This is a genomic window from Clostridium massiliamazoniense (genome assembly GCF_001403635.1).
Lineage (GTDB): Bacteria > Bacillota > Clostridia > Clostridiales > Clostridiaceae > Sarcina > Sarcina massiliamazoniense.
In genome coordinates this window covers 692057-922742 of record NZ_LN879468.1, presented here as the reverse complement: position 1 = coordinate 922742, position 230686 = coordinate 692057, and the positions used below count along the sequence as shown (strand labels likewise).

Here is a 230686-nt window from a genome sequence, read left to right as displayed (position 1 = left end):
GTTGTAGTTGGTATAGCTAACAATGGAATAGAAGCTTTAGAGCTTATTGAAGAAAAGAAGCCAGATTTAGTAATTTTAGATATTATAATGCCACATTTAGATGGTTTAGGAGTTCTAGAAAAACTAAATTCTTCATCTTTAGATAAAATACCTAATGTTATTGTTCTTTCAGCAGTTGGGCAAGATAAAATAACTCAAAGAGCAATTACTTTAGGAGCAAGTTATTATGTTGTTAAACCATTTGATATGGATATATTCACAAAGAGAATAAGACAAATGTTTAATAATACACTTTCATCAGAAGAACAATCAAGATCAATGTCATTTTTAGAAATGCCTGAAAGCACAGTTCTTCAAAATAAACAAAAACCAATGGATTTAGAAGCTGAAATAACAAATATAATTCATGAAATAGGAGTTCCAGCTCATATAAAAGGTTATATGTATTTAAGAGAAGCTATCACTATGGTAGTAAATGATATGGAACTTTTATCAGCAATAACTAAAGAATTATATCCATCAATAGCTAAGAAATATAATACAACTGCTTCAAGAGTAGAAAGAGCAATAAGACATGCAATAGAAGTAGCTTGGGGCAGAGGTCAAATAGAAGCTATTAATAAATTATTTGGTTATACAATCCACAATGATAAAGGTAAACCAACAAATAGTGAATTTATAGCTATGGTAGCTGATAAATTAAGACTTAAAAATAAAGTAAGTTAATAAGTAAAAATATCAACCTTCTTTACTTCTTAAGAGTAAGGAAGGTTTTTTTGTTTTTATAAGATTAGGCTTATTAAGAAATTTAATTTATAAAATTTTATAAAGTTATAAGTAATTTTATGAATTAAGGAAAATTTAAAAGATAAGTAGAGATATAATTTATATAATATTATAATTGTAATTAATATACTTTACCTGATAGCTAGAGGCTATAATACTCCTATCTTCCATAAGTAGGAGATAAACAGCCTCACACTTCTGGATAACTACGACTAAGCATTCAGATGGAGTTAAAACTCCACCTGAATTAAGTCTACGTTTATTTAACAAAGGAGGATTTTTTTATGGATAATGTAGCTAATAATCCTAGTATAAAGAAGATAGCTATGGTGGTGCTTTCTTCTTTTATAGTATTCATTGTTTCTTTTATACTTTTTAAAATTTCATATTCTTTTCATAATATTGTATTAGAGTACATTGGGCTTATTATAGATTTAATAGGAGAATTATTTCTAGTTATTTTTGCATTTTCTTTGATTATATTAATTACGTTTTCTATTGATAATTTTAAATAAATTCGGAATTATAGGGCATATGATTTATAAGTAATCTAAATCATATGCTTTTAAATATTTGTACATATAAACATTAGGAAATTTATGTATATAAATATTGATAAAAATTTTCTTAAAATTTTATAAGTATTTTAAGATAAGGTTTTAAATAAAAATGGAGTGTTAAAAGACAATAATAAGTGACTAAGTTGTGACAGATAAGAAATGGAAATGTTTCTAAAATGTTAAAGAGCTTTAAGAAGATTAATATATTATAAAGTTATAAGGAGGGAGATAAATGAAGAATAAGTTATTAATAGGTTTAATAGCTGGTGTTACTGTTAGTGGAGCGGTAATGGCACCGACAATTTCAAGTAATTTAGCTCATGACAAGGTAATTAATAAAACTTTATTAGTTAATCAATCAAAGGAAAATAGTAATGTTTATGGATCAAGCTCAGTGATACAAGCAAGGGGAAATAGCATAGCTAATGTTACTAATAATGAAAATTCTAAAACTAATGAGGCTGTTGTTGTTAAAGGAAATTCAACTATGAATTTATATGCATTGTCCAATGGAACAGGGTTAGTATCAAAGTTATCCACTGGAGAAATGTTAACTGTATTAGGGAGATCACAAGGAAATTATTGCAAGGTGTTGGTTCAAGAAACAAAAGATATGGGATATATAAATATAGCTAATATGAAGTCTATAATTAATGGAACAAATGCAACATTTAATCCTATGTCAGGGAGGGGACAAGTAGTTAATGTTTCAACTAGATTGAGACTGAGAACAGGTCCATCAATTAATAATAATGTAATATGGTATTTAACTAATGGAGAGCAGTTTAGTATATTAGGTAAACAAGGACAATGGTATAGGATAGATGTAAATGGACAAATAGGATTTGTTTACGAAGAGTATGTATCTACTAATATATCAAATAATAGTAATAACACGTCAAATAGTATTGCTAGTATTAATAGTCAATCATCAATCAACGCTAATAATAACACTATAAGAAATGCAAATTCAGGTAACAATGTAAAGAATATAATAGTTAAAACAAAGGGATTAAATGGTTCACAGGCATCTTCTAGTCAAGTGAAAAATAATTCACAAGGTAATGTAAACTCAAAAAATCAATATACTAATCATGTAGGTAATACCCAATCTAATAATTCAAATGGAACAAATGAAAATGGAAAAATAGAAATTATAAAACCTAATAGTAATAGTATGTTTGGTTTAAATACTATTATTGTGAAAAATGGAACTGGAAAAGCAATTTCAAATTCTCAGTTAGTGAGTGTCATGAAATATTGGATTTTAAATGGTCAATATGGTTGTTCTGGAGTATATTGTGCAGATGGAACAATGTGGGCTCCTCAATGGTTTAAAACAGTTTCAGATTCACAACTTATAAGTGCATTTATAAATGCAAATGGTAAAGAAGCACTTAGCAAAAATATTACTGCAAATGAACTATTAAAAGCGGCAGAATCTTTAAGCACAATCGTATATAAAGGAAAAGAACCATTTTCCTTAGAACAAGCAACAACATATATTAAGGAAATGTTAGCTCAATCTTATCCTGGTGAAACTATTACTAAGATAGTTCAAGTTCAAGGAGGATATTATGTATATACAACACCATTTAATAAGAGTCCTAACAATAAATGGCCTTTCTGGGTTGTAAATGCTTATACAGGTTATGCTCACGGTTAAGATAACTTAATATAAATCGAAAGTTAATTCAGGTAGAGCTTTACTCTACCTGAATTTTATAATTGAAGTTATTTAGGAATCTGTGTCTCCTTCTATGGTTTATAAGCAGGAGATAAACAGCCTAACCCTTCTAGATAAGGAACACTAAGCATTGAGATGGAGTCAAAACTCCACCTGAATTAACTCTACGTTTATTATTTTAAGTAGGAGAATAGACAAAGTAATATGTTTCTAATTTGTAAATTTTCATATAGGAAATGATTATATAATTTCCTTGTAGTGACTAAGATTAAACAATGGAGGAAAACATATGAAGAGAAAAGCGTTAATTGGATTAATTGCAGGAGCAACAATTAGTTCTTCTGTGGCTGTTCCCTTAGCTATGAATGGTCAAAATATTAATGCAATTAATAATGTATTGATGTCTAATAATGTAAATAGTTCACAAACCAATGAGGCAGTGGTTATTAACGGAAATTCAAAAGTTAATTTATATGGACTATCTAATGGAAAGGGTATAATAAGCAAGTTATCAGTAGGGGAAATGCTAACTATACTAGGTCAACAAGGAACTTACTGTAAAGTTAAGGTTCAAGAAACTGGTACAGTAGGTTATATAAATATAGCTAATATGCAACGAATAGTGAATGGTACTAATGCTACTTTTAGGGATTTATCAAAGAAAGGGCAAGTTATAAATGTATCTACAGATGTAAGACTTAGAAAGAGTCCATCTATAAATTCTGAAATAATAGATAGGTTAAGTAATGGAACTAACTTTACTATATTAGGAAAACAAGGACAATGGTATAAAATAAGTGTAAATAATAAAGTTGGATTTATATATGAAGAATATGTTTCAACTGTTATTAATAATGCTCTTTTAAGTAATGGGTCTAATGGAGTTGCAGTAATTAATATAAATAACAATAGCATAACAGATAGTAATAGCAATAATATTACTAATACAAATAACAATAATAGCAATAGTGGTAGTGAGGAAAGCAGTACAACATCTAATAGCACTACTAGTAATATTACTAATAATACTAAGAATAATTCTAATACATCATCAGTTAATAATAACTTAGTAAATAAAAATTCAAAGAATGTTATAGTTCAAAGTAAAGCTAAAGATGTAGAAAAAGAAAATAATAATCATTCAAATAATTCTAATGTAAAGTCTAATAATAATTCAAATTCTATTAATTATAATATTGGAGCTCCTTCTATTGGAAGTAGTAAAAATGGTGTTAATTTATTTATGTATTTTGGGGATTGGAAACCTACTGTAAAAGTAGGAGTTGATGAAGACTTTGTTAATAATAAAAAATTATCTAAAGAGGAATTAGATAAGAATGATTTAGTTTTCACTCATAATTTATATTCCTTTAAAGGAGTAACTATAAAAAATCCTAAGTACTATACAGTTACTTATACAACTGCTGGTTTCTTTGGGGGAGGATATAATTATTCTGCTAAATTAGGAAAGAAAATTTCATTTATTGTAGCTATACCACAAAATAGTACTTTTGACCTTAATTCTGTTGCTTTAAGTAAGTGTCCATTTTTAGCAAATGGTCAATTATTTGCTTTTTTAGGCCCAGAGGGAGATATTTATAAGTTCACAAAAAATGATGGAATTTCAGATAAAAAGGTGAAGGCCGTACAAAGTAAAGCAGTAAAGGTAAATGCTCAAATTGTTAACTTAGAGGGCGGAGAAAAGTTACCTCTATATGCTAAGCCGTCTAAAGAGAGTAAAATATTAAAAGAATTATCAAATGGAGATAAGATAAGTTCAATAAGACTTTATAGTAATGGTTGGACAGAAATTACTGTAGAAAATACAACAGGCTTTGTTCAGGGACCTTATGTAGAACTATGTACTACACCTCAAATAAATGGAAATAATCTTAATAAGCCTGCTAAAAAGAATAGTAAAGAAATAAATGTTGTAGGTGAAGTAGTAAATTTAAAAAAGGGATACACTTTAGATTTAATGACAAAACCAACAAGTAATAGTGAAGCTATGGGAAGTTTTATAAATGGACAAAAAGTAACTGTCCTTAAAAATTTAGGAAATGGATGGTTAGAAGTGAAATATGGACAACATACAGGATATGTTGATGGAACTTACATAAAATATTAAATTTAAAAATGAAAATAAAATTAGAAGTATGTCAAAGTGAGGTCTAACAAACTTTGGCATACTTCTTTTACTTTTAATAAATTGAGATTTAATTGAGATAGATTTAATAGTAAAAATTCTAAGTAATAAATTTATTATGTTAATCATATTATTATTTTAGGGAGGGGTTAATAGTGAAAAAATTAATTGGGAAAATAGCTAATGTACTTAGAGAAAATAGAGTTTTATTTTTATGGATTTTATTATTTCTTCTTATAGGAATAGTTTTAGGATCTTATACTGTTTATTATATGGGGGATTATAGTAAGTTAGAGATGGGAAGTTATTTTAATAATTTCTTAGAGTTTATGAATGGACAAGAAGTAAATTATAAAGAGATTTTATTTAGTAGTATTAAGTCAATAGTTCCTATGGTTCTTATAATAATTGCTTTAGGTTATACTTTAATAGGATTTCCTTTTATATTATTAATAAATTTAGTTAAGGGTTATGTTTTAGGATTTTCTCTTTCAACTATAGTAACTATACTTGGAGGAAAGGGTGTAGGGATTATATTTAGCACAATTATAATACAAAATTTAATTTTAGTTCCTATTATTATATTAATAAGTATTGTTGCAATGAAAAATTCCTTAGTTAAATTTAAGTCTTTAGGAAAGGATCCAAATGTTAACTATGGAAGTAAAGGGGAATATATAATGATTCAAGGGATATTATTTTTAATAATTCCCATCGGTATAATAATTGAAACATATATTTCACCAAATTTATTAAAATTAGTGATTAAATAACAATTTCTGTAATATAAATAATTATGTAATAACATTTTAATTAGGAGTTAGTATGAGAGATTTGGTGAAAAAATACGAGGTATATTTACAATCCATAGGAAAAAGAAAGAATACTGTTAGTGCCTATATTACTGATGTTTCTATGTATTTAGATTTTCTTGATGATAATAATATGGAAATAAGTGAAGAAGGGAAGCCACTTATGTCTTATATACAAAACTTAAGTGACAAGAAAAAATCACCATCATCTATTCAGAGAACCATAATATCTTTAAGAAACTTTTATAACTTTTTAGTGGCAGAGGGAAATTTAAAAAGGGTTCCAGAAACAACAATAAAAAGAAAGAGAGTGGAAAAAAAGAAACCTGTTGTATTAAGTGTTGAAGAAGTAAATAAAATAATGAACAGCACTAATATATCAACAGAAAAGGGTGTTAGAGATAAAGCATTATTAGAATTAATGTATGCAACTGGTATGAAAGTATCAGAAGTAATATCTTTAGATATAGATGATGTTAATTTAGATTCATCTTATGTTATATGCAAAGATAATAAAGGCTATGAAAGATTAATTCCTATTGGAAAAGAAGCTAGAGAATCTTTAAGAAAGTATATTTCTCTTAGAGAGGAAAATGTAAAAATTAGTAATAAGCTATTTTTAAATATGAGTGGAGATCCTATAACAAGACAGGGTGTTTGGAGAATTGTTAAAGAATATTCAGTTATTGCTAATATTAATAAAGACATTAATCTAAATACTTTTAGACATTCTTTTGCAGTGCATTTATTACAAAATGGGGCTAATGCTAAAGTTGTTCAAGAGTTATTAGGTAATCAAGTTATGACTTATATAGATATGTACTATGAAATAATTAATAATGAAAAAATAAATAGTATTTATAAAAAAGCACATCCAAGAGCATAGATAGCAAAAAAGTAAAGAATTGCATCAAAATTTAGATAAACTTTTAGTTATTTAATTTCGATACAGTTCTTTATTTTTTATTTATATTAAATATAAGAAAAGCTTTAAAATATAAAAAATAGATGAACAAAAAGTGAATTATTGATAAATAATTGTTAATAAAGGGAGGGAAAGTTGAAAACAACATTATTTTTTGATAGAATTATTTTGTAAAGGTTATCAGAAATTGGAGGCAGAACTATGAGAATGTATGATCTAATATTAAAGAAAAGACATGGTGAGGAATTAAGTACAGAAGAAATAAATTATTTTATAGAGAATTATTCAAATGGAAATATACCAGATTATCAAGTATCAGCTTTATTGATGGCATTATTTTTTAATAAAATGAATAGTAGAGAAACTGCTGATTTAACTATGGCTATGGTTAATTCAGGAGATGTTTTAGATTTAAAAGAAATTGAAGGTATTAAAGTGGATAAACATTCAACAGGTGGTGTTGGAGATACAACAACTCTTGTTTTAGGACCTATGGTTGCAGCACTTGGTATACCTGTAGCAAAAATGTCAGGAAGAGGACTTGGTCATACAGGAGGAACTATAGATAAATTAGAAAGTTTTAAAGGTTTCTCAGTGGAAATGCCTAAAGAAAAGTTTATAGAAAATGTTAATACTATAAAATTAGCAGTAGGTGGACAAACAGGAGATTTAGCACCTGCTGATAAAAAACTTTATGCTTTAAGAGATGTTACAGCAACTGTTGATAATGTATCTTTAATAGCATCAAGTATAATGAGTAAGAAAATAGCTGCAGGAGCAGATGCTATAGTTTTAGATGTTAAAGTTGGAGATGGAGCATTTATGAAAACTCCAGAAGATGCTAAGCTTTTAGCTAAGGAAATGGTTTCAATAGGAACACATGTTGGAAGAAAAACAGTGGCTGTAATATCAGATATGGATCAACCTTTAGGTTTTGCAATAGGAAATGCTCTAGAAGTAGAAGAGGCTATTGAAACTTTAAAAGGAAATGGACCAAAGGATTTATTAGAATTAGCTTTAGAATTAGGTTCTAATATGGTTGTTTTAGCTGGAAAGGCTAAAGATACAGAAGAAGCTAAAGCTATGCTTATGGAAACAGTAAATAAAGGAACAGCTCTTGCAAAATTAAAGGAATTTGTTGCTGCACAAGGTGGGGATATATCAGTTATAGATGATACAAGTAAATTCCCTAAAGCAAAATATGTATTAGAAGTAAGAGCTAAGGAATCAGGCTTTATAAGTAAAATACATTCAGAAAATATGGGATTAATTGCTATGGAACTTGGAGCTGGAAGAGCTACTAAGGAAAGTATAATAGACTTAGCTGTTGGAATAGTGTTAGGTAAGAAAAGAGGAGACAAAGTAGAAGCTGGTGATATATTAGCTTATGTTCATGCTAATGATATGGCTTTAGGTGAAAAAGCAGTAGAAAAGATAATAAAAAATTATGAGATTTCTCAAAGCTTTGATGAAATTCCATTAATTTATGATATAATAAGATAATATTTTTGAATTTTTTCAAAAAATAGATAATTATTTTTAATAGTTATCTATTTTTTTTATTTAAATCATAGGAAAGCACTAGGCATTAAATTAAATGAGTAGTAAAATATAAGTATTCTGATATACTTTGAAAGAGTGGTGATAGATATAAAACCTCTTGCAGAAATAATGAGACCTTCTGTAATTGAAGATATGGTAGGACAGGAACATATAATTGGAGAGAATACACCAATAAAAAATCTTTTAGAAAATAAGATGATTATGAATTCTATTTTTTATGGACCACCAGGAACAGGAAAAACAACACTAGCAAATATTATATCAAATTATACAGATAAAAGGTTCTATAAAATAAATGCAACCACAGCTTCTGTAAAAGATATACATGATATAGTTAATGATTTAGATAATCTTTTAAATTATAATGGAGTGCTTCTTTATGTAGATGAAATACAACATTTTAACAAAAAGCAGCAACAATCTCTTTTGGAGTTTATAGAAGATGGACGAATAACTTTAATAGCTAGTACAACAGAAAATCCATATTTTTATATACATAAGGCTATATTAAGTAGATGTAATATATTTGTTTTTAAGCCTCTAGAAAAAGAACATATAGTAAAAGGGCTGAAAAAAGCTGTAGATAAGCTACAAAATGATGGGTATAATATATCTGCAAATGATGATGCTATTGAATATATATCTTATATATCACAAGGTGATATAAGAAAAGCTTACACTATATTAGAATTAGCTGTAAAAACTATTTTAAATAAAGGAAATTTAATACTACAGAACTTGTAGAAAAGCTAAATCAAAGTAATTTAAAAAGTGATTCATCTGGTGATGATTATTATAATTTATTAAGTGCTTTTCAAAAAAGTATAAGAGGTAGTGATCCCAATGCATCAGTTCATTATTTAGCTAGACTTATAAAAGGTGGGAATTTAGATAGTATAATAAGAAGACTTGCTATAATAGCAGCAGAAGATATAGGTCTTGCTCACCCTAATGCATTAACTATAACCAATAATGCCATAGACTTAGTCTTAAAGGTAGGATTGCCTGAAGGACGTATAATTCTTTCAGATTTAGTTATATATTTGGCAACACTACCTAAATCAAATAGTGCTGTATTGGCAATAGAGGAAGCCCTTTCAGATTTAGATAGATTAGATGTAGGAGATGTACCTATGCATTTAAAGGATTGTCATTATGAAGGAGCTAAGAAATTAGGTGTGGAAGGATATAAATATCCTCATAATTTTGAAAATAATTATGTTAAACAGGAATATTTACCTAGTAACATTAAGAATAAAGTATACTATAAACCACAAAATAATAAGTATGAAAGTAGTTTAAAGAACTATTGGGATAACATATTAAAAAAATAAATGTATTATATAGTTGACAATAATACTCTGATTTGATAATATAGTAATGTAAAGTTTAGTATTTTAGTCGGCATTGTCGGGGGTGAAGAAATGAAACTATCAACAAAAGGTAAATATGGAGTAAAGGCAATGGTTGATTTAGCCATAAATTATGGTGAAAAACCTGTGTCAATAAAAGCTATATCTCAAAGGCAAAATATTTCTGATTATTATTTAGAGCAGTTATTTAGTTCTTTAAGAAAAGCGAAACTTATAAGAAGTATAAGAGGAGCGCAAGGTGGTTATGTTCTAAATAGAGCCCCTGAAGAAATAACAGTAGCTGATATTATGGAAGTACTAGAAGGGCCAATAGAGATAGCTGAATGCTTAGAAGGTGTAACTTGTGATAGAATAGATTGCTGTGCAACTAAGCTATTATGGGAAAAAATCAAAAATAGCATAGATGAAGTAATGGAATCAGTGACTCTACAAGATATAATAGATGACGCTGAGAGAATAGAAAATGAAAGAATAGAAAATGAAAAATTGCAAATTAAGCAAATATAGTTTTAATAAACATAAAAATTAGGAGTGAGTTCAATGCAAAAAACAATATATATGGACCATGCAGCAACTACTTATGTAAAGCCAGAGGTTTTAGAAGAAATGCTACCTTACTTTACAGAAAAGTTCGGTAATCCATCATCATTTTATGAAATTTCAAGAGGAAATCAAGCTGCAATAGCAACAGCAAGAGATAGAGTTGCTAAAGCTTTAAATTGTCATAGCAGCGAGGTTTACTTTACTAATGGTGGATCTGAAAGTGATAACTGGGCTATAAAAGGTGTAGCTAATGCTAACAAGAAAAAAGGTAATCATATAATAACATCCAAAATAGAACACCATGCAGTGTTACATACTTGTGAATATTTAGAGAAGAATGGGTTTGAAGTAACTTATTTAGATGTTGATGATAAAGGTTTTGTAAGATTAGAAGACCTTAAAAACGCTATAAAAGATACTACTATATTAGTTTCAATAATGTTTGCAAATAATGAAATAGGAACAATTCAACCTATAAAAGAAATTGGAGAAATCTGTAGAGAAAAGAAAATAATATTCCATACAGATGCAGTTCAAGCTGTAGGTAATGTAAAAGTAGATGTTAAAGATATGAACATTGACTTATTATCATTATCTGGTCATAAATTCTATGGACCAAAAGGTGTAGGTGCTTTATATGTAAGAAAAGGTATAAGAATAGATAACCTTATTCATGGAGGAGCTCAAGAAAGAGCTAGAAGAGCAGGAACAGAAAATACACCAGCTATAGTAGGTCTTGGAAAAGCTATAGAATTAGCAACAGAAAACTTAGAAGAAAATTCAAAGAGAATTTCAGCTTTAAGAGATAAGCTTATAAAAGGTTTAACTGAAAGAATACCATATACATTACTTAATGGACCAGAAGGAGATAAAAGACTACCTGGTAACGTAAATGTATGTTTTGAATTTATAGAAGGTGAAGGAATATTACTTTCATTAGATTTTGAAGGCATTTGTGCTTCAAGTGGAAGTGCTTGTACATCAGGTTCTCTAGATCCATCACACGTACTTTTAGCAATCGGAAGACCTCATGAAATAGCACACGGATCTTTAAGATTAAGCTTAGGTGATGCAACTACAGAAGAAGATGTAGATTTCGTAATCGATGCATTAGAACCAATCATAGCAAGATTAAGAAGCATGTCACCATTATGGAAAAATCATTTAAAAGAAAAAGGAGATAAGTAATTATGATATACAGTGAAAAAGTTATGGACCATTTCAAAAACCCAAGAAACGTAGGAGAAATTGAAAACGCATCAGGAATTGGTGAAGTTGGAAATGCTAAATGTGGAGATATAATGAGAATATATCTTGATATTGATGATAATGAAATAATAAGAGACGTTAAATTTGAAACTTATGGATGTGGATCAGCTATAGCATCTTCAAGTATGGCAACTGAATTAATCAAAGGTAAATCAGTAGATGAAGCTTGGGAATTAACAAATAAGGCTGTTGCAGAAGCTTTAGATGGACTTCCACCAGTTAAAATGCACTGTTCAGTATTAGCAGAAGAAGCTATACATAAAGCAATCAATGATTACAGAGTTAAAAAAGGTTTAGAGCCAAGAGACTTAGATGAACATTCACACACTATCCATGAAGAAGTACACGGAAACTAATTTAAAAGGGTGATTTATTAAGTGAATAAGAAAAAAGTTGTTATAGGTATGAGTGGCGGAGTAGATAGCTCCGTCGCTGCTTATCTTTTAAAGGAACAAGGATATGACGTTATAGGTGTCACTATGCAAATTTGGCAAAGTGATAAAGAATATGAAGAAAGAGAAGGTGGATGTTGTTCACTTTCAGCTGTTGATGATGCAAGAAGGGTTGCTGATAAGATTGGTATACCTTTTTATGTTTTAAATTTCAGAGATAGTTTCAAAAGAAATGTAATAGACTATTTTGTAGAGGAATATTTAGCAGGGAATACTCCTAATCCATGTATAGCATGTAATAAATACTTAAAGTTTGATGAGTTACTTATGAAAGCTAAGGGTATTGGTGCAGAATATGTGGCTACAGGACATTATGCTAAAATAGAAAAAAAGGGAGATAAGTATGTTCTAGTAAAATCAGATGATGATAAGAAAGACCAAACTTATGCCTTATATAATATGACTCAAGAACAACTTGCACATACTCTAATGCCTTGTGGTGAATATACTAAGGATAGAATTAGAGAAATAGCTAAGGAAATTGGTCTTGCTGTACATAATAAAAAAGACAGTGAGGAAATTTGCTTTGTAACAGATAATAATCATGGTAGATATATTACAGAAGCAGCCCCAGGAAAAGTTAAAGAGGGGAACTTTGTAGATAAAGAAGGACATATATTAGGTAAACATAAAGGTATTGTTTACTATACTATAGGACAAAGAAAAGGTTTAGGCCTTGCATTAGGAAGACCTGTATTTGTAACTTCTATTGATCCTATAAGAAATGAAGTTGTTGTTGGGCCAGAAGAAGACATATTTAAAACTGATTTAATATGTAAGGATTTAAATTATATAGATTTAGATTTAACAAAAGGACCAGTAGAGCTTGAAGCTAAAATAAGATATTCAGCAAAACCACAACCAGCAGTGGCAACACTTTTAGAAGATGGTAGAGTAAAGGTATCTTTCAAAGAAAAGCAAAGAGCTATAACTAAAGGACAATCAGTTGTATTTTATAATGGAAATTATGTTTTAGGTGGAGGAATAATAGAAAACCTAGCTTAATTTATAATTTAAATTAATAAAAATATTTTAATTATTTTAATTATTTTAATTAGAGGTAATTTTAAATTATCTCTAATTTTTTTTATAAATTAAATAAATACTGAATTAATTTACAAAGAATAGCAAATACTAAGCTTAAATTGGAAGGGGTGAAAGCTTTGTATAGGCTTAAAAATTTAAAAGCTCTAGAGGTTTTTGATAAGTCAGGAAGAAAAATAGGTGAAGTAGAAGATATAGCTATAGATTATTATGAGAAAAATGTTTTAGGATTTATAATGCCTAAAAAGTTTTTATCTAAAAAAAATTTTTTCTCTATAGAAGATATAATAATATTTGGTGATACAATTGTTGTAGATAAAATATCAGTTTATGAGGGGTTAAAGTTCAGTGATATAAAAGGCTTTAATATTATAAATACTATGGGAAAAACTATAGGAAATATAGAAGATTTAATAGTTGATAAGAATTTTAAAATTTTAGCTATGATTGGGTCAAAAGGATTTTTTTATAAATTCATAAAAGGAAAAGATATATTTCTTCTTCAAAATAGCGTTCTTGGTAAACGAAATATTCTTTACTTAGGAAAAGATGAAGTAGAATTAAAATCTTTACCTCATAGTATATGGAGAGAAAAAGATGCTTAAAAAATTAGATTTATACAAAATAGCCAAATATATTTTTTTTATTATATCTTTTATAGGAATATTCTTTCTAATATACAAAATAGAATTTATAAAAGAAGTATTATTAGTAATTTTATGTTCCTTTATAATAGCTTATGCTTTAAGACCTTTATACTGTTGTATATTAAATAAAACACAACTAAATAAAAGATTAGTAGCTATATCCATAATTTTAATTGTTATATTATTTTTTGTAGCTATTTTCTCTTTATTAATACCTAGAATATTAAGTGAAAGTTTAAATTTACAAGATTTATTAGATGCTTTTGAATTAGCACTTCAAAGTATTCTTGATAAATTTAATTTGAGAAAAGAGACCTTTTATGAAATAATAAATGCTCAATTTGGAGAAAAAATAAATTTAATGATAAAGAATTTATCAATAAAAGTTTTTTATGGTTCATTGGCTTTAATTGAAAATATAATTGCTTTAGCAGTAGTACCTATTGTAAGTTATTATTTTTTAGTTGAAAGCTCATTAATAAACAATAAATTAGAAAATCTAATTCCTAGTCATAAGAGAGATATTATAAGATCTATAGCAAAGGATATAGATAGAATATTAGGAAAATATGTTTTAGGGCAGGGAGTGTTATGCTTAGTAATAGCAGCTTTAAGTTTTCTAGGGTTGTTTGTAATAGATGTTAGATTTGCTTTAGTATTATCCTTAATAAATGGAATTCTTAATATTATTCCTTACTTTGGACCAGTGTTAGGAATGATACCAGCTATTTTAGTTGCTTTAATAGATGGACCTTCTAAAGTTATTTCTGTATTTATAGTTTTTATAATAATACAACAAATAGAAGGGAATATATTAGCACCTAAAATTACAGCTAATAGTATAAGCATGCATCCTCTTACTATTATAATATTACTTCTTATAGGAGAAAAAATAGGTGGTATATTAGGAATGATATTAATAATACCTATAGCAATAATTATTAAGGTTTTATATGATGATTTAGACTATTATTGTTTCTAATGGTTGACAGCAATTAAAATATTTTTTATAATTTTTGTATAATTTAATATTTAAGCTATGATAAGAATTAGTAAATAAAATCTTTCTATTCAGAGAGGGAGTGGCTGGTGAAAACTTCTTAGAAAATTTATTGAAGCTGTCTTGGAGCTATATAACATTAAGTGATGTATTTTTTATACATAATTAGGGTGGTACCGCGGAATAACAGCTTTCGTCCCTTACTAGGGATTGGGGGCTTTTTTTATATTAAAATTACTTTAAAAGGCTTAGCAATATTTAAATTTACAAAAGAAGATAATATTGTTGGCTGCGAGATAAACTAAGGCTTAATTCAATTAGAGCCAAAACTCTATCTGAATTTTAGTGGAAGTTATCTAGGGACGTGTGTTTATTTGTCTCTAGCTTATAAAAGGCTGGAGTATTATAAGACACTAGTTATCAGATTAATTCATGGAGGGATATTAAAATGAAATCTATAGGAACAAATGAACTAAGAGAAAAGTATTTAAGCTTCTTTGAGGAAAAAGATCATTTAAGATTAAAATCATTCTCATTAGTACCAAAAAATGATAATAGTTTATTACTTATAAATGCAGGAATGGCACCTTTAAAACCATATTTTACAGGTCTAGAAGTTCCACCAAAAACTAGAATAACTACATGTCAAAAATGTATAAGAACAGGTGATATCGAAAACGTAGGAAAAACATCTAGACACGGTACATTCTTTGAAATGCTTGGAAACTTCTCTTTTGGAGATTACTTCAAAAATGAAATAATTCCATGGGCTTGGGAATTCATAACAGAAAGATTAGAAATTCCAAAGGATAAATTATATGTAACTATATATCAAGATGATGATGAAGCTTATGAAATATGGACTACGAAAACAGATGTAGACCCATCAAGAATATTTAGATTAGGTAAAGAAGATAACTTCTGGGAAATTGGTGTTGGACCATGTGGACCATGTACAGAAATTCACTTTGATAGAGGTGAAGGAAAAGTAGAAACAACAGAAGAATTCTTAAGAGAAGCTGATAATGATAGAATAGTAGAATTCTGGAACCTTGTATTTACTCAATTTGAAAAAGATGAAGATGGTAATTACAATGAATTAAAACAAAAGAATATAGATACAGGTATGGGACTTGAAAGAATAGCAACTATAATGCAAGGTGTTGATAATATATTTGAAATAGATGTTGTTCAACATATTTTATCTAAAGTTTGTGAGTTAACTAATTCAAAATATGGAGAAGATTCTGCAAAGGATGTTTCTTTAAGAATAATAACAGACCATATAAAGAGCGTAACTATGCTTATTTCAGATGGTGTTAGACCAAGTAATGAAGGTAGAGGATATGTTCTAAGAAGATTATTAAGAAGAGCTGCAAGACACGGAAGAACTTTAGGAGTTAAAGGTTTATTCTTAAGTGAGATTGTTGATGTTATAGTTGATAATTATGGAGAAGCTTATGAAGAACTAAAAGCTAATAAGGAAATGATAAAGAGTGTTATAAGCTTAGAAGAAGAAAGATTTAACCAAACTATAGATTCAGGAATGGAAATACTTAAAGCTTATATAGAAGAAATGGAAGCTAATAAAGAAAAAGAACTTTCAGGAGAAAAAGCTTTCAAATTATATGACACTTACGGATTCCCATTAGAATTAACAGAGGAAATAGTTGAAGAAAAAGGTTTATCAATAGATAAAGATGGATTTAACAGAGAAATGGAAGCTCAAAGAGAAAGAGCTAGAAGTGCAAGAGGAGAAAGCAGCTACATGGGTAGTGATGGACCTGTTAATAGAATAGATGCTAGTATAGAAACTACTTTCGGTGGATATGAAACTAGAGAATTAACTTCTAAGATATTAGTTTTAGGTAATGAAGAAGATTTCAAAGAAGAGTTATCAGAAGGTGAAGAAGGTTTCTTAGTTGTTGAAAATACTCCTTTCTATGCAGAAATGGGAGGACAAATAGGTGATAACGGTATAGTTTCAACTAAAACTGGTGTTGCTAAGGTTTTAGATTGTAAGAAAAATGTTGGTGGAAAATTTGTTCACTATATTAAAGTTACAGAAGGAACTATAAAAGTTAATGAAGAAGCTGAATTAACTGTAAATGGATTAAGAAGAAGTGCTATTTCTAAAAACCATACAGCGACTCATATGCTTCATGAAGCTTTAAGAGAAGTTTTAGGAGAACATGTAAATCAATCAGGTTCTTATGTAGATGCTGAAAGATTAAGATTTGACTTTACTAATATGAGTGCTATATCAGAAGAAGACTTAAATAAAGTTGAAAAAATAGTAAATAAAAAGATAATGGATACTCTAGATGTAGATACTAAAGAAATGAGCTTAGATGAAGCTAAAAATAGTGGAGCAATATGCTTATTTGATGAAAAATATGCAGCTAAAGTTAGAGTAGTTTCTGTTGGTGAGTTTTCTAAAGAACTTTGTGGAGGAACACATGTAAGAAACACTGGAGAAATTGGTATATTTAAAATAGTTTCAGAAACAGGTGTTGCAGCTGGAATTAGAAGAATAGAAGCTGTTACAGGAATGGCTGCTTTAGAATTTATAGATAACAAAAATAAAATATTAAAAGATGCTACAAAAGTATTAAAGTGTAGTGAAAAAGATTTAGTAACAAGAATTGAAGCTTTAGGCCATGAATTAAAAGATAAAGAAAAAGAAATTGCAGAATTAAAATCTAAATTAGTTCAAGGTGCTGAAGATGACATAATGAATAATTTAGTAGAAATTAACGGAGTAAAACTAGTTAGAGCATCACTTAAAGATATTGATGGAAATTCACTAAGAGATTTAGGTGATAAAATAAGAAATAAATTAGATATTGGAGTTGTAGTTCTAGCAAGTGAAATTGATGGAAAAGTTAATTTAGTTGTTATGTCAACTAAGAATGCTGTAGAAAAAGGTGTACATTGTGGGAAATTAATTAAAGAGGTTGCTGCTGTTGTTGGAGGTGGCGGTGGTGGAAGACCTGACATGGCTCAAGCAGGAGGAAAAAATCCATCAGAAATAGATAATGCATTAGAAAAAGCAGGTAAAGTTTTAGAAAACCTAGTAAAATAGTGTACATTTCTTAAATTATAGTTTATAATAAATGATAAGTAATATTTTAGTATATGAATAAAATAAATTTTAAAAGTGAATACTAAAAATACACTTTAGTATTACATTATTGTAAGGGGGTGAAGTTACTATAAAGATAGTAGCGAAACTATGAATAATAATTTAGAAAATACTATGCAATTCAACTTTAACAATGATAAAAAGGATTTAACAAAAGTAATTTTAACGGATGTATATAAAGCCTTAGAGGAAAAAGGTTATAACCCAGTTAATCAATTAGTTGGATACTTAATATCAGGAGACCCTACTTACATTACTAATTATAACGGGGCAAGAGCTTTAGTAAGAAAACTAGAGAGAGATGAAATTCTAGAAGAAGTTATGAAGGCTTATTTAGAGATAAAATAAAAGAGTGCCCTTTATGGGTGCTCTTTAATTATAAGGAGTAATAGATGAGAATTTTAGGTTTGGATATAGGTAGTAAGACTATAGGTGTTGCTATAAGTGATCCATTAGGTTGGACAGCACAAGGAATTACAACTATAAAAAGAAAAAACTTTACTGCAGATGTAGAAGAAGTTAAAAAAATATATGATCAATATGAAGTAGAAACTATAGTTGCAGGAATGCCTAAAAATATGAATGGTACTATAGGTCCTTCAGGAGAAATGGTTAAGGAATTTTGTGAAAAATTAAAAGAAAGTTTTGACCCTAAAATAGAGTTTTGGGATGAAAGGTTAACAACAGTAGCGGCTCATAAAGCTATGCTAGAAGCAGACCTTTCAAGAGCAAAGAGAAAGAAAATAGTAGATAAAATTGCTGCTACATATATATTACAAGGATATTTAGATAGAATTTCAAAATAAATTTAAAACTAAGGAGAGATTTTTTATGCAAAATGATTTAGAAACAATTGTATTAATGGACGAAGAAGGAAATGAAGTAGAATTTAGAGTAGTAACTAAATTAGATATTGAAGAAAATGAGTACTTTATATTATCACCTTCAGATGATGATGAAGTTGTGGTAGCAATGAAAGTTGTTGAAGATGAAGAAGGAAATGAAGGATTAGTGCCAGTAGATAATGATTTTGAAATAGAAATGATTGAGGAAGCTTATAGCACTATAATGTCAGAGGAATAATAAGGAAAAGAGGGGATAGATATGACTCAATTAACTTCTAAAGATTATGAAGCTTTAAAAGAGCAATTTAAAAGTAAAGGTTATAAACTTACACCTCAAAGAAGAGCAATAGTTGATAATATACTTAATAATAATGGTAAGCATTTAACAGCCGAAGAAATATATGATGAAGTAAAGAAGCAATGTCCAGAAATAGGGCTAGCAACTATATATAGAACAATTCTTTTATTAGAAGAGATGGGTGTTATATATAAACTTGATTTTAATGATGGCTGTAGCAGATATGAAATGGCAAATGATTCAGATCAACATAGACATCATCACTTAGTGTGTAGTAATTGTGGTAAAGTTTATGAGGTTGAAGATGACTTACTTGAAGATTTAGAAAGTCAAATAGAATCAAAATATGGTTTCATAATACAAGACCATGCAGTTAAGTTTTTTGGAACTTGTAAAGAATGTAGAAAATAGAGGACTATAAAAGGTTCTTTGTTATATATAAATAAAACAAAAGGAGGGGAATTGATGAAACGTGAAAAACTAAAGGCTAAAATAATACCTTTAGGTGGAATTAACGAGATAGGGAAAAATATAACAGCTATAGAATTTAAAAATGATATAGTAGTTGTAGACTGTGGATTAAAATTTCCAGATGAAGATATGTTCGGAATAGATATAGTTATACCTGATATATCCTATCTAGTTAAAAACGCTCATAAAGTTAGAGGAATATTTCTAACTCATGGTCATGAAGATCACATAGGAGCAATACCATATGTGTTAAAACAACTTAACATACCTGTATATGGTACAAAACTTACTTTAGGTATTTTAGAAGCAAAATTAAAAGAACATGGTTTATTAAGCAGTACGGAACTTATTACTGTTAAACCAAGAGATGTTATAAAATTAAGTTCAGTATCAGTTGAATTTATAAAAACTAATCACAGTATAGCTGATTCAGTAGCAATAGCAGTTCATACACCACTTGGAGTTATTCTTCATACTGGAGATTTTAAAGTTGAATATACTCCTATAGACGGAGAAAGAATGGATTTTGCAAGATTTGCGGAGTTAGGAAGAAAGGGTGTATTAGCACTTTTATCAGATTCAACTAATGTAGAAAAGCCAGGATATACATTATCAGAAAAAACTGTTGGAGAAAACTTAACAAGAATATTTGGAAAGGCAAAGGGTAGAATAATAATAGCTACATTTGCATCAAACATTCATAGAATCCAACAAATAATAGAATCAGCAGAACTATATGGAAGAAAAGTTGCTGTTTCTGGAAGAAGCATGGAAAATATAGTTCAAGTTGCAATGGAATTAGGATATCTAAAAATGGAGAAAAACACTTTAATAAGTATTGATAATATCAATAAATATCCTAATGAAAAAATAGTTGTTATAACAACAGGAAGCCAAGGTGAACCAATGTCAGTCTTAGCAAGAATGGCAGCTTCTGAACATAAGAAATTAATTATTGTGGAAGGTGATACAGTAGTTATTTCAGCTACCCCTATTCCAGGAAATGAAAAATTAGTTTCGAAAGTAATAAATCAACTTTGTAAAAAAGGTGCAGAGGTAATACACAAAAGTTCTGAAGGTGTCCATGTGTCAGGGCATGCATGTCAAGAAGAGCTTAAGCTTATGCAATGTTTAGTAAATCCTAGATTTTTTGTACCAGTGCATGGTGAATATAGACATTTACAAAAGCATGTAGAACTTGCACATTCTTTAGGTATGCCTAAAGAAAATACTTTAATTGTTGAAAATGGAGATGTTGTAGAAATCACAAGAGACTCTGTTAAGAAGAATGGAAGTGTAACTTCAGGTCAAGTATTTGTTGATGGACTTGGAGTAGGTGATGTAGGTAATATAGTTTTACGTGATAGAAGACATCTTTCACAAGATGGTATAGTTGTTATAGTAGTAACTATTGATAAGGCAAGCGGGTATATAGCATCAGGTCCAGATATAATTTCTAGAGGATTTGTTTATGTTAGAGAATCAGAAGATTTAATGGGAGAAGCTAAAAACGTTGTTAGATATGCCTTAGAAAAATGTGAAAGTAATAATACTAAAGATTGGGCAACTATTAAATCAACAATTAGAGATGAATTAAAAGGTTATTTATACGAAAAAACTAAGAGAAGACCTATGATATTACCTATAATAATGGAAATATAGTCTCATAGAATTCTACTTTAAAAGAATATATTGACTTATTTCGTAAGGTTGACTTTTTTTAAGTAAAGCATTAAAATTTACTATTGAGAAGTAAAATTGGGTACTAAGACAAGTATCCAATTTTTTGTGCATGAAATTGGAACAAACAGACATTTTATATGTCAGCCAAAAATTGGAGGAAAAATAATGAGTAATTTTATAAGAGAAGATATAAGAAATATAGCTATTATAGCCCACGTTGACCACGGTAAAACTACTTTAGTTGACGCGTTATTAAGACAAAGTAATATATTTAGAGAAAATGAAAAAGTTCAAGAAAGAGTTATGGATTCAAATGATCTTGAAAAAGAAAGAGGAATCACAATTCTTTCAAAAAATACTGCAGTACATTATGGTGGAAAGAAAATAAACATAATAGATACACCAGGACATGCTGATTTTGGTGGAGAAGTTGAACGTGTACTTAAAATGGTAGATAGCGTTATATTAGTTGTCGATTCATATGAAGGTCCAATGCCACAAACAAAATTCGTTTTAAGAAAGGCATTAGAATTGGGATTAAACCCTATAGTTGTAATAAATAAAATAGATAAATCAGATGCAAGACCAGAAGTTGTTATAGATGAAGTATTTGAATTATTCTTAGAACTTGGAGCTAATGATGAGCAATTAGATTTCCCAATAATTTATGCTTCAGCTAGAGATGGAATAGCAACAAATGATTTAGACAATATGAAAGATAACATGAAAGACTTATTTGAAGTAATAATAAATAATGTAAAAGCTCCAGAAGGTGATATAGAAGCACCATTCCAAATGCTAGTTACTACATTAGATTCAAGTGAGTATGTTGGTAAAATAGCAATAGGTAGAATCGAAAGAGGAGTAGCTAAGAGAAATCAACAAGCAGCTGTAGTTAGAGAAGATGGTACAGTAGTTAAATTCAAAATATCAGGAATATATGGATATAATGGATTAAAGAGAGAAGAAATAGAAGAAGCTGGTCTTGGAGACATAGTAGCTATAAGTGGAATAAATGACATAAATATTGGAGAAACTATAGCAGATGCAGCTAATCCAGAAGCTATACCATTTGTTAAAATAGACGAGCCTACTTTAAGTATGAACTTCATGGTTAATAACTCACCTTTTGCTGGTAGAGAAGGAGAATTCGTTACATCAAGACACTTAAGAGATAGATTAATGAAAGAACTTGAAACAAACGTAAGTTTAAGAGTTACAGAAATTACTCCAGAATGTTTTGAAGTTAGTGGAAGAGGAGAATTACACCTTTCAATACTTATAGAAACAATGAGAAGAGAAGGATATGAATTCCAAGTTTCAAGACCAAACGTTATTTTCAAAGAAGAAAATGGTGTTAAAGTTGAACCAATGGAATACTTAACTATAGACGTACCAGAAGAATTTATGGGACCTGTAATGGAAAAATTAGGGCCAAGAAAAGGTGAAATGGTTAATATGACTTCAGCTGTTAACGGATATTCAAGATTAGAATTCAGAATACCAGCTAGAGGACTTATTGGTTTCAGAAATGAATTCATGACAGATACAAAAGGTAATGGTATAATGAACCACGTATTTGATGGTTATGAAAAAGTTAAAGGTGATATGCCAGGAAGAAGTAGAGGTTCTATAATAGCATTTGAAGCTGGTGAAGCTGTAGCTTACGGATTATTCAATGCACAAGATAGAGGAACTTTATTTATAAATCCAGGTACAGAAGTTTATTCAGGTATGATTTGTGGAGAATGTTCAAGAGCTGATGATTTAGAAGTAAATGTATGTAAGAAAAAACAATTAACAAATACAAGATCATCAGGAGCAGATGATGCTATTAAATTAGTACCACCAAGAGTTATGACATTAGAACAATGTTTAGAATTTATAGCTAATGATGAATTAGTAGAAGTAACTCCTGTAAGTGTAAGAATGAGAAAAAGATTACTTGATAGCAACGAAAGAAAAAGAGCAGCAAGTAGAGCAAAAAAATAGTAAAGTAATTTTATTTGTTGGTAGGAGGGAACTCCATGGAGAGTAAATTGTGGAAGTCTACGCGTACTATTGTAATTATATTTGTTGTTTTGGTTTTAATTAATATAGCTGTATTTGCTGTGAAATATATATCTGTATCAGAAAATCCTTTCGATACTGGAACAAATAAATATATCAACTTAACAGTTTCACAAGGAGAATCTTTTTATTCTGTTTTAGATAACTTAAAACAAGAAAATATATTAAAAAGTCCATTTTTAACAAAAGTATATTTTAAATTAAATTCTTTCAAGGGAGGAATAAAACCTGGTTATTACGAGATCCCTTCTAATACATCCCTAGGAAAGTTTATAGAAATCCTAGAAAATGGTGATATAGCTAGTTATAAAGTTACAATACCAGAAGGATATGATATAAATCAAATAGCTGATAAGCTTGCTCAAATGGGGATAGTTAGTAAGGAGGCATTTTTAACAGCAGTTAAAAATTATCCATTACCAAGTTATATAAAACCTAATCCAGAAAGAAGATACAATTTAGAGGGATTCTTATATCCAGATACGTACAATATACCTAAAACAGCTGATGCGAATCAAATAATATCTATGATGTTAAATAGATTCCAAGAAGTAATGCTTCAAGTTCAAAAGGAAACAGGTGTGAACGTACCAGAAGCTGATTATGAAAAGTATGTTACTGTTGCTTCTATGATAGAAAAGGAAGCTAGAACAGATCAGGATAGAGAATTAGTTTCATCTGTTATATATAATAGAATAGCAAAAGGAATGAAGCTTCAAATTGATGCTACAGTGTTATATGCTTTAGGTAAGCATCAAGATATAGTTTATTATAAAGATTTAAAAATTCCATCACCATATAATACTTATTATGTGACAGGATTACCAATTGGACCTATAGCTAGTCCAGGTATAGAATCTTTAATTGCAGCTGTAAAACCAGCTAAAACAGATTATCTGTATTATATATTAACAGCAAATGGATCACATTATTTTACTAATAACTATCAAGATTTTGAAAATAAAAAAGCAGAGTTAATAGGAAAATAAATTTTGGAGGAGTTAAATGAACGGAGTAACATTTGACTATATGGAAGAATATTTAAGATCCTTAATCCCAGTGAAAACTGGGATTTTTAAGGAACTTGAAGAGTTCGCCCATGAAAATCAAGTACCAATAATTCAACCAGAAGGTGCTAAATTTTTAGAACTTATGGTTTCTTTAAATAAACCTAAAAAAATATTAGAACTTGGTACAGCAATAGGTTATTCATCAATTCTTATGAACACAGCTACTGATGGAGAAGCTAGCATAAAAACCATAGAAAGAAGTGAAGAAATGGTAAAGCTAGCAAGAGCTAATATAAGTAAATATAACTTAAATCATAAGATTGAAGTCTTAGAGGGAGATTGTTTAGAAATATTAGAAGGTTTAGATGAAAAATTTGATTTAATTTTTATGGATGCAGGAAAAGGGCATTATAATCATTTTCTTCCACATTGCTTAAGATTATTAGAAGATAAAGGTGTAATAATTGCAGATAATGTCTTATTTAGAGGCATGGTGGCTTCTGATGATTTGGTAAAGAGAAGAAAAATCACTATCGTAAGAAGAATGAGATCATATTTAGAAATGGTTTCTAAAGATGATAGTTTAATAACAACAGTTATACCAATGGGAGATGGAATTGCTATAACAAAGAGGAGGTAATTATAATGAGAAAACCAGAAATCCTTGCGCCAGCTGGGACATTAGAAAAATTAAAAATTGCTGTAGATTTTGGAGCTGATGCAGTATATATAGGTGGGAGCAGATTAAATCTAAGAGCTTTTGCAGGTAACTTTACTAATGAAGAAATAGCAGAAGCAGTTAAATATTGTCATGATAGAGGAAGAAAAATTTATGTGACAATGAATGTATTTACTAGAAACCATGACTTAAAAGGTATGGGAGAATACATAAAGGGATTAGCTGACTTAGGTATAGATGCTATAATAGTTGCAGATCCATCAATTATAGCAACAGCAATGGAGGTAGCACCAGATCTTGAAATACATTTAAGTACTCAAGCAAATACAGTAAACTGGAAAGCTGCTGAATTCTGGCATAAATTAGGAGTTAAGAGAATAGTTCTTGCTAGAGAAATGACATTTAATGAAATTCATGGATTTAGTGCAAACTTACCTGAAGAGTGTGACCTTGAAGCATTTATACATGGTTCAATGTGTATAGCTTATTCAGGAAGATGCTTAATATCTAACTATATGTTAGGTAGAGATGCTAACAAGGGAACTTGTTCAAATGCTTGTAGATATAAATATTACTTAGTGGAAGAAACAAGACCTGATCAATATTATCCTGTAATAGAGGATGATAAAGGGACTTACATAATGAACTCAAAAGATTTATGTATGATAAAACATATTCCAGAACTTGTTAAGAGCGGAATATATTCATTTAAAATTGAAGGAAGAATGAAAAGTGAATTCTATGTTGCTTCAGTTGTTAAAGCATATAGAGAAGCTCTAGATAGTTATTGGGAAGATCCTGAAAACTTTGAATTTAAAGAAGAATGGATGGATATTCTTTTAAAAGTAAGTCATAGACCTTATCATACAGGATTCTACTTCGGTAAGAGTGGAGAACAAAACTATGATGAATCTTCATATATAAGAGATTATGACATAGTTGGTATGGTTAAAGAATATGATGAAGAAACTAAAACTGCAACTATATTACAAAAGAATAGAGTATTTGAAGGTGATGTAGTGGAAGTATTAAGAGCAGATTGCTCTTACTTTGCAGTAGAATTAAAAGATATGTATGATGTTGAAAAAGATGTAAAGACGAATGTTGCCAATAGAGCTCAAATGATATTTAAAGTTAAAGTTGATACACCATTAAAAGTAAATGATATGCTTGTCAAAGGAAAGAAAACTTTAGAATTAGGCGACAAATAAGGAGGAAATCGCATGAAAAGGCCAATACTAATAGGAATAACTGGTGGAACTGGTTCAGGTAAGAGCACAATAGCTAAGGAGATATATGCACAATTTACAGAAGAGTGTATAGCTATGATAGAACAAGATTCTTACTATAAAGACCAAAGTCATCTATCAATGGAAGATAGAGGAAAAACAAATTATGATCATCCAAATGCATTTGATAGTGATCTTCTATTACAACATTTAGGTGAATTATTAGAAGGTAAGGCTATAAAAAAACCAATATATGATTTTTCTATTCATAATAGAGTGGAAGATGTTGTTGAGGTAGAGCCAAAGGAAATAATAATTGTAGAAGGAATATTAGTATTAGAAGATGTTAGAATAAGAGATTTATTAGATATAAAAATTTATGTAGACACAGATGCTGATGTTAGAATTATCAGAAGAATGGTAAGAGACATAAATGAAAGAGGAAGAACATTAGAATCAGTTATAAATCAATATCTAAGTGTTGTTAAGCCTATGCATAACCAATTTATAGAGCCAACTAAAAAGTATGCAGATATAATCATACCAGAAGGTGGTCGTAATAAAGTAGCTATAGATATATTAGTAGCTAAAATAAAAGAAATATTAAGTAAATAATGTATAAAACATTCCCAAACTGGCTAGTATTTAGCTAGTAGGGGGTGTTTTTTTGTTTAATAGAAGATATATATTAGAAAAAAGAATAAAAATATTATCATTAATTTTTATGTGCCTTTTATTTTTTTTAATAATAAGGGTTGCTTACATAGAAAATAAGTTCAATCCTATTGTAACAGGAACAGAACTTAATAATAGTATAAATAAAGAAAAAATAAGTAACTATAACTATCTATTATTAGATAGGAATGGAAAAGATTTAAATAATTATAATAGAAAATATAAGGTTTTTATAAATGGAAAAACCTTTGCCATGAATGCAAGAAATCAAAATTTAGATGAACTCATGACATTTAACTATATATTATTAGAAGAAGTAAAAGACTTTTCTATGAATGATATAGTACAAAAAAAATATAATGTAACTTATGAAATAAGCGAGTATGCTTTTGATCAAATAAAAGATATGAATGGTCTAAAAGGAATTTATGTTTATGAATATGATGAAATAGAAGAAAAAAATAATAGAAGTATAGAAAAAACTATTATGGAAACCACAGGATTTAATATTAAGAATAAAACTGATAATTATAAAAAGGCTGAGAATTCCTTAGAAATGAAAATAAATAATTATGTAAAAAATAATTTAAACCATAAAGAAGTTTTTGAAAAAGATCTAACAGGGATATATGAAAATAATAATTATGAATTAAATAAAGATAATAACAACATTAGACTTACTTTAGATAAAGATTATCAAAGTATTGTAAGAGAAGTTTTATCTAGAGAAGAATATAAGGATTTTTCTAATATTGGAGTTGCCATAACAGATGGTCAAACAGGAGAGATTTTAGCTATGGCTCAAAAAAATGAAAATGAGCCTAATTTAATTAGTGGTGCAGGGGGAATACTAGGCTATGAACCAGGTTCAACTTTTAAAATATTAACATTAGAAGCGGCTAAGAAGTATTTAAACACATCTTTATCTGATGAATATGTTTGTCAGGGACATATATGTAAAAAAGAAAAAATACATGGTAAAATATCTGTGGAAAAAGCTATGGAAGTATCTTGTAACGATGTTTTTTCTATATTAGGAAATAAAATAGGGAAAGAAAGATTAATTGACTTTGCTAAAGAGCAAGGATATTTTGAAAAAGTTTTAGACTTAGATAGCAGTACAGGGATGGAAGCTAAGGGAGCGTTACCTGGCGAAGGATCAACAGCAGGAATTACCGCTATTGGTCAAACTATATTAGCAACTCCTATACAAGTTTTAGGAACATTATCAGCAGTAGTGAATAATGGAGTTTATCAAAAACCATATATTCTTTCTAGTATAGAAAATCAAAATGGTGAAGTAGTAGAAAATTTTAAAGCAGAGGAAAAGACAGTTATATCTGAAAAAGATGCACTAGTAATGAAAAATTTATTGATAAAAGCCACTAATGATGGTTCTGGTATCAATGCAAAAATAGAAGGAGTAGAAGTTGGTGGAAAAACAGGAACTGCAGAGGCTAATGGAAAATCTCACGGATGGTTTTTAGGTTTTTTTAAGAATAATAATAAGTATTATAATATGGTTGTATTTTTGCCACATATGCCAGATAAGGATAGTAAAGGCTTTAGTACAGGAGGAGGAAATAGTGCAGCTCCTATATTTAAAGAAATAGCTTTAGAACTTATAAAAAATAAATAAAATAGGAAATTTTAAAATTTTAAATCATATTATATTAATAAGCACTGTTAGGAGGAACATTCTATGTTCATATTACAGAGTATTATTAATGTAATAAGTAATAATATATTCTTAACTGGATATATTACGGGAAATACAACATTTCCTAAACCTTTAGATGAGAAGGAAGAAGAATATTATTTGAAGAGGTTCAAAGAGGGGGACTTAGAAGCAAAAAGTATATTAATAGAAAGGAACCTAAGATTAGTAGCACATATTGTAAAGAAGTATTCTTTTCCTAATAAAGAGGTGGATGATTTAATATCCATAGGCACAGTAGGCCTTATAAAAGCTATAGATTCTTTTAATTTGGGAAAAGGAACTAGACTTGCTACTTATGCAGCAAGATGCATTGAAAATGAAATACTTATGCTTTTTAGAAATAACAAGAAAATAAAAGGTGAGGTTTATCTTCAAGATCCTATAGGGGTGGATAAAGAAGGAAATGAAATATGTCTTATTGATGTATTGAGTAGTGAAGAGGATTCAGTGGTAGAAGAAGTAGAGAATAATTTACAAGTGAAAGCATTGTATTCAAAGATGAATAATGCACTTACAAAGAGAGAAAAGGAAATTTTAGAAATGAGGTATGGTCTTGTAGATGGTGAAGTAAAAACTCAAAGGGAAATAGCTTTAATTCTTGGTATTTCAAGGTCATATGTTTCTAGAATAGAAAAAAAAGCTTTAAAAAAATTATTTAAAGAATTTAATTTAAAAAAGTAGAAAATATTATTTTTAATTTTAAAAAAAAATAATAGAATTTTAGTTTGAAACTTATTTTGGATGAAGTATAATAAATTAAAATTTTAACAAGAAAATAAATTATTCAGTATATTGCTTATTCTATGTTTTATTAGAATAAGCAAATTTTTTAGACTTACATTATTTGAGGATATATTAACATATAAAATAAATAAAGCTTGGCGTGGATAAAGATAAGCCTAGGAATCCTAGGCTTTTACTGATTACAGCTTCACGTTTCTAGATAACTGCGATTAAGTATTCAGATAGAGTCAAAACTCCATCTGAATTAAGTCTGCGTTTATTATTTAGTATGTCTATGTACCCAGTTTACATCATGTCCATAACCTCTATATAGTGATATTATACCACCTACAAATAATAATATAGCAGGTATTAAGTACAATGCTGAGGATAAAATAAATCCTAAAATAGCAGCTATAATCATACAAGTAGCAGCCCATCTACTATGTGTTCGAACTAATGAAGCTCCAAGAATACCTATAATAGAAATTATAAATAAAGCGATATGATTACTATATATATAATAAGGATATAAGATAAGATTCCATGCTGCATTGTAGAATGCACTCCATATTGATGCAATTATTCCTAAAATACCACCAGCCATACCTAAGTATAGTTCTGTTCTTCTACTCATTGATATTTTCCTCCTTTTTATTGTTATATAAATAACTTTACACTTATTAGTGTATCTATGTTATAAATTATTATTCATTTTAAATTAAGAAAATAATTTTTATTTCAGTAATGGTTGGTTAGAAATAATTATAGAGATTTATTTAATTTTTATATTTTTAAGTAGAAATTTATATATACTTATATTAAGGAAGAAAATTTATGTTCATAAATAAAAGCCTAGAAAACTAGGCTTTTATTTAGAAGTTTATATTTGCTGTTTCACCATCTAAATTAACAACTATTGTACCATGATTAATAGGTTTAGCAGTTTCAAATACTAGGAATCCACTATAAGGTGTATTGGGACTTAATGTACTAAAAGCACTATAAGCAGTTGATAATGAGTTATTATCATTATTTACAGTAAAAGCTGAAATTGTAGCACTGGTATTAATATTGTAGTTAGTATTATCAGAAGATAATGTAAATACATGTTGGTATCCTAAATTAATAGAACTTATAGGAGAGTTACTATTATTTTTTAAAGTTACTGTAAAAATAGCAAAATTATTTTGAGTACTAGATATATTACTACCATAATTATCATCTATACTTTTTTTATTTTGAAGATTACTTACAGTTACATCGTAATTTCCCATTTTTATAGTTTCCCCTAATTTAAAACTTTTTGTTGTAGTAGTGGAAGATAAATTGGAAACCTGAGATGGTGTAGAATTATTAGAGGGAGATTGTGTTTTAACTACTGAAGGATTTTCATTGTTACCACCAGCAATAGTAACAATAATAAATAGTAGAATTATAATACCTATAAAGCCTAAACATCCTATTTTAAATTTACTTTTTTTCTTTGGTTCTTCCATATTAAATTTTCCTCCATTTTATAATGTGTATTTAAGTTTTACTTGTTTAATATTAACATAGAGATAGTATCTGTCAAAATTATGCTATTAACGATAAGTTAATTTATAAGTATTAAATATAACGGATTATTAATATAGAGTGAAAAATAAAATTTTTATATCATAATTGTATAATATAGAGTAATTTATTCGAAAAAATAGGATAAAAATCTAAAAGTTGTATAAATAAAGAAATATTTAGAAGCGAAGTGTTTAGGTGCTAATTAAAAATTAAAACTTAAAGTTTATTATACATGGAAAAAATTAAAAAATTTTAATTTGAAGAAGTAGTAAATATTGCTTTAAATCCTTTAAAAACTCTAGCAATTAGTAAAGTTTTAGTTTATAATTTATTTTAGGTAAATCATAGTAAGCTAAAATTTTAACATGTAAATAATTTATTTCAGTATATTGCTTATTCTATGGTTTATTAGAATAAGCAAATTTTTTTGTTTATTTTACTATTAAGAAATAGATCCTAATGGAGGGGAGCATGTTTAATTTAAATGAATTACTAAAAGTAACAGTAGAAGAAAAAGCATCAGATTTGCATTTAACAGTTGGTGTGCCACCAGTAATAAGAATAAACGGTACATTACACAAATTAGGTGAAGACTCACTGACTCCATCAGATACAGAAGAGTTTGCCAAACAAATTTTAGGTGAATTTTATGATGAGTATAGAAGATCAGGAGAATTTGATACTTCTTATTCAGCAAAAGGTGTAGGAAGATTTAGGGTTAATGTTTTTAAACAAAGAAATAGTACAGCATTAGCAATAAGGGTGATTACACTTAAAATACCTACATTAGAGGAATTAAAGCATCCTGAAATATTAAGAGAGTTAACTAAGAAAAAAAGAGGTTTGGTACTTGTAACAGGTCCAACAGGAAGTGGAAAAAGTACTACTCTTGCTGCAATGATAAATGAAATAAATAATACAAGAGATGCTCATATAATAACATTAGAAGATCCAATAGAGTATTTACATAAACATAATAAATGTGTTGTAAATCAAAGAGAAGTTGGCAAAGATACAGTGAGCTATGCAAGAGCTCTTAAATCAGTTTTAAGAGAAGATCCAGATGTAATCCTAGTAGGGGAAATGAGAGACTTAGAGACTATATCAATTGCTATTACAGCAGCAGAAACAGGCCACTTAGTATTTTCAACACTTCATACAATTGGTGCTTCTAAAACTATAGATAGAATAATAGATGTTTTCCCACCACATCAACAACAACAAATAAAGATACAGTTATCAACTGTATTACAAGGCATTATTTCTCAACAATTAATGCCAACAACAAGTGGTGGTAGAGTTGCTGCATTAGAAATAATGGTTTCAACTCCAGCTATTCAAAATCTTGTGAGGGAAGGGAAAACACATCAAATAGAATCAGCTGTACAAACTGGAAGTAAATATGGAATGAAGACCATGGATATGGCTTTAGCTGAGTTATATAAAAAGAAAATTATAACATCAGAAACAGCATTAGGTTTTTCAGTTGATAGAGAGATGTTAAGTAGAATGATACTTTATTAAAATTTTAGCTGGCTGAAGTATTTTAGTCAGCTAAAGTTATTTTAATAAAATAAAAACTCTTTTTATTTAGTAGTACTTATTAATAAGAATTTTTTTTATAAATCTTATGTAGATTTAATCTAAAGGTTAAGTCAATTATTATTCGGAATTGGGAGGTAACAAAGAGTGAATGAGAAAATAGTTGCCTTAAGTATAGGGAATAAATATTTAACAGCTACTATGTCTAAAAATGAATTTGGAGAAAATAAAATAATAGCTTCAGCTATTGTAGAGTCTAAAGGAGTAAAAAGAGGGAAAATAGAAGACCTAGAATTACTTGTAAACTCTATAGGGGAAGTTATAGAAAAGTTAAAAAAAGCTACTAAAGAGAAAATATCAGACTTATATATTGCATTATCAACAGAAGATATACGAATTGTGGAAAGTAAAGGTAGTTATACTTTAGATAAAAACAGAAGTATTGAAAAAGAGCAAATTGAAAAAGCTTATTTAAATGGGAAATCTACTGAGCTTAAAGAAGATGAGTGCATTGCAGATGCAATAATTAAGAGTTTTTACACTACAGAAAGTGGCTACATAGAAAATCCATTAGGAATGAAATCTAAATTACTAGAAGTTGAATTAAATTTAATTGTATGTAAAAAAGATTTTATTGCAGATATAAAAAAGGCCATTATGAGTTTAGGGATTAATGTTAATGGCTTTATACTAGCTATAGATGCTTTAAATAAGTATTTATTAATGGAAGATGAAATAAAAGAACAAAATAATGTAATAATAAACTTTGGAGCTGAAAAGGTTGAAGTTGGAATGTTCTTTAAAAATAAAATAAAGAAAATATCTACTGTACCACTAGGGGCTAGGGATATAACGAAAGATATAGCTATAGTAACTAAAATAAAAGAAGATAAAGCAGAAGCAATAAAAGTAGAAAATAGTGTGAATTTCATTACAATCAGAAATAATTTTGGGAAGATAGAGATTGAAAATGAAAAGATAGAAGCTACTTTATTATATGAAGTAATAAACGCAAGGTTAGAGGAAATTACAAGTTACATAAAAAAAACTATAGAAACATCTGTGGATTATGATAGAATAGATAATGTAATTATTGTAGGAGAAGGAATAGTTAATTTTGAAAATATAAAAGCCTTTTTAGAAGGAGTTTTTAATAAAAACATAGTTATTTTTACGAAAGAAGAACTAAATCTTGAAATTTATTCAACAATTATGTCAAATGCTATTGTTAAAGAGGTATATGATAGGTTAAAATTATTATATAAAAAAGATGTATTTTCAATTGTAACATACAATAAAGCAAAAGAAATAGTTTCTAAAAATACAATATTTAAAGATAAAGATTCAAAGGAAAACAAAGGAAAGTTATCAAAAGTATTAGGTTTTTTAGGTGATATATTCTAGAAGGAGGAGTTATTTTGTTAGATTTTGATGTAGATATGCAAGATTTTACTAATATAAAAGTAATAGGATGTGGTGGCGGAGGAAGTAACGCTGTCAATAGAATGATAATGGAAGGTCTTAAAGATGTTGAGTTTATTGCAATCAATACTGATAAACAAGCTTTAATGCTTTCACATGCAACTCATAAAATTCAAATAGGTGATAAATTAACTAAAGGTCTTGGAGCTGGAGCAGATCCTGAAATAGGAAAAAAAGCAGCAGAAGAAAGTTTAGATGAAATAACAGAAGCAATAAAAGGTGCAGATATGGTATTCATTACTGCTGGTATGGGCGGCGGAACTGGTACTGGAGCAGCTCCTGTTGTTTCAGAAATTGCAAAATCAATGGGGATATTAACAGTTGGTATAGTTACAAAACCTTTCCCATTTGAAGGTAGAAGAAGAATGAAACACGCAGAAATGGGTATAGAAAACCTTAAAGCAAAAGTTGATACTTTAGTTACTATTCCAAATGAAAGACTTCTTAATATGGTTGATAAAAAGACAACTTTATTAGATTCATTTAAAAAGGCTGATGATGTATTAAGACAAGGTGTACAAGGTATATCTGACCTTATTACAAACCCTGGTTTAATAAACTTAGACTTTGCGGATGTTAGATCAGTAATGGTAGATAAAGGTCTTGCACATATGGGAATTGGTACAGGATCAGGAGATTCAAGAGCAAAGGATGCAGCAGAAGAAGCTATTTGTTCACCATTACTTGAAACTTCAATAACAGGAGCTACAGGGGTTCTTATAAACATAACAGGAGGAGCAGATTTAAGTTTATTTGAAATAAATGAAGCTTCAGAAATCGTTCAAGAATCAGCAGATCCAGATGCGAACATAATATTTGGTACTGCTATTGATGAATCATTAAAGGATCAAATAAGAATTACTGTTATAGCTACAGGCTTTGATAGAGAAACTCAAAATAAAATGATGAGTATTAAAGAAGAAAAAGTTGAAGTTAAGAAAGAAGTAGCAGCTACACTAGAAGTTGAAGAGAAGAAAAAAGAAGAAATCTACGAAGATGATTTAAGTATTCCAGCATTCTTAAGAAGAACTAGAAGATAAGCTGAGACTTAATTTAGATAGAGTTTTATTCTAGTTAAATTTTAGTGGAAGCATCTAGGAATATGTGTCTGTTTATTTCAAACTTATAGAAGCTTGGAATATTACAGGCACTAGTTATCAGATAAAAATGAAAAAAAAGAGTATGTATCTAAGGGGTAAGATACATGCTCTTTTTTTATTTTAAATATATATTCTATAAATTTAATATTTAGAAATAAAAAATTATTTTATTATTCAGCAAATAATTTTAATAATTTTTTTTTGTTGTATTTTTTATTTTAATAAAAGAAAAAAATAAAAGTTTTTTTGATATATAAATAAAAAATAGGAAGAAAAAAATAGGAAAAAAATTGAAATCAAGATGTATATTGCGACAAATTTTTGTAATTATAAGATTTATAATAATAAAAGAAGGAGGAGAATGATGGTAGTATATTTAGATGTTTTAATATTAGAAAATTTTCTAATAAATTTATTTCTTGTAGTTATAACTATGCAATTATGTAGAAGAAATATTAATTATAAAAGTATAATTATAGCAAGTTTTTTGGGTACTATTTATACATTAACTATGGTTATAGATAGTATAAAAGTATTTTCTTATTTCCCATTTAAAATACTATTTTCTCTTCTGATGATTAAAATAGCATTAGGAAAAATTAATATTTTAACTTTAATAAAAACTACTTTAGTATTTATTGGGAGTACAATTGGATTTTCTGGTGTTTGTTTATTTTTATCTTTGATGGATAATTCCTATGATATATCGAAAGGTATAGTAATTAATAGCTATTCCATGAAAGCTTTAATCTTTTCTATAATAGTTTTTTATTTAATAGCCTATAGAATATATTGTTACTTCAAGGAAAGAGCAATTATAAATAATTTTTTATTTGATATTGAATTTACTTTAGACAATAAAGTAGTACAAACTAAAGCTTTTTTAGATACAGGTAATGAACTTATAGAACCAGTTACATCCTTGCCTGTAATTATATTAGAAAAGAAAGAAGTTAATTACTATAAATTAGAAGACTCCAAATGTTTTCATATTCCTTATAAGGGAGTTGGAGGAGCAAGTGAAAAAATGAAAGCTATAAAAGTGAAGGATGTAAAATTAAAAAATAAAGATGGCGTAGAATTTTTTAGAACAGCAATGGTAGGATTTTGTGATACAAAGCTCAGTGAAACTGATGAATATAATGCACTTTTACCAAGGGCAATAATATAAAAGGGGGTAAAGAAATGGAGAAAATTCAGATTCTTATTAATAAAATTTTGACTAAGTTCAAGATATTTGTTAAAAAGGTATACTATGTTGGAGGAAATGATGTTTTACCACCACCTCTTACAAAGGAAGAGGAAGAAAAGTTAGTTACGAATTTAGCTGAAGGTGAAGAAAGCATAAGAACTATATTGATAGAACGAAATTTAAGGTTAGTTGTATATATAGCTAGAAAGTTTGAAAATACAGGAGTTGGAGTAGAAGATTTAATTTCAGTAGGAACAATAGGATTAATAAAAGCTGTAAATACTTTTAAACCAGATAAAAAAATAAAATTAGCAACCTATGCATCAAGATGTATAGAAAATGAAATTTTAATGTACTTGAGAAGAAATAATAAAGTTAAAGCAGAAATATCTTTTTATGAACCTTTAAATATAGATTGGGATGGAAATGAACTTTTATTATCAGATATATTGGGGACAGACAATGATATTGTTTATAATTTAATAGAAGATGAAGTTGATAAAGAATTACTATTTACAGCTATGGATAATTTATCAGGAAGAGAAAAAGAAATAGTAAAATTAAGGTTTGGCTTATTTGGAACTAAAGAAAAAACTCAAAAAGAAGTTGCAGATATGTTAGGGATCTCACAGTCGTATATATCAAGGCTTGAGAAGAAAATAATAAAAAGATTGAAAAAGGAAATAAATAAAATGGTATAAAATTTAAACCTCTAGGAAATAATTAAAATGCACGAGGTTAATTACTTCAAAGGGGTTGATTTTAAACTATGATGATAAATAAAGTAGAAATATGTGGTGTTAATACATCAAAATTACCCGTATTAAAAGAAAAAGAAATGAAAGAACTCCTTCTTAGAATGAGTAAAGGAGATTATGAGTGTAGAGAGCATTTTATAAAAGGAAATTTAAGATTAGTATTAAGTGTAATTCAAAGATTTAATAATAGAGGAGAAAATGTAGATGACCTATTTCAAGTTGGATGCATTGGACTTATGAAAGCAATTGATAACTTTGATTTAAGTCAGAATGTCAAGTTCTCCACTTATGCTGTTCCTATGATAATAGGTGAAATAAGAAGATACTTAAGGGATAACAATTCTATAAGAGTTAGTAGATCTTTAAGAGATATTGCTTACAAAGCTTTATTGGTTAGAGATAAACTAATAAATGATAATAATAAAGAACCTACAGTATCTCAAATAGCAAAGGAATTAAATATACCAAGAGAAGAGGTTGTATTTGCATTAGATGCAATACAAGACCCCGTTTCTTTATTTGAGCCTATATATCATGATGGTGGAGATGCTATTTATGTAATGGATCAAATAAGTGATTCAAAAAATCAAGATTCAAATTGGTTAGAAAATATATCAATTAAAGAAGCAATGAAAAAATTAAATGATAGAGAGAAATTAATATTAACTCTTAGATTTTTTAATGGAAAAACACAAATGGAAGTTGCTGATGAAATTGGTATATCTCAAGCTCAAGTTTCAAGATTAGAAAAAATGGCATTAAAACACATGAGAAAATATGTTTAAATTATTGGAATAATTTAATCTAATATAGAATAACATAATATTAAAAGAAATTATGTTTGTTCTATATTAGATTATTTTTATGAAGAGGTGAAAAATAGTGGAGAATTCTATGGTTGAAGAGAGATTATTTTCTTTAAGAGAATTAAGGAACTTAGAGGTTATTGATATAAATGAGGGAAGAAAATTAGGCTTTATTGTAGATGTAAAAGTTGATTGTGATAAATATAAAGTAGAATCTTTATTGCTTCCAGTAAGTAAAGATTCATGGTTTTCTAAGCAAGAATTTATAGAAATAGAATGGGAGAATGTAAAAAAAATTGGGATGGACTGTATATTAGTAGATTTAAAGGAAAAAATATTAAGAGAAATATAGAAATTCTCACAAAAAGACTGTATAATATATTTACATCTAAAGGAAGAAAGGTGTGAATAAAATGAGATGTCCTTATTGTTTTTATGAAGAAAGTAAAGTGGTAGATTCTAGAGCTTCAGATGATTCTACATCTATTAGAAGAAGAAGAGAATGTTTAAGTTGCGGAAAGAGATATACTACATATGAGAAAATTGAAGATATTCCAATTCTTGTAGTGAAAAAAGATTCTACTAGAGAGAATTTTAATAAAGACAAGATAATAACAGGGCTAATTAAAGCATGCCAAAAAAGACCAGTTTCTAGAAAGCAAATTGAAGAGATAGCTGACTACATAGAGAAAAAAATCAGCAATAAAATGATTGGCGAAATAAAATCTGATTATATAGGTGAGCTTATAATGGATAAGCTTAAAGAGATAGATGAAGTATCATATGTAAGGTTTGCTTCTGTATATAGACAATTTACTGATATAAACACTTTTATGGAAGAAATAAAAAACTTAATGGAAGAATAATAGATTAAGATAATCATTTTTAGTAAGTGATTATCTTTTTTTATTTTATAAAATAATTTTTAAAAAATACTATGCTTTAGAGTTATGAATAAGAGTACTTTATTTATATTTTATTTAATAAAAAAATAAATATTTTTACTTAATATAGACTATGTTAAAATTAAAAGTAAATAATATACAAGTTATAGATGGGAGATTTATATGGAAAAGTTTGAAATAATAAAATTAGATAATATGGAATTTATTAAATTTGTTGATGGAAAGGTAAATATATTATTTTCTACAGCTGAAAAGAATGTATCTTATAAAATAAATACAGAAGAAGGAACAAAAAATTTAAGTAGGTTAAAAGATTTATTCTCTGTAAATGAAGTTAAATATACAAATCAAATACACAGTTCAATAATTTTTGAGACAAGTGATGAAAAAGACTTATTAAAAGAAAGTGGAGATGCCATAATATCAAATAAAAATAGTGAAATAGTAGGAGTTTTTACAGCTGATTGTGTTCCTGTTATATTATATGATCCAGATAAGAATATAATTTCAGCAATACATAGCGGCTGGAAAGGAACTATTGGAGATATATCAAGAAAAACAGCAGAAATAATGAAAAATAAGTATGGTGCAATGAATATTAAGGGATTAATAGGACCTCATATTGGTAGCTGTTGTTATGAGGTTAGTGAAGAATTGGCAGAAAAATTTTCCAAAAAATATGGACAGGAAGTAAGAGATAATAGAATATTAAGTTTAGAATATGCTATTAGAAAGCAATTAGAAGGGATTATTGACAATGAAAATATAAAATCTTTAAATATTTGTACTAACTGCAATAAAGAATATAAAATGCATAGTTATAGAAGAGACTCAGAAAATGCAGGAAGATTATTTTCATTTGCTTACATTAAAGAAAATTAATGCTCTAAATTTTAGTTAATGAGGATTCGGGGGATATGAAAAAAAAGATAATAACATCTACAATTTTAGTTATAATGTTTACTTTAGGGGTAATTACAAGCTTTTTTTTACTTATATCAAATTATAATGATGCAGAATATTCAAAGAATATATTAAAGGAATATAGTGAAACAACTACTTACTTTTTAAATTCTAATTATGGAAATAGAGAAAAGTGCCTTGATGAAATTAATAAAATTTCTTTAAGTAGTGAAGGTAAAAAAATTAGAATAATTTATGCAAATAATAATGGAAAAATACTATATGATTCTTCTGACAAGAAAGATGAAGGTAGTGAATTTTCAATTATAAAAAGTGAATTAATTGAAAAAAATAAATATTTTCATGAAGAAAAACTTCAAAATGGTGATTTGATACTTTTTACTGCCATTGGAGATAATTCTAAACTTATATACGATAAAGATATGAAATATTATCTATATGCTCTTATTATTACTTTGACAATAGGAATAATAATAACTAGTAGAGTTATGAATACTATTATTGAACCTATAGAGGAATTACAATTAGTAGCAGCAAGAATGTCGAGAGGAGATTTTCATAAGAGGGTTAAAATAAAAACTAATGATGAATTAGGAAGTCTTAGTGCATCATTTAATAATATGGCAGATAAATTAGAAGAAACTATGGGGGAACTTTTAAGTAAGCAATTAAGATTAACTTCCATTTTAAAAAGTATAGGTAGTGGAATAATAGCTCTTGATAAAAATGAAAATATTATTTTAATAAATCCATGTGCAATAGAAATATTCAAAATTAAAGATAATAATCTTATTGGAAAAAATATAAAAGATGTAATAGAGGAAGAAAAAATATTAGAGGCTATAAAAAATAATATAGAGAAGTCAGATTTTAAAATAACAAAACCAACAGAAAGATATGTTAAAGTAAAGGTAGATAGAATATTAGAAGGTGTTAATGGTGGAGGGTGTGTAATTTCTATAGAGGATATTACAGATTATAAAATGTTAGAAAATATGAGAAGAGATTTTGTTGCTAATGTATCTCATGAACTTAAGACTCCAATAACATCCATAAAAGGATTTGCAGAAACTTTAAAATATGTTGATGATGAAGAAACTAGAGGGAAGTTTTTAGGTATAATAGAAGAGGAATCTGATAGATTAACAAGACTCATAGAAGATATATTATCTTTATATGAAATTGAAAGAAAAGATAATAATATAATAAAAGAAGTATTTAGTCCTAAAGATATTTTAGATAAGATTAATTTAATAGTGGAAGGTAATGCTAAAAAGAGGAACATAGGTATTATTTTAAAAAATGAAAGTAATAATTTCTTATATGGCAGTGAAGATAGATTTAAGCAAATGATCTTAAATATTGTGGATAATGCTATAAAATATGCAGGAGATAATACGTTAATATGGATAAAATCTAGAGATATTGGCAATAAGATTATTATAGACATTGAGGATAATGGAGTGGGAATGGCACAGGAACATGTCAATAGAATTTTTGAAAGATTCTATAGAGTAGATAAAGCTAGATCAAGAAACAATGGAGGTACTGGTTTAGGGCTAGCTATAGTAAAGCATATAGTAAATAATTTTGAAGGAACTATATCAGTATGGAGTGAAGTTTCTAAGGGAACAAAATTTACTATAGAATTGCCTATTTGTGAAGAAAGTGTGAAAGTAAAATTCCTTGAAAAGGACTTAGAGAAGATTCAATGAGTTGACTGTATTCTATAATTAATGTAATATAACATAATGATAGTAAAAGAATATACAATACATTTTATTTTAGTTTTATAAAGTGAATTATATTCACGTTAAATAGAGTTACTACGAGGAGGAATTAAAATGAGCAAACCTATGGTTGCAATAGTAGGTAGACCTAATGTTGGGAAATCTACTTTATTTAATAGATTAGCAGGTAAGAGAATCTCTATAGTTGAAGATACTCCAGGAGTTACAAGAGATAGGGTTTACGCAGAATCAGAATGGGTTGGAAGACCTTTTACAATGATAGATACTGGTGGAATAGAACCAGAAAGTGCAGATATCATAATAAAGCAAATGAGAAGACAGGCACAAATAGCTATAGAAATGGCTGATGTAATAGTTTTTATAGTTGATGGTAAAGAAGGTCTTACAGCTGCAGACCAAGAAGTTGCTACTATGCTTAGAAAAAGTAAAAAACCAGTTGTTCTAGTAGTAAATAAAATAGATAATTTAAAAGATGAAGCTAACATGTATGAGTTTTACAACTTAGGAATAGGTGATCCAAATACTATATCAGCATCACAAGGTTTAGGTCTTGGAGATATGTTAGATGAAGTTGTTAAATTCTTCCCAGAAGAAAATGAAGATGAAGAGGAAGAAGAAAATATAAAAATAGCTATGGTTGGAAAGCCTAATGTTGGTAAGTCATCACTTATAAATAAATTATTAGGTGAAGATAGAGTAATTGTAAGTAATGTTCCAGGAACAACTAGGGATGCTATAGACAGTTATTTAGAAACAGAACAAGGTAAATTTACATTAATAGATACAGCTGGGCTTAGAAGAAAGAGCAAAGTAAAAGAAGAAATTGAGAGGTATTCAGTAATCAGAACTTACGCAGCTATAGAAAGAGCAGATGTATGTATCTTAATGATAGATGCAACAGAAGGCGTAACAGATCAAGATGAAAAAATAATTGGATATGCTCATGAATTAAATAAAGCTATTTTTGTTATAGTGAATAAGTGGGATTTAATAGAGAAAGATGGAAAGACTATGGCTAACTACCAAAAAGATCTTCAATCAAATCTTAAATTCTTATCTTATGCACCATTCTTATTCATTTCAGCTTTAACAGGACAAAGAGTTCATAAAGTATTAGAAATGGCAAAAATGTGTTATGGAAATTACTCAAAGAGAATAGGTACTGGTATATTAAATGATGTAATAAGTAAAGCAATACTTATGAAAGAACCACCAGTAGTGGCATTAAAGAGACTTAAGGTATATTATGCAACTCAAGTTGCTGTATGTCCACCTAAATTTATATTCTTCGTAAATGATCCAAGTGCTTCACACTTCTCTTACGAAAGATATTTAGAAAATCAATTAAGAAGTAGTTTTGATTTTACAGGAACAGGTCTTCAAATAGAGTATAGACAAAGAAAGGAGTAATTATTTATGGATAAGATAGCCTTTATTGGAGCAGGAAGCTTTGGTACTTCCTTATCTTTACTTTTAGCAAACAAAGGATATGAAGTTTCTTTATGGGATAGAAATAAAGAAGTTGTAGATGATATAAACATAAATAGAAAAAATAGCAGATATTTAGAAGATTTAGATATTCCTCATAATGTTACAGCTTATTATAATATGGAGGATGCTTTAAATAATTGCAATTATGTAGTATTAGCAGTTCCATCTCATGTTATAAGAACTATAGCAAGAGAGTTAAGAGGAAAAATTTCTGATGATGTGGTTTTAATAAATATAGCTAAGGGGATTGAAGAAGGAACAAATATGAGATTATCGCAAGTTATAAATGATGAACTTCCGGATAATCAACTAGTAGTGTTATCAGGACCAAGTCATGCTGAGGAAGTTGCAAAAGCAATACCAACAACTTTAGTGGCTAGCTCTGAGCATATGGAATATGCTAAAAAGGTTCAAGACTTATTCATGGATAAAAATTTCAGAATCTATACTAATGAAGATATAATTGGTGTTGAAATAGGTGGAGCAGTTAAAAATATAATAGCCCTAGCTACAGGAATATGTGATGGTCTTGGCTATGGTGATAATTCAAAAGCTGCACTTATGACAAGAGGAATGTGGGAAATAAGAAAAATAGGAATGTATCTTGGCGGTCAAGCTGATACCTTTTACGGTCTAACTGGTATAGGAGACTTAATAGTAACTTGTACTAGTATGCATTCTAGAAATAGAAGAGCTGGTATATTAATAGGTCAAGGAAAATCATTAAATGAGGCCGTTAAAGAAGTAGGAATGGTTGTTGAAGGTATAAAAGCCTGTAGAGCTTTCTACGAGATGAAAAAAGATACAAATATTGAAATGCCTATAACAGATACTTTATATAGTGTTCTTTTTGAAAATGCAAATGTAAAAGAAGCTATAGTAAAGTTAATGGTAAGAGATAAAAAGGACGAAAAATTATAAACTTTAAGAAATCAAAGTTTTCTTGAATTAAAAAAGAAAAATAAATAATTAAAATTATAAGAAATCTATAAATTTAGTTCTAATAAAAGGAGCTATAATTTATAGATTTTTTTTATAAAAAAATAAAAAAAGAGTATACTTTTTGAAAGAAAATAATATATATATATGGATAATAAATAATTATAGGAGGGACATATCTTTGGAAGGATTTAATATATATAAAGATATTGCAGAGAGAACCCAAGGAGATATTTACGTAGGTGTAGTAGGACCTGTTAGAACAGGTAAATCAACATTTATAAAAAGATTCATGGATCTTATGGTTATACCAAAAATAGAAAATACTTATAAGAAAGAAAGAGCTAAGGATGAATTGCCACAAAGTGGATCTGGAAAGAGTATTCATACAACAGAACCTAAATTTATACCCAATGAAGCTGTAGAGGTAAATCTTGACGAAGGAATAACTTTTAATGTTAGAATGGTAGACTGTGTAGGATATATAGTTAAAGGGGCATTAGGTTATATGGAAGGAGAAGAGTCAAAGATGGTAACAACCCCATGGTTTGACTATGAAATACCTTTCGAAGATGCTGCTGAAATAGGAACTAGGAAGGTAATAACAGACCATTCCACTATAGGTCTTGTAGTAACAACAGATGGAAGTATAACAGGGATAAGTAGAGATGATTATTTAGAAGCAGAAGAGAGAGTAATTGGTGAACTGAAATTAATAAATAAACCTTTTATAATTGTACTTAACTCATCAAAACCAAATGATGAATCAACAAAGGCATTACAAGTTGAGATGGAACAGAAGTATAATGTACCTGTTCAAATAATGGATGTTTCTTCTATGGGAGAAGATGATATAAATAACATATTCACAAAGGTTTTAAAAGAATTTAGTATTAAAGAAATAAATATAGATATGCCGGAGTGGATTGAGAAGCTAAGCCCTTCTCATTGGTTAAAGATCAACTTTTTGAACATAGTAAAAGATATGTGCAAAAACATATATAAAGTAAGAGATATAAGGGAGTGTATAGACAAATATAAGGAGGAAGACTTCTTAGGATTATTAGATATTTCAGAAATGAACTTGGGAAATGGTGTTGCAAGGATATCTATGAATCCAGAAAAAAGTATATTCTATAAGATAATTAGTGAAATATGTGATTGTGAACTAGGAGATGAAAGTGATCTACTAGGTTTAATAAAAGAACTTAGAAAATCAAAAGTTGAGTATGACAAGGTTTCAGAAGCTATAAAAGATGTTAAGGAAACTGGCTATGGACTTGTAGCACCTCAATTATCAGAAATGAAATTTGAAAAACCTGATATAGATAAGCAAGGATCAAAATATGTAGTTAAGTTAAAAGCTAGTGCTCCTAGTCTTCATATGATAAAGGCAGATATAGAAACTGAAATTTGTCCTATAATGGGTACTGAAAAAGAAACTCAAGAGGTCTTTAAAGCCCTATTAGAACAATTTGAAAGTGATCCAGAAAAGTTATGGCAAAGTAATATGTTTGGAAAATCTTTAGAGATGTTAGTTAAAGAGGGACTTCAAAACAAGCTTTATAAGATGCCAGAAAATATACAAACAAAAATACAAAAAACTCTTCAAAAAATTATTAATGAAGGAGATGGAAATTTAATTTGTATAATATTCTAGTAAAAAGATTCTGTAAGTTTTAAATATGAAGTATTTAATTTCAAAAAATAGAATATTTTATTAGATAGTGAAGGATAATAATGGAGATGCATATTTATTATGTATCTCCATTTATTTATTGAGAGATGGAGTAATTAGATGATTTTACTAAATTTAAGTGAAAATTTGTGAGGAGGTAGATGGTATGTATGATTTCTTTTATGAAATGTGTTTTAAATTAGGGAGAAATTTTGGATTTGGTGCTTTAGAGGGAGGAATTATTTATGGAGGAATTATAGCTATTGTCTTTATTAAGGCTGTTGATTTAGTTGTTAAAGAAAAGAAAAAGAAGGCTAAAGAGTAGTGTAAGCTAAATAAATATAATGTTTCCTTTAAAATTTTAAAGATAGCAGAAGCCATGAATATATAGTATAATCATTAAAGGCGAAATAAAAGAAAAAATATAAATTTTATATTCGGGAGTGACATAAATGAAGAAAATAGCAGTAGTTTTTAATGGTGGAACAATATCAATGAAAGTTGATGAAAAAATTCATGCGGCAGTGCCAAATCTAACAGGTGAGGAAATAATGGCTAAGGTTAGAGGAATTGAAGATTATGCTGAAATAGAAGATCATACTTTCTCATCTCTACCAAGTCCTCATATGACTATTGAGTTAATGACCGCACTTTCAAAATTTATAACTGATTTAATTAAAAGAGATGATATTGATGGAGTAGTTATTACTCATGGTACAGATACTCTAGAAGAAACAGCTTACTTTTTAGATTTAACTATAAAAACCAATAAACCAATAGTGGTTACAGGAGCTATGAGAAGTAGTTCAGAGCTTGGATATGATGGTCCTGCTAATTTAACAGCAGCTATTTGTACAGCGGCTTCAAAAGAGTCAGAAGGCAGAGGAGTTCTTGTTTGTTTTAATGGAGAATTAAATAGTGCTAAAGAAGTAACAAAGGCTAACTCGATGGCTTTAAATGCTTTTAGAACGCCTAATTTTGGTCCTATAGGTATAGTTGATAATAATAGAGTTATATTCTATAGAGAAGTAAAGGATTGTGACTATATTCCAATAGAAAAGGTTACTGAAAAGGTTGCTATAATTAAGTGTGCTGCTGGTATAGAAAATGATTTTATAAATTTAGCAATTGAAAATGGATATAAGGGAATAGTTGTGGAAGCCTTAGGTAGAGGAAATGTACCTCCTACTATGGTTGAACCAATAAAAAGAGCTATAGATAAGGGTATAGTAGTTGTATTAACTTCAAGATGTTTTGAAGGAAGAGTATATGATTCTTATGGATATGCAGGTGGAGGAAAAGAGCTTACTAATCTGGGAGTTATATTAGGAGAATCAATGCCTAGCCAAAAGATAAGAATAAAATTATTATTATTACTTAGTGCTAAATATGGTTATAAAGATATAAAAGAAAGCTTTGAAAAAAATCTATACACGAACTAACAAATAATTTTTATAATAAATGGTTCGTCTCTATTGACAAATAAAAAGAAGAAATGTAAAATAATATTCGTAGATTGATTCTTCGAGTTCTTTTAGTTGTGCTTAAAAGGGGGAGTTTAAGTATAACTTTGAAATATTATTTTATATTTGTATAAAATAAGTTTTTGATTGAATTAATCTATCAAAAACTTATTTTTAATTTAGGGGGAAAAATGAATAATTCAGTAAAAAAGCAAAACAAATTTATAAGTTACTTTGGAGAAAATGTTGATGTAAAAAGGGAATTTATAGCTGGAATGACAAGCTTTTTAGCTATGGCCTATATAATAGCTGTAAATCCATCTATATTGAGTGCAACAGGGATGGATGCAGGAGCTTTAGTTACAGCTACTTGTTTATCAGCTGCTTTTGCATGTATTTTAATGGGTGTATATGCTAAGTTACCTTTTGGTTTAGCAGCTGGAATGGGACTTAATGCATTCTTTGCATTTTCTGTTGTTATAGGAAAAGGGGTTTCTTATGAAACAGCTTTAACAGCAGTATTTGTAGAAGGGATTATTTTTATTTTATTATCTCTATTTAAGGTAAGAGAAGCCGTTGTTAATTCAATACCCCTTAATTTAAAGTATGCTGTAACTGGTGGTATAGGTATATTTATAGCTTTTATAGGATTTAGTGGTTCTGGCATGGTTACTAGTAATAAAGATACTCTTGTACAACTTGGTAACTTCTTCTCACCAACTGTTTTAATAACAATGTTAGGAATTATTATAATAGCTGTATTAGAAAAGAAGAAGGTAAAGGGTTCTCTTTTATGGGGAATAGTAGGAGCAACTTTAGTTGCTTGGATATATGCTTACTTCAATAGAGAAGCAGCGGCAGCAATGAATATATTTCTACCAAATGGTATATTTAAATTTGAATCTTTAGCACCTATAGCAGGAAAAATAGATTTTTCTTTCTTAGGTAGCGCTGAAAATATATTAAATTTTGCAATTATAGTTTTAACGTTTTTATTTGTCGATTTCTTTGATACTATAGGAACTTTAGTGGGAGTTTCCTCAAGAGCAAATATGTTAGATAAAGATGGAAACATACCTAATGTAGGGAAAGCTTTAATGGTTGATGCTATAGGAACTACAGTTGGAGCTTTAATGGGAACATCTACAGTAACAACCTTTGTAGAGAGTGCAGCTGGTGTTGAAGAAGGCGGTAGAACTGGATTAACAGCTGTTGTTATTGGAGGATTTTTCTTAGTAGCAATGTTTTTCTCTCCTATATTTGTAGCTATACCATCTTGTGCAACTGCACCAGCCTTAATATATGTTGGGTATTTAATGATGGGTAGTATATTAAAAATAGATTTTTCAGAAATTACAGAAGCATTACCAGCATTTTTAATAATAACATTAATGCCTTTAACATACAGTATAGGTGATGGATTAACTATAGGAGTATTAACTTATGTTGCATTAAATATAGTTAATAATATATTCGGTAAAGAAAAGAAAAAAATATCAGTGGCTATGTTAATATTAGCAATAGTATTTTTATTTAAGTTAGCAATGCCACTTATAGAACAGATGATTTTATAATTTATTATTTAACAAAGAGGATGTATCACATTATAGGTACATCCTTTCTACTTTTTATTTAGCTATATAGGTTCATCATTTGTGACTATTCACTGATATAACCCCTTTATTTTTGTCTAAAATTAAGCAATAAGTAGAGACAGAATAAAGAGCTTGTTGTTGATATTATTGTTATAAAAGAATATAAAAGTTTGCTTATAATAATATGAATAATAAGAAGAAGTAAGGGTTAAATAATAAGGGAAAAATAAATGATTAAAAATGTTAATTTTTTGTTAACAAACCGTTGACTTAGATTGAGTTAATAGAGTAAAATTAATAACATACTAATTTAAGGAGGTTCAGGGATGGTAAAAAGCATGACAGGCTTTGGAAGGGCTAGTAGTAAAGAAGGAAATGAAAGAAGCTTTTCTTTAGAGATAAAGAGTGTTAATCATAGATATATAGATATAAATATAAGAATGCCAAAGGCTATGATATCCTTAGAAGAAAAAATAAGAGGAAAAATCAAAGAAAAATTAAGCAGGGGAAAGGTTGATTTATTCATAAATTATAAGAATTATGGAAAAGGTCAATCGCTTGTAAATTTAAATATGGATTTTGCAAAGGGATATGCTAAAGCTTTAATGACTCTAAAGGAAGAATTTTCTGATTTTAAAGATGATTTAAGCATTTCTTTAATAGCAAGACATCCTGAAGTAATTCAAATAGAAGAACAAGAAGAATCTTTAGATGAAATCTGGGAAGAGATAGAAGTTCTTTTAGATGAATCTCTTAAAAGTATGGTACATATGAGAGAGTTTGAAGGAAAAAAACTAAAGGAAGATATAATATTAAAAACAGAAAATATAAATAATATTGTATTAGCCATTGAGGAAAAATCTTTTGTTATAGTTGAAAATTATAAATTAAAATTAGAGGAAAGATTAAAAGAATTAATGGATAAGGTTGATGTTGATGAAAATAGACTTGCTATGGAAGTGGCTATATTTGCAGATAAAGCTGCTATAGACGAAGAAATAACAAGACTAAAAAGTCATATAAACCATTTAAGAAATACCTTAGATTTAGAAGAGCCTATTGGAAGAAAATTAGACTTTATTATGCAAGAAATGAATAGAGAGGCAAATACAATAGCTTCAAAATCTACAGATTTAGAGATAACTAACTTAGTTATTGACATAAAAAACATCTTAGAAAAGATAAGAGAACAGGTACAAAACATAGAATAAATTAGGAGGCGAAATATGGGTATAAAATTAATAAATATTGGTTTCGGTAATATAGTATCTGCTAATAGATTAGTTGCTATAGTAAGTCCTGAATCAGCACCAATAAAAAGAATAATACAAGAAGCTAGAGACAGAGGAATGCTTATAGATGCTACTTATGGTAGAAGAACTAGAGCAGTTATAATAACTGATTCAGATCATGTTATACTATCAGCAGTTCAACCAGAAACTGTAGCTCATAGATTATCAACTAAAGAAGAAGTTGTAGAAGAGGTTGATGAATAATGGATTTAGAAAATCAGAAGAATAAAGGTGTACTAATTGTAATATCTGGTCCTTCAGGAGCAGGTAAGGGAACTATATGTAAGGCGCTACTTGAAAAGCACCCTGAAATAAAATTATCTGTTTCAGCAACTACAAGATCTCCAAGAGTTGGAGAAGTTGATGGTGTTAACTATCATTTCTTAAATAAGGAAACATTTTTAAAAAGAATTGATGAAAATGACTTTTTAGAGTATGCAGAGGTTTATGGAAACTATTATGGTACTCCAAAATCAAATGTAGAAGAAATTCTTAATTCAGGAAAAGATGTAATATTAGAAATAGATATTCAAGGCGCTTTAAAAGTTAAAGAACGCTCAGAAGACGGAGTATTCATATTTATATTACCTCCATCAATGGAAGAATTAAAACAAAGAATAATTAAAAGAGGTAGTGAAACTCCAGAGAGTTTAATGACTAGATTTAAATCAGCTTATCAAGAAATTAATTATGTGTCAAAATATAATTATGCAGTAGTAAATGACACAGTAGATGCAGCAGTGAATAAGATAGAAAGTATATTAACTGCTGAAAAATGTAGAGTAGATAGATTAAAAGAAACAATTTTAGATTCAAAGGAGGATTTTATTCATGAACAACTCTATGATTAATCCATCAATAGTAGATTTATTAAAAAAGGTAGATAATAGATATTCTTTAGTTATAACTAGTTCAAAAAGAGCTAGACAAATAATTGACGGATCAGAAATAACAGTAAAAACATCTTCACATAAACCGCTAAGTATAGCTGTAGAAGAAATAAATGAAGGTTCAGTAACTTACGAATCAGTAGAATATTAAGAAAGAAGTATGACTATGGAAAATAAATGTATTGTTTTAGGAGTTTCGGGAGGAATAGCCGTATATAAAGCTTTAGATGTAGTTAGTAGACTTAAAAAGCACAATATAGATGTTAGGGTTATAATGACAAAATCTGCAACAGAATTTGTTACACCTTTATCTTTTCAGTCTTTAAGTCAAAATCAAGTTATAGTAGATATGTTTGCAGAGCCAAAGGCTTTTGAAATTCAACATATTTCTTTAGCAAAAAGAGCAGATTTAATGCTTATTGTACCAGCTACAGCAAATATCATTGGAAAAGTTGCAAATGGTATTGCAGATGACATGTTATCAACTACAATAATGGCAACTAAAGCTCCTGTAGTTTTTGCTACAGCTATGAATACAAATATGTATGAAAATAGAATAGTTCAAGATAATATGTGTAAGCTAAGAAAATATGGCTATAAATTTATAGAGCCAGCAAGTGGAAGATTAGCTTGTGGAGACTTAGGTAAAGGGAAATTACAAGATACAGAAATTATTGTAGAATATGCTTTATCTGTCCTAAATGAAAACAAAGATTTACAAGGGAAAAACGTTATAGTAACAGCAGGTCCAACTATTGCACCTATAGATCCAGTAAGATTTATAACTAATAGGTCTACAGGAAAGATGGGTTATGAAATTGCAAAAGAAGCTAGAGATAGGGGGGCTAATGTTACTTTAATAAGTGGCCCAACAAATTTAAAAGCTCCTTTTGGAATTGAGGTTATAAATGTTTCTACTAATGAAGAAATGTATAATGCCCTTTTAAATAGATTTGAAGAGGCGGATATTGTTGTAAAATCAGCAGCAGTTGCAGACTATAAGCCAAGTGAATATAGTGAGAAAAAAATAAAAAAGAGTTCTCAAGGGTTAGAACTTAATCTTATAAGAGATAGAGATATTTTGAAAACTATAGGAGAGCAAAAAAAGAACCAAATAATAATTGGATTTGCAGCTGAAAGTCATGATTTGATAGAAAATGCCCAAAGTAAGTTAGAGAGAAAAAACCTAGATTATATAGTGGCTAATAATATTCTCTCAAAGGATACTGGTTTTGGTACTGATAATAATAAAGTAACAATAATAGGTAAAGAAGGCTTCAAATTATCATTAGAAAAAATGAGTAAAAGAGAAGTTGCTAAAAATATATTTGACTTAATAAAGGGGCGCTAAAAGGCCCCTTTTTATTATAAAAAAATAAAAGGTGAAAGATTATGGATACTTATGCAGATATAGTAGTTAATAATGAGGCTGTCTCTATAGATAGAATTTTTACTTATAAAGTTAAAGATTCTATGAAGGAAGAAATTAAAATTGGTCATAGGGTTACAGTTCCTTTTGGTATGAAAAATAAACCCATTGAAGGATTTATTTTTCATATCTATAGTGAAGAAAAAAATGATAATATAAAATATAAATACATAAAATCTATATGTGATAAGGAACCACTTTTAGAAAGAGAAAATTTTTTATTAATAGAATTTTTAAGACGAAGATATCTGTGCAAATATATAGATGCTCTTAGGGTTATGATTCCTCCTAAAATCATGAGTGGGAATAAAGCGAAAACTAAGAATATAATAGTATTTAATAAATATATAGACGGATTAAATGAAAATCAAAAAAAAGCTCTAGAGGAAATAAAAAATTATAGTGGTGGATTTAGTAAAGCAGAATTGAATAGAAATTTTGGGATTTCAACATATATGCTTAATAAGTTAGAGAGTTTAGGTGCTATAAAATCTCTAGAAATAAAAGTTGATAGAAGTGATTATAGAGAGTATGAAAGTTATCCAGCTAAAAAATTAACTCCTATGCAGGAAGATGCCTATGATTCCATAATGAATTCAAATAAAATTTCTTTACTAAAAGGGGTAACTGGAAGTGGCAAAACAGAAGTATATATGAATTTAGTTAGTTATATGCTTATGGAAGGAAAAAGCTCTGTTATATTAGTTCCAGAAATAGCATTAACACCTCAAATTATTGAAAGATTTAAAGGTAGGTTTGGAAAAGACGTAGCAGTATTCCATAGTAAACTTTCTGATGGAGAAAGATATGATGAATGGCAAAGAGTAAAAAGAGGTGATGTAAAACTTGTTGTAGGGGCAAGATCAGCTATATTTTTACCTTTTAAAGATTTAGGACTTATTATAATAGATGAAGAACATGAAAGTAGTTATAAATCAGATATGAATCCTAAATATAATACCATTGAAGTAGCTTCTTATATGCATCAGATGAGAGGATGCAAAGTAGTTTTAGGTTCAGCTACTCCAAGTTTAGAAAGTTTTTATAAGGCTATAACAATGGAGTACAATTTAGTAGAACTTACTGAAAGAGTAAACAATAAAAAAATGCCAGAAATTCATGTAGTGGATATGAGAGAAGAACTTAAAAATAATAATAAAGCTATGTTTAGTAGAGAACTATACTTTAAAATAAAGGATAGGTTAGAAAAAAGAGAACAGGTGATTTTATTTTTAAATAGGAGAGGCTATTCTACCTTTGTTTCTTGTAGAAGTTGTGGTTTTGTTTATGAATGTGAAAGTTGCGATATAGCAATGACTTATCATAAAAATGGTTTTTTAGTGTGCCATTACTGTGGAAAAACTAAAAGAATAGAACCTTGCTGTCCTAAGTGTAAAAGTAAATATATAAAATATTTTGGTACAGGAACAGAAAAGGTTGAGCAGGCAGTAAAACATTATTTTAAAGATGCTAAAACTCTTAGGATGGATGTAGATACAACGAGGAAAAAGAATTCTTATGAAGAAATTTATAATTCTTTTAAAAGAGGGGAAGCAGATATATTAATAGGTACGCAAATGGTTGCAAAGGGCTTTGATTTTGAAAATGTAACCTTAGTAGGAGTTATAGCAGCAGATACAACTTTGAACTTACCAGACTATAGAGCTAGCGAAAAAAACTTTCAAATAATAACTCAGGTTAGTGGAAGAGCTGGTAGAGGAGAAAAAGAAGGAGAAGTAATTGTTCAGAGTTATAGCCCAGAACATTATAGCTTACAAGCTGCAACTTCAGGAAATTACGAAGAATTTTTTGAAAAAGAAATAGAAATACGAAAAGCTATGGATTATCCACCTTTTTCAAAGCTTATGGTAGTTAATATAAGTAGTACTAATTATGATAAGATTATAGAAACTAGTAATATGCTATATGAAGCACTAAGAAATTCTTTGAAAAATTATAATGATATAATAATTTATAAACCTTGTTCTTCAATAGTGGGAAAAATAAAGGATATGTATAGGTGGCAAATACTTTTAAAGGGTAATATTAATGATGTAAATGCTGAAATTGTAAAAAATAGTCTTTATGAAATCTCTAAGGACATATATAATGAAGTAAGAGTAACTATGGATATCAATCCTAATAACTTAATATAGGAGGTAAAAATGGCCATAAGAAATATTAGAATAGAAGATGATGAAATACTTAGAAAGAAGAGTAAAGAAGTTAAAGAAATAACTCCAAGAATTGAAATCTTAGTAAAAGATATGATAGAAACAATGTATCACAATGACGGAGTGGGATTAGCAGCTGTTCAAGTTGGAATTTTAAAAAGAATATTTGTAGTTGATATTCAAGATGATACTGGAGTTAAAGTATTTATAAATCCTGAAATATTAGAAAAGTCAGGAGAAGAATTAGGTCCAGAAGGATGTTTAAGTTTACCTGGAGAAAGAGATGAAGTAAAAAGAGCGACATATGTAAAAATAAAAGCTCAAGATATTGAAGGTAAAGAATTTATTCTAGAGGCCACTGAACTTTTAGCTAGAGCAATACAACATGAATATGATCACCTAGATGGTATTTTATTTGTGGATTATAATAGATAGGAGGACATTTTAATGAATATAGTATTTATGGGAACACCTGATTTTGCAGTGCCATCCCTTGAAGCTTTAATAAAGGAATTTGGTGTTAAAGCAGTTTATACTCAACCAGATAGACCAAAAGGTAGAGGAAAGAAATTAGCATTTTCTCCTGTTAAGGAAGTTGCAGTAGCAAATAATATAGAAGTATTACAGCCAGAGAAAATAAGAAATGATGTGGAAGCTATTGAATATTTAAAATCACTAAAACCAGATTTTATAATAGTTGTAGCTTTTGGACAGATATTACCTAAAGATGTTTTAGATATACCTAAGTATGGATGTATAAATTTACATGGATCATTATTACCAAAGTATAGAGGTGCGGCACCAATACAATGGAGTGTAATTAATGGAGAAAAGATAGCTGGAAATACAACAATGCTTATGGATGTTGGATTAGATACTGGTGATATGTTATTAAAAAATGAAGTTGAAGTATCTAAGTTTATGACCGCTGGTGAGCTTTATGAAGAATTAAAATTATCAGGAGCAGAACTTTTAGTAGAAACTATTAAGAAGGTAGCTAATGGTGAAGTCACACCTATAAAGCAAAATGATGAAGAAAGTACTTATGCACCAATGCTTAATAAAGAAATTGCAAAAATAGATTGGAATAAAAGTGCAGAAGAAATTCACAACCATATAAGAGGAATGAATCCTTGGCCAATAGCAACTACTCTTTATGATGATAAAGTAATGAAAGTTTATGAAAGTGATTTTGAACCTTCAAAATCAGCTAAAGAACCGGGGATTATCTTAAAAGCAGATAAAAAGGGTATAGTTGTAAGCACTAAAGAAGGAAATTTAATAATTAAAAAATTACAATTCCCAAATGGAAAGCCATTAATGGTTGAACAATTTATAAATGGGAATGATATAGAAATAGGGAAAAAATTATTATAAAATAATAACAGTATAGGGGTTTAATATAATGTTATATTTTGATAGAACATATTTAATTTTAATACCAGCTATAATTTTAGCAATGTGGGCACAGTTTAAAGTAAGCTCAACATTTAATAAATATAATAGTGTTAGAAGCTATAGAGGATACACTGGTGAACAAGTTGCAAGAATGATATTAAATAATGCAGGAATTTATGATGTTAATATAGAACCAGTGGCTGGAAATCTTACAGATCATTATGATCCTACAACTAGAACAGTTAGATTATCTAGAGATGTTTACTATGGAAGTTCTTTAGCTGCAATTGGTGTTGCAGCCCATGAGGTAGGACATGTACAACAACATTATGAAGGTTATGCACCATTAAAAATTAGACATTCACTAGTTCCTATAGTTAATTTCTCTAATGGAGCATCTTGGATAATATTTTTAGTAGGTTTACTTATGAGTTTTCCTATGTTAACTAATATTGGAATAATACTATTTTTAGCAGTGGTTGCTTTCCAAGTTGTAACTTTACCAGTAGAATTTAATGCATCAAATAGAGCTATTAAAGATATTTCTAATATGGGTATTTTAGATGCTGGAGAGGTAAGTGGTGCTAGAAGAGTTTTAGGTGCAGCAGCATTAACATATGTAGCAGCAACATTAATGGCAGTAGCACAATTATTAAGATTAATTGCATTAAGCAATAGAAATTCTGATTAATAAATGAGGTAACGTATGAATACAAGAAAATTAATAGTAGAAATATTAGATGAGGTTATTTTTAATGGGGCTTATTCTAATATAGAAATAAACAAAAGACTTAGTGGTCTAGATATAGATGTAAAAGATAGAGCCTTAATAACAGAAGTAGTTTATGGAACAATAAAGTACAAAAAAACTATAGATATAATACTAGAAAGTTTCGTGAAGAGCATAGATCAAATTGATAAGGAAGTATTAAATATACTTAGAAGTGCTATTTATCAAATGAGATTTTTAGATAGAGTACCAGATTATGCTGTTGTAAATGAAGCAGTTAATCTTTCTAAAGAAAAATCAGTTTCTTTAAGTAAATTTGTAAATGGCGTTTTAAGAAATTATATAAGAAATGAAAAAAGAGATTTTGCTGATGATTTCACAGGAAGTAACCTTTTAGCTTATAAATATTCTTTTGAAAAGTGGATGGTAGAATTATTTATAAAGCAATATGGTAAGGAAACAGCAGAAAAAATATTAGATGGTCTTAATAAAACACCAGCTGTTACAGTTAGGGTTAATGGATTAAAGGAAGATTACGATACTGTTTTTGAAAAATTAGAAGAAGCTTCTTATGAAGTTGAAGAAGGAAGAATTTGTCCAGAAGCTATAATTATAAGAAAAGGAAGTTCTATAGAAAATAATAGCCTTTATAAAGAAGGATTTATAACAGTTCAAGATGAGAGTGCAATGCTTGTGGCTCCACTTTTAGATCCACAAGAAGGAGAAATTGTTATGGATTTATGTAGTGCTCCTGGAACTAAAGCTACTCATTTAAGTGAGCTTATGATGAACACTGGAAAAGTTTTAGCTTTTGATATACATGAGCATAAAATAGGACTTATAAAAGAAAATGTTAAGAGATTAGGAATTGAAAATTTAGAGTGTGAAATAATGGATGCAGCTAAATTAAATCCTAAATATATAGCTTTTGCTGATAAAATTATTTTAGATGTTCCTTGTTCAGGACTTGGAATAATAAGAAAGAAACCAGAAATAAAATGGACTAAAAGTACTAGAGAACTTCAAAATATAATAAAAGTTCAAAAAGAAATACTTGATAATGCTTGGAATTATCTTAAAAAAGGTGGAGAGTTAGTTTATTCAACTTGTACACTAAATAAAAGAGAAAATGAAGAGATTATAGAAAGATTCTTAGAAAAAAATAAGGATTGCAAAATAGAAAAGGTATTTGTTGGAGACAGTGATAATATTATATATAATGTTGACGGTTCTATAACTATATTACCTAATGAATTTATGGATGGTTTCTTCATGGTAAAACTAAAGAAATTATAAAATGGAGATAACTTTAATGGAAAATATATTTAATTTTAGCTTAGATGAATTAAAAGTTTGGATGAAAAATAATGGGGAAAGTGCATTTAGAGCTAAACAAATCTTTGACTGGATATATAAAGGTGTTTATGACTTTTCTTTAATGAAAAATGTGCCAAAGGCAATGCAGGAAAAACTTAAAGAACATTTTTCTATAGAATTACCAGAGGTTTTAGATGCAATGTCATCAACTGATGGAACAAAAAAATTCCTATTAAAATTTAAAGATGGTAATATAATAGAATGTGTTATAATGAAGTATAAACATGGAAATACTATTTGCATATCAACTCAAGTTGGATGTAGAATGGGATGTAAATTCTGTGCTTCAACATTAGAAGGTAGAGTTAGAGATTTAACTGCAGGAGAGATGTTAAGCGAAGTTATAGTAGCTCAAAGTCTTTTAGAAGAAAGAATTTCTAATATAGTTTTAATGGGAAGTGGAGAGCCTCTTGACAATTATGATAATGTAATGAAATTTTTAGAACTTGTAAATGCAGACTATGGTCTTAATATAGGTCAAAGACATATAACTTTATCAACTTGTGGAATTGTTCCTAAAATATATGATATGGCTGATAAAGAAATGCAAGTTACTTTAGCTATTTCTCTTCATGCTGTAACAGATGAAAAAAGAAAGGCAATCATGCCTATAGCTAATAAATATTCAATAAAAGAAATATTAGATGCATGTAATTATTATGTAAAGAAAACTAACAGAAGAATAACTTTTGAATATTCATTAGTTAGTGGTGTTAATGATAGTAAAGAAGATGCAAGAAGTTTAGGCAGTTTAATTGGTGGAACTTTATGTCATGTTAATTTAATTCCAGTAAATGAAATTAAAGAGAATACGTTCAGAAAATCAACACCTAAAGCTATAGAGGATTTCAGAAAAATACTTAATAATTATGGTATAGAGGCTACAGTAAGACAGGAGAAAGGTGCAGATATTAACGCAGCATGTGGACAATTAAGAAGAAGTTATTTAGAATCTAAGTAGATTTAAAAAGGAGAATGGTTTGTTTATGGTAGGATTTATAAGTGATATAGGAAATGTAAGACAAATCAATGAGGACTATGGTGACTATCATTTAGGGAGAAAGTATAAACTTTTAATAGTTGCTGATGGTATGGGAGGTCATAATGCTGGAGAAGTAGCTAGTAAAATGGCTGTTGAAGGTATAATAGACTTTGTAAAAACAAATTTTGGAGACTATGAAGAGGATGACTTGTTAGCAGATGCCGTTATAGATGTAAATACAAAGATTTATAATCATGCAGCAAATCAAAAAAAATTATCCGGTATGGGGACTACTATAGTATCAGCATTAGTTTTACCAGAAGTAATTCAAATAGTAAATGTAGGAGATAGCGTTTGCTATGGAATTAATGATGAAGGAATAGAAAAAATAACTAAAGACCACTCATTAGTTCAAGAATTAATAGATTCAGGTAGTATAACTGAAGAAGAAGCTAAAAAACATCCTAGAAGAAATATAATCACAAGGGCTGTTGGAACTAATGAAACAGTTGATGTAGATATTTATGATGTTCCTAAAGGCATGTATGATTATTTTGTTTTATGCACAGATGGATTAAGTAATGATGTAGATGAAAGCTTTATATTGGATGAAGTTAGAGACTCTTATGATTTACAAGAATCATGTAAAAAACTTGTTGAAAAGGCTAAAAGCGAAGGCGGCAAAGATAACATAACAGTTCTTGTTTTTGGAGGAGAGAATTAGTATGAATTATATGTTGTTAGGAGACAGATACGAACTCCTTGAAAAAGTAGGAGAAGGCGGTATGGCTATAGTTTATAAAGCTAGAGACCGAAAGCTTAATAGATTTGTAGCTGTAAAAGTTCTTAAAGATTCTTTTAAAGAAAATGAAGAAATAATAAGAAAATTTAAAAAAGAAGCTCAAGCAATTGCTACCCTTTCTGATCCTAATATAGTTAACGTATTAGATGTTGGAAACCAAGATGATATGAATTATATTGTCATGGAATTTATAGAAGGAAAAACTTTAAAGAAAATAATTCAAGAAAGAGGACACCTTCCAAATGAGGTAGCTATTAGAATAGCTATAAAGGTAGCATCAGCATTGGCTTGTGCACACAAAAATAATATTGTTCACAGAGATATAAAACCACATAACATATTAGTAACTGCAGAGGGTGTTGTTAAGGTAACTGATTTTGGTATAGCGAAATCAATGGACTCTTCAACTCTAGCACACACTAATACTATAATGGGATCAGCTCATTATTTCTCTCCAGAACAAGCAAAGGGAAGTTATATAGACTTCAGAACAGATATATATTCATTAGGTGTAGTTATTTATGAAATGGCAACTGGAAAGGTTCCTTTTGATGGAGATTCAGCTGTAACAGTAGCTTTAAAGCATATACAAGATAATGTTATTCCACCGAAGGAAATAAATCCAGAGATACCAGAAGGATTAAATCAATTAATCTTAAAGTGTATGGCTAAAGATCCTAATGAAAGATATGATAGTGTAGTAGATCTAAAGATAGATTTAGAAAGAGTAAAAGATAATCCTAATATGACAATTGATGAAGAAGAAGCTGAAGATGATACTGATTATACTAGAGTAATGTCACCAGTTAGTATGGATGACACTATTTATCAAAATACTCCTCTTTATACTGAAGAAAATCATCATCAATATGAAGAAGATGATGATTATGAGGAAGATGAGGATGAATATGATGATTACGAAGATGAGTATGATGAGTTAGATGAAAAGCCAAGAAAAAAAGGTGGAAAAGGATCAGGTGTTGCTATAATAGTTGTAATAGCAATTATTGTAGTATGCGGAGGGATATATGCTGGAATATCCTTAGGTAATAGAAAAGCATCTAGTCAGAAGGTTACAGTTCCTAATATTGTGAATTTAACAACTAATGAAGCAGAATCTCAATTAGATAAATTAGGTTTAAAATTCACTGTTAATCAAGTAGCAAATGATGCACCTGCTGGAACTGTAATTAGTATTAGTCCAGCAAGTGGAGCTGAAGTTAACAAAGGAACTAATATAACTATAACTGTAAGTTCAGGGCCACAGGCTATAACTATTCAGGATGTAAGCAATATGTCTTTAAGTGAAGCTAAGAAAACTCTAGAAGGTCAAGGATTGACTGTAGGTGATACAACATATAGTTATAGTGATTCAGTACCAAAAGGACAAATAATAGGAACAAATCCAGCAGCAGGAACACAAGTACCTAAAAATAGTTCAGTAAGTATAATAGTAAGTAAAGGTCAACAAGTAAAAATGGTTGAAGTTCCAAGCTTAACAGGTATGACTGTAGCAGAAGCAAAACAAACATTAAATGATTTAGGATTGACTATAAATGCTGTTCAAGGTAATGTAGCTGGTTCAGTAGCAGATAATGGAAAAATATATGCACAGGACCCACAAGGTGGTTATAGTGTTAAGAGTGGATCTGCAGTTACTGTAACTTATTATGGAGATTATGTTGCACCAACGCCAACTCCGAAACCACCAACTGGAGGAGATACTTCAGGAAATAATGGTGCTAATGCTGGTAACTCAGATAATACTGGAAATACAGGTAATGCTGGAAATTCAGGTAATACTGATAATTCAGGAAACACAGGTAATACCGATAATTCAGGAAATACAGGGAATTCTGGAAGCACAGATAATAGTGGCAGTAAAGTAGAACATGGAACAGAATCATCAAATACATCTGATAAGAAACCAAATGTAGAAAATCAAAATAAAGATAGTCATAGCGCAACTCCAAGTAATTCAAGCAATACAGGAAAAGGAAAAGGCGCTAGTACTAGCAATGGAATAAGTGTTAACAAAAATCAAAATTAATAAAAATAAATAAGTAAAAGAGAAATCCAAGAAATTTATTCTTGGATTTCTTGCATTTTATAGAGTATTTTGTTTATTATAAATATAGAGAAATAATTTTAAGGCGAAATCTTTAAAATAAAAATAAGAGGAGGCAAAATGGAAGGTAGAATAATAAAAGGAATAGGTGGCTTTTATTATATAAAAACTGAAGAAGGTATTATAGAATGCAAAGCAAGAGGAAAATTTAGATATGAATCATTGAAGCCAATGGTTGGAGATATGGTTGAAATAAAAATAGACAAGGGAAAAGGTGTAATAGAGAAAATCTATGAAAGAAAATCAGAACTTATAAGACCAACAGTTGCTAATGTAACTAGAGCTTTTGTAGTTTTTGCAATAAAGAATCCAGATATAAATATTGAATTATTAAATAGATTTTTGCTTCTTTGTGAATATAACGATATAGAACCAATAGTTTGTTTGAATAAAATAGATATATGCACAGAAGAAGAAATTTCAGAAATAAAATCAGCTATAAATTCAATTGGATATGAGGTTTTATTAATAAATGCGAAGGAAGGAAAAGGCATAGAAAGTTTAAAAGAAAAAATGAGTGGTAATATAACTGTTCTTTGTGGACCTTCTGGTGCTGGAAAATCTACTTTATTTAATGCGTTAATAGAAAAAGAGCATATGGAAACTGGAGATATAAGCAAAAAGTTAGGAAGAGGTAAACATACCACAAGACATAGTGAACTTATAGAAATAGAAGATGGATATCTTGTTGATACTCCAGGTTTCTCTACTCTAGATATAAGCTTTCTTGATAAAGAAAAATTAAAATATTGTTTCCCAGAGTTTAATGAATATGAAGGACAATGTAAATTTAGAGGATGTAACCATTATAAAGAACCAGGATGTAAGGTTAAAGAAAAAGTAGAAGAAGGCATATTAAATAAATTGAGATATGATTTTTATATAAAGACTTTAGAAGAAATACAAAATGGGAGAGTGAGATAAATGGTAAAAATAGCACCATCAATATTATCAGCAGATTTTTCAAAGCTAGGAGAACATGTTAAAAGAGTAGAAAAAGGAGGGGCAGAATTTTTACATATAGATGTTATGGATGGGAATTTTGTTCCTAATATAAGCTTTGGATTCCCAATAATGAAAGCAATTAGACCTTTAACAGATATGGTATTTGATGTTCATTTAATGATTGAGGAACCTTCAAGATATATAGATGAATTTGTAAATGCAGGAGCAGATATTATAACTATACATTATGAAGCAGAAAGACATTTAGATAGAGCTATTGAATATATAAAATCAAAAGGGGTTAAAGTTGGAGTATCATTAAATCCGGGAACTAGTACAACTTTACTTAAGAATGTAATAAAAAAATTAGATATGGTACTTATAATGTCTGTCAATCCAGGTTTTGGTGGGCAAAAGTTTATTGATTATTCTCTAGATAAAATAAAAGAAATAAAAGAAATGGCTAGGGAATGTGGAAATAATGATCTTTTAATAGAAGTAGATGGTGGAATAGGAAAAGATAATATAAAAGATGTTGTCTTAGCAGGAGCTAATGTTGTGGTAGCAGGTTCAGCAGTATTTAAAGAGGAAAAAATAGAAGAAAATATAAAAGGTTTAAGAGAGGCTTTAGCTTAAAATGAAGATTTTAATGGTTGGTGGAGGTGAAAGACCATCAATAGAATTATTTAATAAATATAAAGAAGAAGTTGATTATTCTATAGCCTTAGATAGTGGTTTAGATGTATTTTTAGATTTTAATAGTAAACCAGATTATTTACTAGGTGATTTTGATTCAACTAAATTATCAAAAGAGAAAATAGAAGAGTTTGAATTTGTTAAGTTTCCACCTGAAAAGGATTATACTGATTCTGAATTAGGACTTGAAAAGGCTATAGAATTAGGAGCTACAGAAATATACTTATTAGCTATGACTGGTGGAAGATTAGATCACTTCATGGCAAATATAGGTCTTTTAAAGAAGGCTATAGAAAAAGATATAAAGGCTTATATAATAGATGATAAGAATATAATTACTATGACAAAGGAAAGTATAGTTATAGAAAATATAGGTATGAAATATGTTTCTTTTTATGCCTATGGTGGCAATGTAGAAAACTTAACTTTAAAGGGAAGTAAATATGAATTAAATAATTATGAATTGAAACCCTTTGAAGGAATTTGTAATTCTAATGAATTTCAAGAAGAAAAAATATTTGTAAATTTTAAAAGTGGTACATTAATTATTATATATTCTCAAGATTAGGAACATTTTCACATTAATTTGCATAATATATATTATAGTAAATTAAAAAAGGGTGAAATGAATGAAAATTACAGTAATAAAGCTTCCTAAATTTATCGGGAGAATAATAAGAATCTTTAAAAAGAAATAGCTAAATACATAGCTAAGTAAAAATTTTATTAAAAGGAGATAATCTTCAATTATAATTAACTCTAATGCTGGAGATATTAATAATGAAGATTATTTTTCTTTTATAGGATTTTTATTTTTGAGCAACAAAAAAATGCAATTGTGAAGCAATTGCATTTTTATCAAAGAACTAGATAGCTCTTTGAACCTTACCTGATCTTAAACATCTTGTACAAACGTTTATAGTTTTAGGTGTACCTTTAACGATAGCTTTTATTTTCTTTACGTTAGGAGCCCAAGTTCTCTTTGATTGTCTGTGTGAGTGACTGTATTGAGTTCCTGAAACAACACCTTTGTTGCATATTTCGCATCTTCTTGCCATTTAAAACACCTCCTTCATTTGAAGATAAATCTTCAATAGGACAAATATTATTCTAGCACAAACATTATATTTATTGCAAGTAAAATATTAAATAATATAAAAATAAAGTAAATTAATAAAAATAAAAATAAGTGATAAAAAATAAATTAATAATTGATGAATAAAAGTAAAATAGGGGTATTATCAAAGAATATTCTTGAATATTAACAGTATTTAATATAGAATATATTATATGGAATAGTTGAGGAGGAATCATCATGATTGGATATTCAAACGAACAAGGTAATGTAACCTATGGAGATGATGTGTTATCAAAGATTATAGGGCTTTCAACAATGGAATGTTATGGAGTTGTTGGAATGGTATCAAAAAGTGCCACTGAAGGTCTTTGGGAACTAATGAAACTTGAAAATCTAACAAAAGGTGTAAAAATAAATCATAAAGATAGAAATTTATCCATTGAACTTTTCATAATGGTTGAGTATGGAACAAAAATTTCAGTTATTGCAAATAACATAATTCAAAAAGTAAAATATAATGTAGAGAATTATACTGGCTTAAAGGTATCAGCTATAACAGTCAATGTTCAAGCTGTAAGAGTCTAGGAGGTAAATTATAATGAAATATGAAAATATAAGTGGGGAGCATTTTTATGCTATGATGCAAAATGCATCTAATAGATTAGAATCACAAAGTGATTATGTAAACTCACTAAATGTTTTTCCAGTTCCTGATGGAGATACTGGAACTAATATGTCAATGACTTTTAAAGCATCAGTAAAGGAAATTGATGGATTTAATAGTGACAATATAGGTGAAGTATCAAAGAAATTATCTAAAGGTGCTTTAATGGGTGCTAGAGGTAATTCAGGGGTTATATTATCACAAATATTAAGAGGTATTTCAAAAGGCCTTGATGGAAAAGCAACAGTTTCAGTAAAAGAATTTGCTGCTGCTATTGAAGAAGGGGCAAAGGCTGCTTATAAGGCAGTTATGAGACCGACAGAAGGTACAATTTTAACAATAATAAGAACTGCTGGTGAAGTAGCAATGGCATCAAATGCTAATTGCATGGAAGAATTAATGGTTGACGTTTGTAGAGAATGTAAAATAATGCTAGATAAAACTCCAGAAATGTTACCAGCTTTAAAGAAAGCTAAAGTTGTAGATTCTGGTGGAATGGGATTATTAATAATTTTAGAGGGTATGCTTGAAGCTTTAAAAAATGACCTTAAAATAGAAGTTCCAGCAAAAGTAGCTAGTGAAAAGTCTGTTGAAGTTAGTGCACAAAGTACTGTTAATGCAGATGATATAAAATTCGGATATTGTACTGAATTCATTATATTAGGAGATGCAAATAAAGCTAACGAATTTAGAGATGAAATTGAAAGCTTAGGAGACTCAATGATAGTAGTAGGATATGAAGATGTAATAAAAGTTCATATTCATACTAATGACCCAGGTAAAGTTTTACAAAAGGCAGTTACTATAGGCGAGCTATCAAAAATAAAAATAGATAATATGAGAGAAGAACATAGACATATGGTTGCAAATGCAGAGGATTTTGCAAGAGCTGAAGAAGCTGCAGTGGAAGCAGAAGCAAAAAAATATGCATTTATATCAGTGGCTATGGGATCAGGAATGAAGGATATCTTTAAAGATCTTGGAGTTGACTATGTAATTGAAGGTGGTCAAACAATGAATCCAAGTACTCAAGATATGGTAGATGCTATTAATAAGTTAAATGCAGAACATATTTTTATACTTCCAAATAATAAAAATATAATAATGGCAGCTAACCAAGCAGCTGAAGTATCAGATAAAGATATTAGAGTTATACCAACAAAAACAATTCCGCAAGGAATAACATGTATAACTATGTTTAATGCAGAAGAAGATGTTGATACTAATGAAGCAGAGCTTAAAGAAGCTATGGAAAATGTTCAATCAGCATCAGTAACTTACGCTGTAAGAGATACAGAAATGGATGGTTTAGAAATCAAAGAAGGGAATATTCTAGGACTTCTAGAAGGTAAGATTAAGGAAGTTGGAGAAGATCCTTATGAAGTTGCAAAAGATTTATTAGACCAAATGTGTAATGAGGAGTCTGAGTTAATAACTATATTCTATGGTTCAGACTGTAAAGAAGATGAGGTTGAAAACTTCATTGAAAGTATAGAAGAAAAATATAGTGATTATGATGTTCAATGTTATAAAGGAGACCAACCTTTATATTATTTCATAATGGCTGTAGAGTAAAAAAGCGACCCATAGTCGCTTTTTTTATTTAGGAGGGATATTTTGAATATATACAATGAAGTAAGTACCATAAAAGGAGTAGGACCTAAATTACAAGAAAAGTTAAATAAATGTGGTATTTTTACTATTTTAGATTTATTATTATATTTTCCTAGAGATTATGATTTTCTTCATGCAGAGTTAGATTTACAGTCAGATTTTGAAAAAGAGAAAGCTATATTAAATTGTAAGGTAGTTGCTATTGAAGGAACTATAAGAACTAGAACTAATAAAAAATTAACTACTATAACATTTCATCACAAAAATATAGTAGTAAAAGGTGTATGGTTTAATCAGCCTTATATAATTAAAAATTTTAAAGTTGGAGATAGATATAATTTAATAGGAAACTTTAAAAAGAAGGGCCTTAAAATGGAGGTAATAAATCCTATAGTAGCTTGTGAGGATGCAACTAAAGGCGAAATAATTCCTATATATTCTTTAAAAGGTGATTTAAATAATAAAGTTCTAGTGAAGTATATAAATAATATTCTTGGAACTATAAATATAGAGGAAAATTTACCTGCTGAAGTAATAAAGAAATATAATTTATGCTCCTTAGATATGGCTATAAGAAATATACATTTTCCGAAGGATAGAGAAAGCTTAAGATTAGCAATAGATAGATTGAAATTTCAAGAACTTTTTACATACTCAGTAAAGATACTAGCAATGAAAAAAAGAATAAAAGAGGGCAGTAAAGGCATTGAATTTAAAATGTTTACGGAAGAATTGGCTGCTCTTAAAGAAAGCCTTCCATTTCAATTAACAGGAGCACAATCTAGTGCTATAAAAGAAGTATTGAAGGATCAAAAGAGAAATGTTCCTATGAATAGATTGGTTCAAGGGGATGTTGGAAGTGGAAAAACTCTAGTTGCTATTATTGCACTTTTTAATGTATATAAAAATGGATATCAAGTAGCTTTTATGGCGCCTACAGAAATTCTTGCTGCACAACATTATAAAGAAGCCATAAAGGTGCTTAGTGATTTTAATGTGCATATAGAATTACTAACTGGTTCTACAAGTCAAAAAGAAAAAAATAGAATAAAAGAAATAATAAAAAGTGGAAAAGAAGTATTTGTCATAGGAACTCATGCCATAATTCAAGAAGATGTAGAATTTACAAACTTAGGGTTTATAGTAACAGATGAGCAACATAGATTTGGTGTTGAACAAAGAAGTAGACTTATGAATAAAAATAAAATGGCAGATGTTTTAGTAATGACTGCAACCCCTATTCCTAGAACACTTTCCTTATATCTTTATAGTGATTTAGATATAAGTGTTATAGATGAACTTCCACCAGGAAGAAAGCCTATAGATACAAAACTTGTAGAAATGAAAAAGAGAGAAAAGGCTTATAGCTTTGCTGTGGAAGAAATTAAAAAAGGAAGGCAGGTATACATAGTATCTCCTTTAATTGAAGAAAATGAAAAATTAGAATTAAATTCAGTTGAAAAATTATACGATGAATTAAGTTGTGGAATTTTAGCTGGTATACCAATGGAAATACTTCATGGAAAAATGAAGCCAAAAGAAAAAGATGAAGTGATTAATAGATTTAAAAATGATGAGACAAAAGTTATAATATCAACAACTGTAATAGAGGTTGGAGTTAATGTACCAAATGCCTCTGTAATGATTATAGAAAATGCAGAAAGATTTGGTCTTGCTCAATTGCATCAGTTGAGAGGAAGAGTTGGTAGAGGGCAATACAAATCTTATTGTTTATTAATAGCCAATGCAAAAAATGATGTAACCAAAAGAAGAATGGAAATAATGACTGAAAGTAATGATGGTTTTTATATTTCAGAGCAAGACTTAAAGCTTAGAGGTGCTGGTGAAGTCTTTGGTATGAGACAGCATGGTTCAGAAGGATTTATATTATCAGATATAGTTGAAGATGTAAAGATTTTAAGGTGTGCCAATGAAGAGGCAAAAGTAATATTAGGAAAAAGTGATTCTCAAAGTATTAAGTTAAGAGAAGAAATTTGGAAAAACCTAGAGAGAACAAGTAATTATATATGTTTTAATTAACATAATAATTGTTTGACTATAACTGTTATGGTAAAATATATTTTAAGAAAACTAAGGAGGCAATAGGATGAGAATAATTTCAGGAAGAGCAAAGGGAAGAAAGATACTTTCACCAGCTACTATGGAAACAAGACCAACTTTAGATAGAGTAAAAGAAGCTATGTTTAGCATGATACAAGGATATATTCCAGATGCTGTTGTAATAGATGTCTTTGCTGGTACAGGTAGTTTAGGATTAGAAGCAGCTAGTAGGGGAGCTAAGGAGTGTTATTTAGTAGATAAAAGTCCTGTTACATACCCTATATTAAAGGAAAACGTAGATAATTTAAATTTCAATGATGTATGTACAACTTTAAATATGGATGCATATATGGCTTTAAAGTCGATGGTAACAAAGGGAAAGGTTTTTGATTTAATATTTATAGATCCACCTTATCTTAAAAATTTAATACCAGAGGCAATGCAAATAATTGATGATAATAATCTTCTTCATAAAGAAGGTATAATAATGACTAAAATAGATACAAGTGAAGAAATATTTGAAGGAACAGAACATATTAAATTAATTAGAAGTAGAAAATATGGAAATACTACAGTTTGTTTATATAAAATAGAGGAGGAGTAATCCTATGAGTATAGCTGTTTACCCTGGAAGTTTTGATCCTATTACTAATGGACACTTAGACATAATAAAAAGAGCTAGCAAGATATTTTCTAAGGTTATAGTAGCTATTTTAATAAATAGAGATAAAAAAGGTTTTTTTTCTATAGAAGAAAGAAAAGAGCTTATTGAAGAGGCTATTAAAGGATTAGATAATGTAGAAGTTGTTAGTTTCAATGGTTTATTAGTTGATTTTATGAAGGAAAAAGAAGCTAGAATTATAATAAAAGGGCTTAGGAACAGCACAGATTTTGAATATGAACACCAAATGGCATTAATGAATAAGAAGTTAAATGAAAATGTGGAGACATTACATATGTCAACTAATCCAGAATATTCATATATAAGTTCTTCAGCAATAAGACAGATAGTTAGTTTTGGTGGAGAAATAAAAGAATTTGTGCCTGCCAATGTTGAAATGGCAATAAAAAATAAAGTGAAAATTAATTTAAATTAACCTATATAGGATAAGTCTTAGTTTAGAGAATTTTTTCGGTCTAACTGAATTTGGTGAATTAATATTAAGGTTAGAATAGAAGATGGTACGGTAAAAACTAACTGTTAAGAAAATAAATTTATAAAGTATAGCGGAGGAATAGTATGGTTGATGAAGGAATGAAATCTTTAGAACTTATTGATTATTTATATGAAATTGTTAATGGCGCATCAAAAATGCCCATGACAGGAAAAATAATGCTAGATAGAAAAGAAGTAATAGAAATTTTAGATGAAATAAAACAGTTATATCCAGATGATTTTAAAAAAGCTCAGTGGGTTGTTTCAAAAAGAGAAGAAATTTTAAGTTCTGCCAATGAGCATCTTTCAGCAGCTAAATCTCAGACTATGGAACTTTTAGAGAAGCAAGTTCAAAATCATGATATAGTGCAAGAAGCTAGACTTGTAGCAGAAGAAATAAAATCTGAAGCTCAGAGTGAAGCAAGACAAGTAAGGATATACGCAAGAGAATATGCAGATCAAGTTTTAACAGAACTTGAAAAAGAAATAGAAGCAAGTACTGCTAATCTTTTAGAACATATGAAAAGAGATGTGGAAAAGTTTGCAGGAGAGCTTACTGATCATATGAGTTCAACATCATCTATTATAAGAGAAAATGTTAAAGAACTTAGAAGACCTTTAAATAAAAATTAAGAGTAAAATAAAAGAGGATGTATCGAATTACAGATACATCCTCTTTGCCTTTTATCTAGCTATCTCGGCAGATGAAAAAATACATTTATCTGACAGCTAGAGGTTGTAATACTCCTATCTTCTATAAGTAGGAGATAAACAGTCTCACGCTTCTAGATAAGTTTGACTAAGCATTCAGGTGGAATTAAAATCTCCACCTGAATTAAGTCTACGTTTATAAAAGTAATATAAATTAAGGGGCTGATTTGCAGTCCCTTTTTTATTTTAACTTATTTTTTTATTACAGGACTAATCAAATAATCGCTATTTAATTTCATACTAGGCTTTAGTAAAGAATATAAGTCAGTAGCTTTTAAATCTAATTTTAATAAAGGATCTTCTATTTTAGATGGAATTTTTGTGATTATTGTGATGTCAGAATTCTTTTTTATTTCTTTTAGTATTTTAGAACCTTTAGGTGATAAACCTAATACACGAATATAATTAGGTGTAGATTTCTTTAATAAGTCAAAATCTCTAGTGACACCTAGAAAAATATTACATATAATACGAGAGATTCTTGTATAGGTGTAGCGTTTACTTTTACAATTTTCAATTAATTCTTTTAGGTTATTTGAATTTACAATTTCTTTTAATATTTTATTATCAAGACCTTCAGTAGCTTCAGAAATATTTTTTAAACTTTGGGGATCTGAAATGATTTTGTATTTCACAAAATTATAAATTTCATTAACCTCGCTAAATTCTTTTTGGAAATTAAGAATATTATAAGAGAAATCTGGTAAAAATTTTTCTGTAGATAGAAAATCTTTTTTATATAAAAGTTCTCTTATAGCTGTTGCTGATTGAAATTTAGTAGTGTTTAAATTTATATCATTATAGTTAGAATGTTCTCTTTTAATTGTAACTGCATTTATATTACTTTTTAATTTTATTAATGATTTACAATACTCTATTCCTAATATGTTGTTAGAGCTATTTAAGAAGTCTAATAACTTACTATCATCAATAGATAAGTTATTGTATTTAGATAAAAAAGTATTTAAAGCTTTAGCTCTAGCTCTAGGAAATGGAAGACCAGTAGAAAGTTCTTCTTTTAAAAGGAGTTTAAATTCTTCTGGCTCATCAGAAAGGATTTGAGAAATAATTTTTATAAGTGATATATCTCCTTCCTCGGAACCAAAGCATAAGTTGCTTACTATATTAAGAGAATTTAAAGTTGAAACTGCACCAAAAGCAAAGTGTTCAGCAGATGAGATTGCATAAAGAGTTGGTAATTCTAAGACTAAATCAACACCTGCTTCTAGGGCCATTTTAGCTCTATCCCATTTATTAATTATAGCAGGAAGACCTCTTTGAACGAAATTACCGCTCATTACACAAATTATACCGTCACAATTTGTAATTTCTTTAGATTTTTCTATATGTAAAATGTGGCCGAAATGTAGGGGGTTGTATTCGGTAATTATCCCTGTTATATTCATATTATCACCTTTTTTATTTATATTTTTTATATTACAGTACTATATTTACCTAATTAAGTCAAAGTATTTAAAATAACTTTATTAATTTTCAGACAATTTTTAATTTACTTATTTATTAATATTTTGTTGAAAAATATGATAGTATAGGAGTATAGTAGTATATGGGAGATATATGAATGTTTAACAATAGTTTTAAAGATGAAAGGAGAACAAGAACATGGAACTTATGAAAGAAATTTGGAAGGCAGCACGTTCAAATAAGAAAAGAATAGTATTACCTGAGGGAGATGAGGATAGAAACTTAATTGCTTCTCAGAAAATACACGAAGAAGGGCTAGCTGAGGTAATATTAATAGGAAATGAAAGCAAAATAAGAGATAAAGCTTTAACATTAGATGTTAATTTAAATGGAATAGAAGTAGTTGATCCAGATACATCAGAAAATTTAGAAGAATATATAACAGCTTTCTATGAATTAAGAAAAAATAAAGGGATGACAATGGAGAAAGCTGATAAAATAGTGAGAGATCCATTATACTTTGCAACAATGATGGTAAAACAAGATCATGCAGATGGAATGGTATCAGGAGCAGTTCATACAACTGGAGATCTTTTAAGACCAGGTCTTCAAATAATCAAAACAGCACCTGGAGTATCAGTTGTATCAAGCTTTTTTATAATGATGGTACCTAACTCAATATATGGAGAGGGTGGAATGTTATTATTCTCAGACTGTGCAGTAAACCCAAATCCAACAGCAGAACAATTAGCATCAATAGCAATAGCAACTGCAGATACAGCTAAAAATCTTTGTAGAATGGATCCTAAAGTTGCAATGTTATCTTTCTCAACAATGGGAAGTGCAGATCATGAATTAGTAGAAAAAGTTAGAAAAGCTACTGAAATAGCTAAAGAATTAAGACCAGATTTAGATATCGATGGAGAATTACAATTAGACGCTGCTATAGTAGAAAAAGTAGCACATCAAAAGGCTCCAAATAGTAATGTTGCAGGTAAAGCTAATGTATTAATATTCCCAGATTTACAAGCAGGAAATATTGGATATAAATTAGTTCAAAGATTTGCAAATGCAGAAGCTATAGGACCAGTTTGTCAAGGTTTTGCTAAGCCAATAAATGACTTATCAAGAGGTTGTAGTTCAGATGATATAGTAAATGTTGTTGCTTTAACAGCAGTTCAAGCACAAGCACAATAAAAAAGAAAATAGTAAATTTAGGAGGTTGTAAGGGTGAATATTTTAGTAATAAACTGTGGAAGTTCTTCCTTAAAATATCAATTAATAAACATGAACAATGAAGATGTATTAGCTTCAGGATTAGTAGAAAGAATAGGCATAGAGGGTTCAGTTTTAACTCAAAAAGTTGAAGGTAGAGATAAATATATAGTAGAAACACCAATGGAAAATCACAATGTAGCAATAAAGTTAGTGTTAGATGCCTTAATAGATGAAAAAAATGGTGTTATAAAATCAATGGACGAAATAAAAGCTGTAGGACATAGAATAGTTCACGGTGGAGAAAAATACACTAAATCAGCAATAGTTACAGAAGAAGTAATAAATGATATTAGAGAAGCTTCAAAATTAGCTCCATTACACAATCCAGCTCATATAATGGGAATAGAGGCTTGCCAAAAGTTAATGCCATCTGTACCTATGGTAGTTGTATTTGATACAGCATTCCATCAAACAATGCCTGAGAAAGCATTTATGTATGGTTTACCTTATGAATTATATGAAAAGCATCATATAAGAAAATATGGATTCCACGGAACTTCACATAAATATGTATCTGCTAAAGTTGCAGAAGTTATGGGAAAAGATATAAAAGATCTTAAAATAGTAACTTGTCATTTAGGAAATGGATCAAGTGTATCAGCAGTTAAAGATGGAAAATGTTATGATACAAGTATGGGATTCACTCCACTTGAAGGGTTAGTAATGGGAACTAGATGTGGAAACATAGATCCAACAGTTGTAACATTCTTAATAAATGAATTAAACTACACAGCTTCAGAAGTAGATACATTAATGAATAAACAATCAGGTGTATACGGAATTTCAGGTGTAAGCAGTGACTTTAGAGATATTGAAGCAGCAGCAAAAGAAGGAAACAAGAGAGCTCAATTAGCTTTAGATATGTTCCGTTATAGAGTAAGTCAATATATAGGTTCATATGCAGCTAGCATGGGTGGAATAGATGTTGTAGTATTCACTGCTGGTGTTGGTGAAAATTCAGCTTCAGAAAGAGAAACAATCTGTGAAAACTTAGGATTCATGGGAATTGAACTTGACAAAGAAAAGAATAAAGTAAGAGGAGAAATTGCTGAAATAAGCACAGCAAATTCAAAGGTTAAAGTATTCATTATTCCTACAAATGAGGAGTTAATGATTGCTAAAGATACACTAGCATTAATAAAATAATTTTAAAATAGCTTGACTTTTAAATATCAACTTTATATAATAGTATCTGTGTTATTTGCAATTAAATTATAGTTTGGAGTGTGAATAAGTAGAGTGTTCTACTGTAATGTTATGGAATTTAAATTTTCAGAAATGACTTCAAAAAAAGAAAAAAGTAAAGCACTAGAATTTACTTTGGAAAAAGAAAAAGTAGAGGTTTCAGGTGAAACAATAAAGTTCATTGAACCTATTGAGTTTATAGGAAACTTAAGTTTTATTGAAGATGTAGTAACTATATCTGGAAATATTAAAACTACTTTAGAATTGCAATGTTCTAGATGTTTACAAAATTTCTCTTATAAAGTTGATATTGACTTTGATGAGAAGTTTTCAAATAATTATAAAGAAGATGAAGATATTACTTTAGTAGAAGGAGATATCATTGATATTTCTGAAGTAATAGTAAATAATGTAATTTCAACCTTACCTATAAAAAGACTTTGTACAGATGCTTGTAAAGGCTTATGTCAGAGTTGCGGTGCTGATTTAAATAAAGGCACATGTAATTGTGAAAATGAAAATATCGATTTAAGATTTGATAAGCTAAGAGATCTGTTTACTAATAAGGAGGTGTAACAATGGGAAATCCAGCAAGAAAAACATATAGAGCAAAAAGAGATTCAAGAAGAGCTCAAACTTTCAAGGCTAGCTTACCAGGTATCGTAGAATGCCCACAATGCCACGAAATGAAATTAGCTCACAGAGTTTGCAAAAACTGTGGACATTACAAAGGTAAAGAAATAGTTTCAACTGATGCACAATAATAAAGAAAGTCTTATGACTTTCTTTTCTTTATATTAAAGAAAAAAAGGGGTGTTTCAAAGTGAGGATAGCTGTAGATGCTATGGGGTCAGATAATGCTCCATATGCAGAAATAGAAGGCTGTATAGAAGCATTAAAGAGTTTTGATGATATCAATTTAGTTGTAACTGGACCTAAAGATATTCTTGAAAAGGAATTTTCAAAATATAGTTATGATAAAAGTAAAGTAGAATTTATAGATGCGACAGAGCGAATAAGCACTAATGAGCACCCAGTAATGGCTGTGAGAAAGAAAAAAGATTCTAGTTTAGTAAAAGCATTAAACTTAGTTAAAGAAGGAGACTGTGATGCAGTCTTATCAGCTGGAAGCACTGGAGCATTTTTAGCTGGTTCTACATTTATAGTAGGAAGAATAAAAGGTGTAGAAAGACCAGCATTAGCACCACTTATGCCAGGAAAAAATGGTCCTTTCATGGTAATAGATGCTGGGGCTAATGTAGATAGTAAACCATCTTATTTAGTTCAATTTGCTAAAATGGGGAAGGTATATTTTAATTCAGTAATGGAAAAAGAAAATCCAAAGATTGGTTTAGTTAATATTGGTGTGGAAGAAGAGAAAGGTAATGAACTTACTAAGCAAACATATCAATTATTAAAAGAAGAAAGCAATCTTAATTTTATTGGAAATATAGAACCAAGAGATGTTACTCTTGGAGAAGTTGATGTAATAGTTTGTGACGGTTTTGTAGGTAATACTATCTTAAAAATGTATGAAGGAGCTGCAAAAACTATTTTATCAATGATAAAAGAAGAAATAATGAGTTCTGCATTATCAAAATTTGGAGCTGTATTTTTATCCAAAAGCTTTTCAAATTTAAAAAAGAAAATGGACTATAAGGAATATGGCGGAGCACCTTTTTTAGGTGTAAATGGTATTTGTATTAAAGCTCATGGCAGTTCTGATGGTAAAGCCTTTAAAAATGCTATAGGTCAAGCAAGAAAGTTCCATAATAATAAATTAATAGATAAAATTAAGGTGGAAATTGAAAATTTATAATAATTTTACAATAAAAATTAAAATATTCTATTAATGTAATATTGACGAATTTACAGATATATAATAATATCTATATAGGTCGATATTAGGAGGTGATTTCGTAATGTTTGATAAGATAAAAGAAATTATAGCTGATAAATTATCAGTAGATGAAGATAGCATAACTATGGATTCAACTTTTGTTGAGGATTTAGGAGCTGATTCATTAGATGTTGTTGAGTTAATAATGTCTTTAGAAGAAGAATTAGAAATGGAAATACCTGATGAAGATGCTGCTGAATTTATAACAGTTGCGGATGTTGTTAAATACATTAAGGAACATAGAGAAGAGTAGAAAAAGTCCCGCATTAGCGGGATTTTGTTATATTGAGTGACAGAAATAAGTAGGTTTATTCTTGAGTTTGTTATAAGTGAAATGATGCATAAATCATCACTTAATGATAAAATTTAATTGAAGAATTTTATTAGAAAAACAACCTGAAGAATAAACCTTTAAGGAGTGAGGGTTAGAAGTGAAGGAAATAAATGTGAAGGAACTAGAGAAAAAGATAGGTATAGACTTTAAAGACAAAGGACTTTTGATAACGGCATTAACGCACAGTTCTTTTGCCAATCAGTTTAAGGATATTAAGTATAATGAAAGACTGGAGTTTTTAGGAGATTCTGTACTGCAATTAACAATAACAGAAAATTTATTTAATAGTTATAAAAATAAGTCAGAAGGTGAATTAACAAAAATAAGAGCTTTAATAGTTTGTGAAAATTCTCTTTTTGAAGTTGCAAGCAAAATGCAATTAGGAAAAATAATAAGAATGAGTAAAGGTGAAGAGTTAACAGGAGGTAGAAATAGAATATCTATACAAGCCGACTGTTTAGAAGCTGTAATAGCAGCTATTTATTTAGATAGAGGTATTGAAGTTGCTAAGGAATTTATCTTAACTAGATTTGAAGAAATAATAAGAAAAGCAATTAATCAAGAAATTATTTTAGATTTTAAAACAAGACTTCAAGAAGTTCTTCAAAAAAATGGAGAAGTTAATATTGCATATGAGCTTATAAAATATGAGGGACCACCACATAGAAGAATATTCTTCACCCAAGTTAGAATAAATGGAGAAGTAATGGGATGTGGAGAAGGATACTCTAAAAAAGAGGCTGAACAAAATGCAGCTAAGGAAGCTTTAGGAAAGGTTGAAAAAACAAAATGACAAAAAAACATTATATAATTCCTATATTTGTTCCACATGAAGGATGTCCACATGATTGTGCCTTTTGTAATCAAGGGAGAATTACAGGAGAGGAAACAAAGTTAATTGTAGGACCAAAATATAAACTTGAAAATAATGTTGATAGAAATTTCGTTTTAAATACTGTAGAGGAGTATTTAGAAACTATAGATAGAAAAAATTCAACAGTTGAATTATCTTTCTTTGGAGGAACATTTACAGCTATTAATATAAATAAACAAAGAGAACTTTTAGCTGTAGCAAAAGAGTATAAGACTAAGGGTACAATAGATTATATAAGATTGTCAACTAGACCAGATTATATAAACAAAGAAATATTAGATCATCTTAAGTCTTATGATGTGGATATAATAGAATTAGGAGTACAATCTTTAGATGCTGAAGTATTAGAAAAATCAAGAAGAGGGCATAGTGAATAAGATGTCTCAAAAGCATCTAAACTTATAAATGATTATGGGTTTGTTTTAGGGCATCAAATAATGTTAGGGCTTCCTGGAGATAATAGGGAAAAGGATATACTAACAGCTAAAAAATCAATTGCTATGAATCCTAAGTTATGTAGAATATATCCAGCATTAACTATAAAGGATACTCCTATGGAATATATGTATAACAAAGGGACATATATCCCATATGATTTAGAAGAGTGTGTTAAAATAGCTGAAGAAGTATATGTTTTATATAAAGAAGCAAACATAAATGTTATAAGAATAGGACTTCAGCCAACTGATAATATTGCAGAAGGGGAAGATGTAGTAGCAGGACCATTCCATCCAGCTTTTAGAGAGCTTGTGGAAAGTAGTTTACTAAATAAAAATATTTATAAAATAATAAATGAAAATTCTTTAAGTGGTCCTATTACTATAAGCATTCACAATAACGTGGTTTCAAAACTTTATGCAGATAAAAAGAAGTATTTTAATAAACTAAAAGATAAGCTTAAAGATACTAATTTAAGTGTTGAAGTTAGAAAAGATAAAGATTCAATAAGAGAAATTTATTTGATAAATAATGATAAGAGATTCTCTGTTGAATTATAAGGAATAAAGGGACTTATCTATTTGATAAAGTCCCTTATTTTTATAAATTTAAACACTTTAAAATAGATTTTACCATTGAAATTATGTTAAGATATATTTTGTAATTAGTAATTAAATAAGTAAAAAAATGTTGGAATAATATTTATAGTTAAAATAATTTATGTTTTTTAGAAAGGAGGAACTGCCGTAAAAGAAAAATTTTATTCAGAAGGATAAAAATCTTTTATGGACAGCATTAAATATATGTTTTTAAAATCTCTTGAAATAAGAGGATTTAAATCCTTTGCTGATAAAACAGAGCTTAAGTTTAATAAAGGTATAACAGCGGTTGTTGGACCTAATGGAAGCGGGAAGAGTAATGTTTCAGATGCTGTAAGATGGGTTTTAGGTGAACAAAGTGCAAAGACACTTAGAGGATCTAAAATGGAAGATGTAATATTTACTGGTACTGAATATAGAAAGCCTATAGGGCTTGCTCAGGTTTCCTTGACTTTAGATAACTCAGAAGGTGAATTACCTATAGAGTTTATGGATGTAAAAGTTACAAGAAGAATATTTAGGTCAGGTGAAAGTGAGTATTTAATAAATAATTCGCAATGTAGATTAAAAGATGTAGTAAATCTATTTATGGATACAGGAATCGGTAAAGAGGGTTATTCATTAATAGGACAAGGTAAGATAGAAGCTATATTAAATGGAAAAGCAGAGGATAGAAGAGCTCTTCTAGAAGAAGCTGCTGGTATAGTTAAATTTAAATCTAGAAAAATAGATGCTGAAAAGAAACTTAAGAATACAGCAGAAAATTTAACAAGAATAAATGATATAATTTATACCTATGAAGAAAGATTGAATCCTTTAGAAGAGGAAAAAGAGAAAGCAGAAAAATATTTAGAATTAATTAATGAACTTAGAGTAAAAGATATAAGTCTGATTATAAATAATATAAATAGTTTAAAAGCAGAAATAGAAAATAGAAATAAAGAAATGGAAGCTTTGAACTATGATAATAATACTGCTAAAAATAAATTAAAAGAAGCTAGAGAAAAAGTAAAATCTTTAAAAGAAGATCTAGAGAATCTAGAAAATAAGAATTTAGAAAAGCAAGAATTATACATAAGTAAAAGAGATGCTATATCTAACTCTAAGGCTGAAATAAATCTTTTAGAAGAAAGAATTAAAAACTATGAAGTAAGGTTAGAAGAAAATAAAGTAAATATAAAAAATAGTAAAGAAAAGATAAAATCTTTAATTGAAGAAAAGAATAAGTTAGAGGTTGAGTTTGCCAAGAAAAATTTAGAGTATACAGATTTTAAAGAAAAAATCGTAGATGGTAGAGAAAATATAGCATACTTAACTTCATTAAATGATAAAAAAGAGTTAGAGCTAAAAAAGATAAATGAAGAAAATCTAGCTGCTATAAGATTATTAAATGATTTAAATAATCAAAAGGGAATATCAGAGACCAACCTCTTAAACTTAGAAGATAAACTAAAAGATATTAAATCTAAGGTATCTAGTTTAGAAGGGTCATTAAAAGTAAATGTTTTGACTAAGGCGAATTTAGCGCAAAAAATAGATGGTCTTAAGATAGAAAAAGAAGAAATAAATAATAAGCAAGTAAATAATAGTGAAGAATTAAAGAAGTTATATAACGATTTAAAAAATAAAGATAGTGAGGTTGCTAAAATTTCAGCTTCATTAAATAGATTAGAAGCTAATAAAGAAATGCTTAAGAGATTAGAAAATCAATATGAGGGGTATAATGTATCTGTAAAAAAAATAATGTCCCACATTAAAAGTGGATCTCTTAAGTTAAACAATAGTAAGCCAGCTGTTCTTGGTGAAGTAATAAGAACTAAAGAAGGATATGAAACAGCAATAGAAGTAACCTTAGGTAGTACTATTTCAAACATAATAACAGAAGATGAAAAAATAGCTAAGTCTATTATTGAATATTTAAAGGAAAAGAAACTTGGAAGAGCCACTTTATTACCTTTATCAATTATTAAGGGTAATAAGTTGAAAATAAGTGATAATCTTAAAACTATTGATGGATATTTAGGGATAGCTTCAGAGCTTGTAGAATTTAATAGCAAATATGAAAATATTGTAAATTATGTTTTAGGTAGAACTATTATATGTAGGGATATAGACAGTGGATTAGCCTTTGCTAAAGAAACATCATATAAATATAAAATAGTTACTTTATCTGGAGAGGTACTTAATGCTGGTGGAGCAATGACTGGTGGAAGTATTTATCAAAAGAATATGGGCATAATATCTAGAAAAAATCAAATCTTAACTTTAGAAGAGGACATAAATTTAAATAAGGTAAACTTAGAGGAGCTTCAAAAGCAAAGAATTGATATAAATAAAGATATTGAGAAATTAAAAGTTTTAGAAGAAAACTTAAGAAAAAATATTTATGATAAAGATATAGAAATATTAAATATAGAAAATGAAATTAAAAGAATAGAAGTTGAAATAGTAAATATAAAAACTTCATCTAAATCTCTAGAAAATGAACTTAAAACTTCAAATAATAGAGTTATAGAAATAAGAGAAGAAATAAATAAAATAGATAAGAGAATTCATGACACTAATGAAAAAGAATTAGGTAATAAAATTGCTATTGAAGACTTAGATAAAGAACTTAAAGAGCTTAAGGAAAATTTACTTAAGCTTAAGGAAGAGGAAACTGTTCTTAGAGTTAAAAATGCTCAATTAGAGGAGTTTGTTTTAAATAGAAGTAAAGAGCTCAAAAGAAGAGAAATAGAAATTACAGAAATCAAAACCAATATGGAAAGATTAGAAAGTTCTATTGAGGAAGCTAATAATTCTATTAAAGATAGTAAAAGTAAAATAACAGAAAATAATAATTTTATAAATAGAGAAGAAAGCAATATAATAGATTTAGAAAGTAAGAGCAAAGAATATGATTTAGAAAAATCAAAAATAAAGAAAAATATTGAAATTTCAGAAGGTCATATAGAAGGTCTTACTTTAGAATTAGCTAAAAAAGAAGAAGAGTTTCATAAAAATGAAATAGTTTATACTAGACAAGAAAGTGAAATGAAAAACTTATCAGTAAAATTATTAGAAGACTATGATACAACTTATGAAGAGGAATTAAAGAATTATGTTCCTATAGAAAGTATAGAAAAACATAGGAATAATATAAATTATTTAAAGAGCAAAATAAATGCTTTAGGAACTGTTAATGTAAATGCTATTGAGGAATTTAGAGATTTATCCGAAAAATACAGGTTCATTACAGGCGAAAAAGAAGATTTAGAAAAATCAAGAGAAGAGTTATTAGAAATAATAGAAGAAATGACATCTAAAATGAGAGTTATGTTTAGACAGAACTTTAATATATTAAATAAAAACTTTGATGAAACTTTCAAAGAATTATTTAAAGGAGGATCAGCTAAACTAATTTTAGATGAAACAGATGAACTTAATGGAGATATAGAAATACGAGTTCAACCACCAGGGAAGAAAATTCAAAACATTAACTTAATGTCTGGTGGAGAGAAAGTGCTATCAGCTATAGCTTTACTATTTGGGATATTAAAAATGAAACCAACACCATTCTGTATACTTGATGAAATTGAAGCTGCATTAGATGATGCAAATGTAAATAGATATGCTGATTTCTTAAAGGCTTTTTCAGAGAATATACAATTTATAGTTATAACTCATAGAAAAGGTACTATGGAGGCAGCAGATATAATGTATGGTGTTACTATGGAGGAAAAAGGAATATCAAAAATAGTTTCTGTAGATTTAAATAAAAATTAATTAAAAAGGAGAATATTTTATGCTTGGAGGATTATTTGATAAATTAAAAACTGGTTTAACTAAAACAAGGGATAGTTTAACTGATAAAATAAATGAAACATTAAAGTTAGCTATAACAATAGATGATGATTTATATGAAGAACTTGAAGAAATTCTTATAATGTCTGATATTGGAATGGATACTACAGTAGAGATAATAGAAAGATTAAAAAAGAAAATAAGACAAGAAAAAATTAATGACCCACAAGAGGTAAAACCAGCTATGAAAGCTGTTATAGAAGAAATGCTTCTTGAAGGAGATGATAGAGAAGTTGATGAAAGCAAGAAAAAAGTAATGCTTGTAATTGGAGTAAATGGAGTTGGAAAAACAACATCTATAGGAAAATTAGCAGCTAAGAATAAAGCAGAAGGTAAAAAAGTTTTATTAGCAGCAGCTGATACTTTTAGAGCAGCAGCTATAGACCAACTTGTTGTATGGAGTGAGAGAGCCGGAGTTGATATAGTTAAACATGGAGAAGGTTCAGACCCCGCAGCTGTAGTTTTTGATGCTGTGCAAGCAGCTAAGGCAAGAGATGTTGATCTTTTAATCTGTGATACAGCAGGAAGACTTCATAATAAGAAAAATCTAATGGATGAATTAGCTAAAATTAATAGAATAATAGATAGAGAGCTAGGGGATAGAGAAAAAGAAACTTTACTTGTTTTAGATGGAACAACAGGTCAAAATGCTGTTATTCAAGCTAAACAATTCATGGAGTCTTGTCCTATAGATGGTATAATATTAACTAAATTAGATGGAACAGCTAAAGGTGGAGTTGTTATATCTATCAAAAACACTTTAAATATACCAGTTAGATATATTGGTGTAGGTGAAGGTGTTGATGATTTACAAGAATTTAATGCAAAGGATTTTGCTGAAGCTTTATTATAAACTGAGACTTAATTCATATAGAGTCTTGACTCTGTATAGATTTTAGTGGAAGTTATCTAGTAGGCTGTGTCTATTTATCTATAATTTATAAAAGATTAGAGTGTTATAGACACTAGTCATTAGATAAAATAAATAGTAAAATTAAAAATAATAATTTTAATTATTTAATTTAATAGTTTGTGTTAAAAGTAATAAAAGTTATTTTTTAAAAGTTAGAGTATTATTTATTTTTTATATAAAAAAGAGTAAGATAAATTTTAAAAAATATAAAATAATTTTTAAAGAAAATTCTAGAAAAACTTCGAAAGTAGCTCTGTTACTTGGATAAGGGACTAAAGTGCTGTTAAGTAAAAATACTTGACAGTACAAAATAGTTCTGTTATTATAGCATATGTAAGTAAGGTGGTTATATGGAAGATAGATTTGAAATATCAATATTATTAGATTATTACGGTTCCTTACTAACTGAGAAACAGCTTAACATAATGAATCTTTATTACAACGAAGATTTGTCTTTAGGAGAGATTGCTGAAATAAATAAAACTAGTAGGCAAGCAACGCACGATTTAATAAAGAGATGTTCAAAGCAACTATCAGCTTATGAGGATAAACTCAAACTATTGAAAAAGCATAATAAAAAACTTATGCTAAAAGAAGAGATGTTAAAGAAAATATCTCTAAATAAAGCACTTAGTTCAGAAGAATTAAAGCTTATAGAAAAAAATATAGATGAGATTATAAACGCATAGGAGGTTGAACATGGCTTTTGATAATTTATCGTCAAAATTACAAGACGCATTTAAGAGATTAAAAGGTAAAGGCAAATTAACTGAAAAAGATATAAAAGAAGCCATGAGAGAAGTAAAGCTTGCTTTATTAGAAGCTGATGTTAACTTCAAAGTTGTAAAAGAATTTGTTGCTAATGTTAGTAGTAAATGTGTAGGAGAAGAAGTTTTAGAAAGTTTAACTCCAGCACAACAAGTAATAAAGATAGTAAATGAAGAACTTACTAATCTTATGGGAGAGTCAGAAAGTAAACTTACTTATTCATCAAGTGGAACAACAGTATTTATGTTAGTTGGTCTTCAAGGTGCAGGTAAGACAACTATGGCTGGTAAATTAGCCTTACATCTTAGAAAGCAAAACAAAAAGCCGTTATTAGTGGCTTGTGATATATATAGACCAGCTGCTATAAAACAATTACAAGTAGTTGGTAAGCAAATTGATATTCCAGTATTCTCTATGGGAGATAAGGTTAAAGCAATAGATATTGCTAAGGCTGGAATAGAAGAAGCAAAAAGAAATGGTAATAACGTAGTTATTATAGATACAGCAGGTAGACTTCACATAGATGAAGAATTAATGCAAGAACTTAAGGATGTTAAAGAAATTGCAAATCCATCAGAAGTTCTATTGGTTGTTGACTCAATGACAGGTCAAGATGCTGTAAATGTAGCACAAACATTCAATGAAAACCTAGATATAAGTGGTGTTATCTTAACTAAGCTTGATGGTGATACAAGAGGTGGAGCTGCATTATCAATAAGAAAAGTAACTGAAAAACCTATAAAATTTGTAGGTATGGGTGAGAAAATGAATGATATTGAAGTTTTCCATCCAGACAGAATGGCTTCAAGAATACTTGGTATGGGAGATGTATTATCTCTTATAGAAAAGGCTCAGGAAGCTATAGATGAAAAAGATGCTCAAGAATTAGCTAAGAAAATGACTAATCAAGAATTTAATTTCGATGATTATTTAAAAGCTATGGAGCAAATGAAAAAACTAGGACCTATAACAAAGCTTCTTGAAATGATGCCAGGAGTTAATTCAAAAGATTTAGAAGGATTAGATTTATCAAGTGGTGAAAAAGAAATGGAAAAAGTTAAAGCCATTATTTATTCAATGACTGATAAAGAAAGAAAAAATCCAAATCTTTTATCAAATTCTGGTTCAAGAAAGAAAAGAATTGCAAAGGGTGCTGGTGTAACAGTTCAAGATGTTAATAAACTCATCAAAGGTCATGGGATGATGAAAAAGCAAATGAAGCAATTAAAGTCATTACAGAAAAGTCCGAAAAAAGGTCTTTTCGGCAGAATGCCGTTTATGAGTTAATATATAATTATTATTTTTAAAAGGAGGTGAATTGTAAGATGGCAGTTAAAATAAGATTAAGAAGAATGGGTGCTCACAAAGCTCCTTTCTACAGAATAGTTGTTGCTGATTCAAGAAGTCCAAGAGACGGAAGATTTATAGAAGAAATCGGATTCTACAACCCAGTAGCTCAACCAGAAGCTGAAGTAAAAATAAACAATGAAAAAGCTGTAAAATGGTTAAACAATGGTGCTCAACCAACTGATGTTGTTAAGAGATTATTCAAAAACGCTGGAATAAGCAAATAGTTTTCTAGGAGGTGTTGGCTGCTAGAATTAGCAGTTTGATTTATGAAAGAATTAGTAGAATTAATTGCTAAATCTTTAGTTGATAACCCAGATGAAGTTTCAGTTAATGAAGTTTCTAGGGGGGAGTCAATTGTACTAGAGCTTACAGTATCAAAAGATGATATGGGAAAAGTAATAGGAAAACAAGGGAGAATTGCTAAGGCTATTAGAACAGTAGTTAAAGCAGCCGCAGTAAAAGAAAACAAAAGAGTTGTAGTTGAAATAGTTTAAAGAGTTAGGGAAACCTAACTCTTTTTATACATAAATTGAAACTTAATAAAGTTTACTTATTGAAAAAGAGGTGGAAATTAAGTGAAGGATTTTTTAAGAATTGGTCAAATTATAAATACTCATGGTGTAATGGGTGATGTTAAAGTAATGCCATTAACTGATGATATTAAAAGATTCAGCAAACTAAAAAAAGTTTTTTTAAATGGTAAAGAAGTAAATGTTGAAAATGTTAAATATGTAAAAGATAAGGTTGTTTTAAAACTTGAAGGTATAAACTCAATGAATGAAGCAGAAAAGTTAAAATTTAAAAGACCTTATTTAGAAGTAAGAAGAGAAGATGCTGTAAAGTTACCAAAGGATACTTATTTTATAGCTGATTTATTAGGTTGTACAGTTAAAGATACTAATGATTTTGAATATGGAAAAATATCAGAAGTTATAAAAACAGGAAGTAATGATGTTTATTGGGTAAAAGGGAATAAAGAAATATTAGTACCAGTTTTAAAAGAAATAGTATTGGATATAAATATTGAAGATGCTCTAATAACTATAAAGCCATCAGGAGAATGGATGGATGAGGATTAATATATTAACCTTATTTCCAGAAATGTTTAACATATTTAATCATAGTATTATTGGGAGAGCACAGGAAAAAGGAATCATAGATATAAAAACTACTAATATAAGAGATTTTAGTAATAATAAACATAAAAAAGTAGATGATTACCCTTATGGTGGAGGTGCTGGAATGGTTATGGCAGCGCAGCCTGTTGTTGATGCTATAAGAAGTGTTAAGACTAGTAATAAGGGAAAAGTTATATTCTTAGGACCTAGAGGGAAAAAGGTAAATCAAGACTTAATAAATGAACTATCAAAGGAAGAGGAACTTATATTTGTTTGTGGTCACTATGAAGGAATTGATGAAAGAGCATACAAATATTTTGATATGGAAATATCTTTAGGAGATTTTGTATTAACAGGAGGAGAGATGGCAGCTATTCCTGTAATTGATTCTATATGTAGAGTAGTTCCAGAGGTATTAGGAAGAGAAGAAAGTTTTACTGATGAATCTTTTTATGATGGAACTTTAGAATATCCTCAATATACAAGACCAGTAGAATTTGAAGGTGAAAAAGTACCAGAAATTTTATTATCTGGACATCATGAAAATATAAGAAAATGGAGAAGACAACAATCTCTTCTAATAACGAAAGAAAGAAGAAAAGATTTATTTAATAAGCTAAAATTGTCAAAAGAAGATAAAAAATTATTAGAAAAATAAGAAAAAATATATTGATTAAGAAACTAAGCTATGATAAAATAAGCTTTGTGCTAGTACGGGCGTTCCTCTGGCATAGAGAATTTGTTAAAGAACGTCAATTAATTTCAAGGAGGGAATGCACAATGAATAACATAATTAAAGCAATCGAACAAGAACAATTAAGATCAGACTTAACTCAATTTAACGTAGGGGATACTATAAAAGTATACGCTAAAATTAAAGAGGGTGAAAAAGAAAGAACTCAAATGTTCGAAGGAACAGTTATAAAAATACAAAATGGTGGAATAAGAGAAACTTTCACAGTAAGAAGAGTAGCTTACGGTGTTGGTGTTGAAAGAACTTTCCCAATGCACGCTCCAATCATAGAAAAGATTGAAGTAACAAGAAGAGGTAAAGTAAGAAGAGCTAGATTATTCTACTTAAGAGACAGAGTAGGTAAAGCTGCTAAAGTTAAAGAATTAAAAGTTAGATAATTTAATTTATTATAGAAAACAGGGGCTTTCATAGTCCCGTTTTTTATTATATAAAAAAATATAATTAAGTGAAAATAATAGCTATCATTTCTAATGCTACCATATTTAATAGGTAGGCTAAGAAATGATAAGTTAAGAGATAAATAAAATCTTATATGGCTTATAGGTACTTTTAGCTTATAAGTTATTAAGATTTATAGAGATTTCAAGAAAGGTAGTGATTATATGGCAATAAACTGGTTTCCAGGTCATATGGCTAAGACTAGAAGATTAATACAAGAAAATTTAAAGCTTGTTGATGCTGTAATAGAAATAAGAGATGCTAGAATCCCTTATTCATCAAAAAATCCAGAAATAGATAGAATTGTTGCAGATAAACCAAGAATAATATTATTAAATAAAAGTGATTTATCAGATAGCAAAGTAAATAAAGAATGGTCAAAGGCTTTAAATAACGAAACAACTCAAGTAATTGAGATAAATGCACTTAAAGGTGAAGGTCTTAAAGCTATAAAACCCGCATTATTAAAGTTATTAAAAGAAAAGCATGATAGATTAAAAGCTAAAGGATTAGTTAACATAACAACAAGAGTAATGGTTGTTGGAATACCTAATGTTGGTAAATCTACATTTATAAATAAAATGGCTAGAAATAATATAGCTATAACAGGAGATAGACCTGGAGTAACAAAAAATAAGCAATGGATAAAGACTTCTATAGGAATAGAGCTTATGGATACACCAGGGGTTTTATGGCCTAAATTTGAAGAAGAAGTTGGGTTTAACTTAGCTTTTACAGGAGCTATTAAGGATGAAATAATGGATATAGAAGAACTTGCTCTTAAATTAGTTGAAAGACTTCAAGAAATAGCACCAGAACTATTAAAAGCTAGATATAAGTTAGATGAATTAAGTGATAATCCTCTTGAAAATTTAGATAATATAGCTAAAAAAAGAGGTTGTATAATGTCTAAAAATAATATTGATTACAATAGAATTGCAGTAATGCTTTTAGACGAATTTAGAGGCGGAAAAATAGGAAATATAAGCTTAGAAAGACCTTAAATTGGGGGATTAAAGATGTTATTTGATGATTTAAAAGAAAATTTAGCAAAGTATAATTTTAAAGAGGTCAATGAAAAGGTCAAAGGTATAATAATTACTAAAGAAAATTATGAAAATTTAAATGAAGTAGTAGATATACTAAGAACAGATAAAAGAAAAAATGTCTTAGCTTTAGCAGAAAGACTAGAAAAGAAAATAGATGGATTTAAAAAAGAGCTAAATAGAGTAAGAACCATGTATGAATTTGATAGAGCTTTTGTTAAAAATCAAATTTTAGCTGGAGTTGATGAGGTTGGAAGAGGACCTTTAGCAGGCCCTATTGTAGCTTGTGCGGTAATTTTGAATTTAAATGACTTAGATGACATTATATTAGAAATAAATGATTCTAAATTATTATCTGAAAGTAAAAGAGAATACTTAGCAGAAAAAATTAAGGAAAAAGCTATTAGTTATTCTATAGCTTATTGTACTAATGAAGAAATTGACCAAAAGGGCATAGCTTATTGTAATAATAATATTTTTATTAAAAGCTGTGATGGTTTAAGTATTAAGCCAGATTTAGTGTTATCAGATGGGTATTTAATAAAAAATTATGATGTAGCTAATGAATATGTTGTAAAAGGCGATAGGAAGAGTGCGTCTATAGCATGTGCTTCAATTGTTGCAAAGGTATATAGAGATAACTTAATGAAAGAATACGCTAAAAAGTATCCATTCTATGATTTTGAAAAAAATATGGGATATGGTACTAAAGCGCATATAAAAGGCTTAGAAGAAAATGGACCTTGTGAAATACATAGAAAAAGTTTTCTTAAAAATTTAATATAAATCTTAATAAAGGTTATATGTAACTTATTGTTGATTTTATCAAAATAGGTTATATACAACCTTTTATTTTTAGTAATTAGGTCTAAAGGCATCTACTTTATGATTTATTTCATAGGTTGAATTAACTTTAGAGAAATTAATTTCTATACTATCAAATCTTACTAGAAATCCTGATATTTTTTTAATAGTTAGATAGTATGTTGCAATTTTAATAATTTTATATCTTTTCTGTAGGCTTATAGCTTCTTCGGCACCACCAAATAAAGAGGAATATCTACTTTTAACTTCTATAAAAACAATTATATTATCTATTGTTGCTATAATATCAATTTCACCTAACTTACATTTAAAGTTTTTATGTATAATTTTATAGCCGGAATTTATTAAAAACTTTACTGCTATATCCTCACCGTAGTTACCTATTAACTTATTATATTTTTTCATTTACATCACCAACTTATATTTTATTATGGGCAATGATTAAATATTTAATCATTAATGTGTTTAAAAAGTACTCTTTAATGACAATAATCTAAAAATAAGAATTAGTTCATCTAAGTTAAATCTTAGTTTATAGATATTTTTTAGGTTAAGTTTTTTATATATTAAAAATCTAATTAAAGAGGAGAGGGTCAGTTTGGCAGTAAGTTTAATTAGCGCGACTTATGAAGGCATAGATGGTGTATTAATAAATATAGAAGTGGACATAGCAGCTGGGTTGCCAGCTTTTAATATTGTTGGTTTAGCAGATACATCAATAAAAGAAGCAAAGGATAGGGTAAGAGCAGCCATAGAAAATTCGGGGTATAAATTTCCTTTAGGAAGAATTACAGTTAATTTAGCTCCAGCAAATATAAGAAAAAAAGGTTCTGCTTTTGATTTAGCCATAGCAATAGGTATATTATTGGAAAGTAATCAAATAGAAAATATTCACAAGGATAAAATTCTATATTTAGGTGAATTATCTCTAAATGGTGATATAAGAGCAATAAATGGAGGATTATCTGGAATAATTAAGGCGAAAGATGAAGGAATAAAAAAGGTTATATTACCAGTTGAAAACTTAGAAGAGTGTAATATAATATCCGAAATGAAAATATATCCTTTAAATAATTTAAAAGAAGTTATAGAATTTTTAATCTATGATAATTTAGTGGCTGAAAGAGTAAAAAAGTATAAACCTAAGATTGTTAAGAGCAAAGATTTTAGTAGTATAAAAGGACAGCTAGGAGCAAAAAAAGCCTTAATCACAGCAGCGGCAGGAGGACATAATATAGTTTTACAGGGACCTCCGGGGTCTGGAAAGACTATATTGGCAAAGTCTATGATAGAATTATTGCCTAAAATGAATTTTGAGGAAGCTCTAGAATCAACCAAGATATATAGTGTAAAAGGAATTTTAAAGAAAGGAATTATAAAGGAAAGACCTTTTAGAAGTCCTCATCATAGCACTACAGAGGTAGGATTAATTGGAGGAGGAAGAGATTTAAAATTAGGAGAAATAACTCTTGCTAATAATGGGATATTGTTTTTAGATGAATTATTAGAATTTGATAAAAAAATAATAGAAGCTTTAAGAGAGCCACTAGAAAGAAGAGAAATAAATATATCTAGAAATGTGGGAGCTGTTACTTATCCAGCGAATTTTATTTTTGTTGGAGCTTATAATCCTTGTCCTTGTGGAAATTATATGAGTAGAAATAAGGAAAGATTATGCACTTGTAGTGAGGGTTCTATAAAAAGATATGAAAATAAATTATCTAAGGCTATGAAAGATAGAATAGATATATTTTCCTTTGTAGCTTATGCTTCCTTTGAGGAACTTTTATGTGATTCAAAGGAGGAAATAAATATAGAAGAGGCTAGAGAAAAAGTCTTTAGAGCTATTGAAATTCAAGAGAAAAGATTTAAAAATTCTAATATAAAGAGAAATTCAGAAATTGGATTTACTGATATTAATAAGTATATAGTGCTAGACAATGATTGTAACGATTTACTAAATAAAATATATAATAATTTTGGAATAAGTAGTAGAGTGTTACATAAAATAATGAAAGTTGCAAGGACTTTAAGTGACTTAGATGGAAGGGAAAAAATTTCAAAAGAAGATATATATGAGGCTTTAGGATATAGAAAAAATATAAGGGGTGAAATAATATAATGAATATAGATAAATATAAGTTGTGGTTTATAGCTATTCCAGCAAGTGGCGAAACTAAAATATATATAGAAAGTAAAACAAAAAACTATAAATATATCTATGAAAATAAAGAAGAATTATTTAAAAATGACAAAAAATTTAAAAAAGTACTTGAATTTTATATAGATAATGATAAAATCAAGAAAATAGAGGAAGGTTTATTGAAAAAAGAATTTGGTATAATAACTTATAATGAAGAAACTTATCCAAAGGAATTAAAATTTATAGAAGATAAACCTTATGCATTATTTTATAAAGGGAAAATTGATAAAATAAATAAACTAGATTTTATAGGGATTGTAGGATCTAGAAAGCCAACTAATTATGGGCTTTCAGTTACTAAGGATATTGTTTCTAAGTTAGAAGGGCAAGAAGTAGGTATTGTAAGTGGTGGAGCTCTAGGTATAGACACCATAGCTCATAGGACTGCTGTTAATAAAAATTTATTTAATGTAGCAGTACTAGGATGTGGAATAGATATTATTTATCCTAAAGGAAATAGAGAATTATTTAGGAGTATAATTGAAAATGGAGTGATAATATCAGAATACTTACCAGGTGAACAGCCAATGCCATATAATTTTCCTTATAGAAATAGACTAATAAGTGGCATAGCAAAGGGGGTTATAATAACAGAAGCAGCTAAAAAAAGTGGTGCTGTCATAACAACATCTTATGCTGTGGAACAAGGAAAAAAAGTTATAGCAGTTCCAGGAAGTATATATTCGCCATTAAGCGAAGGGTGTAATAGGTTAATAATAGATGGTGCTAATATTTATGAAAATGTAGAAGATATATTTTTTCAATTTAATATTAATTATGTAAGAAATAAGAGTAGAAAAGAAAAATGTAATTGTTTAAAAGTAAAAATATTAAAGCTATTAGAGGAAAATCCGAGACATATAGAGGAAATTAAAAAAGAAACTAATATTGACATTTCTATGATTAATGAGTTATTATTTGAAATGCAATTCAATAACGAAATTATTGGATTAACAGGAAATTATTTTGCCAAAAATATTATGAATACTTAAAGGGGGTGCAAACTCCGGAATTCGGGGGTTACTATGGGTCAAAAGTTAGTAATAGTAGAGTCACCAGCAAAGGCTAAAACTATAGAGAAATATTTAGGAAAAAACTATGTAGTTGAAGCATCAATGGGACATGTAAGAGATTTACCTAAAAGTCAATTAGGTGTTAATATAGAAGAAAATTATACGCCAAAGTATATAACAATAAGAGGGAAAGGTGAGCTTTTAACTAAGCTTAGAAAACTTGCTAAAAAAAGCGATAAAATATATTTAGCAACCGACCCTGATAGAGAAGGTGAAGCTATATCTTGGCATCTAGCCAATATATTAAAGCTAGATGGTAAAGAAAAATGTAGAATAGAATTTAATGAAATAACAAAAGAAGCAGTTAAAAATTCTATTAAATCACCAAGAGCAATAAATGAAGATTTAGTAGATGCACAACAAGCTAGAAGAATATTAGATAGACTTGTTGGATATGAAATAAGTCCACTTCTTTGGAGAAATGTAAAGTGGGGATTAAGTGCAGGAAGAGTTCAATCTGCAGCTTTAAAAATGATTTGTGACAGAGAAGAGGAAATAGAAAAATTTGAACCAAAGGAATATTGGACAGTAGACATAAGTTTAAAAAAGGATAAGAAAAAGTTCCCAGTTAAATTAGCAACTAAAAATAAAAAGAAAGTTGTTATAAATAATGAAGAAGAAGCTAACATTATAATGAAAGAACTAGAAGAGAATTCTTATATCGTTAAAAATGTTAAAAAGGGAACTAGAACTAAAAAGCCATTAGCACCTTTTACAACTAGTACACTTCAACAAGAAGCAAGCAAAAGACTTAACTATATGACTAAGAAAACAATGTCTGTTGCACAACAACTTTATGAAGGTGTAGAAGTTAAAGGTTATGGAACAGTTGGTTTAATAACTTATATGAGAACAGACTCAGTAAGAATATCAACTGAAGCACAAGAAAAAGCTAAAAGTTTTATAATTGATACTTATGGAGAAGAATACTTCCCTAAAACAGCGAGAGTATTTAAAGGTAAGAAAAATATTCAAGATGCCCATGAAGCAATAAGACCAACTTATGTTGAAATAACTCCAGAAATAGCAGAAAAAAATCTATCAAGAGATCAATACAAATTATACACTTTAATATGGAAAAGATTTGTTGCTAGTCAAATGGAAGATTCTATTTTAAATACAAATAGTGTTGAGATACAAAATGGAGATTATATTTTAAGAGCAAGTGGATCAAATATTAAATTTGATGGTTTTATGAAATTATATGAGTATACTACAACAGATGAAGAAGAGGATGTAGCAGTTCCAAATTTAGAAAAAGATGAAGAATTAATTTTAGAATCAATAAAAGGAACACAACATTTTACTCAACCGCCAAGTAGATATACTGAAGCATCTTTTGTTAAGCTTTTAGAGGAAAAAGGAATAGGAAGACCAAGTACTTATGTTCCAACTATAGGAACTCTTGTTGGAAGAAAGTATGTAAATAGAGAAAAGAAAGTTTTATCTCCTACAGAATTAGGTGTAATAGTAAATCAAATAATGTCAGAATATTTTAAACAAATAGTTGATGCTGATTTCACAGCTGCTATGGAAGCTAAGCTAGATAGTGTTGAAATTGGAGATTTAAAATGGACTGAAGTTGTTGATGAATTTTTTACTCCTTTAAATGAGGATATTAAAAAGGCTGAAAGCGAAATATCTAAAATTGTAATTGAAGATAAAGTTAGTGATGTTCCATGTGATAAATGTGGAAGAATGATGGTTATAAAACATGGAAGATTTGGAGATTTTTTAGCTTGTCCTGGATATCCAGAGTGTCAAAATACAAAGCCTATAGTAGAAAAGGTTGATGCTAAATGTCCATTATGTGGTGGAGATATTTTAGTTAAAAGAAGTAAAAAGGGAAATAAGTTTTACGGATGCTCTAATTATCCAGAATGTAACTTTGTAAGTTGGAGTGAACCAACAAATGAAAAGTGCCCTAAATGTGGTGAGTTTATGGTTAAGAAATATTCTAAAGCTAAAGGTAACTATTTAGAATGTAGTAATAAGGAATGTAAAGAAAAAGTGGAAATTAAGTCAGATGAAGAAACAGTAGAAAAAACTGATGAAAATTAATGAAGCTTTAAAAATGGTAAGTTAAAGAAATTGCCTTGAAAACATTGAAACCCTATGTTATATTTATAATGATTATTTAGAAAATTCTAAATAATTTGAATTTAAAAGGGGCGGTATATTTGTAAGGAGGAGTTTCATGTCCACACTACTTAATAAAACAAGAAAGTTAACTAGAATATTACAAAAGTCAGGAACTGAAGCAGTAGCATTTGCAGACATATGTAAATTGTTAAGTGATGTTCTAGAGTGTAATGTATATCTTATAAGTAAAAAAGGAAAAATATTAGGGTATGCCTTTTCAGAAAATTTTAAATGTAAAATAATGATTGAAAAGGTTCTTAATGATAAGAAATTTCCAAAGGATTATAATGATAAATTACTAAACATTCATGACACTTTAGCAAATTTACCAAATGAAGGCTTATGTGTATTTGAAGAACAAGGTAACTGTGTAGTATCAGAAAAAATAACAACTATTTTACCTATAGTTGGAAGTGGGGAAAGACTTGGAACGTTAATTCTAGCAAGATTTGGAGAACATTTTAATGATGAGGATTTAGTTTTATCAGAATATAGTGGAGCTATAGTTGGAATGGAAATGCTAAGAGCTAGACAAAGTGAACTTGAAGAAGAAGCAAGAAATAAAGCTGTAGTACAATTAGCAATAGGAACTTTATCATATTCAGAATTAGAAGCTGTAGAACATATTTTTGATCAACTAAACGGGAATGAAGGTCTACTTGTAGCATCAAAAATAGCAGATAAAGTTGGTATAACAAGATCCGTAATAGTAAATGCATTAAGAAAGTTTGAAAGTGCAGGAGTTATTGAGTCTAGAAGTTTGGGAATGAAAGGGACTCATATTAAAATTTTAAATAATAAATTATTAGATGAACTTAAAAAAATAAAATAAATTTAAATAAAGTATATTTTTATGTTGATAGTTTTATTTCACTATGATATACTATCAAAGGTAATAAAATACACACGCTATCCAATTTAAAAAGTGGTGCCTTTTAGTTAAGGATTCTTTTTAAGATAAAGATAGTGGAGGATTAACCAATAAGGAGGATTTTTTAATGTCAGTAATTTCAATGAAACAATTATTAGAAGCTGGAGTTCACTTTGGACACCAAACTAGAAGATGGAACCCTAAAATGGCTCCATACATCTTTACAGAAAGAAACGGAATCTACATAATAGATTTACAAAAAACAGTTAAAAAAGCAGAAGAAGCTTACGATTTCTTAAGAGAAATCTCAGTAGAAGGAAAAGACATACTTTTCGTTGGTACTAAGAAACAAGCTCAAGATGTTATAAAAGAAGAAGCTATAAGATCAAACATGCACTATGTTAACCACAGATGGTTAGGTGGAATGCTTACTAACTTCAAAACTATGAAAAAGAGAATTGAAAGATTAGAGCAATTACACAAAATGGAAGAAGATGGAACTTTCGACGTTTTACCTAAGAAAGAAGTTATTAAATTAAGAGGTGAAATGGATAAATTAGAAAAGAACATCGGTGGAATCAAAAACTTAGTAGTAGAAAACATAGGAGCTATGTTTGTTGTTGATACAAGAAAAGAAAAGAATGCAGTATCAGAAGCTAAGATTTTAGGAATCCCTGTAGTTGCTATAGTTGATACTAACTGTGATCCAGAAGAAATCGACTATGTAATCCCAGGAAATGATGATGCTATAAGAGCGGTTAAGTTAATAGCTAGCAAAATGGCAGATGCTTCAATAGAAGGAAGACAAGGCGAACAAATCGCTGAGTAATAAATTATTAAAGGTAGATGAAGCTTGCTTCATGTACCTTTTCCATTAATTAGTTAGGAGGAATTGTAATGATATCAGCAAAAATGGTTAAAGAATTAAGAGAAAAAACTGGTGCAGGAATGATGGACTGTAAAAAAGCTCTTACTGAAACAAATGGAGATATGGAAAAAGCAGTAGAGTTCTTAAGAGAAAAAGGATTAGCAGCTGCTGCTAAGAAATCTGGAAGAATAGCTGCTGAAGGTATAGTTAAAACTTACGTTTCAGAAGATAAGAAAAAAGGTGCTATAATCGAATTAAACTGTGAAACAGATTTCGTTGCTATAAACGAAGAATTCGTAGGTTTAGCTGACAACATAGCTAAATTAGTAGCAGAAAAAGAATTAAACTCAGTAGAAGAAGTTTTAGCAGCAGATTTAGCTGGAAAAACAGTTCAAGAAACTTTAACTGAATTAATAGCTAAAATCGGTGAAAATATGAACTTAAGAAGAGTTGAAAGATTCTCAGTTGAAAGTGGATTAGTTCAAGAATATATTCACGGTGGTGGAAGAATAGGTGTTATGGTTGAATTAGCTTGCGACAAAACATCAGATGTTTTAGAGCAATTAGCTAAAGATGTAGCAATGCAAATAGCTGCTGCTAATCCATTATTCTTATCACAAGATCAAGTTGATGCTAAGAGCTTAGAAACTGAAAGAGAAGTTTACAGAGCACAAGCATTAAACGAAGGTAAACCAGAAAAAATCGTTGAAAAAATGGTTGAAGGAAGAATAAAGAAATACTTCAAGGAAGTATGTTTATTAGACCAACAATGGGTTAAAAACGGAGATATGACAATTTCTAAATTATTAGAAGAAAAATCAAAAGAAATCGGAGCTCCAGTTTCAATCGTAAGATACGCTAGATTCGAAAGAGGAGAAGGTATCGAAAAGAAAGAAGAGAACTTTGCTGAAGAAGTTGCTAAAATGGGAGCAAAATAAGAATTAAATGAATAAGAGAACACTTTTGTGTTCTCTTTTTTTAAAAATAAAAGTATATTTCAATTGGAGGAGTTTGCGATGGAAGCTTGTAAGTATAAAAGAGTAATGCTTAAATTATCTGGAGAAGCATTAGCAGGAGAAAATGGATTCGGAATCGATTTTGAAGTTGCGAAAAGAATAGCAAAAGAAATAAAAGAACTTGTAGATTTAGGTGTAGAAGTTGGAGCTGTTGTTGGTGGCGGAAACATTTGGAGAGGAAGAAGCGGTGGAGACATGGATAGAACTACTGCTGATTATATGGGGATGTTAGCAACATCAATTAATGCTTTAGCACTTCAAGATTCTTTAGAGAGTTTAGGTGTTAAAACTAGAGTTCAAACTGCTATTGAAATGAAAGAGATTGCAGAACCTTTTATAAGAAGAAGAGCTATGAGACACTTAGAAAAAGGAAGAGTCGTTATATTTGGAGCAGGAACAGGAAATCCTTATTTCTCAACTGATACAACAGCAGCTTTAAGAGCAGCTGAAATAGAGGCAGAAGTAATACTTTTAGCTAAAAAAGTTGACGGTGTATACGACAAGGACCCACACAAATATGATGATGCTAAAAAATATGAAACATTATCATATATTGATGTATTAGAGCAAGGACTTCAAGTTATGGATTCAACAGCAACATCATTATGCATGGATAATGATATTCCAATAATAGTATTTGCTTTAGATGATGAAGGAAATATAAAAAGAGCTATAATGGGTGAAAAAATAGGAACAATAGTTTCTAAAAAATAGGAGGTTTTTTATTACATGAAGGAATTAGTAAAGTCATTAGAAGTTAAAATGGGAAAAACAATAGTTGTTTTAAAAGAAAACTTAGGGACAATGAGAGCTGGAAGAGCTAATGCAAAAATGCTTGATAAAATAGAAGTAGAATACTATGGAAGTATGTGTCCTATAAGCCAAGTTGCAAATATATCATCACCAGAACCAAGATTATTAGTAATTACTCCTTGGGAAAAACAAACTTTAAAAGATATAGAAAAAGCTATATTAAAATCAGATTTAGGAATAAACCCTTCAAATGATGGTACAATAATAAGATTATTAGTTCCTGAATTAACTGAAGAAACAAGAAAAGACTTAGTTAAAAAAGTTAAGAAATATGGTGAAGATGCAAAAGTAGCTTTAAGATCAATTAGAAGAGATGGAAATGATAAGATAAAGAACATGAAAAAAGACGGTGAAATCACAGAAGATGATGTGAAAAAAGGCGAAGAAGATGTTCAAAAACTTACAGATAAGTTTACAAAAGAAATTGATACTATAATTTCAGCTAAAGAAAAAGAAATTATGACTTTATAATTTTTCTAACCTGCTTTCTTTAGCAGGTTTTTTTATATTTAAAAATTTGGGAGGTGTCTTGGTGGTAAAATTTTTCAATAACAAGCAGAAAAATAACTCTATTGAAGAATTAGAGTTAGATATGGAAAATATACCAAAGCACATAGCAATTATAATGGATGGTAATGGTAGATGGGCTAAAGAGAGAAAATTACCAAGAACCATGGGACATAGAGCTGGTATGGCTGCTATAAAGAAAGTTTTAAAAGAATGTAATAGTTTAGGGGTTAGATACTTAACTTTATATGCTTTTTCAACTGAAAATTGGAAGAGACCAAAAGATGAAGTTAATGCCCTTATGAAGCTTTTAGTAGAATTCTTAAGAAAAGAAATTAATGAACTCCATGAAGAAAATGTTAGAATCAGTATAATAGGTGATATAACAAAAACACCAGATTTTTGTCAAGAGGAAATAGCAATGGCTTTAGATAAAACTAAAGATAATACTGGAATAGTTTTAAATGTAGCATTTAATTATGGTGGCAGAGATGAAATAATTAGATCTATAAAAAAGGTTATGGAAGATTACAAAGAAGGAAAAATAACATTAGAGGAATTTAATGAAAAAAGCTTTGAAAACTACTTAGATACTAAGGGTATGCCAGATCCAGATATGATTATAAGACCGAGTGGAGAACAGAGAATTAGTAATTATTTACTATGGCAATGTGCATATTCAGAATTTTGGTATTCAAATATAAACTGGCCAGATTTTGATGGAGAAGCTTTAAAAAAAGCTATATCTGACTATCAAAATAGAGATAGAAGATTTGGTGGAGTTAAATAAAGCTAAGGGGTTGGATGTATGAAGTCTAATAACAGATACTTGGGAGCTTTGATATTAGCTCCTTTGATTATATTTATATTTTTAGGTGGTATTTGGTTAAAGGGATTAGTAGCTTTTTTATCAATACTAGGTATTTATGAATTTTATAAAGTTATTAAAGTAAAAGAAATGAAACCTATAATGTCTATGGGATACATATTATTGTTTTGTTATTATTTGAGTGGAAATAACTTTCAAATATTATCTTATATAATAATAATAGGAATGGCAGTTTTGCTTTGTTTTCCAGTGATAAATACAAAGTATACATTTATAGATTCAGCAATGACTATGGTAGGATTTATATATGTAGGTGTATTTTTTAGTTTAATATTTTTAGTAAATGAAATGAAAGGTGGAAACTACCTAGTTTGGCTTATATTCTTAGCTTCTTTTGGATGTGATACTTTTGCTTATTATTCTGGAAAATATTTAGGAAAACATAAATTATGTCCTAAAGTAAGTCCTAAAAAGACTGTAGAAGGGTCTTTAGGAGGGATGATAGGAAGTGCAGTAATATGCGGTATTTTTGGATTTGTAATATCTAGATATGCTCATGTTAATGTTATACCTCTTTGGAATTATGTATTAATAGGACTTTTATGTGGAGTATTTTCACAGTTTGGAGATTTAGTTGCATCATCAATAAAAAGATATTCTGAAGTTAAAGATTATAGTAATCTAATTCCAGGACATGGAGGAATATTAGATAGATTTGATAGTATATTATTTTCATCAATAGTAGTATATTTCTATCTAACATTAGCATTTATGATAATCAAATAAATAAAAAAGCCTTCTCTAAATCGAGAGGGTTTTTTTATTTATTAAACTAAACAAAGTTGTATTTGTTATAGTAATGATTTAAAATATACATTATATATAGAAATTACTATATATGGTCGTAGGGGGTTAGCAGCAAGGAGGAAAATAATAATGAAAAAAATTTCTATTTTAGGAGTTACAGGTTCAATAGGTACTCAAACCTTAGATGTTTTAAGATATCATAAGGATAAATTTGAATTAGTAGGTATATCAGCACATAAAAATGTTGGATTAACTTTAGAGATAATAAAAGAATTTAAACCAAAGGTTGTAGCTATAACTTATGAGGATTCCTATAACAAACTAAAGAAAATTTTAGAAAAAGAAAACATAGAATGTGAATTAATTTTCGGTATAGATGGACTAAATAAAGTTGCAACTTTAGAGGAAATTGAAATAGTTGTAACTTCAGTAGTGGGAATGATAGGTCTTGAGCCAACTTTAAAAGCTATAGAGGCTAAAAAGCATATTGCTCTTGCTAATAAAGAAACTCTTGTTGTGGCAGGAGAATTAGTTATGAGAAAAGCTAAAGAAAACTCAGTTAAAATATTGCCAGTTGATTCAGAACATAGTGCTATATTTCAATGCTTACAAGGTAATTTCCACAATAAAATAGATAAAATATTATTAACAGCATCAGGAGGACCTTTTAGAGGAAAAACTCTAGAGGATTTAAAGAAGGTTACAGTGAAAGATGCTTTAAAACATCCAAATTGGTCAATGGGAAGAAAAATAACTATAGATTCATCTACATTAATGAATAAAGGATTAGAGGTAATAGAAGCACATTTCTTATTTGATTGTCCTTATGATGATATTGAAGTTATAGTTCATCCAGAATCAATAGTGCATTCAATGGTTCAATATACTGATGGTGCTGTTATGGCTCAATTAGGTGTTCCTGATATGAAGCTACCTATACAATATGCATTAAATTACCCTAATAGGGAAGGGAATGTAGAAAGAAAGTTAGATTTTTCTACTATAAGTAAATTAAATTTTGAAAAACCTGATATGGATGTCTTTAAATGTTTAAAACTTGCTTATAAAGCTGGTAAGCTTGGTGGTCTTATGCCAACTATAGTGAATGCAGCTAATGAAGTTTTAGTAGAATTATTTTTAGAAGAAAGAATATCATATTTAGATATAGGAAACATAATAGAAGAAATAATGAATATATTTGAATATAAAGAAGAAATAACTTTAGAAAATGTTATTAATAAGGATAAAAAAGTTAGAGAATATATTTATAAAAAATATAATTCTTAATTTATAGGGGGAATTTTATTCTAGGAGGGGTTTAATGATATATATTATCTTTGCGATTTTAGGCCTAGGGCTTATAATATTAATTCATGAGGTTGGTCATTTTGTCGCAGCAAAATTAAATGGTGTTAAAGTAGAAGAATTTGCAATAGGAATGGGACCGAAGGTTTTCTCTGTAAATAAAGGAGAAACTGATTATAGTATAAGAGCCTTTCCTATAGGTGGCTATGTACAAATGCTTGGAGAAAATGAAGATGAAGAAATACAGAGTAGTGATAATAGAGCGCTTTGCAATAAGTCTCCTTTAGTGAGAGCTGTTGTATTTGGTGCAGGAGCTTTTATGAATATGTTGTTGGCTATAGCCATATTCATGGTTATAATAATGAATTTTGGGTTTAGAACCAACACTATAAAAGTGCCAATGGAAAATTCACCAGCAGCTTCAGCTGGACTTTTAGCTGGAGATAAGATAATGAAGGTTAATGGAAGTAAAGTTATTACAACTGGAGATGTTAGTGTTGGTATTGCATTAAGTAAAGGAAACCCTATTGAAATGATAATAGATAGAGCAGGTCAAGAAATTAAAAAAGTTATAAATCCAGAAATGGTTGATAATAGTTATAGAATAGGTATTGAATTTGAAAAAGTTGAAAAACCTAAATTTATAGAAGCCATAAGTGAGAGTTTTAAAGAAATAGGTTCTTTAGGTAAGCAAACCTTTTTATCATTAAAGATGATGATTACAGGGGAAGCAAATTTTAAAACTGATGTTGGAGGACCTATAACAATAATAAAAATGTCAAGTAAGGCTGCTAAGGCAGGGATTTGGAATTTATTCTCTTTAATAGCTATTTTAAGCGTGCAAATAGGGATATTTAATTTAATACCATTTCCAGCCTTAGATGGAGGACATATTTTTATTTTATTGATAGAAACTATTACAAGAAAAAAGATACCTCCAAAGTTTGTTGGCTATGTAAATATGGTTGGATTTATGCTTTTAATGGGACTTATGCTTGTTGTGGTACTGAAGGATATAATATTCCCAGTAAGCATATAAGAGGTGATTAAATGAATAGAAAAAAAACTAGAAAAGTAAAAGTTGGAAATGTATATATTGGAGGAGACTCAAAGGTATCTGTGCAATCTATGACTAATACAGACACAAGAGATGTAGAAGCTACTGTAGCACAGATTAAAGCTTTAGAAGAAGCCGGATGTGAAATAGTAAGATGTGCAGTTCCAGATATGGAAGCTGCTGAAGCTATTAAGGATATTGTTAAATTAGTCAATATTCCTGTAGTTGCAGATATACATTTTGATTATAGATTGGCTTTAAAGGTTGCAGAAAATGGTATATCAGCTATAAGAATTAATCCAGGAAATATAGGAAGTAGAGATAGAGTTGAAGCTGTAGTAAAAGCTTGTAAAGAAAGAAATATACCAATAAGAATAGGTGTTAACTCTGGATCTATTTCAAGAGAACTTTTATTAAAATATGGTAAACCTTCCGCAGAAGCTATAGTTGAAAGTGCTTTAGAACATGTTAAAATATTAGAAGAGTTAGATTTTAGAGATATAGTAATATCATTAAAATCATCTAATATAAAAACAATGATAGAAAGCTATAGAATAGCTTCTGAAAAAGTAGATTATCCTCTTCATTTAGGTGTAACTGAAGCTGGAACTCCTTGGAGAGGAACTATAAAATCATCTATAGGAATAGGAACCTTACTTGCAGAAGGTATTGGTGATACTATAAGAATATCATTAACAGGTGATCCTATAGAAGAAGTTAAAGTAGGTAAAGAAATTCTAGCTAACTTTGGATATGGAGAAGGTGGAATTGAATTTATATCATGTCCAACTTGTGGTAGAACAGAAATTGATTTAATAGGAATTGCTAATGAAGTTGAAAAAAGACTAGAAGGTTATAAAAAAAATATAACGGTAGCTATTATGGGCTGTGTTGTTAATGGACCTGGAGAAGCTAGAGAAGCTGATATTGGAATAGCAGGTGGAAAAGGTGTAGGTTTAATCTTTAAAAAAGGTGAAATCTATAAAAAAGTTAAAGAAGAAGAATTAGTAGAAGAATTAATAAAAACTATAGAAGAACTATAGAAATAATGGGGATGTATCAAAATTACAGATATATCCCCTCTGCCTTTTAGCTAACTATATAGAAATCTTAGGAGAGGAATAATATATTTTATAAAGGTAAGAGAAATTATTTAGAGGTTGACCTAATGCAGCCTCTTTACACTTTAAAAAGGAGATGTTATTTTGAGTGCTGAGTTTATTAAAAAAATCAATGATACATTAAAAAAAGATGATAAACTTTATGACTTAGAATTTGAAATAGAAAAATTTCAGTTAGTAAAGAGTAGAAATTTACTAAAGGTTATAATAAAAAGCAAGGATCAAATTAGTGAGGAAAATCAAAAAAATATAGAGAAATACATAAAAAAAGCACTAGGAATGGATATAGAAATAGAATTAGTTATTTTTATTAATATATCTAATGCAACATTAGAGGATGTGTCAACAAAATATTGGTTAAACATAATCGATTCAGTAGTTAAGGAATATCCTATGATGAAGCCACTTTTAACAACGGCAAAGAGAACTGTTGTTAATAATAGCCTTATATTAGAATCAGGTTATGATTATTTAGTTAAGCTTAATGAAAAAAATAAAATAGATAATAAAATAAGAAATATAATAAATGCAACTTTTGATTTAAGCTGTAATATTGAAGTGAATTATAATGAAGAGCTTAGGGATAATAGTTATATTGATATACAAGTAAAAGCAGAAAAAGAATTAGCTAAGGAAATAAAAACTAGACAGGTAGAAGGTGTAAAAAAACCAGCTCAGCCTAAAACTGCTGAAAAGAAAAAATCCTATGGAGAATATTCAAAGGAAGCTGGTCCTAAAAATGAAAATATTATTTTAGGTAGAGCTATAAGGGAAGAGTCTATAGACATAAAAGAAGTTAATCAAGGTTCTGGAGTTGTAGCTATAACAGGAGAAGTTTTCAAAACAGATATTTTTGAAACTAGAGCTGGAAAAATTATTTTAACATTCTTCATAACAGATTATACAAGTTCTATAGCTGTTAAGTGTTTCTTAAAATCTAAAGATTCAGAGGTTTTAGAACATGTTAAAAAAGGTTTCTACTGTAAGGTAAGAGGGGAAGCTACTATGGACCCTTATGCTAAAGAAGTAGTAATTATGGCTAGAGATATTTGTAAAATGACAAAAGTAGAAAGAATGGATAATAGTGAAGAAAAAAGAGTTGAACTTCATTTACATACAACAATGAGTATGATGGATGCAGTATCTTCAGCTTCTGATATAGTGAAGCAAGCTGCTAAATTTGGTCATAAAGCTGTAGCAATAACTGACCATGGTGTTGTTCAAGCATTCCCAGATGCTCAAAGTGCAGGGAAAAAACATGGCATAAAAATAATCTATGGTGTAGAAGGTTATTTAGTTGATAATGGAACTCCTATGGTTATAAATGGAGAAGAGGGAGATTTAGATGGAGAATTTGTAGTCTTCGATTTAGAGACTACAGGATTTTCTAGCAAAAATGATAAAATAATAGAAATTGGTGCTGTAAAAATAAAGAATGGTGAAATAATTGATAGATTTAGTGAGTTTGTAAATCCAGAGAGAATGATACCAGCAGAAATTATAGATCTTACAGGAATAACTGATGATATGGTTAAGGATGCTGAAAAGATTGAAACTATCCTTCCAAAATTTATGGACTTCACTGGTGATGCAACTATGGTAGCACATAATGCAGCCTTTGATATATCTTTTATTAAGAAAAACCTTAAAGATTTAGATAGAACATTTAAAAATCAAGTTATGGATACTGTACCACTAGCTAGATTTTTATACCCTGAATTAAAGAGGGTTAAATTAAATACTGTTGCTAAGCATTTAGGTGTTAGTCTTGAAAATCACCATAGAGCTGTTGATGATGCCAAGGCTACAGCAGATATTTTAGTTATATCCTTTAAAAAATTAAAAGAGGAATTAGAAATAAATACTCTAAAGGAATTAAATAAAGAATTTTTAGAAAATGTAGATGTTAAAAAGCAACCATTACATCATGTTATAATCTTAGCAAAAGATCAAAAAGGGCTTAAAAATTTATATAAAATAGTATCAGATGCCCATTTAAAATATTTCTTTAGAAAACCAAGAATACCAAAAACTCTTTTAACTGAAATGAGAGAAGGATTAATAATAGGTTCAGCCTGTGAAGGAGGTCAGCTTTATAAGGCTGTTTTAGAAGGGAAAACAGGTGAAGAACTAAAAGAGGTTGCTGATTTCTATGATTATTTTGAAATTCAACCTATAGGAAATAATGCTCATTTAGTTAGAAAGGGAAATGTTAAAGATAATGATGAACTTAAGGAAATAAATAAAAAAATATATGATTTAGGGCAAGAAATGAATAGACCAGTTGTAGCAACTTGTGATGTACATTTCCTTAATCCTACAGATGAAGCGTTTAGAAGAGTTATTCAAGCGGGGCAAGGTTTTGGAGATTGTGATAATCAACCACCTTTATATTTTAGAACAACAGAAGAAATGCTTAAGGAATTTGCATATTTAGGAGAAGAGGTTTCAAAGGAAGTAGTTATTTATAATACTCAAAAAATAGCTGATCAAATAGAAGAAATAAAGCCTATACCAGATGAAACATTCCCACCTAAAATAGAAGGTGCTGAGGAAGATATAAAAAGGATGACCTTAGATAAGGTGCATTCAATTTATGGAGATATTCTTCCAGAGGTGGTTCAAAAGAGACTAGATAAGGAACTTAATTCCATAATAAACAATGGCTATGCAGTGTTATATCTTATAGCTCAAAAATTAGTGGCAAAATCTTTAGAAGATGGATATTTAGTTGGATCAAGGGGATCTGTTGGTTCTTCTTTCGTTGCCACTATGTCTGATATTACAGAGGTTAATGGCTTGCCACCTCATTATGTTTGCCCAAATTGTAAAAAGTCAGAATTCTTTTTAGATGGGTCAATTAGTTCAGGAGCAGATTTACCTAATAAAAAATGTCCAGATTGTGGAGCAGAATATATTAAAGATGGTCATGATATACCATTTGAAACTTTCCTTGGTTTTGAGGGGGATAAGGAACCTGATATAGACCTTAACTTCTCAGGAGAATATCAAGGAGTAGTTCATAAATACACTGAAGTACTATTTGGAGAAGGTTATGTATTTAAGGCAGGAACTATAGGTACAGTAGCTGAAAAAACAGCCTATGGTTATGTGAAAAAATATCTTCAAGAAAGAGATATAGTAGTTTCTCAAGCAGAAATAGAAAGACTAACAATAGGATGTACAGGAGTAAAAAGAACTTCTGGGCAACATCCAGGGGGAATTATGGTTGTTCCTCAAGATAATGAAATATTTAACTTCTGCCCAATTCAACATCCAGCAGATGATGTAAATACAGATATAATAACAACTCACTTTGATTACCATTCAATAAGTGGTAGACTTCTAAAACTTGATATACTAGGTCACGACGACCCTACTGTTTTAAGAATGTTACAGGATTTAACAGGAGTGGATCCAAAGACTATTCCTCTTAATGATCCAAAGGTTATAAGTTTATTTACATCTACAGAAGCCTTAGGGGTAACAAAGGAAGAGTTAGGCTGTGAAGTAGGTAGTTATGGACTACCTGAATTTGGGACTAAATTTGTTAGACAAATGCTTGTTGATACTCAACCAAAAAGTTTTGCAGACCTTGTTAGAATATCTGGATTATCACATGGTACTGATGTTTGGCTTAATAATGCCCAGTACTTTATAAAAGAAGGATATACAACTCTGAAGGATTGTATTTCAACAAGAGACGATATTATGGTTTATCTTATGTATAAGGATTTACCACCTAAGACAGCCTTTACTATTATGGAGAAGGTAAGAAAAGGAAAAGGATTAAGTGAAGAAGATGAAGCTGTAATGAGAGAACATAATGTACCAGATTGGTATATAGAATCTTGTAAAAGAATAAAATACATGTTCCCAAAAGGTCATGCTGTTGCCTATGTTATGATGGCAGTTAGAATAGCTTATTTTAAAGTTTATTATCCAGAAGCATACTATACAACTTATTTCTCAGTTAGGGCAGATGACTTTGATGCTGAATTAATTTGTAAAGGTGAAGCGGTTATAAAGGCAAAAATGGATGAGTTAAATGCTTTAGGTAATGCTATATCAGTTAAGGAAAAAGGGCTTTTAACTATATTGGAAATTTCATATGAAATGTATAAAAGAGGATTTAAGTTCCAAAAAGTTGACTTATACACCTCTGATGCTATGAAATTTAAAATAGAACCAGAGGGAATAAGACCTCCTCTTAATGCTCTTCAAGGTGTTGGAGATAATGCTGCTAAGGCTATTGTTGAAGCAAGAAAAGATGGAGAATTTATTTCAAAGGAAGATTTAAGAATAAGAGCAAAAATATCAAAAACAGTAATAGAAACTTTAGGTGTTCATGGATGTCTTGAAGGAATGCAAGATACAAACCAACTTAGTTTATTTGGATAATATAAATTTAGAAACAAATTTTGTATAATCTAATTGAAAGATGGGATAATATTTAATAAGGTGACTAAATATATAAAATGCCCATATATTGGTAATAAACAGGTTAATATTAAATTAAACTTGTAATCAAGTAATTACTATGATATCATAATAATTGAAAGTATTATGCTAATAGCTTAGATTTAAGGAGTGGGAAAAAATGCCCGCTCTTTCTGTTTAAACGCAACTTTAGAAAAAGGTTGCGTTTTTACATATGAGTAAATTTAGAAATGTTGTTAGTTTAGTGATAAAATTGAATAAGGAGGGAAGAATGATGAAAAAAGAATTAATTGTTAATGAATTAACTAATGAATTCGAACCTGTCATAAATGAGCAAGGATATGAATTATATTATATTGAATATGTTAAAGAAAATAATGCGAATTATTTAAGATTTTATATAGATAAAGCTGAAGTAGGCGTTGGATTTAAAGATTGTGAAGTTGTTAGTAGAAGAATAAATGAAATTTTTGATGAAAAACAAATGGAGAAAAATATTGATGTAGACTTCTTAGAAGTATCATCACCTGGAATAGATAGAATATTAGCAACTACTGAACACTTTAATAGAGTTATAGAGAAAAATGTAGTAATTATTCTTTCAAAACCAGTAGAAGGTAAGAAAAAGTATACAGGTATATTAAAATCAGCTAATGATAACGAAATAGTAGTTGACGTGGAAGGTCAAAATATAAATATTCCTAGGGAAAAAATTAAAAAAGCAAATTTACAAGGAGAGATATAGTTTAAGGAGGAGAACTGCAATGAACCAAGAATTTCTAGGGGCGTTAACAGAAATAGTTAAGGAAAAAGGAATAAGCGAAGAAGAATTATTAGAAGTATTAGATGAAGCGATAATTGCAGCTTATAAAAAAAATTATTCAAGTCAAGCACAAAATGTTAAAATAAGAAGAGACCTAAAAAAAGGTACAATAAAGGTTTATGCTGAAAAAGAAGTTGTAGAAGAAGTTTATGATGATTCTACAGAAATAAGCTTAGAAGAAGCTAAAGAAATAGATGCTAGATTCCAATTAGAAGATAAGGTAGACATAGAAGTAACACCTAAAAACTTTGGAAGAGTGGCTGCTCAATTAGCTAAACAAATGGTAATACAAAAAATAAAAGAATCAGAAAGAAGCATAATTTATAATGAATTTGCTGAAAAAGAGCATGATATAATTGTAGGTACTGTTTTAAGAAAAGACAAAGGTAATGCTTTTGTTGATTTAGGAAAAATAGAAGCAATTTTAGGACCTAATGAGCAAATGCCAGGAGAAAATTATAACTTCAACGAAATGTTAAAATTATATATAGTTGAAGTTAAAGATACTACAAAAGGACCACAAGTTTTAGTATCAAGAACTCATCCAGGTTTAGTTAAAAGATTATTTGAACTAGAAGTTCCAGAAATCTATGAAGGTGTTGTTGAAGTAAAAAGCATCGCTAGAGAAGCAGGTTCAAGAACTAAAATAGCTGTTCATTCAAATGATGAATCAGTAGATCCAATGGGAGCATGTGTTGGTCCTAAAGGTGTTAGAGTTCAAAACATAGTAAATGAACTTAAAAATGAAAAAATTGATATAATCAAATGGAGTAAAGATCCAGAAGAATATATAGCTAATGCTTTAAGCCCAGCAAAAGTATTAGAGGTTACTGTTAATGAAGAAAGTAAATCAGCTCAAGTTGTTGTTGAAGATTCACAATTATCATTAGCAATAGGAAAAGAAGGCCAAAATGTAAGATTAGCAGCTAAACTTACAGGATGGAAAATAGACATCAAGAGCAAATCACAAGCAGAATAGTATTACTCTAAGCGAGGGGTGATAGTTATGAAAATAAAAAAGATTCCAATGAGAATGTGCAATGGATGTATGGAAATGAAGCCTAAGAATGAGCTTATAAGAGTTGTTAAAGACAAAGAAGATAACATTTCTGTAGACCTAACAGGTAAGAAGGCTGGAAGAGGAGCTTATATTTGTAAAAGTGAAGAATGTCTTGAGAAGGCTTTTAAAGCTAGAAGACTTAATAGAAGTTTATCAAGTAATATAAGTGAAGAAATCTACCAAAGGTTAAAGGAAGAAATATCTAATGAGAAGTAAATTTTTAAGTTTTTTAGGCTTAGCAAAAAGATCAGGTAATACTGTTGACGGGTATAATAAATGTGAAGAGATAATAGGTAAAAAAAAGATACATTTAATTATATTTTCAACTGATTTATCAGAAAGATCTAAAGATAAATTTTTAAAACTCTGTGAAAAACACAACATACCATATATTGATGGTTTTTCAAAAGAAGAGTTAGGATATAGTATAGGAAAAACAGAAATAAACATAGTTGGAATTATGGATTCAAATATGGCAAAAAAATTATTGTCTTATGAAATATAATTTTAAACTATAGATTTTTCGGGGGTGAATATATGTCAAAGATAAGAGTATATGAATTAGCTAAGGAATTAAGAATTTCTAGCAAAGGTCTTATAAAGATATTAATGGATGAATTCAGCATTGAGGTTAAAAACCACATGAGTATAATCGAGGATGAAGATGCTGAATTAATAAAAGAACTTATAAAAGGCAGCAGAGAAGAAGGAAGCATTGTTGATGAATATGAGGAAATAGTATCTGAAGAAGTTAACAATGTAAAGAAAAAGAAAAAGAAAAAAGGTAAAAAAGAAGAAGTAGAAGTAGATAATGGACCAATAGAAGTTATCGAAATTGGAGAAACTATAACAGTTAAAGAATTAGCTGAAAAGTTAAATAAACCATCAAATGAAGTTATAAGAACTTTAATATTTGAAGGTGTTATGGCAGCTATAAACCAAGAAATAGATTTTGAAACTGCATCAAAAGTTGCAGAAAAATTTGAAGTAACTGCTTATAAAGAAGAAGTAGATGATCAATTAGATGAGTTTGAAGAAGAAGAAATCGAAACTGAAAACTTAGAAAAGAGACCACCTATTATAACAGTAATGGGGCATGTTGACCATGGTAAAACATCACTTTTAGATGCTATTAGAAGATCTAAGGTTGCAGCTAGAGAGGCTGGTGGAATAACTCAACATATTGGTGCTTATACAGTAACTGTTCAAGGAGAAGAAATGACTTTCTTAGATACTCCAGGACACGAAGCTTTCACAGCAATGAGAGCTAGAGGAGCTCAAATAACAGATGTTGTTATACTTGTTGTTGCAGCTGATGATGGTATAATGCCACAAACAGCAGAAGCTATAAACCACTGTAAAGCAGCTAAAGTTCCTATGGTAGTAGCTATAAACAAAATAGATAGACCAGCTGCTAATATAGATAGAGTTAAACAAGAGTTAAGTGAACATAATTTATTAGTTGAAGATTGGGGCGGAGATGTTATAGCAGTTCCAGTATCAGCTAAGACAGGTGAAAACTTAGATACTTTATTAGAAATGGTTCAATTAACAGCAGAAATGCAAGCATTAGTTGCAAACCCACATAGAAAAGCAAAAGGTACAGTTATAGAAGCTAAACTTGATAAAGGTAGAGGTGCTGTAGCTAGTCTATTAGTTCAAGATGGTACTTTAAAAGCTGGAGATTCTATATTAGTAGGAAGTACTTATGGTAGAATAAGAGCTATGTTTGATGATGATGGAGAAAAAATTGAATCAGCAGGTCCTTCAATTCCAGTAGAAATATTAGGATTATCAGAAGTACCAGCAGCTGGAGATAGATTCTTAGTTGTTAAGGATGAAAAAACTGCAAGACAAATGGCAGAAAGTAGAGTTGAAAAACAAAGACAAGAAGGATTTAATTCAGCTAATAGAGTTTCATTAGAAGATTTATATAGCCAAATTAAAGAAGGTAAAGTAAAAGAATTATCAGTTATAATAAAGGCTGATGTACAAGGTTCAGTAGAAGCTATTAAAGGATCTTTAGAAAAATTAAGTACTGAAGACGTAAGAGTAAGAGTTATACATGGTGCTGTTGGAGCTATAACAGAAACAGATATAACACTAGCAGCAGCTTCAAATGCTTTAATAATAGGATTTAACGTAAGACCATCAGCTAATGCAGTTGCTGCTGCTGATGCAGAAGGTGTAGATGTTAAGACTTATAGAGTTATATATGAAGCTATAGAAGATATTAAGTCTGCTATGATAGGTATGCTTGAACCAGAATATAAAGAAGTAGTATTAGGAAATGTAGAAATAAGACAAATCTATAAAATATCAAATGTTGGAACTATAGCAGGTGCTTATGTTTTAGATGGTAAAGTAACTAGAAATGCTGACGTAAGATTAATAAGAGATGGTATAGTTATAACTGAAACTAAGCTTGCATCATTAAAGAGATTTAAAGATGACGTAAAAGAAGTTAAAGCAGGATATGAATGTGGTTTAAGTCTAGAGAAGTTCAATGATATAAAAGAGGGAGACATTGTAGAAGCATTTACAATGGAAGCTATACAAAGAAAAGAACTTTAAAAGAGGTGATAAATTATGGCTAATTATAGAGGCGGAAGAATTAACGAAGAAGTTAAAAAAGAAGTTAGTGATATAATTAGAAATAGTATAAAAGACCCAAGAATAAAAGCAATGGTAAGTGTAACTGATGTTAGAGTAACAAAGGACTTAAGATATGCTAAAGTTTACTTAAGTATTTTCTCAACTAAAAAAGAAGAGGAAGAAGAAACTTTTGAAGCTATAAAAGGGTCAGCTGGATTTATTAGAAAAGAAATTGGGCATAGAATCAATTTAAGATATACTCCAGAAATAATTATAGAATTAGATAAGTCTATAGAGCAAGGAATGCATATAGATTCTTTATTAGAAAAAATAAAGGAGAAATAAAAATGAGATTACATGAAATAGCAGAATTTATTAAATCAATTAATAAAATAGCTATAACTTTTCATGTTTCTCCAGATGGTGATGCCATGGGCAGTGCTTTAGCACTGCTTCAAGGCTTAAGAAATTATGGGAAAGAAGCTTATATTATCTCAAAGGATGTACCTGCGGATAATCTAGGCTTTCTGCCATATACTGAGGAAATTACAGGTGAGTTTTCAAAGCCAGTGGAGGGAACAGAAGCTGTTATAGTAGTTGACTGTGGTAACTATGAAAGAATATCTGCAGATTTAAAAGACTTTAAAGGTAAATTAGTAAATATAGATCATCATTTATCAAATGATCTTTATGGAGATTTAAATTATACAGATACACAAGCTGCTGCTACAGCAGAAATAATTTTTGAGTTATTAACAGAATTAAATATAGAAATAACTAGAGAGATAGCAAGAACTTTATATGCATCTTTAGTTACAGATACAGGGTCATTTAGATATTCAAATACAACACCAAGAACTCATAGTATAGCTAAAAGTCTTTTAGAAAAAGACATAGCACATGATGAAGTTCATAGAGAATTATTTGATAATAAAGAATTCGCAAAGTTAAAATTAACAGGAGCAGCTCTAAATAATATGGAGCTTATTTGCAATGGAAAAATAGTATTTATTTCAATAACAGAGGCTATGATTAAAGATGCTGGTCTTGAAAAAGTTGATTCAGGAGATATTGTTTCTTTTGGTAATAAAGTAAAAGGAACTGAAGGATGTGTTTTAGCAAAGGAATCTAGTGATGGAATAAAATTAAGTTTTAGATCTAAGGATACACTAGATGTAAGAAAAATAGCTGAAAACTTTAATGGCGGTGGGCATACAAAAGCAGCTGGAGCTATAATAAAAAATAAAACAATGAGTGAAGCTAAAGAACTTATTATAAAAGAATTAGAAAAAGAGTTGATGTAATGAATGGAATAATAAATGTATGTAAAAACACTGGCCAAAGTTCCTTTGATGTTGTAGCTAAAATAAGAAGGTATGCTAAAGAAAAAAAGGTAGGTCATACTGGTACATTAGACCCAGAGGCATCTGGAGTATTACCAGTTTGCCTAGGAAAAGCTACTAAAATTATAGAATATATAATGGAAAATAAAAAAGTCTATAGAGTTACATTTAAGTTAGGGGTTATTACTACTACTTATGATTTAGAAGGTGAAGTAATAAAAGAAAACTCAATTGAAAATGTAAAAGAAGAAGATATCATTAAAACTATAGGCGAATTTAAAGGAGAAATAGAACAAGTTCCTCCTATGTACTCTGCATTAAAAAAAGATGGTGTGAGATTATACGAACTTGCTAGAAAAGGTATAGAAGTTGAAAGAGAAGCAAGAAAAATTACTATAAATTCTATAGAAAATATAGAAATAAATTTACCTTATATTACTATGGATGTAAGTTGTTCTAAGGGAACTTATATTAGGAGTCTTTGTTATGATATAGGTGAAAAGTTAAAGGTTGGAGCAACAATGACTGCTTTAGTTAGAATTGCAAATGGTGAATTTAAAATAGAAAATTCTGTAAATATAAAAGATTTAAATGAAGAAAACGTAGAAGAGTACATATTAACTTTAGAGGATGCTCTAGTTGATTTTCCTAAATTTGAAGTAGATGATAATTTTAAAAAATTACTTATAAATGGAGTTTGTGTTGGAAACAACAAAATATATAAAGGTAAGAAATTAGAAGTTGAAAAATTATATAGAGTTTACGATGAAAAAAATAATCTTTTAGGATTAGGAAAAAGAACTGAAAAGGGCTTTAAAATCGAAAAGATGTTAATATGAGGAGAAGTAAATGATTCTAGTAGATGAAAATTTTAATGGTAATTTTAACAAAGATGTATATGTAGCTTTAGGTAGTTTTGATGGATTACATAAAGGGCATTTAACTTTAATAAATAAAGTTGTTGAATTAAGTAAAAAAAATGATGGATTAAGTATGGTATATACATTTAAAAATCATCCATTAGAGATTATAGATGAAAGTAAAGCTCCTAAAGTAATTATGGATAATGATGAGAAGCTTAATATTTTAGAAAAGGAAGGAATTGATATTTCTTGCTTAGTTAAATTTGATAAGAAGTTTATGCTTATTGAACCAGAAGAATTTATAAGAGAAATAATAGAAAAATTCAATGTAAAAGCTATAGTGGTTGGATTTAATTATAAATTTGGGTTTAAAAATAAAGGTGATGTAAACTTACTTAGAGATTTAAGTGAAAAATTAAACTTTGATTTATATGTAATGAGTGCTTTAGAAGATGAGGGAGTAGTTATTAGTTCAACCTTTATAAGAGGATTAATAAAGGATGGCGAAATAAATAGAGCTACAGAACTTTTAACTAGACCTTATTCTATAAAAGGGGAAGTAATACACGGGAAGCAATTAGGGAGAACTATAGGATTTCCTACAGCAAATCTTAATATAACAGCAAATACTGTATTACCAGCTATGGGAGTATATTATACAAATGTAGAATTAGATGGTGAAATATATAGAGGAATTACCTCTGTGGGGAATAATCCTACTGTAAATGGTAAAACTATAACTGTAGAAACAAATATATTAGATTTTTCAGGTGATATATATGGTAAAGAAATAAGAGTATATTTCATTGAAAGAATGAGAGGAAACGTAAAATTTAATTCTTTAGATGAACTTAAAAATCAACTAAAAAGCGATAAAAATTTTGCTGAGCAAAGAAAATTTAAAATTATTTTGTAAAACTTTATTTACAAGAAAAATTACATTTGATATAATCATAAAGAACCTAGTCCTAAGATTTGAGGGTACCGTCTCATTTCATGGAACTATGGGGATAATTATACGGAGGTGTTTATCAATGGATAAAGCAAGAAAACAAGAATTAATAGCAAAATACGGAAGACACGAAGGAGATACTGGTTCTCCAGAAGTTCAAATAGCATTATTAACAGAAAGAATAAACTCTTTAACTGATCACTTAAGAACTCATAAGAAAGATCACCACTCAAGAAGAGGTCTTTTAATGATGGTTGGACAAAGAAGAGGATTATTAAACTACTTAACTAAGCAAGATATCGAAAGATACAGAGCTATAATTAAGGAATTAGGATTAAGAAGATAATTTAGTAGAGCGGGTTTTTTCCGCTCTATTATTTTAAAAATATTAAAATTATAAACTTTTACCAATAGAGTACCGAAAGGAGGGACTCAGTATGAATCAAATACATGAAACTAACATAGCAGGTAGACCGTTTAAGGTTGAATTCGGAAAAGTTGGAATGCTTTCTGATGCTGCTATTTTTATGAGTTATGGAGATACTGTAATTTTAACAAATGTTAATGCATCAGAACAACCAAGAGAAGGAATAGACTTCTTTCCTTTAAGTGTAGAATATGAGGAAAGATTATATTCAGTAGGAAAAATCCCAGGTGGATTTTTAAAGAGAGAAGGAAAACCTTCTGACAAAGCAATATTAAATGGTAGAGCTGTAGATAGACCTTTAAGACCATTATTCCCAAAAGGATATAGAAATGACGTTCAAGTTGTATGTACAGTTGTATCAGTAGAAAATGATAATTTACCTGAAATACTAGCAATCAATGCTGCATCTACAGCATTATGTCTATCAAGCATACCTTTCACTACACCAGTAGCAGCTGTTCAAGTTGGACTAATAGATGGTGAGTTCATACTAAACCCAACATCAGAAGAAAGAGTTAAAAGTGAAATGGAATTAACAGTCTGTGCAACTAAGGATAGAGTTATGATGATTGAAGCAGGTGGAAATGAGATACCTGAAGAAGTTATGATAAATGCTATAAACTTTGGATTTGAAAAATCACAGGATATAATAAAATTCCAAGAAGAAGCTATGAAATCTTTCGGAAAAGAAAAGAAAGAGCCTGTTCTTTATACTGTTAATTCAGAATTAGAAGAAGCAATAAAAGACTTTGCTTATGATATGATAAGTGAAGCTATGCACATCCAAGATAAAGATGAAAGAAATGCAGCAATGGATGTTGTAAAAGAAAAAATATCAGAAGAATTTAATGAAAAAGAAGAATTCCAAGAAGTTTTAGGGGACATTGGAGAAATAGTATATAACATACAAAAAAAAGTTGTTAGAAAAATGCTATTAAAAGAACATGTTAGACCAGATGGTAGAGCCTTTGATGAAGTTAGACCAATAAGTTGTGAAGTTGATGTTCTTCCAAGAACTCACGGAACTGGTATATTTACAAGAGGATTAACTCAAGTTATGACAGTTGCAACATTAGGTGGTATTGGTGAATTCCAAATACTTGATGGAATTGGTGAAGAAGAATCAAAGAGATATATGCATCATTATAACTTCCCAGCATATAGCGTAGGAGAAGTAAGACCATTAAGAGGACCAGGAAGAAGAGAAATTGGTCATGGTGCCTTAGCAGAAAGAGCATTAGAGCCATTAATTCCTTCAGAAGAAGAATTCCCGTACACTATTAGATTAGTATCAGAAGTTTTAAGTTCAAATGGATCAACTTCTCAAGCATCAGTATGTGGAAGTACTTTAGCACTTTTAGATGCAGGTGTTCCTATAAAAAGACCAGCAGCTGGTATAGCTATGGGATTAATAACTTCAGAAGATTTAACAGAAGAAGAAGTATTAACAGATATTCAAGGAATAGAAGACTTCTTTGGAGATATGGACTTTAAAGTTGCAGGAACAGAAAAAGGTATAACTTCAATACAAGTTGATACTAAAATAGCTGGTTTATCAAAAACTATTATAAGAGATGCTATAGAAGGTGCTAGAAAAGCAAGATTAATGATTATTGATAAAATCACTGAATGTATTCCAGCAGCAAAAGAAGAAGTTTCTAAATATGCTCCAAAAACATCAACTCTTAAGATTGATCCAGAAAAAATAAGAGATGTTATAGGTGCAGGTGGTAAGGTTATAAATAAAATTATAGCTGATACTGGAGTTAAAATAGATATTAAAGAAGATGGATTAGTTTATGTTTCTTCAGAAGATTCTCAAGGTGTGAAAGAAGCTATTAGAATAATAGAAGGCTTAACTAAAGAAGTTAAAGTTGGAGAAATATATTTAGGAAAAGTAACTAAAATAACTCAATTTGGAGCTTTTGTAGAAGTTCTTCCAAATAAAGAAGGATTAGTTCATATATCTAAATTAGATGTAAATAGAGTAAATAAAGTTGAAGATGTAGTTTCAGTAGGGGATGAAATCTTAGTTAAAGTTACTGAAATAGATCAACAAGGAAGAGTTAATCTTTCAAGAAAAGATGTTCTTCAAGAACAAAATAAAACAGCAAAAGACGTAGAATAATGTAGAAGGGCAATAATATTGCCTTTTTATTTTTGTCTATATAGTTAGGAAATGAATATTTACAGTGTCTTGAGTAATGAATAAATTAAGACTTAATTCAGATAGAATTTTGATTCTAGTTGAATTCTAGCCAAAGTTATCTAGGGATATGCGTTTGTTTATGTCAAGCTATGGAGACCTTAGTATTACAGACGCTAGTTATCAGATAAACATATTATAATATTTCAGAGTACATAAATTAAGATTTAATTCAGTTAAAATAATTAAGTGCTTGTGTTTCTTTATACCTAATATATAGAATAGTGGAGCATTGCAGACACTAGTGATCAAATAGAATTTTAATTTGCAAATATATTTATATTTACTAGTAAAAACTATCATAGTAATTAAAGTCTCAACATATTTTTTATAATATGGAGGGATTTATATGGATAATAATATTAAATATTTAAGCGAAATGGAAAGATACGAAATAATCAATGTAAATGACGGAGAAAAATACAATACATTAGTAAGTAATGATATAATAATAGATGAGAAAGGCGAATTTAAACTATTGCTTCTAAATATAGGAACATCAAAGTTTGGATTGTTTAACAATAGTGACTATTATGAAGTGGACTGGGATTATGTGAAGAAAATTGGTGCTAAGACTATAATTCTAGATGCAGAGCAAGAGTTTATACGCAAAGCAAATATATAGGGGCGTGATCTTTTGGAAATTATAGTACAAAAATTTGGTGGAACATCAGTTTCTACTAAAGAAAGAAGAAAAATGGTTATCGAAAAAGTTAAGGAGACCTTAGAATTAGGGGCTAAACCAGTGGTTGTAGTATCAGCTATGGGGAGAAAGGGAGATCCTTATGCAACAGATAGTTTACTATCAATGTTAGATAGTGAATTTAAGTCAAATAATAAGTTAGCAACAGATATGCTTATGTGTTGTGGAGAGATAATAAGTACTGTAGTAATGAGTAATGAACTCTTAGAAGAAGGTTTAGAAGCTGTTCCTTTAACTGGAGGACAAGCTGGTATTTTAACAGATGATAATTATTCTAGTGCAAATCCTATAGACATAAATACTAAAAATATAGTAGAAATATTAAAAAGTAATAAAATACCTGTTGTTGCTGGTTTTCAAGGTATTGATAGGAATGGGTTCTTCACAACTTTAGGTAGGGGTGGAAGTGATACAACAGCAGCAATACTAGGCTCAGCATTAAAAGCTAAAGAGGTACAAATATTTACAGATGTAGATGGTCTTATGACCGCTGATCCAAGAATTGTTAATGACGCAGAGCTTATAGATAAAATAAGTTATGCTGAAATTTTTGAACTTGCAGATCAAGGAGCAAAGGTAATACATCCAAGAGCGGTAGAAGCTGCTATGAGAGGAAATATACCACTAGTTATAAGAAATACTATGTCAAGTTGTAAAGGTACTATAATTGACAATGTAGGAGATTTAGAAAGCAATAATATAATAGTTGGTATAACACACCAAGATGGAAGAATTCAAGTTTCTATTAGTTTAACTGAAAATGAGGATAATAAAGAAAAATATAAAGTAGTTTTAGATATATTAGGAAAGAACAATATAAGCTTAGATCTTATAAATATATTCCCAAAGGAAAAAGTATTTACTATTTCAGAAGAGGATTTAGAAGTATTTAAAGCTATAATGGATGAATATCATATAAAATACAATATAATAAGCGATTTAAGTAAGATTGCTATGGTTGGTTCTAAAATGAGAGGAACACCAGGTGTAATGGCAAATGTTGTATCAGCTTTAGATATGGAAGGAATAGAAGTACTTCAAAGTGCAGATTCACATATGACTATATGGTGTTTGGTAGAAACTTCAAAAGTTAAACAAGCTATAAAATCTTTACACAAAGCATTTCTTTAAGAATAAAAAGCCCTTTCTTTGTAAAAGATAATTTTAGAAAGAGAGGGCTGAAAATGGAAAAAGAAAATAAAAAAGATAAAGTAGAAGAAATAAAAGAATTGGGAATCGTAGATAAGTCAGAAGATAATGGGGAAACCATACAAGTAATAACAATAATTGGCCAAATAGAAGGTCATGCAGAAGCTCCCTCCCAAGTAAAAACTACAAAGTATGAACAAATGATTCCAGAACTTATAGATTTAGAACAAAATCCTAAAATTGAAGGTGTACTTTTTGTTTTAAATACTGTAGGTGGAGATGTAGAGGCAGGTCTTGCAATGGCAGAAATAATAAGAAGCTTGAGCAAACCAACTGTATCTCTAGTTATAGGTGGAGGGCACTCTATAGGAGTTCCTTTAGCAACGGCCTCTGATTATTCTTTTATATCACCATCAGCAACAATGATAATACACCCTATAAGAATGAATGGTTTTATTATAGGAGTTCCACAAACCTTTGAGTATTTTAAGAAAATGCAGGAAAGAATAAATAATTTTATTGTTAAAACTTCCAATATTGAAGAGAATACTCTTAAAGATTTAATGATGAGAAATAATGATTTATTAAATGATATGGGAAGTATACTCATAGGTAAAGAAGCAGTTAAATGTGGATTAATAGATGAGGTTGGTGGTGTAAGGCAAGCTTTAGATAAACTTAATCAGTTAATAGATGAAAGCATAAGTAAAAAAGCTGAGAAAAGTAAACAATTATAAACTATATCATTAAAGGGTCTGTTAATACAGCCCTTTTCTTTATTCATATTAAAGATACATAAATTAAGATTTAATGGAGAGAGAATTAAACTTGGATTCATACTAAATTTAGAAGAAATTATCTAGGAGCTTATGTGTATTTATTTTTAGTTTGTAGAATTTTAGAGTAATACAGAGATGCTAGTAATTTGATAAACGTAGACTTAATTCAGGTGGAGTTTGGCTCCATCTGAATGCTTAGATATTCTTATCTAAAAGAGTGAGGCTGTCTGTTTATTGCACACTTATAGAAAATAGGGGGATTACAGTCTCTAGCTATGAGATAAAACAGTTAAATATTAATGAACTTAATTTTATTCTAGTAATAATATAGAAAATAATTGAAAAATACTTTATATTATTATATAGATAGAAAAGTGAGGTGGTTTTTTAAAATGGCGAATGTAAAAAGCAAGAAAAAAAGTAACAGTAATAAGAAAACTACTAATAAAGTCACCAAACAATCAAAAGATAATAGTGAGATCTATGGTATATTAGTTATTTCTTGTTCACTTATTTTTATGTTTAGCCTATATAGTAATAAAGCTGGATACTTAAGTGTTATATCAAAAAAAGTATTTATTTCTTTAATGGGAGTAGGAGCATTTTTCATTCCTATATATATGATAGCTATTGCAGTAAGATATTATTTTATGAAAGAAAAAATCGTAATTTCAAGAAAATATTGGGGAGTTACAGGACTTATCATAGGAACCTTAATTTTGTTAGAAACATTAGATTTAAGTACATTTTATATTCCAGGAAGTTTAATAAAGTCTTTAGAAAGTATAGTAATGTACAGTTCTAATGGCTATATTTGGCATGGAGGTATAATAACATTTCTAGTAGTATTACCTATATACAAGCTTATAGGGTACATAGGTTTATATATATTAGTTATAGCTGTATATATTATATGTTCCATTCTTATATTTAATTATAATATTAGAGGATTAATGGGAGATGTAAAAGAAAAGAAATTTAACATAAGAACTAACATAAAAACCAATAGAAAAACTCGAGAAAGAGAGTATGTAGAAGATGATAATAATGATGAAAAAGAAAATACAACTCCTTTTGCGAGAGATTACTTAGAGAGCTCAATAGGTTTAAATAATGAGACAAGAAGCAATAATAAAATGAAAATATTAGATTTTATGAAGAATTCAAAAATAGATGAAGATGAAGATGTAAATGCAAATGAAATAAAAGTAGATTTTAAAGAAACTATAGATAAAGAAATTACCATTGTCGAGGAACCTATAAGAGAAGAAAGTAAAATGAATAAAAAGGTTGAAAGAAAAGTTAATGATTCTGTAGATAAAGAAATAGAACATACATTAAATAATACTAAAGAAAAGAAGGAGAAATATACTTTTCCTACTATTGATTTACTAGCTTTAAATAATGATTCAAAAATGAATAATGCAGATAAAAAAGAATTATTAGAAAATGCAGGAAAGCTAGAAAGAACTTTAAAAAGTTTTGGTGTAGATGCAGAAATACTTCAAGTTACAAAAGGACCTTCAGTAACTAGATTTGAAATTCAACCAAAGGCTGGAATAAAGGTAAGTAAAATAGTAAATTTATCTGATGATATTGCACTAGGACTAGCAGCTGGTGGTATAAGAATGGAAGCACCAATACCTGGAAAATCTGCTATTGGTATAGAAGTACCAAATAAAAAACAAACTCCAGTATACTTTAGAGAAATAATAGAATCTAAGGAGTTTAGAGAGAGTAAAGTAAAAGTAGCTTGTGCCTTAGGAAAAGATATTACAGGTAAGGCTATAGTTGCAGATTTAAGTGCAATGCCTCACTTACTTATTGCAGGGGCAACAGGATCAGGTAAGAGTGTTTGTATAAATACCCTTATAGTTAGTATTTTATATAAATATTCACCAGATGAGGTGAAGCTTTTAATGGTTGACCCAAAAGTGGTAGAGTTAAATGTTTATAATGGAATACCACATCTTCTAATACCAGTTGTTACAGAACCAAAAAAAGCAGCTGGAGCTTTAAATTGGGCAGTAAATGAAATGAATAAAAGATATAAGCTTTTTGCAGAAACTGGGGTAAGAAATATTGGTTCATACAATAGTTTTGTTGAAAGAACAAAAGTTGGTGAAAAATTACCTTATATAGTTATAATAGTAGACGAGCTTGCAGACTTAATGATGGTGTGTCCTCATGATGTTGAGGATTCTATATGTAGATTAGCACAAATGGCAAGGGCAGCAGGAATGCATCTTGTTTTAGCTACTCAAAGACCTTCTGTAGATGTAATAACAGGAGTTATTAAGGCTAATATACCATCAAGAATATCCTTTGCAGTTTCTAGCCAAATAGACTCAAGAACAATATTAGATAGTGCTGGGGCAGAAAAACTTTTAGGTAGAGGAGATATGCTTTTCAGTCCTATAGGTGAATCTAATAATTTAAGAGTTCAAGGCGCCTTTATATCTGAGGAGGAAGTTGAACAGGTTGTAAGTCATATTAAGGATTCTGAAGATGAGGTAGATACAGCCTTTGAAGAGGAAATTTTAGAGCATATAAATTCTGCTTCTGTAGGCGGTGAAGGTGGAAATAGTGAAGATAGAGATGAATTATTAGATGAAGCTATACAAATTGTAGTTGAATCAGGACAAGTATCTGCTTCCTTTATTCAAAGAAGATTGAAAGTAGGTTTTAATAGAGCTGCTAGAATTATGGAACAGTTAGAAGAAATGGGTATTATTTCTAAAAGAGATGGGAATAAACCAAGACAAGTTTTAAAAACTAAGGAAGAGTTAGAAAAGCACTAGAAAAAAAACTTGTTTAAATAAAGAAAGACATTTAAAATTATATGTGAGTATATATTACTTAGAAAAAAATTACAATTTATTTAAAGTATAAATTAAACATTCAGGAGGAATAAATTTTGGAAAAATACAAAGTTGGAGTAGTCAGCTTAGGCTGTGATAAAAATAGAGTAGATTCAGAAATAATGCTTGGGAAAATAGAAAGTAATTATGTTTTAACTAATGATCCTAAGGAAGCTGATATATTAATAGTTAATACTTGCGGATTTATTGAATCAGCTAAGCAAGAATCTATTAATACTATATTAGATATGGCTAAATATAAACATAAGCACAAATGTAAATTACTTATAGCAACAGGATGTTTAACTCAAAGATATGGAAAAGAGTTATTAGAATTAATGCCAGAAGTAGATATAATGATGGGTGTTAATGACTATGGAAAAATAGATGAGTTAATAGAAGACTTTATAAGAGATCCAAGAAAAATATTATCAGTTACATATACTGATAAAACTATCAATGAAGGAATAAGAATTGTGACAACAGAAAAATCAACTGCATACTTAAGAATTGCAGAAGGGTGTGATAATTTCTGTACTTATTGTATAATTCCTAAGATAAGAGGGAAATTTAGAAGTAGACTAGAAGATAACATAATAAAAGAAGCAGAGATGCTAGCTAAAAAAGGGACAAAAGAATTAATATTAGTAGCACAAGACTTAACTTATTATGGAATGGATCTTCATGGAAAACAAACATTACACTTACTTATAAGAGAGCTTTCAAAAATAGAAGGAATAGAGTGGATAAGACTTCTTTATTGCTATCCAGAAGAAATATACGATGAGTTAATCGAAGAAATAAGAGAAAATGATAAAGTTTGTAAGTACTTAGACTTACCAATTCAACATGTAAGTAATAATGTTCTTAAAAGAATGGCTAGAAGAACAACAAAGGAAGAAATTATAGCTAAAATAGAAAAATTAAGAAGTCGTGTTGATAATATAGTATTAAGAACATCATTAATAGTAGGATTCCCTGGGGAAACAGAGGAAGATTTTAATGAGATAAAAGATTTCTTAAAAGAAATAAAATTAGATAAAGTAGGTGTATTTAAGTATTCAAGAGAAGAGGATACACCAGCAGCTAAAATGGAAGGCCATATAGATGAAGAAGTTAAGGCAGAAAGAGAAAAGGAAGCAATGCTTACTCAGCTAGAGGTTTCAAGAGAAATCAATAAGGCTAAAGTTGGAAAAGTATATAAAGTCTTAATAGAAAATAAAAATAAAGATTATTATATGGGTAGAAGTTACGAAATGGCTCCAGAAATAGATGGTGAGGTATTTATAAAAGGAAGTGATTTAGAAAAGGGTAAATTCTATAATGTTGAGATAATAGAAGCTTTAGATTATGATTTAATAGGAGTTGTAAAGGATGAATTTAGCAAATAAATTAACCTTATTAAGAATATTTTTAGTTCCTCTATTTGTAATTTTTATGATTTTAGACAGTAATTATTATGGAGTAATTATTGCTACAATAATATTCATAATAGCATCAATAACAGATAAAATAGATGGATATATAGCAAGATCAAGAAATCAAATAACTAATTTTGGTAAGTTTATGGATCCCTTAGCTGATAAACTTTTAGTTACAGCAGCTTTAGTGTCATTAGTTCAATTAGATGTAATACCAGCATGGGCTGTTATTATAATTTTATCAAGGGAGTTTGCAGTAACAGGACTAAGAACTATAGCAGCGGCAGAGGGAAAAGTAATAGCAGCAAGTAATTGGGGAAAATTAAAAACTGTTTTCCAAATGCTTGCAATAATATTGTTATTAATAGTAGAGAGTATTAAAATAATACCATCTATAACAACTACAATCATGACAACTAATTTATCAGTTGCCCTTATAGAGTATATTCCTTTAGCTATATTTTATATTGCCGTAATTATAACAATAATTTCAGGATGGGATTATTTTGTAAAAAATAAAGGTATAATAAGTACAGATAAGTAGTATAAAAAAAGAAAATAAGTAAATAATTAAGGATGGAGTTTTACCAAAATTTAGGGTAAAACTTCATCTTTTCATTTGACATAAGATAAATAATAAATTATAATAAAATAAGAACAAATGTTCTATTAGGAGGTTTTTATGGCAAAAATAAATGAAGATAAATTAAAAGCAATTGAGATGGCTATGGGACAAATTGAAAAGCAATTTGGAAAAGGGGCCGTAATGAAATTAGGAGATCACGGAGCTATGAATGTAGAAGCTATTTCTACAGGATGCTTAGATTTAGATAGAGTATTAGGAATCGGTGGTGTTCCTAAAGGTAGAATAACAGAAATATATGGACCAGAAAGTTCAGGTAAAACAACAATAGCATTACATATAGTAGCAGAAGCTCAAAAGAAGGGTGGAGCTGCAGCTTACATAGATGCAGAACATGCTTTAGATCCAGCTTATGCAAGAAGATTAGGAGTAGATGTTGATAGTTTAGTAATATCACAACCAGACACAGGTGAACAAGCTTTAGAAATAGCAGAAGCTTTAATTCGTTCAGGAGCAATAGATGTTATTGTAGTAGATTCTGTTGCGGCATTAGTTCCAAGAGCTGAAATAGAGGGTGAAATGGGTGACTCTCACGTTGGTTTACAAGCTAGATTAATGTCACAAGCCTTAAGAAAATTATCAGGTACAATAAATAAATCTAACTGTGTTGCTATATTCATAAACCAATTAAGAGAAAAAGTTGGTGTTATGTTTGGGAATCCAGAAACAACTCCTGGTGGAAGAGCGCTTAAATTCTATTCATCAGTAAGAATGGATGTAAGAAGAATAGACTCAATAAAACAAGGTGAAAATGTTGTTGGTAATAGAACAAGAATAAAAGTTATTAAGAATAAAGTAGCACCTCCATTTAAACAAGCTGAATTTGATATAATGTATAATGAAGGTATTTCAAGAGAAGGTAACATAATAGATGTTGGTGTTAAAGAAGAAATAGTTCAAAAGAGTGGAGCTTGGTTCTCATATGGAGATATAAGACTTGGTCAAGGTAGAGAAAATGCTAAGCAATATTTAAAAGAAAATAAAGAAGTATCTTTAGAAATAGAAAATAAAATAAGAGCTAAATATGATATGCCATTAAATACATTAGAAAAAGATGTAGAAGAAGCAGAAGAAAGCTCTAAATAAATAGTTAAAGAGGATGTATCAAATTACAGATGCATCCTCTCTGTCTTTTTTCTAGCTATATAGGTTCACCATTTGTGACCACTCACCTACGTAAAGAAGCTCTAATATTTTTTCTACAACAGTTTCTAAAATTTCCAAACTCACTTTGTTTGACTGACAGTCCAAATCTATGATTTGGTAACTGGAAGTTACTCAGTGTGTTTAGCACTGAGCTTCTTTTAAAAGGAAACTCGACTCGTCTTGCTCGCTGAGTAAGTTCCTATAACTAAATCAAGATTTAGATAGTCACTTACGAAACTATCGTTCAAAAATAAAGCGCTTCTAGTACTAGTTCAATGATCACAGCATTTTGTACCTATATAGCTATCTCGGCAGATGAAAAATGCATTTATAAAAGTAATATAAATTAAGGTGCTGATTAGATATAGCATTTTTAGCCTTTAGTAGGTTATGTATATTTAATATATAGCTACTTTAATAGATAAAGAAATATATTTATAAGTGGAGATTTGATTGAGCTAGAATTTTGAATTAATTGAATTGTAGTAGGAGATATTTAGGGGGTGTGTCTTTGAATTTTTTATTAGGCTTTGTAATTGTTTAACATAAGTAAAATCAATATATAATAAAACTATGTAAATAGGGTGAATAACTTGACATAAGAGGCGATATACTATACAATGATAACAAATACTGGTTTATCATATTCAATATATAACAGTAAGAATAAATATGACACCTTTATAAAGGCCAATTTTGCTTTATAGATATGCCTATGCAAGGAGGTGTTTAATTATGAATATTATCGCAGGAGTTATCTGGGTAGTAATACTAATTGTAGCTGGAGTTATAGAATATTATTTAATACAAAAAGGTTCAAAAACAAAATTAGATGCTTTAGAAAAAGAAGCGAGAGATATTGTTGAGAATTCTAAAAAAGAAGCAGAAGCTACAAAAAAAGAAGCGATATTAGAAGCTAAAGAAGAAGCACACAAGCTTAGAACAGATTTAGAAAAAGAATCTCGTGAAAGAAGAAATGAGATTCAAAGACTAGAAAAAAGAGTTATTCAAAGAGAAGAAGCTCTAGATAAGAAAGCAGAACTATTAGAGAAAAAAGATGATAGTTTAAATAAAAGAGTTTTAGAAGTTGAAGAATTAGAAGCAAGTGTTAATGATTTATATTCAAAACAAAGAGAAGAACTAGAAAGAATATCAAATCTATCTAGTGATGAAGCTAGAGAAATGTTATTAGAGGAAGTTAAAAGGGAAATTAAGCATGAAACAGCTATGATGATTAAAGACATAGAAAGTAAAGCTAAAGAAGAAGCTGATAAAAAAGCTAGAGAAATCATCACTACAGCTATACAAAGATGTGCAGCTGATCATGTTTCTGAAACAACAGTTCATGTTGTTGCATTACCAAATGATGAAATGAAGGGTAGAATAATAGGTAGAGAAGGTAGAAATATTAGAACCTTAGAAACATTAACAGGAGTTGATCTTATAATAGATGATACTCCAGAGGCAGTAATACTTTCAAGCTTCGATCCTATTAGAAGAGAAGTAGCTAGAATGGCATTAGAAAAATTAATTGTAGATGGAAGAATACATCCAGCTAGAATTGAAGAAATGGTCGAAAGAGCTAAAAAAGATGTAGAAAACGATATTAAAGAAGAGGGTGAACAAGCAACCTTTGAAACTGGAGTTCACGGATTACATCCAGAAATAATAAAGCTATTAGGAAGATTAAAATACAGAACAAGTTACGGACAAAATGTTCTTAAGCATTCTGTAGAAGTATCTCACTTAGCTGGACTTATGGCTTCAGAATTAGGAATAGATCCTACTATTGCGAAGAGAGCAGCTTTACTTCATGATATAGGTAAAGGTGTTGACCAAGAATATGAAGGTCCTCATGCAGTAATAGGGGCAGAGCTTGCTAAGAAGTATAACGAATCTCCTTTAGTTGTTAATGCAATTGGAGCTCACCACGGTGATATGGAAATGCAAAGTATTGAAGCTATATTAGTTCAAGCAGCAGATGCTATATCAGCAGCAAGACCAGGAGCTAGAAGAGAAACTCTTGAAGCTTATATTAAGAGACTTGAGAAATTAGAAGAAATAGCTAATTCCTATGAAGGAGTAGAAAAGTCATTTGCTATTCAAGCTGGAAGAGAAATAAGAATTATGGTTAAACCGGATCAAGTTGATGATGCGGGAGCTGTGGAACTTGTTAGAAATATTGTTAAGGATATAGAGGAGCAACTTGAATATCCAGGACAAATAAAAATCAATGTTATCAGAGAAACCCGTGCAGTTGACTACGCAAAATAAAATTTCAATTAAATTAAGAGTTAGATTATAAGGAGCTGTTTTATACAGCTCTTTTTTTATTATTTTTTAAAAATAAAAGGATTTTGTAAACCTTTGTAGAATATATACTTAAGAGCCTATAAATAAAAAGCAGGTTCTTTATATATTAGTAAAACATAATAATATTTGATGAAAACGATATTGTAGGAGGTTTTAGAAATGGATGTATTAAAAGTTTCAACAAAATCAAATCCCAATTCAGTAGCAGGAGCATTAGCTGCTATAATAAAGGAAAAAAATATAGTAGAAATCCAAGCTGTTGGAGCTGGGGCAATAAATCAAGCGATAAAAGCTATTGCAATAGCTAGGGGATTTGTTGCACCAACAGGCAAAGACATAGTATGTATCCCTGCCTTTACTGATATTGAAATTGAAGGAGAAGAAAGAACTGCAATAAAATTAATAATTCAACCGAGATAGATATAAATTTAAAGGGAGGCTATTAGAAGTGATATAGCCTCTCTTTAAGTTTACATTCTTATAAATAAGTGATATATTTTTATTATATTTTACTTAGAGGGGATGATATTTGTGGAACTTTCAAAAAAAACTTCAAGTATAGCATCATCATTGACATTAGCTTTAACAGCCAAGGCAGCAGAGCTTAGAGCTCAAGGAGAAGATGTTATTAGTTTTGGAGTAGGTGAGCCAGATTTTAATACACCTGAAAATATAATAAAGGCTGCCATAGATGCTATGGAAAGTGGAAAAACAAAGTATACAGCGGTATCAGGAATAGTAGAACTTAAAGAGGCTATTGTTAAAAAGTTAAAAGAAGATAATGAGTTAAATTATTCAAAGGAAAATATAATTATTTCAACAGGAGCTAAGCAGTGTTTAGCTAATGTATTTAGTGCAATATTAAATCCAGAGGATGAAGTAATAATACCATCACCTTATTGGATTAGTTATCCAGAACTTGTTAAATTAGCTGATGGAGTACCAGTTTTTGTAGAAACTGCAAAAGGGAATGGATTTAAAATAACTAAGAATGATATAAAAAAAGTTATAAATAAAAATACTAAGGCAATTATAATAAATAGTCCAAATAATCCAACAGGATCTGTTTACTCAAAGGAAGAGCTAGAGGAAATTGCTAATATAGCGAAAGAATATGATTTATTTATAATTTCAGATGAAATATATGAAAAGTTAATATATCTTGATGATTGTAAGCATGTAAGCATAGCTTCTTTAAGTGAAGATGCTTTTAATAGAACTATTGTTATAAATGGTTTTTCAAAATCTTATTCAATGACTGGATGGAGAATAGGTTACGCAGCAGGACCAGAGAAGGTAATAAAAGTTATGACTAATATACAAAGTCATATTACTTCTAATGTTAATACTATAGCTCAATATGCAGCTTGGGAGGCTCTTAATGGACAACAAGATGAATTGAAAGAAATGGTAGCTACATTTAAAAAAAGAAAAGAAATGATGGTTAGACTTTTAGATGAAATAAAAGATGTAAGTTATATTGAACCAACTGGTGCATTTTACGTTTTCATTGACATATCTGAGATATTAAGAAAATATAATATAAAAGATTCTTTAGAATTTTCTAAAATGCTGTTAGAGGATAAAAACGTAGTTGTTATACCAGGAGTAGCTTTTGGCTTAAATGACTATATAAGATTATCCTATGCAACTAGTGAAGAAAATATTGAACAAGGTGTTAAGAGAATTAAAGAATTTGTCAATAATTTGATGTAAAAGCTAAATTAACTTGAAATTGTTCTCAAAAATTATTATAATTAAGTTGATTAGCATAATATTTTGTTAATGGAATTTAAAAGAAAGTAAAGAGGTGTGTGTGGATGGTAACTAAAGAGGTATTAGTTAAAAATTCAACAGGTTTACATGCTAGACCTGCAACTTTATTAGTAAAGAAAGCTTCATCATTTAAGTCAGATGTAAGCTTAGAGTACAATGGTAAAAAAGCTAACATCAAAAGCTTAATTGGTGTTTTATCATTAGCTGTTGGGAAAGATGCTCAAGTAACAGTTATTGCAAATGGTGATGACGAAGCTTTAGCAGCTGAAGAAATAGCTAACTTAATAGCTAACTTAGAAGACTAATAAAAAAAGCTCACTTAAGTGAGCTTTTTTTATTTTGTTTAAATTTTATTGAATAAATAATTAAATAATGAATAAAATAGTAATAGTATTTATGAGGAAAAAATTAGTTTTTTATTCATTATAAGTTAATAAAAAATAATAGTTAAATACTTCAAAAAATTCAAAAAATATGATAAAATTTATGTATAGGAATAAGAAAGCTGGTGGGTAATATGAAGGAAATAAAAAAGTATTTAGAATCAAGAATTGGTAAGTATAGTTTTTTCTTTGAGGATTTATCTAGTGGGTATGTCTATGGGTATAATGAAAACGTTAAAATGACAGCAGCAGGATGTATGAAGTTACCTATTGCTATAGCCTTAATAAAGGAAGAGGAGCTAGGAAATTTAAGTTTTTTAGATAAAGTTAAAATAGAAGGTAAAGATAAAGTTTACGGTACTGGGATTATACACGAGTTTAATGAGAGAGAATATACAATATTTGAATTATTAGTGGCTATGCTTATTCAAAGTGACAATACTGCAACTAATAAAATAATAGATATATTAACTATGGATAGAATAAATACAGTAATAAAAGAAATTGGACTTAAAAATACAGAACTTAAAAGAAAAACCTGTGATGAAAGAGCTAATAAAGAGGACATAGAAAACATAACAACAGCTTATGATTTGTGCTATATATGGAAAAGTTTATATAATGCTACTTATCTAAACGAAAATAATTCAACAATGCTTATAGATATTCTTAGAAGACAACAAATAAAAAATAAATTAGCTTTATATATAACAGAAGATTTAAAATATGATATTTCAAGTAAAACAGGTGATAAACAAGGTGTAGAAAATGACACTGAACTTATTAGCTTAAATAAGGGGTATTTTACTTTTACAGTTATGTCAAAGGATATACCAAATTCTGTTTATGGAACTGTAACCCTTGCTAAATCGGGGAAAATGATGCTTGATAATATAACTAATAATTGGCATTAATAAAAGATTTAAAGAGAGGATATATGAAAATTATAGATCATCCTCTCTATTTTTTATGTTAATATTAAAAAGTTTCTTTTAAAGAGGAATTTATAACTTCAGTTACCATAAAGTGAGTGTTGAATCTATATTTCTATATGCTATAATATAATCAGAGCTAAGGAAAGTAGAAGCAAGTCTTTGAAATCTAAAGCTTTATAAAACTTTTTGCTTTTAGGATTAGAAATTGGCGTTTCTAGTCTTTTTTTATTTTTAGGCTTTGTTGTTTTAAAAAAAGTCTTTATTTAAATTTAAAGCACTAAGGAATCTATTAGTTTAGTTACCATAAAGTGTGCATTGAATCAAGATTTCTATGTGTTATAATATAATCAGAGCTAAGGAAAGTAGAAGCAAGTCTTTGAAATCTAAAGCTTTATAAAATTTTGAATTTTAGGATTAGAAATTGGCATTTCTAATCTTTTTTTATTGCTTTAAAGCTGAATTTTACTTTAGTTCAATATATATTAATTTCTTGTATAGAGGTATATTTAAGTTCTAAAAATCATAGAGAATAATAAATAGAAGTTTAATATATTAGATTAAATTTATTTTTTTATTGACACTTTCTAAATGAAATGATAGAATTAAGTCAATTTAAGAAACCTTTAATTTGATCCAGAGAGGTCAATAAGGAAGTTATATATTAGATAATATTTGTTTATCTTATTTTAATTAGAGTATTTTAGTCTTCCTTATAAAAAAGGAAGACTTTTTTTATAAATCTAATTATAGCTTAGGCTTCTTTAAATTTAACACAGTGAGGTTAAAAAGGAGTGAAATAATGAACAGAAATTTAATTGAACCACAGGATTTAACTCTAGAAGAGTTAGAGGATATTTTTAATTTAACAAATCAAATAATAGATAATCCAAAGGATTATGCAGATCTATGTAAAGGTAAAATACTAGGTACATTATTTTACGAGCCTAGTACAAGAACAAGATTATCTTTTGAAGCTGCTATGCTAAGACTTGGCGGACAAGTTATTGGTTTTTCAGAACCAGGAGCAAGTTCAGTATCAAAGGGTGAATCTTTAAGAGATACAATTCAAACAGTTAATTGCTATGCAGATATAATAGCAATGAGACATCCTTTAGAGGGAGCGGCTAAGCTTGCCTCAATATATTCAGAAATTCCAATAATAAATGCTGGAGATGGAGGGCATCAACATCCAACTCAAACTTTAACAGATTTAGTTACTATAAGAAAATATAAGGGAACTTTAAGTGGAAATACCATAGCACTTTGTGGAGACTTAAAATATGGAAGAACAGTGCATTCCTTAATTAAAGCACTTTCAAGATATGAAAATAATAAATTTATTTTAATCTCTCCAGAAGAATTAAAATTACCAAGTTATATTAAAACTGAAGTCTTAGATAAAAACAATATAGAATATAAAGAAATAACAAGTCTTGAGGATGGAATAAAAGAAGCTAATATTTTATACATGACTCGAATTCAAAGAGAAAGATTTGAAGATTTAAATACCTATGAAAGATTAAAAGGCATATATATTCTAGATGAAGAAAAGATGAAATTAGCTGATGAAAATCTTATAGTGATGCATCCATTACCAAGAGTAAATGAAATAAGCTATGAAGTAGATGAGGATAGTAGAGCGAAGTACTTTAAGCAAGCAAAATTTGGAATGTATGTAAGAATGGCATTAATAGCTAAGATGTTGGAGGTAATTTAATATGGAAAGTAAAAGAAAATTTCAAGGAAGAACAGTTAAATGTATAAACCCTAAATGTATAACAAATCACGAGAGTTATGCAAAACCAATATTTAAGCACGTAGAAGGGAAAAATGACGTATATTTATGTGAATTTTGCAGTGCAGAAAATAAAGTGAAGTAAAAGGGTGGATTAAGTATGGATTTGTTAATTAAAAATGTTCAAATTATTGATTCAAGTCATAATTTTTATGGTGATGTTTATATAGAAAACGGAAAGATAAAAGACATAGGAAGAGCTTTAGGAACTATAGATAAAATAAGAAATAATTTTGGAAAGGGAGTAGAAATAATAGATGGTAAAGGAATGGTTCTTATGCCAGCTTTTGTAGATACTCATGCACATTTTAGAGATCCGGGATTTACTTATAAGGAAGATATAGAAACAGGTTCAAAGGCTGCTGTAAGAGGAGGATATACCACAGTAACTCTTATGGGGAACACTTATCCAACTGCAAGTAGTAAAGAAATTATAGATAGTATAAGAAAAAAAGGAGAAGAGGTAGGCTTAGTAGATGTTTATCAATGTCCTACTATAACAGAAAATTTAGATGGAAAAACCTTAAGCCATTTAAAAGAATTTGAAGGTTTAGATTATATAAAAGCTATAACAGATGATGGAAAAGGTGTAGATAATTCTAAGGTTATATATGAAGCTATGGAAATAGCTAAGAAAAATAACTGGATTATAATGTCTCATGCTGAAGATAAAAACTTTTCAAAAGTTGATATGAGACTTGCTGAAAATGTAATGACATGGAGAGATATAGAACTTGCAAAGCACACAGGAGCAAGACTTCATATGGCACATGTTAGTACAAGAGAAGCTATGAAATACATTATAGAAGGAAAAAATGATGGAGCTAATATTACTTGTGAAGTAACTCCACACCATATATTTTTAGATGATACTATAAGTAATTATAGAGTTAATCCACCTATTAGAAAAAAGGAAGATGTAGATTTTTTAATAAAAGCTATAAATCTTGGTTATGTAGATTGTATAGGAACAGATCACGCACCACATAGTGATGAAGATAAGAAAAATGGGGCTCCGGGAATGATTGGAATAGAGCTTGCATTCTCAATTTGCTATACAAAGTTAGTTAAAGAAAGAGGAATAAGTTTATCAAAACTTAGTAGCCTAATGAGTGGAAAACCTGCTGAAATACTAGGACTAAATAAAGGGCAGATACAACCAGGATATGATGGGGATGTAGTATTATTAGACTTAAATAAACACTTTATAGTAGACAGAAGAAACTTGAAATCAAAAAGTAAAAATACTCCCTTTGAAGGTAAAGAGCTCAGTGGAGATGTAGTATTAACAGTTAAACAAGGTAAAGTAGTATATAAAGGGGAGTTTTAAAATGGTAATAATAGATAAATTATATGAAAAAGTAAAAGAAAATGGAGTTGTATGTTTAGGTCTTGATACAAGTCTTACTTATATACCAGAAGAATTTAAAGCTAAATTTACTAACAATGAAGATAGATTATTTAATTTTAATAAGAAAATTATAGATGAAACTTTAGATGTTGTAGCTTGTTATAAAGTACAAATAGCTTATTATGAAGCTCTAGGATTAGAAGGATTAAAGGCGTATTCAAGAACTTTAAAGTATATAAAAGAAAAAGGAGCTATAAGTATAGCAGATATAAAAAGAGGAGATATAGCAGCAACAGCAACTATGTACGCTAAGGCTCACTTTGAAGGAGATTTTGAAGCTGATTTTATAACCTTAAGTCCATATATGGGAATGGATAGCATAGAGCCATATTTACCGTACTTAGAGAGTGGTAAAAAGGGAGTGTTCTCATTAGTAAGAACATCTAATAAAGGTGCAGAAGATATAGAATACATTGAAACAACTTCAGGAAAAAGAGTTTACGATATAGTTGGAGAAAAATTGAGAGAAATGGGAGAAGGTATTAAGGGAGAATGTGGATATAGTCCTATAGGTGGAGTAATAGGATGTACCCATGTAGAAGAAGCTATAAAAATAAGAAAAGATTTAAGTTCTATGTTTTTCTTAATACCAGGATATGGAGCACAGGGCGGAAAAGCTGAAGATGTTGCTATGTATTTAAATGATGGTAATGGAGGAGTTGTAAATTCTTCAAGAAAAATATTACTTGCTTATAAGGAGCAAGGGGATGAAGAGAACTTTGCTAAATGTGCTAGAAAAGAAGCTATAAGAATGAGAGATGAAATAGCATTAGCAGTAAATAATTTAAAATAGCAAAGGGGAATATTTATTATGGAATATATTACTAGCAAAATAATTGAAAATATAGAGGTTTCAAAGGGAATTTACTCTATGAAACTTAAACATAAAAAAGGAATAAAGCCAGGGCAATTTTATATGCTTAAAGGAGAAAAAAGCTTTTTAGGAAGACCTATAAGTGTTTGTGAAGTGGACAATGACGTAGTAAGATTCCTTTATGCTGTAGTTGGAAAGGGTACAAATGAATTTTCAAACCTTAAAGAGGGAGAGAATATAAAAATTATAGGACCATTAGGAAATGGATTTTCTTTAGAGCAAGATTACGGAAAAGTAGCTCTAGTTGGCGGTGGCATAGGTGTAGCCCCAATGCTTGAATTAGCAAAAGCTTTAAATAAGGAAAAGAAAAGTAAAATTGATTTCTATGGAGGATTTAGAGATGAAGTTTACTTAGTAAATGAAATTGAAGCTTATGTGGATAAAGCAATTGTAAGTACTAATACAGGTAAGGTAGGATATAAAGGATTTATAACAGAACCTCTTTTAGAGAATATAAAGAACTATGATACAGTGCTGTGTTGTGGACCAGAAGTTATGATGAAGAAGGTAGTAGAAATATGCAAGGAAAACAATGTTAATGTTTATGTTTCTATGGAAAAACACATGGCTTGTGGAGTAGGAGCATGTCTTGTATGTACTTGTAAAACTAAAGAAGGAAATAAGAGAACTTGTAAAGATGGTCCAGTATTTAATGGATTAGATGTTGAGTTTTAGGAGTGAGATTTTATGTTAAAGGTCAATATAAACGGTGTAGATTTTAAAAATCCAGTAATTGCGGCATCAGGGACATTTGGTTTTGGTGCAGAATATAATAACTTTTATGATGTTGGAGTATTAGGTGGAATAAGTTCTAAAGGCTTAACATTAAATGAAAAAGCAGGTAATGATGGTATAAGAATATATGAAACAGCAGAAGGAATAATGAATTCTGTAGGACTTCAAAATCCAGGGGTGGATGCTTTCATAAAAAATGAATTGCCTAGAATGAAGTCATTAGGGACTAATGTAATTGCTAACTTAGGAGGAGGAACTATAGAAGATTATGAAAAAGCTATAGTTAAGTTAAATGATACAGATATAGATATTATAGAATTAAATATATCTTGTCCTAATGTTAAAGCAGGAGGAATGGCCTTCGGAATAAAAGGTGAAGTAGCAAAGGATATTGTTAGCAAAGTTAGAGCATTAACCAATAAAAAACTTATGGTTAAATTATCTCCAAATGCTGAAAATATATGTGATATGGCGGTTAAATGTGTAGAGGGAGGAGCAGATTCCCTTTCACTTGTGAATACTTTCAAAGCTATGGCAGTGGATATAAATAAAAGGGACATAATATTCAATAACAAGTTTGCGGGACTTTCAGGGCCAGCAATAAAGCCTATAGCCCTTAGAATGGTACATGAAGTTTCAAGGGTGGTAGATGTACCAGTTATAGGACTTGGAGGAATAATGACAGCTGAAGATGCTATAGAGTTTATGATGGTAGGAGCTTCAGCAATTCAAATTGGAACAGTGAATTTTCTTAATCCAAGAGCAGGAATCGAAATTATAGAGGGGATGGAAGAATTCTGCAGAAGAGAAGGAATTAAGAATATTAATGAAATTGTAGGGTGCATAAATTAAAAATTAGTTAAAAGTAAAAGTACAGGATTAAATTTTTATATAGTAAAAAAATAAATAAAGTAAAAAATATATATAGATAGTTGGAGGAATTTAATATGGTAGTTGAAACATTAAAAGAAGTAGGAGCATTATTAGAAGGACATTTCTTATTATCATCAGGGAGACATTCAAATAGATATTGTCAATGTGCTAAGCTATTACAACATCCAGATAAAGCAGAAAAGGTTTTAAGTATTGTTAAGGAAAAGCTTGAAAAAGATAATATAGAATGTGACTTAGTTGTTGGACCAGCTATGGGAGGAGTTGTTGTTGCTTATGAGCTTGGAAGACAACTTGGAAAACCAGCAATATTCACTGAAAGAGAAAATGGAGAAATGACTTTAAGAAGAGGATTTACAATCGAAAAAGGTCAAAGAGTTATAATAACTGAAGATGTTGTAACAACTGGTAAAAGCTTTAAGGAAGCAGCAAGAGTAATAGAAAAACAAGGTGGAATAGTTGTAGCTGTAATATGTATAGTTGATAGAACTACATCAAAGGTAACAGATTATCCTATGTATAGTTCAGTTAAACTAGAAATAGAAAGTTATGAACCTGAAAATTGTCCTTTATGTAAAGAAGGAATTCCATATATAAAACCAGGTAGCAGAAATATAAAATAAAAAATATAAAGTAAAAATATTGAGGATGTATCAAATTACAGATACATCCTCAATATTTTTACTTTTATATAGCTATCTCGGCAGATGAAAAAACACATTTATAAAAGCAACATAAATTAAGATGCTGATTTGATACAGTCCTTTTTTTTATTATTATATTACTTTTCATAATATAATTTTTTATTTTAAAAATATAAGTTTTAAAAAAATCTATAAAGTTAAAAAGGAAAAAGTTTAAATTTTCAGAAAAGTAAAAGATAACCAAAAATATGTTATAATTAATAAATCAATAAAATATAAAGAAAATATTAAAATATTAATAAAAAATAATAAATAAGAATTAATTGTTAATAAAAAGTAAGAATTTTGTTCACTATATTTACAATAGATAATTTAAATGATAAAGTGAAATTAAATAATAATTCAAATTAATTAAGAATATTAATTAATTGATAATAATTGACAATTAATTTTATAAATTTTCTTAAATTAAAGGAGGCTTTTAGCTATGTACAAGCAATGGGAAGGTTTTAATACTGGTTCATGGACAGAAGGAATAGACGTAAGAAACTTTATACAAAAAAACTACAAAGAATATACTGGGGACAAAAATTTCTTAGTAGGGACAACTGAAAAAACAGATAAAGTTTGGGAAAAGGCAAAAGCATTAATAGTTGAAGAAATCAAAAAAGGAATAATAGATGTAGCTACAGATAGAGTATCAGGAATTGATAACTATGAAGCTGGATACATTGATAAAGACAATGAAGTTATTGTAGGTCTTCAAACAGATGCACCACTTAAAAGAATTGTAAATCCATATGGTGGAATGAGAATGGTTGAAAGTTCACTAGAAGCATATGGATATGAATTAGATTCAGAAATAAAAGCTCACTTTAATGAATATAGAAAAACTCATAACCAAGGGGTATTTGATGCTTATACAAAGGAAACAAGAGCAGCAAGATCAGCAGGTCTTTTAACAGGACTTCCAGATGCATATGGTAGAGGAAGAATAATAGGTGACTATAGAAGAGTTGCTTTATATGGAATAGATTTCTTAATAGAAGAAAAGAAAAAAGATTTAGATAACTTAAAAGGTGATATGCTAGAAGAGTTAATTAAATCAAGAGAAGAAGTTAGTGAACAAATAAGAGCACTTCAAGCTATTAAATCAATGGGACTTAAGTATGGAGTTGATTTAAGTAATCCAGCTGAAACAGCTAAGGATGCTGTACAAGCTGTATATTTAGGATACTTAGCAGCAATAAAAGAAAATAATGGTGCTGCAATGTCACTTGGAAGAACTTCAACATTCTTAGATATATATATTGAAAGAGATTTAGAAAGAGGTATAATTACTGAAGCTGAAGCTCAAGAAATGATAGATCAATTAATAATCAAGTTAAGACTTGTAAGACATTTAAGAACTCCTGAATATAATGATTTATTTGCTGGAGATCCTACTTGGGTAACTGAGTCAATTGGTGGTATGGGTATAAATGGTAAATCTTTAGTAACTAAGAACTCATTTAGATATCTTCATACATTAATAAACCTTGGACCAGCTCCAGAACCAAACTTAACTGTATTATGGTCAGATAGATTACCAGAAGGATTTAAGAAATTCTGTGCTGAAGTATCAATAAAAACTGATTCAATTCAATATGAAAATGATGAAGTTATGAGACCAATGTACAGCGATGACTATGCTATAGCTTGTTGTGTATCAGCTATGAATGTTGGTAAACAAATGCAATTCTTTGGAGCTAGAGCTAACCTTGCTAAAGCGTTATTATACACTATTAATGGTGGTATAGATGAAAAATCAGGAAAGAAAGTTATTGAAGGTATAGAACCAATAACTGACGAAGTATTAGACTTTAATAAAGTAAAAGAAAACTATATGAAAGTTTTAGATAAAGTAGCTAAAATATATGTTGATACAATGAATGTAATTCACTGTATGCATGATAGATATGCTTATGAAGCTGGACAAATGGCACTTCATGATACAAAGGTAGAAAGATTAATGGCCTTTGGTATAGCTGGTCTTTCAGTTGTAGCTGACTCATTAAGTGCAATTAAATATGCTAAAGTTAAGCCAATAAGAGAAAATGGAATAGCTGTAGATTTTGAAATAGAAGGTGAATTCCCTAAATACGGAAATGATGATGATAGAGTTGATGATTTAGCTGTAGAAGTTGTTACAAGATTCTCAAAAGATCTTAAGAAACATCCATTATACAGAGGTGCTAAGCACACATTATCAATATTAACTATAACTTCAAACGTAGTTTATGGTAAGAAAACAGGATCTACTCCAGATGGAAGAAAAGCTGGAGAAGCATTTGCACCAGGAGCTAACCCAATGCATGGAAGAGATGCAAGTGGAGCCTTAGCAAGTCTTAACTCAGTAGCTAAAATACCATACCATGAAGTTTGTGAAGATGGTGTATCAAATACATTCTCAATTGTTCCAGATGCATTAGGAAAAGATGAAGAAGGAAGAATAACAAACTTAGTAGGATTATTAGATGGTTACTTTGCTCAAGGAGCACACCACCTAAACGTTAATGTATTCAATAGAGAAACATTAATAGATGCTATGGAAAATCCAGAGAAGTATCCAAGCTTAACTATAAGGGTATCTGGATATGCTGTTAACTTTACTAGATTAACTAGAAAGCAACAACAAGAAGTAATAAGTAGAACATTCCACGGAAGTATTTAATATTTTAATTGGATATTATAAAATTAAATATAAAGTGAATAAATAATGTTAGGAGGGTTGTATCAAAAGTTTTGATACAACCCCCTTTTAAATATGGAGGGGAAATTATGGTTAAAGGTAGAATTCATTCAGTTGAAACTATGGGACTTGTAGATGGTCCAGGAATAAGATTTGTTGTATTTACTCAAGGATGTAAATTACGTTGTGCTTATTGTCATAACCCTGATACTTGGGAATGTGGAAAAGGAGAAGAAATTAGTGCTAGTGACCTTGTAGATAAAATAAAAAAGTATAAAAATTATTTTAAAGCTTCAGGTGGGGGAGTAACTTTTTCAGGAGGAGAACCTCTTTTACAACCTGAATTTTTATTAGAATGCCTTAAACTATGCAAAGAAAATAATATACATACTACTTTGGATACAGCAGGGGTTGGTTTTGGAGACTATGATGAAATTTTAAAATATGTTGATTTAGTTATGTTTGATGTGAAGCATATTGAGGAGAAAGATTATAAGGAACTTGTTGGAGGAGATATAAATAAGTCTTTAGAATTTTTAAAGGCTTGTGAAAAAGCAAATACAAAACTTTGGATAAGACAAGTTGTTGTTCCAGGAATAACAGATTCAAAAGAATATTTGATGGATTTAAAAAATAATATAGATAAAATGAAAAATGTAGAAAAAATAGAGCTTTTACCTTATCACGTATTAGGAGTAAATAAATATGAAGGCTTAGGGATGAAATACAGGCTAGAGGGAGTAGAGCCTATGAATAAGGAGCTAGTAAAGGAACTTCAGAAAGAAATTTGGAAGTAAAATCTATGAACTAAAACCTAATTCACATAGTGTTTTAGCTCTAATAATTTCAAGGAAAATCTAATTGCGAAAATAGGAATTTTTAATATATTCCTATTTTCTTTTTTTAAAGGAATTTAGTTTTTATGTAAATTATCAATTAGAGTATTATAGGAAAATTTTCTTAGGAATATATATAATTGTAAAGAAAAATTGTATTTTTATAGATATTATTTTAAATCTTATAGTATGTAAGCAATTGTGGAGGAAAAAATTAATGCAAATTATTGTGAGGGAATTTGTAAATTCTGATATTGAAAGTGCTATTGCTATATGGAATGAAGTGGTTAAAAGTGGAGCTGTATTTCCACAAATAGAAACATTAGATGAAATGACAGGGAGAAAGTTTTTTGAAAATCAATCATATACAGGAATTGCTGTTGAAGAAGAAAGTAATGTTATTGTAGGATTATATATATTACATCCTAATAATATTGGGCAATACAAGTATATATGTAATGTTAATTATGTTATTAAAGGAAATGAGGAGGGGCTGTGTATAGATGAAGCTTTAGTAAAAGATTGCATAGAAAAGGCTAAAGAACTTGGTTTTAAAATATTACAGTTCAATGCAGTAGTCGCTGCAAATGCTCCTGCATTATATTTATATGAAAAACTAGGTTTTACTAAGTTAGGAGTTATACCTAAGGGCTTTTTAATGAAAGATGGAAGTTATCAGGATATAATACCTCATTACCGTACTTTATAGAAGATAGGAGTATTACAGCCTCTAGCTATGAGATAAATGTATTTTTCATCTGCCGAGATAGCTATATAGGTGCAAAATGCTGTGACCATTAAACTAGTACTAGAAGCTCTTTATTTTTGAACAATAGTTTCGTGAAAAAATTTCCATTGTTTGAATAAAGTGAGTTTGGAAATTTTAGAAACTGTTGTAGAAAAAATATTAGAGCTTCTTTACGTAAGTGAGTGGTCACAAGTGATGAACCTATATAGCTAGATAAAAGGCAGAGAGGATGTATCTGCAATTTGATACATCCTCTTATTTCTTTATTCAACTAGTACAGCAGTACCATAAGCAATTATTTCAGCAGCTCCTTGTATTACTGCAGAAGAAGAAAGTTGGAATCCTATAATAGCATTAGCACCAAGGGCCTCAGCGTCTTTTAACATTCTTTCAATAGCTATTTTTCTAGAACTATCTAACATTTCTTTGTAAGCTACCATTTCACCGCCAACTAAATTTTTAAAAGCAGAACCAATATCTCTACCGACATTTCTACATTGGATGGTATTTCCACATACAAGTCCTTTAACTTCTTTGATTTCTTTCCCCGGATAATTTGGTGTAGTTAATATAATCATTTTTTTGTAAAACCCCCTTAGAGTTAGTATATAGAGTATATTCGATTAAATATGAGAAATACCTTTTAAATCTTATTAATAAATTGCAAATTTTTAATTTTATACTATTACTGCAGTACCATAAGCGATTATTTCAGCAGCTCCTTGGATAATGGAAGATGTAGAGAGATTAAAAGAAATAATAGCATTAGCTCCAAGAGCTTCGGCTTCTTTTGACATTCTTTCCATAGCTACTTCTTTAGATTTATCTAACATTTCTTTATAAGCTATCATTTCACCACCAACTAAGTTTTTAAAAGCAGAACCAATATCACGACCAAAGTTTTTACATTGAATTGTACTTCCAGAAACTAAGCCTTTAACTTCTTTAATTTCTTTACCAGGATAATTTGGTGTAGTTAAAATAATCAAAAAAAACACCCCAATATAAAATTTATATACACTAAATTTATATTGGGATAAATTAAATTTATTCTATTTTATTTATAAATGAATAGGTTCTTTTTCAAATTTGGTATTTTATTTAAATGATTTAGTATATAATTTGCTGTTATACCAACGAAGATACCAGTAACTATTCCTGCTAGAGAAAGGAAAGGAAGATACAAAATAACTCCGAAATTTTCAAGAATAAGAGCAGCAGCTAATAATTGTCCAATGTTATGAAAAACAGCTCCAGCTGCGCTAATACCTATAATGGATAAATAATTATTAAAGAATTTTTTTAATAAAACAATTATAATAAAGCTAAGTATTCCACCAGAGGCACTATAAATTAACATGGAAAAGCTACCGCCGAATAAAGTAGATAAAAAGAGTCTTAAAAATAAAACTATAAAAGAATCTCTATATCTAGGTAAGCTATAAATAGAAATCATTATTACTAGATTAGCAAGTCCAAGTTTTGCACCAGGTGTTATAAATGGTACTGGAATCATAGATTCAAAAATTGATAAAATTAAAGCCATAGAAACAAGCAAACTCATATATACTAATTTTGTAGTGTTTTTTTTCATATATACATTAATGTGATAATATTATGTCATCTGTATTATCACTTTCCTCCCCTTTTATTTCTATAACAACCTTATGAGGTAAACAAATTATAGTTTCTCCAACTTTACTTATAGGGCCTTGCTTAATGCAAAGAGAATCTAAACAATCAGCTTCAGAAATAGCAATTGAATTATCCTCTATGGATATTTTATTATTACCATGGATTGTCTTTATTATAAAACTACTAGTACCACTATTAGATGATAAAGGGACATTTTTATACAGTTTACCATCAACTTTTATTTCAGCATAGGTAGAATTATAATTTTTATTTATATGATTTAAAAATAGAAAATAAGGTAAAAAAGATATAAGGATCAATAGTAATATTAATAAAATGTCACACTTCCTTAAAATTTTCATAACAAAATTCTCCAAAAATACAAATTTCGAGATGTTTCTCAGTAATAATTATAATATTTTAGGTAAAATTTGAACATGTATAAAAAATTAATTTTATTATAGAAAAATATTATGCTGTATAACTAAAAAATAGGATAAGAATTAAGAAAAAGACTGTATAATCCAATTATGAGAAGAAATATAATGCTTTTTATTGAAAGGGGAAAATTTATGAAAAAGAAATTAATAGCTACAGTATGTGCATCACTAATGGCATTTTCATTAGTATCTTGTGGGGGAGAGAAAAAAGAAGCTGAACAACCAACTAGTAAGCCTGCTGAAGAGCAAGAAGCAAAATTAAAAGAAGGAACTTATGAAGCTGAAACTAAAAATGCTGATGATAGAGGAAATAAGGCTAAAATAGTAGTTAAAGTTGATAGTGAAGGAAAAATAACAAACGTTGATTACAATGAATTCAATGCAGAAAAGAAAGAAAATAAAAGAGATAATGAAGAATATAATAAGTCTATGAAAGAAAAAGTTGGTACAAGCCCAGCAGAATTTGAACAAACTTTAGAAAAGCAAATTGTTGAGAAGCAAAGCGCTGAAATAGATGGTGTTACAAATGCTACAAGCTCAAGTACTTTAGCTAAAAAATTAGCTGCTGAAGCAATAAATAACGCTAAAGAAGGTAAAACTGATATAGCTTTAGTTGAATAAGAATTTAAATAGATTCTAAAATTTAAGTAGAATAAAAAGAGTTGCGAAAGCGACTCTTTTTTTGGTAAAAAGAATAAAAAAATTGTTAATAAATGAAGAAATTCATAGAAAGTCAATAAAATTATTATATAATCATCTTGGATAAATTTTGATTTAAAGTTTAATAAAGGAGAAATGATGAATAAAAAAGCAAAAATACTAAGTGTTTTAATTTTGCCTCTTTTCCTTTTAACTCTTATTGGTGGGTGTAGTAAAAAAGAGGACTCAAAAAAAGATAATACTTTATCAAAAACGGAGTTGGTTATGGGAACTGTGGTAAAAGTGAGTATTTATGATAATAATGATGAGAAGATTATGAATGAAGTTTTTAAGCGAATTAGGGAGATAGAAGATTTAGTAAGTATAAATAAAACAGAAACAGAACTTGATGAAATAAATGATAATGCAGGGATAAAGCCAGTTAAGGTTAGTGATGAAAGCTTTGAAATTATTGAAAAAGCTTTAGATTATTCTAAAAAGTCTAAGGGGGGTTATGATTTAACTATCGGGCCACTTGTGAAATTATGGAGTATAGGACTACCAGAAGCTAAGGTTCCTTCAGATAATGAAATAAAGGAGGCAGTGGAAAAAATAGATTATAATAAGGTTAAATTAAATAAGGAAAGTAAAGAAGTTTATTTAGAAGAAAAAGGAATGAAGCTAGATTTAGGGAGCATAGCTAAAGGTTATACTGCTGATGAAGTAGTAAAAATATTAAAAAGTAAAAAGGTTAATAAAGCTATAATTGATTTAGGTGGAAATATCTATGCTTTAGGAGAAAAAGAAGAAAACAAGCCTTGGAAAATAGGGGTTCAAAATCCTTTTGAAGATAGAGGGGATGTTGTAGGGACTATAGACATAAAGGATAAATCAGTAGTAACAAGTGGAATTTATGAAAGATACATAGAACAGGATGGTAAAAAATATCATCATATTTTAAATCCTAAAACAGGATATCCATATGAAAGTGAAATAGCTGGAGTTACTTTAATAACAGATAAATCTATAGATGGTGATGCACTTTCAACCTTAATATTTACAAAGGGCATAGAGGAAGGTCTTGAATTTTTAAAAGAGCTTAAGGATGTGGAAGCCATATTCATAAGTAAGGAAAAGAAAGTTTATCTAACTGAAGGAATAAAAGATAATTTTAAAATTATTAATACAGATTTTGTTTTAGCTAATTAATTTTAAAGGGGATAGAATAGATTGAATATAGAAAGTTTAAGATATTTTTCAGAAGTAGCTATGTTAAAAAGTATATCTAAAGTAGCAGATAAATCACATATTTCTCAGCCTGCTTTAAGCAATCAACTTTCAAAGTTAGAGCTAGAATTAGGAGTTAAGTTATTTGAAAGAAGTAACAAAGGGGTTAATTTAACTGAATATGGTGAAATGTTATTTAGGTTTTCAAAGGATATATTAAATTATCATGGAAACTTAATAGAAGAAATAGAAAGTAAGAAAAATAAAAATAAAGAAATAAAAATTGCCATTACAAATTCAGAATTAAACATGATTTTTGCTAAGCACTGTGCAAAAATTTCAAAGGTATTTGAAGATTACAATATAAATATAGATAGTAGTTGTAAAAAAAATGAACAAGCATATTTAATAAATAATAACTTTGATGTAATAATAAGGAAAAATCTTATAAATGATAAGGATTTACATTCAAAGATTCTAGGAAGTGATAAGTTTATAATAGTTTCTAGAAAAAATATAAATAAAAATAAAATAAAAGATTATCCTGTGGTTCTTTATGATGATGAGCAAATTACAGAAAGTATAATTAATAAAGGGATTTTTAAAAATATAAAATTAAAAACTAATTCATTTAATATTATAAAAGCCTATTTAAAAGAACAAGATGTAATAGCTTTTTTACCAAAACTAATAATAGAGAAAGAACTTATAGACGGAGAACTTATAGAAGTGGATTATGATGATTTTGATTTTACATATGATTTTTATATAAGTTATAAAAAGGATATAGATATAAACATTAAAAATAAAATAAAAAAATTAATAGAAATTATAGAAGTAAAGTTTAATTATGATTTATAGTTAGAAAATATAAATACCAAAACTCAACATATTATTATAGTGAATAAAATTTTTTTTTTGGTATAATAGATTAAGTAAGTTGCAAAATATATTATTTTGCGTAACAGGTCAAGGTCAAATGAGAAAAGGAGATTATTATGAGTTTTTGGTGCGAAGTTTATGTAGATAGAATAAAACATAATATAAACAAAGTTAAAGAATTGTCAGGAAATAAAAAAGTAATTGGTGTAATAAAAGCAAATGCTTATGGACTTGGAAGAGATAATATAGCTAATTTTATAAAAGATGATGTAGATATTTTAGCTGTAGGAGAACTAAAAGATGCTGAAAGTGTAAGCAATATAGGAAAGGACGTACTATTATTATCACCTTTATCACAGGGAGAAGTTTTTAAAAGCCCAAAGGAAAATATAATTTTAACTTTAGATAATGAAGAGGCTCTTAATTATATAAATAAGGAAAAACAATATAGAGTTCACATATATGTAGATACAGGTATGAATAGAATGGGGATAAAACCTCAAAAGCTTGATGGATTTATTGAAAAGTTAGAAAAAGAATATAGTAATGTAAAAATAGAAGGTATATATACTCACCTGCATAAATGTCATGATGTAGAATATACTTTAACACAAATAAAGTTATTTAGAAAATTCACAGAAAAATATAAAGGAAAAGTAGAATATCTACATTGTTTAGCTTCAAGTGGTATATTAAATTCAAAATTAAGAGAAGCAGCAAGATTTACTACAGCAGTAAGAGCTGGAAACATCATGTATGGTTATATAGGATTAAATAATGGATTTAAGAAAGCTTATGATTATTATGCTAAGGTAGATAGTATATATAAGGTGAAGGCTGGAGAAACTATTGGATATGGAGCTTTATATAAAGCTAAAAGTGATATGACCATAGGAATAATACCAGTAGGAAATGTTCACGGGTTAGGTATTTCAAGAGAAATAAGAAAAGGATTCTTTTATGATGTAATAAGAGCAGCAGTAAGAGCATTTAAAGAAAGACCTATTATTTTTAATAATGGAAGACCTATAGAAATAGTAGGAAAACCTAACATGAATGTTACAATAATAAACTTTACAGGATGCAATAGAGATGATAAATTCAAGCTAGAAATGTCACCTATTGTATCAGATGGATTAAATGAATACAAATATATAACAAATGAAAAATAATTAATTTTAAGAAGTAAAATTTCCATATATAATAAAAATGTTTTAATAAATTTTTAAAATACTATAAAGATATTTAATTATATTTACTTGAAAAAATCTTTATCATATAATAATTTAGAAACAATTTTTTTAGTGAGGAATGTCTATGGATTTAGAAAACATTAACAAAGGCGATGGGGATGAGTTAATAGTAAACTTTAGAAAAGCAAAAAAACTTTATAAAAAGTTTTTAGAAGAAAGTACTTCACAATATGGATTATCACAAAATGAAATAGAAATATTAATGTTTTTAAAAAAAAATAGCCAATATAATACTGCAAAAAATATAGTTGAATACTCAGGAATTTCAAAAGGGATGATATCTAGAACTTTAGATGGTCTTATAAATAAAGGAATAATAAGATTAGAAAAAGATAAGAAAGATAAACGAGTAGTAAGACTAAAAATTGTAGAAGATTCTAAAGAATTAATAGAGAGCTTAGAACAAGCTAGTGGCGAATTTCTACATATAATCTTTAAAGGTATACCAAAAGAAAATATAAGGATTTTAGAAGAGTCATTAGCGATTATGCTTGAAAATTTAAATTCATTTCAATAAAAGGGAGTAAATCAAAATCTTATTATTTTGATTTGCCCCTTTTTTATTATTACTAGGATAAATTTTTTCACATATAGAAATAATAAAATGAGACTTAATTTAGAAGATAAGTTTAAATTTTTATATTATTAAAATTAAGAAATTATTGAATTTTTAAGATAAGTCTAATTAGTAAATTAGAGAGGTTGTGAAAAAATGAAATTCTTAAATATAATGCTAATATTCATACCTATAAGTATAATTGCAGAAATAATGCATTTATCACCTATTTGGATATTTATATTATCAGCATTAGCCATAATTCCATTAGCTGCTTATATAGGGAAGTCAACAGAAGCTATTGCAGTTTATACAGGAGATAGAGTAGGAGGTCTTTTAAATGCTACTTTAGGAAATGCCACAGAATTAATTATTTCTATTTTAGCTATAAAAGAGGGGCTTTTTGCAGTAGTAAAGGCATCTATAGCTGGTTCTGTTTTAGGAAATATATTATTAGTTCTAGGAGCAAGTATGTTAGCTGGAGGAATAAAGTTTAGTACTCAGAAATTTAATAAAAAAGCTATAGAAGTTACATCTACTATGCTTTTATTTTCTATAATAGCTATAACAGTTCCTGCATTTTTTGAAGAGTTACCTTCAAAGAACCTTTTGGTAAATACTGAAAAAATAAGTGTAGTAATATCTATAATTTTATTTTTGATTTACATAGCAACTATTGTATTTTCAATGATAACTCATAAGGATCTTTATGTAGAAGAAAGCGTAGCAGAAGAGATAGAAGAAATAGAAGAGGGAAAAAAACAATGGTCATTATGGCTTGCATTACTTGTTCTTATAATGGTAACTATATTTATAGCTGTAGAAAGTGAAATATTAGTTAGTGCTGTAGAGCCAATGACTAAAATTATAGGAATTAGTGAAAGTTTTGTAGGACTTATTTTAATACCTATAGTAGGTAATGCGGCAGAACATAGTACAGCAGTTATAATGGCACTTAAAGATAAAATGAATGTATCTATGGAAATTGCTGTTGGATCTAGTTTACAAATAATATTATTTGTTACACCTATATTAGTTTTCGTAAGTTTATTCTTTAAGCCTATGAGTATAATTTTTGATAATTTTGAACTTATAGCTCTTATTTCGGCAGTAATTATTGCCAATAAGGTATCTATTGATGGAGAATCAAATTGGTTAGAGGGTTTAGTGCTAATTGGAATATACTTTATTTTAGCTGTAATGTTTTTCTTCTTCTAACACAATTAAATTTTATGATTTTAGACATATAACAAAGGAAAAATATATATTTAAAATAAAAAAATTATGATAATATATAAATATATAATAAATTTGTCAAAAGAGGTAGAGTGATGAAAATAGATAATTCAGTTATAGATAGCTTATTTGAAGAATCTCTTTCTGATGAGAATACAGAAGTTAATGAAATGATAGATGAGGTTTTTGGTAGTAGCAATAATAAAAAATCTATAAGAATAGAAGTAATAGCTCCTAATAAAATTAAAGGAGATAATATTTTTGAAGAGGATAGTGAAGAAGAAAGCAGAGAAAAAATAGAACAAATGCTTAAAGAGGCTATAGGAAGTGTTGCTGTAGACAAGGTTTTAGGTGATATAGAAACAGAAGAAAAGTTTTCAGATTACATAGACGATTCTATATATATGAGAAATCAAGATGTAAACTTAACTGGCATAGAAAGTGCTTTAATAAGAGGATGTAGAATAGAAAAGAGATTAAATTCATATAGAAGTAGATCAGAAGAGTGTAAAAAAGAATGTGAAAAGCTTATGGAATATGAATTCTTCCAAAGTTTAGCTAAGGTTATGGATGAAGAAAAAGAGATAGATTTATTTGATGAAAATAAAAAAATTCCTTATACAGTTACAGAGGAAGAATATTTAATTATAAAAGATAATATAGAAAATTTCTTTAAGGAGAGATTAAAGGAATTAAGAAAAGATGCCTTAATAAAAGAAGAAAAGTCTTATATAATAGTAGGAGAAACAGAAGAAGGGGAAGAGCGAATAGTAGGTTTTATAGATGACATAATTAAAGCTCAGGAAGTATTTGGGGATTCAAATTTAGATAATAAAAGCTTATCTTTAGCTATTATAGAATATTTAGAAGAAGATACAAGTAAAATAATACTAGATTACGAAATTTTAGATATAATTAAATAAAATTGAAATCAGAGGTAGCATTTAGCTATCTCTGATTTTTTTAGTCTAATAATTCTTTCAAATTATCTATAAGTAAAATATTGTGTTCTGGTTTAAGTATACAAACCCTAAAGAAATAATCAGATAGAGTAGGGAATGAAGAACAGTTTCTAATTATTAAACCTTTAGATAAAAGTTTATTATAAAGTTCTGTAGAACTTATACTTTGATCCTTTATTTCACAAAGAATAAAATTACCATAGCTATTAAAAACTTTAAGGGAATTAAACTTTCTTAGATTAGTAAGTAAAAATTCACGTTCTTTTTCTAATTTTGCATAGGTATCTTTTATATATTCAACATCTTTAAACATAATTTCACCCATTATTGAAGCAAAGATATTTATGTTCCAAAGGTCAATATTTTTAGAAATAGCATCCTTTAAATCTTTTTGAGAACTAAGAGCATAGCCAAGTCTTATTCCTGGAGTGGAAAAAAATTTAGAAGTACCTCTTATAACAAAAAGTTTTTCATATTTATCTGTTAATTTTGAAGATGAAAATATATTTAAGTCTGTAAATTCAATATAAGTTTCATCTATCATAATAAAGCTATTAGTATTCTTTAAAATTTCTTCTATTTGAAGAGCTGTAAAAGCAAATCCAGTTGGATTATTAGGATTACAGATTATTACTAAATCATAAGCTGATTGATTAATAGAGCTTATTAATTCTTCTACATTTATTACAAATTCATTTTCTTTTTTTGCAAAAAATTTTTCTGTTATACAATTATTTTTATTTAATTCTTTTTCGTATTCAGAATAGGATGGGCTTAAAAGTAAAGCTTTTTTAGGTGATATAGTTTTTATAAATGAAGATATAAGTTCTGTTGCACCACTACCTAAGATTATATTATCACTATTGCATTGGCAATAAGATGAAATTGATGACTTTAATTCTTTATATTCTGGGTCAGGGTACATAGAAACCATATGAATATTTTCTTTCAAGCCTTCTTGGGCCTTCTTTGAGGCACCAAAAGGATTAATATTAGAACTAAAATCTAATAAGGAATCCTTAGAAAGACCTAAATTTTTACTTAAATCAAATATATTAGCTCCATGGTTTACTGTCATAGAAATCACTCCTTATACATAATTTTATCTGATGACTGGTATCTGTAATATTCTAAAAAGGCACAGGTCACAAGATAACTTTAAACTACTTATCTTTCTATTATAAATAGAAAAGTTTTATATAGCTATTGAATTGTTTTGAATAAATATACTAATTTTTTTTATTGAACCCTATAAGTTAAATTAATAAAATTTAAAGGGTGATATGAGAATTTAATTAAATCTATTTTATGAAATAGTATACATATTAATTAAAGCATAAAATAAGAGAAAAATATAATAATTTTAAATTTGTTAAAAAATAGTTGTATATTATATTTAATTATAGTATACTTTAATTAAGCTAGAAATAGCGATATATTAGATTAAAGATTTTAAAGATAAATAAGTTTCTCCATTGTTAGAGAATTTATTGAATCCTATAATCTTTAACAAGGAGGTAATTTATAATGGAAGATAAGAAAATAGTTTGTTGTGATTGCGGATCAGAATTCGTATTTACAGTAGGAGAGCAAGAATTCTACAAAGAAAAAGGATTCGATAACGAGCCAAAAAGATGCCCAGCTTGTAGAAAAGCTAAAAAAGAGCAAAATAGAAGATAATTATAAGCCATGCAATTGCATGGCTTTTTTTAATTTAAGGAATTACGTATTTTATTTTCTAGAGAATTTGAAATTTTAAATCTTAGAAGAATTCTATAAATATTTATAGAAATTATTTTATAAGTAGGATCTTCTAAAGAATCAAAAGTAGTTTTAATTTTCTCTTTTAATTCTTTAACGAAAATTTCTTCATTATATTCTTCAGTTATATTAGTTTTATAAATAAACTTTAATTTACTTTTAAACTCTTTTATTAGTTCATCTTTATTAGGTAAATTATAAAGATAAAAGAAAAGAAAATAAATATTATTATTTAAAGTTCTTTGATTATAAACAAATTGATTTATAATTTTATAATCTAAATTACTATTATTTAAGATTATTTTATCTTCTAAAAGTTTACTTATAAATATTTTATCACTTAATTTTTCTAAAAGTTCATAATCGCATTTATGATTAAGACCTAAACGAAGCATATCTTCGCTCAATTTATAGTATTGACTAGTAAAATTTCTAAGAGCTGTTTTATTATCAAAAGGCATAATATACTTAGTACCTAAATAACCTATGAATATTCCAAGAGTCATAAATAAGAACCTATAGAAAATAGTTTCATAGGGATTTTTCCCCATCATAAAAAACACTCCAAGAACTATGGCCGTAATACAGATAATTTTTTTATCATAATCTTTTAAGAACATATATATGTAATAAAGTGCTAAGAATAAAATAATTTTAATATAAGGAGAATGGAAGGCTAATGTTATTACAACAAACAGCGCTATACCTCCAACAGTTCCAATAAATCTTTGTGTAAATCTTTCTCTAGAATTTTCAGCATAGGGTTGAACAACTGCATATAGTGTTATAGTTATCCAATTTCCAAATGGAATTTTAAAGAACCCAACAACAAAACAAGAAACTGATATTAAAAATGAAAGCCTAAAAGCATAAGTAAATCTTAATGAAGTTGTAGTAAAATTAAGTTTAAACATATTTTTAAACTTTAATTTCTTTGGTAAACTAAGATAAGTATTTAAATTAAGTAAACTTTTATCTTTAATTTTTGAATCATTAAAGTTTTTTATAGAAAATTTTAGCATAGCCATATTTTGAATTATTTCAAAAGCGGAATAATTATAATTTAATAATTTTTGGTAACTAGAAGTAAATAATTCAATTTCTAATATTAGTTTTTCATCAGCTTTATCATCTTCTATAAATGAAAGTAAATCTTGTAATAATAATGATAAGTCTAATAAAAATGCTCTATACAAGTCATCATCTAAATTATGTTCAAGATCATAAAGAGAGTAGTTTAGCCTTTCAATATAAAGAGAGAAGTTAAGTCTAATATTATCAATATTGCTTATGCATAAATCAGTTGATTTTCTCTCGTTGATAGTATTAACAATAGTTTCTATATAGGTGCTTACCTTAGAATCACTTTTATCTAGTTTTTCATTTTCAATTAATAAATTAATTTTATTAGAAACGTCTCCTACCAAAAGTTTTAAAGTTTTTCTTAGCTTATTTTGTGATTTATTTTTATTTATTATTAATTGGGTAAGAACAAGAAATAATGAACCTAAGGAAAGACCTAATAATCTTTTTGGTAAAGCTGTTACTGGTATAGGATTAATTAATAAAAATAAATAACCAAGAACAAATGGCGCCCAAATTGATTTTTTTAAGTCATAAACTAGAGAATAAGTAATAAAAAATAAAGCAAAAAAGTTTATGAAAAATCCTATATAAATATTAAGTGATGCTAAAAATGGGAAAATACCTATATAAAGATATATAACAAAAAACTTAGCTATATTTTTAAATGGATTTACTGTTAAGTCAGTATCAAAGAGCATAGTAGCTCCATGAACAATAGCAACACCAACAAAAGCATTATCTGCACCTAAAAAGTCCCAAAAAGCAAAGAAGGTTGTTATAGCTAATATATATATAATGCTTTTAGATATAAAGGTTTTTTTATCAATTTTATTATCAAATATAATCATATTAATTACTTACTAAGCTTTAAAATTATATCCTTATGTTCAGGATATTCTTTTAGTAAGTCTTTTTGAGAGAATAATTTAAAATCATCAAAGGTAAAGGCAGGTGCCACCATACATCCAACTAAAGAAAAATCTTCATTGATCATAGCACTACCAAATATATACCCCTTAGGAACTAAAATTTGAGGAGCTTCTCCTTTTTCTATATCCAATCCAAGATTTTTAGTTATAAGTTCTCCAGATGGAGATATCATGTAAATAGTAAGTGCTGAACCTGCATGATAATACCACATTTCATCTGCTGTAAGCTGGTGAAAATGGGAAACCTCTCCTGTTCTTAAAAGAAAGTAGATACTACTAAAAAGTTTTTTTTCTTTATTATCAGATGTTGTAATAGATTCCTCAGAAGAAATAATTTCTTTATAGAAACCACCTTCTACATGAGGAAGCATTTCGAGTTTATTTATAAAGTAATCTGCGTTTTTCATATAAAAAATCCTTTCTTTTGTTTTTTTAGTATAGTTAACTTAGACTAATTATATATAAGAAAAGAAATATTTTCAATAAAGTTGATAGAAAGATTAGAAATCTGTATAATAATGCTGAATAAACGATTATGGAGTGATAAAAATAATATGAGATTGAGAAAAAAGCCTTGGGCTAGACCAGAGTTAGAAAGTTGTGACTTTTTCGTAATAAATCCAAAAGAAAATAAAGGTAAGTGGAAAACTTTATTTAAAAATCCTGATAGAGAACTTCATTTAGAACTTGGTGGAGGAAAGGGAACATTTATGGCAATGTTAGCTTCAAGAAATCAAGATGTTAATTATCTTTCAATTGATATAAAAGATGAAGTTATTGTTTTAGCTAAAAGAAATATAGAAAAGGTTTTTGAAGAAGCTGGAATAAATACTATAGACAATGTTAAAATAATGGCACAGGAAATAAATTTAATAACAGAGGCCTTTGGGGATGGAGATGTAATTGATAGAATATACATAAACTTCTGTAATCCGTGGCCTAAAGATAGACATAATAAGAGAAGATTAACTCATACAAGACAATTAAATAATTATAAGACATTCTTAAAAAAGGGTGGAGAAATTAGATTTAAAACAGATGATGATGAACTTTTTGAAGAATCTATAGAATATTTTAAAGAAGCAGGTTTTGAAATAACATATATAACAAGAGATCTTCATAATAGTGATTTTGAAGGTAATATAGTAACAGAACATGAAGAAATGTTCTCTTCAAAAGGAGTAAAAATTAAATTCTTAATAGCTAAAAATTAATAGAAAAAATCACGGATAAATATATTTAGCCTAGAAAATATATTTTTCATGTGATTTTTTTTGTGTACATAAATTAAAAATAATTGACCTTAAACTACATAAGTTTTTTGTAATTAGAAAATAATATATTTAACATTGAAAAGAAAGGAGAAAGATTTAATGACACCTAGTGATTTAATTACAAATTTTAATAAGTGGGTAGTAATTGGTGATGTTAGCAATGAAAATAAGTATGCAAAGAGAATATATGATAAATTTAAGATTAGTGGATACACTGTAGGGGGAGTTCATCCAAAAGGGGGAGAGGGAATTTATAAAACACTTCAGGAAGTTCCTTTTAAAATAGAAGCTATAGATTTATGTATAAATCCTGTAGACGGTTTAAAGTATTTAAAAGAAGCAAAAGACCTTGAAATAAAAAATGTTTTAATACAACCAGGAGCAGGAAGTGAGGCTATTAGTAATTATTGCAAAGAAAATAATATAAGAACTTTAGATGGATGTGCATTAGTGGAATTGAGTAAATTAGTTCTTTAATTATAAAATTCATAGAGAACATTATTAAAAGTAAAAGCATATTATGGATGATAGTTTAAAGTGAAGGAGAAAAGATATGCTATTACACAGTAGGAGAAGAAGAAGAAGTATATTTAAAATGAAAAGAAGGAAGTTAATGCTAGAAAAAATCTATGAATTGGGAAAATAAATATTTACAATAGAGGACTAAATATCTATAATAAAGATATAACTTAATAAATATGCAATGAAAAAGAAGAGTACATTAAATCAAATTTTCACAGAGAGTAAGGCATAAGCTGAGAGCCTAATAAATTTATTTAATGGAAGGAAGCTTTGGAGCAATAAACTGAAAACCAGTATGAAGTAAGTTTATGGGTACTTCCCTTAAGAAGTTAATGAGTGAACAAATTACAAAGTGATTTGTTAATTTAGGTGGTAACGCGAGAAGATATTAATCCTTTCGTCCTATTTTTTTAGGATGAGAGGTTTTTTTTCAGTTAATATAGAAGAGTTAATTTTAAAGTTAATTGTTCTCTGTCAACTGAAAAGACAGCAAAACTAAAAGAAAAGGAATGTGAAAAAATGAGTTTTGAAAAATTAGCAGAATTAATATTCCCTAATATTGATAAAACACCAGAATATTACTTAGAAAAATTTAAGAAAAGAGAATTAAAAGAAGGGGCTAAGGTTACTAGATATGCACCAAGTCCAACAGGATTCCAACATATAGGTGGAGTATTTTCATCATTAGTAAGTGAAAGATTAGCCCATCAAAGTGAAGGTGTATTTTACTTAAGAATAGAAGATACAGACCAAAAAAGAGAAGTTTCAGGAGCTATTGATGATACATTAAAAACAATGCATACATTTGGCATGGATTTTGATGAGGGTATAACGGGAGAAACTACTGAAAAAGGTGAATATGGCCCATACAAACAAAGTGAAAGAGCTGATATATACAGAGCTTTTGTTAAAGATTTAATTAAAAAAGGATTAGCTTATCCTTGCTTTATGACAGCAGAGGAATTAAATGAATTAAGAGAAAAGCAAATAGCAGAAAAACTTACACCAGGATGTTATGGAGAGTTTGCTAAGTATAGAGATTTAAATCCAGCAGAAGCTATTAAGAAAATAGAAGCTGGAGATGAATATATAATAAGATTAAAATCACCTGGAGATGAAAATAAAAGAACTGTAACTAAAGATTTAGTTAAGGGTGAAGTTTCATTCCCAGAAAATATTCAAGACGTAGTTATAATAAAAGGCGATGGTCTTCCAACTTATCATTTTGCTCACGTTATTGATGATTCATTAATGGGAACAACTCATGTAACAAGAGGAGAAGAATGGCTTGCATCTCTTCCAATACACCTTCAATTATTTAGAGTTCTTGGTCTTAAAGCACCTAAATATGCACATATGCCATCAGTTATGAAGGTAGATGGAGGATCAAAGAGAAAACTTTCAAAGAGAAAAGATCCAGAAAGTGCAGTAAGTTATTACAGAGAGCAAGGTTATCCTTCAGTATCAGTTATTGAGTACTTATTAAACATAATAAACTCAGCATTTGAAGATTGGAGAGCTGCTAACCCTAAAACTGACTATCATGAATATAAAGTTGAATTAAATAAAATGAGCAAAAGTGGAGCTTTATTTGATTTAGTTAAATTACATGATGTAAGTAAAGATGTAATTTCAAAAATGTCAGCAGTTGAGGTTTATGACCTTTATTCAGCTTGGGCTAAAGAATATGATGAAGATATGTTTAAGCTAATATCAGCTGATGAAGAATTTTCAAAAAATCTATTTAATATAGATAGAGAAATAGCAAAACCAAGAAAAGACTTTGGTAAATGGAGCGAAGTTAAGGAAAAAATCTTCTTCTTCTTTGATGAATTATTCTATGAAGAAACAGTAGAAAATGTTGAGCTACCAAAAAATATGGATTTAGCAGAAGCTAAGAGAATAATAGAAGCTTATGCAAAGGCTTACGATTTCAATACTGATAATATTAAATGGTTTGATGATTTAAAAGAAGTTGCAGTAGAACTTGGTTATGCAACAGATAGAAAGAAATTTAAAGCAAATCCTGAAGAGTTCAAAGGAATGGTATCAGATGTTGCTGGAGCAGTAAGAACTGCCTTAACACACAGAACAAATACACCAGATTTATATACAATAATGCAAATCTTAGGTGAAAAAAAAGTAAGAGAAAGATTTAATAAATTTTTAAGCTTATAATATTTTTCTAAAAAAACAGAGCTGTATCTTATTTAGATATAGCTCTGTTTTCTTTAAGTGAAAACATTGAAGAAGTTTTCAGATAATGTATTAAAAAGCCTGTGGCAAAGATAACTGATAAAAGATTGGATAAAGGAAGTACAAGCCATAACCCTGTTAATTTTAGATTATCCGTTAATGGTAATATTAAGATTAATGGAATAAAGAAAATAACTCTTCTAAATAATGATAAAATAAAAGCTTCTTTTGCTCTTCCTATAGCACGGTAAAAGCTCATTGATATAAAATACAAACCTAATATAGGGGAGAATATTATTGAAATTTTTAAAGCTTTACTAGCACTAGTAATTAAGACTGTGTTAGTAGTGAAAATTTCAATTAAAGGTTTTGAAAATACAAACATTATTATAGTTAATGTAGAAGCTAATATTAAACCAAATATTGAACTGAAGATTAAAGTTTCTTTTATTCTTTTAAAGTTTTTGGCTCCAAAATTAAAACCTACAAGAGGTTGAATACCCTTTGCAAGACCTCCAGTTGAAAGTTGAATAAATGAAGTAAGTCTATAGATTATTCCATAGACTGCTATAGCATCATTACCACCATAGAAGAATAATGCATGGTTTAAAAAGACCATTCCAAAGCTAGCAGCGATTTTATTAGCAAAAGTTGAAAGTCCTACAGGAAGAATTTCTTTAATTATTGCTATACTGATTTTTAAATCTTTAATTTTAATTTTTATAAATGATTTAAATTTGAAATAATAAAGTATATATATAAAGTTACTAAGCTTAGCAAGAACAGTTGCATAAGCAGAACCAGCAATACCAAGTCCTAATACAGCTATAAAGAAGTAGTCTAATATTATATTTACAATAAGACTAATAATAACTCCATTCATATTATATTTAGTGTTTCCTTCAGCCCTAATGATGTTGTTAGAAGCAACACAAAGTGGAGAAACTAAGGTACCTATAAACATTGGTCTAGCATAGTCTACTGCATAGGGAATAACTATTCCTTTAGCTCCAAAAATTTGAACTATGTATTTAGTAAAACTAAAGCCTAAGACAAATATTATTATAGAAATTAAAAATATGGTGGCTAAAAGATTAGATGAGATTTTATTTGCTTTTTCATAATCTTTTTTACCTAGGCTTCTTGATATAAGTGAACCAGTTCCTGAAGAAAATAGTAAAGTCAAAGCAGATATAAACATTTGAATAGGAAGATATATGGCAAGAGCAGTAATACCTATGTACCCAACATATCTTCCTATAAAAATAGTATCTATTATATTATATAGTACATTTGTCATTGAAGTCAGAATAGTAGGTATACCTAGATATAAAATAGATTTAGGGACTTTTTCTGACGATAATAAAAATTCTCTTTTACTCATATTTTTGTCCTTTGTTATTTAAATTTGAATTTAATACTTATTTTATTTAAAATAAAGTTAGTTAAATGCAACTAATATTATACTTATATTAGTTGTATCTTGCAACTAATGTGAGTATAATATTTTTAATAATTTAGAGAAATGTGAGGAAACTTAATTAAATGAATAATATAGATTTAAATAACGGATTAACAGAAGGATTTTCTCCTGGAAGACTTATAAGTATAGTATCAAGATATCATTCTTATTGTCTAGGAAAGAGTCTTAGTAAGTATGATTTAAGTAAATGTGAATATAGATGTTTAATACAAATTTATAAGCATGAGGGAATATGCCAAGATGATATAGCTGATATTTTGAAAATTGATAAGTTTAGGATTGCTAAATCTATAAAATTATTAATGGAAAAGGGATATGTATATAAGGAAAAGGATATTAAAGATAAAAGAAAACATAAAGTATATCCAACTGAAAATGCTTTATCTATTAAAGAAGCCTTTATAGATATTTTAAATTATAATTCCAATATAATGGTAAAAGGATTTTCTGAAGAAGAAAAGAGAATGGTGAATAGTTTACTAGTAAAAATGGCTGAAAACTTATATGAAGAGGCAGAGAAAGTTAAAAATATATATAAGTAATAAGTTATTGATATAAAACTAAAAAAGTATTTTTATTATATTAGAAAAAAGAGTATTATTTAATTGTAAATAAAATCTATTTTATTTAAGATTTGCAAGGTACTTTGTATTATTATTATTTGTTAATAGATTAACTATTTAACAAATATCACAGAGTATAAACTCAATATAATATATAATTGAATTTAGTTTATTATATTATGATGAGTAATAGAATGAAAATAGTTTGTATATACAAACTAAAATTAATGAACTCTAAGTAATTTGATTAAAAACTTAAATAAGTCTAAATTTGAATGATTTATGAGGTGATGAAAATGGAACATCTAAAAGAAATATTATTAAATGAAATAGAAGAGTATAGAGAACAAGGAAAACGATTTTTAAATAAAGAACTTACTGTGCCACAATTTAAAAAAATATCTGGTGGAATGGGATCCTATGCTCAAAGGGGGGCATCAGATTTTATGGTAAGACTTAGAATTATGTCTGGAGTAACTAATAGAGATGAACTTTCTACCATATCAAGTTGGGCTAAGGAATACAATTTAGATACAATTTTATTAACAACAAGACAGGCAATACAATTTCACAATATCACTATAGATCAAGTATGTGAATTAATGAAAAGAGGTATAGAAAAAGAAATCTATACAAGAGGAGCTGGTGGAAATTTCCCTAGAAATGTAGCATTATCTCCTTTAGCTGGAGTTCATAAGGATGAAGCCTTTGATGTAACTCCTTATGCCTTAGAAGTTAATAAATACTTTTTAAACCAAATAACAACTTATAAGTTACCAAGAAAATTAAAGGTAGCATTTTCAGCAACAGCTAAGGATGAGGCACACTGTACAGTATCAGACTTAGGATTTATAGCTAGAGTAAATAATGGTGAAAAATATTTTGAAGTTTATGCAGGTGGAGGACTTGGAAGAAATCCTCAAAAAGGAGTAGTAGTTTCAAAAAAAGTAAGTAAAGAAGATATATTATATTACGTTGAAGCTATGGTAAGTATGTTTAAAGCAGAAGGTGATTGGGAAAATCACAACAAGGCTAGAGTTAGATATATGTTAGCAAGAATGGGCGAAGAAGAGTTTATAAATTGCTACAATAAGCATTTAAAAGAAGTTAAGGAAAATAATGAGCTATCTATTAATATAGAGGAAAAAGTTATAAATAAAGCTGGAAAAGCAACTGACATAAAAAATATTAGATTAATAGAACAAAAGCAAGAGGGACTTTATAGTGTTTATTTCCAACCTATTGGAGGAATTTTAAAGATATCAGATTTAGATGAAATTCTAGAAGCTACTAAAGATATGGAATTTATAGAATTTAGAACATCAATGGAAAAGGGTATGTATATAAGAAACCTTAATGGTGATGAGGCTGAAAAACTTTTAGCAGTAACAATGCATAAAGGTGGAGATACACTAGCAGAGCAAAGCGTTTCTTGTATTGGAGCCACTACTTGCCAAATTGGTATTTTAGATAGTAATGGCTTACTTCATAAAATAGTTGCAAAATTAAAAGAAAATAAAGTAGAAGAAGGATTACTTCCTAGAATTTATATTTCAGGGTGTCCTAATTCTTGTGGTGTACATGAAATAGGTTCAATAGGTTTAGCAGGGAAAAAGAAAAGAGTAAATAATGAGACAAGAAATGCTTTTGAATTATCTATAGGAGGACATGTTTCCTTAGGAAATACTGAGTTAGGGAAAGTAATTGCAGATATAGCAGAAGAAAATGTAATAGATATGATACTTGAAATTTCAAGAGCTGTTAAAGCAAAGGATATGACTTTTAAAACTTGGATATTATTAAATGAAGATGAATTTAAAGAAATAGTTAAAAAGTATAGTATTTAAAAATTTCCAAATTAAATATAAAATAAAGAGGATGCATCAAATTGCAGATGCATCCTTTCTGCTTTTTATCTCTAAATTATACTGTTTTTTGACAAAAATTAAGAAGAAAATTGTAAAAAGTTAATTGATAACATGAAAACTAATATTATTAATCTTGTATAAAAAGTAAATATAAATTAAAATAATTAAAGGAGAGAATAAAATTTTTAAATAAAATAGTTTGTTAGTGAGTTTTAGAAAGGTTGATTTATATGTTTTTAATAGTAAAAGATAATGACAAAATATTTGTAGCTTTAGAGGGTTCGGATTCTGTACTAGCTTCAATGTATGCTTCACTAAAAGAGGAATATAAAGAAATAGATTTAGAAATTGTTTTTAATAGACCAATTTGTAAAATAGAAAGAAATTTAGTTAGATTTGTTGATTTCTTAAAAGGTAAAGGTGAAGAGAGAAAAGTTGAAGTTAAAAAGGAACCATTAGTAGAAACAATAGTGATGAATGAAACTAGAAGTAGTAAAGCTAACAATATTAATATAGATAGAAAAGAGAATATAAAAGAAGATGAAAAAGAAAACACTTTAATTTTAGAAGAAGTTCCAAAGAGAAGAGAAGAAATTAAACTAGAGGTGGAAGAAATTAAGCCAATTTCAAGAAGAGAAGAAATTCAAATTGAAGAGGTTGAAGTAAAACCTGTAGAAACTGAAAAAGAAAGTATTCAAATAGAAGAAGTTGAACCTGTTGTTGTAAAAAGGGTTGATCCAGCTGAGAGAGCATTAGAGAGAATAAGAGAACAACAAAGACAAGAAGGATTACCTAAATTAGAAAATAAAGTTAATACATTAGAATATAGAAAATATTTAGAAAACTTCATGAAATTAGGATTTACAGCATCAGTTTTAAGCAAAAAAGTTGCTGATATAAATGATAGAGAACTAAAAGGAAAAATGAATGAACTTTGTGGTGTAGTTATGTCAAGGGTAGAAAGTTATGAAGAGAAATTTAGACAAGCAGGTCTTACAACAGCACAAATACATACTTTTAGAATGGAAGCTTTAAGAGAAGTAAAAAAATATAGAGACTCATCTTATGAAGAAGTATTTAAGTACTTAAGAAAATTATATGAATTAAGTGAAGACTTAATAAAGGAATTATAGAATAAGTTTTAAATAAAGAGGGGATATAGACCTCTTTTTATTTTTTTTGAAAATATGAATAAAATATAAATAGATTAATAAAATGAATTGACAAATTCGAAAAGCTGTTAGATAATAGTATAGAAGTTAATAACGACGGTAGAGGCGCAATATTTAAAAGTATTATTATGGAGATTTAAGCTGTCTGTGAAGTAATAAGAAAGGAAACATTGCCGAAATGTGTAATTCTTAGCTTAAGGTTATATGTTGGGCATACATAGAATATATGTATGACTGTCACAAATGTGTATTTTGTGTTGAGCTATCATCAATTATAGATATTTTATAAATATTAGATTTGATATTATGACTCTAAACACAGGTAAGTTTAGAGTCTTTTTTATTGCTTGCCGAAGTTAGAAACTTATGGAATACCATAAGAGGAGGAACTTAAGATGGAACAATCAAAAGAAAAAGGAAATGGCGAACAACTTCAAAGAAAATTAAAAACGAGACATCTTTCCATGATAGCATTAGGAGGAGCCATAGGAACCGGAATATTCTTAGCTATGGGAGGAACATTACATCAAGCAGGTGTTGGTGGAGCCTTCATGGCATATTTAGTAATAGGAATTATGGTGTATTTCGTATGTACTGGTCTTGGGGAAATGGCAACATATTTACCTGAAACAGGATCTTTTGGAAGCTATGCTAATAGATTTATAGATCCAGCTTTAGGATTTGCCTTAGGGTGGAACTATTGGTATAACTGGGCAATAACAATTGCTACAGAAATAGTTGCTGGAGCTTTAGTTATGAAGTTCTGGTTTCCACATGTACCAAGTGGTTATTTTAGTGCATTATTTTTAGTAATAGTAGTAACTTTAAACTTACTTTCAGCAAAAGCCTATGGTGAATCAGAATTTTGGTTCTCAGTTGTAAAGGTTGCAACTATAATAATATTCCTAGTAGTAGGAGTGCTTATGATTTGGGGAATAATTGGAGGAAAAGCGGTAGGATTTAAAAATTATTTTACTGGTGGTGGTCCATTTATTGGTGGATTCAAATCATTCTTTTTAATCTTATTAGCTGCTGGATATGCATATCAAGGAACTGAACTTGTTGGGCTAACAGCAGGGGAAAGTGAAAATCCAGAAAAAGACGTTCCTAAAGCTGTTAATTCAATATTCTGGAGAATACTATTATTCTATCTAGGAACAATATTAGTTATGGGTGCTCTTATTTCTTATAAGCAAGCAGGAGTGCAAACTAGTACATTTACAATGGTATTTGAGAAAATGGGAATAGCAGGTGCTGCATCTGTTATGAACGTAGTAATATTAACATCAGTACTTTCAGCTGGAAATTCAGGTATGTATGCATCAAGTAGAATGATATATGCTATGGCTAAAGAAGGAATGGCACCAAGAATCTTTGCAAAAGTAAATAAAAGAGGTGTTCCTGTAAATGGAATAATATTTACAACAATAGTAGCATGTGCATGTTTCTTAACAAGTTTCTTTGGTTCAGGAGTAGTTTATACATGGCTTGTATCTGCATCAGGACTTGCTGGATTTGTTGCATGGTTTGGTATTTCTTTATGTCATTATAGATTTAGAAAAGCTTATATAGCTCAAGGAAAAGATTTATCTAAATTAAAATATAAAGCAAAATTATATCCACTAGGAACTATTTTAGCTATAGTTATGTGTGTAGCTATTGTATTAGGTCAAGGATATTCATACTTCGACACAACAGGACCTATACAATGGGGTGGAGTAATTTCATCATATATTGGATTACCTATATTTATAGTTCCATATATTTATTACAAAATAAAGCATAAAACTAAATTAATTAAATTAGAAGATGCTGATTTAGAAGTAAGAAAATAAAAATAAAGGATGGTATAAACCATCCTTTATTTTTTATAAAATTTTTTAAAGTGATTTTGGGTTTAATTCACAAACCGTCAATAAATTCATAGTATCATAAACTGCTTCTCTAACTCCAGCTAGTATTATTAAGTCATTTAACTCTAAAGTACTAGTAGCCGTAGGCATTATTTCAATACCATTTCTTATAATAGTAAATAATCTACAACCAACTGGGAATTTACAGTCTTTAAGTGCTTTACCAGAATAATATTCATTTAAAAGAATTATTTCTCTTACTATGATCTTATCTTCTTCTACAGTAGTTTCTTCCCATTGACTAGAATCTATTATTTTTTCAAATAATATAGGGAAAATTATACAAGATAATACTGTTGTTAAAATAAAGGCTGAATAATCAGTTTTTCCTATATACCCTAATTCAAGAGCTATTTGAGCTGCAACAACAACAAGACTAAGTTGAGCAGTTAATAGCATTGAACCTGAGAAGGCATTTCTTAATCCAAATTTCCTTTTTAAAAGTAAAGAAGGAATTATCTTTACAAGGAAGAAGATTAGAAGAAACATAGGAATTTCAATTAATGCTTTGGGACTTTGAAGTACTGACTTTACATCAACATTGACACCAATCATAATAAAAAATATAGGTATTAAAAAGCCATAGCCGATACCATCTAATTGATGAGAAATTTCCTCTTTTGCCTTACCAACAAGTAAAGAAAAAATCATACCAGCTAAGAAAGCACCTAATACTATTTCAGAATGAAGTTTTTCTGCAACTACAACTAATATTAAAATTAAAGCAAAAGCAGCTCTAACACTTAAATTTAAATTTTTAAAAGCTACAGCTGAAAAGTCATTTATTTTAAGGAAGTGTTTAGCAAATAAATATAATATAAATGCCACTATAAATATTAAAATAAATTCAAAACTTTTAAAAGTAATACCATTAGTAGCAACAGCTGAAATGATAGTAATTCCAATTAAAGTTGTAAGTTCACAAATTATACTAAAAATTAAAATAACTTGCCCAAAGGTGCTCTTAATCATATTTTTACTTTTTAATATAGGCACTACTAAACCTGGAGCAGATGCCATAAATATTAAAGCAAAGAATAACATTCCTTTATTTATACCAATAAATTTTAAAGAAAAGCTAAGTAGTATAGCTACAATAAAAGATACAATTATCATTTTTATTGACATCCATAAAGGAGAAGTTTTTTTATCTGCTGATTTTAAATCATTAAAATCAATTTCAAGACCACTGAGGAACATTAAATAAGAAAGACCAAGATTAGATAAAAATAATATGGTAATATCTGGACTGATTATATTTAAACAACTTTTTCCTATAATAATACCTACAAATATTTCTCCTACTTGGTAAGGAATTTTTATTTTTTTTAGTTTTGATACTAAAAAGGGTGTTATAAAGGCAACAACCGCAAGTATAAATAAAGAATCATAGTTTAATGCCTCATTCAATTTATCCACCAACTTTCTATGTGTTCATAAAAGTAATAATATAGTATATTTAATACAATTTCAATTAAATTAAAAAAAATATAAGAAAAGTTAACAATTATATAATAAAAATTTGTAAAAATAAAATTTATTGTTATATAAAAGGAAAAAGAATAATAACAATTATATTTTTTAATATTATTTTATTTAAAATTAATAATTTTATGAAGCAAATAATGATATAATGAAATAAATTTAGTTAAAATTTTAGGAAAATACCATTATTAATAGGATTAACAAAAAAGGTACTAATTATTAATAGAAAGGTGGAAATTTTATAGTAAATGATTTTTTGCAAGTATTAGAAGTTTATAGTTTTATAGCAATTCCTATAAGTTTGATGGTTAGCATAGCTATTGCAGTAGCTGGGTTTTTACCTTCTTTTTTTGTTACAGGAGCAAATATAGTATTTTTTGGACCTATAAAGGGTTTTTTTATTTCGCTTTTAGGGGAAGTGATGGGAGCTTATATTACTTTTTATATTTATAGAAAGGGATTTAAAAATAGAATAGAAGATCAAGAACTAGATAAATATAAGCTTTTAAAAGGGATAATAAAAAGTAAAGGGAAAAAGGCAGCTATATTAGTAGGAGAAGGAAGATTACTTCCATTTATACCGTCTGGATTTGTTACTTTAGCAGCAGCTATAAGTAACATAAATATAAAAGAATTTATTATAGCTACAGCTATAGGAAAAATTCCATCTATAGCTTTAGAAGCTTTAGTTAGTTATAATTTGATAAATATAAATTATAACTATATGAGATTATTTTTAACTATTATTTCTATAATAATTATATATATTACTTTAAAGAAGTTTGTAAAATAAGACATAATTTACAGAAAGCTAAAGTATCTTTTTGAATTTAGGAGAAAGTTACTTAGGTATCTATGCTTACTTACTCTAGCTTACAAAAAATAAAAACCTAAAAATAGCAACTTAATATAAAATTAAGTGCATATTTTTAGGCTTATAGTTTCAGTCCACTTATTATTATATCCATATAAAAATATTTTATACTTCAAAAATCCAACCTTCAGGTCCTTCAATGTCTCCAAATTGAATACTATATAAAATATCATATAATTTTTTAGTTATAGGACCTGGCTCTTCAGTGCTATAAAAAACATGTAATTTATTTTTATATTCTATACCACCTATAGGTGTTATTACAGCAGCAGTTCCACAAGCACCAGCCTCAGCAAATTCACTCAAGTTATCTATAAAAACATCTCTTTCAAAGACCTTTAAATCAAGATAATTTTCAGCTATATGAAGTAGTGAATATTTAGTTATGCTAGGTAAAATTGAAGGAGAAAATGGTGTTACAAATTCGTTGTTTTTTGTAATACCAAAAAAGTTTGCTGCACCAACCTCTTCAATTTTACTTTGAGTGGCTGGATCAAGATAAATACAATCTGCAAAGCCCTTTTCAACAGCTATTTTATGAGGAGTTAAACTAGCAGCATAATTCCCACCCACTTTTATGCTTCCAGTTCCTCTAGGAGCAGCTCTGTCAAAATCAGCAATCATAAAATTAACTGGTTTTAAGCCACCTTTAAAATAAGGCCCAACAGGCATACAGAAAACTGAAAAAATATATTCGCTAGCAGGGTGAACGCCAATATTGTCACCAACTCCTATTAAAAATGGTCTAATATATAGAGTTGCTCCAGTACCATAAGGCGGAACAAAATGTTCATTTGCCTTAATTACTTTCTTACAGGCATCTATAAATTTTTCTACAGGAATTTCAGGCATAAGAAGATTAGCTGCACTTCTATTCATTCTTTTAGCATTTTCATCAACTCTGAATAGTTGAATTTTTCCTGATTTAGTTCTATAAGCCTTTAATCCTTCAAAGCATTGTTGTCCATAATGAAGAGCAGGAGAACCCTCACTTATTGTTAATGTATTGTCTTTTGTTAAAATTCCCTCATCCCATTTTCCATCTTTCCATTTAGAAACATAACGATAATCTGTTTTAATATAAGAAAATCCTAAGTTGCCCCAATCAATATTAGCTTCTTTTTTCATAAAAAAAGCCCCCTTTATTAATGTTTTAAAATAATTATAGCATAAAAATTATCAAGTCACATTAAATGTAAATTAATAATAAAAAAGGGTTTTAAAGAAGTGATTATATAAAAAATTTTTAAAGGTTATTGGAAGAGGGCTTTATTAATAATAAAATTTACGGGTTCAAAAAACTAACAGAGCTATGATGAAATCTAATGTCAGAAGAACCGATTAAAAGCTTATGTTTTCTATATCATAAACTTTTTTCATTAGTGGAAAAAGCATAAGAAAAAGCAAGTATAATAATTGTATATATAGCAATAAGAAAAGTTAAATACCTTTGGTACTTTTAAGTTTACCCAATATTGGTTTTAAATTCATTTAATTATCCCACTAAAAATATTAATATTAAATTTTACTCAATAAATTTAAATGAATTATATTAAAATAGTTTAAAGAATAAAATAATAATTTATTTGAACTAAGTATACTTGGAATTAACAACTAGTTTCTCCTTTTTGATTTAATGTGAATTTTATAAAATATTAATGTAAGATATATTCAAATGTAGATAAATATTTGAAAAAGTTATACAATATAACAAGGATTTATCTAAGGAGTAATTGATGTAATATTTAAAAAGTATTTAAGGAAAATAATAATAGAAATTTAGGTAAATTTAATTAAATTATACAAAGGAGAAGGTAAGATGTTTAAACCAAGATTAGTCTCTGTTTTAAATGGAGAACGTGGTGATTTTACTAAGGCACAATTAAAAAATGACTTAAAGGGTGGATTAAATGTTGCTATAATATCTTTACCCATAGCTATAGCTTTAGGAATATCATCTGGAGTTTCACCTAAGGTGGGTATATTTACAGCTATTATTGGAGGCTTAATAGCAGCAATATTTGGAGGAAGTGGAGTTCAAATAACTGGAATAACAAGTGGCTTTGTTCTTATATCTTTCGGACTTATTAAACAATATGGAATTTCTGGTCTTGCTATTGCCACAATTATGGGTGGAATAATTTTAGTTATTTTGGGATTTTTAAAAATGGGTTCCGTAATAAAATACATACCTTATTCAGTTACAGTGGGATTTACTACAGGGATAGGGATACTTTTAATAACAACAGAAGTACCAAGCTTTTTAGGATTAAGAATAAATAATATACCTAATGATGTTGTAGGAAAATGGATTACATATGTAGAAAATATAAAGACTATAAATATAGAAGCTTTATCAATAGCTATATTGGCAGTAATAGTAGTACTTTTTTGGCCTAAAATAAATAAAACTATTCCAAGTTCTTTAATGGCTATATTAATAACATCACCTATAGCTTTATTTCTACATTTAAATGTAAGTACAATAGGAAGTTCTTTTGGAAAAATATCATCTTCTATTCCAATGCCTATGATTCCACATGTTACATTTCCATTAGTAGTTAAGCTTATAGAACCAGCAATAACTATTGCTTTAATAGGGTCAATAACATCTTTATTAGCAGCCTTAGTTGGAGATGGACTTTCTGGAGAAAGACATGATTCAAATACAGAATTAATAGCACAAGGTTTAGCATGTATAGGTTCAGCTTTATTTGGAGGAACACCAGTTGCTGGAGTTGTATCTAGAACTACAGCGAATTTTACACATGGTTCAAGAACACCTTTTGGAGCAATATTTAATTCTATTTTCCTATTTTTTATAATGATTTTTTTAATGCCATTGGCAGAGTACATACCTTTATCAACTTTATCTGGAATAATTATGGTTTTAGGATATAACATGTTAAAAATAAAAATATTTAGAGGTTTATTAAAAGGACCTAAAATAGATTTTGCTTTAGCTATAATAACAGCTATTTTAATACCTCTTACAAGTATACCTATAGCAGTTGCAGTTGCAATGATTATAGCTATGGCTGATTTTATGAGAAGAATGTCTAAAGATTTAGAAATAAAAGAAATAAAAAGTGAACCATTAAAAAACTTAAATATTTCAGATGATATATTAGTTTATGAAATAAAGGGAACTTTATTTTTTGGAACTGTAGAAATAATGATGAATGCTTTGGATGAAGTAAAAGAAGATAATACTAAAGTTTTAATTTTAAGATTAAAAAATATAAGTAATATAGATGCTACTGTTATAAATAAAATTGGAGTAATAAGAGATAGATGCAGCAAAAAAGGAATAAAGGTTGTTTTAAGTGGACTAAATAATTCTAATAAAAAGCTATTAGAAAATAAGGGATTCTTAACAGCAACCGATGTGGTTGAAGCAGTAGAATTAGCAAATAAAATAAAATGATTTTAATAGAAATAAGATGTAGTATAAGAGCTATGTCTTATTTTTTTGTAGATTATATAAAAATTAATTAAATATGGGACTTAGGGGAGATTAATTTAAAAGAGACATAATAGCAATTTAATAGCCAAATAAAATAGAGAATTTATAAAAAATATGGAATTTTTATTAAAGTACAATTAAAATAGTGCTATAATTATAATATATGAAAAAAGGGGGCTACCAAAAATGAATGCAAAAGAATATGTTGGGCAAGTAATTGAAGATTTAGTGAAAAATAATCCAGGAGAAGTAGAATTTCATGCAGCTGCTTATGAAGTTCTAAATTCATTAATACCGGTAGTAGAAAAAAATCCAGTTTATATGGAAGAAGGTATACTTGAAAGAATAGTGGAGCCTGAAAGAGTTATAATGTTTAGAGTTCCATGGATTGATGATAGTGGAAAGGTTAGAGTTAATAAAGGCTATAGAGTTCAATTTAATAGCGCTATAGGGCCATACAAGGGTGGACTTAGATTACATCCTTCTGTAAACTTAAGTATAATAAAATTCTTAGGATTTGAGCAAATATTTAAGAATTCATTAACAACATTACCAATAGGTGGAGGGAAAGGTGGTTCAAACTTTGATCCTAAAGGAAAATCAGATAGAGAAATAATGAGATTCTGCCAAAGTTTTATGACTGAACTTAGTAAGCATATAGGACCAAATGTTGATGTTCCAGCTGGAGATATTGGAGTTGGTGGAAGAGAAATTGGATATATGTATGGACAATATAAGAAATTAAAAAATGCCTTTGAAAATGGAGTTTTAACAGGTAAAGGTCTTACCTATGGTGGAAGTTTAGCAAGAAAAGAGGCTACTGGTTATGGCTTAGTTTACTTTGTTAATGAAATGCTAAAGGACAATAATATAGATTTAAAAGATAAAAGAGTAGTAATTTCAGGTTCTGGTAATGTGGCTATATATGCAACTGAAAAGGCAACAGAACTTGGGGCAAAAGTTGTAGCTTTATCAGATTCATCAGGATATATTTATGATGAAGAAGGGATAGACTTAGCTATAGTAAAAGAGATAAAAGAAGTTAAGAGGGGAAGAATAAAAGAATATTTAAATTATAGACCAAAAGCTGTATATACAGAAGGATGTAAGGGAATTTGGACTATAAAATGTGATATTGCACTTCCTTGTGCTACTCAAAATGAAATAGATGCAGATAGTGCAAAAATATTAATAGAAAATTCAGTAATAGCTGTAGGTGAAGGAGCTAATATGCCTTCAACTTTAGAAGCACAAAAACTGTTTATAGAAAACAAAATTCTATTTGCACCAGCAAAAGCTGCTAATGCAGGTGGAGTTGCAACATCTGCTTTAGAAATGAGTCAAAATAGTTTAAGAATGTCATGGACCTTTGAAGAGGTTGATGGAAAACTTAAAGATATAATGAAAAATATTTACTATAATTCCAAAAATGCTGCTGAGGAATATGGAAATAGTGGAAATCTAATAGTAGGTGCAAATATTGCTGGCTTCTTAAAAGTGGCAAATGCAATGTTAGAACAAGGAATATAATAAATAATAAAAATGAGGATGTATCGAATGATACATCCTCTCTGTCTTTTATCTAGCTATCTCGGCAGATAAAAGGAATATAAATTAAGATGCTGATTTGATATAGATTCATTTTATTTAGTATTGATATAGTTCACAATTAGTATTAAAGTTCTGTTTTATTATTATCATTGGGAGGGAAAGCTTCCTTAATTCCATTTTTAACAGCATTTTTTATAACAGTGTATAGCACTATGAAAAATATAATAAAAAAACCAATAGCTTCTAAAATCATAAAAATCTCCTACCTTTGTATAGAATTCAAATATATTTATATATTTTATTATATATTATTTTCATGTTTTTGAAGTATATAGATATATGAGTAACCAAAATTAAAAGTGATATAAGAGATAAATAATGTATATTATATTATTGGATATATTTTAGGGGAGAGGAGAAGGTAGATGAATAAGGAAGAAGAAAAAAAGGAGAAAGAATCTTCAAATGTAGTTACAGAAAAATTATTAAGTTCTAGGTCTATTGTTATTTCAGGAGAAATTAATCAAGCTTTAGCAGAAAGAGTTATAAAAGAACTTTTAATTCTTCAAGAGATGGGAAATGAACCTATAAAGATATATATTAATAGTCAAGGTGGTCATGTTGAAGCTGGAGATACAATCCATGATATGATTAAATTTATTAAAGCTCCTGTTATAATAATAGGAACTGGTTGGGTTGCAAGTGCAGGAATTACAGTTTTTCTTGGAGCTCAGAAAGAAAATAGATATTCCCTGCCTAATACAAGGTATATGATACATCAACCTCTAGGAGGAGTTAATGGTCAAGCTACTGATATAGGCATTGAAGCAAAAGAGATATTGAGAGTACGAAAGAGAATTAATGGTATTATTAGTAAGGCAACAGGACAAGCTTTAGAAAAAGTAGAAAAGGATACAGAAAGAAATTATTGGTTAAATGCTGAAGAAGCAGTTGAATATGGAATTGTAAATAAAATTATTTCAAAATATGATGAGTTAGAAAATCTATAATTTCTTATAAGGTAAAAGGAATTCACTTAAGGCTTAATTTAGATAGAATAAAATCCTATCTCAATTAAGTCTTAGTTTATGTAAAGATAATAGAGCAGATATAGGATGTTGATTTATAAAGAAGAAAAATGTACTATATATAAGTAATAAAGAGCAAAAATAAGAATTATCAATTAAAATAGGAGGGTTTTAAAGTGGCAAAACAAACAAGTAAAAATAATGATTTTTTAAATACATATAAAGATAGTACATCACCTAAGGTTTATAATTTATTAGTTTCTTTAATGAATGAAAATAAGGAAAAAGAAGCTAAGGAAGTTACTAGATTAGATTATTTAATAACTTATTTTAATTCTTTAGCAAAGGAAAGAATTAAAAAAGAAATTAAAGAAGTTGGGGAAAGTATAAATGAAAGAATAGCTTCTCTTAAAAAGAAAAATATTGATATAAGCTCTTTAGAAGAAATTTATGAGAAGATAATTAAGGAAAATAAGGTAAAATTATAAAGGAATAATTAAAAATCTTTATGAAAATACTAAATTAAGAAACTTTTAAAGTATGTTTACATTAAAGGATAGGAGTATCTAATTTAGAAATCATGAGGAGGTTAATTATGAAAAAATTATTATACATATCAGTAAACTCAAAACCAGAAGAAGATTCAACATCAAAAACTGTAGCTAGAAAATTAATAGATAAAATAATAAAATATGAAGATTCTGAAGTTGATGTTGAAGAGTTTGATGTTTACAAGGAACATATTCCAACATTGACTCACGAATATTTTTGTGGAAGAAATACACTTTGTAACGAAGAGGACTATGAGGAATTAAATCATAGAGCAAGAAATGAAATTGATAGAATAAAGGTATTAGCTAATCAATTTAAGGAAGCTGATATTTATGTAGTTGCATCACCTATGTGGAGTTTGTTTTTTCCAGCACCATTTAAACAATATTTAGATTGTGTGATTCAAAATGGTATAACTATAGATATTTCTGAAAGGAAATGCAAGGGCTTATTAGATGATAAAGAAAGAAAATTTTATTTTGTTCAATCTAGTGGTGGAGATATTCCTGTTCTTTTTAAAGGAATGCTTGATCATAGCTCATGTTATTTAAAGGATATAGTTAAATTTATGGGAATTGATAAATACAAAGAAATATTAGTTGATGGTACAGGATTCACTAAGGAAGAGAGAAGAGATGCAATTGAAGCAGCAGAAGATGAAATAGATGCAATGTTTAAAATTGGTAAGGCTATAGATAAAGCTTGTGAAGATAGTAAGGAGTTTATGGATAAGATGAAAGGGTATCATAAAAAGTTAAAAAAAGAAGATGGTTCTTTTACTTACAGAGCAAAAGAGGATAAAGATGAAGAAGAACCTAAAGAAAAAGAAAGTTTTACTGAAGAGGAAGAACAAGAGCACAAGGCAGAAGAAAATAATAAGGAAAATGAGTCAGTAATAAAAGAAGAAGAAAAAAATCATGAAGAAGTAGTAGAAAATGATTATCCTGTTGATGACACAAAGAAAGAACCAGAAGAAGAATTAACTGATGAAAAAATGCAATCTTATGAAAGAATGGAAAGTGATAAGGTTCTAAATGAAGAAAGTGCTAAAGAGTATTAAAAAGATAATTAAGCAAATTTTTTAAATCTATGTTAAAATATAAATAATAAGGGCTGTATCAGAATAGATACAGTCTATTTTTTAGTTATAAATTTTACATAAGGAGATTAAAATGAAAAATTTTAGAGAATTAAGTTTAAAGGTTGAAGTAATAGATGCATTAGAAAAAATGGGGATAACTGAGCCTACTACTATACAAGAAAAAACAATTCCTTTAGTTTTAGAAGGGAAAAATTTAATTTGCCAATCAGAAACGGGAACTGGCAAAACTTTAGCGTATTTATTACCAATAATAGAAAAAATAGATGAGAATAAGAAAGAAACCCAAGCTATTATATTAGCTCCAACACATGAGTTAGCAGCACAAATAAATAATGTAATGGTTGAAATAAGAAACTTATCAAAGATAAAGATAAGTTCAACAACTATTGTTGGAAGTGGAAATATAAAAAGACAAATAGAAAAGTTAAAGGAAAAACCTCAAATAATAGTAGGCTCAAGTGGAAGAATATTAGAACTTATACAAAAAAGAAAAATATCTGCCCATACTGTTAAAATCTTAGTTTTAGATGAAGGAGATAAATTGCTTCATTTTAAAAATATAGAAGAAGTAAATGCCATAAAAAAATCTCTTATGAGAGATACTCAAAAGTTATTAGTATCTGCAACGCTAACAGGAAAAACTCTTGAAATTGCAGAAAAAGTAATAGATAACCCAGAGTATGTGGAAGTTAAAGAAAAAAATAAGGTTAATAAGGACATAGAACATAATTATTTTGTAGTTGAAAGAAGAGAAAAATTAGAACATTTAAGAAAATTAATACATGCATTAAAGGGAAAGAAGGTATTAGTATTTTTAAATGGAGCTTATGATGTAAATATAGCTTTAGAAAAATTAAGATACACTAAAATAAATGTGGAATCATTAATTGGTGAAGGTAAAAAAGAACAAAGAAAAAAAGCACTTGAAGATTTTAGAAAAGGAAAGCTTAATGTATTAATAGCTTCAGATATAGCAGCAAGAGGTCTTGATATAAAAGGCTTAGATTATATTGTAAATCTAGACATTCCTGTAGATCCTAAGAGTTATCTTCATAGATCAGGACGTGTTGGAAGAGCAGGAAAATCAGGAATATCTTATTCTATAGCAACACCAGGAGAAGAAGAATTAATACAAACTTATACACAAAGATTAGGTATAAAGGTTCAAAAGAAATATATTTATGAAGGTAAAATAGTAGATAAAATAGAAAAGAAACCTTATGTGAAAAAGAAAGTAAAATCAAATACTAGTAAAAAGACATTTAGGAAAAATTAATTTTAACTCCATAACAATAAAATGTATTTAATGGGTTAATATTTTAAAAGTACAGTATCAAGGGAAGTAGTAAGTATAAATCCTTTGGTGCTGTTTTTTTATTGGTATTATTTTAATTCTTAACTGTTAAGTATATTGATATTATTGTATAATATAATAAGTGTTTATCTAGAAGCGGAGGGAAGATGAGGAAGTATAAATTAAGCAAGTTATATATATTAAAAATAATCATTGTAAGATTTTTTTCTCTTCAAATTATAAATATTCTTTATGGAACTTTTAATCAATTAATACCCCATAGGTTTTCTATGATTGCTTTTAGAGCAGTAGAAGTTATGAATTTTTTAGGATTGGTAATAATTTTTATTCTTCCTATAATAGAGTATTTCGCTTATAATTATGAAATAACAGAGGAATATATACAAATTAATTATGGAGTATTTTTTAGAAATCATATATATATACCAATGGAGCATGTAAAGTATGCCATTATAATTAGAGATCCTATAGATTACTTTTTAGGGCTTAGTAGAATTAACATTTATACTCCAGCAAGAAAACGATCTATAAGATGTTTAAATTATTCTATGGCAAAAGATGTTTGTAAAGCTATAAGACTAAAAAGTATGGTGGCAGAACAATGATATACTATTCAAAAAATCATTGGTATATGATATTCTCATATTACTATAAATTAGTAAGAAAAGTTTGGCCTATGATTGTTGCCATAATAGTTCCTAGCTTAGCCTATGGAATTAAATTAAGTTGGCTTCTTATGATTTTAATAGGGATACTTGTTTTTCTTAAATGGAATAATGAATATATTATAGTTAATGGTGAATACTTGATATATAAAAAAGGTATTTTAGAGAGAGAAGAATTAACAATACCACTTAAGAATATTTCTGTAGTGGAATTTGATAGAAATATAGTTCACAAGATTTTAGGTTTAAGTAGAATAAAGATAGAAAGTGTATCACCTAAAGATAGAAATTTTAATATAATAATGGTTTTTAGTTTAGATAAAAGAGAAAAATTTAAAAAAGCTTTTAATTATAAAAAGCATTTTGCCACTACTGAAAATTATGATGTAAGTGGACAATTGACTTATAAAATAACAAAATTAGATTTGCCATTATTGTTAACTTTAAAGAGCAATCTTATTTTAGGTGCAGGTATAATATACACTATGTATAGTTTACTAAATGATGCAGATGAAAAAATGTCGAGGCAATTGAAAGAAACTATACTAGAGCTTATAAAAAATAAGATTTTAGAAGGTAAAAACTTAATAATGATAATATTATTTACTCTTTTAATAATGGTCATAATAACATTAATAATTATGTTAGCATCGTTATTTGGAGTAATAAGTAAATATTATAAATATAAAATCTATAGAAAAAATAATTATATTTATATAGAATATGGTTTAGTAGTTAGAAAACATTATTCCATAGCATTAAATAATATACATGCTATAACTTTAGAACAAAATATTATAAGCCAGTTATTTAATTTATACACTATAAAGTGTTCAGCAGTTGGATATGGAAATGGATATAAGGAAGAAGATGTGTTATTTCCTTTATGTGGAGAACGTAGACTAAGGAAAATATTTAAAGACCTTTTTCCTGAATTTATAGTAGAAAGTAAGATAGAGAAGGCACCTAAAAGAGCTAGAAATAATTTTTATACATCTTGGCTTAGTTGGGCTAGTCTTTTTGCCTTAATAATATTCTTTTTGACTAAATCACCAATAGGATTTATAGTTGTTTTAATAACTTTTATATGGAGACTTTTGGTGAAAAAAAATTCAGGACTTTGTATAGATGAAAATATAATATTTATAAGTTGTGGCTCCTTTACAAAAAGAATGTATTTTATTAAAAAATACAGTTTATTAGAATGTAATAAAAGAGTTAATATATTTCAAAAAAGAAAATCCATATGTGATTATAAAATAGAATTTTATTCAAAGAGAAGACTTGAATATATTAAAGCTAAAAATTTAGAGGACAATTTGTTTAATGAACTAAAAGAAAAAATAACTATATAATTCAGTGAGGAAGGAATTTTTATGAATAAAATATTAGTATTAGCAGAGAAACCGTCAGTAGGAAGAGATATTGCTAGAGTTTTAAAATGTAAGAAGAATATTGGTGTTGGCTTAGAAGGAGATAAATATGTTGTAACTTGGGCTATGGGACATTTAGTTACTTTAGCAGCACCAGAAAATTATGATGTAAAGTGGAAGCATTGGGAGATGGAATATCTACCTATGTTACCTAAACATATGAAGCTTATCCCTATAAAGAAAACAATGAAACAATTTAATGGAGTTAAGTCTTTAATAAATAGAGAAGATATAAAAGAAATTGTAATAGCAACTGATGCAGGGAGAGAAGGAGAGCTTGTTGCAAGATGGATATTAGAAAAAGCGAGAAATAACAAGCCTATAAAGAGATTATGGATATCATCTGTAACAGATAAAGCTATTAATGATGGATTTAACAACTTAAAAAATGGTTCAGAATATAATAATTTATATTCAGCAGCAGCAGCAAGAGCAGAGGCAGACTGGGTTGTTGGCTTAAATGCGACAAGAGCTTTAACTTGTAAGTATAATGCGCAACTTTCAGCAGGAAGAGTACAAACACCTACTTTAGCAATTATCGATTATAGAGAAAAAGAAATTAAGAATTTTAAGCCAAAGAGTTTTTATACTATAGAAGCTCAAGGTAAAGGAATTAAGTTTACTTGGATAGATAAAAACAATAACAGTAGATTATATTCTAAGGAAAGTGCTGAAAACATATTAAATTCTATTAAAGGAAAAAATGGTGAAGTAATATCTTTAAATAAAAGTGCTAAAAAGTCTTATGCTCCAAAGCTATATGACTTAACAGAGCTTCAAAGGGATTGCAATAAGATGTTTTCTTATTCACCAAAAGAAACTTTATCATTAATGCAAAGACTATATGAAAATCATAAAGTTCTTACTTACCCAAGAACAGATTCAAGATATTTAACAGATGATATGGTAGGAACATTAAAGGAAAGAGTAAGAGCTTGTGGTGTTGGTTCTTATAGTAAGTTCGCAGCAAATATTGCAAGAAATCCAATAAAAGGAACTAAGGCTTTTGTTGATAATTCTAAGGTTAGTGATCACCATGCAATTATACCTACAGAACAAAGTCCAAATTTTTCTCATATGTCAGATAAGGAAAGAAAAGTTTATGATTTAGTAGTTAAAAGATTTTTAAGTGTTCTAATGCCTCCTTGTGAGTATGATGAGGTTACTTTAGAACTTGGAATAAATAATGAAAGATTTAAGGCTAAGGGAAAAGTAATAAAGGTAAAAGGATTTAAAGAACTTTACTCAGACTTTAATGAAGAGGAAGATGGAGATGATATAAGAGAACAAACACTTCCTGAATTCTTAAAGGGGGAAAAGGTAGTATTAACAGCTACTAAACTAATAGAAGGAAAAACAAAAGCACCAGCACCATTTAATGAAGCAACATTGCTTTCAGCTATGGAAAATCCAGTTAAATATATGTCTGGAGAAAGTGAAGCACTTAAGAAAACTATAGGTCAAACTGGTGGACTTGGAACTGTTGCAACTAGAGCAGATATTATTGAAAAATTATTTAATAGCTTCCTTTTAGAGAAAAAAGGCAAGGACATTTACTTAACTTCTAAGGGAAAACAACTTTTAGATTTAGTTCCTAGTGGGTTAAAAACTCCAACATTAACAGCAGAATGGGAACAGAAACTTGGGCTTATAGAAAAGGGAAAAATATCACCAAAAACTTTCTTAACAGAAATGAGAAACTATGCTGTAGCAGTAGTTGAAGAAATAAAACAAGATAACTCTAAGTTTGTTCATGATAATATGACAAGAACTAAGTGTCCAGAGTGTGGTAAATATCTTCTAGAAGTAAAAGATAAAAAAGGAAAGATGCTAGTTTGCCAAGATAGAGAATGTGGTCATAGAGAAAGAGTGTCATTACTTACAAATGCTAGATGTCCAGAGTGTAAAAAGAAACTTGAGCTTAGAGGACAAGGAGAAGGAAAGATATTTGTTTGTCCAGGACAAAATTGTAACTTTAGAGAAAAAGAATCTGTATTCAAGAAAAGATTTGAAGATAATAAAAAAGTAAATAAAAAAGAAGTAAATAAAATTATGAAGAAAATGCAAAAGGAAGCTAAAGAAGATATAAATAATCCATTTGCAGACTTACTTAAAAACTTTAAATAATATGGAAAAAGTTTAGAGGTTGCTTAAGCAACCTCTTTTTTCTATAGAAAATATAGACTATTGATTTATTTTTAATTTCGTATTATTATTTAATCTAGACTTAATTTGTATGAATTAAAAATTAAGTTATTTAATGATGTATGTTTGTTTGCTTTAGGTTTATAGAATGATGAGGTATTAACAGATATTAATCATTAGATAAAAATATATAGAACTTGGTTTAGAGGGGTTTTTAGTATTTTTAAATTTATTTAAGTTACTCTAGATTAAGTAAGGAATTATAATTTATATCTAAACTAAGTTCTAGTTTGGAGGAAGTTTTAACTAATGAAAAAAGTAGATTTAACTACTGGAAATGTATTTAAGGTTATTATAGCCTTAGCTTTACCCATTATGGGAAGTTCTATGCTTCAGATGTCTTACGGTCTTATAGATATGTTTTGGGTTGGACATCTAGGAAGTGATGCTATTGCTGAAGTTGGGACATCAAGCTTTTTTGTCTCTTTAGGGTATTCAATTTCATCACTAGTTATGGTTGGAGCAGGAACTAAAATAGCTCATGCAATTGGAGCAAAAGAGCAAGATGAGATAAAGGAATATATGAATGTAGGTATCTTTTTAACTGCATTAATAGGGATAGTTTATGCATTAATACTTCTATGTCTTGGAAAGTATTTAATAGCATTTTTTGATTTTGGAGATGCAAATGTTAGAGAACATGCTTATGTTTATTTAGCATTAAATGGTCCAATCCTTTTCTTATCATTTTTCAATATGTTATTTTCAAGAATTTTAAGTAGTTTTGGAAATAATCAACTAGCTCTTAAAATAAGTGCTGTAGGAATTATAGTAAATATAATATTAGACCCTATATTAATTTATGGAATTAACTTAGGTGTTTATGGAGCAGCTATTGCCACACTAATAGGAAATTTATTAGTATTTATTTTATATTTAGCATTTAAGGATTCTCCATTTAGATTCCATAAGTGTAATGGAATAAGTAAAGAAAAAATAAAAGATGTTGTTAGTTTAGGGATACCTATAGCAACTCAAAGAACATTATTTACTTTAGTAACTATAATACTTGGTAGATTTATATCAAGCTACGGTGCAGATGCTATAGCAGCCCAAAGAGTAGGTATACAAATAGAATCCTTAAATTTAAGAATAATGGGTGGATTAAATGGAGCCATGGCAAGCTATACAGGACAAAATTATGGTGCTAAAAAAATACATAGAATAAGAGATGGATACATGAAAACTTTACTTCTAGGTGTTATCTATGGGGCATTTATAACTTTAATATTTGTTATATTTTCAAAACAACTAGCAGGAATTTTTATAACTAATAGTAACACTACTTTAAATATAGCTTCAGATTATTTAATTATAGTTGGATTATCACAAGTATTTGGAGCTGTAGAAATAATATCTAATGGTATGTTTACAGGAATAGGTCTTCCTAAAATACCTGCAACTATAAGTATAAGCTGTACTTTATTAAGAATACCTGTAGCACTTATATTAATGAAATATTTTGGAGTAAATGGAATATGGATAAGTATTTCTATATCAAGTGTTGCAAAAGGTCTTATAGTACTTATCGTTTATAGATTTAAAGTACTAAATGGAAGATTAAAATACGAAGGAATTTAAAATGATGAGGAGTATATTAAAATAACATTTACAAATATACTCCTCTATTTAATAAGATAGCTATATAGGTGCAAAATGCTATGACTATTGAACTAGTAATTAGAAGCTCTTCATTTCTAATCAAAAGTTGCTAGAATTTTCACTGTCTGAACGAAGTGAGTTTGAAAATTCTAGCAACTATTGTAGAGGAAATGTTAGAGCTTCTTTACGTATGTGAGTAGTCATAAATGGTGAACCTATATAGCTATTATTTATATATACTAGCGTTTTGCAAAGAATTCTATTTTTTTATTTATATGCTTATTTATTGAATACTCGTATATTCGTCCTGTAGTTAAGTAACCTATATTGGAAATTTGTAATATAGGTTTATTTTGTTCTAGGTTAAGAAGGCTAGCTTCATCTTCACTTAATAGAGTACTTTCAATTGTTTTTATACTATGGGTTATTTCATAGCCACATTGATCTTCAATATAAGATAGTAAGCTAGCATAACAATTGGATTCATTTAATTTTGGAAAAAGAGAATAAGGCATATAAATTTCTTCAAGATGGTGAATAGTATCATCTATGTATCGTCCTCTAATTATTTTAAAAACTTCTTGTCCTTCTTTTAATGCTAATTTATCTAATATAAATTGGGAGGGCTTAATTTTAGAAAAATAAAAAACTTTACTTTTTAAAGTTTTTGCTCCATGCAAATCAAACATTGAAGAAAGACTTAATATATGTTCTGTTGGAATTTTATTTACATAAGTAGAACCACCATGAATTTTTAAAAGATAGCCTCTTTCAATTAAATATTGAAGTGCACTTCTAATAGTATGTCTATTACAATTATATTTTAATGAAAGTGAAGATTCAGAAGGTAGTTTAGAACATTCAGGTATTTCGCCACTTATAATACTTTCAATTATGTCTTTACAAATTTCTTTACTCGTCATTTAAAATCACCCCTAAATTTATTATAAATGCTAAAAACTGTATATACAATAGTTAGATTTAAATAGTGATTTTATAAAAAAGTGTTGTCTATACATAAACTGAAATCAATGGGATTTTTATATTATAATCCATTTAGTACTCAATATAGGGAGGATGAGCTTAATGATGAATTATAAATTTCCAGAGAATTTTTGGTGGGGAGCTGCAACATCAGGGCCACAGGCAGAAGGACGATTTAATAAAAAACATGATAGTGTTTTTGATTATTGGTTTGATAAGGAACCTGAAGTATTTTTCAATGGAGTAGGTCCAAATGTTGCTTCTAATTTTTATAATAGCTATAATGAAGATTTAGATATGATAAAAGAAATAGGGCTTAATTCATTTAGAACATCTATTCAATGGACAAGATTAATAAAGGATTTCGAAACAGGAGAGCCAGATGAAGATGGAGTAAGATTCTATAATAATCTTATAGATAAAGCAATAGAAAATAATTTAGAAATAGTTATGAACTTACATCATTTCGATTTACCAATAGAGTTATATAACAAATATGGTGGATGGGAGTCTAAAAAAGTTGTAGAGTTATTTGGTAAATTTGCTAAAACAGTTTTTGATTTATTTGGTGATAGAGTAAAGTACTTTACTACTTTCAATGAACCTATAGTTGTGGTTGAAGGACAATATCTTTATAAATTTCATTATCCATGTATAGTTAATGGAAAAAAAGCAGTTCAAGTAGCTTATAATATTTCTTTAGCTTCAGCTCTAGCTATAAAAGAATATAGAGAAGGAAATTATGGTGGAGAGATAGGGATTATAGTTAATTTAACTCCTTCTTATGCAAGATCAAATAGTGAGGAAGATTTAAAGGCAGCAAAGGTTGCAGATTTATTTTTCAATAGATTATTTTTAGATCCTGCTGTTAAGGGTGAATTCCCAGATGAGCTTATTGAAATATTGGAAAATGATGATGTACTTTGGGAAAGTACAGAGGAAGAATTAGCTATTATAAAGGAATCCACTATAGATTTCTTAGGTGTGAACTATTATCAACCAAGAAGAGTTAAAGCTAAAGAGGAGAACTTTGATAACTCTTTAGGATGGATGCCTGATAAGTATTTTGATAATTATATAATGCCAGGAAGGAGAATTAATAAACATAGAGGATGGGAAATATACCCTGAAGCTATTTATGATATAGGAAAAAATATTCAAGAAAATTATGGTAATATAAAATGGTATATTTCAGAGAATGGAATGGGGGTTGAAGGTGAAGAAAAATTTAAAAATGATAATGGAGTAATAGAGGATGATTATAGAATTGAATTTATAAAAGAACATCTTATGTGGCTTCATAAGGCTATAGAAGAAGGGTCAAATTGTTTTGGATATCACCTTTGGACACCTATAGATTGTTGGTCATGGTGCAATGCTTATAAAAATAGATATGGATATATATCATTAGATTTAGAAACTTTAGAGAAGAAGGTAAAAAAATCTGGTTATTGGATAAAAGAAGTTTCAGAAAATAATGGGTTTTAAGTAGTAATTTTAAAGAGTAGAAATGTTATTATAATTTTTATAATTAACACTTTTACTCTTAATTTTTTACCAATAAATACATTTAGGTATATTGAATATATTTATCCTTTTATTTAAATAATAAAATGAGGCTTAATTTAGGATCAATGAAAAAAGCAATTCATGGCTTTTATGATAGAAGGTGAGTGTAATTAGTAGATTTATTAGTAAAAAAAAGTTAAAAAAATACATAGTTATTTTACTATGTGCAGGATTTATTCTTAGTAGTTTAAATTTAGGATACAAAAATTTCACAGTGAAAAGAGATGACTTTTTTACAAAAGAAGGTGTAACTTGTGGGGGGCCAACAGTGGATGAGGCTATTGATGTAGATGACGTGAAATTAATGTTAAAGAATATCTATGAAGGACCTTTGAAAAATGAAAAAATTGTTTTTTTGACCTTTGATGATGGACCAAGTGTTAATACAGATAAAATAATAAGCATATTAAATGATAAAGGGGTAAAGGCTACATTTTTTGTGGTGGGAGAAAGATTATCTTTAGGAGAAAATAAGGAAAGATTACTTAGATTATATGAAGCAGGGCATAGTATAGGTAATCATACATATAGTCATGATTTTTCAAAGATATATAAGAATAATAAAGTTCAAGTAGGTTCATTTTTAGAAGAGGTTAAAAAAACAGAGGAAGTTTTAAATGAACTAATTGGAGAAAGAAATTGTGAAAATATATTAATACGTATGCCAGGTGGCTATGGAAGCAGGAAGTATTATCATGATCCAAATTTGCCAGAACTCAATAAAAAGTTTGAAGAAGAAAATATAAAAAATATAGATTGGAATTCTTTAAATGGGGATGCTGAAGGAAAGCCCTATACTAAAGAGGAAATGATAAATTATGTGAAGAAAACTGCAAAAGGTAAACAATATGTAGTTGTTCTTATGCATGATAGAGAAGGGAAAGAAAAAACTGTAGAAATGCTTCCAGAAATCATAGATTACTTTAATTCAGAAGGATATATTTTTAAAAGAATCAACTAATAAAATAAAATTTGTATTATTTAGTCTTTAAGCAAAAAAAAGGATGTATCAAATCAGTACCTTAATTTATATTACTTTTATAAACATATTTTTTCATCTGCTGGGATAGCTATATAGCTAGATAAAAGGCAAAGAGGATGTATCAAATTATAGATACATCCTCTTTTTTATTATTTAGCTTCTAAATATTCATCGTAAGTACATTCTTTATTGAACTTAACAGCACCATCATTTATTTCAATTATTCTATTAGCAATTGTTTCAACGAATTGGTGATCGTGACAAGCAAATAATATTACGCTCTTATAATCCATAAGACCATTATTTACTGCTGTTATTGATTCAAGGTCTAAGTGGTTTGTAGGTTGGTCTAAGATAATAACGTTAGCTGAGCTAAGCATCATTTTAGATAACATACATCTTACTTTTTCTCCTCCTGATAATACTTTAGCTTGTTTTAAAGCTTCTTCTCCAGAGAATAACATTCTTCCAAGGAATCCTCTTAAGTAGCTTTCTGATTTCTCTTCTGAGTATTGTCTAAGCCAATCAACAAGAGTTAAATCGCAATCTTCAAAGTATTCTGTATTGTCTTTAGGGAAGTATGATTGTGAAGTTGTTACACCCCACTTATATGATCCAGCATCTGGTTCCATTTCTCCCATAAGGATTTGGAATAGAGTAGTGATAGCTATTTCATCTCCAACGAATGCTATTTTATCTTCTCTTCCTAGGATAAAGCTAACATTATCTAGAACTTTAACACCATCAACTGTTTTTGTTAAACCTTCTACCATAAGAACGTCGTTACCAACTTCTCTTTCTGGTTTAAATCCAACGAATGGATATCTTCTGCTTGATGGTTGAATATCATCAAGAGTTATTTTATCAAGAAGTTTCTTTCTTGAAGTTGCTTGTTTAGATTTAGATGCATTAGCACTGAATCTAGCAATAAAGTTTTGAAGTTCTTTGATTTTCTCTTCTTTTTTCTTGTTTTGATCTTTAGCCATTTGTAAAGCTAATTGACTTGATTCATACCAGAAGTCATAGTTTCCAACATAAAGTTTTATTTTACCAAAGTCAACATCACAAATATGAGTACATACCATATTTAAGAAGTGTCTATCGTGGGATACAACTATAACTGTTCCTTCAAAGTTAGCAAGGAAGTTTTCAAGCCATTCTATAGCTTTAATATCTAAGTGGTTAGTAGGCTCATCTAGGATAAGTACATCAGGCTTACCAAATAAAGCTTGAGCTAAAAGAACTTTAATTTTTTCATCACCTGTTAATTCACCAACAGTTTTATAGTGAAGTTCTGTTCCGATTCCTAAACCTTGTAATAATGAGGAAGCATCTGATTCAGCTTCCCAACCACCCATTTCAGCAAATTCGCCTTCAAGTTCAGAAGCTCTTATACCATCTTCATCTGAAAAATCAGCTTTTGCATATAGGGCATCTTTTTCTTCCATAATTTGAAATAATCTTTCATTTCCCATCATAACTGTTTTTAATACTTCACAGTCATCATATTGGAAATGGTCTTGCTTAAGTACAGACATTCTTGAGTTTGGAGCTAAAGAGACATCTCCAGTATTAGCTTCAATTTCTCCAGCTAGTATTTTTAGGAAAGTTGATTTACCAGCACCATTAGCACCAATAACACCATAACAATTTCCTGGAGTAAATTTTAAATTAACATCTTCGAATAATTTTCTTTCACCGAATCTTAAACTTACATTAGTTACCGTAATCATTAAATCGCTTCAATTCCTTTCATATGTATAATGTTTATTTTTAATAAGCCATTATAAAACGCTTTTACATTGTATTATAACATAAAAGCGTTTTATAAAAAAGCATAGTAGAAATTTAATTTTTTAAAGAGTGAAGTGGTGCAGGGATTCTTCCCCCTCTTTCTATAAACAAATCACAATTTCCAGGTGAAGTTTTAATTATAGGGGCACTACCAAGTAAACCACCAAATTCAACCATGTCTCCTACATCCTTATTAGGAACAGGAATTATTCTAACTGCTGTAGTTTTATTATTTATCATTCCAATAGCAGCTTCATCAGCAATTATTCCAGAGATTGTGCTAGCTGTTGTTTTGCCTGGAATGGCAATCATATCAAGACCAACAGAGCATACACAGGTCATTGCTTCAAGCTTTTCTAAAGTTAAGAATCCATTTTTAGCTTGTTCTATCATGCATTCATCTTCAGATACAGGAATAAAAGCACCACTTAAACCACCTACTGAAGAAGAAGCCATTAAACCACCTTTTTTTACTGCATCATTTAATAGGGCTAGAGCAGCTGTAGTTCCATGAGTACCACAGTTTGATAATCCCATTTCTTCTAATACTCTTCCTACTGAATCACCAACAGCCGGAGTTGGTGCTAAGGATAAGTCTACTATTCCGAAGGGAATATCTAAACGCTTAGAAGCTTCTCTTGCTACAAGTTGCCCCATTCTAGTAACTTTAAAGGAAGTTTTCTTTATTGTTTCAGCAACGGTTTGAAAATTTTCTCCCTTTACTTCTTCAAGAGCTCTTTTAACAACACCCGGGCCACTAACGCCTACATTTATGACTTTTTCAGCTTCACCTACACCATGAAAAGCACCTGCCATAAAAGGGTTATCCTCTACAGCATTACAAAAAACAACAAGTTTAGCACAACCAAAACCATCAGGTGTTATACTAGCTGTTTTTTTTATGGTTTCTCCAAGAAGCTTAACAGCATCCATATTTATTCCATATCTAGTTGAGCCAACATTAACAGATGAACAAACAATATCTGTTTCTTTTAAAGCTTCAGGTAAGGAATTAATAAGGGTTAAATCACTTTCTGTAAATCCTTTTTGTACTAAGGCAGAAAAACCACCTATAAAATCAATACCAACTTCTTTTGCAGCTTTATCCATGGCCTTTGCTATGGGAACATAAGAAGATGATTTAGTAGTAGCAGCAACTATAGAAATAGGAGTTACAGAAATCCTTTTATTTATTATTGGTATACCAAATTCCTTTTCAATGTCTTCAGCTGTTTTAACAAGGTTTTCAGCTGTTTTTGTGATTTTATCATAAATATTATTACAAAGTTTATCCATATTATCATTGGCACAATCAAGTAAAGATAAACCAAGAGTTGTTGTTCTAACATCTAGATTTTGTTCTTTAATCATTGAGAGGGTTTCAAGTACTTCATTTTGTGTAATCATTTATAATCCTCCTTAAATCTTATGCATAGAATTAAATATATCTTCATGTTGAATTGATATATCTAAAGCTGCTTTTTTAGAAAAGTCCTTTAAGATGTTTCTTATTGAATCTAAATCTTTAGAGGATTTTGAAATATCTGTTATCATCATCATAGTGAAGTATCCGTCTAATATAGTTTGACTTATGTCTAAAATATTTATATTATTTTCAGAAAGTATTTTAGAAACTTCAAAAATAATACCAACTCTGTCTTTTCCAACAACAGTAACTATTGCTTTCATAAATAACACCCCAACTTTTTTATATATTTTATAATTACATATTTTACCACAGAATTTTAACTTTATAAATAAGGATTAATATTAGTATGATAATATAGCTGTAAAAATATTATTTAAAGTATTAAATATGTTGATAAAGTTGAGAGATTTAAAAATAATGAGGATTATATATATGAATTGTATATATTTTTTTCTTTAGAATAATAAGCCAAATTCAAATTAGCTCTCATTTTATTGTAAATTAAAATTATAATTGCTATAATAAAAGCTAAGTTTAAAAAGAAATTCAGTGAGGTGATTAAATGAGCGGTATAGCAGGTGAAGGATGTGAAGTTTTAGTTCCTTTTAATGAAAGAATACCCTTAGCAGATATAGAGAGAAGTATAGTAAAATCATATAGAAAGAAAATATGGTCAAAATTTATAAAAGCTATAAAGGATTACAAATTAGTAGAAGAGGGAGATAAGGTAGCTATAGCTATTTCAGGAGGAAAGGATTCTCTGCTTTTAGCAAAATTATTTCAAGAACTACAAAAGCATGGACAAGTTAAATTTGATGTTGAATTTATAGCAATGGACCCAGGGTATCATCCACATATTAGAAAACTTCTTGAGGATAACTGTGAGTATTTAAATATACCAGTACATATTTACGATTCAGGTATATTTACAGTGGTTGATAAAATAGCACAAGATTATCCTTGTTATATGTGTGCAAGAATGAGAAGAGGTTCTTTATATGCAAAAGCTAAAGAGCTTGGGTGTAATAAGCTTGCTTTAGGACATCATTTCAATGATGTAATAGAAACAACAATGCTTAACATACTTTATGGTGGAAACTTTAAAACCATGTTACCAAAGTTAAAGGCTACAAACTTTGATGATATAGAGCTTATAAGACCTATGTATTACATAGAAGAAAAATACATAAAGAATTTTACTCAAAGATCAGGAATTTGGCCTCTTAATTGTGCTTGTATGGTAGCAGCTAAGAAAATAGGAAATAAGAGATTTGAAATAAAAGATATGATAGAAGAATTCAAGAAAAACTTTAACGGAGTTGATAAATCTATATTTAGAGCAGCTCAAAATGTAAGTGTTGATTCTATACTTGGGTGGCAAATTGATGGAGAAGACTATTCCTATTTAGATTTTTATGATAAAGATAGTTTACTTGAGCCAGTTACAGGATTAAAGTATGAAAAAATAGCTAAAGAAGAAGCAAAAAAAGAAAAAATAAAAATAGCTAAAAATCTTTTAGATGTTTTAGAACCAGCTGTAATAGCTGAAAAAACAGGACTTTCTTTAGAAGAAGTAAAAGAACTTTAAAAATTTTTATAGGGCAGAGTGATGTATGAAAATTATAGGTACATTCACTCTGCCTTTTAGCTATTCTTAAATATATTTATGGAAAGCTTTTAAGGAAAATTGGTCTTAATTAATGTGTTGAAATAATATAATTTAAAGATAGTATGTAAATATGGAATATTAAGTATGATAGTTAAAGCAATTACTATACCCACACCAAGGAGGGTAAAGAAACAAATAAAAAAATATATTACTATGGAAAGAATTGTTATTTATAGCCTAATAGGAGCAGGAACAGCAATTATATGTTTAAATTCAATTCCTGTTAAAGCAATACCCATAGGAGCATTAATTTATTGTGGAGTTGCTTATGAGGTTATAGAGAATGGAGTTTATGCTACGGACGATCCAGAGTTTATAAGATATCTTTTAGAAACTAATTTCTATTATGAAGGATTTAATATTTTTTATTAAACAAAATATTTTTAGAATAATAAAAATATTAAAGGGGAATAATCTTTTATATAGCTAGATAAAAGGCAAAGAGGATGTATCTGTAATTCGATACATCCTCCTATACTAAAAAATTATTTTATAACTTCAACACCATTATTTCTAGCGTTATCTAAGTCATATGCTCTTTTTCTAACTTTGATTGATTCTTCGATAACCATATCTAAGAATTCACCCATTTCGATACCGAAATGTTTTAAGCTTACAGGAACTAAACTGTTTTTAGTCATTCCTGGTAATGTATTAACTTCTAATACATAAGGAACACCATCTTTTATAAGCATATCAACTCTTGTTAATACGCTAGTTTTAAGAGCGTGGTAAGTTCCTACAGCCATTGCTTCAACTTCTTTGTGTAATTCTTCTGGAAGTTCAACAACATATCTCTTTGAACCTTCAGCAGTATATTTTGATTCGTAATCGAAGAATTCTCCTTTTGGTTCTATAGCTATAACAGAAGTCATTTTTCCGTTTACAACTGGGCAAGTTATTTCAGTTGCATCAGTTAAGAACTTTTCTATCATGATTTCTTCGTCCCATTTTAAACCGTCAAGAACAGCAGCTTCAACATCTTCTTTTTTCTTAACTATAAAAGTAGCAACACTTCCACCACCATTAACTGGTTTAACCATTACAGGATAACCATATTCTTCGATTTTAGCGTAATCTATTTCTTCTACTGATTTAACAACAAACCAGTCAGCTGTTCTTATGTTATTGTAACGTAAGATTTGTTTAGTTATGTCTTTATCAACACCTAAACCACCAGCTAATACGCCACATCCTGAGTATGGGATTTCGTAAGTTTCAAGTATAGCTTGAACTCTTCCGTCTTCACCAAATTTACCGTGTAACATTAATAGAGCAAAGTCTAAATCTTTAACCTTTTCTATTACATCTGTTTTCTTGTCAATTACTACTGGAATTACTTCATATTTGCTTTTATCTAAATGTTCAATAACATTATTTCCGCTATCTAGTGAAACTTCTCTTTCAGAAGATATTCCACCCATTAAAACTCCAACTTTCATCATTATCATAAACCTCCGTACATAAAAATTAATTTGTATATGTATGAATAATGCGTTTTAATTATATCACTTTATTTCGATTCTGTGTGCAAAAAAAATAATAAATAATAAAAATTTAAAAAACTTTTTATCAAAACATATATTTAAATGTTTTCTTTTAATAATAATTCAATATATCTCTTTAAAAAATATTAAATTATCTGTATAAACATAGAATAAATTCATATTTTATTAATGAGATATATTCTGAAAATACTATTAATTTTTTATTTTGTGTTTTTTTCTTTGAAATTTTTCAAAGGTATAAATATAGTTAAAGCCTAATTTTTTTATTACTTCTAATCCATAATTACAACCACAAAATATATCACTAGCTTTATGAGCATCAGAACCTATGGTAATAAGTTCTCCACCTAAAGATTTATATAATTTTAAAACTTCAAGAGATGGATGTAAAGAATTAAGAGATTTTCTTAATCCTGAACAGTTTACTTCTAGAGCTATATCATTAGAAATAATTTTTTTTAGAATTTCTTCTATAATATCTTTATGAAGATTAAAATCGTAATTACCTAAAGTATCAAAAGCATATCTGTTCATTAAATCTAAGTGAGCAGCAATATTAAAACCACCTAATGTAACCATTTTTAAATATTCCTCGAAATAAATATTATAGGCATCTATTTTATTATATTTACTACATAAATTTCTTAAGCTTAAGGAACCAACATTGTGAATAGAACCAATGGTAAAGTCAAATCCGTTTAAATCAATGGATTCTAGATTTTCTAAATGTGGTTCACAAATTTCCAATGCCTTTAATATAGTTATTTCATTAGATAGTTGTGAAGCTTTTAATATATCGTCTTCAAATTTTTTCTTATTAAAGTGTCCATAAGTTTTTTTATTTTTATTTGAAGAATAATGTTCTGTAAAAGCTATATATTTAATATTTTTATCTATGGCAGAAAGAACCATGTTGTTTATAGATTCCTTTGAGTCAAAAGAATTATTAGAATGGCAGTGTAAATCAAACATGATTAAAGACCTTTCTTAAGTAATTGGTTTAACTTATCAGGGTGGTTTGTAATAATGGAGGAAACACCTAAGTTTATAAGCTTTGACATGTCTTCTTCATCATTTACTGTATAACAATTGACAGAAATATTTTTATTAAGTATGTTTTGTAGGTATTGTTTGTCAAGAATAGAAGAATAATGAGGATGAAGAGCATCTGCACCACAACTAAGACAATAGTCAGCAGGATTATTAAGCCAACAATCATAAAGTAGACCTGTTTTTATAGATTTATCTAATTCTTTAATTTTTATCATAGATAGATGATTAAAGGAAGAAACAATTACTTTTTCTTCTAATCCAAATTTATATATATTATTTAGCACAATATTTTCAAGGTTTTTATAGTTGATTATACTATTTTTAAGTTCTAAATTTATATAAATATTATTATCCTTTGCAAATTCTAAGAATTCTTCTAAAGAAGGGATTTTTTCTCCTTGACCAGCATCTAGTTTTCTTAATTCTGAATAAGTAAAATCTTTAAGAAAACCAGTTCCATTTGTTGTTCTGTCTAAAGTTTCATCATGAAGTATTAAAGGGATGTTATCTTTAGATAGTTGAACATCTAATTCAATGCCATGGCAATGTCCTTCCTCAATAGATTTTATAAAAGCTTTCATTGTATTTTCAGGATATTTAGAAGAAAATCCTCTATGAGCTAAATTTAAAGTCATTTTTATAACCTCCTAAATTTAATATTCTTATTCAAATATATCAATAAAAATGGCATAATGGAATAGAATTCATTAAGATTTTAGAATAGAGGTGTGGATGGATTGGATAAAGCTAAACAATATATATGGCCAGCAGCACTAGGATTTCTAGGATTAATAATAGGGCTATTAATATACTTTTTTTATGAAGGTAGTATAGTAATTTTAGTTTCATTAATAGTTTTAGGCGTTTTAATTGGTTTTAGAATAATTAGAAATAAAAAATAGAAAATAGGAGAATTGAAAATGGAATTAATTATAGAATTAAAAGGTAAAAATGAAAAGGTAGTTTATAAAGGTGATAGAATTGATGTTTTAGATTTTGAAATGGGTGGAATAAAGTATAAACAAATAAGATACTTTAAAAAAGGGTTTTCTAAATCAGAGTTAATAGAGTCTGAAATAATAAAATCAATAAAAGAAGTGAAATAAAAGGAAAAAGGGCTATGGTGAACATAGCCCTTTTCTTTGAGAAAAATAAAATAACAAGTGATAGTATGAGTTTTGAGAATAAAAAGCAATTAGATAATAATAATATATGCACTTTTATTAAATTTGTTAATAAAAAATATAAAATATTTGTAGAAGTCATTGAAGTAATATATAATAGAAAATAAATAAAATTAAATTTAAAATAAGAGAAATTAAATTTCTAATTGGAGGATAACAAAATGGAAATTAGTAATTTTAAGGAAATGGATCCCTTAATGTTATATAGTATTATAAACTTAAAGCTTAGAGATTTTTATGGTTCTCTAGATAGCTTATGTGATGATAATAATATAGATAGAAAACAATTAGAAGAAACTTTGGGGAAAGCTGGATTTGAATATAATAAGAATTTAAACCAATTTAAGTAATATTAAATTTAATTTAAATAATAGATATTTGATAAATTAGATATTTTGGAGGGAATGTTAATGAACACAGGAAGAGAACCATATATATTAGTTTTTGGGGCTTCAATAATAGATATATTTGGATTTAGTAAGACTAAATATAGATCTTACAATTCAACACCTGGACAGGTAAAGATGTCTTTTGGAGGTGTGTGTAGAAATATAGCAGAAAATATGGCTAGAGTAGGAGTAAATGTAAAGTTTATATCTATCGTAGGTGATGACGAAAATGGAAAAGCTATAATGGCTCATGGAAAAGAACATGGTTATGATATGTCAGATTCATTAATCTTAAAAGGTAAATCAACACCAACATATTTAGCTATATTAGATGAAAATGGAGAAATGGTTTCAGCCATAGCAGATATGAAAAGTATAGATGAAATGTGTACTGAATTTATAGATGAGAAGGCAGAAATAATAGAAAATGCAGAATATGTGGTTCTTGATGCTGATAATCCAGAAATAATGGAGTATATGGTTAAGAAATTTAAAAACACTAAGTTTATATTAGATCCAGTTTCAGCGGAAAAAGCTATGAATGTAAAACATTTAATAAAGTATTTCCATACAATAAAACCAAACAGACATGAAGCTGAAATATTAGCTGGTTTTCCTATTATAGATGAAGAGGATTTAATAAATGCTAGTAATTATTTCTTATCACTTGGAATTGAAAGAGTATTTATAAGCTTAGATGCTGATGGAATATTCTATAAAGATAAAGATAATTGTGGAAAAATAGGAACTGGAAAAGTAGATGTTGTTAATGTTACAGGAGCTGGAGATTCTTTTGTAGCAGGAATGGGACATGGTTACATGAATAATCTTCCTATAGAAGAAATAGTTAAGTTTGCAATGTCAATGTCTGTATTAACTATAGCACATGAGAAGACAATACATCCAGAAATGTGTTTTGAAAAAATATCATCAATGGTTAATGAAATGGAATGGAAATCGAAAAAAATATTATAAAATAATGGAATAAGAGAGCTCAAATGGGTATAATAGTAAGTATAAACTTAGTAGTTTGTACTGAGTTAATTGGACTTATCTAGAAGGTTGAGACTATATATGAATTAAAAAGATATAGTACCTAACTATTAGATAAAATATTATTAGAGTATAAGCCCATAATAAATACCTAAAAAATATTAAAGAACTATAAATTATATATTTATTTAGTTAAGGTAGGTGAAGCTTGTGTTTAAAATAAAAAAAGGTAAAGCACTAATGTTATTAGCAGCAGCTACTGCATTTGCTGCAGCTATTGCTTATGACAAAAAAAATAATGAAAATTTAGAAGAAAATCAAGAAGATGAATTTGTTGAAAATACAATAGAAGTGGAAGAAGAATAATTTAATTTATATATTAAAAAAGCTTAGGGGATGTATCGAACTTATAGATATATCCCTTTTGCTTTTAAATTAGTTATATAGGTTTAACATTTCATAGTTTACCTAAGGTACAAAAGTTATAAAGAAGTTGATTTAATGCAGTAAGTTTTTCTTCTATATATAAAATAAAGATTACCTATATAATTTGGTAACAAAGGATACGGAATAAAAAAGCTTTATAGTATATAATATGACATATAAAAAGAAATTTAAATTTATTTTAAAGCAAGTAAAATATTTTGATAAAAGCAATAATTATAGTTATTTAATATTAAAAACATAGCTATTAGGAAATTTTTACATGATTACTAAGGAGGAATAAATATGAGTCTATTTTTAGGTAAAATACATTTTTGGTTATTTGAAAAAATAAAGTGGTTTGAAGGATTAGAAGAGGATACTTTGGCTTTAGCAAAAGTAAATTCAATTGATATAGATAAATTAGTTAAAGAGGCTAATGAGAGATTTGGAGAAAAACTTAAGGATGAGCCTTTAGATAAATTAATAGATGAAAGCAATATACATGGTTGGTTACAAGAAGCTATAAATTCAGCAGAAGGAAGAGTTGCTTTTTACACTACTGAAATATTAAAAGCAAATGAAAATTTAAAAGCTAATTTATTAGAAATATATAAAAACAAAGGAATAGAAAATGCTAAAAGTTACATAGAAAATATTTCTGATGTAGAAAGTGCAGAAGATATTTATAAGGCTATGAATGATTACATATTAGAAGGAATGCCTTGTGATAGAATAAATCAAATTTTAAGCTCATCAGAAGATAAAATAGAGTGGTCAGCTCAAAGATGTTTACACAAAGTATTCTGGGATAAAGTAGGTGGAGATGTAAGTAATTTCTATGAACTTAGAAATGCTTGGATAAAATCTTTTGTTAATACTTTAAATGAAAATTTTGTTTATGAAGTAAATAATAATGTAATGTCAATCAGTAAAATAATGTAAAATTAAATGGTTACTTAAAGAACACTTATGCATACTATAGTATATAAACAAAGTCCTAAAATCGCTAGGAGGGATAGTATGCATTTAGTGAATGGATCGACAATAAGTTTAGATGCAGGATATAAATGCTATCCAAATGCTGATTCTATAGGTAATAGATTAGAAGAGCAATACACAAAGGAAGTATTAAATCTAGTAATTGAGAAATTAAATGCATTGGGATATGAGGCTATAGACTGTACCCCATGGAATGAAAAATTTAATTTTGTAGGAGATTCTCTGAGTTATAGAGTAAGGAATATAAATAAATTAAATTCATCTTTGCATTTAGAATTTTCTTTTCATTTATATCATAAGAAAGCTATAGAATGTTGGGTTAGTGGTTATGGAAAAGCTTTCAAATTTGCAGAAAAAATATTGAAGGAAGTTTCAACTTTAAATTATTATGATAGAGGTGTAAAGTTAGGGGAGAATTATTTAATATCACATAATAATATGCCTACTATAATAATAAGGCTTTTCTTTGAAGAATCAATAGAACGGTGTAGAAAAGATGAACTTAATGCTATAGCAACTAATATAGTGAATGCTATTACTAGTGAATAATACTTATAAAAAACAAAGAGTATTTCAAAGGGAGTTTTATTTCTCTTTAGGAATACTCTTTTTATTTTAAAGGAAGATGTTTTAGATAATTTATTTTTTTACTTTATACAACTCTGGAGTATCAGGAGTGATTGTTTTAAATTCATAACCTTTAGATTTGTAATATTTTATTATTTCTGGTAAGGCTTTTACAGAATTATTATTAGCTTCAGCACAATGCATTAATAAAACAATATTATTATCTTTAGATATAGAATTTTTGAATATTAAGTTAGGTGCAAGATTAACATTGGTTCCATCACCAGTATCTTGAGTCCAATCATAAATTTTAAGAGAATTTTCATGGAGTAAAGTTACCCAATCATTTTTAAGCTTAAATGACATATTATTTGTTCCAAAAGGAAATCTAATTATACAAACTTTTTCTCCAATTATATTTTCAATTATCTTTTGAGTTTTAAGCATTTCCTCTAAAAATTTTTCTTTAGAATTATATATACATCTTTCGTGGCTAAAAGAATGTAATCCTATAGCACTGCCTTCGTCAAAGATTCTTTTAACAGTAGTAGGACTATTATTAATAAGTTTACCCATTAAAAAAAATGTGCCACAAACCTCTTCTTCTTTTAAAATATCAAGGATTTTATCAGTATTACTACTAGGTCCATCATCAAAGGTTAAATAAATTACTTTAGGTTGATTTTCTAAGGGATAAACATAGGTTATTTGATTAAAAACAATGAAAAAAAACGAAAAAATAAATATTGATAATTTTTTTAACATGGTAAAACCCACCTTTTAATATACTTTTAAATTTATTATTTGCTTAAGATTTAAATTTTATTAAAATTAATATCATTTTAAAAATAATATTACTATGATATAATAAATAAAAACGTTATATGAATGAAGGGATTTTTATGAAAAATGCATTGAATATAATAATATCAATTATACTTATAATAGTAGTTTGTAAGGTGTTTTTCTTTGTATTACCATATATAATCATAGGAAGTGCAGCTATAGGATTAGGTATATGGGGATATATTGCATATACTAAGAGAAAAATATTAAAAAAGATGAATGAATTTGAAAATCAAAGTAACAAGACTACTTATTATAATACAAATATTAGGGGTGGAGAAGGAAAAAGCAATAAAGCAAATGATGATTACAATGGACCTATAATAGATGTAGATTACGAGGAAGTTAATAAAAAATAATAGGAGTTTGTATATGAACTTTAGAAAGTTAAGAATATTTTATGAAACAGCTACAACATTAAACATGACTGAAGTTGGAAGAAAGCTTTATATAAGTCAACCTTCAGTAAGTCAAGCAATTAAGGAGATTGAAACAGAAACAGGTGCAAGACTTTTTGATAGAATAGGTAAAAAATTATACTTAACTTATGAAGGAGAATTGTATTTAAAGTATGTGAATAGAGTGTTGAATTTACATAATGAAGCACTTACTTTACTTAATGATTGTAAAAATAATATAAAAGGAAGAATAAGAATAGGTGCAAGTACAACTATAGGATCTTGTTTTTTACCAAAAATAATAAAGGAATTTTTAGATGAAAATAAAAATATAGATATAGTTATAACTATAGGAAATTCTGAAGAGGTTGAAAATAAACTTTTAAACAATGAAGTTGATATTGGATTTATAGAAGGAAATGTTTTATCCAAAGAATTAGTAGTTGATTATAGTTGGAAAGATGAGCTTGTTTTCATAGGGTTTAAAGGTGTAAAAGAAAAAGATGAACATGATTTGTTAAATAGATTCATAATGAGAGAAAAGGGAAGTGGAACTAGACAAATCATAGAAAATTATTTAAATTCAAAAAATATAGAATATAAAATTTCAATGGAACTTGGAAATGTAGAGGCTATAATAAAATTAGTAGAAGTTGGTCTTGGAATATCATGTGTTCCTTTTAGAGCAGTTTCATCAAAATTAGAAAAAGGTGATGTAGAGGTTCTTAACATAATAGATGAAGAAAATATAAAAAGAGATTTTAAATTAATATATCATCAAGATAAGTTTTTATCAGAAACTATATGTAGTTTTATAAAAAAATCAAAAGAATTTGAATAATATTTAAAAGGTTGTATGTCCGAAGTATGGACATACAACCTTTAATTTTTCATATAGATTTATCTGATATCTAGAGGATGTAATATTCCTATCTTCTATAAGTAGGAGATAAACAGTCTCATGCTTCTAGATTAAATTTGGGTAGATGAAGAAAAATAACTATAAAATGATATATTTAGAAATTGTCTGAAATAATCTCTTTTCTATGATTAAAGTAAATAGAAGAATACAGCTATGAAGTGACATAGACTTCCTAATAATATGAAAATATGAAATATTTCGTGAAATCCTAAAAATTTAAATTCTAGGAACTTAGGCTTTAGACCATAAATAATTCCTCCAATTGTGTATAATATTCCTCCTAAAAGCAACCATAACACTCCAGATAGAGAAATAGAATTGTAAAGGGGATATATGATAAAAATTGCTATCCAACCCATTCCAATATAAAGTGATGTAGAAAGCCATCTAGGACATTTAAACCAAAATAATTTAAATATAATTCCTGCAATAGTAAGTAACACTATTATTGAGGTTAAAACAATTCTAAGAGCACCATCTAAAGCTAATAAACAAAAAGGTATATAAGTGCCACCTATAAGAAGAAAAATCATAGAATGATCTAATTTCCTTAAAAATAATAAAATTTTTTCTGAAGCAATAGCAAGATGGTAAGTAGCAGATGCACTATATAATAATATTAAACTTATTCCAAAGGTACATACAGATATAAATTCTAAAGTTAAATTAGAACCAAATAATGAAACTTTTATTATCATTGTTATAAGAGCTGCCAATGATAAAATAGCTCCAAATAAGTGTGACAGACCATTTATAGGTTCTCTAAAAATCTTATTCATAAAATCCTCCTAATTTTTTTAAAATATCTAGTTTTAAAAACTACTTATAATAATAGTTATATTATCTTATTAAAGTATTATGAAGTCAATATATATTTTAAAATATTAATAAATAAGTTTTAAAAACTTTATATTGTAAAAATAATTTCATAGTATATAATTATTTTATTAAGATAATTTTGGTTTAGAATAGGAGATTGAAAATGGAAAATATAGAGGAACTAGTGAAGAAGGTAAATAAGATAAATAATATAGATTTAAATGATATACCAGATATAGATTTATATATGGATCAAGTAATACAATTGTTTGATAATAAATTAGAAGGATTAAAAAGAAAAGAAGATGATAAAATATTAACTAAAACAATGATAAATAACTATGTTAAGGGTAAACTTCTAATGCCGGTAAAGAAAAAAAAGTATAGTAAGGAACATATATTATTAGTTTCTTTAATTTATGAATTAAAAGGTATATTATCTATAAATGATATACAAAAATTATTAGAGCCAATGGTAGAAGATATTGAAAATGGTAGAAATAACTTAGATTTAGAAGGGGTTTATAATAATATAAATAATATTAGAGTAAAGCAAGTAGATGAATTTGAAGAGGAAATAATAAATTATTCTAAGGAATTAGATAGTATGGAATTTAAGGATGAATATGAGAAGAATTTAGCATTATCAGTTGTTTTAGCTACAAAAGCAAATCTGTATAGAAGATTAAGTGAAGAAATTGTCGAAAGGTTAAATAAATAATGTAAAAAAAGTTATTAAATTGAAGAAAATAGGTACCAAATAAATGGTAATTACATATATATATATTAAGTAAAGCAAATAAAGTGCTTTAGGAGGTATAGTGATGAATTTTGAAGAATATATGAATTGCCATAATGATAACGATGGATTTTTAGATAATGATTTTGGAGCAATGGATCCTTGTTTTGGAGACCCAAACAACGATTTTGAGGAAGATAATAACAATAATAATAATAATAGCCGTCATTGCAAATGTAAATGCAAATGCGATAAAGATGATGATTATGATGACGATCCTTGTGACGACGATGGAGAATATATTGATAATGGATTAGATTGTGAACAAACTTGGAGACCAGATCCATGTAAAAGAGTTCCACAAAGTGGTACTTTAAATCTTGTTTCTAGATTAGATTGTGCTCAAGGTGAACCATTAGAAAATGCTCCAGTTAGTTTATATAAAGTAGATCGTGGATGTGAAAAATTAATAGGAACTAAAAAAACAGATGAAAACGGTGCTGCAACATTTACTTGCTTAGAAGATGGAATATACAGAGTAGAGCAAGACTTAGACCCATGTTTATTTGAATGTGCACAATATTACCCATCAGCTCATTTTGCCATAAGACCAGGTCATAGAAACCAAAGAATGATTATAGTTCACAAGAGAAGAAGATTAGTAGATAAATGTACTATGAGAGCTATAAATAAAGCTGTTAATGCAGCAGTTAAAAAAGCTATGTGCTGCTGTAAATGTAGATGTAGATGTAGATAATAATTTTGTGTGTTTGGGATTTCAAAACAATTTTAATTAAATAAGGGAAGACTATAGTCTTCCCTTATTTAGGTTTAAAGGATAATATGTTATAATGATAATTTAAAAGTAGAATAAAATAATAGTAAAGAAAATTTAATAATAAGAAAGGATATAATTACATATGAAAATTAGAATAAAGTATTTTGAAGGTGCAACTAAATTAGAAAAAATAGCTAAGGGAAATTGGATTGATGTATTTGCAAATAAAGATGTTTTTGTAAAGGTAGGGGAAGGTGCAATGATTCCATTAGGCTTTGCTTTAGAGTTACCTAAAGGATGGGAAGGTCACCTTGCACCAAGAAGTTCAACTTTTAAAACATGGAAGATAATAGCTAGTAATAGTGTTGGAGTAATTGATGATTCTTATATAGGAGATAATGATCAATGGCATATGCCTGTATACTGTTTGCAATGTAAGGATGTAAGAATTGTAGATGGTGTTGAAGAAGAAGGTACATGGATAAAAAAAGGAGATAAAATAGGACAATTTAGAATAATGGAAGTTATGCCTGAAATTGAATTTGAAGAAGTAGAATCCTTTGGAAATTCAGATCGTGGAGGCTTTGGAACTACAGGAACAAAATAAATATTACTGACAATAGTCATGAAATAAAAGAGGATGTATCAAATTACAGATATATCCTCTCTGCCTTTTATCTAGCTATATAGATTCACCATTTGTGACCACTCACTACGTAAAGAAGCTCTAATATTTTTTCTATAACAGTTTCTATCAAGGTGCTGATTTGATACAGCACCTTAAATATATTACTCTTCTAAAAGTAGAGTTGTTTCTTCCCATTCGGTATATAAATCTTGGATTTCTGATTCTATAGTAGCTATTAGCCCATGAACTCGTTCACTTTCTTTAGGGTTTGAATAAATTTCTTCTTTGCAAAGTTCTTCATTTAAACCTACTAGAGCTTCTTCTTTTGAGGCTATTTCTTTTTCTATATTTTTTATTTTTAAAGAAAGAGACTTAGCTTGTTTTTCTTTTTCTCTTCTTTTCTTTTTCTCTTCTTGAATTTGTGTTTTAGTTTTACCACTATTAATTTCTTCGTTAAAAGTTTCAAATCTATTTGGATTTGCCTTTTTATCTGAATAATAATTATAGTTTCCTAAATAAGTAGTAATATTATCTTCAGAAAGTTCTAGTATTTTAGATATAACTTTATTTAAGAAGTATCTATCATGGGATATAACCATTAATGTTCCATCATAACTTAAGATTGCTTCTTCTAAGGCTTCTCTAGAAATTATGTCTAGGTGGTTTGTAGGTTCGTCAAGTAGAAGGAAATTTGATTTAGATAGCATTAATTTTAATAAATTTATTCTACATTTTTCTCCACCACTTAATTTATCAATAGTTTTAAAAACATCATCACCAGTGAATAGAAATGATGCTAAAGCATTTCTTATTTCTGTGGTAGTCATTTTAGGGAAACTGTCCCAAACTTCATCTAAAATTGTTTTATTTAAATCTAAATCTGACTGTTCTTGGTCATAATAACCTACAAAAACATTTTTACCTAAAGAAAAATTTCCTGAATCAGCTTTTATTTTATCTAGCAATATTTTAAATAAAGTTGTTTTACCTCTTCCATTTTCACCTATTAAGGCTACTTTATCTCCTCTTTTTAAATCAAGGGAAATATTCTTAAATAGTACTTTTTCACCATAGCTTTTTGAAAGATCTTCAACATGTAATACGTCATTACCACTTTTTATAGGTGCCTCAAATTTTATATTAGATGCTCTTCTTATGATTTCAGGAGCTTCAACAAGTTCCATTCTTTCAAGAGCTTTTTCTCTACTTTCAGCAGCTCTAATGCTTTTTTCTCTATTAAAGGAACGGAATTTTTCTATTATTTTTTCCTGTCTTTTTATTTCAGCTTGTTGAAGATTATAAGCTTTCAATCTAACTTCTATATCCTTTTCTCTAAGTTCTAAGAACTTTGTATAACTAGCATTGTAAGTATTAACTTTTCCAGAAATTAATTCGAAAGTAGCGTTTGTTACAGCATCTAAGAAGAATCTATCATGGGATATAACAAGAATAGTACCCTTATATGCTTTTAAATATTCTTCAAGCCATTCAATAGCAGCTAGGTCTAAGTGGTTTGTTGGTTCGTCTAATAGTAGTATTTCAGGCTTAGATAATAATAATTTACAAAGGGCAACTCTTGTTTTTTGACCACCACTTAGCAAAGAAATTTCTTTATCATAATCACTTTCATTAAAACCTAAGCCTTTTAAAACACGAGAAATTTCACCTTTATATGTATAACCACCTCTATGTTCAAAAAGTTCTTGAGACGTTGTATAATCCTTTATTAATTTATTGTGATAAGCTTCTTTACTAGGGTCATAAGGTTCTCCCATTTTAACTTCTAAAGTTCTAAGTTTTTCTTCTAAGGATATTAAATCAGAAAAAACTAAAAGCATTTCAGAATATATAGAATTATTATTGTCTAAGGAAAGATTTTGCGATAAATACCCTAAAGACTTACTTTTATCTATAAATAGTTCACCAGAATCAAATTCAAGTTCTTTTGTTAATATTTTAAAAAGTGTTGATTTACCTTCTCCATTTGAACCGATTAAACCTACTTTGTCTCCTTCATTGATTGAAAAATTTACATCTTTTAAAATTTCATCTATACCAAAGCTTTTTTTTACATTTTTACAACTTAAAATTATCATAATATATTTAACTCCTTTAAATCCTAAGAGATTTTTATTTGATGACTAGTGTCTGTTTTCAATATTCCATAAACTAGACATAGACAGACACAGTTCTTTAAATAACTTTGACTAAATTTCAGCTAGAGTTAAAATTCTATGTGAATTAAGTCTTAGTTTATATAAAGTCTATAATCTTTAAAACAAATTAAGTCATTTTAATTTGTTTTTTATAGAGTAATAATCTTTAGGTATAAAATATTATAACTTTTTAAAAATATATTTTGAGAATATATTTTTAAAATAGCTATTAAGTAAAAATAACTAAAGATATATTACTTAATAATTATACTAATAAAGAATCTTAAGTTCAAATTACTAGAAAGTTAATAAGGGAAATCATATAAATGGTAACTATATGGTGCTATTTTGAATAAAATATAGTGGAGGTAGGTAGTATGTTTTTTTATAGAAATGATTTTAGAGATTTATTTGTTGGAATAGAAGATTATGTGCCACTTAAAAATGGCACTAAAGTAATTCCTATTAATTTTGATAATGGTGCTACAACTCCTGCCTTTAAATCAGTAGAACATTATGTAAATGAATATTTGCAATATTATGCTTCTATTGGTAGAGGGAGTGGGATAAAATGCCAGAAGTGTACCAATCTTTATGAAAGATCGAGAGAAATAATTTTAGATTTTTTTAATATAAAAAACAAAGATAAATATACAGTAATTTATGTTAAAAATACTACTGAGGGAATAAATCTTTTAGCAAATGTTTTGATAGAATCAAAAGATGACCAAGTTTTAAGCACAAAAATGGAACATCATGCTAATGATTTACCTTGGAGATATGTAGCTAAAGTGCTATATGTAGATGTGGATAAGGGAGGAGAAATAAATATAAGTGATATTGAGGATAAATTAAAACAGGCTAATGGAAAAATAAAATTTGTAACTATAACAGGAGCTTCTAATGTAACAGGATTTATTAACCCTATAAATAAAATAGCATCAACAGTGCATAGTTATGGTGCTAAAATAATTGTTGATGTAGCACAGCTTGTAGCTCATGAACCAATAAAAATGGAAGGAGTTAAAGAGGATGACTATATTGATTTTTTAGTTTTTTCAGCTCATAAAATATATGCACCTTTTGGAACTGGAGTAGTAATTGGATTGAAAGAAGAATTAAATAGGAAAGAACCTATGTTAAAGGGTGGTGGTGCAGTAGACATGGTTTTTGATAATGAAGTTTATTGGCATGAGGCTCCATCAAAGTTTGAAGCAGGAACTCCAAATTTTTTAGGAGTGGTTGCCTTAGTAGCTGCACTAAAAACAATTAATAAAATCGGCTTTTCAAAAATAATGAATCACGAATGTAAGCTAAGGGATTATTTTTTAACTGAAATAGAAAAAATACCAAGGGTAATAATTTACGGAAACAAAGAAGTGGTTCATAGATTATGTGTAATAGCATTTAACATGGAAGGGATATATCATGAAGATCTTGCTAATAAATTAGCTGAAGATGGTGCTATAGCAGTAAGACATGGATGTTTTTGTGCACAGCCTTACACAAAAAGGTTGCTAGAAATGACTGATGCAGAAACCTATAAATATATTAAAGATCCGACTATTCCAAGACCTGGAATGATTAGAGCGAGTTTAGCTATGTATAACGATTTTGAGGAAATAAATAAGTTTTTAAGTATATTAGAAGATATTTCGAAAAAATGTTAAAAGATGACCTAGGGGAGTATTATTTAAAGGACTATCTCAAAAAGATAAATAAGAAGTTTGAGATAGTCCTTAATTATTAAATTACTAATTTTATTATATAGCAAAGCTTTCATAGATTGGTAAAGTGTTAGTAGAGTCTAAATCTTCTACTAGTGGAGTTAAGTAAGCTAAAGCTTCTTCAGTTACACCATTACCTTCTTCATTTATCCATTCAGTAGGAAAATATTTTATGTTATTAGCAACTTTATTAGCTTCTATAAATATTGGTTCAGACTTATATGGTAAGTTTGAAATTCTTTTAATAGATACCATAAGACCATTAGTACAATTCATAGAATTTTTTAAAGCGTATCTTCCAACAAGTTCCGCTTCGTGTAAATCAGTTTCAGAAGCACAGTGCATAGAACATCTTTGTAAAACACCAAGTTCAAGAACTTTTACTCTCTTTGTAATATTAGCTTTTAATATTACAGCTTTTAATATTGAACCAACTCCACCTAATTGGCTATGACCAAAATTATCGTGGGTTTCTGACTTGGTAGCTGATAAGAATTCACCATCTTTATTTTTTAATCCTTCAGAGGCTACTATATATACAGAGTGTTTTTCATTGTACACTTTTTGTACATCTTTTATAAATTTATCTAAAGAAAATGAGCTTTCAGGAAGATAAATTAAATCTACACAGCTAGTTCCTTTAATTTTTGCAAGAGAAGCAGCAGCAGCTAACCAACCTGTATCTCTTCCCATAGATTCTAATATAAAGATACCATTATTACTGTAAACTTTAGAATCTAAGTAAGTTTCAAGAACTGAAGTTGAGATAAACTTTGCAGCACTACCAAAACCAGGGGTATGGTCAATATATTTTAAGTCATTATCTATAGTTTTAGGTATACCAATGAACTTAATATTTATATCCTTAGCTATAGCATAGGTACTAAGTTTTGCTATAGTATCCATAGAGTCATTACCACCTACATAAAAGAATGTAGAAATTTTATACTCTCTTAGAATAGAGATAAGCTTTTTATATTCTTCTTCGTTTTCTGAAAAATCCTTAAGCTTATATCTACAGGAGCCTAATCCAGAGGAAGGTGAATTTTTAAAAATTTCTAGTTTATTTTGGTCAATAGAAGAAAGATTTATTATTTTTTTAGCTAGAATACCTTCTATACCATTAACACCACCATAAACATTTTCATATAGATTTAAATCAAAATTTTCTTTTATTACACCGTAGACACTAGAGTTTATAACAGTTGTAGGTCCACCAGATTGAGCTATTATACAATTCATTAGAATACTCCCTTTCCAATTTCAAAAATTATATATGCTATACTATTTAAAATAAAACATACTTCATTAATTAATATAGTATATTTTATTCTTTAAATCAATATAAAATTTAGAAAAATATTAATTATTTTTATTGAAAGTGCATAAGAAAAAGTAGTCAATATAAATTAATATGAATGATAAGAAGTTACAATGCCTTTAAACAAGCTGTTATAAAATATTAAATTTAGATACTTATTTATATGGTATAATATATAAATAACATACTATATTAGGAGTTTTAATTATGGATATAAAAGAGATATTAAAAAATAATAATATAAAAGTAACAAAATCTAGAATAATAATTTATGATATTTTATTAAAAAGTAAGGATAGTTTAAGTGCTGATTATATATATAGAGAAGCTAAAAAAGATGATAATATAAATTTATCAACAGTTTATAGAACTCTAGATTTATTTGAAAATAAAAGTTTAGTTGAAAAAATATTTTTAGGAGATAACAAGGCAAATTACAGGATAAAAAGAGAGAGTCATAAGCATAACTTAGAGTGCAGTCTTTGTCATAAGAAGGTTGAAATACCATGTCCTATGAATCAAATTGAAGAAATGTTAAAAGAAAAAGTTGGGTTTAAATTAGTGGAACATGATTTGAAATTAAAAGGAATATGTGAAGAGTGCTCTGAGAAGAGAGAAAACTAAAAGAAAGAAGTATTACAGCCTCTAGCTATCAGATAAATATATTTTTTCATATGCCTATATAGCTAGATAAAAGGCATAGAGGATGTATCTGTAATTTGATACATCCTCCTCATTTTTTTTATTTCTTTCTATTGAAAATTATTGATAGTATAAGGAAGAATACTGACACAAGAGCTATTGTTCCTCCAGGTGCACTATCTAGGTTATATGATAAAAAGAGACCTATTATAACATCAATTATTCCAAATAAAATAGAGTATATTAATGTTTCTTTAAAGCTTTTTCTTAGTTGCATAGCTGAAGCAACAGGGATTATCATAATTGAAGAAACAACTAATATTCCCATTACTCTTATAGATACAGAAATTGTTGCAGCAACCATTATAGTAAATAAATAATTTATAAATTTAGTATTTATTCCTGATATTCTAGCCCCTTCTTCATCAAAGGTTGTATAAAGAAGTTTAGGATATAAAAAGTAAATTGTTATAAAGGTGCAAATAGCTATTATTGTAATTAATATTAAATCTGTTTTAGATACTGTTAATATACTTCCAAATAAGAAGGAATCTACTTTAATAGCTGATTTTCCTGAACTTACTAAAATAATAGCTATACCTAGACTGAAGGTTAAAATTATAGACATAGCAAGTTCAGCATATTTTTTATAATAATTTCTTAAAAGTTCTATAACTATAGCAGCTAAAATTGTAAAACCAAAGGCAGTAAGTATTGGATTTAAACCAAGAACAAGACCTAAGGCTATTCCTGCAAAAGAAGAATGAGATAAGGTATCACTTATCATAGAATATCTTTTAAAGACTAAAAATAAACCGACAAGGGGGCAAAGTATAGCTAAAAGTATTCCGGCAAAAAAGGCATTTTGCATAAATTCAAAATGAAACATTTCAAGCATATCTATAATTCCCTCCTTATTAAATCTAACTTATTTTTATATTCTTCTTTACTATAAAAAGATAAATTTCCAAGGGAAAGTTCAATAATCTTAGAGGAGTATTTAAGGGCTTTCTCCTTGCTGTGTTCAACAGAAATTATAGTTAAATTATTATTTTGGTTAAGAGAACTAAGTAATTCATAAATTTCAAGTTGAGTTTTTTCATCTATTCCAGTAGAAAGTTCATCTAAAACTAAAAGTTCTGGAGAACCTAAAAGAGCTCTAGCTATAAATATTCGTTGTTGTTGACCTCCTGATAAATTACCAATAAGAGAATTTTTAAATTCTTTCATATGGACTATATCAAGTACTCTATCAATTTCTTGCAAATCCTTTAATTTTAAAGACTTTAAATGGATTTTTAGAATTTCATAAACTGTAATTGAAAATTCTGAATTAAAGTTATCAGATCTTTGAGGAACATATCCTATACTTTTTATGTTTTTTTCAATAGAGCCAGAAGATGGCTTTAAAGAACCTACTAATAATTTTATAAAAGTAGTTTTATAACTCCCGTTTTCACCAACAACAGATATGTAATGTCCTCTTGGGATTTTTAAATTTATATTATTTAAATTATAATTTTCGCTTCCATCATAAGAGAAGCAAAGAGATTTTATATTTATCACGTAACCCACTCCTAATTTAATTTTAAATATTTCTTATTAATCTCACATATTGCAGTTAGATTATAACAGAAAATGCGAATTATTTGCAATAAGCAAATTTTAATGTATAGAAATAATAGAAAAGATTAACTCTTTTTCACTCCAAATAGTTCTATTTGAGTAGATTTATTAGATTTTATTTGTTAATATGTTAAAGAAACTAAATTTTACTATAAATTAAATTTCAAATATTATAAAGTATAACCACTTATTTTATACTTAATCATTAAGAAATTAAAGTTTTACCTTAATAGAAATTAAAGTTAGTATTAAAAATATAAACTAACTTTTAATCGAACTAAAATTAAAACTACTTTTAAAATTTAAGAAAATTTATAAGGTGAAGTTTTTTATTTACATATAAGGGTATAACTTATTTATTTATAGTAAATTATAGTAATAATAAAAATAAAGTAGAACAGTATTTAAGAGATTAATAGAAAGGATGATATATATGGAATTTTCATCATTAGTTTTAATGGAAAGGGATAGTGAAACTGGGTTCTTAGGAAAAGAATTAGGAAGCTATACTGTAGAAGAAGGAAGAGAATATGTAAAAAGATTATTTGTTTATAATGAGAAAGTTACTTTAATTTTTGACACTAAGGAAGATGTTGAAGAGTGGGAATTTAGCGCGATTTTTGATTTATTTAATATAGATGATTTTGTAAGTAAAGGTTATGAAATAGAGGAAGATGATGAAGAGTATAATCCTACATGGATTATTAATTTTGATTATGTAGAGGATGACAAAGTTATGGGAGATAAAATAAGAGAACTTTGTAATTTAATAGATAAAAATATGAAAGAAGTATTTGAAAACATTAAAGGAAAAGAAGAAGAATATAAATAATAACATATAATTAATCTTTATTTATATTCAACTTTTAAATAATATTAGTGGGGTTGTGTCAAAATTTTTAGAGAATATTGATGCAACCCTTAATTAAAATTTTATTTGACGACTAGAAGTTATAATATTTTTATTTTTTATAAGTAAGAGATAAACAGTTTCATAGTTTTATAATTAAATGATAAAAAAATAATAAGATAAAGAAAGGATGTTTTTATGAGTAAAGAATTAAAGAAAAGAAGTGAAATTGAAGAATTATATAAATGGGATATGGAAAAAGTATATCCTAGTATAGATGCTTGGGAAAGGGATTTTGAAAGCTTAAAAAGTGAATCAGAGGAAATAAAAAAGTTTAAGGGTACTTTAAACAATGGAGAAAGTATATTAGAGTATTTAAAACTAAATGAAAAGTTATCTAGAAAATTAGAAAAATTATATGTATATGCTACTATGAAAAGTCATGAAGATACTACTAATAGTGATTTCCAAGCTATAGCAAGTAAAATAGAAAGCTTTATGGCTGTTTTCGGAAGTTATAACTCTTATTTTGAACCAGAAATATTAGCTTTAGAAGAGGATGAACTAATAGGATTTATTAATAGTAATGAAGAGCTAAAGGTATATGATTTCTTATTTAGAAGTTTATTAAAAAGTAAAAGCCACATATTAAGTGATGAAATGGAGGCTCTTTTAGCATCAGCATCAGATTGTTTAAATGCTTCTGAAAATATATATGAAATGCTAACTAATGCAGATATGAAATTCACAAAAATTAAGGATGAAAATGGTGTAGAGGTTGATTTAACAGAAGGTAACTATGGCAACTTTATTAGAAGTAAAAATAGAGAAGTAAGAAAAGATGCTTTTAAAGGATTATTTAATGAATACAAAAAATATGAAAATACTTTAGGAACTAGTTTAGTAAGTTCTATAAAAACTTTTATATTTAATAGTAAAACAAGAAATTACAAAAATTCCTTAGATGCATCCTTAAGTCCAAATAATATACCATTAGAGGTTTATTATAATGCAATAGAAACTATAGGAAAGAATCTTAATACTCTTCATAGATATGTAGGTATAAAGAAAAAACTTCTTAAATTAGATGAACTTCATATGTATGATTTATATGTACCAGTTGTTGAAAATACTTCAGAAGAAATAGAATATGATGAAGCAGTAAAAATAGTAGAAGGTGGATTAGCACCACTAGGAGAAGATTATATAGCTATCTTTAAAGAAGGTATAAAAAATAGATGGGTAGATGTTTATGAAAATAAAGGTAAAAGAACAGGGGCTTATTCATGGGGAAGCTATGATACAATGCCTTATGTACTTTTAAACTATAATCATAGCTTAAATGATGTATCAACTTTAGCACATGAAATGGGACACTCAATTCATTCATATTATTCAAGAGAAAATCAACCATATGTCTATGGAAACTATACATTATTTAGTGCTGAAATAGCATCCACAACTAATGAAATATTATTGATTAATAAATTAATAAATGATGAAAATGATAAAGGAAAAAAACTATATTTAATAAATCAAGAATTAGAACAAATTAGAACTACAGTGTTTAGACAGCTTATGTTTGCAGAATTTGAGTTAATTACCCATGAAAAAATTGAAGAGGGAGAAGCTTTAACAGCAAAGGATTTAAATGAATTATGGTTAGAGCTTAATAAAAAGTATTTTGGAGAAGATATAGTAATAGATGAAGAAATTGCTATAGAATGGGCGAGAATCCCTCATTTCTATTCAGATTTCTATGTTTATCAATATGCAACAGGTTATGCAGCAGCATCTGCTTTTAGTAAAGCTATATTAACAGGAAACAAAGAAAATATAGAAAAGTATAAAGGATTTTTAAAAGCTGGTGGATCTAAATATCCAATAGATGCTATAAAAGATGGTGGAGTTGATATGACTACATCTAAGCCATTAGAGGCTACTTTAGAAAGATTTAATGAGCTTTTAGATATGCTTGAAGAATTAATTTAAAATATTTAGGACTGTATGAAAAAGTGCATACAGTCCTTTTTACATTGGGAATTCTCTTTAAAAAATAAAAAAAATAGTTTATACTAAAATGGGTATATAGTATGGTAATTTAGGAAGGTATTAGTAAAATGAGAGGGGATAAAATTTTATTAAGAGAAAGAGAACTAAAGGAAATAGTTAAAAAATAATAGGAGGTAATAGTTTAGTTATTAAAAATATTAAATTTTTACCAAAGGAATGTTCTTTAGAGGTAAGAGGAACTATAAAAAAACTCTTTTCTTTAGATGGAAATATTCTTTTAAAAATAAAGACCTTTGATGAAAGAAGTATTACCCTGGAAATAAAAAAAGTAACATCACTAAAAATAGATATATTTTCTAAAGTAAAGAAAGTATTAGAAGGAACCAATATAAGTAGATTTAAAGATAAAGGAATTATGATAAATGGTAAAAAAATAATAATAGATGGATATAAATTATTAGAATCTTTAAATTTAGGAATTGGAACTTTAGAAGATATAGAAGTGCTAGATGATGGGTTATTAATGATCTTAAGTAATATAAGTGAAGACAAGCTTTTAGCTCTTAAAAAAATTGGTTAAAAGTTAGAATATGAGGAGGAGTATATATGAATATATCGCAAATTACAGTTTCTTTAAGTGCTGATGATATAAAATCAATGGTAAATGATTTTATGAAAATAGAGGGACTGAATTTAAATGAAATAATTTTTGAAGGAAATTCTTTAAAAGTAGCTGGGTCATTTAAAAAAGTTATTTCATTGGGATTTAGTGCTTCGGTTGAGGTTGTTGGAGTAGAGAATAATATATTAACATTAGGCTTTAAAAAGGCTTCATTTATGAAGATTGGTATACTAAAAGTATTTAGAAAAATAGCTTTAAAGATAGCTTTAAAGGGATTTAAAGAAAAGGGTATAGAAATAGTTGAAGATAAAATCAAAATTGATATAAAAAAGATTATAAAAGATATGAAATTTATAAATTTAGATTTAACAGAGGCTAGAGTGGCTAATGGAAAACTAGATGTTGCAGTATCTAATATAAATGTTAATTTACCAGAAATGGCTAATAAGCCATCTATAAGTGTTGAAGAAGAAGCTGAATTAGATAATATAAAAGAAGAAAAGGTTAAAGATTCTAATGAAAAGAAAGAAGAGGAACCTTTAAAGAAAAGGGAAAAGGAAAACCTAGAAAGTGATGATTTAAATGATTCAGATTATGTCTATAATATAAATATAGAAAAAACTGAGGATGTTTATAGTCATAGTAGAGATGCAATAGTAAAAAATATACCAAACAATGCTAAAGCATATAGTGATTTTATAATGTTTATTCCAGATTTAATTGCTCTTATATGTAGACTTATTAAAGATAAGCGTGTTCCTAAAAAAACAAGAATAGCTTTAGGATTAAGTTTTGGATATACTGTACTTCCTTTTGATTTAATTCCAGACAAGATACCTGTTTTAGGTCAGTTAGATGAATTAGCAGTTATTTTATTTGCATTAGAAAGAATAATGTCAGATGTTGATACTAATGTTCTTTTAGAAAATTGGCAAGGAAAAGATGAACTTGTTATTGTGCTTAAACAAGCTGTGGAATATATTTCAGGCTTTACAGGTGCAAAAAATTTAAATAAGATTTATGATGTAATAGATGCTTTAACATAATTAAAAAGCAAAGGACCGTATCTAATTTTTTTAGAATACAGTCCTTTTAAATTAAGGAGAGATTATTTATGGCTAAAAAGAAGTATTATGCAGTAGCAGTTGGTAAATCAGGAGTTCCTATGATTTTAGAAAGTTGGCCAGAGTGTCAAAAGGAGGTTATAGGTGCTAAGGGTGCTATATATAAAAGTTTTGAAAATATAGAAGATGCTAAGGAATTTCTTAAAATAAATAGCGAAGGAAGAGTTGCAAGTTCTAAAGTTAAGGAAAATACAGAAGAAACACTTGAGGGTATTAATATTTATGTAGATGGTAGCTTCATGGAAGTTAAGAATAATTTTTCTTATGGATTAGTTGTAATTAAAGATGGAGATGTTATACATACAGATAAGGGCATTGGAAATAATGAAGATTCTATAGCTCTTAGGAATGTAGCTGGAGAAGTAATGGGAGCTATGAAGGCAGTTGAATATGCATTGAATAATAATTTAAAGGCAATAACAATTTGTTATGATTATCAAGGTGTGGAAAGTTGGGCTTTAGGAACTTGGAAGAGAAATAGAGAATTAACAAAGGAATATAATGCATATATGCAAGAGAAAATGAAAGAAGTAAAAGTTTCATTTAAAAAAATAAAAGGCCATAGCGGAAATAAATATAATGATATGGCAGATTTATTAGCAAAAGAGGCACTTTTGAAATAAGAAATATTAAGTTATATTCCAAAAATACACTAACATAAGTAACGATATAATGGTAAAAATAACACTGAAATAAATTAAAAAAGAGGTGTTAAATATGGGAAAAGTACTAATGGGAATAACAGCAGGAACTATAGTTGGAGCAACTATAGGTGTTATGATGGTTCCAACCCTAGATAGAAAGACCCAAAGAAAAATAAAAAAAGCTAGTAGAGTTGCTTTATGTGCTTTAGGAGATGGCTACGATCAAATGATGTCAAAGATAAGATAAACGTAGACTTAATTCAGGAGGAGTTTTGATTCCATTTGAATGCTTAGTCAAAGTTATCTAGAAGCGTGAGGATGTTTAGCTCCTACTTATAGAAGATAGGAGTATTACAGCCTCTAGCTATCAGAAAAAAATTATACAACTAAAGAGTAAAATACTTATATAAGATTCCTTTAAAATTGAGTTAATAAAAAAAGAGAAGTTTTTTTAAAAAATTTCTCTTTTTTTTATAGGCATTTTGAAAAATTCTAATTTTATTAAAAAAAACTTAAAGAATAAATGCAAAAAACACTAGAAATATGTGTTATAATTTAATAAAGTCAGTATATTTAATAATAGAACAGTTTAAAGGATGAGTTGAATATGGAAATATTATCATTGGGTGAAAAGATAAAAAGAAGAAGAAAAGAATTAAACATGACCCTAAAGGATTTAGCAGGGGAAAGAATAACTCCAGGGCAAATAAGTTTAGTTGAATCAGGAAGAAGTAATCCATCTATGGATTTACTTGAATATTTAGCTAATACTTTAGATACTTCCGTAGAGTATTTAATGGAGTCAGAAAAAACACAAGCAGAAAAAATATGTTTATTTTTTGAACAAACAGCTGAAAGATATTTATTAGAAGGTAATGTTTTAAAGGCTGAACAACATATTGAAAGTGCATTATATTACGCTGAAAAATATAATTTAGAATATAGAAAAGCAAAGAATTTATACTTAAGAGCTGAAGTATATTTAAATCAAGATGAATTTGCCTTAGCTCAACAATTTTTCCTTGCTGCTAATGCATTGTTTATAAAAACAGGTAGTAATGTTGACATAGTTAACACTTACTTAAAAGCAGGAAAAATAAGTCTTAGGGCAAAAGCATACCATTCTTCAAATTCATATTTAAAAGAGGCTGAAAAAGTGTATGTAAATAATAAATTAACTGAGGATACTTTACTTGGTCAAATTTATTATTATTTATCAAAAACTTACTTCTTAATGGAAGATATTAGGCAAGCTATAAATTTTGCTTTCTTAGCAAAGGAAGAATTTGAGAAAATATATGATAGAAAGAGATATGCCGAAGCTTTAGCCTTATTAAGTGATGAATATAATAGAGCTGGAGATTTAGAAAATGCTATAACATATTCTAAAAAAAGCTTAGGTATATTTAAGGAATTACAACAAGAAAAAGATATTGCATCTATAGAAAACTCATTAGGAAGATTATTTTATGAATTTGATAATATAGAGGAATCATTTAGTCATTATGAAAAAGCTAAGAAAATGAGAAGTGATAATAGAGATGATAAACTTGTAGAAACATTAATAGATATTTGTGAAAACTACATCAAATTAAAAAATATAGAAAAGTGTAATGAAATGTTACTAGCAATAAAGGAAAGTTTAAAAAATGACGATATAGAGAGAATTTTAGATTATAATAATTTATGCTACAGAGTTGCTTCCTTAGAAGATAATAAGGAAAAAGCTGAATTTATTCTTTTAGATATGATTCATATTGCAGATAAATATGGCTTAGAAAAGAGAAAGGCAGAAATATCAATAACTCTAGGTAAATTCTATTTAGAATTAAAGAGAGATTATGAATCAGCTAAGTATTTAGATAAAGGAATAGAGAGTCTTAGAAAAATAGGAATAATAAAAAATTGATAGTAAAGTAGATGGGTGATAAATATGAACTTCTTATCAACAGGGGAAAAGATAAAAAGAGCAAGAATTTATAAGGGTGTAACATTAAAAGAACTTTGTAAATCTGATATTTCAATATCAAAAATGAGTTGTATTGAAAATGATAAAGTAAAAGCAGATGAGTGGATACTAAAAATGGTTGCAGAAAGGTTAGAGCTAAATATAGAATATTTACTTCATAATGATATTATGGAACTTGAAGCAAGTATAAAAAGCTACAAAGAAAAAAGCCTTACAGAAAAAGATTTTGAAGATATAAAAGAAAGATTAGATTATTGTTTAGCTAAGGATTACAATGAATTATCTTTTAAATTTATTCATATATTATTTGAAGCATATACTAAAAGAAAAAAAATAGAAGAGATAAAGAGTATTACAAATATATATAATGAAATACAAGATTTAGTTGAAGATGGAAAACAAATTTATTATGAAGATTTAGCATTTTACTTCTTATCTAGAAGAAATTTTAGTGATGCAGCTACATATTTTAATATGTCTAAAACTCAATTAGAGTTAAAGGGTGTAGAAGAATATAGAGAAGAATATGCTAAAAATATTATTTGGTTATCATTTTCTTACTACAATATGGATGATTACATTAAAGCAAAAGAGACTTTAAAAGCTTTAATAGATTTGAATTTAGATTTAAGTGAGAATTCCTTAGCAATAATTAATGGATTATTAGCAGCTATAAATATGAAATTAAAAGAAGATTACAAGAAAGAATTAGATGCTTACTTGAATTTTAATGGTGAATTTAATTTATATTATAATAGTATGGCATTATTAATAGCTGATAATTATTTTGAAGCAGAAAAAACTCAAGAGGCAATAGAATTGCTAGAGGAAACTAAGAAAAATGTTAAGGATATAGAAAGTTTTTCTTATATACAAATATTATTAGGAATTATTAATAGATTAATAAGTTATAACAGTATAGATAAAGCAAAAGAGTATTGTGAAGAAGCTTTGGAAGTATCTATAAAATTAGATAACCATTTCTTTATAGAGAGAAGTTATCTTTATAAAGCAAAAATACATAGATTACAAAAGAGTTTAATTCAATGGGAAATGAACATGAATTTAGCTACTGATATGTTAATAAGATTTGCTTCAATGGAAGAGAAAAAAGAAAGATACATGGAAATGGCAGAAATGTACCATGTTATTGGTGAACTTAGAGAGGCTATAAAGTATCTTACTTTAGCCATGAGCTTAGAAAAAAGCGAAGATATTTAATATAATAATCATATGAAATAGATTTAGAGTGCTGTAAAGGCTTCTAAGTCTATTTTTGTTTATAATATATTAATAAGTTAACTTAAGTTAAATGTTGTAAAGCTAATTTATTAATAGTATAATAAATGGGGATTTTAAAATTTTTAGGGGGACAAATATGTTTACAGAAGAAATGAATGCGCTTTGTCATTCTGCAAAAAAGAAAGTAACCATTTTCAATGATAGCAAGATTAGGTATATAATCATGGCTGCTCTTGGTGGAATGTTTGTTGGATTAGGTGTTATGTTACTATATACTGTAGGTGGTATATTAGACCATGGAAATGTTGCTGGAACAAAAATTGTTATGGGAGTATCTTTTGGTGTTGCACTTAGTTTAGTAATAATGGTAGGGGTAGATTTATTTACTAGTAATTCTTTAATAATGTCTATAGGTTCTTTATATAAAAAGGTTACTTTTATGGACATGATTAAAATATTATTAGCAAGCTATATTGGAAATATTATAGGGTCAGTTATAGCAGCCTTTTTATATGTAAAGGCTAATGCAGCAACGCCTTATGTTACAGAATATATATTAAAATCAGCTGAGTTAAAAATGAATACTCCAGCAATGGATTTATTTTTTAAAGGAATTTTGTGTAATATTTTAGTATGCTTATCAGCTTGGTTTTCCTATAAATTAAAAAGTGAATCAGGAAAGCTTATAATGATATTTTGGTGCTTATATACTTTTATAACAGCTGGATTTGAGCATAGTATAGCAAATATGACATTATTTTCAATGCCTTTATTTATGGAGCATAGTTCTTATGCCATATCATTTTTAGGAGCTGGACACAATCTTCTTTGGGTGTCTGTAGGAAACTTTATAGGTGGAACTTTATTTATGGCCTTACCTCTTTATTTTATTGCAAAAGAGAAAGCTGCAAGTAAGGTCAATAATTAATTAAATAAATATAATTTTAAAAAATAATCAAAAAATACTGTGTCTTAATGATACAGTATTTTTTTGATACAAAATTTAGAAGGTACTTTAAATATTGATTATTACATATTCAGATTAGGGAATTATTTACTACAGTGTTTATTTAAAAAAATTAAGTTTATATCCTTTATTATATAAATTTCATATTTCAATAGTGATAATACTAATAGTTAAATAATTATGAAAAGAAGTGCTTTCTAAACAAAAGTAATTCTAATTAATATATAATATTAAAAAATTATTGAATTTAAGGGAGATGTATTATGAAAAGATGGGTTATATCATTTGTTATTTTGGGAATAGGGTTTAGTTTTATAGGATGCACTAGTGATTCTGAAAAATCATCAAATGTATTAGAAATAGATGAAGCAAAATGTGCTGAAATTGAAGAAAAATTTGGTCTTGAAAAAATAACAAAAGATTCTCTACAGAGTTTATCTACAGAAAGTGTTTTAAATCCAGAAGAATATAAAAAGAAAAGAGAAATAAAAATAAATAAGAAAGAATTAACAAGAGAGGGAATTGATGAAATAGTTGAGAGGGCTAAATTTTTGGTAGATAAATATTATACTGATGAATTAAAAGAAGCAAGTTATATACGCTTAGATGCTATAAATTTAATAGATAGACTAGGATTTTACTTAAATGATGAATTAGCATTTGAATTATTGAAAGAATGTGTTGAATACTATGAACCTAGCAATTTAGAAGAAAAAATAAAAGAAAATGATGAAAGTATATACTGGTATCACTATACAACTAATCTTTTATATGACTACTATTCTTTTTTTAGCAAAACAGATGATTTAAGTACTGAAAAATACATTATAGAATTATATTTATATTCAGCAAAAGAGTATGTTGGTGTTAAAGCACTCAATGAAAGTGGCTTTTATAAAAATATAATAAAAACTAAATTTCTTAAGGAGGATTTACAAAGAGCAAAGGAAGTATTTGTAGAAAGACGTAATGATGTTAAAAAAATTTTAGATAAATATTGGTATTAGTATAAAATAGTGGACACATTTAATCGAACTAAGTAAAATTATATTTAGTTACAGAGGATGTGTTTCTACTATGGGTAGAGGTAAAAATTATACAGATGAATATAAAGAAATGATTTCTGATTTATACAATTCTGGAATGAGTGTAACAGAAATAAGTAGTGAATACAGCATAGCAAAATCAACTATAAATGGATGGAAAATAGTTCTATTATGAGACATCTTCTATTATTATATTTATAAAAAGATGTTAATAAAAATTCAAAAAAAGTATGTTATAATTTGGTTGAAAAAATCTAATGATATTAAGCGATAAATTTAAGTTTAAAGGTGTTTTAAGATGAATTATGTTTATATACTAGAATGTTTTGATAAAACTCTATATACAGGATGGACTACAAATTTAAAAAGTAGAATAGATACTCATAATAAAGGTAAAGGAGCTAAATATACTAGAGGTAGATTACCTGTTAAATTACTTTATTATGAATGCTTTAATGAGAAGGGAGATGCTCTTAGGAGAGAACATGAAATTAAAAAGATGACAAGAGAAAAAAAACTTAAACTTATATTTGAAAGGGAAATAAATTATAAGGAGGCTTTTTGTGAAAAGAATAGGTTATGATGAGGTTTTAGAATTTCTTATGTATATAGGAACTTTAGGCTATGTTATTTATGGAGTGATTAGTAAGGAGTATATGTATTCTTTAAATGGCGTACTAACTTTAGTAGTTATTGCAGCGCCAAGGGTGCTTATGAAAATATTTAATTTTAATGCTACTACATTTTTGAAATTTTTAGTTCAATTTTTTATATTTGTATCAATGTTTTTAGGTAGACTTAATGGATTTTATGGAAAAGTTCCTCATTGGGATACATTTTTACATACTCTTTCAGGTTTTATAATATTTTTAGTTGCTTATGTTGTATTTATTGTACAAAATAAAGGTGAAGTTAAAAATGTTAATCCAACATTAGTTGTTACTTATTGTGTATTATTTGCCATAGCAATGACAGCTCTTTGGGAAATATGGGAGTTTGCAGGTGATCAACTTTTAGGGTTGAGTTCTCAAGGAGGAAGTTTACTTGATACAATGAAAGATATAATAACAGGTAGTATAGGACCAGTTGTTTTATGTCCATTTTTACTAGGAAATCTTAAGGGAAAGAAAAATAAATTATTTGATGATTTAACTTTTCTTGTTTTAAAAAGAAAATAGTGCAAGTGAGGGGATGTATCAAATTACAGATACATCCTCTCTGCTTTTATATAGCTATCTCGGCAGATGAAAAAAATATATTTATAAAAGTAATGTAAATTAAGGTGTTGATTTGATAGAGTCCATTCAGTTTTTACGTTATTTTGTAATAATAAATTATATAAAAACACAATAATATTTATTTTAATTTGTGAAGAAAGGATATAACAATGAAACAAGCTATTAGATAAAATAGACAAAAGAGGTGATATATAATAAAATTAAACATAGATAAAAAAACAATTTAATGATTTATTAAATTTTATAACTTAAGTGAAAGAGGATTAGAAATGATTCAATTAATAGGCATTAAAGATAATACTAAGTTAGACATAAGGGAAAAATTATCTTTAAAGGAGAGTACACAAAAAATTTATTTAAATAAATTTAAGGATTTTGCAGAAGGCATAGTAATATTAAATACTTGTAATAGAACAGAAATTTATTTTAATAGCTCTTTATATGGTGAAGAAATATTAAGAAAGGTTTTTGAAGAGTTAAAATGGGATTTAGATTTAATTAAATATGTTTTTTACAAAAAAGAGGAGGAAGTTTATAGTCATTTACTAGAAGTTGTATGTGGTTTTAAGTCTAGAATATTAGGAGAAGATCAAATACTTGGTCAAATAAAAAATGCTTATGCTGTTGCTAAAGAAGAAGGAGCACTTTGTAATAGATTACAAAAATTATTTGAAATAGCAATAGGGTGTGGTAAAAAGTTTAGAACACAATGTAAAATGTATGAAATACCAGTGTCATCAGCATCTATAGTAACAAATATGGCCTTTAAAACTGGAAAAACAAAATTTATGCTTATGGGTTTTGGTGAAATTGGAAAAGCTGTTTGTACTAATATTTTAGCAAATAAATCTACAGAGCTTTTGTATATTGTGGTTAGAAATAAAGAAGTATTAAAGGATGTAATATCAGATAAAAGAGTAAGGGCTCTTAATTTTGGTGAAAAGGATGAATACATAAAGGATGTGGAATGTATAATAGGAGCAACATCTGCACCACATAGTATTGTAAGAAAAGAAAATATTTCAAAAGCAATGTTAATATTCGACTTAGCAGTTCCTAGAGATATAGATATCAATGTTAAGGAAGTCAAAGGAGTAGAGCTTTATGACATTGATGAAATAAGTATGCTAGATGATGAGAATAAAAAGCTAAGAATAGAGAGAATGAATGAAAATAAATATTTATTAGAAGATGCTTTAAAAGAATATTTAGAATGGGAACAATTAAGAGATATTAGTAGCCTTATAAGAGAAATAAAGATCAAGGGCGATGAAGTTTGGATGGAGAGATTTCAAAGCTTTAAAAATAAAAGCTCTAATGAACATGATAATGAGGTTGCAGAAAAATTATTTAAAAGCATAGTTAATACATATACTAACAGAGCAATTGAACTTCTAAAAGAAGAAAGACTAAAAGGAAGTGATGAAGGGTGCTTGAGAGTTATAAAGAAAATATTTCTAGAGAAATAGATTTTTTTGGATTAAGCATATCAAAAAATGCTTCTATTTTAATAATAGGTGGAGGAAAGGCTGCTTTAATAAAGGCGAAATCTCTTACTGCAAAAGGAATTAGTGTAACAGTTATAGGAGAAAAAATTGAGAATGATTTAAAAACCTTAAAGGGAATAACTATAATTAAAAAAAGCTATTACAAAGATATAATAAATAAATATCATATAATAATAATAGCTATAGATGATCATGAGGTTAGAAGAGAAATTATAAATCATTGCAATGAGGCTTTTAAAATTTACATTGATTGCACAGATTATAAAAATGGATTAGCAGTAATGCAAAGTCAAGGTGAATTAAAAAATATCATGTATTCAGTTAATACAAAAGTAGCGGTTCCTAAATTAAGTAGGCTTCTACTTCAAAAAATTAAAGAAACACTCTTAGAGTACGATGATTTTGTTTTATGTGTATCTAAAATAAGAAAAGAAGCTAAAAATTTAGATAATGAAAGTAAGAAAATAATAATAGATTTTATATGTAGTAATGATTTTAAGTTTTTCTTTGATAAAGGAAAAGAAAAATTAATTATTAAAATGTTTTTTGATAATGAAATTTAAAATTAAGAAAAAGAGTAATAGATTGGGGTTGATTAAGATGTCATTAATTATAGGAACTAGAAAGAGTAAGCTTGCTCAATGGCAGGCTGATAGAGTAATAAGTCTTTTAAAAGAAAAATTCCCAGAGGAAACTTTTGAAAAATTATTGGTTCTTACAGAAGGTGATAAAAGACTAGATGTAACATTAGATAAAATTGGTGGAAAGGGCTTATTTGTTAAAGAAATAGAAATGTCCCTTTTAAATAAAACATCACATGGAGCAGTTCATAGTATGAAGGATGTTCCTTATGATTTAGGAGAGGAATTTGAATTAGTTGCTATTCCAGAAAGAAATGACATTAGAGATGCCTTTGTTTCAATGAATGGTATACACTTTAATGAACTTAGAAAAAATGCAAGAATAGGAACAAGTAGTATAAGAAGAGCAGCACAGTTGAAATTACTTAGAAGTGATTTAGAGATTGTCCCAATAAGGGGTAATGTACAAACAAGAATAGAAAAAATAGAAAGAGAAAATTTAGACGGTATAATTTTAGCCGCTGCTGGATTAAAAAGATTAGAAATGGAATCTATAATAACAGATTATTTCGACCCAACTATATTTTTACCAGCAGTTGGTCAAGGTGCTTTAGGTGTAGAATGTTTAAAAAATGGTGTAAACAATAGTTTCTTTAAAGCCCTAGATGATAAAGTTGTTAGAATGAGAGTTGAAGCAGAAAGAAGCTTTATGAAGGAATTAAATGGTGGTTGTCACAGTTTAATAGGAGTATATAGTGAAATAAAAGATAAGGATTTATATTTAATAGGAACCTATGAAGTGGGCGGAAAAATCATAAAAAAAGATATATTAGGAAGCTTAGACAACCATATAGAACTTGGAAAAATGTTAGGAAGAAAGATTATTAATGAAGTTTAGGAGGAAATATACATGTCAAAAGCGTATATTATAGGAACTGGACCTGGAGATGAAGAATTATTAACTTTAAAAGCCATAGAAGCTTTAAAAGAATGTACAGCAGTGCTTTATGATAGATTAGTTTCAAATAATGTTTTAAATTATATAAATGATAATTGTGAAGTATATTATTGTGGAAAAGAGCCAGGCGCTCATTCAAAAACTCAAGAAGAAATAAATGAACTAATAGTAAAGTTATTAAATGAAGGGCATACTGTTGGAAGAGTAAAAGGGGGAGACCCTTATGTCTTTGGAAGAGGTGGAGAAGAAGTTATTGCCATAAAGGAAAATAATCACGAATTTGAGGTTATTTCAGCTGTAACTTCACCTATTTCTGTTTTAAATTATGCAGGAATTCCAATAACTCATAGAGGGATTGCTCAAAGTTTTCATATAGTAACTGGAAAGTCAGCTAAGGATTCAACTGTTAATTTTGAGGCTTTAGCTAAGGAAAATGGAACTTTAGTATTTATGATGGGCTTTAGTAATTTATCACTTATAAGAGATAATCTTATTAACCATGGAAAGGATAAAAATACTCCTTGTGCTATAGTTATGAAGGGAAGCACTTCAAAACAAAAAACAGTGGTTGGAACATTAGATAATATAGAAGAAAAAGCAAAGATAGCAAAAATAGAATCTCCATGTATAATAGTGGTTGGAGAAGTTGTAAACCTAAGAGAGGAATTACTTTGGTATGAAAATAAGCCTCTTTTTGGAGCTAATATATGCATTACAAGAACCAAGGAACAAGCTACGCCTCTTAAAAAGAAGCTAAAAAAATTAGGAGCTGAAGTTACAGAAATAAATTCAATAAAAATAAAACCGACTTTAGAAAATATAAAACCTTACTTAAATAACTTAAAAGATTATGATCATATAATCTTTACTTCAGTAAATGGTGTAAATAACTTTTTTGATGCTTTAATAAAAGAACGTTATGATATAAGAGATATTAAAGCAAAGTTTTCTGTTATAGGAAAAGCCACAGATGAAGCTTTAATAAAGAGAGGTATAGTACCATTTTTAGTAGCTAAAAGCTTTGTAGCAGAAGGATTATTTGATGATTTAAAATCAAAACTTAAGGTTGGAGAAAAAGTTCTTATACCAGCATCATCCTTAGCTCGTGATTTTCTATATGATTCTATAAGTGAGATGGGCTTAGAGGTTCATAGAGTTAATATTTATGACACAGTATGTGGAAGTCTTAAAAATATAAATGCATTTGCTAATGTTGATATGGTATTGTATACAAGTCCTAGCACAGTTCAAAATATGATAAAAATAATAGGTTTAGAAAAACTTAAAGAAAAGCATAGTATAGCTATGGGACCAAAAACCAATGAAGAATTAATTAAAAATGGAATAGATACAGCATATGTTTGTAAGAAACATCATGGAGATGCATTCATAGAAGAGATTATGAATTTTTGGAAAAGTAGTGTAGAAGACTAAATTTTGTATAGTCTTTATATAGATTCAATAAAACAAAAGGTGGTGAATGAGACTACCTAAGGGGTAGCTCAAAAGTTATGATAAAAAGAACTAGAAGATTAAGAGTAAATAATTTAGTAAGAGATATAGTAAGAGAAAATACTTTATCAGAAAATGATTTAATATTTCCATTATTCGTTGTAGAAGGAGAAAATATAAAAGAAGAAATAAGCTCTTTAGATGGAAATTACCATTGGTCTATAGATAGATTAGAAGAAATCATAAATGAAGTTGTAGAATCTGGAGTTAAGGGAATTATATTATTTGGGATTCCAAATCATAAGGATTGTGTTGGATCAGAGGCATATAGTGATGAAGGTATAGTTCAAAAGGCTATAAGAAAAATAAAAGAAATAACTGATGAGTTATTAATAATAACAGATATATGTATGTGTCAATATACTGATCATGGTCACTGTGGAATATTAGAAAATGATTATGTAGATAATGATAAAACTTTAGAAAAACTTAAAGAAATAGCAGTATCTCATGCAAGAGCAGGAGCACATATGGTAGCACCTTCAGATATGATGGATGGTAGAGTTTTAGCTATAAGAGAAGCTTTAGATGAAGAAGGATTTAAGAATGTTTCAATAATGAGTTATTCAGCTAAATATGCATCAGCATTTTACGGACCATTTAGAGAAGCAGCACATTCAACTCCAAGTTTTGGGGATAGAAAAACTTATCAAATGGATCCTGGCAATAGAAAGGAAGCCTTTGTAGAGGTTGAAAATGACTTATTAGAAGGTGCTGACATAATAATGGTAAAACCAGCTCTTTCTTATTTAGATATAATAAGAGATGTAAGAGAACGTATAGACGTTCCAGTAGCAGCTTATAGTGTAAGTGGAGAGTTTGCAATGGTTAAAGCAGCTGCTAAGGCAGGACTTGTTGATGAGAAAAAAATAGCTATGGAAATGCTTTTATCAATGAAAAGAGCAGGAGCGGACATAATAATAACATATTATGCATTAGATGCAGCTAAGTGGATAAAAGAAAAATAGTATTTTATTGAAAGGAGTAGAACTAATGAATAATAGAGAAATATTTGAGGAATCAAAAAAATATATTCCAGGAGGTGTTAATAGTCCAGTAAGAGCTTTTAACAATATAGGAATTAATCCACCAATAATTAAATCAGGTAATGGGGCAATATTAACTGATGAAGAAGGAAAGGAATATATAGATTTTGTTTTAGCTTGGGGTCCAATGCTTCTTGGTCATAGTGATAAAGATGTTATTTCAGCCATGGAAAAACAAATTAATGAAGGAATAGCCTTTGGAGCAGCTACTAAATTAGAATTAGAAATGGCAAAATTTATTTCTGAAACAGTAGATAATATTGAGATGATAAGAATGGTTAACTCAGGAACAGAAGCTACTATGAGTGCTATAAAACTTGCTAGAGGTTATACTGGAAAAAGAAAAATAATAAAATTTGCAGGATGTTACCATGGACATTTTGATGGATTTTTAATAGAAGCTGGTTCAGGAGTTTTAACTAATGGGATTCCAGGTTCTTTAGGAGTTCCTAAGGAGAGCATAGAAAATACTTTAATAGGTATTTATAATGA

Annotated in this window: 221 protein-coding genes, 3 pseudogenes, 1 riboswitch and 2 other annotated features (2 of these 227 cut by a window edge); of the genes and pseudogenes, 195 read left to right on the top strand and 29 right to left on the bottom strand. The window is 28.3% G+C overall.

Annotated elements, in window-relative coordinates; genetic code table 11:
- The 27 genes and pseudogenes from spo0A to sigK form a co-directional block, all read left to right on the top strand.
- Window positions 1–726, top strand: the 3' portion of a protein-coding gene (spo0A, locus tag ARA19_RS11250; RefSeq protein ID WP_055071063.1) for a sporulation transcription factor Spo0A. The gene continues 93 nt to the left of window position 1, outside the view; 726 of the gene's 819 nt are visible here — the last part of the coding sequence; its start codon lies beyond the left edge, outside the window; the stop codon is at window positions 724–726.
- Window positions 727–1070: 344 nt separating this feature from the next.
- Window positions 1071–1301 carry a hypothetical protein gene (locus tag ARA19_RS11245; protein ID WP_055071062.1) on the top strand — a complete coding sequence of 77 codons (231 nt, stop codon included), beginning with the start codon at window positions 1071–1073 and terminating at the stop codon, window positions 1299–1301.
- Between the two features lie 277 nt (window positions 1302–1578).
- A complete protein-coding gene (locus ARA19_RS11240; RefSeq protein ID WP_055071061.1) occupies window positions 1579–3012 on the top strand; it encodes an SH3 domain-containing protein in 1434 nt (477 codons plus the stop codon).
- A 310-nt stretch (window positions 3013–3322) separates the two neighbouring features.
- A complete protein-coding gene (locus ARA19_RS11235; protein WP_055071060.1) occupies window positions 3323–5161 on the top strand; it encodes an SH3 domain-containing protein in 1839 nt (612 codons plus the stop codon).
- A gap of 173 nt (window positions 5162–5334) precedes the next feature.
- Window positions 5335–5952 (top strand): stage II sporulation protein M, encoded by a 618-nt coding sequence (spoIIM, locus tag ARA19_RS11230; protein WP_055071059.1) that lies wholly within the window; start codon window positions 5335–5337, stop codon window positions 5950–5952.
- Window positions 5953–6004: 52 nt separating this feature from the next.
- Window positions 6005–6877, top strand: coding sequence for a site-specific tyrosine recombinase (locus ARA19_RS11225; RefSeq protein WP_055071058.1), 873 nt, complete (start codon window positions 6005–6007; stop codon window positions 6875–6877).
- A gap of 240 nt (window positions 6878–7117) precedes the next feature.
- Window positions 7118–8419: a pyrimidine-nucleoside phosphorylase gene (locus ARA19_RS11220; protein WP_055071057.1), complete on the top strand. Its 1302-nt coding sequence runs from the start codon at window positions 7118–7120 to the stop codon at window positions 8417–8419.
- Window positions 8420–8566: 147 nt separating this feature from the next.
- Window positions 8567–9813, top strand: a pseudogene (locus tag ARA19_RS17200) (replication-associated recombination protein A).
- A gap of 90 nt (window positions 9814–9903) precedes the next feature.
- Window positions 9904–10359, top strand: coding sequence for an RrF2 family transcriptional regulator (locus ARA19_RS11205; protein WP_055071054.1), 456 nt, complete (start codon window positions 9904–9906; stop codon window positions 10357–10359).
- Window positions 10360–10392: 33 nt separating this feature from the next.
- Window positions 10393–11583, top strand: coding sequence for a cysteine desulfurase NifS (gene nifS, locus ARA19_RS11200; RefSeq protein WP_055071053.1), 1191 nt, complete (start codon window positions 10393–10395; stop codon window positions 11581–11583).
- Window positions 11584–11585: 2 nt separating this feature from the next.
- Entirely contained in the window at window positions 11586–12020 is a 435-nt protein-coding gene (gene nifU, locus ARA19_RS11195) for a Fe-S cluster assembly scaffold protein NifU (RefSeq protein WP_055071052.1), read from the top strand.
- A gap of 21 nt (window positions 12021–12041) precedes the next feature.
- Window positions 12042–13121 carry a tRNA 2-thiouridine(34) synthase MnmA gene (mnmA, locus tag ARA19_RS11190; protein WP_084764470.1) on the top strand — a complete coding sequence of 360 codons (1080 nt, stop codon included), beginning with the start codon at window positions 12042–12044 and terminating at the stop codon, window positions 13119–13121.
- A gap of 158 nt (window positions 13122–13279) precedes the next feature.
- Window positions 13280–13765: a PRC-barrel domain-containing protein gene (locus ARA19_RS11185; protein ID WP_055071051.1), complete on the top strand. Its 486-nt coding sequence runs from the start codon at window positions 13280–13282 to the stop codon at window positions 13763–13765.
- Entirely contained in the window at window positions 13758–14789 is a 1032-nt protein-coding gene (locus tag ARA19_RS11180) for an AI-2E family transporter (RefSeq protein WP_055071050.1), read from the top strand. Before ARA19_RS11185 ends, ARA19_RS11180 begins: the two co-directional genes overlap by 8 nt.
- Before the next feature lie 48 nt (window positions 14790–14837).
- Window positions 14838–15011 (top strand) — a binding site (T-box leader).
- A gap of 244 nt (window positions 15012–15255) precedes the next feature.
- Entirely contained in the window at window positions 15256–17892 is a 2637-nt protein-coding gene (alaS, locus tag ARA19_RS11175; RefSeq protein ID WP_055071049.1) for an alanine--tRNA ligase, read from the top strand.
- A 150-nt stretch (window positions 17893–18042) separates the two neighbouring features.
- Complete coding sequence (locus tag ARA19_RS11170; RefSeq protein ID WP_055071048.1) at window positions 18043–18300, top strand: IreB family regulatory phosphoprotein; 258 nt, start codon at window positions 18043–18045, stop codon at window positions 18298–18300.
- Window positions 18301–18344: 44 nt separating this feature from the next.
- Complete coding sequence (gene ruvX, locus ARA19_RS11165) at window positions 18345–18758, top strand: Holliday junction resolvase RuvX (protein ID WP_055071047.1); 414 nt, start codon at window positions 18345–18347, stop codon at window positions 18756–18758.
- 25 nt (window positions 18759–18783) lie between these two features.
- Window positions 18784–19035, top strand: coding sequence for a DUF1292 domain-containing protein (locus ARA19_RS11160; RefSeq protein ID WP_055071046.1), 252 nt, complete (start codon window positions 18784–18786; stop codon window positions 19033–19035).
- A 21-nt stretch (window positions 19036–19056) separates the two neighbouring features.
- Entirely contained in the window at window positions 19057–19506 is a 450-nt protein-coding gene (locus tag ARA19_RS11155) for a Fur family transcriptional regulator (RefSeq protein WP_055071045.1), read from the top strand.
- A 54-nt stretch (window positions 19507–19560) separates the two neighbouring features.
- Entirely contained in the window at window positions 19561–21228 is a 1668-nt protein-coding gene (locus ARA19_RS11150) for a ribonuclease J (protein WP_055071044.1), read from the top strand.
- Window positions 21229–21414: 186 nt separating this feature from the next.
- Window positions 21415–23241 carry a translational GTPase TypA gene (gene typA / locus ARA19_RS11145; RefSeq protein ID WP_055071043.1) on the top strand — a complete coding sequence of 609 codons (1827 nt, stop codon included), beginning with the start codon at window positions 21415–21417 and terminating at the stop codon, window positions 23239–23241.
- Window positions 23242–23276: 35 nt separating this feature from the next.
- Complete coding sequence (gene mltG, locus ARA19_RS11140; protein ID WP_055071042.1) at window positions 23277–24308, top strand: endolytic transglycosylase MltG; 1032 nt, start codon at window positions 23277–23279, stop codon at window positions 24306–24308.
- A 16-nt stretch (window positions 24309–24324) separates the two neighbouring features.
- A complete protein-coding gene (locus tag ARA19_RS11135; RefSeq protein ID WP_055071041.1) occupies window positions 24325–24969 on the top strand; it encodes an O-methyltransferase in 645 nt (214 codons plus the stop codon).
- A gap of 5 nt (window positions 24970–24974) precedes the next feature.
- The gene (locus ARA19_RS11130) at window positions 24975–26219 is read left to right on the top strand and encodes a peptidase U32 family protein (protein ID WP_055071040.1); all 1245 of its coding nucleotides are present in this window, start codon (window positions 24975–24977) and stop codon (window positions 26217–26219) included.
- A 12-nt stretch (window positions 26220–26231) separates the two neighbouring features.
- Window positions 26232–26852, top strand: a complete 621-nt coding sequence (gene udk / locus ARA19_RS11125) for a uridine kinase (RefSeq protein ID WP_055071039.1) — start codon at window positions 26232–26234, stop codon at window positions 26850–26852.
- A gap of 52 nt (window positions 26853–26904) precedes the next feature.
- Window positions 26905–28551 carry a penicillin-binding transpeptidase domain-containing protein gene (locus ARA19_RS11120; protein WP_055071038.1) on the top strand — a complete coding sequence of 549 codons (1647 nt, stop codon included), beginning with the start codon at window positions 26905–26907 and terminating at the stop codon, window positions 28549–28551.
- A gap of 63 nt (window positions 28552–28614) precedes the next feature.
- Window positions 28615–29313, top strand: a complete 699-nt coding sequence (gene sigK, locus ARA19_RS11115; protein WP_055071037.1) for an RNA polymerase sporulation sigma factor SigK — start codon at window positions 28615–28617, stop codon at window positions 29311–29313.
- A 322-nt stretch (window positions 29314–29635) separates the two neighbouring features.
- Here the strand turns inward: sigK and ARA19_RS11110 are convergent, their stop codons facing one another.
- The gene (locus ARA19_RS11110; protein ID WP_055071036.1) at window positions 29636–29992 is read right to left on the bottom strand and encodes a hypothetical protein; all 357 of its coding nucleotides are present in this window, start codon (window positions 29990–29992) and stop codon (window positions 29636–29638) included.
- 238 nt (window positions 29993–30230) lie between these two features.
- Window positions 30231–30854, bottom strand: a complete 624-nt coding sequence (locus tag ARA19_RS11105) for a DUF4352 domain-containing protein (RefSeq protein ID WP_055071035.1) — start codon at window positions 30852–30854, stop codon at window positions 30231–30233.
- A gap of 532 nt (window positions 30855–31386) precedes the next feature.
- Here ARA19_RS11105 and ARA19_RS11100 point away from each other — a divergent pair.
- From ARA19_RS11100 to ARA19_RS10950, 32 genes are all read left to right on the top strand, one after another.
- On the top strand, window positions 31387–32439 hold the full coding sequence (locus tag ARA19_RS11100) for a type IV pilus twitching motility protein PilT (protein ID WP_055071034.1): 1053 nt from the start codon (window positions 31387–31389) through the stop codon (window positions 32437–32439).
- Window positions 32440–32604: 165 nt separating this feature from the next.
- The gene (locus ARA19_RS11095; RefSeq protein ID WP_055071033.1) at window positions 32605–33861 is read left to right on the top strand and encodes a cell division FtsA domain-containing protein; all 1257 of its coding nucleotides are present in this window, start codon (window positions 32605–32607) and stop codon (window positions 33859–33861) included.
- A gap of 14 nt (window positions 33862–33875) precedes the next feature.
- On the top strand, window positions 33876–34979 hold the full coding sequence (gene ftsZ, locus ARA19_RS11090; RefSeq protein WP_055071032.1) for a cell division protein FtsZ: 1104 nt from the start codon (window positions 33876–33878) through the stop codon (window positions 34977–34979).
- A gap of 424 nt (window positions 34980–35403) precedes the next feature.
- The gene (gene spoIIGA / locus ARA19_RS11085; protein WP_055071031.1) at window positions 35404–36210 is read left to right on the top strand and encodes a sigma-E processing peptidase SpoIIGA; all 807 of its coding nucleotides are present in this window, start codon (window positions 35404–35406) and stop codon (window positions 36208–36210) included.
- 14 nt (window positions 36211–36224) lie between these two features.
- A complete protein-coding gene (sigE, locus tag ARA19_RS11080) occupies window positions 36225–36932 on the top strand; it encodes an RNA polymerase sporulation sigma factor SigE (RefSeq protein WP_055071030.1) in 708 nt (235 codons plus the stop codon).
- 68 nt (window positions 36933–37000) lie between these two features.
- A complete protein-coding gene (sigG, locus tag ARA19_RS11075) occupies window positions 37001–37774 on the top strand; it encodes an RNA polymerase sporulation sigma factor SigG (protein WP_055071029.1) in 774 nt (257 codons plus the stop codon).
- Window positions 37775–37871: 97 nt separating this feature from the next.
- Window positions 37872–38147, top strand: a complete 276-nt coding sequence (locus ARA19_RS11070) for a YlmC/YmxH family sporulation protein (protein WP_423230607.1) — start codon at window positions 37872–37874, stop codon at window positions 38145–38147.
- Window positions 38148–38208: 61 nt separating this feature from the next.
- Entirely contained in the window at window positions 38209–38661 is a 453-nt protein-coding gene (gene nrdR, locus ARA19_RS11065) for a transcriptional regulator NrdR (protein WP_055072109.1), read from the top strand.
- A 201-nt stretch (window positions 38662–38862) separates the two neighbouring features.
- Window positions 38863–39582, top strand: a complete 720-nt coding sequence (locus tag ARA19_RS11060; RefSeq protein WP_055071028.1) for a purine nucleoside phosphorylase YfiH/LACC1 family protein — start codon at window positions 38863–38865, stop codon at window positions 39580–39582.
- A gap of 35 nt (window positions 39583–39617) precedes the next feature.
- Window positions 39618–41339 carry a HAMP domain-containing sensor histidine kinase gene (locus ARA19_RS11055; protein WP_055071027.1) on the top strand — a complete coding sequence of 574 codons (1722 nt, stop codon included), beginning with the start codon at window positions 39618–39620 and terminating at the stop codon, window positions 41337–41339.
- A gap of 129 nt (window positions 41340–41468) precedes the next feature.
- Complete coding sequence (der, locus tag ARA19_RS11050) at window positions 41469–42785, top strand: ribosome biogenesis GTPase Der (RefSeq protein ID WP_055071026.1); 1317 nt, start codon at window positions 41469–41471, stop codon at window positions 42783–42785.
- Window positions 42786–42791: 6 nt separating this feature from the next.
- Window positions 42792–43787, top strand: a complete 996-nt coding sequence (locus ARA19_RS11045) for an NAD(P)H-dependent glycerol-3-phosphate dehydrogenase (protein ID WP_055071025.1) — start codon at window positions 42792–42794, stop codon at window positions 43785–43787.
- Window positions 43788–43986: 199 nt separating this feature from the next.
- On the top strand, window positions 43987–45465 hold the full coding sequence (gene spoIVA, locus ARA19_RS11040) for a stage IV sporulation protein A (protein WP_055071024.1): 1479 nt from the start codon (window positions 43987–43989) through the stop codon (window positions 45463–45465).
- 184 nt (window positions 45466–45649) lie between these two features.
- Window positions 45650–45808 carry a hypothetical protein gene (locus tag ARA19_RS17625; protein ID WP_197276592.1) on the top strand — a complete coding sequence of 53 codons (159 nt, stop codon included), beginning with the start codon at window positions 45650–45652 and terminating at the stop codon, window positions 45806–45808.
- Between the two features lie 127 nt (window positions 45809–45935).
- Entirely contained in the window at window positions 45936–46925 is a 990-nt protein-coding gene (locus ARA19_RS11035; protein WP_055071023.1) for an asparaginase, read from the top strand.
- 212 nt (window positions 46926–47137) lie between these two features.
- Complete coding sequence (locus ARA19_RS11030) at window positions 47138–48520, top strand: NCS2 family permease (RefSeq protein ID WP_055071022.1); 1383 nt, start codon at window positions 47138–47140, stop codon at window positions 48518–48520.
- A gap of 347 nt (window positions 48521–48867) precedes the next feature.
- Window positions 48868–49752, top strand: coding sequence for a YicC/YloC family endoribonuclease (locus ARA19_RS11025; protein WP_055071021.1), 885 nt, complete (start codon window positions 48868–48870; stop codon window positions 49750–49752).
- A gap of 15 nt (window positions 49753–49767) precedes the next feature.
- Entirely contained in the window at window positions 49768–50037 is a 270-nt protein-coding gene (gene remA / locus ARA19_RS11020) for an extracellular matrix/biofilm regulator RemA (protein ID WP_055071020.1), read from the top strand.
- A complete protein-coding gene (gene gmk / locus ARA19_RS11015) occupies window positions 50037–50684 on the top strand; it encodes a guanylate kinase (protein WP_055071019.1) in 648 nt (215 codons plus the stop codon). The genes remA and gmk overlap by 1 nt, the downstream gene beginning before the upstream one ends.
- Complete coding sequence (gene rpoZ, locus ARA19_RS11010) at window positions 50665–50874, top strand: DNA-directed RNA polymerase subunit omega (protein ID WP_055071018.1); 210 nt, start codon at window positions 50665–50667, stop codon at window positions 50872–50874. The genes gmk and rpoZ overlap by 20 nt, the downstream gene beginning before the upstream one ends.
- Before the next feature lie 15 nt (window positions 50875–50889).
- A complete protein-coding gene (coaBC, locus tag ARA19_RS11005; protein WP_147574391.1) occupies window positions 50890–52074 on the top strand; it encodes a bifunctional phosphopantothenoylcysteine decarboxylase/phosphopantothenate--cysteine ligase CoaBC in 1185 nt (394 codons plus the stop codon).
- 41 nt (window positions 52075–52115) lie between these two features.
- Window positions 52116–54308, top strand: coding sequence for a primosomal protein N' (gene priA, locus ARA19_RS11000; RefSeq protein WP_055071016.1), 2193 nt, complete (start codon window positions 52116–52118; stop codon window positions 54306–54308).
- A 9-nt stretch (window positions 54309–54317) separates the two neighbouring features.
- Entirely contained in the window at window positions 54318–54761 is a 444-nt protein-coding gene (gene def, locus ARA19_RS10995; protein WP_055071015.1) for a peptide deformylase, read from the top strand.
- A gap of 12 nt (window positions 54762–54773) precedes the next feature.
- Entirely contained in the window at window positions 54774–55703 is a 930-nt protein-coding gene (fmt, locus tag ARA19_RS10990; protein WP_055071014.1) for a methionyl-tRNA formyltransferase, read from the top strand.
- 28 nt (window positions 55704–55731) lie between these two features.
- On the top strand, window positions 55732–56415 hold the full coding sequence (locus ARA19_RS10985) for a zinc metallopeptidase (protein ID WP_055071013.1): 684 nt from the start codon (window positions 55732–55734) through the stop codon (window positions 56413–56415).
- Between the two features lie 15 nt (window positions 56416–56430).
- Entirely contained in the window at window positions 56431–57750 is a 1320-nt protein-coding gene (gene rsmB, locus ARA19_RS10980) for a 16S rRNA (cytosine(967)-C(5))-methyltransferase RsmB (protein ID WP_055071012.1), read from the top strand.
- Between the two features lie 16 nt (window positions 57751–57766).
- Window positions 57767–58792 carry a dual-specificity RNA methyltransferase RlmN gene (rlmN, locus tag ARA19_RS10975; RefSeq protein WP_055071011.1) on the top strand — a complete coding sequence of 342 codons (1026 nt, stop codon included), beginning with the start codon at window positions 57767–57769 and terminating at the stop codon, window positions 58790–58792.
- 25 nt (window positions 58793–58817) lie between these two features.
- Window positions 58818–59537, top strand: a complete 720-nt coding sequence (locus tag ARA19_RS10970; RefSeq protein ID WP_055071010.1) for a Stp1/IreP family PP2C-type Ser/Thr phosphatase — start codon at window positions 58818–58820, stop codon at window positions 59535–59537.
- Window position 59538: 1 nt separating this feature from the next.
- Window positions 59539–61665 carry a Stk1 family PASTA domain-containing Ser/Thr kinase gene (pknB, locus tag ARA19_RS10965; protein WP_055071009.1) on the top strand — a complete coding sequence of 709 codons (2127 nt, stop codon included), beginning with the start codon at window positions 59539–59541 and terminating at the stop codon, window positions 61663–61665.
- A gap of 138 nt (window positions 61666–61803) precedes the next feature.
- Window positions 61804–62667 (top strand): ribosome small subunit-dependent GTPase A, encoded by an 864-nt coding sequence (rsgA, locus tag ARA19_RS10960; RefSeq protein ID WP_055071008.1) that lies wholly within the window; start codon window positions 61804–61806, stop codon window positions 62665–62667.
- Window positions 62668–63324 carry a ribulose-phosphate 3-epimerase gene (gene rpe, locus ARA19_RS10955; RefSeq protein ID WP_055071007.1) on the top strand — a complete coding sequence of 219 codons (657 nt, stop codon included), beginning with the start codon at window positions 62668–62670 and terminating at the stop codon, window positions 63322–63324.
- 1 nt (window position 63325) lies between these two features.
- The gene (locus ARA19_RS10950; RefSeq protein ID WP_055071006.1) at window positions 63326–63952 is read left to right on the top strand and encodes a thiamine diphosphokinase; all 627 of its coding nucleotides are present in this window, start codon (window positions 63326–63328) and stop codon (window positions 63950–63952) included.
- 298 nt (window positions 63953–64250) lie between these two features.
- Here the strand turns inward: ARA19_RS10950 and rpmB are convergent, their stop codons facing one another.
- A complete protein-coding gene (gene rpmB, locus ARA19_RS10945; RefSeq protein WP_055071005.1) occupies window positions 64251–64442 on the bottom strand; it encodes a 50S ribosomal protein L28 in 192 nt (63 codons plus the stop codon).
- A 257-nt stretch (window positions 64443–64699) separates the two neighbouring features.
- Between rpmB and ARA19_RS10940 the strand changes: the two genes are divergently transcribed.
- The 6 genes from ARA19_RS10940 (at window position 64700) to ARA19_RS10915 (ending at window position 70590) form a co-directional block, all read left to right on the top strand.
- A complete protein-coding gene (locus ARA19_RS10940) occupies window positions 64700–65047 on the top strand; it encodes an Asp23/Gls24 family envelope stress response protein (RefSeq protein WP_055071004.1) in 348 nt (115 codons plus the stop codon).
- Between the two features lie 13 nt (window positions 65048–65060).
- On the top strand, window positions 65061–66701 hold the full coding sequence (locus ARA19_RS10935) for a DAK2 domain-containing protein (RefSeq protein ID WP_055071003.1): 1641 nt from the start codon (window positions 65061–65063) through the stop codon (window positions 66699–66701).
- 42 nt (window positions 66702–66743) lie between these two features.
- Window positions 66744–68780, top strand: coding sequence for an ATP-dependent DNA helicase RecG (gene recG, locus ARA19_RS10930; protein ID WP_055071002.1), 2037 nt, complete (start codon window positions 66744–66746; stop codon window positions 68778–68780).
- Between the two features lie 67 nt (window positions 68781–68847).
- Entirely contained in the window at window positions 68848–69405 is a 558-nt protein-coding gene (gene rsmD, locus ARA19_RS10925) for a 16S rRNA (guanine(966)-N(2))-methyltransferase RsmD (protein WP_055071001.1), read from the top strand.
- A 4-nt stretch (window positions 69406–69409) separates the two neighbouring features.
- Window positions 69410–69898, top strand: coding sequence for a pantetheine-phosphate adenylyltransferase (coaD, locus tag ARA19_RS10920; RefSeq protein WP_055071000.1), 489 nt, complete (start codon window positions 69410–69412; stop codon window positions 69896–69898).
- A gap of 143 nt (window positions 69899–70041) precedes the next feature.
- A complete protein-coding gene (locus tag ARA19_RS10915) occupies window positions 70042–70590 on the top strand; it encodes a hypothetical protein (protein ID WP_055070999.1) in 549 nt (182 codons plus the stop codon).
- 269 nt (window positions 70591–70859) lie between these two features.
- Here ARA19_RS10915 and ARA19_RS10910 read toward each other — a convergent pair whose 3' ends face one another.
- Complete coding sequence (locus ARA19_RS10910) at window positions 70860–72074, bottom strand: nucleotidyltransferase (RefSeq protein ID WP_055070998.1); 1215 nt, start codon at window positions 72072–72074, stop codon at window positions 70860–70862.
- 217 nt (window positions 72075–72291) lie between these two features.
- Between ARA19_RS10910 and pta the strand changes: the two genes are divergently transcribed.
- The 19 genes and pseudogenes from pta to ARA19_RS10815 all read left to right on the top strand — a co-directional run bounded on the left by pta (window position 72292) and on the right by ARA19_RS10815 (window position 89717).
- The gene (gene pta, locus ARA19_RS10905) at window positions 72292–73290 is read left to right on the top strand and encodes a phosphate acetyltransferase (protein ID WP_055070997.1); all 999 of its coding nucleotides are present in this window, start codon (window positions 72292–72294) and stop codon (window positions 73288–73290) included.
- Window positions 73291–73323: 33 nt separating this feature from the next.
- Window positions 73324–74517, top strand: coding sequence for an acetate/propionate family kinase (locus ARA19_RS10900; protein ID WP_055070996.1), 1194 nt, complete (start codon window positions 73324–73326; stop codon window positions 74515–74517).
- Between the two features lie 111 nt (window positions 74518–74628).
- Window positions 74629–75132, top strand: coding sequence for a YceD family protein (locus ARA19_RS10895; protein ID WP_055070995.1), 504 nt, complete (start codon window positions 74629–74631; stop codon window positions 75130–75132).
- Between the two features lie 2 nt (window positions 75133–75134).
- Window positions 75135–75320 (top strand): 50S ribosomal protein L32, encoded by a 186-nt coding sequence (gene rpmF / locus ARA19_RS10890; protein WP_055070994.1) that lies wholly within the window; start codon window positions 75135–75137, stop codon window positions 75318–75320.
- A gap of 59 nt (window positions 75321–75379) precedes the next feature.
- Window positions 75380–76375 (top strand): phosphate acyltransferase PlsX, encoded by a 996-nt coding sequence (plsX, locus tag ARA19_RS10885; RefSeq protein ID WP_055070993.1) that lies wholly within the window; start codon window positions 75380–75382, stop codon window positions 76373–76375.
- Between the two features lie 103 nt (window positions 76376–76478).
- Window positions 76479–76709 carry an acyl carrier protein gene (acpP, locus tag ARA19_RS10880; protein ID WP_055070992.1) on the top strand — a complete coding sequence of 77 codons (231 nt, stop codon included), beginning with the start codon at window positions 76479–76481 and terminating at the stop codon, window positions 76707–76709.
- 187 nt (window positions 76710–76896) lie between these two features.
- Window positions 76897–77583 carry a ribonuclease III gene (gene rnc, locus ARA19_RS10875; RefSeq protein WP_423230616.1) on the top strand — a complete coding sequence of 229 codons (687 nt, stop codon included), beginning with the start codon at window positions 76897–76899 and terminating at the stop codon, window positions 77581–77583.
- Window positions 77580–78662, top strand: a pseudogene (locus ARA19_RS10870) (elongator complex protein 3). Before rnc ends, ARA19_RS10870 begins: the two are co-directional and overlap by 4 nt.
- Before the next feature lie 243 nt (window positions 78663–78905).
- On the top strand, window positions 78906–82466 hold the full coding sequence (smc, locus tag ARA19_RS10865; protein ID WP_055072108.1) for a chromosome segregation protein SMC: 3561 nt from the start codon (window positions 78906–78908) through the stop codon (window positions 82464–82466).
- Between the two features lie 19 nt (window positions 82467–82485).
- A complete protein-coding gene (ftsY, locus tag ARA19_RS10860) occupies window positions 82486–83397 on the top strand; it encodes a signal recognition particle-docking protein FtsY (RefSeq protein WP_055070990.1) in 912 nt (303 codons plus the stop codon).
- A 410-nt stretch (window positions 83398–83807) separates the two neighbouring features.
- Window positions 83808–84146 carry a putative DNA-binding protein gene (locus ARA19_RS10855; protein WP_055070989.1) on the top strand — a complete coding sequence of 113 codons (339 nt, stop codon included), beginning with the start codon at window positions 83808–83810 and terminating at the stop codon, window positions 84144–84146.
- A gap of 10 nt (window positions 84147–84156) precedes the next feature.
- Window positions 84157–85512 (top strand): signal recognition particle protein, encoded by a 1356-nt coding sequence (ffh, locus tag ARA19_RS10850; RefSeq protein ID WP_055070988.1) that lies wholly within the window; start codon window positions 84157–84159, stop codon window positions 85510–85512.
- A 38-nt stretch (window positions 85513–85550) separates the two neighbouring features.
- Window positions 85551–85799 (top strand): 30S ribosomal protein S16, encoded by a 249-nt coding sequence (gene rpsP, locus ARA19_RS10845; protein ID WP_055070987.1) that lies wholly within the window; start codon window positions 85551–85553, stop codon window positions 85797–85799.
- Window positions 85800–85841: 42 nt separating this feature from the next.
- Complete coding sequence (locus ARA19_RS10840; RefSeq protein WP_055070986.1) at window positions 85842–86069, top strand: KH domain-containing protein; 228 nt, start codon at window positions 85842–85844, stop codon at window positions 86067–86069.
- A gap of 81 nt (window positions 86070–86150) precedes the next feature.
- Window positions 86151–86654, top strand: a complete 504-nt coding sequence (gene rimM / locus ARA19_RS10835) for a ribosome maturation factor RimM (RefSeq protein ID WP_055070985.1) — start codon at window positions 86151–86153, stop codon at window positions 86652–86654.
- Window positions 86644–87351, top strand: coding sequence for a tRNA (guanosine(37)-N1)-methyltransferase TrmD (trmD, locus tag ARA19_RS10830; RefSeq protein WP_055070984.1), 708 nt, complete (start codon window positions 86644–86646; stop codon window positions 87349–87351). The genes rimM and trmD overlap by 11 nt, the downstream gene beginning before the upstream one ends.
- A gap of 122 nt (window positions 87352–87473) precedes the next feature.
- Window positions 87474–87824, top strand: coding sequence for a 50S ribosomal protein L19 (rplS, locus tag ARA19_RS10825; protein WP_055070983.1), 351 nt, complete (start codon window positions 87474–87476; stop codon window positions 87822–87824).
- 225 nt (window positions 87825–88049) lie between these two features.
- Window positions 88050–88889 (top strand): ribosome biogenesis GTPase YlqF, encoded by an 840-nt coding sequence (gene ylqF / locus ARA19_RS10820; protein ID WP_055070982.1) that lies wholly within the window; start codon window positions 88050–88052, stop codon window positions 88887–88889.
- Window positions 88890–88904: 15 nt separating this feature from the next.
- Window positions 88905–89717 (top strand): ribonuclease HII, encoded by an 813-nt coding sequence (locus ARA19_RS10815; RefSeq protein WP_055070981.1) that lies wholly within the window; start codon window positions 88905–88907, stop codon window positions 89715–89717.
- Between the two features lie 69 nt (window positions 89718–89786).
- Here ARA19_RS10815 and ARA19_RS10810 read toward each other — a convergent pair whose 3' ends face one another.
- Complete coding sequence (locus ARA19_RS10810; RefSeq protein WP_055070980.1) at window positions 89787–90161, bottom strand: YraN family protein; 375 nt, start codon at window positions 90159–90161, stop codon at window positions 89787–89789.
- Between the two features lie 193 nt (window positions 90162–90354).
- Here ARA19_RS10810 and ARA19_RS10805 point away from each other — a divergent pair, with 193 nt between their 5' ends.
- From ARA19_RS10805 to ARA19_RS10580, 47 genes are all read left to right on the top strand, one after another.
- Window positions 90355–91878 carry a YifB family Mg chelatase-like AAA ATPase gene (locus ARA19_RS10805; RefSeq protein WP_055070979.1) on the top strand — a complete coding sequence of 508 codons (1524 nt, stop codon included), beginning with the start codon at window positions 90355–90357 and terminating at the stop codon, window positions 91876–91878.
- Entirely contained in the window at window positions 91878–92951 is a 1074-nt protein-coding gene (dprA, locus tag ARA19_RS10800) for a DNA-processing protein DprA (RefSeq protein ID WP_055070978.1), read from the top strand. Before ARA19_RS10805 ends, dprA begins: the two co-directional genes overlap by 1 nt.
- Before the next feature lie 33 nt (window positions 92952–92984).
- Window positions 92985–95093 (top strand): type I DNA topoisomerase, encoded by a 2109-nt coding sequence (gene topA / locus ARA19_RS10795; protein WP_055070977.1) that lies wholly within the window; start codon window positions 92985–92987, stop codon window positions 95091–95093.
- 136 nt (window positions 95094–95229) lie between these two features.
- Window positions 95230–96006 (top strand): GTP-sensing pleiotropic transcriptional regulator CodY, encoded by a 777-nt coding sequence (codY, locus tag ARA19_RS10790; protein WP_055070976.1) that lies wholly within the window; start codon window positions 95230–95232, stop codon window positions 96004–96006.
- Window positions 96007–96172: 166 nt separating this feature from the next.
- Window positions 96173–96874 (top strand): 30S ribosomal protein S2, encoded by a 702-nt coding sequence (gene rpsB / locus ARA19_RS10785; RefSeq protein WP_055070975.1) that lies wholly within the window; start codon window positions 96173–96175, stop codon window positions 96872–96874.
- A gap of 68 nt (window positions 96875–96942) precedes the next feature.
- Complete coding sequence (gene tsf, locus ARA19_RS10780; protein ID WP_055070974.1) at window positions 96943–97851, top strand: translation elongation factor Ts; 909 nt, start codon at window positions 96943–96945, stop codon at window positions 97849–97851.
- 78 nt (window positions 97852–97929) lie between these two features.
- Complete coding sequence (pyrH, locus tag ARA19_RS10775; protein ID WP_055070973.1) at window positions 97930–98643, top strand: UMP kinase; 714 nt, start codon at window positions 97930–97932, stop codon at window positions 98641–98643.
- Window positions 98644–98658: 15 nt separating this feature from the next.
- A complete protein-coding gene (gene frr, locus ARA19_RS10770; protein ID WP_055070972.1) occupies window positions 98659–99213 on the top strand; it encodes a ribosome recycling factor in 555 nt (184 codons plus the stop codon).
- A 61-nt stretch (window positions 99214–99274) separates the two neighbouring features.
- Window positions 99275–100039, top strand: coding sequence for an isoprenyl transferase (locus ARA19_RS10765; protein WP_055070971.1), 765 nt, complete (start codon window positions 99275–99277; stop codon window positions 100037–100039).
- 18 nt (window positions 100040–100057) lie between these two features.
- The gene (locus tag ARA19_RS10760) at window positions 100058–100864 is read left to right on the top strand and encodes a phosphatidate cytidylyltransferase (RefSeq protein WP_055070970.1); all 807 of its coding nucleotides are present in this window, start codon (window positions 100058–100060) and stop codon (window positions 100862–100864) included.
- 150 nt (window positions 100865–101014) lie between these two features.
- Complete coding sequence (locus ARA19_RS10755; RefSeq protein WP_055070969.1) at window positions 101015–102172, top strand: 1-deoxy-D-xylulose-5-phosphate reductoisomerase; 1158 nt, start codon at window positions 101015–101017, stop codon at window positions 102170–102172.
- Window positions 102173–102209: 37 nt separating this feature from the next.
- Window positions 102210–103229 carry a M50 family metallopeptidase gene (locus tag ARA19_RS10750; protein WP_055072107.1) on the top strand — a complete coding sequence of 340 codons (1020 nt, stop codon included), beginning with the start codon at window positions 102210–102212 and terminating at the stop codon, window positions 103227–103229.
- A gap of 11 nt (window positions 103230–103240) precedes the next feature.
- Entirely contained in the window at window positions 103241–104290 is a 1050-nt protein-coding gene (gene ispG, locus ARA19_RS10745) for a flavodoxin-dependent (E)-4-hydroxy-3-methylbut-2-enyl-diphosphate synthase (RefSeq protein ID WP_055070968.1), read from the top strand.
- Window positions 104291–104452: 162 nt separating this feature from the next.
- Window positions 104453–108769, top strand: a complete 4317-nt coding sequence (locus ARA19_RS10740) for a PolC-type DNA polymerase III (RefSeq protein ID WP_055070967.1) — start codon at window positions 104453–104455, stop codon at window positions 108767–108769.
- A 313-nt stretch (window positions 108770–109082) separates the two neighbouring features.
- Entirely contained in the window at window positions 109083–109553 is a 471-nt protein-coding gene (locus ARA19_RS10735) for a ribosome maturation factor RimP (protein WP_055070966.1), read from the top strand.
- Between the two features lie 19 nt (window positions 109554–109572).
- Window positions 109573–110610 carry a transcription termination factor NusA gene (gene nusA / locus ARA19_RS10730; RefSeq protein ID WP_055070965.1) on the top strand — a complete coding sequence of 346 codons (1038 nt, stop codon included), beginning with the start codon at window positions 109573–109575 and terminating at the stop codon, window positions 110608–110610.
- 27 nt (window positions 110611–110637) lie between these two features.
- On the top strand, window positions 110638–110907 hold the full coding sequence (gene rnpM / locus ARA19_RS10725) for an RNase P modulator RnpM (protein ID WP_055070964.1): 270 nt from the start codon (window positions 110638–110640) through the stop codon (window positions 110905–110907).
- Window positions 110897–111196, top strand: coding sequence for a 50S ribosomal protein L7ae-like protein (locus ARA19_RS10720; protein WP_055070963.1), 300 nt, complete (start codon window positions 110897–110899; stop codon window positions 111194–111196). The genes rnpM and ARA19_RS10720 overlap by 11 nt, the downstream gene beginning before the upstream one ends.
- A gap of 32 nt (window positions 111197–111228) precedes the next feature.
- Complete coding sequence (gene infB / locus ARA19_RS10715) at window positions 111229–113265, top strand: translation initiation factor IF-2 (protein ID WP_055070962.1); 2037 nt, start codon at window positions 111229–111231, stop codon at window positions 113263–113265.
- Window positions 113266–113280: 15 nt separating this feature from the next.
- The gene (gene rbfA, locus ARA19_RS10710) at window positions 113281–113631 is read left to right on the top strand and encodes a 30S ribosome-binding factor RbfA (RefSeq protein WP_055070961.1); all 351 of its coding nucleotides are present in this window, start codon (window positions 113281–113283) and stop codon (window positions 113629–113631) included.
- A 2-nt stretch (window positions 113632–113633) separates the two neighbouring features.
- Window positions 113634–114590: a DHH family phosphoesterase gene (locus tag ARA19_RS10705; RefSeq protein WP_055070960.1), complete on the top strand. Its 957-nt coding sequence runs from the start codon at window positions 113634–113636 to the stop codon at window positions 114588–114590.
- Window positions 114590–115468 carry a tRNA pseudouridine(55) synthase TruB gene (gene truB / locus ARA19_RS10700; RefSeq protein WP_055070959.1) on the top strand — a complete coding sequence of 293 codons (879 nt, stop codon included), beginning with the start codon at window positions 114590–114592 and terminating at the stop codon, window positions 115466–115468. Before ARA19_RS10705 ends, truB begins: the two co-directional genes overlap by 1 nt.
- 10 nt (window positions 115469–115478) lie before the next feature.
- Complete coding sequence (locus ARA19_RS10695; RefSeq protein ID WP_055070958.1) at window positions 115479–116408, top strand: bifunctional riboflavin kinase/FAD synthetase; 930 nt, start codon at window positions 115479–115481, stop codon at window positions 116406–116408.
- Window positions 116409–116526: 118 nt separating this feature from the next.
- Window positions 116527–116790: a 30S ribosomal protein S15 gene (gene rpsO / locus ARA19_RS10690; protein ID WP_055070957.1), complete on the top strand. Its 264-nt coding sequence runs from the start codon at window positions 116527–116529 to the stop codon at window positions 116788–116790.
- A 91-nt stretch (window positions 116791–116881) separates the two neighbouring features.
- A complete protein-coding gene (locus ARA19_RS10685; protein ID WP_055070956.1) occupies window positions 116882–118999 on the top strand; it encodes a polyribonucleotide nucleotidyltransferase in 2118 nt (705 codons plus the stop codon).
- Between the two features lie 427 nt (window positions 119000–119426).
- The gene (locus ARA19_RS10680; protein ID WP_055070955.1) at window positions 119427–119702 is read left to right on the top strand and encodes a YlmC/YmxH family sporulation protein; all 276 of its coding nucleotides are present in this window, start codon (window positions 119427–119429) and stop codon (window positions 119700–119702) included.
- A gap of 12 nt (window positions 119703–119714) precedes the next feature.
- A complete protein-coding gene (dapG, locus tag ARA19_RS10675) occupies window positions 119715–120911 on the top strand; it encodes an aspartate kinase (protein WP_055070954.1) in 1197 nt (398 codons plus the stop codon).
- A 47-nt stretch (window positions 120912–120958) separates the two neighbouring features.
- Window positions 120959–121666 (top strand): ClpP family protease, encoded by a 708-nt coding sequence (locus ARA19_RS10670; RefSeq protein WP_084764458.1) that lies wholly within the window; start codon window positions 120959–120961, stop codon window positions 121664–121666.
- 434 nt (window positions 121667–122100) lie between these two features.
- Complete coding sequence (locus ARA19_RS10665; protein ID WP_055070952.1) at window positions 122101–124509, top strand: FtsK/SpoIIIE family DNA translocase; 2409 nt, start codon at window positions 122101–122103, stop codon at window positions 124507–124509.
- A 116-nt stretch (window positions 124510–124625) separates the two neighbouring features.
- A complete protein-coding gene (gene rimO, locus ARA19_RS10660) occupies window positions 124626–125960 on the top strand; it encodes a 30S ribosomal protein S12 methylthiotransferase RimO (protein ID WP_055070951.1) in 1335 nt (444 codons plus the stop codon).
- Complete coding sequence (gene pgsA, locus ARA19_RS10655; protein WP_055070950.1) at window positions 125944–126534, top strand: CDP-diacylglycerol--glycerol-3-phosphate 3-phosphatidyltransferase; 591 nt, start codon at window positions 125944–125946, stop codon at window positions 126532–126534. Before rimO ends, pgsA begins: the two co-directional genes overlap by 17 nt.
- 138 nt (window positions 126535–126672) lie before the next feature.
- A complete protein-coding gene (gene recA, locus ARA19_RS10650; RefSeq protein ID WP_055070949.1) occupies window positions 126673–127719 on the top strand; it encodes a recombinase RecA in 1047 nt (348 codons plus the stop codon).
- A gap of 795 nt (window positions 127720–128514) precedes the next feature.
- Window positions 128515–130053: a ribonuclease Y gene (gene rny, locus ARA19_RS10645; protein ID WP_055070948.1), complete on the top strand. Its 1539-nt coding sequence runs from the start codon at window positions 128515–128517 to the stop codon at window positions 130051–130053.
- Between the two features lie 198 nt (window positions 130054–130251).
- Window positions 130252–130512, top strand: coding sequence for a stage V sporulation protein S (locus ARA19_RS10640; protein WP_055070947.1), 261 nt, complete (start codon window positions 130252–130254; stop codon window positions 130510–130512).
- A 111-nt stretch (window positions 130513–130623) separates the two neighbouring features.
- Window positions 130624–131808, top strand: a complete 1185-nt coding sequence (locus tag ARA19_RS10635; RefSeq protein WP_055070946.1) for a pyridoxal phosphate-dependent aminotransferase — start codon at window positions 130624–130626, stop codon at window positions 131806–131808.
- Between the two features lie 104 nt (window positions 131809–131912).
- Window positions 131913–132173, top strand: a complete 261-nt coding sequence (locus ARA19_RS10630; RefSeq protein ID WP_055070945.1) for an HPr family phosphocarrier protein — start codon at window positions 131913–131915, stop codon at window positions 132171–132173.
- Window positions 132174–132385: 212 nt separating this feature from the next.
- Window positions 132386–133165 (top strand): serine hydrolase, encoded by a 780-nt coding sequence (locus ARA19_RS10625; RefSeq protein WP_055070944.1) that lies wholly within the window; start codon window positions 132386–132388, stop codon window positions 133163–133165.
- 820 nt (window positions 133166–133985) lie between these two features.
- Window positions 133986–134903, top strand: coding sequence for an aspartate carbamoyltransferase (gene pyrB / locus ARA19_RS10620; RefSeq protein ID WP_055070943.1), 918 nt, complete (start codon window positions 133986–133988; stop codon window positions 134901–134903).
- 1 nt (window position 134904) lies between these two features.
- The gene (locus tag ARA19_RS17195) at window positions 134905–135066 is read left to right on the top strand and encodes a hypothetical protein (RefSeq protein ID WP_084764455.1); all 162 of its coding nucleotides are present in this window, start codon (window positions 134905–134907) and stop codon (window positions 135064–135066) included.
- A 15-nt stretch (window positions 135067–135081) separates the two neighbouring features.
- Window positions 135082–136311: a dihydroorotase gene (locus tag ARA19_RS10615; RefSeq protein WP_055070942.1), complete on the top strand. Its 1230-nt coding sequence runs from the start codon at window positions 135082–135084 to the stop codon at window positions 136309–136311.
- A gap of 1 nt (window position 136312) precedes the next feature.
- On the top strand, window positions 136313–137185 hold the full coding sequence (pyrF, locus tag ARA19_RS10610; protein ID WP_055070941.1) for an orotidine-5'-phosphate decarboxylase: 873 nt from the start codon (window positions 136313–136315) through the stop codon (window positions 137183–137185).
- Between the two features lie 18 nt (window positions 137186–137203).
- Window positions 137204–137941 carry a dihydroorotate dehydrogenase electron transfer subunit gene (locus ARA19_RS10605; protein WP_055070940.1) on the top strand — a complete coding sequence of 246 codons (738 nt, stop codon included), beginning with the start codon at window positions 137204–137206 and terminating at the stop codon, window positions 137939–137941.
- A 12-nt stretch (window positions 137942–137953) separates the two neighbouring features.
- Window positions 137954–138853, top strand: coding sequence for a dihydroorotate dehydrogenase (locus ARA19_RS10600; RefSeq protein ID WP_055070939.1), 900 nt, complete (start codon window positions 137954–137956; stop codon window positions 138851–138853).
- Between the two features lie 95 nt (window positions 138854–138948).
- The gene (gene pyrE, locus ARA19_RS10595) at window positions 138949–139515 is read left to right on the top strand and encodes an orotate phosphoribosyltransferase (protein WP_423230606.1); all 567 of its coding nucleotides are present in this window, start codon (window positions 138949–138951) and stop codon (window positions 139513–139515) included.
- A 508-nt stretch (window positions 139516–140023) separates the two neighbouring features.
- Window positions 140024–142249, top strand: coding sequence for a formate C-acetyltransferase (pflB, locus tag ARA19_RS10590; RefSeq protein ID WP_055070937.1), 2226 nt, complete (start codon window positions 140024–140026; stop codon window positions 142247–142249).
- A 107-nt stretch (window positions 142250–142356) separates the two neighbouring features.
- Entirely contained in the window at window positions 142357–143064 is a 708-nt protein-coding gene (gene pflA, locus ARA19_RS10585; RefSeq protein WP_055070936.1) for a pyruvate formate-lyase-activating protein, read from the top strand.
- Window positions 143065–143320: 256 nt separating this feature from the next.
- Window positions 143321–143812 carry a GNAT family N-acetyltransferase gene (locus ARA19_RS10580; RefSeq protein ID WP_055070935.1) on the top strand — a complete coding sequence of 164 codons (492 nt, stop codon included), beginning with the start codon at window positions 143321–143323 and terminating at the stop codon, window positions 143810–143812.
- A 302-nt stretch (window positions 143813–144114) separates the two neighbouring features.
- Here the strand turns inward: ARA19_RS10580 and ARA19_RS10575 are convergent, their stop codons facing one another.
- From ARA19_RS10575 to ARA19_RS10560, 4 genes are all read right to left on the bottom strand, one after another.
- A complete protein-coding gene (locus tag ARA19_RS10575; RefSeq protein WP_055070934.1) occupies window positions 144115–144429 on the bottom strand; it encodes a YbjQ family protein in 315 nt (104 codons plus the stop codon).
- 99 nt (window positions 144430–144528) lie between these two features.
- Window positions 144529–144840, bottom strand: coding sequence for a YbjQ family protein (locus ARA19_RS10570; protein WP_055070933.1), 312 nt, complete (start codon window positions 144838–144840; stop codon window positions 144529–144531).
- A 68-nt stretch (window positions 144841–144908) separates the two neighbouring features.
- Window positions 144909–145445: a Gx transporter family protein gene (locus tag ARA19_RS10565; protein WP_055070932.1), complete on the bottom strand. Its 537-nt coding sequence runs from the start codon at window positions 145443–145445 to the stop codon at window positions 144909–144911.
- 7 nt (window positions 145446–145452) lie between these two features.
- Window positions 145453–145848 carry a NusG domain II-containing protein gene (locus ARA19_RS10560; RefSeq protein ID WP_084764452.1) on the bottom strand — a complete coding sequence of 132 codons (396 nt, stop codon included), beginning with the start codon at window positions 145846–145848 and terminating at the stop codon, window positions 145453–145455.
- A gap of 210 nt (window positions 145849–146058) precedes the next feature.
- Here ARA19_RS10560 and ARA19_RS10555 point away from each other — a divergent pair, with 210 nt between their 5' ends.
- From ARA19_RS10555 to ARA19_RS10525, 7 genes are all read left to right on the top strand, one after another.
- On the top strand, window positions 146059–146547 hold the full coding sequence (locus tag ARA19_RS10555) for an FMN-binding protein (protein ID WP_055070931.1): 489 nt from the start codon (window positions 146059–146061) through the stop codon (window positions 146545–146547).
- A gap of 177 nt (window positions 146548–146724) precedes the next feature.
- Window positions 146725–147774 carry an FAD:protein FMN transferase gene (locus tag ARA19_RS10550; RefSeq protein ID WP_084764445.1) on the top strand — a complete coding sequence of 350 codons (1050 nt, stop codon included), beginning with the start codon at window positions 146725–146727 and terminating at the stop codon, window positions 147772–147774.
- A gap of 21 nt (window positions 147775–147795) precedes the next feature.
- Window positions 147796–148653: a LysR family transcriptional regulator gene (locus ARA19_RS10545; RefSeq protein WP_055070929.1), complete on the top strand. Its 858-nt coding sequence runs from the start codon at window positions 147796–147798 to the stop codon at window positions 148651–148653.
- Between the two features lie 137 nt (window positions 148654–148790).
- Window positions 148791–149846, top strand: coding sequence for an alanine racemase (alr, locus tag ARA19_RS10540; RefSeq protein ID WP_055070928.1), 1056 nt, complete (start codon window positions 148791–148793; stop codon window positions 149844–149846).
- Between the two features lie 145 nt (window positions 149847–149991).
- Window positions 149992–150444, top strand: coding sequence for a MarR family winged helix-turn-helix transcriptional regulator (locus ARA19_RS10535; RefSeq protein WP_055070927.1), 453 nt, complete (start codon window positions 149992–149994; stop codon window positions 150442–150444).
- Between the two features lie 195 nt (window positions 150445–150639).
- A complete protein-coding gene (gene cax, locus ARA19_RS10530) occupies window positions 150640–151701 on the top strand; it encodes a calcium/proton exchanger (protein ID WP_055070926.1) in 1062 nt (353 codons plus the stop codon).
- Window positions 151702–151814: 113 nt separating this feature from the next.
- Window positions 151815–152642 (top strand): hypothetical protein, encoded by an 828-nt coding sequence (locus ARA19_RS10525; RefSeq protein ID WP_055070925.1) that lies wholly within the window; start codon window positions 151815–151817, stop codon window positions 152640–152642.
- Window positions 152643–152682: 40 nt separating this feature from the next.
- Here the strand turns inward: ARA19_RS10525 and ARA19_RS10520 are convergent, their stop codons facing one another.
- Window positions 152683–153759 (bottom strand): pyridoxal phosphate-dependent aminotransferase, encoded by a 1077-nt coding sequence (locus ARA19_RS10520; protein WP_055070924.1) that lies wholly within the window; start codon window positions 153757–153759, stop codon window positions 152683–152685.
- Window positions 153760–154208: 449 nt separating this feature from the next.
- On the opposite strand from ARA19_RS10520, the gene ARA19_RS10515 reads away from it, so the two are divergent.
- The gene (locus tag ARA19_RS10515) at window positions 154209–154361 is read left to right on the top strand and encodes a zinc-ribbon domain-containing protein (RefSeq protein WP_055070923.1); all 153 of its coding nucleotides are present in this window, start codon (window positions 154209–154211) and stop codon (window positions 154359–154361) included.
- A 29-nt stretch (window positions 154362–154390) separates the two neighbouring features.
- On the opposite strand, the gene ARA19_RS10510 is transcribed toward ARA19_RS10515, so the two are convergent.
- Together ARA19_RS10510 and ARA19_RS10505 are read right to left on the bottom strand one after the other, a co-directional pair.
- Window positions 154391–156376, bottom strand: a complete 1986-nt coding sequence (locus ARA19_RS10510; protein ID WP_055070922.1) for an FUSC family protein — start codon at window positions 156374–156376, stop codon at window positions 154391–154393.
- A 5-nt stretch (window positions 156377–156381) separates the two neighbouring features.
- Window positions 156382–156864, bottom strand: a complete 483-nt coding sequence (locus tag ARA19_RS10505) for a cupin domain-containing protein (protein WP_055070921.1) — start codon at window positions 156862–156864, stop codon at window positions 156382–156384.
- A 147-nt stretch (window positions 156865–157011) separates the two neighbouring features.
- On the opposite strand from ARA19_RS10505, the gene trmB reads away from it, so the two are divergent.
- From trmB to gltX, 3 genes are all read left to right on the top strand, one after another.
- Complete coding sequence (trmB, locus tag ARA19_RS10500) at window positions 157012–157671, top strand: tRNA (guanosine(46)-N7)-methyltransferase TrmB (protein WP_055070920.1); 660 nt, start codon at window positions 157012–157014, stop codon at window positions 157669–157671.
- A 159-nt stretch (window positions 157672–157830) separates the two neighbouring features.
- Window positions 157831–158208, top strand: coding sequence for a CoA-binding protein (locus ARA19_RS10495; RefSeq protein WP_055070919.1), 378 nt, complete (start codon window positions 157831–157833; stop codon window positions 158206–158208).
- A 217-nt stretch (window positions 158209–158425) separates the two neighbouring features.
- Window positions 158426–158661: a binding site (T-box leader), on the top strand.
- A gap of 111 nt (window positions 158662–158772) precedes the next feature.
- Window positions 158773–160431, top strand: a complete 1659-nt coding sequence (gene gltX, locus ARA19_RS10490; protein ID WP_055070918.1) for a glutamate--tRNA ligase — start codon at window positions 158773–158775, stop codon at window positions 160429–160431.
- Between the two features lie 28 nt (window positions 160432–160459).
- Here gltX and ARA19_RS10485 read toward each other — a convergent pair whose 3' ends face one another.
- The gene (locus tag ARA19_RS10485) at window positions 160460–161833 is read right to left on the bottom strand and encodes an MATE family efflux transporter (RefSeq protein ID WP_055070917.1); all 1374 of its coding nucleotides are present in this window, start codon (window positions 161831–161833) and stop codon (window positions 160460–160462) included.
- A gap of 161 nt (window positions 161834–161994) precedes the next feature.
- On the opposite strand from ARA19_RS10485, the gene ARA19_RS10480 reads away from it, so the two are divergent.
- The 4 genes from ARA19_RS10480 to ARA19_RS10465 all read left to right on the top strand — a co-directional run bounded on the left by ARA19_RS10480 (window position 161995) and on the right by ARA19_RS10465 (window position 167370).
- A complete protein-coding gene (locus ARA19_RS10480) occupies window positions 161995–162474 on the top strand; it encodes a MarR family winged helix-turn-helix transcriptional regulator (RefSeq protein WP_055070916.1) in 480 nt (159 codons plus the stop codon).
- A 317-nt stretch (window positions 162475–162791) separates the two neighbouring features.
- On the top strand, window positions 162792–164342 hold the full coding sequence (locus tag ARA19_RS10475; protein ID WP_055070915.1) for a nitrite/sulfite reductase: 1551 nt from the start codon (window positions 162792–162794) through the stop codon (window positions 164340–164342).
- Window positions 164343–164593: 251 nt separating this feature from the next.
- Window positions 164594–165496: a hypothetical protein gene (locus ARA19_RS10470; RefSeq protein WP_055070914.1), complete on the top strand. Its 903-nt coding sequence runs from the start codon at window positions 164594–164596 to the stop codon at window positions 165494–165496.
- A 131-nt stretch (window positions 165497–165627) separates the two neighbouring features.
- Window positions 165628–165808, top strand: a riboswitch (Lysine riboswitch).
- 122 nt (window positions 165809–165930) lie between these two features.
- Window positions 165931–167370 carry an amino acid permease gene (locus tag ARA19_RS10465; RefSeq protein ID WP_055070913.1) on the top strand — a complete coding sequence of 480 codons (1440 nt, stop codon included), beginning with the start codon at window positions 165931–165933 and terminating at the stop codon, window positions 167368–167370.
- A gap of 45 nt (window positions 167371–167415) precedes the next feature.
- On the opposite strand, the gene ARA19_RS10460 is transcribed toward ARA19_RS10465, so the two are convergent.
- A complete protein-coding gene (locus ARA19_RS10460) occupies window positions 167416–168858 on the bottom strand; it encodes a cation:proton antiporter (RefSeq protein WP_055070912.1) in 1443 nt (480 codons plus the stop codon).
- 379 nt (window positions 168859–169237) lie between these two features.
- Here ARA19_RS10460 and ARA19_RS10455 point away from each other — a divergent pair, with 379 nt between their 5' ends.
- The gene (locus tag ARA19_RS10455; protein ID WP_084764576.1) at window positions 169238–169726 is read left to right on the top strand and encodes a TVP38/TMEM64 family protein; all 489 of its coding nucleotides are present in this window, start codon (window positions 169238–169240) and stop codon (window positions 169724–169726) included.
- 186 nt (window positions 169727–169912) lie between these two features.
- On the opposite strand, the gene ARA19_RS10450 is transcribed toward ARA19_RS10455, so the two are convergent.
- Window positions 169913–170935, bottom strand: a complete 1023-nt coding sequence (locus tag ARA19_RS10450; protein WP_055070910.1) for a branched-chain amino acid aminotransferase — start codon at window positions 170933–170935, stop codon at window positions 169913–169915.
- Window positions 170936–171626: 691 nt separating this feature from the next.
- On the opposite strand from ARA19_RS10450, the gene ARA19_RS10445 reads away from it, so the two are divergent.
- Window positions 171627–173234, top strand: coding sequence for a SulP family inorganic anion transporter (locus tag ARA19_RS10445; RefSeq protein ID WP_055070909.1), 1608 nt, complete (start codon window positions 171627–171629; stop codon window positions 173232–173234).
- A 225-nt stretch (window positions 173235–173459) separates the two neighbouring features.
- Window positions 173460–174803, top strand: coding sequence for an NADP-specific glutamate dehydrogenase (gene gdhA / locus ARA19_RS10440; RefSeq protein ID WP_055070908.1), 1344 nt, complete (start codon window positions 173460–173462; stop codon window positions 174801–174803).
- 145 nt (window positions 174804–174948) lie between these two features.
- Here gdhA and ARA19_RS18000 read toward each other — a convergent pair whose 3' ends face one another.
- Window positions 174949–175077, bottom strand: a complete 129-nt coding sequence (locus ARA19_RS18000) for a DUF6019 family protein (protein WP_242862425.1) — start codon at window positions 175075–175077, stop codon at window positions 174949–174951.
- 172 nt (window positions 175078–175249) lie between these two features.
- On the opposite strand from ARA19_RS18000, the gene ARA19_RS10435 reads away from it, so the two are divergent.
- The 8 genes from ARA19_RS10435 to ARA19_RS10400 all read left to right on the top strand — a co-directional run bounded on the left by ARA19_RS10435 (window position 175250) and on the right by ARA19_RS10400 (window position 184705).
- Window positions 175250–175834: an ATP-dependent Clp protease proteolytic subunit gene (locus tag ARA19_RS10435; RefSeq protein ID WP_055070907.1), complete on the top strand. Its 585-nt coding sequence runs from the start codon at window positions 175250–175252 to the stop codon at window positions 175832–175834.
- A 194-nt stretch (window positions 175835–176028) separates the two neighbouring features.
- On the top strand, window positions 176029–176340 hold the full coding sequence (locus tag ARA19_RS10430) for a hypothetical protein (RefSeq protein ID WP_055070906.1): 312 nt from the start codon (window positions 176029–176031) through the stop codon (window positions 176338–176340).
- A gap of 107 nt (window positions 176341–176447) precedes the next feature.
- Complete coding sequence (locus tag ARA19_RS17190; protein WP_084764440.1) at window positions 176448–177464, top strand: FMN-dependent NADH-azoreductase; 1017 nt, start codon at window positions 176448–176450, stop codon at window positions 177462–177464.
- A gap of 112 nt (window positions 177465–177576) precedes the next feature.
- Window positions 177577–178782 (top strand): DEAD/DEAH box helicase, encoded by a 1206-nt coding sequence (locus ARA19_RS10420; RefSeq protein ID WP_055070905.1) that lies wholly within the window; start codon window positions 177577–177579, stop codon window positions 178780–178782.
- A 185-nt stretch (window positions 178783–178967) separates the two neighbouring features.
- Window positions 178968–179426: a PH domain-containing protein gene (locus ARA19_RS10415; RefSeq protein ID WP_055070904.1), complete on the top strand. Its 459-nt coding sequence runs from the start codon at window positions 178968–178970 to the stop codon at window positions 179424–179426.
- Complete coding sequence (locus ARA19_RS10410) at window positions 179423–180841, top strand: PH domain-containing protein (RefSeq protein ID WP_055070903.1); 1419 nt, start codon at window positions 179423–179425, stop codon at window positions 180839–180841. The genes ARA19_RS10415 and ARA19_RS10410 overlap by 4 nt, the downstream gene beginning before the upstream one ends.
- Window positions 180842–180862: 21 nt before the next feature.
- Window positions 180863–183046: a DNA topoisomerase III gene (locus ARA19_RS10405; RefSeq protein ID WP_055070902.1), complete on the top strand. Its 2184-nt coding sequence runs from the start codon at window positions 180863–180865 to the stop codon at window positions 183044–183046.
- A gap of 327 nt (window positions 183047–183373) precedes the next feature.
- On the top strand, window positions 183374–184705 hold the full coding sequence (locus tag ARA19_RS10400; RefSeq protein WP_055070901.1) for an MATE family efflux transporter: 1332 nt from the start codon (window positions 183374–183376) through the stop codon (window positions 184703–184705).
- A gap of 260 nt (window positions 184706–184965) precedes the next feature.
- Here the strand turns inward: ARA19_RS10400 and ARA19_RS10395 are convergent, their stop codons facing one another.
- Complete coding sequence (locus ARA19_RS10395; RefSeq protein ID WP_055070900.1) at window positions 184966–185649, bottom strand: GntR family transcriptional regulator; 684 nt, start codon at window positions 185647–185649, stop codon at window positions 184966–184968.
- A gap of 166 nt (window positions 185650–185815) precedes the next feature.
- Between ARA19_RS10395 and ARA19_RS10390 the strand changes: the two genes are divergently transcribed.
- Both ARA19_RS10390 and ARA19_RS10385 read left to right on the top strand, forming a co-directional pair.
- Window positions 185816–187198 carry a glycoside hydrolase family 1 protein gene (locus ARA19_RS10390; RefSeq protein ID WP_055072105.1) on the top strand — a complete coding sequence of 461 codons (1383 nt, stop codon included), beginning with the start codon at window positions 185816–185818 and terminating at the stop codon, window positions 187196–187198.
- A gap of 181 nt (window positions 187199–187379) precedes the next feature.
- On the top strand, window positions 187380–188240 hold the full coding sequence (locus ARA19_RS10385; RefSeq protein ID WP_055070899.1) for a polysaccharide deacetylase family protein: 861 nt from the start codon (window positions 187380–187382) through the stop codon (window positions 188238–188240).
- A gap of 170 nt (window positions 188241–188410) precedes the next feature.
- Here ARA19_RS10385 and ARA19_RS10380 read toward each other — a convergent pair whose 3' ends face one another.
- The 3 genes from ARA19_RS10380 to ARA19_RS10370 form a co-directional block, all read right to left on the bottom strand.
- A complete protein-coding gene (locus ARA19_RS10380) occupies window positions 188411–189994 on the bottom strand; it encodes an ABC-F family ATP-binding cassette domain-containing protein (protein WP_055070898.1) in 1584 nt (527 codons plus the stop codon).
- Window positions 189995–190109: 115 nt separating this feature from the next.
- A complete protein-coding gene (locus tag ARA19_RS10375) occupies window positions 190110–191462 on the bottom strand; it encodes a PFL family protein (protein WP_055070897.1) in 1353 nt (450 codons plus the stop codon).
- 12 nt (window positions 191463–191474) lie between these two features.
- Window positions 191475–191744, bottom strand: a complete 270-nt coding sequence (locus ARA19_RS10370) for an ACT domain-containing protein (RefSeq protein ID WP_055070896.1) — start codon at window positions 191742–191744, stop codon at window positions 191475–191477.
- Window positions 191745–192046: 302 nt separating this feature from the next.
- Between ARA19_RS10370 and ARA19_RS10365 the strand changes: the two are divergent.
- Both ARA19_RS10365 and ARA19_RS10360 read left to right on the top strand, forming a co-directional pair.
- Window positions 192047–192910 (top strand): annotated as a pseudogene (locus tag ARA19_RS10365) (tRNA 2-thiocytidine biosynthesis TtcA family protein); the annotation flags it as partial.
- Between the two features lie 396 nt (window positions 192911–193306).
- Window positions 193307–193525: a hypothetical protein gene (locus ARA19_RS10360; RefSeq protein WP_055070894.1), complete on the top strand. Its 219-nt coding sequence runs from the start codon at window positions 193307–193309 to the stop codon at window positions 193523–193525.
- A gap of 113 nt (window positions 193526–193638) precedes the next feature.
- On the opposite strand, the gene ARA19_RS10355 is transcribed toward ARA19_RS10360, so the two are convergent.
- From ARA19_RS10355 to ARA19_RS10345, 3 genes are all read right to left on the bottom strand, one after another.
- Window positions 193639–194595: a D-alanine--D-alanine ligase gene (locus ARA19_RS10355; protein ID WP_055072104.1), complete on the bottom strand. Its 957-nt coding sequence runs from the start codon at window positions 194593–194595 to the stop codon at window positions 193639–193641.
- Window positions 194596–194853: 258 nt separating this feature from the next.
- Window positions 194854–195633, bottom strand: coding sequence for a histidinol-phosphatase HisJ family protein (locus tag ARA19_RS10350; RefSeq protein WP_242862424.1), 780 nt, complete (start codon window positions 195631–195633; stop codon window positions 194854–194856).
- 2 nt (window positions 195634–195635) lie between these two features.
- Window positions 195636–196349, bottom strand: a complete 714-nt coding sequence (locus tag ARA19_RS10345; protein WP_084764438.1) for a glycerophosphodiester phosphodiesterase family protein — start codon at window positions 196347–196349, stop codon at window positions 195636–195638.
- Between the two features lie 102 nt (window positions 196350–196451).
- On the opposite strand from ARA19_RS10345, the gene ARA19_RS17620 reads away from it, so the two are divergent.
- From ARA19_RS17620 to ARA19_RS10320, 8 genes are all read left to right on the top strand, one after another.
- On the top strand, window positions 196452–196616 hold the full coding sequence (locus ARA19_RS17620) for a hypothetical protein (protein ID WP_157452251.1): 165 nt from the start codon (window positions 196452–196454) through the stop codon (window positions 196614–196616).
- Window positions 196617–196634: 18 nt separating this feature from the next.
- Window positions 196635–196820, top strand: coding sequence for a hypothetical protein (locus tag ARA19_RS10340; RefSeq protein WP_055070891.1), 186 nt, complete (start codon window positions 196635–196637; stop codon window positions 196818–196820).
- 14 nt (window positions 196821–196834) lie between these two features.
- Window positions 196835–197005 carry a hypothetical protein gene (locus ARA19_RS17615; RefSeq protein WP_157452250.1) on the top strand — a complete coding sequence of 57 codons (171 nt, stop codon included), beginning with the start codon at window positions 196835–196837 and terminating at the stop codon, window positions 197003–197005.
- Between the two features lie 54 nt (window positions 197006–197059).
- The gene (locus ARA19_RS10335) at window positions 197060–197248 is read left to right on the top strand and encodes a DUF4250 domain-containing protein (RefSeq protein ID WP_055070890.1); all 189 of its coding nucleotides are present in this window, start codon (window positions 197060–197062) and stop codon (window positions 197246–197248) included.
- Window positions 197249–197308: 60 nt separating this feature from the next.
- The gene (locus ARA19_RS10330; RefSeq protein ID WP_055070889.1) at window positions 197309–198262 is read left to right on the top strand and encodes a carbohydrate kinase family protein; all 954 of its coding nucleotides are present in this window, start codon (window positions 197309–197311) and stop codon (window positions 198260–198262) included.
- A gap of 228 nt (window positions 198263–198490) precedes the next feature.
- A complete protein-coding gene (locus ARA19_RS17610; protein ID WP_157452249.1) occupies window positions 198491–198646 on the top strand; it encodes a hypothetical protein in 156 nt (51 codons plus the stop codon).
- Between the two features lie 363 nt (window positions 198647–199009).
- Window positions 199010–199648: a hypothetical protein gene (locus ARA19_RS10325; RefSeq protein ID WP_055070888.1), complete on the top strand. Its 639-nt coding sequence runs from the start codon at window positions 199010–199012 to the stop codon at window positions 199646–199648.
- Between the two features lie 78 nt (window positions 199649–199726).
- On the top strand, window positions 199727–200254 hold the full coding sequence (locus tag ARA19_RS10320) for an N-acetylmuramoyl-L-alanine amidase (protein ID WP_055070887.1): 528 nt from the start codon (window positions 199727–199729) through the stop codon (window positions 200252–200254).
- 90 nt (window positions 200255–200344) lie between these two features.
- On the opposite strand, the gene ARA19_RS10315 is transcribed toward ARA19_RS10320, so the two are convergent.
- Window positions 200345–201037, bottom strand: a complete 693-nt coding sequence (locus ARA19_RS10315; protein ID WP_055070886.1) for a polysaccharide deacetylase family protein — start codon at window positions 201035–201037, stop codon at window positions 200345–200347.
- A 137-nt stretch (window positions 201038–201174) separates the two neighbouring features.
- Between ARA19_RS10315 and ARA19_RS10310 the strand changes: the two genes are divergently transcribed.
- A complete protein-coding gene (locus ARA19_RS10310) occupies window positions 201175–201477 on the top strand; it encodes a hypothetical protein (RefSeq protein WP_055070885.1) in 303 nt (100 codons plus the stop codon).
- Window positions 201478–201490: 13 nt separating this feature from the next.
- Window positions 201491–202357 carry a LysR substrate-binding domain-containing protein gene (locus ARA19_RS10305; protein WP_055070884.1) on the top strand — a complete coding sequence of 289 codons (867 nt, stop codon included), beginning with the start codon at window positions 201491–201493 and terminating at the stop codon, window positions 202355–202357.
- 209 nt (window positions 202358–202566) lie between these two features.
- Here ARA19_RS10305 and trhA read toward each other — a convergent pair whose 3' ends face one another.
- The gene (gene trhA, locus ARA19_RS10300) at window positions 202567–203217 is read right to left on the bottom strand and encodes a PAQR family membrane homeostasis protein TrhA (RefSeq protein ID WP_055070883.1); all 651 of its coding nucleotides are present in this window, start codon (window positions 203215–203217) and stop codon (window positions 202567–202569) included.
- 203 nt (window positions 203218–203420) lie between these two features.
- Here trhA and ARA19_RS10295 point away from each other — a divergent pair, with 203 nt between their 5' ends.
- From ARA19_RS10295 to ARA19_RS10285, 3 genes are all read left to right on the top strand, one after another.
- Window positions 203421–203978: a DUF1836 domain-containing protein gene (locus tag ARA19_RS10295; RefSeq protein ID WP_055070882.1), complete on the top strand. Its 558-nt coding sequence runs from the start codon at window positions 203421–203423 to the stop codon at window positions 203976–203978.
- A gap of 103 nt (window positions 203979–204081) precedes the next feature.
- Window positions 204082–204753 carry a prealbumin-like fold domain-containing protein gene (locus tag ARA19_RS10290; protein WP_055070881.1) on the top strand — a complete coding sequence of 224 codons (672 nt, stop codon included), beginning with the start codon at window positions 204082–204084 and terminating at the stop codon, window positions 204751–204753.
- Between the two features lie 163 nt (window positions 204754–204916).
- Window positions 204917–205381, top strand: a complete 465-nt coding sequence (locus ARA19_RS10285; protein ID WP_055070880.1) for a dUTP diphosphatase — start codon at window positions 204917–204919, stop codon at window positions 205379–205381.
- Between the two features lie 182 nt (window positions 205382–205563).
- Here ARA19_RS10285 and abc-f read toward each other — a convergent pair whose 3' ends face one another.
- Window positions 205564–207498 (bottom strand): ribosomal protection-like ABC-F family protein, encoded by a 1935-nt coding sequence (gene abc-f / locus ARA19_RS10280; RefSeq protein WP_055070879.1) that lies wholly within the window; start codon window positions 207496–207498, stop codon window positions 205564–205566.
- A gap of 437 nt (window positions 207499–207935) precedes the next feature.
- Between abc-f and ARA19_RS10275 the strand changes: the two genes are divergently transcribed.
- A complete protein-coding gene (locus tag ARA19_RS10275; RefSeq protein ID WP_055070878.1) occupies window positions 207936–209228 on the top strand; it encodes an aminotransferase class V-fold PLP-dependent enzyme in 1293 nt (430 codons plus the stop codon).
- 93 nt (window positions 209229–209321) lie between these two features.
- On the opposite strand, the gene ARA19_RS10270 is transcribed toward ARA19_RS10275, so the two are convergent.
- On the bottom strand, window positions 209322–210527 hold the full coding sequence (locus ARA19_RS10270) for a 6-phosphofructokinase (protein ID WP_055070877.1): 1206 nt from the start codon (window positions 210525–210527) through the stop codon (window positions 209322–209324).
- A 286-nt stretch (window positions 210528–210813) separates the two neighbouring features.
- Here ARA19_RS10270 and ARA19_RS10265 point away from each other — a divergent pair, with 286 nt between their 5' ends.
- Window positions 210814–211230: a Fur family transcriptional regulator gene (locus ARA19_RS10265; RefSeq protein WP_055070876.1), complete on the top strand. Its 417-nt coding sequence runs from the start codon at window positions 210814–210816 to the stop codon at window positions 211228–211230.
- A 118-nt stretch (window positions 211231–211348) separates the two neighbouring features.
- Here ARA19_RS10265 and ARA19_RS10260 read toward each other — a convergent pair whose 3' ends face one another.
- Together ARA19_RS10260 and ARA19_RS10255 are read right to left on the bottom strand one after the other, a co-directional pair.
- Complete coding sequence (locus tag ARA19_RS10260; RefSeq protein WP_055072103.1) at window positions 211349–212137, bottom strand: metal ABC transporter permease; 789 nt, start codon at window positions 212135–212137, stop codon at window positions 211349–211351.
- A gap of 11 nt (window positions 212138–212148) precedes the next feature.
- On the bottom strand, window positions 212149–212814 hold the full coding sequence (locus ARA19_RS10255) for a metal ABC transporter ATP-binding protein (protein WP_055070875.1): 666 nt from the start codon (window positions 212812–212814) through the stop codon (window positions 212149–212151).
- Window positions 212815–213307: 493 nt separating this feature from the next.
- On the opposite strand from ARA19_RS10255, the gene ARA19_RS10250 reads away from it, so the two are divergent.
- The 19 genes from ARA19_RS10250 to hemL form a co-directional block, all read left to right on the top strand.
- Window positions 213308–213706 carry a DUF6762 family protein gene (locus ARA19_RS10250; RefSeq protein WP_055070874.1) on the top strand — a complete coding sequence of 133 codons (399 nt, stop codon included), beginning with the start codon at window positions 213308–213310 and terminating at the stop codon, window positions 213704–213706.
- Between the two features lie 216 nt (window positions 213707–213922).
- Window positions 213923–215716 carry an oligoendopeptidase F gene (gene pepF / locus ARA19_RS10245; protein ID WP_055070873.1) on the top strand — a complete coding sequence of 598 codons (1794 nt, stop codon included), beginning with the start codon at window positions 213923–213925 and terminating at the stop codon, window positions 215714–215716.
- A 436-nt stretch (window positions 215717–216152) separates the two neighbouring features.
- The gene (locus ARA19_RS17605) at window positions 216153–216317 is read left to right on the top strand and encodes a hypothetical protein (protein WP_157452248.1); all 165 of its coding nucleotides are present in this window, start codon (window positions 216153–216155) and stop codon (window positions 216315–216317) included.
- Window positions 216318–216343: 26 nt separating this feature from the next.
- A complete protein-coding gene (locus tag ARA19_RS10240; protein ID WP_055070872.1) occupies window positions 216344–217405 on the top strand; it encodes a YkvA family protein in 1062 nt (353 codons plus the stop codon).
- Between the two features lie 68 nt (window positions 217406–217473).
- Window positions 217474–218106 carry a ribonuclease H1 domain-containing protein gene (locus ARA19_RS10235; protein ID WP_055070871.1) on the top strand — a complete coding sequence of 211 codons (633 nt, stop codon included), beginning with the start codon at window positions 217474–217476 and terminating at the stop codon, window positions 218104–218106.
- Between the two features lie 94 nt (window positions 218107–218200).
- Window positions 218201–218374, top strand: coding sequence for a YtxH domain-containing protein (locus ARA19_RS17185; protein WP_197276588.1), 174 nt, complete (start codon window positions 218201–218203; stop codon window positions 218372–218374).
- A gap of 360 nt (window positions 218375–218734) precedes the next feature.
- Window positions 218735–220036 (top strand): helix-turn-helix domain-containing protein, encoded by a 1302-nt coding sequence (locus ARA19_RS10230; RefSeq protein WP_055070870.1) that lies wholly within the window; start codon window positions 218735–218737, stop codon window positions 220034–220036.
- Between the two features lie 24 nt (window positions 220037–220060).
- The gene (locus tag ARA19_RS10225) at window positions 220061–221317 is read left to right on the top strand and encodes a helix-turn-helix domain-containing protein (protein WP_055070869.1); all 1257 of its coding nucleotides are present in this window, start codon (window positions 220061–220063) and stop codon (window positions 221315–221317) included.
- Window positions 221318–221474: 157 nt separating this feature from the next.
- Window positions 221475–222266, top strand: a complete 792-nt coding sequence (locus ARA19_RS10220) for a formate/nitrite transporter family protein (RefSeq protein WP_055070868.1) — start codon at window positions 221475–221477, stop codon at window positions 222264–222266.
- Between the two features lie 302 nt (window positions 222267–222568).
- Window positions 222569–223312, top strand: coding sequence for a hypothetical protein (locus ARA19_RS10215; protein ID WP_055070867.1), 744 nt, complete (start codon window positions 222569–222571; stop codon window positions 223310–223312).
- Window positions 223313–223382: 70 nt separating this feature from the next.
- Window positions 223383–223526: a helix-turn-helix domain-containing protein gene (locus tag ARA19_RS17600; RefSeq protein WP_157452247.1), complete on the top strand. Its 144-nt coding sequence runs from the start codon at window positions 223383–223385 to the stop codon at window positions 223524–223526.
- A 123-nt stretch (window positions 223527–223649) separates the two neighbouring features.
- Window positions 223650–223934 carry a GIY-YIG nuclease family protein gene (locus tag ARA19_RS10210; RefSeq protein WP_055070866.1) on the top strand — a complete coding sequence of 95 codons (285 nt, stop codon included), beginning with the start codon at window positions 223650–223652 and terminating at the stop codon, window positions 223932–223934.
- Window positions 223915–224529 carry a DUF2238 domain-containing protein gene (locus tag ARA19_RS10205; protein ID WP_055070865.1) on the top strand — a complete coding sequence of 205 codons (615 nt, stop codon included), beginning with the start codon at window positions 223915–223917 and terminating at the stop codon, window positions 224527–224529. Before ARA19_RS10210 ends, ARA19_RS10205 begins: the two co-directional genes overlap by 20 nt.
- A 329-nt stretch (window positions 224530–224858) precedes the next feature.
- On the top strand, window positions 224859–226058 hold the full coding sequence (gene hemA, locus ARA19_RS10200) for a glutamyl-tRNA reductase (RefSeq protein ID WP_055070864.1): 1200 nt from the start codon (window positions 224859–224861) through the stop codon (window positions 226056–226058).
- Entirely contained in the window at window positions 226019–226660 is a 642-nt protein-coding gene (locus ARA19_RS10195) for an NAD(P)-dependent oxidoreductase (protein ID WP_055070863.1), read from the top strand. The genes hemA and ARA19_RS10195 overlap by 40 nt, the downstream gene beginning before the upstream one ends.
- A gap of 37 nt (window positions 226661–226697) precedes the next feature.
- A complete protein-coding gene (gene hemC, locus ARA19_RS10190) occupies window positions 226698–227576 on the top strand; it encodes a hydroxymethylbilane synthase (RefSeq protein ID WP_055070862.1) in 879 nt (292 codons plus the stop codon).
- A 12-nt stretch (window positions 227577–227588) separates the two neighbouring features.
- The gene (cobA, locus tag ARA19_RS10185) at window positions 227589–229070 is read left to right on the top strand and encodes a uroporphyrinogen-III C-methyltransferase (RefSeq protein WP_055070861.1); all 1482 of its coding nucleotides are present in this window, start codon (window positions 227589–227591) and stop codon (window positions 229068–229070) included.
- 77 nt (window positions 229071–229147) lie between these two features.
- Window positions 229148–230116 (top strand): porphobilinogen synthase, encoded by a 969-nt coding sequence (gene hemB, locus ARA19_RS10180; protein ID WP_055070860.1) that lies wholly within the window; start codon window positions 229148–229150, stop codon window positions 230114–230116.
- Between the two features lie 25 nt (window positions 230117–230141).
- Window positions 230142–230686: the beginning of a glutamate-1-semialdehyde 2,1-aminomutase gene (gene hemL / locus ARA19_RS10175; protein ID WP_055070859.1), read on the top strand. Its footprint extends 736 nt past the window's final position; 545 of the gene's 1281 nt are visible here — the first part of the coding sequence; the start codon lies at window positions 230142–230144; the stop codon falls past the right edge of the window.

Excerpts from the sequence above, each read along its gene's own strand:
- ARA19_RS11245 (WP_055071062.1), top strand. The coding sequence starts at position 1,071 with ATGGATAATGTAGCTAATAATCCTAGTATAAAGAAGATAGCTATGGTG.
- ARA19_RS11240 (WP_055071061.1), top strand. The coding sequence starts at position 1,579 with ATGAAGAATAAGTTATTAATAGGTTTAATAGCTGGTGTTACTGTTAGT.
- ARA19_RS11235 (WP_055071060.1), top strand. The coding sequence starts at position 3,323 with ATGAAGAGAAAAGCGTTAATTGGATTAATTGCAGGAGCAACAATTAGT.
- ARA19_RS11225 (WP_055071058.1), top strand. The coding sequence starts at position 6,005 with ATGAGAGATTTGGTGAAAAAATACGAGGTATATTTACAATCCATAGGA.
- ARA19_RS11220 (WP_055071057.1), top strand. The coding sequence starts at position 7,118 with ATGAGAATGTATGATCTAATATTAAAGAAAAGACATGGTGAGGAATTA.
- ARA19_RS11205 (WP_055071054.1), top strand. The coding sequence starts at position 9,904 with ATGAAACTATCAACAAAAGGTAAATATGGAGTAAAGGCAATGGTTGAT.
- nifS (WP_055071053.1), top strand. The coding sequence starts at position 10,393 with ATGCAAAAAACAATATATATGGACCATGCAGCAACTACTTATGTAAAG.
- nifU (WP_055071052.1), top strand. The coding sequence starts at position 11,586 with ATGATATACAGTGAAAAAGTTATGGACCATTTCAAAAACCCAAGAAAC.
- ARA19_RS11180 (WP_055071050.1), top strand. The coding sequence starts at position 13,758 with ATGCTTAAAAAATTAGATTTATACAAAATAGCCAAATATATTTTTTTT.
- alaS (WP_055071049.1), top strand. The coding sequence starts at position 15,256 with ATGAAATCTATAGGAACAAATGAACTAAGAGAAAAGTATTTAAGCTTC.
- ARA19_RS11170 (WP_055071048.1), top strand. The coding sequence starts at position 18,043 with ATGAATAATAATTTAGAAAATACTATGCAATTCAACTTTAACAATGAT.
- ruvX (WP_055071047.1), top strand. The coding sequence starts at position 18,345 with ATGAGAATTTTAGGTTTGGATATAGGTAGTAAGACTATAGGTGTTGCT.
- ARA19_RS11160 (WP_055071046.1), top strand. The coding sequence starts at position 18,784 with ATGCAAAATGATTTAGAAACAATTGTATTAATGGACGAAGAAGGAAAT.
- ARA19_RS11155 (WP_055071045.1), top strand. The coding sequence starts at position 19,057 with ATGACTCAATTAACTTCTAAAGATTATGAAGCTTTAAAAGAGCAATTT.
- ARA19_RS11150 (WP_055071044.1), top strand. The coding sequence starts at position 19,561 with ATGAAACGTGAAAAACTAAAGGCTAAAATAATACCTTTAGGTGGAATT.
- typA (WP_055071043.1), top strand. The coding sequence starts at position 21,415 with ATGAGTAATTTTATAAGAGAAGATATAAGAAATATAGCTATTATAGCC.
- mltG (WP_055071042.1), top strand. The coding sequence starts at position 23,277 with ATGGAGAGTAAATTGTGGAAGTCTACGCGTACTATTGTAATTATATTT.
- ARA19_RS11135 (WP_055071041.1), top strand. The coding sequence starts at position 24,325 with ATGAACGGAGTAACATTTGACTATATGGAAGAATATTTAAGATCCTTA.
- ARA19_RS11130 (WP_055071040.1), top strand. The coding sequence starts at position 24,975 with ATGAGAAAACCAGAAATCCTTGCGCCAGCTGGGACATTAGAAAAATTA.
- udk (WP_055071039.1), top strand. The coding sequence starts at position 26,232 with ATGAAAAGGCCAATACTAATAGGAATAACTGGTGGAACTGGTTCAGGT.
- sigK (WP_055071037.1), top strand. The coding sequence starts at position 28,615 with ATGTTCATATTACAGAGTATTATTAATGTAATAAGTAATAATATATTC.
- ARA19_RS11110 (WP_055071036.1), bottom strand. The coding sequence starts at position 29,992 with ATGAGTAGAAGAACAGAACTATACTTAGGTATGGCTGGTGGTATTTTA.
- ARA19_RS11105 (WP_055071035.1), bottom strand. The coding sequence starts at position 30,854 with ATGGAAGAACCAAAGAAAAAAAGTAAATTTAAAATAGGATGTTTAGGC.
- ARA19_RS11100 (WP_055071034.1), top strand. The coding sequence starts at position 31,387 with ATGTTTAATTTAAATGAATTACTAAAAGTAACAGTAGAAGAAAAAGCA.
- spoIIGA (WP_055071031.1), top strand. The coding sequence starts at position 35,404 with ATGGTAGTATATTTAGATGTTTTAATATTAGAAAATTTTCTAATAAAT.
- sigE (WP_055071030.1), top strand. The coding sequence starts at position 36,225 with ATGGAGAAAATTCAGATTCTTATTAATAAAATTTTGACTAAGTTCAAG.
- sigG (WP_055071029.1), top strand. The coding sequence starts at position 37,001 with ATGATGATAAATAAAGTAGAAATATGTGGTGTTAATACATCAAAATTA.
- nrdR (WP_055072109.1), top strand. The coding sequence starts at position 38,209 with ATGAGATGTCCTTATTGTTTTTATGAAGAAAGTAAAGTGGTAGATTCT.
- ARA19_RS11060 (WP_055071028.1), top strand. The coding sequence starts at position 38,863 with ATGGAAAAGTTTGAAATAATAAAATTAGATAATATGGAATTTATTAAA.
- ARA19_RS11055 (WP_055071027.1), top strand. The coding sequence starts at position 39,618 with ATGAAAAAAAAGATAATAACATCTACAATTTTAGTTATAATGTTTACT.
- der (WP_055071026.1), top strand. The coding sequence starts at position 41,469 with ATGAGCAAACCTATGGTTGCAATAGTAGGTAGACCTAATGTTGGGAAA.
- ARA19_RS11045 (WP_055071025.1), top strand. The coding sequence starts at position 42,792 with ATGGATAAGATAGCCTTTATTGGAGCAGGAAGCTTTGGTACTTCCTTA.
- ARA19_RS17625 (WP_197276592.1), top strand. The coding sequence starts at position 45,650 with ATGTATGATTTCTTTTATGAAATGTGTTTTAAATTAGGGAGAAATTTT.
- ARA19_RS11035 (WP_055071023.1), top strand. The coding sequence starts at position 45,936 with ATGAAGAAAATAGCAGTAGTTTTTAATGGTGGAACAATATCAATGAAA.
- ARA19_RS11030 (WP_055071022.1), top strand. The coding sequence starts at position 47,138 with ATGAATAATTCAGTAAAAAAGCAAAACAAATTTATAAGTTACTTTGGA.
- ARA19_RS11025 (WP_055071021.1), top strand. The coding sequence starts at position 48,868 with ATGGTAAAAAGCATGACAGGCTTTGGAAGGGCTAGTAGTAAAGAAGGA.
- remA (WP_055071020.1), top strand. The coding sequence starts at position 49,768 with ATGGGTATAAAATTAATAAATATTGGTTTCGGTAATATAGTATCTGCT.
- gmk (WP_055071019.1), top strand. The coding sequence starts at position 50,037 with ATGGATTTAGAAAATCAGAAGAATAAAGGTGTACTAATTGTAATATCT.
- rpoZ (WP_055071018.1), top strand. The coding sequence starts at position 50,665 with ATGAACAACTCTATGATTAATCCATCAATAGTAGATTTATTAAAAAAG.
- coaBC (WP_147574391.1), top strand. The coding sequence starts at position 50,890 with ATGGAAAATAAATGTATTGTTTTAGGAGTTTCGGGAGGAATAGCCGTA.
- priA (WP_055071016.1), top strand. The coding sequence starts at position 52,116 with ATGGATACTTATGCAGATATAGTAGTTAATAATGAGGCTGTCTCTATA.
- def (WP_055071015.1), top strand. The coding sequence starts at position 54,318 with ATGGCCATAAGAAATATTAGAATAGAAGATGATGAAATACTTAGAAAG.
- fmt (WP_055071014.1), top strand. The coding sequence starts at position 54,774 with ATGAATATAGTATTTATGGGAACACCTGATTTTGCAGTGCCATCCCTT.
- ARA19_RS10985 (WP_055071013.1), top strand. The coding sequence starts at position 55,732 with ATGTTATATTTTGATAGAACATATTTAATTTTAATACCAGCTATAATT.
- rsmB (WP_055071012.1), top strand. The coding sequence starts at position 56,431 with ATGAATACAAGAAAATTAATAGTAGAAATATTAGATGAGGTTATTTTT.
- rlmN (WP_055071011.1), top strand. The coding sequence starts at position 57,767 with ATGGAAAATATATTTAATTTTAGCTTAGATGAATTAAAAGTTTGGATG.
- ARA19_RS10970 (WP_055071010.1), top strand. The coding sequence starts at position 58,818 with ATGGTAGGATTTATAAGTGATATAGGAAATGTAAGACAAATCAATGAG.
- pknB (WP_055071009.1), top strand. The coding sequence starts at position 59,539 with ATGAATTATATGTTGTTAGGAGACAGATACGAACTCCTTGAAAAAGTA.
- rsgA (WP_055071008.1), top strand. The coding sequence starts at position 61,804 with ATGGAAGGTAGAATAATAAAAGGAATAGGTGGCTTTTATTATATAAAA.
- rpe (WP_055071007.1), top strand. The coding sequence starts at position 62,668 with ATGGTAAAAATAGCACCATCAATATTATCAGCAGATTTTTCAAAGCTA.
- ARA19_RS10950 (WP_055071006.1), top strand. The coding sequence starts at position 63,326 with ATGAAGATTTTAATGGTTGGTGGAGGTGAAAGACCATCAATAGAATTA.
- rpmB (WP_055071005.1), bottom strand. The coding sequence starts at position 64,442 with ATGGCAAGAAGATGCGAAATATGCAACAAAGGTGTTGTTTCAGGAACT.
- ARA19_RS10940 (WP_055071004.1), top strand. The coding sequence starts at position 64,700 with ATGATTGGATATTCAAACGAACAAGGTAATGTAACCTATGGAGATGAT.
- ARA19_RS10935 (WP_055071003.1), top strand. The coding sequence starts at position 65,061 with ATGAAATATGAAAATATAAGTGGGGAGCATTTTTATGCTATGATGCAA.
- rsmD (WP_055071001.1), top strand. The coding sequence starts at position 68,848 with ATGAGAATAATTTCAGGAAGAGCAAAGGGAAGAAAGATACTTTCACCA.
- coaD (WP_055071000.1), top strand. The coding sequence starts at position 69,410 with ATGAGTATAGCTGTTTACCCTGGAAGTTTTGATCCTATTACTAATGGA.
- ARA19_RS10915 (WP_055070999.1), top strand. The coding sequence starts at position 70,042 with ATGGTTGATGAAGGAATGAAATCTTTAGAACTTATTGATTATTTATAT.
- ARA19_RS10910 (WP_055070998.1), bottom strand. The coding sequence starts at position 72,074 with ATGAATATAACAGGGATAATTACCGAATACAACCCCCTACATTTCGGC.
- pta (WP_055070997.1), top strand. The coding sequence starts at position 72,292 with ATGGAACTTATGAAAGAAATTTGGAAGGCAGCACGTTCAAATAAGAAA.
- ARA19_RS10895 (WP_055070995.1), top strand. The coding sequence starts at position 74,629 with ATGGAATTTAAATTTTCAGAAATGACTTCAAAAAAAGAAAAAAGTAAA.
- rpmF (WP_055070994.1), top strand. The coding sequence starts at position 75,135 with ATGGGAAATCCAGCAAGAAAAACATATAGAGCAAAAAGAGATTCAAGA.
- acpP (WP_055070992.1), top strand. The coding sequence starts at position 76,479 with ATGTTTGATAAGATAAAAGAAATTATAGCTGATAAATTATCAGTAGAT.
- smc (WP_055072108.1), top strand. The coding sequence starts at position 78,906 with ATGTTTTTAAAATCTCTTGAAATAAGAGGATTTAAATCCTTTGCTGAT.
- ftsY (WP_055070990.1), top strand. The coding sequence starts at position 82,486 with ATGCTTGGAGGATTATTTGATAAATTAAAAACTGGTTTAACTAAAACA.
- ARA19_RS10855 (WP_055070989.1), top strand. The coding sequence starts at position 83,808 with ATGGAAGATAGATTTGAAATATCAATATTATTAGATTATTACGGTTCC.
- ffh (WP_055070988.1), top strand. The coding sequence starts at position 84,157 with ATGGCTTTTGATAATTTATCGTCAAAATTACAAGACGCATTTAAGAGA.
- rpsP (WP_055070987.1), top strand. The coding sequence starts at position 85,551 with ATGGCAGTTAAAATAAGATTAAGAAGAATGGGTGCTCACAAAGCTCCT.
- ARA19_RS10840 (WP_055070986.1), top strand. The coding sequence starts at position 85,842 with ATGAAAGAATTAGTAGAATTAATTGCTAAATCTTTAGTTGATAACCCA.
- trmD (WP_055070984.1), top strand. The coding sequence starts at position 86,644 with ATGAGGATTAATATATTAACCTTATTTCCAGAAATGTTTAACATATTT.
- rplS (WP_055070983.1), top strand. The coding sequence starts at position 87,474 with ATGAATAACATAATTAAAGCAATCGAACAAGAACAATTAAGATCAGAC.
- ylqF (WP_055070982.1), top strand. The coding sequence starts at position 88,050 with ATGGCAATAAACTGGTTTCCAGGTCATATGGCTAAGACTAGAAGATTA.
- ARA19_RS10815 (WP_055070981.1), top strand. The coding sequence starts at position 88,905 with ATGTTATTTGATGATTTAAAAGAAAATTTAGCAAAGTATAATTTTAAA.
- ARA19_RS10810 (WP_055070980.1), bottom strand. The coding sequence starts at position 90,161 with ATGAAAAAATATAATAAGTTAATAGGTAACTACGGTGAGGATATAGCA.
- dprA (WP_055070978.1), top strand. The coding sequence starts at position 91,878 with ATGAATATAGATAAATATAAGTTGTGGTTTATAGCTATTCCAGCAAGT.
- topA (WP_055070977.1), top strand. The coding sequence starts at position 92,985 with ATGGGTCAAAAGTTAGTAATAGTAGAGTCACCAGCAAAGGCTAAAACT.
- codY (WP_055070976.1), top strand. The coding sequence starts at position 95,230 with ATGTCCACACTACTTAATAAAACAAGAAAGTTAACTAGAATATTACAA.
- rpsB (WP_055070975.1), top strand. The coding sequence starts at position 96,173 with ATGTCAGTAATTTCAATGAAACAATTATTAGAAGCTGGAGTTCACTTT.
- tsf (WP_055070974.1), top strand. The coding sequence starts at position 96,943 with ATGATATCAGCAAAAATGGTTAAAGAATTAAGAGAAAAAACTGGTGCA.
- pyrH (WP_055070973.1), top strand. The coding sequence starts at position 97,930 with ATGGAAGCTTGTAAGTATAAAAGAGTAATGCTTAAATTATCTGGAGAA.
- frr (WP_055070972.1), top strand. The coding sequence starts at position 98,659 with ATGAAGGAATTAGTAAAGTCATTAGAAGTTAAAATGGGAAAAACAATA.
- ARA19_RS10760 (WP_055070970.1), top strand. The coding sequence starts at position 100,058 with ATGAAGTCTAATAACAGATACTTGGGAGCTTTGATATTAGCTCCTTTG.
- ARA19_RS10755 (WP_055070969.1), top strand. The coding sequence starts at position 101,015 with ATGAAAAAAATTTCTATTTTAGGAGTTACAGGTTCAATAGGTACTCAA.
- ispG (WP_055070968.1), top strand. The coding sequence starts at position 103,241 with ATGAATAGAAAAAAAACTAGAAAAGTAAAAGTTGGAAATGTATATATT.
- ARA19_RS10735 (WP_055070966.1), top strand. The coding sequence starts at position 109,083 with ATGAAAAAAGAATTAATTGTTAATGAATTAACTAATGAATTCGAACCT.
- nusA (WP_055070965.1), top strand. The coding sequence starts at position 109,573 with ATGAACCAAGAATTTCTAGGGGCGTTAACAGAAATAGTTAAGGAAAAA.
- rnpM (WP_055070964.1), top strand. The coding sequence starts at position 110,638 with ATGAAAATAAAAAAGATTCCAATGAGAATGTGCAATGGATGTATGGAA.
- ARA19_RS10720 (WP_055070963.1), top strand. The coding sequence starts at position 110,897 with ATGAGAAGTAAATTTTTAAGTTTTTTAGGCTTAGCAAAAAGATCAGGT.
- infB (WP_055070962.1), top strand. The coding sequence starts at position 111,229 with ATGTCAAAGATAAGAGTATATGAATTAGCTAAGGAATTAAGAATTTCT.
- rbfA (WP_055070961.1), top strand. The coding sequence starts at position 113,281 with ATGGCTAATTATAGAGGCGGAAGAATTAACGAAGAAGTTAAAAAAGAA.
- ARA19_RS10705 (WP_055070960.1), top strand. The coding sequence starts at position 113,634 with ATGAGATTACATGAAATAGCAGAATTTATTAAATCAATTAATAAAATA.
- truB (WP_055070959.1), top strand. The coding sequence starts at position 114,590 with ATGAATGGAATAATAAATGTATGTAAAAACACTGGCCAAAGTTCCTTT.
- ARA19_RS10695 (WP_055070958.1), top strand. The coding sequence starts at position 115,479 with ATGATTCTAGTAGATGAAAATTTTAATGGTAATTTTAACAAAGATGTA.
- rpsO (WP_055070957.1), top strand. The coding sequence starts at position 116,527 with ATGGATAAAGCAAGAAAACAAGAATTAATAGCAAAATACGGAAGACAC.
- ARA19_RS10685 (WP_055070956.1), top strand. The coding sequence starts at position 116,882 with ATGAATCAAATACATGAAACTAACATAGCAGGTAGACCGTTTAAGGTT.
- ARA19_RS10680 (WP_055070955.1), top strand. The coding sequence starts at position 119,427 with ATGGATAATAATATTAAATATTTAAGCGAAATGGAAAGATACGAAATA.
- ARA19_RS10665 (WP_055070952.1), top strand. The coding sequence starts at position 122,101 with ATGGCGAATGTAAAAAGCAAGAAAAAAAGTAACAGTAATAAGAAAACT.
- pgsA (WP_055070950.1), top strand. The coding sequence starts at position 125,944 with ATGAATTTAGCAAATAAATTAACCTTATTAAGAATATTTTTAGTTCCT.
- recA (WP_055070949.1), top strand. The coding sequence starts at position 126,673 with ATGGCAAAAATAAATGAAGATAAATTAAAAGCAATTGAGATGGCTATG.
- rny (WP_055070948.1), top strand. The coding sequence starts at position 128,515 with ATGAATATTATCGCAGGAGTTATCTGGGTAGTAATACTAATTGTAGCT.
- ARA19_RS10640 (WP_055070947.1), top strand. The coding sequence starts at position 130,252 with ATGGATGTATTAAAAGTTTCAACAAAATCAAATCCCAATTCAGTAGCA.
- ARA19_RS10630 (WP_055070945.1), top strand. The coding sequence starts at position 131,913 with ATGGTAACTAAAGAGGTATTAGTTAAAAATTCAACAGGTTTACATGCT.
- ARA19_RS10625 (WP_055070944.1), top strand. The coding sequence starts at position 132,386 with ATGAAGGAAATAAAAAAGTATTTAGAATCAAGAATTGGTAAGTATAGT.
- pyrB (WP_055070943.1), top strand. The coding sequence starts at position 133,986 with ATGAACAGAAATTTAATTGAACCACAGGATTTAACTCTAGAAGAGTTA.
- ARA19_RS17195 (WP_084764455.1), top strand. The coding sequence starts at position 134,905 with ATGGAAAGTAAAAGAAAATTTCAAGGAAGAACAGTTAAATGTATAAAC.
- ARA19_RS10615 (WP_055070942.1), top strand. The coding sequence starts at position 135,082 with ATGGATTTGTTAATTAAAAATGTTCAAATTATTGATTCAAGTCATAAT.
- pyrF (WP_055070941.1), top strand. The coding sequence starts at position 136,313 with ATGGTAATAATAGATAAATTATATGAAAAAGTAAAAGAAAATGGAGTT.
- ARA19_RS10605 (WP_055070940.1), top strand. The coding sequence starts at position 137,204 with ATGGAATATATTACTAGCAAAATAATTGAAAATATAGAGGTTTCAAAG.
- ARA19_RS10600 (WP_055070939.1), top strand. The coding sequence starts at position 137,954 with ATGTTAAAGGTCAATATAAACGGTGTAGATTTTAAAAATCCAGTAATT.
- pyrE (WP_423230606.1), top strand. The coding sequence starts at position 138,949 with ATGGTAGTTGAAACATTAAAAGAAGTAGGAGCATTATTAGAAGGACAT.
- pflB (WP_055070937.1), top strand. The coding sequence starts at position 140,024 with ATGTACAAGCAATGGGAAGGTTTTAATACTGGTTCATGGACAGAAGGA.
- pflA (WP_055070936.1), top strand. The coding sequence starts at position 142,357 with ATGGTTAAAGGTAGAATTCATTCAGTTGAAACTATGGGACTTGTAGAT.
- ARA19_RS10580 (WP_055070935.1), top strand. The coding sequence starts at position 143,321 with ATGCAAATTATTGTGAGGGAATTTGTAAATTCTGATATTGAAAGTGCT.
- ARA19_RS10575 (WP_055070934.1), bottom strand. The coding sequence starts at position 144,429 with ATGATTATATTAACTACACCAAATTATCCGGGGAAAGAAATCAAAGAA.
- ARA19_RS10565 (WP_055070932.1), bottom strand. The coding sequence starts at position 145,445 with ATGAAAAAAAACACTACAAAATTAGTATATATGAGTTTGCTTGTTTCT.
- ARA19_RS10560 (WP_084764452.1), bottom strand. The coding sequence starts at position 145,848 with ATGAAAATTTTAAGGAAGTGTGACATTTTATTAATATTACTATTGATC.
- ARA19_RS10555 (WP_055070931.1), top strand. The coding sequence starts at position 146,059 with ATGAAAAAGAAATTAATAGCTACAGTATGTGCATCACTAATGGCATTT.
- ARA19_RS10550 (WP_084764445.1), top strand. The coding sequence starts at position 146,725 with ATGAATAAAAAAGCAAAAATACTAAGTGTTTTAATTTTGCCTCTTTTC.
- alr (WP_055070928.1), top strand. The coding sequence starts at position 148,791 with ATGAGTTTTTGGTGCGAAGTTTATGTAGATAGAATAAAACATAATATA.
- ARA19_RS10535 (WP_055070927.1), top strand. The coding sequence starts at position 149,992 with ATGGATTTAGAAAACATTAACAAAGGCGATGGGGATGAGTTAATAGTA.
- cax (WP_055070926.1), top strand. The coding sequence starts at position 150,640 with ATGAAATTCTTAAATATAATGCTAATATTCATACCTATAAGTATAATT.
- ARA19_RS10525 (WP_055070925.1), top strand. The coding sequence starts at position 151,815 with ATGAAAATAGATAATTCAGTTATAGATAGCTTATTTGAAGAATCTCTT.
- ARA19_RS10520 (WP_055070924.1), bottom strand. The coding sequence starts at position 153,759 with ATGACAGTAAACCATGGAGCTAATATATTTGATTTAAGTAAAAATTTA.
- ARA19_RS10515 (WP_055070923.1), top strand. The coding sequence starts at position 154,209 with ATGGAAGATAAGAAAATAGTTTGTTGTGATTGCGGATCAGAATTCGTA.
- ARA19_RS10510 (WP_055070922.1), bottom strand. The coding sequence starts at position 156,376 with ATGATTATATTTGATAATAAAATTGATAAAAAAACCTTTATATCTAAA.
- ARA19_RS10505 (WP_055070921.1), bottom strand. The coding sequence starts at position 156,864 with ATGAAAAACGCAGATTACTTTATAAATAAACTCGAAATGCTTCCTCAT.
- trmB (WP_055070920.1), top strand. The coding sequence starts at position 157,012 with ATGAGATTGAGAAAAAAGCCTTGGGCTAGACCAGAGTTAGAAAGTTGT.
- ARA19_RS10495 (WP_055070919.1), top strand. The coding sequence starts at position 157,831 with ATGACACCTAGTGATTTAATTACAAATTTTAATAAGTGGGTAGTAATT.
- gltX (WP_055070918.1), top strand. The coding sequence starts at position 158,773 with ATGAGTTTTGAAAAATTAGCAGAATTAATATTCCCTAATATTGATAAA.
- ARA19_RS10485 (WP_055070917.1), bottom strand. The coding sequence starts at position 161,833 with ATGAGTAAAAGAGAATTTTTATTATCGTCAGAAAAAGTCCCTAAATCT.
- ARA19_RS10480 (WP_055070916.1), top strand. The coding sequence starts at position 161,995 with ATGAATAATATAGATTTAAATAACGGATTAACAGAAGGATTTTCTCCT.
- ARA19_RS10475 (WP_055070915.1), top strand. The coding sequence starts at position 162,792 with ATGGAACATCTAAAAGAAATATTATTAAATGAAATAGAAGAGTATAGA.
- ARA19_RS10470 (WP_055070914.1), top strand. The coding sequence starts at position 164,594 with ATGTTTTTAATAGTAAAAGATAATGACAAAATATTTGTAGCTTTAGAG.
- ARA19_RS10465 (WP_055070913.1), top strand. The coding sequence starts at position 165,931 with ATGGAACAATCAAAAGAAAAAGGAAATGGCGAACAACTTCAAAGAAAA.
- ARA19_RS10455 (WP_084764576.1), top strand. The coding sequence starts at position 169,238 with ATGGTTAGCATAGCTATTGCAGTAGCTGGGTTTTTACCTTCTTTTTTT.
- ARA19_RS10450 (WP_055070910.1), bottom strand. The coding sequence starts at position 170,935 with ATGAAAAAAGAAGCTAATATTGATTGGGGCAACTTAGGATTTTCTTAT.
- ARA19_RS10445 (WP_055070909.1), top strand. The coding sequence starts at position 171,627 with ATGTTTAAACCAAGATTAGTCTCTGTTTTAAATGGAGAACGTGGTGAT.
- gdhA (WP_055070908.1), top strand. The coding sequence starts at position 173,460 with ATGAATGCAAAAGAATATGTTGGGCAAGTAATTGAAGATTTAGTGAAA.
- ARA19_RS18000 (WP_242862425.1), bottom strand. The coding sequence starts at position 175,077 with ATGATTTTAGAAGCTATTGGTTTTTTTATTATATTTTTCATAGTGCTA.
- ARA19_RS10435 (WP_055070907.1), top strand. The coding sequence starts at position 175,250 with ATGAATAAGGAAGAAGAAAAAAAGGAGAAAGAATCTTCAAATGTAGTT.
- ARA19_RS17190 (WP_084764440.1), top strand. The coding sequence starts at position 176,448 with ATGAAAAAATTATTATACATATCAGTAAACTCAAAACCAGAAGAAGAT.
- ARA19_RS10420 (WP_055070905.1), top strand. The coding sequence starts at position 177,577 with ATGAAAAATTTTAGAGAATTAAGTTTAAAGGTTGAAGTAATAGATGCA.
- ARA19_RS10415 (WP_055070904.1), top strand. The coding sequence starts at position 178,968 with ATGAGGAAGTATAAATTAAGCAAGTTATATATATTAAAAATAATCATT.
- ARA19_RS10410 (WP_055070903.1), top strand. The coding sequence starts at position 179,423 with ATGATATACTATTCAAAAAATCATTGGTATATGATATTCTCATATTAC.
- ARA19_RS10405 (WP_055070902.1), top strand. The coding sequence starts at position 180,863 with ATGAATAAAATATTAGTATTAGCAGAGAAACCGTCAGTAGGAAGAGAT.
- ARA19_RS10400 (WP_055070901.1), top strand. The coding sequence starts at position 183,374 with ATGAAAAAAGTAGATTTAACTACTGGAAATGTATTTAAGGTTATTATA.
- ARA19_RS10395 (WP_055070900.1), bottom strand. The coding sequence starts at position 185,649 with ATGACGAGTAAAGAAATTTGTAAAGACATAATTGAAAGTATTATAAGT.
- ARA19_RS10390 (WP_055072105.1), top strand. The coding sequence starts at position 185,816 with ATGAATTATAAATTTCCAGAGAATTTTTGGTGGGGAGCTGCAACATCA.
- ARA19_RS10380 (WP_055070898.1), bottom strand. The coding sequence starts at position 189,994 with ATGATTACGGTAACTAATGTAAGTTTAAGATTCGGTGAAAGAAAATTA.
- ARA19_RS10375 (WP_055070897.1), bottom strand. The coding sequence starts at position 191,462 with ATGATTACACAAAATGAAGTACTTGAAACCCTCTCAATGATTAAAGAA.
- ARA19_RS10370 (WP_055070896.1), bottom strand. The coding sequence starts at position 191,744 with ATGAAAGCAATAGTTACTGTTGTTGGAAAAGACAGAGTTGGTATTATT.
- ARA19_RS10360 (WP_055070894.1), top strand. The coding sequence starts at position 193,307 with ATGGAAAGAATTGTTATTTATAGCCTAATAGGAGCAGGAACAGCAATT.
- ARA19_RS10355 (WP_055072104.1), bottom strand. The coding sequence starts at position 194,595 with ATGAAAGTTGGAGTTTTAATGGGTGGAATATCTTCTGAAAGAGAAGTT.
- ARA19_RS10350 (WP_242862424.1), bottom strand. The coding sequence starts at position 195,633 with ATGTTTGATTTACACTGCCATTCTAATAATTCTTTTGACTCAAAGGAA.
- ARA19_RS10345 (WP_084764438.1), bottom strand. The coding sequence starts at position 196,349 with ATGACTTTAAATTTAGCTCATAGAGGATTTTCTTCTAAATATCCTGAA.
- ARA19_RS10340 (WP_055070891.1), top strand. The coding sequence starts at position 196,635 with ATGGAATTAATTATAGAATTAAAAGGTAAAAATGAAAAGGTAGTTTAT.
- ARA19_RS17615 (WP_157452250.1), top strand. The coding sequence starts at position 196,835 with ATGGTGAACATAGCCCTTTTCTTTGAGAAAAATAAAATAACAAGTGAT.
- ARA19_RS10335 (WP_055070890.1), top strand. The coding sequence starts at position 197,060 with ATGGAAATTAGTAATTTTAAGGAAATGGATCCCTTAATGTTATATAGT.
- ARA19_RS10330 (WP_055070889.1), top strand. The coding sequence starts at position 197,309 with ATGAACACAGGAAGAGAACCATATATATTAGTTTTTGGGGCTTCAATA.
- ARA19_RS10325 (WP_055070888.1), top strand. The coding sequence starts at position 199,010 with ATGAGTCTATTTTTAGGTAAAATACATTTTTGGTTATTTGAAAAAATA.
- ARA19_RS10320 (WP_055070887.1), top strand. The coding sequence starts at position 199,727 with ATGCATTTAGTGAATGGATCGACAATAAGTTTAGATGCAGGATATAAA.
- ARA19_RS10315 (WP_055070886.1), bottom strand. The coding sequence starts at position 201,037 with ATGTTAAAAAAATTATCAATATTTATTTTTTCGTTTTTTTTCATTGTT.
- ARA19_RS10310 (WP_055070885.1), top strand. The coding sequence starts at position 201,175 with ATGAAAAATGCATTGAATATAATAATATCAATTATACTTATAATAGTA.
- ARA19_RS10305 (WP_055070884.1), top strand. The coding sequence starts at position 201,491 with ATGAACTTTAGAAAGTTAAGAATATTTTATGAAACAGCTACAACATTA.
- trhA (WP_055070883.1), bottom strand. The coding sequence starts at position 203,217 with ATGAATAAGATTTTTAGAGAACCTATAAATGGTCTGTCACACTTATTT.
- ARA19_RS10295 (WP_055070882.1), top strand. The coding sequence starts at position 203,421 with ATGGAAAATATAGAGGAACTAGTGAAGAAGGTAAATAAGATAAATAAT.
- ARA19_RS10290 (WP_055070881.1), top strand. The coding sequence starts at position 204,082 with ATGAATTTTGAAGAATATATGAATTGCCATAATGATAACGATGGATTT.
- ARA19_RS10285 (WP_055070880.1), top strand. The coding sequence starts at position 204,917 with ATGAAAATTAGAATAAAGTATTTTGAAGGTGCAACTAAATTAGAAAAA.
- abc-f (WP_055070879.1), bottom strand. The coding sequence starts at position 207,498 with ATGATAATTTTAAGTTGTAAAAATGTAAAAAAAAGCTTTGGTATAGAT.
- ARA19_RS10275 (WP_055070878.1), top strand. The coding sequence starts at position 207,936 with ATGTTTTTTTATAGAAATGATTTTAGAGATTTATTTGTTGGAATAGAA.
- ARA19_RS10270 (WP_055070877.1), bottom strand. The coding sequence starts at position 210,527 with ATGAATTGTATAATAGCTCAATCTGGTGGACCTACAACTGTTATAAAC.
- ARA19_RS10265 (WP_055070876.1), top strand. The coding sequence starts at position 210,814 with ATGGATATAAAAGAGATATTAAAAAATAATAATATAAAAGTAACAAAA.
- ARA19_RS10260 (WP_055072103.1), bottom strand. The coding sequence starts at position 212,137 with ATGTTTCATTTTGAATTTATGCAAAATGCCTTTTTTGCCGGAATACTT.
- ARA19_RS10250 (WP_055070874.1), top strand. The coding sequence starts at position 213,308 with ATGGAATTTTCATCATTAGTTTTAATGGAAAGGGATAGTGAAACTGGG.
- pepF (WP_055070873.1), top strand. The coding sequence starts at position 213,923 with ATGAGTAAAGAATTAAAGAAAAGAAGTGAAATTGAAGAATTATATAAA.
- ARA19_RS17605 (WP_157452248.1), top strand. The coding sequence starts at position 216,153 with ATGATAAATGGTAAAAAAATAATAATAGATGGATATAAATTATTAGAA.
- ARA19_RS10240 (WP_055070872.1), top strand. The coding sequence starts at position 216,344 with ATGAATATATCGCAAATTACAGTTTCTTTAAGTGCTGATGATATAAAA.
- ARA19_RS10235 (WP_055070871.1), top strand. The coding sequence starts at position 217,474 with ATGGCTAAAAAGAAGTATTATGCAGTAGCAGTTGGTAAATCAGGAGTT.
- ARA19_RS17185 (WP_197276588.1), top strand. The coding sequence starts at position 218,201 with ATGGGAAAAGTACTAATGGGAATAACAGCAGGAACTATAGTTGGAGCA.
- ARA19_RS10230 (WP_055070870.1), top strand. The coding sequence starts at position 218,735 with ATGGAAATATTATCATTGGGTGAAAAGATAAAAAGAAGAAGAAAAGAA.
- ARA19_RS10225 (WP_055070869.1), top strand. The coding sequence starts at position 220,061 with ATGAACTTCTTATCAACAGGGGAAAAGATAAAAAGAGCAAGAATTTAT.
- ARA19_RS10220 (WP_055070868.1), top strand. The coding sequence starts at position 221,475 with ATGTTTACAGAAGAAATGAATGCGCTTTGTCATTCTGCAAAAAAGAAA.
- ARA19_RS10215 (WP_055070867.1), top strand. The coding sequence starts at position 222,569 with ATGAAAAGATGGGTTATATCATTTGTTATTTTGGGAATAGGGTTTAGT.
- ARA19_RS17600 (WP_157452247.1), top strand. The coding sequence starts at position 223,383 with ATGGGTAGAGGTAAAAATTATACAGATGAATATAAAGAAATGATTTCT.
- ARA19_RS10210 (WP_055070866.1), top strand. The coding sequence starts at position 223,650 with ATGAATTATGTTTATATACTAGAATGTTTTGATAAAACTCTATATACA.
- hemA (WP_055070864.1), top strand. The coding sequence starts at position 224,859 with ATGATTCAATTAATAGGCATTAAAGATAATACTAAGTTAGACATAAGG.
- hemC (WP_055070862.1), top strand. The coding sequence starts at position 226,698 with ATGTCATTAATTATAGGAACTAGAAAGAGTAAGCTTGCTCAATGGCAG.
- cobA (WP_055070861.1), top strand. The coding sequence starts at position 227,589 with ATGTCAAAAGCGTATATTATAGGAACTGGACCTGGAGATGAAGAATTA.
- hemB (WP_055070860.1), top strand. The coding sequence starts at position 229,148 with ATGATAAAAAGAACTAGAAGATTAAGAGTAAATAATTTAGTAAGAGAT.